205 protein-coding genes, 8 pseudogenes, 1 CRISPR repeat array and 1 other annotated feature (2 of these 215 running past the window's edge) are annotated in these 230,686 nt (G+C 44.4%); of the genes and pseudogenes, 43 read left to right on the top strand and 170 right to left on the bottom strand.

Annotated features, from left to right (window positions below; genetic code table 11):
- The 3 genes from B4V02_RS08230 to B4V02_RS08220 all read right to left on the bottom strand — a co-directional run.
- Positions 1–202 carry the 5' end (the start) of a ComEC/Rec2 family competence protein gene (locus B4V02_RS08230; RefSeq protein WP_244188535.1) on the bottom strand. Its footprint begins 2,393 nt before the window's first position, so the window shows 202 of its 2,595 coding nt (coding positions 1–202); it begins with the start codon at positions 200–202; the stop codon falls past the left edge of the window.
- Positions 203–432: 230 nt separating this feature from the next.
- The gene (locus tag B4V02_RS08225) at positions 433–951 is read right to left on the bottom strand and encodes a deoxycytidylate deaminase (RefSeq protein ID WP_094154435.1); all 519 of its coding nucleotides are present in this window, start codon (positions 949–951) and stop codon (positions 433–435) included.
- Positions 952–1,040: 89 nt separating this feature from the next.
- Positions 1,041–1,670 carry a ComEA family DNA-binding protein gene (locus B4V02_RS08220; protein ID WP_094154434.1) on the bottom strand — a complete coding sequence of 210 codons (630 nt, stop codon included), beginning with the start codon at positions 1,668–1,670 and terminating at the stop codon, positions 1,041–1,043.
- A 215-nt stretch (positions 1,671–1,885) separates the two neighbouring features.
- Between B4V02_RS08220 and comER the strand changes: the two genes are divergently transcribed.
- Complete coding sequence (comER, locus tag B4V02_RS08215) at positions 1,886–2,731, top strand: late competence protein ComER (protein ID WP_094154433.1); 846 nt, start codon at positions 1,886–1,888, stop codon at positions 2,729–2,731.
- Here the strand turns inward: comER and leuS are convergent.
- From leuS to spoVAC, 16 genes are all read right to left on the bottom strand, one after another.
- Positions 2,712–5,150, bottom strand: coding sequence for a leucine--tRNA ligase (gene leuS / locus B4V02_RS08210; RefSeq protein ID WP_094154432.1), 2,439 nt, complete (start codon positions 5,148–5,150; stop codon positions 2,712–2,714). The genes comER and leuS overlap by 20 nt on opposite strands.
- Positions 5,151–5,212: 62 nt before the next feature.
- Positions 5,213–5,470 (bottom strand) — a binding site (T-box leader).
- 121 nt (positions 5,471–5,591) lie between these two features.
- Positions 5,592–6,365, bottom strand: coding sequence for a class I SAM-dependent DNA methyltransferase (locus B4V02_RS08205; protein WP_094154431.1), 774 nt, complete (start codon positions 6,363–6,365; stop codon positions 5,592–5,594).
- A 3-nt stretch (positions 6,366–6,368) separates the two neighbouring features.
- Positions 6,369–7,277, bottom strand: a complete 909-nt coding sequence (locus tag B4V02_RS08200) for a CvfB family protein (protein WP_007431299.1) — start codon at positions 7,275–7,277, stop codon at positions 6,369–6,371.
- The gene (gene rsfS / locus B4V02_RS08195; RefSeq protein WP_007431300.1) at positions 7,274–7,621 is read right to left on the bottom strand and encodes a ribosome silencing factor; all 348 of its coding nucleotides are present in this window, start codon (positions 7,619–7,621) and stop codon (positions 7,274–7,276) included. The genes B4V02_RS08200 and rsfS overlap by 4 nt, the downstream gene beginning before the upstream one ends.
- Positions 7,618–8,214, bottom strand: coding sequence for a bis(5'-nucleosyl)-tetraphosphatase (symmetrical) YqeK (gene yqeK, locus B4V02_RS08190; protein ID WP_094154430.1), 597 nt, complete (start codon positions 8,212–8,214; stop codon positions 7,618–7,620). Before yqeK ends, rsfS begins: the two co-directional genes overlap by 4 nt.
- Positions 8,198–8,788: a nicotinate-nucleotide adenylyltransferase gene (gene nadD / locus B4V02_RS08185; RefSeq protein WP_094154429.1), complete on the bottom strand. Its 591-nt coding sequence runs from the start codon at positions 8,786–8,788 to the stop codon at positions 8,198–8,200. Before nadD ends, yqeK begins: the two co-directional genes overlap by 17 nt.
- Positions 8,789–8,806: 18 nt before the next feature.
- The gene (gene yhbY / locus B4V02_RS08180; RefSeq protein ID WP_025718850.1) at positions 8,807–9,103 is read right to left on the bottom strand and encodes a ribosome assembly RNA-binding protein YhbY; all 297 of its coding nucleotides are present in this window, start codon (positions 9,101–9,103) and stop codon (positions 8,807–8,809) included.
- Positions 9,104–9,172: 69 nt separating this feature from the next.
- Positions 9,173–10,045, bottom strand: a complete 873-nt coding sequence (gene aroE, locus B4V02_RS08175) for a shikimate dehydrogenase (protein ID WP_094154428.1) — start codon at positions 10,043–10,045, stop codon at positions 9,173–9,175.
- 107 nt (positions 10,046–10,152) lie between these two features.
- Positions 10,153–11,280, bottom strand: coding sequence for a ribosome biogenesis GTPase YqeH (gene yqeH / locus B4V02_RS08170; RefSeq protein WP_094154427.1), 1,128 nt, complete (start codon positions 11,278–11,280; stop codon positions 10,153–10,155).
- A complete protein-coding gene (locus B4V02_RS08165; protein WP_007431306.1) occupies positions 11,273–11,803 on the bottom strand; it encodes a YqeG family HAD IIIA-type phosphatase in 531 nt (176 codons plus the stop codon). The genes yqeH and B4V02_RS08165 overlap by 8 nt, the downstream gene beginning before the upstream one ends.
- A gap of 145 nt (positions 11,804–11,948) precedes the next feature.
- Complete coding sequence (locus B4V02_RS08160) at positions 11,949–14,195, bottom strand: DUF4129 domain-containing transglutaminase family protein (RefSeq protein ID WP_094154426.1); 2,247 nt, start codon at positions 14,193–14,195, stop codon at positions 11,949–11,951.
- Positions 14,192–15,439: a DUF58 domain-containing protein gene (locus tag B4V02_RS08155; RefSeq protein WP_094154425.1), complete on the bottom strand. Its 1,248-nt coding sequence runs from the start codon at positions 15,437–15,439 to the stop codon at positions 14,192–14,194. The genes B4V02_RS08160 and B4V02_RS08155 overlap by 4 nt, the downstream gene beginning before the upstream one ends.
- 3 nt (positions 15,440–15,442) lie before the next feature.
- Positions 15,443–16,402: an AAA family ATPase gene (locus B4V02_RS08150; protein WP_094154424.1), complete on the bottom strand. Its 960-nt coding sequence runs from the start codon at positions 16,400–16,402 to the stop codon at positions 15,443–15,445.
- Between the two features lie 205 nt (positions 16,403–16,607).
- Positions 16,608–16,964, bottom strand: a complete 357-nt coding sequence (gene spoVAE / locus B4V02_RS08145) for a stage V sporulation protein AE (protein ID WP_007431310.1) — start codon at positions 16,962–16,964, stop codon at positions 16,608–16,610.
- Positions 16,961–17,983 (bottom strand): stage V sporulation protein AD, encoded by a 1,023-nt coding sequence (gene spoVAD, locus B4V02_RS08140; protein ID WP_094154423.1) that lies wholly within the window; start codon positions 17,981–17,983, stop codon positions 16,961–16,963. The genes spoVAE and spoVAD overlap by 4 nt, the downstream gene beginning before the upstream one ends.
- The gene (spoVAC, locus tag B4V02_RS08135; RefSeq protein WP_094154422.1) at positions 17,983–18,486 is read right to left on the bottom strand and encodes a stage V sporulation protein AC; all 504 of its coding nucleotides are present in this window, start codon (positions 18,484–18,486) and stop codon (positions 17,983–17,985) included. The genes spoVAD and spoVAC overlap by 1 nt, the downstream gene beginning before the upstream one ends.
- A gap of 182 nt (positions 18,487–18,668) precedes the next feature.
- On the opposite strand from spoVAC, the gene B4V02_RS08130 reads away from it, so the two are divergent.
- Positions 18,669–19,748 carry a M42 family metallopeptidase gene (locus B4V02_RS08130; RefSeq protein WP_007431313.1) on the top strand — a complete coding sequence of 360 codons (1,080 nt, stop codon included), beginning with the start codon at positions 18,669–18,671 and terminating at the stop codon, positions 19,746–19,748.
- Between the two features lie 98 nt (positions 19,749–19,846).
- Here the strand turns inward: B4V02_RS08130 and B4V02_RS08125 are convergent, their stop codons facing one another.
- Positions 19,847–20,563 carry a metal-dependent hydrolase gene (locus tag B4V02_RS08125; RefSeq protein WP_094154421.1) on the bottom strand — a complete coding sequence of 239 codons (717 nt, stop codon included), beginning with the start codon at positions 20,561–20,563 and terminating at the stop codon, positions 19,847–19,849.
- 178 nt (positions 20,564–20,741) lie between these two features.
- Complete coding sequence (locus B4V02_RS08120; RefSeq protein ID WP_094154420.1) at positions 20,742–21,893, bottom strand: iron-containing alcohol dehydrogenase; 1,152 nt, start codon at positions 21,891–21,893, stop codon at positions 20,742–20,744.
- 283 nt (positions 21,894–22,176) lie between these two features.
- On the opposite strand from B4V02_RS08120, the gene exlX reads away from it, so the two are divergent.
- Complete coding sequence (gene exlX / locus B4V02_RS08115; RefSeq protein ID WP_094154419.1) at positions 22,177–22,890, top strand: expansin ExlX; 714 nt, start codon at positions 22,177–22,179, stop codon at positions 22,888–22,890.
- A 226-nt stretch (positions 22,891–23,116) separates the two neighbouring features.
- On the top strand, positions 23,117–25,378 hold the full coding sequence (locus B4V02_RS08110; protein WP_094154418.1) for an AraC family transcriptional regulator: 2,262 nt from the start codon (positions 23,117–23,119) through the stop codon (positions 25,376–25,378).
- 141 nt (positions 25,379–25,519) lie between these two features.
- Here B4V02_RS08110 and B4V02_RS08105 read toward each other — a convergent pair whose 3' ends face one another.
- The 4 genes from B4V02_RS08105 to B4V02_RS08090 form a co-directional block, all read right to left on the bottom strand.
- A complete protein-coding gene (locus tag B4V02_RS08105) occupies positions 25,520–27,061 on the bottom strand; it encodes an extracellular solute-binding protein (protein WP_094154417.1) in 1,542 nt (513 codons plus the stop codon).
- Between the two features lie 112 nt (positions 27,062–27,173).
- Complete coding sequence (locus tag B4V02_RS08100; RefSeq protein ID WP_094154416.1) at positions 27,174–28,067, bottom strand: carbohydrate ABC transporter permease; 894 nt, start codon at positions 28,065–28,067, stop codon at positions 27,174–27,176.
- A gap of 18 nt (positions 28,068–28,085) precedes the next feature.
- Positions 28,086–29,081 (bottom strand): ABC transporter permease, encoded by a 996-nt coding sequence (locus B4V02_RS08095; RefSeq protein ID WP_094154415.1) that lies wholly within the window; start codon positions 29,079–29,081, stop codon positions 28,086–28,088.
- Positions 29,082–29,284: 203 nt separating this feature from the next.
- Positions 29,285–30,061, bottom strand: a complete 777-nt coding sequence (locus B4V02_RS08090; RefSeq protein ID WP_094154414.1) for an NAD-dependent epimerase/dehydratase family protein — start codon at positions 30,059–30,061, stop codon at positions 29,285–29,287.
- A gap of 234 nt (positions 30,062–30,295) precedes the next feature.
- On the opposite strand from B4V02_RS08090, the gene B4V02_RS08085 reads away from it, so the two are divergent.
- Positions 30,296–31,045 carry a YdcF family protein gene (locus B4V02_RS08085; protein ID WP_094154413.1) on the top strand — a complete coding sequence of 250 codons (750 nt, stop codon included), beginning with the start codon at positions 30,296–30,298 and terminating at the stop codon, positions 31,043–31,045.
- Positions 31,046–31,142: 97 nt separating this feature from the next.
- On the opposite strand, the gene B4V02_RS08080 is transcribed toward B4V02_RS08085, so the two are convergent.
- A complete protein-coding gene (locus tag B4V02_RS08080; protein ID WP_007431324.1) occupies positions 31,143–31,613 on the bottom strand; it encodes a 2-thiouracil desulfurase family protein in 471 nt (156 codons plus the stop codon).
- 253 nt (positions 31,614–31,866) lie between these two features.
- Between B4V02_RS08080 and sigK the strand changes: the two genes are divergently transcribed.
- Complete coding sequence (gene sigK, locus B4V02_RS08075; protein WP_007431325.1) at positions 31,867–32,568, top strand: RNA polymerase sporulation sigma factor SigK; 702 nt, start codon at positions 31,867–31,869, stop codon at positions 32,566–32,568.
- Between the two features lie 99 nt (positions 32,569–32,667).
- Here sigK and B4V02_RS08070 read toward each other — a convergent pair whose 3' ends face one another.
- Positions 32,668–34,281, bottom strand: coding sequence for an RICIN domain-containing protein (locus B4V02_RS08070; protein WP_094154412.1), 1,614 nt, complete (start codon positions 34,279–34,281; stop codon positions 32,668–32,670).
- A gap of 518 nt (positions 34,282–34,799) precedes the next feature.
- On the opposite strand from B4V02_RS08070, the gene B4V02_RS08065 reads away from it, so the two are divergent.
- The 4 genes from B4V02_RS08065 (at position 34,800) to B4V02_RS08050 (ending at position 38,182) form a co-directional block, all read left to right on the top strand.
- A complete protein-coding gene (locus B4V02_RS08065; protein WP_094154411.1) occupies positions 34,800–35,624 on the top strand; it encodes a MetQ/NlpA family ABC transporter substrate-binding protein in 825 nt (274 codons plus the stop codon).
- A 12-nt stretch (positions 35,625–35,636) separates the two neighbouring features.
- A complete protein-coding gene (gene proC, locus B4V02_RS08060; protein ID WP_094154410.1) occupies positions 35,637–36,449 on the top strand; it encodes a pyrroline-5-carboxylate reductase in 813 nt (270 codons plus the stop codon).
- Positions 36,446–37,222 carry a VOC family protein gene (locus B4V02_RS08055; RefSeq protein ID WP_094154409.1) on the top strand — a complete coding sequence of 259 codons (777 nt, stop codon included), beginning with the start codon at positions 36,446–36,448 and terminating at the stop codon, positions 37,220–37,222. The genes proC and B4V02_RS08055 overlap by 4 nt, the downstream gene beginning before the upstream one ends.
- Before the next feature lie 450 nt (positions 37,223–37,672).
- A complete protein-coding gene (locus B4V02_RS08050) occupies positions 37,673–38,182 on the top strand; it encodes a discoidin domain-containing protein (RefSeq protein ID WP_010345281.1) in 510 nt (169 codons plus the stop codon).
- Between the two features lie 50 nt (positions 38,183–38,232).
- On the opposite strand, the gene B4V02_RS08045 is transcribed toward B4V02_RS08050, so the two are convergent.
- The 3 genes from B4V02_RS08045 to B4V02_RS08035 all read right to left on the bottom strand — a co-directional run bounded on the left by B4V02_RS08045 (position 38,233) and on the right by B4V02_RS08035 (position 45,578).
- The gene (locus B4V02_RS08045) at positions 38,233–42,819 is read right to left on the bottom strand and encodes a fibronectin type III domain-containing protein (RefSeq protein ID WP_094154408.1); all 4,587 of its coding nucleotides are present in this window, start codon (positions 42,817–42,819) and stop codon (positions 38,233–38,235) included.
- 193 nt (positions 42,820–43,012) lie between these two features.
- Complete coding sequence (locus tag B4V02_RS08040) at positions 43,013–43,894, bottom strand: hypothetical protein (RefSeq protein ID WP_094154407.1); 882 nt, start codon at positions 43,892–43,894, stop codon at positions 43,013–43,015.
- A gap of 214 nt (positions 43,895–44,108) precedes the next feature.
- Entirely contained in the window at positions 44,109–45,578 is a 1,470-nt protein-coding gene (locus B4V02_RS08035; RefSeq protein WP_094154406.1) for a hypothetical protein, read from the bottom strand.
- A 368-nt stretch (positions 45,579–45,946) separates the two neighbouring features.
- On the opposite strand from B4V02_RS08035, the gene B4V02_RS08030 reads away from it, so the two are divergent.
- Both B4V02_RS08030 and B4V02_RS08025 read left to right on the top strand, forming a co-directional pair.
- The gene (locus B4V02_RS08030; protein WP_094154405.1) at positions 45,947–47,149 is read left to right on the top strand and encodes a macrolide family glycosyltransferase; all 1,203 of its coding nucleotides are present in this window, start codon (positions 45,947–45,949) and stop codon (positions 47,147–47,149) included.
- A gap of 116 nt (positions 47,150–47,265) precedes the next feature.
- Entirely contained in the window at positions 47,266–47,808 is a 543-nt protein-coding gene (locus tag B4V02_RS08025; protein WP_094154404.1) for a GNAT family N-acetyltransferase, read from the top strand.
- A gap of 156 nt (positions 47,809–47,964) precedes the next feature.
- Here the strand turns inward: B4V02_RS08025 and B4V02_RS26970 are convergent, their stop codons facing one another.
- Complete coding sequence (locus tag B4V02_RS26970; protein WP_094154403.1) at positions 47,965–48,522, bottom strand: TetR/AcrR family transcriptional regulator; 558 nt, start codon at positions 48,520–48,522, stop codon at positions 47,965–47,967.
- A gap of 133 nt (positions 48,523–48,655) precedes the next feature.
- Between B4V02_RS26970 and B4V02_RS08015 the strand changes: the two genes are divergently transcribed.
- The gene (locus B4V02_RS08015) at positions 48,656–49,900 is read left to right on the top strand and encodes an acyl-CoA dehydrogenase family protein (RefSeq protein WP_094154402.1); all 1,245 of its coding nucleotides are present in this window, start codon (positions 48,656–48,658) and stop codon (positions 49,898–49,900) included.
- 121 nt (positions 49,901–50,021) lie between these two features.
- Here the strand turns inward: B4V02_RS08015 and B4V02_RS27195 are convergent, their stop codons facing one another.
- The 3 genes from B4V02_RS27195 to B4V02_RS26275 all read right to left on the bottom strand — a co-directional run bounded on the left by B4V02_RS27195 (position 50,022) and on the right by B4V02_RS26275 (position 54,742).
- Positions 50,022–50,201, bottom strand: coding sequence for an IS3 family transposase (locus B4V02_RS27195; protein WP_425270787.1), 180 nt, complete (start codon positions 50,199–50,201; stop codon positions 50,022–50,024).
- 111 nt (positions 50,202–50,312) lie between these two features.
- Entirely contained in the window at positions 50,313–51,797 is a 1,485-nt protein-coding gene (locus B4V02_RS08005; RefSeq protein ID WP_094154400.1) for a hypothetical protein, read from the bottom strand.
- Positions 51,798–52,199: 402 nt separating this feature from the next.
- Positions 52,200–53,775: direct repeats of the CRISPR family, unit length 32 nt; unit sequence ATTTCAATCCACGCACTCATATAGAGTGCGAC.
- 319 nt (positions 53,776–54,094) lie between these two features.
- Positions 54,095–54,742, bottom strand: a complete 648-nt coding sequence (locus B4V02_RS26275) for a hypothetical protein (RefSeq protein ID WP_094154399.1) — start codon at positions 54,740–54,742, stop codon at positions 54,095–54,097.
- A 169-nt stretch (positions 54,743–54,911) separates the two neighbouring features.
- Between B4V02_RS26275 and B4V02_RS07995 the strand changes: the two genes are divergently transcribed.
- Both B4V02_RS07995 and B4V02_RS07990 read left to right on the top strand, forming a co-directional pair.
- Positions 54,912–55,130: a helix-turn-helix domain-containing protein gene (locus tag B4V02_RS07995; RefSeq protein WP_094154398.1), complete on the top strand. Its 219-nt coding sequence runs from the start codon at positions 54,912–54,914 to the stop codon at positions 55,128–55,130.
- 566 nt (positions 55,131–55,696) lie between these two features.
- Positions 55,697–56,185 carry a hypothetical protein gene (locus tag B4V02_RS07990; protein WP_007431336.1) on the top strand — a complete coding sequence of 163 codons (489 nt, stop codon included), beginning with the start codon at positions 55,697–55,699 and terminating at the stop codon, positions 56,183–56,185.
- Positions 56,186–56,255: 70 nt separating this feature from the next.
- Here B4V02_RS07990 and B4V02_RS07985 read toward each other — a convergent pair whose 3' ends face one another.
- Together B4V02_RS07985 and B4V02_RS07980 are read right to left on the bottom strand one after the other, a co-directional pair.
- Positions 56,256–56,723: a bifunctional polynucleotide phosphatase/kinase family protein gene (locus B4V02_RS07985; RefSeq protein ID WP_094154397.1), complete on the bottom strand. Its 468-nt coding sequence runs from the start codon at positions 56,721–56,723 to the stop codon at positions 56,256–56,258.
- Positions 56,724–56,726: 3 nt separating this feature from the next.
- Positions 56,727–57,464, bottom strand: a complete 738-nt coding sequence (locus tag B4V02_RS07980) for a tRNA(His) guanylyltransferase Thg1 family protein (protein ID WP_094154396.1) — start codon at positions 57,462–57,464, stop codon at positions 56,727–56,729.
- A 103-nt stretch (positions 57,465–57,567) separates the two neighbouring features.
- Here B4V02_RS07980 and B4V02_RS07975 point away from each other — a divergent pair, with 103 nt between their 5' ends.
- Positions 57,568–57,996 carry a DUF4395 domain-containing protein gene (locus B4V02_RS07975; RefSeq protein WP_007431339.1) on the top strand — a complete coding sequence of 143 codons (429 nt, stop codon included), beginning with the start codon at positions 57,568–57,570 and terminating at the stop codon, positions 57,994–57,996.
- Positions 57,997–58,017: 21 nt separating this feature from the next.
- Here B4V02_RS07975 and B4V02_RS07970 read toward each other — a convergent pair whose 3' ends face one another.
- The 8 genes and pseudogenes from B4V02_RS07970 to moaA (B4V02_RS07935) all read right to left on the bottom strand — a co-directional run bounded on the left by B4V02_RS07970 (position 58,018) and on the right by moaA (B4V02_RS07935) (position 64,782).
- Positions 58,018–58,365 carry a Na-translocating system protein MpsC family protein gene (locus B4V02_RS07970; RefSeq protein ID WP_094154395.1) on the bottom strand — a complete coding sequence of 116 codons (348 nt, stop codon included), beginning with the start codon at positions 58,363–58,365 and terminating at the stop codon, positions 58,018–58,020.
- A 306-nt stretch (positions 58,366–58,671) separates the two neighbouring features.
- The gene (locus B4V02_RS07965) at positions 58,672–60,207 is read right to left on the bottom strand and encodes a right-handed parallel beta-helix repeat-containing protein (protein ID WP_094154394.1); all 1,536 of its coding nucleotides are present in this window, start codon (positions 60,205–60,207) and stop codon (positions 58,672–58,674) included.
- A 165-nt stretch (positions 60,208–60,372) separates the two neighbouring features.
- A pseudogene (locus tag B4V02_RS26540) lies at positions 60,373–60,558 on the bottom strand (molybdate ABC transporter permease subunit); the annotation flags it as partial.
- Between the two features lie 35 nt (positions 60,559–60,593).
- Positions 60,594–61,673, bottom strand: a complete 1,080-nt coding sequence (locus B4V02_RS07955; RefSeq protein ID WP_094154393.1) for a thiazole biosynthesis adenylyltransferase ThiF — start codon at positions 61,671–61,673, stop codon at positions 60,594–60,596.
- Positions 61,674–61,766: 93 nt separating this feature from the next.
- Positions 61,767–62,471, bottom strand: a complete 705-nt coding sequence (locus B4V02_RS07950) for a molybdenum cofactor biosynthesis protein MoaE (RefSeq protein ID WP_094154392.1) — start codon at positions 62,469–62,471, stop codon at positions 61,767–61,769.
- A gap of 58 nt (positions 62,472–62,529) precedes the next feature.
- Positions 62,530–62,778, bottom strand: a complete 249-nt coding sequence (locus tag B4V02_RS07945) for a MoaD/ThiS family protein (protein ID WP_094154391.1) — start codon at positions 62,776–62,778, stop codon at positions 62,530–62,532.
- A gap of 137 nt (positions 62,779–62,915) precedes the next feature.
- Complete coding sequence (gene fdhD / locus B4V02_RS07940; RefSeq protein WP_094154390.1) at positions 62,916–63,728, bottom strand: formate dehydrogenase accessory sulfurtransferase FdhD; 813 nt, start codon at positions 63,726–63,728, stop codon at positions 62,916–62,918.
- 40 nt (positions 63,729–63,768) lie between these two features.
- Positions 63,769–64,782: a GTP 3',8-cyclase MoaA gene (gene moaA / locus B4V02_RS07935; RefSeq protein ID WP_094154389.1), complete on the bottom strand. Its 1,014-nt coding sequence runs from the start codon at positions 64,780–64,782 to the stop codon at positions 63,769–63,771.
- Positions 64,783–65,449: 667 nt separating this feature from the next.
- Between moaA (B4V02_RS07935) and fdhF the strand changes: the two genes are divergently transcribed.
- Both fdhF and B4V02_RS07925 read left to right on the top strand, forming a co-directional pair.
- Positions 65,450–68,392, top strand: coding sequence for a formate dehydrogenase subunit alpha (gene fdhF, locus B4V02_RS07930; protein WP_094154388.1), 2,943 nt, complete (start codon positions 65,450–65,452; stop codon positions 68,390–68,392).
- 13 nt (positions 68,393–68,405) lie between these two features.
- Positions 68,406–68,888 carry a helical membrane plugin domain-containing protein gene (locus B4V02_RS07925; protein ID WP_094154387.1) on the top strand — a complete coding sequence of 161 codons (483 nt, stop codon included), beginning with the start codon at positions 68,406–68,408 and terminating at the stop codon, positions 68,886–68,888.
- Positions 68,889–68,999: 111 nt separating this feature from the next.
- Here B4V02_RS07925 and B4V02_RS07920 read toward each other — a convergent pair whose 3' ends face one another.
- The 10 genes from B4V02_RS07920 to B4V02_RS07875 all read right to left on the bottom strand — a co-directional run bounded on the left by B4V02_RS07920 (position 69,000) and on the right by B4V02_RS07875 (position 80,587).
- Complete coding sequence (locus tag B4V02_RS07920) at positions 69,000–69,353, bottom strand: hypothetical protein (RefSeq protein WP_094154386.1); 354 nt, start codon at positions 69,351–69,353, stop codon at positions 69,000–69,002.
- A 112-nt stretch (positions 69,354–69,465) separates the two neighbouring features.
- Positions 69,466–70,467, bottom strand: coding sequence for a 2-keto-3-deoxygluconate transporter (gene kdgT / locus B4V02_RS07915; RefSeq protein ID WP_094154385.1), 1,002 nt, complete (start codon positions 70,465–70,467; stop codon positions 69,466–69,468).
- 48 nt (positions 70,468–70,515) lie between these two features.
- Complete coding sequence (locus tag B4V02_RS07910) at positions 70,516–71,523, bottom strand: tripartite tricarboxylate transporter substrate binding protein (protein WP_007431353.1); 1,008 nt, start codon at positions 71,521–71,523, stop codon at positions 70,516–70,518.
- A gap of 129 nt (positions 71,524–71,652) precedes the next feature.
- Positions 71,653–74,094 (bottom strand): AraC family transcriptional regulator, encoded by a 2,442-nt coding sequence (locus tag B4V02_RS07905; RefSeq protein WP_094154384.1) that lies wholly within the window; start codon positions 74,092–74,094, stop codon positions 71,653–71,655.
- A 177-nt stretch (positions 74,095–74,271) separates the two neighbouring features.
- The gene (locus B4V02_RS07900) at positions 74,272–75,936 is read right to left on the bottom strand and encodes a methyl-accepting chemotaxis protein (RefSeq protein WP_094154383.1); all 1,665 of its coding nucleotides are present in this window, start codon (positions 75,934–75,936) and stop codon (positions 74,272–74,274) included.
- 28 nt (positions 75,937–75,964) lie between these two features.
- On the bottom strand, positions 75,965–76,969 hold the full coding sequence (locus tag B4V02_RS07895; protein ID WP_094154382.1) for a BMP family lipoprotein: 1,005 nt from the start codon (positions 76,967–76,969) through the stop codon (positions 75,965–75,967).
- Between the two features lie 171 nt (positions 76,970–77,140).
- Positions 77,141–77,731, bottom strand: coding sequence for a restriction endonuclease (locus B4V02_RS07890; protein WP_094154381.1), 591 nt, complete (start codon positions 77,729–77,731; stop codon positions 77,141–77,143).
- A 193-nt stretch (positions 77,732–77,924) separates the two neighbouring features.
- Complete coding sequence (gene aspA / locus B4V02_RS07885; RefSeq protein ID WP_094156966.1) at positions 77,925–79,334, bottom strand: aspartate ammonia-lyase; 1,410 nt, start codon at positions 79,332–79,334, stop codon at positions 77,925–77,927.
- Positions 79,335–79,536: 202 nt separating this feature from the next.
- Positions 79,537–80,067, bottom strand: a complete 531-nt coding sequence (locus tag B4V02_RS07880) for a GNAT family N-acetyltransferase (protein WP_094154380.1) — start codon at positions 80,065–80,067, stop codon at positions 79,537–79,539.
- A gap of 118 nt (positions 80,068–80,185) precedes the next feature.
- A complete protein-coding gene (locus B4V02_RS07875) occupies positions 80,186–80,587 on the bottom strand; it encodes a VOC family protein (RefSeq protein ID WP_094154379.1) in 402 nt (133 codons plus the stop codon).
- A 315-nt stretch (positions 80,588–80,902) separates the two neighbouring features.
- Here B4V02_RS07875 and B4V02_RS07870 point away from each other — a divergent pair, with 315 nt between their 5' ends.
- The gene (locus B4V02_RS07870) at positions 80,903–82,066 is read left to right on the top strand and encodes an aminotransferase A (protein WP_094154378.1); all 1,164 of its coding nucleotides are present in this window, start codon (positions 80,903–80,905) and stop codon (positions 82,064–82,066) included.
- A gap of 464 nt (positions 82,067–82,530) precedes the next feature.
- Here the strand turns inward: B4V02_RS07870 and B4V02_RS26270 are convergent, their stop codons facing one another.
- The 10 genes from B4V02_RS26270 to B4V02_RS07825 all read right to left on the bottom strand — a co-directional run bounded on the left by B4V02_RS26270 (position 82,531) and on the right by B4V02_RS07825 (position 91,671).
- The gene (locus B4V02_RS26270; RefSeq protein WP_208618708.1) at positions 82,531–82,914 is read right to left on the bottom strand and encodes a hypothetical protein; all 384 of its coding nucleotides are present in this window, start codon (positions 82,912–82,914) and stop codon (positions 82,531–82,533) included.
- Positions 82,915–82,928: 14 nt separating this feature from the next.
- The gene (locus tag B4V02_RS26535) at positions 82,929–83,555 is read right to left on the bottom strand and encodes a hypothetical protein (RefSeq protein WP_244188484.1); all 627 of its coding nucleotides are present in this window, start codon (positions 83,553–83,555) and stop codon (positions 82,929–82,931) included.
- A gap of 51 nt (positions 83,556–83,606) precedes the next feature.
- Entirely contained in the window at positions 83,607–84,071 is a 465-nt protein-coding gene (locus B4V02_RS26530) for a hypothetical protein (protein ID WP_244188483.1), read from the bottom strand.
- Between the two features lie 545 nt (positions 84,072–84,616).
- On the bottom strand, positions 84,617–85,690 hold the full coding sequence (locus B4V02_RS07855) for an ABC transporter substrate-binding protein (protein WP_094154377.1): 1,074 nt from the start codon (positions 85,688–85,690) through the stop codon (positions 84,617–84,619).
- A complete protein-coding gene (locus B4V02_RS07850; RefSeq protein WP_094154376.1) occupies positions 85,687–86,508 on the bottom strand; it encodes an ABC transporter permease in 822 nt (273 codons plus the stop codon). The genes B4V02_RS07855 and B4V02_RS07850 overlap by 4 nt, the downstream gene beginning before the upstream one ends.
- Positions 86,498–87,310 (bottom strand): ABC transporter permease, encoded by an 813-nt coding sequence (locus B4V02_RS07845; protein WP_094154375.1) that lies wholly within the window; start codon positions 87,308–87,310, stop codon positions 86,498–86,500. Before B4V02_RS07845 ends, B4V02_RS07850 begins: the two co-directional genes overlap by 11 nt.
- Positions 87,300–88,409, bottom strand: a complete 1,110-nt coding sequence (locus B4V02_RS07840) for an ABC transporter ATP-binding protein (RefSeq protein ID WP_010345229.1) — start codon at positions 88,407–88,409, stop codon at positions 87,300–87,302. Before B4V02_RS07840 ends, B4V02_RS07845 begins: the two co-directional genes overlap by 11 nt.
- 81 nt (positions 88,410–88,490) lie before the next feature.
- A complete protein-coding gene (locus tag B4V02_RS07835; protein ID WP_094154374.1) occupies positions 88,491–89,627 on the bottom strand; it encodes an N-acetyldiaminopimelate deacetylase in 1,137 nt (378 codons plus the stop codon).
- 180 nt (positions 89,628–89,807) lie between these two features.
- Positions 89,808–90,521 carry a 2,3,4,5-tetrahydropyridine-2,6-dicarboxylate N-acetyltransferase gene (gene dapD / locus B4V02_RS07830; RefSeq protein WP_094154373.1) on the bottom strand — a complete coding sequence of 238 codons (714 nt, stop codon included), beginning with the start codon at positions 90,519–90,521 and terminating at the stop codon, positions 89,808–89,810.
- 211 nt (positions 90,522–90,732) lie between these two features.
- Entirely contained in the window at positions 90,733–91,671 is a 939-nt protein-coding gene (locus tag B4V02_RS07825; protein WP_094154372.1) for a hypothetical protein, read from the bottom strand.
- A 283-nt stretch (positions 91,672–91,954) separates the two neighbouring features.
- Here B4V02_RS07825 and B4V02_RS07820 point away from each other — a divergent pair, with 283 nt between their 5' ends.
- Both B4V02_RS07820 and B4V02_RS07815 read left to right on the top strand, forming a co-directional pair.
- The gene (locus B4V02_RS07820) at positions 91,955–92,899 is read left to right on the top strand and encodes a DMT family transporter (protein WP_094156965.1); all 945 of its coding nucleotides are present in this window, start codon (positions 91,955–91,957) and stop codon (positions 92,897–92,899) included.
- A 100-nt stretch (positions 92,900–92,999) separates the two neighbouring features.
- Complete coding sequence (locus B4V02_RS07815; protein ID WP_094154371.1) at positions 93,000–93,848, top strand: sulfurtransferase; 849 nt, start codon at positions 93,000–93,002, stop codon at positions 93,846–93,848.
- Positions 93,849–94,224: 376 nt separating this feature from the next.
- Here the strand turns inward: B4V02_RS07815 and B4V02_RS07810 are convergent, their stop codons facing one another.
- From B4V02_RS07810 to B4V02_RS07785, 6 genes and pseudogenes are all read right to left on the bottom strand, one after another.
- On the bottom strand, positions 94,225–94,821 hold the full coding sequence (locus B4V02_RS07810) for a hypothetical protein (protein ID WP_094154370.1): 597 nt from the start codon (positions 94,819–94,821) through the stop codon (positions 94,225–94,227).
- A gap of 164 nt (positions 94,822–94,985) precedes the next feature.
- Positions 94,986–95,510, bottom strand: coding sequence for a hypothetical protein (locus tag B4V02_RS07805; protein ID WP_094154369.1), 525 nt, complete (start codon positions 95,508–95,510; stop codon positions 94,986–94,988).
- A gap of 202 nt (positions 95,511–95,712) precedes the next feature.
- A complete protein-coding gene (locus B4V02_RS07800) occupies positions 95,713–96,150 on the bottom strand; it encodes a nuclear transport factor 2 family protein (protein ID WP_094154368.1) in 438 nt (145 codons plus the stop codon).
- A gap of 241 nt (positions 96,151–96,391) precedes the next feature.
- Complete coding sequence (locus B4V02_RS07795; protein ID WP_094154367.1) at positions 96,392–96,763, bottom strand: retropepsin-like aspartic protease; 372 nt, start codon at positions 96,761–96,763, stop codon at positions 96,392–96,394.
- Positions 96,753–97,010 (bottom strand): hypothetical protein, encoded by a 258-nt coding sequence (locus tag B4V02_RS07790; RefSeq protein ID WP_094154366.1) that lies wholly within the window; start codon positions 97,008–97,010, stop codon positions 96,753–96,755. The genes B4V02_RS07795 and B4V02_RS07790 overlap by 11 nt, the downstream gene beginning before the upstream one ends.
- Positions 97,011–97,289: 279 nt before the next feature.
- A pseudogene (locus B4V02_RS07785) lies at positions 97,290–97,739 on the bottom strand (GNAT family N-acetyltransferase).
- Between the two features lie 509 nt (positions 97,740–98,248).
- Here B4V02_RS07785 and B4V02_RS07780 point away from each other — a divergent pair.
- On the top strand, positions 98,249–98,674 hold the full coding sequence (locus B4V02_RS07780) for an exosporium protein C (RefSeq protein ID WP_094154365.1): 426 nt from the start codon (positions 98,249–98,251) through the stop codon (positions 98,672–98,674).
- Positions 98,675–99,013: 339 nt separating this feature from the next.
- Here B4V02_RS07780 and B4V02_RS07775 read toward each other — a convergent pair whose 3' ends face one another.
- Positions 99,014–99,238: a helix-turn-helix domain-containing protein gene (locus B4V02_RS07775; protein WP_010345209.1), complete on the bottom strand. Its 225-nt coding sequence runs from the start codon at positions 99,236–99,238 to the stop codon at positions 99,014–99,016.
- Between the two features lie 153 nt (positions 99,239–99,391).
- Between B4V02_RS07775 and B4V02_RS07770 the strand changes: the two genes are divergently transcribed.
- A complete protein-coding gene (locus B4V02_RS07770; RefSeq protein ID WP_094154364.1) occupies positions 99,392–99,679 on the top strand; it encodes a DUF6809 family protein in 288 nt (95 codons plus the stop codon).
- Between the two features lie 189 nt (positions 99,680–99,868).
- On the opposite strand, the gene B4V02_RS07765 is transcribed toward B4V02_RS07770, so the two are convergent.
- The 16 genes from B4V02_RS07765 to B4V02_RS07690 form a co-directional block, all read right to left on the bottom strand.
- Positions 99,869–100,354, bottom strand: a complete 486-nt coding sequence (locus tag B4V02_RS07765; protein ID WP_094154363.1) for a hypothetical protein — start codon at positions 100,352–100,354, stop codon at positions 99,869–99,871.
- Between the two features lie 174 nt (positions 100,355–100,528).
- Complete coding sequence (locus B4V02_RS07760; RefSeq protein ID WP_094154362.1) at positions 100,529–101,479, bottom strand: toll/interleukin-1 receptor domain-containing protein; 951 nt, start codon at positions 101,477–101,479, stop codon at positions 100,529–100,531.
- A 184-nt stretch (positions 101,480–101,663) separates the two neighbouring features.
- Positions 101,664–102,179: a hypothetical protein gene (locus B4V02_RS07755; RefSeq protein ID WP_094154361.1), complete on the bottom strand. Its 516-nt coding sequence runs from the start codon at positions 102,177–102,179 to the stop codon at positions 101,664–101,666.
- 163 nt (positions 102,180–102,342) lie between these two features.
- Positions 102,343–104,121: an ATP-dependent nuclease gene (locus B4V02_RS07750; RefSeq protein ID WP_094154360.1), complete on the bottom strand. Its 1,779-nt coding sequence runs from the start codon at positions 104,119–104,121 to the stop codon at positions 102,343–102,345.
- Positions 104,122–104,301: 180 nt separating this feature from the next.
- On the bottom strand, positions 104,302–104,727 hold the full coding sequence (locus tag B4V02_RS07745; protein WP_094154359.1) for a hypothetical protein: 426 nt from the start codon (positions 104,725–104,727) through the stop codon (positions 104,302–104,304).
- Positions 104,728–104,884: 157 nt separating this feature from the next.
- Complete coding sequence (locus tag B4V02_RS07740) at positions 104,885–105,538, bottom strand: HEPN domain-containing protein (RefSeq protein WP_094154358.1); 654 nt, start codon at positions 105,536–105,538, stop codon at positions 104,885–104,887.
- 56 nt (positions 105,539–105,594) lie between these two features.
- Positions 105,595–105,873: a hypothetical protein gene (locus tag B4V02_RS07735; RefSeq protein WP_094154357.1), complete on the bottom strand. Its 279-nt coding sequence runs from the start codon at positions 105,871–105,873 to the stop codon at positions 105,595–105,597.
- 186 nt (positions 105,874–106,059) lie between these two features.
- Positions 106,060–106,482, bottom strand: a complete 423-nt coding sequence (locus B4V02_RS07730; RefSeq protein WP_094154356.1) for a GNAT family N-acetyltransferase — start codon at positions 106,480–106,482, stop codon at positions 106,060–106,062.
- Between the two features lie 167 nt (positions 106,483–106,649).
- The gene (locus B4V02_RS07725; RefSeq protein ID WP_094154355.1) at positions 106,650–107,528 is read right to left on the bottom strand and encodes a hypothetical protein; all 879 of its coding nucleotides are present in this window, start codon (positions 107,526–107,528) and stop codon (positions 106,650–106,652) included.
- A gap of 175 nt (positions 107,529–107,703) precedes the next feature.
- Entirely contained in the window at positions 107,704–108,156 is a 453-nt protein-coding gene (locus tag B4V02_RS07720; protein WP_094154354.1) for a hypothetical protein, read from the bottom strand.
- A gap of 161 nt (positions 108,157–108,317) precedes the next feature.
- Complete coding sequence (locus B4V02_RS07715) at positions 108,318–109,334, bottom strand: hypothetical protein (protein ID WP_094154353.1); 1,017 nt, start codon at positions 109,332–109,334, stop codon at positions 108,318–108,320.
- Positions 109,335–109,573: 239 nt separating this feature from the next.
- Positions 109,574–110,329, bottom strand: a complete 756-nt coding sequence (locus B4V02_RS07710) for a hypothetical protein (protein WP_094154352.1) — start codon at positions 110,327–110,329, stop codon at positions 109,574–109,576.
- A gap of 182 nt (positions 110,330–110,511) precedes the next feature.
- Positions 110,512–111,051 (bottom strand): protein NO VEIN domain-containing protein, encoded by a 540-nt coding sequence (locus B4V02_RS07705; protein WP_094154351.1) that lies wholly within the window; start codon positions 111,049–111,051, stop codon positions 110,512–110,514.
- Complete coding sequence (locus B4V02_RS07700; protein ID WP_094154350.1) at positions 111,051–111,911, bottom strand: hypothetical protein; 861 nt, start codon at positions 111,909–111,911, stop codon at positions 111,051–111,053. Before B4V02_RS07700 ends, B4V02_RS07705 begins: the two co-directional genes overlap by 1 nt.
- A 201-nt stretch (positions 111,912–112,112) precedes the next feature.
- On the bottom strand, positions 112,113–112,718 hold the full coding sequence (locus tag B4V02_RS07695; RefSeq protein ID WP_094154349.1) for a hypothetical protein: 606 nt from the start codon (positions 112,716–112,718) through the stop codon (positions 112,113–112,115).
- A 174-nt stretch (positions 112,719–112,892) separates the two neighbouring features.
- Positions 112,893–113,117, bottom strand: a complete 225-nt coding sequence (locus B4V02_RS07690; protein ID WP_094154348.1) for a helix-turn-helix domain-containing protein — start codon at positions 113,115–113,117, stop codon at positions 112,893–112,895.
- Positions 113,118–113,270: 153 nt separating this feature from the next.
- On the opposite strand from B4V02_RS07690, the gene B4V02_RS07685 reads away from it, so the two are divergent.
- Positions 113,271–113,558 carry a DUF6809 family protein gene (locus tag B4V02_RS07685; protein ID WP_094154347.1) on the top strand — a complete coding sequence of 96 codons (288 nt, stop codon included), beginning with the start codon at positions 113,271–113,273 and terminating at the stop codon, positions 113,556–113,558.
- Positions 113,559–113,759: 201 nt separating this feature from the next.
- Here B4V02_RS07685 and B4V02_RS26965 read toward each other — a convergent pair whose 3' ends face one another.
- The 6 genes from B4V02_RS26965 to B4V02_RS07670 all read right to left on the bottom strand — a co-directional run bounded on the left by B4V02_RS26965 (position 113,760) and on the right by B4V02_RS07670 (position 118,649).
- Positions 113,760–113,918, bottom strand: coding sequence for a tyrosine-type recombinase/integrase (locus tag B4V02_RS26965; RefSeq protein ID WP_279628267.1), 159 nt, complete (start codon positions 113,916–113,918; stop codon positions 113,760–113,762).
- A gap of 3 nt (positions 113,919–113,921) precedes the next feature.
- Entirely contained in the window at positions 113,922–114,095 is a 174-nt protein-coding gene (locus tag B4V02_RS26960) for a hypothetical protein (protein WP_279628266.1), read from the bottom strand.
- Positions 114,092–114,700 (bottom strand): phage integrase N-terminal SAM-like domain-containing protein, encoded by a 609-nt coding sequence (locus tag B4V02_RS26955; protein ID WP_279628265.1) that lies wholly within the window; start codon positions 114,698–114,700, stop codon positions 114,092–114,094. Before B4V02_RS26955 ends, B4V02_RS26960 begins: the two co-directional genes overlap by 4 nt.
- Positions 114,701–114,859: 159 nt before the next feature.
- Positions 114,860–114,982, bottom strand: a complete 123-nt coding sequence (locus B4V02_RS26950) for a hypothetical protein (protein ID WP_279628264.1) — start codon at positions 114,980–114,982, stop codon at positions 114,860–114,862.
- Between the two features lie 210 nt (positions 114,983–115,192).
- Positions 115,193–117,265, bottom strand: coding sequence for a methyl-accepting chemotaxis protein (locus B4V02_RS07675; RefSeq protein ID WP_094154346.1), 2,073 nt, complete (start codon positions 117,263–117,265; stop codon positions 115,193–115,195).
- 385 nt (positions 117,266–117,650) lie between these two features.
- A complete protein-coding gene (locus B4V02_RS07670) occupies positions 117,651–118,649 on the bottom strand; it encodes an ABC transporter substrate-binding protein (RefSeq protein WP_094154345.1) in 999 nt (332 codons plus the stop codon).
- Positions 118,650–118,937: 288 nt separating this feature from the next.
- Between B4V02_RS07670 and B4V02_RS07665 the strand changes: the two genes are divergently transcribed.
- Together B4V02_RS07665 and B4V02_RS07660 are read left to right on the top strand one after the other, a co-directional pair.
- On the top strand, positions 118,938–120,134 hold the full coding sequence (locus B4V02_RS07665; RefSeq protein ID WP_094154344.1) for an MFS transporter: 1,197 nt from the start codon (positions 118,938–118,940) through the stop codon (positions 120,132–120,134).
- Entirely contained in the window at positions 120,131–120,775 is a 645-nt protein-coding gene (locus B4V02_RS07660; protein WP_094154343.1) for a TetR/AcrR family transcriptional regulator, read from the top strand. Before B4V02_RS07665 ends, B4V02_RS07660 begins: the two co-directional genes overlap by 4 nt.
- Positions 120,776–120,882: 107 nt before the next feature.
- On the opposite strand, the gene B4V02_RS07655 is transcribed toward B4V02_RS07660, so the two are convergent.
- Both B4V02_RS07655 and B4V02_RS07650 read right to left on the bottom strand, forming a co-directional pair.
- Positions 120,883–121,422, bottom strand: a complete 540-nt coding sequence (locus B4V02_RS07655; protein WP_007431392.1) for a CueP family metal-binding protein — start codon at positions 121,420–121,422, stop codon at positions 120,883–120,885.
- Positions 121,423–121,483: 61 nt separating this feature from the next.
- Positions 121,484–122,029, bottom strand: a complete 546-nt coding sequence (locus B4V02_RS07650; RefSeq protein ID WP_094154342.1) for a GNAT family N-acetyltransferase — start codon at positions 122,027–122,029, stop codon at positions 121,484–121,486.
- Positions 122,030–122,397: 368 nt separating this feature from the next.
- On the opposite strand from B4V02_RS07650, the pseudogene B4V02_RS07645 reads away from it, so the two are divergent.
- Positions 122,398–122,897: pseudogene (locus B4V02_RS07645) on the top strand (DUF1697 domain-containing protein).
- Between the two features lie 110 nt (positions 122,898–123,007).
- On the opposite strand, the gene B4V02_RS07640 reads toward B4V02_RS07645, so the two are convergent.
- The 3 genes from B4V02_RS07640 to B4V02_RS07630 all read right to left on the bottom strand — a co-directional run bounded on the left by B4V02_RS07640 (position 123,008) and on the right by B4V02_RS07630 (position 128,508).
- On the bottom strand, positions 123,008–124,753 hold the full coding sequence (locus tag B4V02_RS07640; RefSeq protein ID WP_094154341.1) for a methyl-accepting chemotaxis protein: 1,746 nt from the start codon (positions 124,751–124,753) through the stop codon (positions 123,008–123,010).
- Between the two features lie 292 nt (positions 124,754–125,045).
- The gene (locus B4V02_RS07635) at positions 125,046–127,433 is read right to left on the bottom strand and encodes a polyprenyl synthetase family protein (RefSeq protein ID WP_094154340.1); all 2,388 of its coding nucleotides are present in this window, start codon (positions 127,431–127,433) and stop codon (positions 125,046–125,048) included.
- A gap of 145 nt (positions 127,434–127,578) precedes the next feature.
- Positions 127,579–128,508, bottom strand: a complete 930-nt coding sequence (locus tag B4V02_RS07630) for an ADP-ribosylglycohydrolase family protein (protein ID WP_094154339.1) — start codon at positions 128,506–128,508, stop codon at positions 127,579–127,581.
- A gap of 346 nt (positions 128,509–128,854) precedes the next feature.
- Here B4V02_RS07630 and B4V02_RS07625 point away from each other — a divergent pair, with 346 nt between their 5' ends.
- Positions 128,855–129,409 carry a DUF1697 domain-containing protein gene (locus B4V02_RS07625; protein ID WP_094154338.1) on the top strand — a complete coding sequence of 185 codons (555 nt, stop codon included), beginning with the start codon at positions 128,855–128,857 and terminating at the stop codon, positions 129,407–129,409.
- 128 nt (positions 129,410–129,537) lie between these two features.
- On the opposite strand, the gene B4V02_RS07620 is transcribed toward B4V02_RS07625, so the two are convergent.
- The 4 genes and pseudogenes from B4V02_RS07620 to B4V02_RS07605 all read right to left on the bottom strand — a co-directional run.
- Positions 129,538–132,336 (bottom strand): alpha-mannosidase, encoded by a 2,799-nt coding sequence (locus B4V02_RS07620; protein ID WP_094154337.1) that lies wholly within the window; start codon positions 132,334–132,336, stop codon positions 129,538–129,540.
- A gap of 38 nt (positions 132,337–132,374) precedes the next feature.
- Positions 132,375–133,265, bottom strand: a pseudogene (locus tag B4V02_RS07615) (glycoside hydrolase); the annotation flags it as partial.
- A gap of 39 nt (positions 133,266–133,304) precedes the next feature.
- A complete protein-coding gene (locus B4V02_RS07610; protein WP_094154336.1) occupies positions 133,305–134,699 on the bottom strand; it encodes a response regulator in 1,395 nt (464 codons plus the stop codon).
- Positions 134,692–136,363: pseudogene (locus B4V02_RS07605) on the bottom strand (sensor histidine kinase); the annotation flags it as partial. The pseudogene B4V02_RS07605 and the gene B4V02_RS07610, both read right to left, overlap by 8 nt.
- A gap of 128 nt (positions 136,364–136,491) precedes the next feature.
- On the opposite strand from B4V02_RS07605, the pseudogene B4V02_RS26515 reads away from it, so the two are divergent.
- A pseudogene (locus B4V02_RS26515) lies at positions 136,492–137,774 on the top strand (endo-beta-N-acetylglucosaminidase).
- 67 nt (positions 137,775–137,841) lie between these two features.
- Positions 137,842–139,023, top strand: a complete 1,182-nt coding sequence (locus tag B4V02_RS26505; protein WP_244188477.1) for a hypothetical protein — start codon at positions 137,842–137,844, stop codon at positions 139,021–139,023.
- 205 nt (positions 139,024–139,228) lie between these two features.
- Here B4V02_RS26505 and B4V02_RS07595 read toward each other — a convergent pair whose 3' ends face one another.
- From B4V02_RS07595 to B4V02_RS07415, 38 genes and pseudogenes are all read right to left on the bottom strand, one after another.
- Positions 139,229–139,765 carry an SMI1/KNR4 family protein gene (locus B4V02_RS07595; protein ID WP_094154335.1) on the bottom strand — a complete coding sequence of 179 codons (537 nt, stop codon included), beginning with the start codon at positions 139,763–139,765 and terminating at the stop codon, positions 139,229–139,231.
- A gap of 28 nt (positions 139,766–139,793) precedes the next feature.
- Positions 139,794–140,243: a hypothetical protein gene (locus tag B4V02_RS07590; RefSeq protein ID WP_094154334.1), complete on the bottom strand. Its 450-nt coding sequence runs from the start codon at positions 140,241–140,243 to the stop codon at positions 139,794–139,796.
- 28 nt (positions 140,244–140,271) lie between these two features.
- A pseudogene (locus B4V02_RS07585) lies at positions 140,272–140,755 on the bottom strand (DUF2625 family protein).
- Between the two features lie 35 nt (positions 140,756–140,790).
- Positions 140,791–141,309: a hypothetical protein gene (locus B4V02_RS07580; protein ID WP_094154333.1), complete on the bottom strand. Its 519-nt coding sequence runs from the start codon at positions 141,307–141,309 to the stop codon at positions 140,791–140,793.
- Positions 141,310–141,339: 30 nt separating this feature from the next.
- Positions 141,340–142,500, bottom strand: coding sequence for an immunity 26/phosphotriesterase HocA family protein (locus B4V02_RS07575; protein WP_094156964.1), 1,161 nt, complete (start codon positions 142,498–142,500; stop codon positions 141,340–141,342).
- 83 nt (positions 142,501–142,583) lie between these two features.
- Positions 142,584–143,585, bottom strand: a complete 1,002-nt coding sequence (locus B4V02_RS07570; RefSeq protein WP_094154332.1) for a phosphotransferase enzyme family protein — start codon at positions 143,583–143,585, stop codon at positions 142,584–142,586.
- Between the two features lie 133 nt (positions 143,586–143,718).
- Positions 143,719–144,717 (bottom strand): AraC family transcriptional regulator, encoded by a 999-nt coding sequence (locus B4V02_RS07565; RefSeq protein ID WP_094154331.1) that lies wholly within the window; start codon positions 144,715–144,717, stop codon positions 143,719–143,721.
- Positions 144,718–144,804: 87 nt separating this feature from the next.
- Positions 144,805–145,998, bottom strand: a complete 1,194-nt coding sequence (locus B4V02_RS07560; protein WP_094154330.1) for an MFS transporter — start codon at positions 145,996–145,998, stop codon at positions 144,805–144,807.
- Positions 145,999–146,026: 28 nt separating this feature from the next.
- On the bottom strand, positions 146,027–148,807 hold the full coding sequence (locus B4V02_RS07555) for an alpha-L-rhamnosidase (RefSeq protein ID WP_094154329.1): 2,781 nt from the start codon (positions 148,805–148,807) through the stop codon (positions 146,027–146,029).
- Positions 148,808–149,083: 276 nt separating this feature from the next.
- A complete protein-coding gene (locus tag B4V02_RS07550) occupies positions 149,084–150,085 on the bottom strand; it encodes an ABC transporter ATP-binding protein (protein WP_094154328.1) in 1,002 nt (333 codons plus the stop codon).
- The gene (locus B4V02_RS07545) at positions 150,069–151,058 is read right to left on the bottom strand and encodes an ABC transporter ATP-binding protein (RefSeq protein ID WP_094156963.1); all 990 of its coding nucleotides are present in this window, start codon (positions 151,056–151,058) and stop codon (positions 150,069–150,071) included. Before B4V02_RS07545 ends, B4V02_RS07550 begins: the two co-directional genes overlap by 17 nt.
- Positions 151,059–151,118: 60 nt before the next feature.
- Positions 151,119–152,054, bottom strand: coding sequence for a DUF1177 domain-containing protein (locus tag B4V02_RS07540; RefSeq protein ID WP_094154327.1), 936 nt, complete (start codon positions 152,052–152,054; stop codon positions 151,119–151,121).
- 13 nt (positions 152,055–152,067) lie between these two features.
- Positions 152,068–153,339 (bottom strand): M20 family metallopeptidase, encoded by a 1,272-nt coding sequence (locus tag B4V02_RS07535; RefSeq protein WP_094154326.1) that lies wholly within the window; start codon positions 153,337–153,339, stop codon positions 152,068–152,070.
- A 141-nt stretch (positions 153,340–153,480) separates the two neighbouring features.
- Positions 153,481–155,073, bottom strand: coding sequence for an ABC transporter substrate-binding protein (locus tag B4V02_RS07530; RefSeq protein WP_094154325.1), 1,593 nt, complete (start codon positions 155,071–155,073; stop codon positions 153,481–153,483).
- A gap of 33 nt (positions 155,074–155,106) precedes the next feature.
- Positions 155,107–156,015, bottom strand: coding sequence for an ABC transporter permease (locus tag B4V02_RS07525; RefSeq protein WP_094154324.1), 909 nt, complete (start codon positions 156,013–156,015; stop codon positions 155,107–155,109).
- A gap of 35 nt (positions 156,016–156,050) precedes the next feature.
- Positions 156,051–157,061, bottom strand: coding sequence for an ABC transporter permease (locus tag B4V02_RS07520; protein WP_010345167.1), 1,011 nt, complete (start codon positions 157,059–157,061; stop codon positions 156,051–156,053).
- Between the two features lie 339 nt (positions 157,062–157,400).
- Positions 157,401–158,618, bottom strand: coding sequence for an MFS transporter (locus tag B4V02_RS07515; protein ID WP_094154323.1), 1,218 nt, complete (start codon positions 158,616–158,618; stop codon positions 157,401–157,403).
- 109 nt (positions 158,619–158,727) lie between these two features.
- Positions 158,728–159,690, bottom strand: coding sequence for a helix-turn-helix domain-containing protein (locus B4V02_RS07510; protein ID WP_094154322.1), 963 nt, complete (start codon positions 159,688–159,690; stop codon positions 158,728–158,730).
- Positions 159,691–159,885: 195 nt separating this feature from the next.
- Entirely contained in the window at positions 159,886–160,047 is a 162-nt protein-coding gene (locus B4V02_RS25850; protein ID WP_157739722.1) for a hypothetical protein, read from the bottom strand.
- A 295-nt stretch (positions 160,048–160,342) separates the two neighbouring features.
- Positions 160,343–161,800, bottom strand: a complete 1,458-nt coding sequence (locus tag B4V02_RS07505; RefSeq protein WP_094154321.1) for a glycoside hydrolase family 1 protein — start codon at positions 161,798–161,800, stop codon at positions 160,343–160,345.
- 109 nt (positions 161,801–161,909) lie between these two features.
- The gene (locus B4V02_RS07500; RefSeq protein WP_094154320.1) at positions 161,910–163,823 is read right to left on the bottom strand and encodes a beta-glucoside-specific PTS transporter subunit IIABC; all 1,914 of its coding nucleotides are present in this window, start codon (positions 163,821–163,823) and stop codon (positions 161,910–161,912) included.
- A 110-nt stretch (positions 163,824–163,933) separates the two neighbouring features.
- On the bottom strand, positions 163,934–164,767 hold the full coding sequence (gene licT, locus B4V02_RS07495) for a BglG family transcription antiterminator LicT (protein ID WP_007431435.1): 834 nt from the start codon (positions 164,765–164,767) through the stop codon (positions 163,934–163,936).
- A gap of 591 nt (positions 164,768–165,358) precedes the next feature.
- Positions 165,359–166,375: a GTP 3',8-cyclase MoaA gene (moaA, locus tag B4V02_RS07490; RefSeq protein WP_094154319.1), complete on the bottom strand. Its 1,017-nt coding sequence runs from the start codon at positions 166,373–166,375 to the stop codon at positions 165,359–165,361.
- Positions 166,376–166,412: 37 nt separating this feature from the next.
- Positions 166,413–166,646 (bottom strand): molybdopterin converting factor subunit 1, encoded by a 234-nt coding sequence (gene moaD / locus B4V02_RS07485; RefSeq protein ID WP_007431437.1) that lies wholly within the window; start codon positions 166,644–166,646, stop codon positions 166,413–166,415.
- On the bottom strand, positions 166,639–167,082 hold the full coding sequence (locus B4V02_RS07480; RefSeq protein WP_007431438.1) for a molybdenum cofactor biosynthesis protein MoaE: 444 nt from the start codon (positions 167,080–167,082) through the stop codon (positions 166,639–166,641). The genes moaD and B4V02_RS07480 overlap by 8 nt, the downstream gene beginning before the upstream one ends.
- A gap of 89 nt (positions 167,083–167,171) precedes the next feature.
- Positions 167,172–168,191 carry a ThiF family adenylyltransferase gene (locus B4V02_RS07475; RefSeq protein WP_094154318.1) on the bottom strand — a complete coding sequence of 340 codons (1,020 nt, stop codon included), beginning with the start codon at positions 168,189–168,191 and terminating at the stop codon, positions 167,172–167,174.
- Between the two features lie 62 nt (positions 168,192–168,253).
- Positions 168,254–169,468 (bottom strand): nitrate/nitrite transporter, encoded by a 1,215-nt coding sequence (locus B4V02_RS07470; protein WP_094154317.1) that lies wholly within the window; start codon positions 169,466–169,468, stop codon positions 168,254–168,256.
- A 204-nt stretch (positions 169,469–169,672) separates the two neighbouring features.
- Positions 169,673–170,320, bottom strand: coding sequence for a response regulator transcription factor (locus B4V02_RS07465; RefSeq protein ID WP_039774269.1), 648 nt, complete (start codon positions 170,318–170,320; stop codon positions 169,673–169,675).
- A 7-nt stretch (positions 170,321–170,327) separates the two neighbouring features.
- Positions 170,328–171,392, bottom strand: coding sequence for a sensor histidine kinase (locus B4V02_RS07460; protein WP_094154316.1), 1,065 nt, complete (start codon positions 171,390–171,392; stop codon positions 170,328–170,330).
- A complete protein-coding gene (locus B4V02_RS07455) occupies positions 171,393–171,845 on the bottom strand; it encodes a GAF domain-containing protein (RefSeq protein WP_043891141.1) in 453 nt (150 codons plus the stop codon). It lies immediately after the preceding gene.
- Positions 171,846–171,891: 46 nt separating this feature from the next.
- Complete coding sequence (gene narI / locus B4V02_RS07450) at positions 171,892–172,575, bottom strand: respiratory nitrate reductase subunit gamma (RefSeq protein ID WP_094154315.1); 684 nt, start codon at positions 172,573–172,575, stop codon at positions 171,892–171,894.
- On the bottom strand, positions 172,572–173,138 hold the full coding sequence (gene narJ, locus B4V02_RS07445) for a nitrate reductase molybdenum cofactor assembly chaperone (RefSeq protein WP_007431445.1): 567 nt from the start codon (positions 173,136–173,138) through the stop codon (positions 172,572–172,574). The genes narI and narJ overlap by 4 nt, the downstream gene beginning before the upstream one ends.
- The gene (narH, locus tag B4V02_RS07440; protein ID WP_094154314.1) at positions 173,131–174,720 is read right to left on the bottom strand and encodes a nitrate reductase subunit beta; all 1,590 of its coding nucleotides are present in this window, start codon (positions 174,718–174,720) and stop codon (positions 173,131–173,133) included. The genes narJ and narH overlap by 8 nt, the downstream gene beginning before the upstream one ends.
- Positions 174,710–178,384 (bottom strand): nitrate reductase subunit alpha, encoded by a 3,675-nt coding sequence (locus B4V02_RS07435; protein ID WP_094154313.1) that lies wholly within the window; start codon positions 178,382–178,384, stop codon positions 174,710–174,712. The genes narH and B4V02_RS07435 overlap by 11 nt, the downstream gene beginning before the upstream one ends.
- A 156-nt stretch (positions 178,385–178,540) precedes the next feature.
- The gene (gene ric / locus B4V02_RS07430; RefSeq protein WP_094154312.1) at positions 178,541–179,248 is read right to left on the bottom strand and encodes an iron-sulfur cluster repair di-iron protein; all 708 of its coding nucleotides are present in this window, start codon (positions 179,246–179,248) and stop codon (positions 178,541–178,543) included.
- A 117-nt stretch (positions 179,249–179,365) separates the two neighbouring features.
- Complete coding sequence (gene hemG / locus B4V02_RS07425; protein WP_094154311.1) at positions 179,366–180,784, bottom strand: protoporphyrinogen oxidase; 1,419 nt, start codon at positions 180,782–180,784, stop codon at positions 179,366–179,368.
- Positions 180,781–181,887 carry a TIGR04053 family radical SAM/SPASM domain-containing protein gene (locus B4V02_RS07420; protein WP_094154310.1) on the bottom strand — a complete coding sequence of 369 codons (1,107 nt, stop codon included), beginning with the start codon at positions 181,885–181,887 and terminating at the stop codon, positions 180,781–180,783. Before B4V02_RS07420 ends, hemG begins: the two co-directional genes overlap by 4 nt.
- A gap of 15 nt (positions 181,888–181,902) precedes the next feature.
- A complete protein-coding gene (locus B4V02_RS07415; RefSeq protein ID WP_094154309.1) occupies positions 181,903–182,691 on the bottom strand; it encodes a YwiC-like family protein in 789 nt (262 codons plus the stop codon).
- A 389-nt stretch (positions 182,692–183,080) separates the two neighbouring features.
- On the opposite strand from B4V02_RS07415, the gene B4V02_RS07410 reads away from it, so the two are divergent.
- Genes B4V02_RS07410 through B4V02_RS07400 form a run of 3 tightly spaced genes read left to right on the top strand, consistent with a single transcriptional unit; the run spans position 183,081 to position 184,567 of the window.
- Positions 183,081–183,284, top strand: coding sequence for a WXG100 family type VII secretion target (locus tag B4V02_RS07410; protein ID WP_244188475.1), 204 nt, complete (start codon positions 183,081–183,083; stop codon positions 183,282–183,284).
- Positions 183,285–183,300: 16 nt separating this feature from the next.
- Positions 183,301–184,089, top strand: a complete 789-nt coding sequence (locus B4V02_RS07405) for a hypothetical protein (RefSeq protein WP_244188474.1) — start codon at positions 183,301–183,303, stop codon at positions 184,087–184,089.
- Complete coding sequence (locus B4V02_RS07400; protein ID WP_094154308.1) at positions 184,082–184,567, top strand: DUF5381 family protein; 486 nt, start codon at positions 184,082–184,084, stop codon at positions 184,565–184,567. The genes B4V02_RS07405 and B4V02_RS07400 overlap by 8 nt, the downstream gene beginning before the upstream one ends.
- Positions 184,568–184,643: 76 nt before the next feature.
- Here B4V02_RS07400 and B4V02_RS07395 read toward each other — a convergent pair whose 3' ends face one another.
- The 8 genes from B4V02_RS07395 to B4V02_RS07355 all read right to left on the bottom strand — a co-directional run bounded on the left by B4V02_RS07395 (position 184,644) and on the right by B4V02_RS07355 (position 192,565).
- On the bottom strand, positions 184,644–186,512 hold the full coding sequence (locus B4V02_RS07395) for a stalk domain-containing protein (RefSeq protein ID WP_094154307.1): 1,869 nt from the start codon (positions 186,510–186,512) through the stop codon (positions 184,644–184,646).
- Positions 186,513–186,632: 120 nt separating this feature from the next.
- Entirely contained in the window at positions 186,633–187,130 is a 498-nt protein-coding gene (locus B4V02_RS07390; RefSeq protein ID WP_094154306.1) for a methylated-DNA--[protein]-cysteine S-methyltransferase, read from the bottom strand.
- Between the two features lie 23 nt (positions 187,131–187,153).
- Positions 187,154–187,714 (bottom strand): bifunctional transcriptional activator/DNA repair enzyme AdaA, encoded by a 561-nt coding sequence (locus tag B4V02_RS07385; protein WP_094154305.1) that lies wholly within the window; start codon positions 187,712–187,714, stop codon positions 187,154–187,156.
- A gap of 44 nt (positions 187,715–187,758) precedes the next feature.
- The gene (locus tag B4V02_RS07380) at positions 187,759–188,526 is read right to left on the bottom strand and encodes an isocitrate lyase/PEP mutase family protein (RefSeq protein WP_094154304.1); all 768 of its coding nucleotides are present in this window, start codon (positions 188,524–188,526) and stop codon (positions 187,759–187,761) included.
- Positions 188,527–189,032: 506 nt separating this feature from the next.
- On the bottom strand, positions 189,033–190,205 hold the full coding sequence (locus tag B4V02_RS07370) for an MFS transporter (RefSeq protein ID WP_094154302.1): 1,173 nt from the start codon (positions 190,203–190,205) through the stop codon (positions 189,033–189,035).
- A 71-nt stretch (positions 190,206–190,276) separates the two neighbouring features.
- Complete coding sequence (locus B4V02_RS07365; RefSeq protein WP_094154301.1) at positions 190,277–190,555, bottom strand: ArsR/SmtB family transcription factor; 279 nt, start codon at positions 190,553–190,555, stop codon at positions 190,277–190,279.
- Positions 190,556–190,756: 201 nt separating this feature from the next.
- On the bottom strand, positions 190,757–191,407 hold the full coding sequence (locus B4V02_RS07360) for a hypothetical protein (RefSeq protein WP_094154300.1): 651 nt from the start codon (positions 191,405–191,407) through the stop codon (positions 190,757–190,759).
- Positions 191,408–191,518: 111 nt separating this feature from the next.
- The gene (locus tag B4V02_RS07355; RefSeq protein ID WP_094154299.1) at positions 191,519–192,565 is read right to left on the bottom strand and encodes a LacI family DNA-binding transcriptional regulator; all 1,047 of its coding nucleotides are present in this window, start codon (positions 192,563–192,565) and stop codon (positions 191,519–191,521) included.
- Positions 192,566–192,905: 340 nt separating this feature from the next.
- Between B4V02_RS07355 and B4V02_RS07350 the strand changes: the two genes are divergently transcribed.
- On the top strand, positions 192,906–193,958 hold the full coding sequence (locus tag B4V02_RS07350) for a 2,3-butanediol dehydrogenase (protein ID WP_094154298.1): 1,053 nt from the start codon (positions 192,906–192,908) through the stop codon (positions 193,956–193,958).
- 120 nt (positions 193,959–194,078) lie between these two features.
- On the opposite strand, the gene B4V02_RS07345 is transcribed toward B4V02_RS07350, so the two are convergent.
- A complete protein-coding gene (locus B4V02_RS07345) occupies positions 194,079–196,070 on the bottom strand; it encodes an AraC family transcriptional regulator (protein WP_094154297.1) in 1,992 nt (663 codons plus the stop codon).
- Between the two features lie 188 nt (positions 196,071–196,258).
- Between B4V02_RS07345 and B4V02_RS07340 the strand changes: the two genes are divergently transcribed.
- Positions 196,259–197,602 (top strand): amino acid permease, encoded by a 1,344-nt coding sequence (locus B4V02_RS07340; RefSeq protein ID WP_094154296.1) that lies wholly within the window; start codon positions 196,259–196,261, stop codon positions 197,600–197,602.
- Between the two features lie 7 nt (positions 197,603–197,609).
- On the top strand, positions 197,610–198,764 hold the full coding sequence (locus B4V02_RS07335) for a VanZ family protein (protein ID WP_094154295.1): 1,155 nt from the start codon (positions 197,610–197,612) through the stop codon (positions 198,762–198,764).
- Positions 198,765–198,848: 84 nt separating this feature from the next.
- On the opposite strand, the gene B4V02_RS07330 is transcribed toward B4V02_RS07335, so the two are convergent.
- The 7 genes from B4V02_RS07330 to B4V02_RS07300 form a co-directional block, all read right to left on the bottom strand.
- On the bottom strand, positions 198,849–199,496 hold the full coding sequence (locus B4V02_RS07330; protein ID WP_094154294.1) for a nitroreductase family protein: 648 nt from the start codon (positions 199,494–199,496) through the stop codon (positions 198,849–198,851).
- A gap of 53 nt (positions 199,497–199,549) precedes the next feature.
- Complete coding sequence (locus tag B4V02_RS07325) at positions 199,550–199,942, bottom strand: MarR family winged helix-turn-helix transcriptional regulator (protein ID WP_094154293.1); 393 nt, start codon at positions 199,940–199,942, stop codon at positions 199,550–199,552.
- Between the two features lie 291 nt (positions 199,943–200,233).
- Positions 200,234–201,610, bottom strand: a complete 1,377-nt coding sequence (gdhA, locus tag B4V02_RS07320; protein ID WP_094154292.1) for an NADP-specific glutamate dehydrogenase — start codon at positions 201,608–201,610, stop codon at positions 200,234–200,236.
- 469 nt (positions 201,611–202,079) lie between these two features.
- Positions 202,080–203,471 (bottom strand): threonine synthase, encoded by a 1,392-nt coding sequence (gene thrC / locus B4V02_RS07315; protein ID WP_094154291.1) that lies wholly within the window; start codon positions 203,469–203,471, stop codon positions 202,080–202,082.
- Between the two features lie 215 nt (positions 203,472–203,686).
- The gene (locus B4V02_RS07310) at positions 203,687–205,030 is read right to left on the bottom strand and encodes a TldD/PmbA family protein (RefSeq protein WP_094154290.1); all 1,344 of its coding nucleotides are present in this window, start codon (positions 205,028–205,030) and stop codon (positions 203,687–203,689) included.
- A gap of 3 nt (positions 205,031–205,033) precedes the next feature.
- The gene (locus tag B4V02_RS07305) at positions 205,034–206,428 is read right to left on the bottom strand and encodes a TldD/PmbA family protein (protein ID WP_094154289.1); all 1,395 of its coding nucleotides are present in this window, start codon (positions 206,426–206,428) and stop codon (positions 205,034–205,036) included.
- Between the two features lie 429 nt (positions 206,429–206,857).
- Complete coding sequence (locus tag B4V02_RS07300) at positions 206,858–207,124, bottom strand: hypothetical protein (protein ID WP_094154288.1); 267 nt, start codon at positions 207,122–207,124, stop codon at positions 206,858–206,860.
- A 108-nt stretch (positions 207,125–207,232) separates the two neighbouring features.
- On the opposite strand from B4V02_RS07300, the gene B4V02_RS07295 reads away from it, so the two are divergent.
- A complete protein-coding gene (locus tag B4V02_RS07295; protein ID WP_094154287.1) occupies positions 207,233–207,460 on the top strand; it encodes a helix-turn-helix domain-containing protein in 228 nt (75 codons plus the stop codon).
- A 543-nt stretch (positions 207,461–208,003) separates the two neighbouring features.
- On the opposite strand, the gene B4V02_RS07290 is transcribed toward B4V02_RS07295, so the two are convergent.
- Genes B4V02_RS07290 through B4V02_RS07270 form a run of 5 tightly spaced genes read right to left on the bottom strand, consistent with a single transcriptional unit; the run spans position 208,004 to position 213,902 of the window.
- Positions 208,004–208,948: a DUF4435 domain-containing protein gene (locus B4V02_RS07290; protein ID WP_094154286.1), complete on the bottom strand. Its 945-nt coding sequence runs from the start codon at positions 208,946–208,948 to the stop codon at positions 208,004–208,006.
- Between the two features lie 12 nt (positions 208,949–208,960).
- Entirely contained in the window at positions 208,961–210,259 is a 1,299-nt protein-coding gene (locus B4V02_RS07285) for an AAA family ATPase (protein WP_167383750.1), read from the bottom strand.
- A 30-nt stretch (positions 210,260–210,289) separates the two neighbouring features.
- A complete protein-coding gene (locus B4V02_RS07280) occupies positions 210,290–212,233 on the bottom strand; it encodes a DUF3732 domain-containing protein (RefSeq protein WP_094154284.1) in 1,944 nt (647 codons plus the stop codon).
- Positions 212,230–212,712 (bottom strand): three component ABC system middle component, encoded by a 483-nt coding sequence (locus B4V02_RS07275; RefSeq protein ID WP_094154283.1) that lies wholly within the window; start codon positions 212,710–212,712, stop codon positions 212,230–212,232. Before B4V02_RS07275 ends, B4V02_RS07280 begins: the two co-directional genes overlap by 4 nt.
- Entirely contained in the window at positions 212,712–213,902 is a 1,191-nt protein-coding gene (locus tag B4V02_RS07270; protein WP_094154282.1) for an ABC-three component system protein, read from the bottom strand. The genes B4V02_RS07275 and B4V02_RS07270 overlap by 1 nt, the downstream gene beginning before the upstream one ends.
- A gap of 598 nt (positions 213,903–214,500) precedes the next feature.
- Between B4V02_RS07270 and B4V02_RS07265 the strand changes: the two genes are divergently transcribed.
- The 3 genes from B4V02_RS07265 to B4V02_RS07250 all read left to right on the top strand — a co-directional run bounded on the left by B4V02_RS07265 (position 214,501) and on the right by B4V02_RS07250 (position 218,954).
- Complete coding sequence (locus B4V02_RS07265; RefSeq protein WP_244188473.1) at positions 214,501–217,596, top strand: EndoU domain-containing protein; 3,096 nt, start codon at positions 214,501–214,503, stop codon at positions 217,594–217,596.
- An 18-nt stretch (positions 217,597–217,614) separates the two neighbouring features.
- Positions 217,615–218,079 carry a hypothetical protein gene (locus B4V02_RS07255; RefSeq protein ID WP_094154281.1) on the top strand — a complete coding sequence of 155 codons (465 nt, stop codon included), beginning with the start codon at positions 217,615–217,617 and terminating at the stop codon, positions 218,077–218,079.
- A 503-nt stretch (positions 218,080–218,582) separates the two neighbouring features.
- Positions 218,583–218,954, top strand: coding sequence for a hypothetical protein (locus tag B4V02_RS07250; protein WP_094154280.1), 372 nt, complete (start codon positions 218,583–218,585; stop codon positions 218,952–218,954).
- A gap of 920 nt (positions 218,955–219,874) precedes the next feature.
- Here the strand turns inward: B4V02_RS07250 and B4V02_RS07240 are convergent.
- The 6 genes from B4V02_RS07240 to argR all read right to left on the bottom strand — a co-directional run bounded on the left by B4V02_RS07240 (position 219,875) and on the right by argR (position 226,370).
- Positions 219,875–220,564, bottom strand: a complete 690-nt coding sequence (locus B4V02_RS07240; protein WP_157739721.1) for a Crp/Fnr family transcriptional regulator — start codon at positions 220,562–220,564, stop codon at positions 219,875–219,877.
- 181 nt (positions 220,565–220,745) lie between these two features.
- A complete protein-coding gene (gene arcC / locus B4V02_RS07235; RefSeq protein WP_094154279.1) occupies positions 220,746–221,708 on the bottom strand; it encodes a carbamate kinase in 963 nt (320 codons plus the stop codon).
- Between the two features lie 36 nt (positions 221,709–221,744).
- The gene (arcD, locus tag B4V02_RS07230; protein ID WP_094154278.1) at positions 221,745–223,160 is read right to left on the bottom strand and encodes an arginine-ornithine antiporter; all 1,416 of its coding nucleotides are present in this window, start codon (positions 223,158–223,160) and stop codon (positions 221,745–221,747) included.
- Positions 223,161–223,231: 71 nt separating this feature from the next.
- Positions 223,232–224,230 (bottom strand): ornithine carbamoyltransferase, encoded by a 999-nt coding sequence (argF, locus tag B4V02_RS07225; RefSeq protein ID WP_094154277.1) that lies wholly within the window; start codon positions 224,228–224,230, stop codon positions 223,232–223,234.
- A 24-nt stretch (positions 224,231–224,254) separates the two neighbouring features.
- Positions 224,255–225,487 (bottom strand): arginine deiminase, encoded by a 1,233-nt coding sequence (gene arcA, locus B4V02_RS07220; RefSeq protein ID WP_094154276.1) that lies wholly within the window; start codon positions 225,485–225,487, stop codon positions 224,255–224,257.
- Positions 225,488–225,917: 430 nt separating this feature from the next.
- Complete coding sequence (argR, locus tag B4V02_RS07215) at positions 225,918–226,370, bottom strand: arginine repressor (RefSeq protein ID WP_094154275.1); 453 nt, start codon at positions 226,368–226,370, stop codon at positions 225,918–225,920.
- Positions 226,371–226,715: 345 nt separating this feature from the next.
- On the opposite strand from argR, the gene B4V02_RS07210 reads away from it, so the two are divergent.
- The 3 genes and pseudogenes from B4V02_RS07210 to B4V02_RS26500 form a co-directional block, all read left to right on the top strand.
- On the top strand, positions 226,716–227,075 hold the full coding sequence (locus B4V02_RS07210) for a putative zinc-binding protein (protein ID WP_043891153.1): 360 nt from the start codon (positions 226,716–226,718) through the stop codon (positions 227,073–227,075).
- A 267-nt stretch (positions 227,076–227,342) separates the two neighbouring features.
- Positions 227,343–227,735, top strand: a complete 393-nt coding sequence (locus tag B4V02_RS07205; protein WP_094154274.1) for a hypothetical protein — start codon at positions 227,343–227,345, stop codon at positions 227,733–227,735.
- Between the two features lie 43 nt (positions 227,736–227,778).
- A pseudogene (locus B4V02_RS26500) lies at positions 227,779–227,889 on the top strand (IS3 family transposase); the annotation flags it as partial.
- A gap of 14 nt (positions 227,890–227,903) precedes the next feature.
- Here the strand turns inward: B4V02_RS26500 and B4V02_RS07200 are convergent.
- The 3 genes from B4V02_RS07200 to B4V02_RS07190 all read right to left on the bottom strand — a co-directional run.
- Complete coding sequence (locus B4V02_RS07200) at positions 227,904–229,829, bottom strand: alginate lyase family protein (RefSeq protein WP_094154273.1); 1,926 nt, start codon at positions 229,827–229,829, stop codon at positions 227,904–227,906.
- Positions 229,830–229,831: 2 nt separating this feature from the next.
- Positions 229,832–230,161, bottom strand: a complete 330-nt coding sequence (locus B4V02_RS07195; protein WP_094154272.1) for a cupin domain-containing protein — start codon at positions 230,159–230,161, stop codon at positions 229,832–229,834.
- A 72-nt stretch (positions 230,162–230,233) separates the two neighbouring features.
- A protein-coding gene (locus B4V02_RS07190) for an ABC transporter substrate-binding protein (protein ID WP_094154271.1) crosses the window boundary here: on the bottom strand, positions 230,234–230,686 show its 3' end. Its footprint extends 957 nt past the window's final position; the window shows 453 of its 1,410 coding nt (coding positions 958–1,410); its start codon lies beyond the right edge, outside the window — the gene reads right to left on this strand; the stop codon is at positions 230,234–230,236.

The raw sequence follows: 230,686 nt of genomic DNA, 5'->3' as shown, positions 1-230,686 counted from the left end.
CCACCTCGGAAGCAATAAACCCCGCTGCTTGAACAGGCATGTCTTCCACCATAGAAGCCGATACATGAAGAGTGTCGGGAATGCTGCTCACATTATGCGTATCATGCCAAAACCAATGGAATCCACCACCGCTCAAAGCAAGCCATAGCCATACCACATGCCGCACAGGAATTTTCATCAGTAGAGCTATAAGAGGAAGCATCAAAGTCACTCCCGTCCAGAGCAACAAGAGCATACGTCCAGAATAAAGGCAAGCTCCTGCACTTCCTGCAATCCAATATACGGTTAGAGTCAAAATAGGTCTGGTTAAAACAAGTTTGGCCTGAATACAATCACCCCCCGTAGCAAAATACTGCTTGCCGTCCAAACCGCAAAACAAAAAAGAACCCCTGACAGAATAGCATTCGTCAGAGGTTCTTCCTCGTTTACACTTTAATCCTTAACATCCATGAGCGTTTCCTTGGGTGGGTGATAGGTCTCCAGCATGCGGAAGGCAATTCCCTTCTCCTCCATCATGGCACGAACCTTGTCGGCATCTTTGGGATAGGGCCGATGGTATACAATCTCCACAATACCACTGTTCGCCAGCATATTGGCACACGTCCAGCACGGCTGGTCAGTAACATATACTGAGGAGCCTTCGCGATCAATCCGGTCAGTGAACAGCAGCAGGTTTTGCTCCGCATGAATCGTACGGATGCAACGTTGCTTTTTAACCATTTCCTCACGGCCATCACGATGAACAACCTCGTACTCCTCCGAGATCATACAGCCTGCCTCAGAGCAGTCAGGTACCCCGGACGGTGCACCATTATAAGCGGTGCCCAAAAGCTTTTTACCTTGCACAAGTACGGCTCCGACATGACGCCGCGAGCAGCGCGAACGGGTGGACACCATATAAGCGATATCCATAAAGTAAGTATCCCAGTCCTTGCGTACATCTGCACTCATAACCATCTCTCCCGTATAAACAAGTTAAAACGTATATCATTCCGCTAAAATTCATTTTCAGAGCCTGGTCACCGTAATCTTTGTATAGCTTACAGGCTGACGTAAGGCTTCATTTTTGCCAGCATTTTAGCGCCGATGCCCTTCACATGATCCAAATCGTTCACACGTTGGAACGGCCCATGCTGATTACGGTAGTCTAAAATGGCTTCGGCCTTTTTAGCCCCAACCCCCGGTAGCTCCATTAACTCGGCAGCAGTCGCCGTGTTGATGTTCACCTTTTTTTCACCGGATACGGATGTGGTATCTGGGTTAGTCACCGTACCATTCGAACTGACACCCTCTATGTCTGAACTTGAATTTGCCACGTTGGGTTGCTTAACGGTACTTGCATTTCCGATAGCGGGGTTTTCGCTTACAGCAACCTGTACATTAGCAGCAGCCCCTTGCACTGGACTATGCTTCACATTGCCAACAGCTTCGGCATCTGTGCTGCGTTCCTTTTTGTCTGAATCCTCTTTTACAGCATGCTTTTCTTGGGCATGATCGCCGTCGCTTTGCGACTCACTTGGCTCTGACTCCACCGCTAATACCTGCTCCACCTTGCGGTTAAGCAAAGTCCACTCTTCTTGCGGCTCAGGGCGCTGCCCTCCGGCAAACAGAATAAGCCCACTCCCGATTAGTGCAAGCGTTATCGCTGTTCCTGTCCATACGCGTTTCATGTTCGTATCGTCCCCTACTCCACATGGATTTTGGGAGGATGTAAACAACCTCCATACGGTTTCGCTGTGAGCCATTTTTCCAAAGAGAGGTACAACCCCGGGAACGATCTTATATATTCAGACATAAAATTCGTCATGTCGGTCAAGACCGGGTGCATACACTAAGAAGAATGACAGCGTCTATACCGCAAAGTATGAAAGGAGGACGTTGAACAATGAAAGTTGGATTTATCGGGACTGGCAGCATGGGAAGTCTGCTGATTGAGTCTTTTATTCAATCCAATGCACTTAAGCCACAGCAAATATCAGCAAGCAATCGAACGCATTCCAAGGTAGCCGAGCTGGCCCGTCGTTATCCAGGTTTGCATGCAGCCCAAAGCAACCGTGAAACGGCAGCGGAAAGCGATATTTTGTTTATCTGCGTGAAGCCGCTGGAATCAAAAGCCGTAACGGATGAAATACGCAACGTCATTACAGAAGAGCAAATCGTCGTATCTATCACAAGTCCGGTGCAGGTACGTATTTTGGAGCATGCACTGAAAGCCAAAGTGTCCAAAATTATTCCGAGCATCACCCACCAGGTGGGAAGCGGAGCCTCACTATGCATCCATGGCAGCCGGATTACAGAGGAGGACCGCTCCCTTCTGGAAGAGCTTATGTCTCACATTAGCAGGCCGATTCGAGTCAAAGAATCTTATACGCGGATCACGTCGGATTTCTCCAGTTGCGGACCTGCTTTCCTGGCCTTTTTTATGGACCAGTGGATTCAAGCAGCCGTTCAAGCCACAGGTATAGACCGTACGGAGCTAGGTGCCCTGACTGGTGAAATGATGATCGGCACAGGAAAGCTGCTCACGGAAGGCGGGATGACACCAGCCGAGTTGCAGGCCAGGGTAGCGGTTCCCGGAGGTATTACCGCCGAAGCCCTTGCACTGCTGGACAGCAGCCTGCATAGTGTCTTTCCTAAACTGATACGGGCTACACACAACAAGTATGAGGAGGACATGCAAAAGGTAAATGTCTCCTTCGGCTCAAAGCCGATTAACCGGCAACAATATTAACCAGCTTACCTGGAACAGCAATTACCTTACGAACCGTTTTGCCGGCCAGCATCTGCTGAACGTTGTCCAGCGACAAAGCAAATGTTTCCATCTTTTTGGCATCAAGATCCTTGGCAATCTTTGCACGCTGCACGATTTTACCATTCACCTGCACGACAATTTCCACTTCGGCATCCACCGTCCATGCTTCATCATAAGCAGGCCAAGCCGCGTAGGTAATGCTGTCGTTGTGCCCCAGCAGCTGCCACAATTCCTCGGCCAGATGCGGTGCAAGCGGCGACAGCATTTGCACGAAGTTTTCCATCGCTGCACGCGGCAAAAGGTCTGCTTTGTATGCATCGTTGGTGAAAATCATCAACTGGCTAATTGCCGTATTGAAGCGCAGGGCATCCAGATCTTCAGTTACTTTTTTCAGCGTTTTATGCCAGGTCCGCTTGAACTCATCGCTTCCGCCGTCATTTGTAATTTTATCATTCAGGCTACCATCTTCGGAAACAAACAGGCGCCATACGCGGGACAGAAAACGATGCGCTCCCTCAACTCCATTCTCGTTCCATGGCTTGGTCGCTTCGAGCGGCCCCATAAACATCTCATAAATACGCAGCGTATCGGCGCCAAACGTATTCACAATATCGTCAGGATTAATGACATTACCACGCGATTTACTCATTTTTTCATTGTTATTGCCCAAAATCATGCCCTGGTTGACCAGTTTGTAGAAAGGCTCTTTCGTTTCCACTACGCCGAGATCATACAGTACCTTGTGCCAGAAACGAGCATACAGCAAGTGAAGAACCGCATGTTCCGCTCCGCCAATGTACAAATCAACAGGCATCCATTCGCGCTGCTTCTCCTTGGATACAAGCTCTTTATCATTTTTGGGATCAATAAAGCGCAGGTAGTACCAGCAGCTTCCTGCCCATTGCGGCATCGTGTTGGTCTCGCGACGCGCTTTCATGCCTGTCTCAGGATCAATGGTTTCTACCCATTCTTTTGCATTGGCCAATGGGGATTCACCCGTGCCTGAAGGCTTGATGTTGTCCATCTCCGGCAGCATGAGCGGCAGCTGATCCTCAGGAACCGTTTTGATCGTGCCATCTTCCAGATGAATTACCGGAATAGGCTCACCCCAATAGCGTTGGCGGCTAAACAGCCAGTCACGCAGACGGTAGGTTACTTTGCCCTGTCCTTTACCCTCGGCTTCCAGCCATTCGATCATCTTCGGAATCGCTTCCTCGTTGGTAAGTCCATTCAGCGGGCCTGAATTGACGTGCGGACCATCCTCGGTGTATGGCTCATTAGCCACGTCTCCACCTTGGACAACCTCAGTGATTTTCAATCCGAATTTCTTGGCAAATTCCCAGTCACGTGTATCGTGACCCGGTACAGCCATAATTGCGCCTGTTCCGTAGCCTGCCAGCACATAGTCGGCAATCCAGATGGGCAGCTTTTCACCGTTCACCGGGTTCACCGCATAAGCACCTGTGAACACGCCTGTTTTATCCTTAGCCAGATCCGTACGCTCCAGATCGCTTTTACGAGCAGCTTGCTCACGGTATTGATGTACAGCATCCTTTTGTTCAGGTGTAGTGATGATTTCCACCAGTTCCTGCTCTGGAGCCAGCACACAGTAGCTCGCACCAAACAGCGTATCCGGACGGGTTGTAAATACCGTCAGCTGCTTGTCATGGCCTTCAATTGGAAAAATAACCTCAGCCCCGGTAGATTTGCCAATCCAGTTCCGTTGCATATCCTTAATGCTCTCGGACCAATCCAGCTCCTCCAGATCATCCAGCAGACGATCCGCGTATTCCGTAATTTTCAGCATCCATTGACGCATTGGTTTACGGATGACCGGATGACCGCCACGCTCACTCTTACCATCAATAACTTCTTCATTCGCCAGCACGGTTCCCAGCGCAGGACACCAGTTCACGGGTACTTCAGCTACATAAGCAAGACCGCGCTTGTACAATTGGATGAAGATCCATTGTGTCCATTTATAGTAATCAGGATCAGTCGTACTGATTTCACGATCCCAGTCGTACGAAAAACCGAGCGATTTGATCTGACGGCGGAAGTTATTTACGTTTTTCACCGTAATTTCACGCGGATGCTCACCTGTATCGAGCGCATGCTGCTCGGCAGGCAGACCGAAAGCGTCCCAACCCATCGGATGCAGTACGTTGTAGCCGCGCATTCTTTTATAACGCGAAACAATATCCGTTGCCGTGTAGCCCTCCGGATGGCCTACGTGCAGACCAGCTCCAGACGGGTAAGGGAACATATCCAAAGCATAAAACTTCGGTTTGCCCGGCTCTTCTCCGGTACGAAACGTCTTGTTCTCATCCCAATATTTCTGCCATTTTGGTTCAATACTTTGCGGTTGATAGCCGTGCTTCGGCTGTGTGTCTGTCATTCTCATTTCCTCCTCAAACGGTATGCAACAAAAAAACCTCTGCATCCCGTAGCGTATTCAGCGCTAGGGACGAGAGGTTATATTCCCGTGGTACCACCCTAGTTAGCAGAAAGCGTTCTTCGCGTTCTACTCCCTTTGCACCTGATAACGGAGGTGATCCGATGCGGTTTAGTAACAGAATATAAACACCTGTATAGGGCGTTCCTGCGTTGGGCGCATATCTCCGAGGCGAGTTCACTTTGCGCTGTCAACCGACTTGCACCACCCGCCGGCTCTCTACATGTCCACACAAAACTACTATTCCTCATCAGCGATTGTTTAACCGTTAATAATGGCACTATTATATTGAAAACTGCGAAAAAAGTCAAATAAGGACTACACGCCCTTCATGTCATTATGAAAGCGCCCTTCTTTTTCCCATATTCGAATAATAAAGCCTCACTATTTTACAGCAACATAAAACAATCTCGCCGCGTCATCCTCTGCTTCTACCCATTCAAAATCCGCATACACCTTCACATCACGAAAACCCGCTTTGGACAATTCTGCCTTCATCCAGTCCGGGTCATAGGCACGCTGCACATGAATTTCCTCGAACCGCTGATACAGATCGCGTCCTTCATTTTCTGCTCTCGCAAAAATACTAAGATGATGCTCAATTTCACAGCGTGGCGTATCCAGCGCACAGGTCCAGATATACGAGATGGAGCGTTCGTCCAATACAAAAGGCTGCTCTTCATCATAACGTACAAACGTCTGGGGATGATGTACATCAAACAAAAAGGTTCCGCCGGGCTTAAGACCTGCATACGTTCTGTGAAACGTAGCCGTTATATCTTCTTCCTCCAGCAAATAGTTCAGACAATCGCAAAAAGAAATCACTGAATCGACTGGCTCGGGTAAACTCCATTCCCGCATATCCTGCTGCAGCCAGCGGACGCTTCCCTCACGAAACAGCCGCTGTCCTTGCGGAGTCGTTTCCATTTTGCGGCGGGCTACCGCCAGCATATCAGAAGATAGGTCAATGCCGGTCACCTCGAAGCCCGAGTTAACCAGGGGGATCGTAATGGAGCCCGTTCCGCAGCCCAGCTCGGCCACCGTATGCGGCATACCGTACTGTTCCCAAGCCTGCCGTGCAAAGCGCAACCAGTCTGGGTACGGCATATCCTGCATCAGCTCATCATATACATAGGCAAACTTCCGGTAAGAAGCCATTTTTTATTCCTCATTCCCGTCCTTCGGTTTAGGCATTTTTTCCACCAGGTAGGTCCAGTTTTCCTTTTGTATAACCAGTCCTTCCTTCATCAGCTTGCCCATCGCACGCTTGAAGGCAGATTTACTGATGCCAAACCGTTGCTTGATAATGTCGGCCGGGGTTGCGTCAGAATAAGGCATACCTCCGCCTGGACGCTCTTTCAGAAAAGCGATCAGCCGATCTGCATCCTCATTACGGCCCACTTCCTTACGCGGCGACATCGCCAGATTGACACGACCGTCTTCACGAACAAGCGCGACCCGTACCTTAACCTCTTCGCCCAACCGAAGCATCCGGTTACGTTCCGAGGAATGAATCATACCAATGGCCCCAAAACCAAGCACCCCGCCGTCCACCAGGACAAATGTACCCATCTGAAGCGGCTTGTACACGGTCGCCTGCACCCACGTATTTTTCCACGAATCAGGGGCATGGAAGCACAGCGGAGCCAACTCCTGCTCTCCTGCCAGCTTAGCCCGCAGTCTGCCCTGCTTGTCATGCTCCATGATCGCATACACGTGGTCGCCCACCCGAGGGTGCAAGTCCCGGTTCTCCGGCAGCTCGCGAATCGGCAACAAAAGCTGGCGACCCAGTCCCATCTCCAGGAAGCATCCCAAGCGCGGGTGCACATCAGCCACTTCAAGCTTTGCCATTTCGCCCAGCGACAAGAACGGCTTTTTCATGGTTGCGGCCAAACGGTCCTCTGTATCGTAAAAAATAAATACCTCCAACCGTTCGCCTACCTCGATCTCGCGTGTAAGCTCCGTATAATGTAGCAGCACATCCTGCTCACCAACGGTGAGAAAGTAGCCAAAAGGGGACACTTCACGGTCCACCATAATGGTGACATAAGTACCAGCAATCAGACTCATACCTTCTCCACAACCTTAGCATCCGACCAGAGTCGTTCAATGTTATAATATTCACGCTCGTCGCGATGGAAGACATGCACTACAACATCTCCCAAATCCATCAGAACCCAGCGTGCGGAATCCATACCTTCGATACCCTTGATTGTTACACCTTCATCATGAGCACGTTTGCGAATTTCGGTTACAATCGCCTGTACCTGTGTATCCGAATTACCGTGGCAGATTACAAAATAATCCGCGACAAGTGATACTCCACGCAAATCCAGTGCAACAATGTTCATTGCCTTTTTATCATTAGCGGCATCAACCGCAGTTTGCATCAATTGCTCATTCGTAAGGGTCATTCATGAACCTCCGTTTTTCTCTGTTTTAGTTGTTGAATCAAGTCATTGCGCGACAAGACCGTCAAAGGAAAAATAACCTTTTGCTTCTCCAGCAACAATGAAATCGTAGAGTCAAATCCAGCGACAAGCCCTTGCTCCAAACTTTTTTTGGCCTGTTTTCGGATATGGTCGACCCCCGGAAAATCACGGCCCGGCTCAATGTAATCAGCAAGACACACGACTTTATCCAGCAGGCTCATGCCTACACGCCCTGACGTATGCCAGCGAATCGCATTTCGTATTTCCGGATCATCTACCCCGTAATCTCTTGCTGCAACACAGTATCCCACCTCAGAATGCCAGAGCTGTTTGTCATGCTTCAAAAGCTCCTGATCACATTCGGGATGACTGCGAATTACTTCTTCCATCTGCTGAACAGGCCAATATTTCGCTACATCATGCAGAATAGCCGCCAGTTCGGCCTTCTCCGGGTCCGCGCCATAACGCTTGGCTAGCTCCACGGAGGTATGCATAACACCCAGCGTGTGCTTCCAGCGTTTTTCAGGCATCTGACCGGATACGGCCTCCATCAATTGCTCACGGCTGTACTTCATACAAACCGCCCCTTGTAATATAGTCATGCACACGGTCAGGCACAAGATAACGAATGGTGCGCCCTTCCGCAGCACGTTCCCGAATATCCGTGGATGAAATGTCCACCACTGGCATGTCCGCCAGCAATATCCTGTTCTCTAAATAATGCGGCAATTCATGTAATGCAAGCTGGAAACCGGGGCGTCTGACACCGATAAAGCAAATCCGCTGCGCCAGCTCCTCAATTCCCTGCCAATGAGGCAAGTAGTTGACCATATCCGCGCCAATAATAAAATAAAAATCCTCCGCAGGGTGCAGCTTCTGAAGCTCCTTGATCGTGTCAATGGTATATGATACCCCACCGCGAAGCACTTCAATATCCAGCACTTCAAAAGCGGGATGACCCGCCACCGCTTCTCTCGTCATCTCCAGACGCTCCGTACCGCTTGCCCCCGCCTGATGCTTGTGCGGAGGGATATGAGAAGGCATAAACCATACTTGATCCAGCCCATAGGCATCCCTTGCCGCCTCTCCAGCCAGCAGATGCCCAATATGAATCGGGTCAAATGTACCGCCCATAATACCGATTTTCATAGTATTCTCCCCGCGTGTTTATCCTCTTGGCAACTCAATTTGCTTGTGATCACGGGATTCCTTGTACAAAATAATGGTGCTCCCGATGATCTGCACAAGCTCGGAACCTGTTTCCGCAGCCAGCTCTTCCGCAATTTCATGCTTGTCGTCCAGACAGTTGTTCAAAATTTGCACCTTCATCAGCTCACGCTTTTCAATCGCATCGTTGATGTGACGCATAAGATGCTCATTCGTACCGTTTTTCCCTACTTGAAAAACCGGGTCCAAATGATGCGCCATGGAACGCAAATATCTTTTTTGTTTACCTGTTAACATGTATAATTAACCCCTTCATCGCCACATATGCAATGCGGCATTTCCATAATTTTAAATGTAAAATCTGACCTATGACAGGCTTCTCAGCACCGCCGCTCTCATCTGGTCTACCGCCGGGGCAATCCCCGTAAAATACTCAAAGGCCACTGCTCCCTGGTACACGAACATCCCCAAGCCACCATGCACAATACAGCCACGTTGTTCACGGCTTTCACGTAAAAGCCTCGTTTCCAGCGGGTTATAGATCAAATCACTCACAATAATTCCCTTCGGAATCAAGCTCGTTTCCAGTGGAAGCTCATCTGATAAGGGCGACATTCCCACCGAGGTTGTATTGATCAACACATCTACCGTTGCAAGTACGTTCTTCGCCTCATCGTTGGCATAGCCCGTTACTGGAATCGCTTCCGTCGTCCATTCCTGTGCCAGTTGCTCAGCTTTGTCGCGTGTTCGGTTCAGAATCATAACCGATTCCGGCCGCTCCTCCAAAAGAGCATGAATCACGCCACGAGCAGCCCCTCCGGCTCCAAGAACGGCAATTTTTGCACCTTTCAATTCCACCGAAGTCTCTTCCTTAAGGGAACGCACATAGCCGATTCCGTCGGTATTGTAACCCTTCAGCCGTCCGTTGTCATTCACAATCGTATTGACTGCGCCGATCAGCCTGGCCCCTTCATCAATCTCATCCAGATATTTCATAACCTCAACTTTATGGGGAATTGTCACATTGACTCCGCGGAAATGCAATGCCCGAATTCCCTTCATGGCATCCTCCAACTGATCCGGCTTGACGTGAAGTGGTACAAAATCCCCTTCAATTCCCGCTGCCTGCAAAGCTATTTTATGCATAAGAGGCGATTTGGAGTGCTTGATCGGATCCCCCAATACGCCTAATAGTACAAGACCTTGCTCGGTCGCTCCAGACTCCCCGCTGCTGCTCATCGTTGATCTCTCCCATACTGCAAAATATTAGGCTGCACAAATACATGAATGGCGGCAGGAACCTGAACATGTTCCTTGCCGCCCTATAACATGGCTTACAACATCCGTTAAATCAACGCAGGCCGCAAAAGGACACGGATTCCCCGAGGGACATGAACCGCTACCAGAGCTCCGCTGTCGCTATTCACCCTGATCCATCCCAAACCGGAAATATAGATGTCCGATGGAGCTTTACGGGGAACACGGAACTCATGTCTCGTCCATTCCGGCATTTCTGCCAATTGATCGCGCGTTGGCGGAGAGAGCAATTCCCCGGCATGATCAGCAAACAGTTGATCCGCCCGCTCCAGCTTCGTGCGATGTATTTTTAACCCACCGTTAATATAGCAGGTAAAGGATTGATGCTGACCTTCTATAAAATCAAATCGGCCCATGCCGCCGAAAAACAAGGTCTGTCCGGAATCCAGTTGATAAGCAGCAGGCTTCAGTGGCTTGTCCGGCATAATGGCGCTCAAATCCCGGCGGGAAACGATTTCACTGAACCGCCAAGGGTATACAATCCCTGGCGTGTCAATAATATGCTTGCCGTCATCGAGTGGAATATTCACCATATCGAGTGTGGTTCCCGGATAACGGGACGTTGTGAGCTCCTGTTCCATATCGCTATAATCACGAATCAAGCGGTTAATGAGAGTGGATTTACCCACATTGGTCGCACCGACCACATATACGTCCCGGTTGCCGCGCAGCTCGGATACTACATCCAGCAAACGGTCAAAGCCCTGATTTTTCTTAGCCGAACACAGTACAATATCTGCCGTACGCAGCCCTTGCTCCTTCGCTTGCTTTTGTACCCAGTTACGAACCTTGTTCCAATTCGTTACCTTAGGCAGCAAATCAGTCTTGTTGACAGCCAGTATAACCGGATTGGAGCCTACAAAACGTTGCAGGCCGGAAATCAAGCTGCCTTCGAAATCAAAGATGTCTACAATGTGGATGACGAGTGCGTCCTTGTCCCCAATCTGACTGAGCAGCTTTAGGAACTCGTCCTGGTCCACTGTCACCGAAGACGTTTCATTATAATTTTTGATCCGGAAGCAGCGCTGACAGATAACAGGCTCCCTTGTAAGCAATTTTTCCGGAATATACCCCGGGAGCTCCGGGCTAGTAGTCTGCATTGTGATACCGCAGCCGCTACATTTGACGACAGTTCCGCCGTCAGGTCTTTCAGTCATTCTTCTTTTCCTCCTCAAGCCATAAGCCTTTCTTACGTAACCTTGTGAGCGCGATTCGCTCCAACCGCCGATTAAAGCGGGTCATAACTCCCTCATCATGGATGGATATCGGCAACACCAACACCGTATGCAATCCCAGTCGGTTGCCACCTAATACGTCCGTCAACATTTGGTCCCCGACCATAATAGTCTCTTCCGGAGTAAGCTCCATCATACGAATGGCTCTGCGAAAGGACGAGTTGGAGGGTTTCCGTGCAGCATGTATAAATTCAATGTCCAAAGGTGTAGCAAACATGGATACACGGTTCATATTGTTATTGGACACGATGACAAGCTTAAAACCCGTCTGTTTGACCTTTTCGAACCAGGCCACCAGCTCGGGAGTCGCGTTCGGCGCTTTTGCGCCAACCAGCGTGTTATCCAGATCCGTAATAATGCCGCGATATCCTTGAGCATACAAGCCTTCAAGATCAATATCAAAGACGGTTTTCACCCGTAATTTGGGCATGAGCATTTCAAACAACGTCGGTCACCTCAGTTTCATACGACAAACTATACCATATTACTATGGCTTAGTAAAAAGCTATCCGCAACAAACGGACAGCTTTTTTACCCAGCCTATAGATAAAGATTATAAAATCGACGGCATTTGAGCCTGGAGAAAATGACTACACTTTATCCTTCTGATCTGGCGCAGCTTTTCGTCCAGCCCATCGTCTTGTCCGTCCTTCCTTATGCAACAGGGAAACTTGCTTTCGAACCTGACGCCAATCCTCCGCGGTTACTGAAGATGGACTATAACGCGCTTGCTCAAACCGTCTGAGCAGCTGTTGTAAAATGGCCGCACGTTCCGGTGCTTCTATCGACCATCTGTCAACCGATTCTCGCAGCGTCTCGTGACTGGCACGCCCAAATCCCTTTCTTCGCATGTACCCTAACCAGTGTTCTGTTTCGACAATTACCTTTTCATCTGGGGTCAGCGGCTTCCCTCTGCGCAAGCGCAGCAGGTAAAAGTGGATATCCGCGCGATTACGCCAAATAATATATGCAGCCCACAGCATAAGGATTGCAGCCGCCACAGCTATAAAGGCCGGATGAATCTTTAACCCTTCCTCTGCATTAACCTGAGGAGTCTGTCCAGGCTGTTCCGGTTCAGGCTGATCTTTGACCTCGGGGGCATCAGGTGTCTTTGTATCCTCCTGTTCGGTAAGCAACGGCATATCAAAGCCCGGCGTAGCTTCTACAGGAACCCAGCCGTATTCACCCAAATATACTTCCGCCCAGGAATGGGCATCCGCATTTGTTACAGAGTAAGAGGACATATTTTCACCAGCATCGTCCGTTGTTGCTTCATCTGAAAACGTCTGCTGACCAGGCGCATATCCTTTGACCCAACGGGCCGGAACCCCAATCGAACGAGCCATCATGACTAGCGAAGTCGAGTAATAATCGCAATAGCCCTCTCGGATTTCAAATAGAAAAGCATCTACAAAATCGTTGCTTCTTTTTCGTGAGAGGTCCGGATTATTGGTATATGCATAATTTTGCTGTAAATACTTCTGTAGCAGTCCGACCTTTTCATACGGCGTTTTGGCTGTTGACGTTATGTTTTTAGCCAAATCACGCACTCGCTGCGGCAACTCATCTGGAATTTGCAAGTAAGCTTCCTGTTTGTTTGCCCCATATAGATCACTAAAGGTTTTTGTACGCAGCACTTTCTCGGGAATTACAGGCACATAGGATACCAGGGTATACGTTTTGGGATAAGCGGTTCTTCGGGAGCCTGCGCTCCAAAGCAGTTCTGACTGTTCTGGATTCCAACGCAACCCATTAGCCCGAGAATCTCTGTCGACAGATTGAACACGATGGATCGAATAGGCGCCAAACAGAACCGGATAGCTCTGATCATTTTGCATCGTAATCGTTTGAACGACCTGCTCGGTCGAATGCCGCGTTTCCTGTGTATTTTCCAGCTCTGCGGTCATGGACACATCATTTAGTGTTTGATCATCGTTGCCGGCATCACTCCAGCCTGTACCTGAATAGATCCGTTTCGACTCCCCCCGCCAATAGCTTCGCTGATTGGTCATAATGGTCATAACGGGAGAATAATCAAAATTAAAGCCTCCACCCAAACGATTATCCTGGCGACTATAGCCCGACGCAGTGCTCATCCGCTGATTCATCGCCCCAGGACCATTGTTGATCCCGACAGTAGTAGAGCTATTCCGCTGAGTCCACGCCGTATAGGGGTCTGTCAAGGCGGGCTGTACCTCAGGCATATTCACGCCAACCATAATAATCAGCGCGAAAATGACCGCAATATTGGCTGCGATTTTATACGGATAGCGGCGAATATGTTTCCAGCCTTGTGGATAATGCTGGCGAAAATACTGCAAATGCTGCGTTACCAGCCAGCCCATACCGGCAAAAACGATCCAGGCTACTTCCTCCCAGAGCACCGTTGGTGTGAATGAATCAAGCACTGCCAGCGCAGCAATATTGATACCTACAAATACGATAATCCGCTGCTTGGTCGTCACAATGAGCGGCACCATTTCAATGATCAGCCAAGCAATCAAAGAAAACCAAATATAAGGGGACATATTCGATATGAATTGATCCAAGCGGTTGGCTGCACCCCCGAAAGGGATGATGATTGAGTAGGCCACGAGTGTCCGATACAAGATAAAAAAGAGCGTCGCCGCCTTAATGATAAATTCAATCCATGGTCGGAATGGCAATAAAATTTTCACCAGAGCCAGCATCGTAATGGTCATTAATACAAGTGTTCTGGTCTCCTCCATCCACAATTCGGAAGCAAAGGACACCCATTGCATGGCAATAATAATAATCCATAAAAAGGTAAAGGCCAGCGCCCATGAACCCTTCAACGATTGTAACCAGCTCTTCATCGTGTCCCTCCTCCCATCACAGCCGGGAGCTCTTCAAGGCTCGAAATATGGTAGCCTTGTATTCCCCTTGTACGAAGCATGCTTAGCCATTCTTCAGCTTTTACCTCAGCGGAGCCTTCTCCAATTTGAACGTGGCACGGAGTCATCCCCCGGGTATCAGCCCAGCGAAGAAGTTCCAGCGCCCGCTGATCCTTCAACGGACTGACCAGTACAAAATAGCAGCCTTGTGGAAATTGACGTACGCTGCTCTCGACAGCAGCCATCAGGCTGCCTTGTGAAGTCATGTGTATGTCTACCAAATGATGCATCATCCGTTGTCGTTCCATCATCTGCTCACTGGGTTGAAAAACAATGCCTTTCTCTCCGGCCGTGCACAGGCCGACCCCCATTCGCTCCCGTCCGCCATATTCCAGCAATGAAGCGGTAGAGGACACAGCCAGTTCAAACTGGTCAGCGTTTATATAATGCTTCGTTTGCAGGTCCAGTACAAGCATGGTTTTGGGAACTGTTTCATGCTCAAATTCCTTGGATTTCCAGCTACCTGTACGAGCAGTCGCATTCCAGTGAATACGTGAAAACCGGTCTCCATATACATAGTCTCGCACACCGTTAATTTGCGTCGTTTCACGCCGTGTTCGAGTTTGAACCCTTTGCGGCCCGGACATCCTTGAGCGACGATCATTTACCTGCCAATACGGGATGAACACCGTTCGGGGCAGTACCCGAAATTCACCGCGTGCGTTCAACCTGCCTTTGTGCTCTAACAGGCCGAAGATGTCCTCACTGACACATTCGGTTTCCTCAAAATGGTAGCTTCCCCGCTCTAAAGCAGGAGTCTGGAATGTAAGCTGCCCGCCCCCCTTCAGACTGGGAATGACGCTGTCCTCAAACGACCAGGACTCGCCTGTATGTCGCTTGAGAACCTCGCGGACAATGATATACGGCAACGGAAGAAAGCCGGGGATACGCAGATTCAGCTTAACATGCACCTGATCTCCCGCATGCAGCAGCTCGCCAAACTCCGAGCCATGCGACAGCTGCCGTGAGCCTTGAACACGGCGGACCCCGCTCAGACCAACGATCCATAAATAAACACCCATCAGCGTAACCATACACAACAGCATCACTGACGTTTTTCCGCCCTGAAACAACAAATACAGCAGGCATACCACCCATATGACCATCAGAAGCCAGATGCGGCCGGACAGACGGGGAATCCTGCGTTTTCTTTTGACCATATTCATTCTCTAAGAACGCTCCATCCGTACAGGTACATGAACCTGCCGAAGAACAGCCTGAAGCACGGACTGGGCGTTCGAGTTATCCAGACGCGCCTCGGGACGAAGCAACAAACGGTGCGTCAGCACATAGGGTGCCAGCGCCTTTACATCATCAGGCAGCACATAATCACGGTTGTCCAAAAACGCGTACGCCTTGGCGGCCATTACAAAAGCAAGCGCTGCCCGCGGGCTGGCTCCCAGCAGCACTGATGGATGTTCTCTCGTCGCACGCACAATATCAAGTAAATAGGATGTCACTGCCTCGTCCATATAGATTTCTCGGATTTCCTGCTGGATCGCAGCAATCTGTTCCATATGGGCTACAGCCTCCAGACGGTCTGCCGGCTGACCTACCTGATGATGAAGCAGCAGGTTTCGCTCTGTCTCCATGTCAGGATAGCCCAGGCTGATTTTGAGCATAAAACGATCCAACTGCGCTTCCGGCAGCATATAAGTGCCTTCAAAATCAATCGGATTTTGTGTCGCACACAGCATAAAAGGATGAGGCAACATATGCGTTTCCCCATCCACTGTCACACTGCGCTCTTCCATCACTTCCAGCAGAGCCGATTGGGTTTTCGTCGTGGCGCGGTTAATTTCGTCCGCCAGCAAAATATTTGTCATCACAGGACCCGGACGAAAATAAAAACGTTCATCCCGTGGATGAAATATGGAAACCCCCGTAATATCACTTGGGAGAATATCAGGATTACATTGGACACGGCGGTAATCACCGCGCATGGATTTGGCTAGAGCCTTGATCATTTGCGTTTTTCCCGTACCCGGAACGTCCTCGATCAGAATGTGCCCACCCGCCAGCATAGCCGTAAGCAGTAATTTTATCTCAAAGGATTTTCCTAATATGCATGATTCTAGATTCGAACGGATTGCAGATACAATCTGCGCAGATTCTTGACGTACGGGCATAACTCAGTAAACCTCCTAGATAGCAACATGTTTCCTATTATTGTACATGAAGGCGGGCACAGAGTACACTTAACTCCTTTCCCATATCCTTCAAAACGTATCCTTCCTTCGTATCATGCCGTATGTACAGCATGTCAAAAGCCCTCCGGTCATCAGACCGAAGGGCTCGTATATACTTATTTACTTCACTTATGTCATATTTAAATTATATACTTCCCTTTGGACGAACAAACAAGCATGCCAGAAAAGAGAAAATGATCGCCGAAGAAATCCCTGCACTAGTCAAACTAAAAATCCCTGTAATGACCCCAAGCCATCCATCCTTCTCCAATTCGGTTAAGGCGCCGTGTACGAGCGAGTTGCCAAAACTGGTAATTGGAATCGTCGCACCTGCCCCTGCAAATTTGATAAGCGGATCGTAGATCCCGATGCCATCTGCAATGGCACCTGCTACCACCAACGTACTCATCGTATGTGCCGGTGTCATTTTAAGCCAATCCATCATTAACTGACCCACGACACAAATGGCACCACCAACTAAAAAAGCCCATAGATATATCATACTTGTCCTCCCGCTTCGAAAGCTACAGCATGTGCAACGCAGGGGATGCTTTCACCCTGCTGTGTAGACAAAGGAGATAGCAAAGCCCCGGTTGCCACAACCAGTACCTTTTTCAGTTCTCCCTTTTCAATCCGCTTTAACAGATGGCCATAGGTTACCACAGCCGAGCATCCGCAACCACTGCCGCCTGCAATGACTTTCTTTTGCTTATTGATATCATAAATTAGTAAACCGCAATCATTAAATTCCGTCTGAATCATATCGTATCCATCTTTTTTGAGCAGCTCCTTGGCAATCGGCAGCCCCACTGAGGCCAAATCCCCCGTTACAATAAGATCATAATAACCAGGGTCCCGGCCTGTATCCCGAAAATGAGACAACAGCGTATCTGCCGCTGCCGGAGCCATGGCTCCCCCCATATTAAAAGGGTCTTTGATGCCCATATCCATAACGCGCCCAATGGTAGCACAATCCACCACCGTACCTGACTTGGCATGTCCCACAACTGCAGCGCCAGAACCTGTAACGGTATACTGGGCCGTGGGAGGCTTCTGTGATCCGTATTCATTAGGGTAGCGGAACTGCTTCTCGGCCGTACAATTATGACTAGTCGTACCCGCCAACACGTAGTCGCCCGCCTCTGAATCCACAATCAGCGCGGCCAAGGCCAAGCTTTCCATTGAGGTTGAGCAGGCTCCAAAAACACCCAGATAAGGAATGCCCAGCTTACTGGCTGAAAAGGAGCTACTGATAATCTGATTCATCAGATCACCACTGATATAAAACTGTACTTCCTCTTTGTTTAAATTGGCATTTATTAGTGCCAGCTCAGTAGAATGTTCAATTAGTCTGCGTTCCGCTTTTTCCCACGTTTTCTCGTTAATTTCGATATTGTCATAAATATAATCAAAATCTGTGGACAACGGCCCCTCACCTTCATCCGGACCTACAACGGTTGCACTCCCAATGATGCGCGGTCTCGACTCAAATTTCCAGGTTTGTCCTCCCTGTCTTTTCATTAGTGATGGCCCCCCAAACCGAGGATGGCATAGATAACACCCACGACAAATGCGGCCACAACCCCGAATACGACAACCGAGCCTGCAAGCTTAAACATATTTGCACCCACTCCGAGCACCAGTCCCTCGGAACGATATTCCAATGCCGCCGAACACATCGAGTTAGCAAAACCTGTAATGGGTACAGCGGTTCCCGCTCCCGCCCATTGGGCAATCTTATCGTAGACCCCGATGCAGGTTAATATGACTGATAGCAAAATCATCATGGATGAAGTCGGCGCAGCAGCGTCTTTGGCAGAAAGGTGCATGCCTGCCATAAAAGCCTCCTGAATCGCCTGCCCAATCACACAGATGACGCCCCCAACCAGAAAAGCGCGCACACAATTGGCAAATAAATTTCTGGACGGTTCATGCTTTTGGGAAACACTCTGATAGTCCTTCTCACTTATGGACAACGGGGACGTATTGGTACGAAAACCGCGTTGCCCTGATTTAGCTGGCATCATTCACCACCCCTTTGACGTAAATTCCGCACTTGGCGGTTCTGATTGTTGAGCCTTTATCATTATTAGCTTGAGGGCGAATTGTTATGTCAGGAAAATGATATCGTGGACATTCCGTACAAATGCATTCATACTGATTACATGCGACCACTGGTTAATTAATAAGGAGTGAGGTATGCAACATGGAAGCAAAAACATTGGAATTGTTTAAAACCTTAACGGAGTTTCCGTCCATTCCGGGCCATGAGCGAGAGCTGCGGGCATGGGTGAAAGAGCGGATATCCGGTTATACAGACGAAATCGTGCAAGATCGGCTGGGCAGTCTTTTTGGTGTTCTGCGCGGTGAAGAGAGCGGACCCCGTGTGATGGTCGCAGGCCATCTGGATGAGGTCGGATTTATCGTGAACGGGATTACGGAAAATGGAATGATTCGTTTTCAGCCGGTTGGAGGCTGGTGGAGTCAGGCCATCATGTCACAGCGTCTGCAGGTGCTGACTCCTAATGGGCCAGTCATCGGTGTAGTTGGCTCTGTCTCGCCCCATTTGCTGGATGAATCTCAACGCAGCAAGCCTATGGACATCAAGCTTATGTATCTGGATATCGGCGTAGACAGCCGTCAGGAAGCGCAAAATCTGGGGATCGTACCTGGAACGGCCATTGTACCGATCTGTGAATTCACGCCACTCGCGAATCCCAAAAAAATCATGGCTAAAGCATGGGATAACCGCTACGGTGTGGGCTTGGCGATTGAACTGCTGGAGGCATTACATAAGGAAAAGAACAAACTTCCTAATACGTTGTATGCAGGAGCTACGGTTCAGGAGGAAGTGGGACTGCGCGGTGCACGCACAGCGGCCCATCTGATTCAGCCGGACATTTTCTTTGCACTGGATTGCAGTGCTGCCAACGATATGGGCGGAGATCCGAATACATATGGGCAGCTTGGCAAAGGCGCCCTGCTGCGGGTATTTGATCCAGGTATGATTACACATCGCGGGATCGTAGAATATGTACAGGACATGGCGGAAACGCACAAAATCAAATATCAATATTTCATTTCTACAGGGGGAACAGATGCAGGTCAGGTGCACTTGAGCGGAATTGGCGTACCCTCCACCGTCATTGGCATTTGCGGACGATACATTCATACTTCCTCTTCTATTATTCACACCGATGATTACGATGCAGCCAAAGAGCTGATCGTCAAGCTGGTACAAAATCTGGATCGTACCACGCTGAATACCATTATTGAGCGCGCATAAGGGGTAATAGAGAGTTCAATCCTATTAAAAACAGTCAAAACACGTTGCACGTGCATTGACTGTTTTTTTTGATTTGATGGAGTTACAGAATGGAAGTCTCAAATTAAATGCTTATAGCGAAGCAAAGCAATAATAACGAGCACGGTCGTTAAAGCAATGCAGATGCTCTCTACCTTCGCCCCCTTGCGGGTTCCGGTGCTCATCAGCCTAAACCGTAGCTTCCATTTGAACGGCGGCAAAGGTTTAATGCCGTTATTCGTCAAGGAATCAGCCAGCAAATGCAGCAAGTACGCCATACCTCCGGCCAGCCATATGCTGTCCCCATGCAAACGGGTCGTACCGTACAGCAACGCAGTCCATGCCGCTGTTCCGTACACCGTGTGTGTTAAGCCCCGGTGCGGGACAAGTGTACAAATAATCAGCAGACACCCGGCAATGTAATTCCACGGCGCATATGCTTCCCCGTACCATGCTAAGCCGATACCAATTAAAAAGATAATGACCTTGCGCATGGATCGTGAAGGCATAAAAGAAGCGCTGATCATCAGCAAAGCCAGAACAAGATTCCATGGCGGCGGGGCCATACGGGTAAAAAATACCCAGCCGGCAGCCCCAATCATCAGAAGCTGCACGAGTCTAAGCATTTTCGTAGGCAATGCACGACTCACAAGCATCGAATTAGGTTCGTCAATATCCGGCAACAGTGAACCGACCACAGCAGCAACCACGGCAGCTGGAGCCACTTCGTGTCCACTCAAAGCTAATACCGACAGGGAGACCCCGGTTCCAATAATCAAATGGGCTCTTCCCATCATGGTGCATAACATCCTTTCGTTGCAGCATACAACAGAGTTCAACAATACTCTATTTGAATCAGCATGATTCGATTGTATACGACAAACAAAAGGAGAACAATAGTTCGCTTATTCTATTTAAAGGACATCGTCCAAAAGTCCCAGTCCAAATATTCGCGTTTCAGCACAAACATACGCTTTAAAGTATTTTTTGAAACAGAGCAATAACTTCTTCTTTGGTCGGTTGAAATGGATTACTAGCTGCACATGCATCTTTCATCGCATGGTCTGCTAACAGATTGAGGTCCGGATCAGTTACTCCCAGCTCAGACAAACGTTTCGGGATTCCGACCTCCTGGGATAAACTACGGATGGCATCCACAACAAACTCAGCGCATTCCTCGTCAGTTCGCCCTGTGATAGAAAAGCCGATCGCCTTAGCGATGGGTCTGAATTTACGGGGAACATGCTGTGCATTGGCCTCCTGTACATAGGGCAGCAGCATCGCATTACACACGCCATGCGGAAGATCGTACATACCACCGAGCTGGTGGGCCATCGCATGTACATATCCCAAGCCCGCGTTATTGAAGGCCATTCCCCCCAGAAAAACAGCGTATACAAGCTTTTCCCGGGCTTCGAGATTTTGACCGTTCTCCACAGCTAGAGGCAAATAACGGAATATAAGCTCGACAGCAGCTAACGCTGTGGCATCCGTAACCGGATAGGCTCCAGGAGTAACCAGTGCCTCAATCGCATGTGTAAGCGCATCCATACCTGTTGCTGCAGTTAATTCAGCCGGTTTTCCCACCATTAATTCAGGATCATTGACAGAGATGGAAGCCAAACTGTTTTTATCAACCATAACCATTTTGATCTTGCGCTTCTCATCGGTAATGACATAGTTAATTGTGACCTCGCTGGAAGTCCCAGCGGTTGTATTCACCGCCACAATCGGAACGGATGGGTGCTTGGATTTGTGAACGCCTTCATATTCTGAAATATGTCCTCCGTTTGTAACAATGATGCCAATAGCTTTGGCTACATCCTGAGGCGATCCGCCTCCCACCGAGACGAGAACATCACATTTATGATCCTGAAATACCTTAACACCTTCGTGAACATTGCCACAGGTAGGGTTAGGCTGGACTCCGTCATACACCATATATGGAATTCTATGCTGCTCCAGCACAGCGATTACCCGATCTGCAATCCCGTTTCGGCGCAACCATTTATCTGTCACGATAAGCGCTTTCAAAAATCCTCTCTCTTGCAATAACGGTCCCAGATCCCCAAGACAGCCGCTTCCCATTAAGTTTACTGGCGGTACATAAAAGACATTTGTTCCCATACTCAAAGACCTCCTCTTAATGCTTATCGTTCTCCAGTTATCTCTACCTTCTGTTATCATGCTACATCTTTCTGAGTCTACCACCTGTTTTATACCCAGTCTGCGAAAAAAAGCACAGTTTAGCCACTTCTCAAAAAACAAGCCATATGGCCTATGCCCATGTGACAAATATTTTACATATATTTTTTTGCCTTAAAGGCCTATTGTGTAATTTGAAATATTAGGTAATATAGTGTTTATATTTACTATATAAATCTATTAATTGAACAAGGAGGAAATGATTATGCAAAAAAAGTCTGCGCTCCGCAAGTTTAAAACCGTCGGTGTGGCATCGTTGCTCAGTCTTGTTTTATTTGCACTTCCCGCTTCGGCAGCCTGGAATGATACATACACGGGATATGCTACCTATACAGGATCAGGTTACTCGGGAGGGGCATTATTGCTTGATCCCATTCCTTCGGACGCCAAAATTACAGCTCTGAACCCCACCCAGCTGAATTATAACGGAATCAAGGCTGCATTAGCCGGCGCCTATCTGGAAGTTCAAGGCCCCAAAGGGAAAACAACCGTATATGTAACGGATCTTTATCCTGAAGGTCCAAGCGGCGCGCTTGATCTGTCTCCAAATGCTTTCAGCCAAATCGGCAATCAAATTGATGGAAAAATCAATATTTCGTGGAAGGTTGTCAAGGCTCCGGTTACCGGCAATGTCTCCTACCGCATTAAAGAAGGCAGCAGCAGATGGTGGGCAGCCATTCAAGTACGCAATCATAAATACCCGGTCTTGAAAATGGAGGTCCTACAGAACGGACAATGGCTCAATCTTGAAAAACAGGACTACAACCACTTTTTGGGCAATAATTTAGGCAACCAGCCTCTCAAAATCCGGATTACGGACATTCGGGGTGTCGTACTGAACGATACCATTCCAGCTCTAGCGGAAAATGGCTCAGGCGGAGCCTATATCGTTAAAGGCAACGTGCAATTCCCTAACTGATTCCACTACCGTCAGCTTTCGTTCTTTCGTCTGAACTGACAACCTGGCCGGGAACCGACGCAGGTCCAATCTGCGTAAGGTGTTCCCGGCCTTTTTACGAAAAAGTCACGATTTTTCACAAAAAATCGGTTTGTTCACTGTCCTGTTCACAGCAACATACGTATAATGAATACATAAATAGGGTGTACTGTACAGCTATGTGCACACAGACAGGAGGCCTCTCCACATGAGCAATTTCAAAAAGCATCACAAGCTTCACAGCAAATTGCTGATCAGCATCACATTATGTATCACGCTAACGTTGCTGGTATCTACCACTGTGTATTATTTCTACTATATTCGGGTGGAAAAGGAGCAGGCGTTCGAGGCCAATCACGGCAGCTTGACATTGAGAAGCAAAGAGGTCATTAACATGACATCTATCGCTCAATCACTGGCGTTTCAAATGTATCGCAGCAGTACCCTGTCCAAGTTGCTGTATTATCCCAAGCCCAATGTATATGATGTAACCGCTGCCATGACTGAATTAAATAATTATCTCAATTCGATGCCGTATATTGAATCCATCTATGTGTATAATCCGAGGAGTGGAACCTTCTATATCGCATCCTCACGAGGCCAAAATGGGTTATTCAGCAAAAATGAGCTGGTGGACACAGATATCATTCGGGTACTGGATCATTACCAGGACTATAAACCATTCACACCGATCCCACGCACGTATCCGCTGCTATCTGCCTCAGACTCCGTGGCTGGAGCAGAGCAAGCAAGCACACATATCGCAGCTTATACGTATTTATGCTATGACGCAATCAGCTCAAATGAAGCCATGAATTCGGCCGTGATTGTGAATGTGTCTGCGTCCTGGATGAACAAGGAAATGGCGGAAAGCCCGGCCTCAGGTGGAACTGCTTATATTTTGGATGATCAAAGCAGACTGTTGTCCGGTGCAACACTGACAGAAGAAGCTTTGAACGAAAAAGAGCAGCTTTGGCTGCACACACGAGTCAAAAAGCAGGAAACAGGCTATTTTGTAGAAGACTTTCATGGTAAAAGATCACTTATTTCCTACACCTCTCCGGATGGTCTAGGCTGGCAGTATATTAGTGTCACCCCATATGAAAGCGTTATCAAAATGGCGAGTGTCATTCGTAATGCCATGCTCCTGATAGCCGCCATCATTGCACTCGCAGGCTTTGTGGCTTCGTGGCTGCTGTCCAAAATGCTGTATACGCCTATTGGGCAGATTGTTATTCATATGAATTCGCTGGAATCGGAGAAACGCAACAGTATGTACACGATTCGGCAAAACATTTTACAGAATATTATCCGGGGTATTCAATTGCTACCTGGCGGAAAAGAACAAGAACGGCTGCGTGAGCTTGGAATTACATTCCAGTTCGACAAAGACTACCGTCTTGTACTATTGCGGATTGATGAGTATGCCCGATGGCAAAACGAACGCGGCCCTGATCTTCTCCCCTATAAATTTGCCATTATGAATATTGCTTCTGAAATATGCGGGCAGACGTACCGGGTGGAAACCGTTGATATGGACGAGGACAGCATCCTGCTGATGCTCAATATTCTTGATCCCGCGGAGTATACAGACCCGGTACTGCTGGAAACCTTATTGCGCCAAATACGCGAAGCCTGCTTTGAATATTTGAAGCTGAGTGTATCGCTCACCTATAGCGCCATCACGAGCCAGCCGGATCGGCTGCATTTGCTGTACCGTCAGGTGCAGGAAGCATCTATGCACCGATTCTTTCGCGGCCATGGCTGCATTATTAACGCACAGAACACAACAGACGAAGATGTGCAGAATACTTACGTATACCCGGCGGATAAGGAAAAGAAAATGCTCGATACGCTGCTATCCGGTCATACTGAGGATGCTCACAGCATGTTGAAAGATTTGCTGATGCAGATGGAGGAATATCCGTTTTCCACCGTTAAGGTAGCGATATCCCGGCTCATCATGAGTGTCAATAATGCCGTTCGGCATATGAGCGAGCGCAATGGATTTGCAGTGGAATCCAACCCTGAATTACCATCCCCGGATCGATTAGAGACCGCAGTGGATCTTATAGAGCATTACCAACTGGTCTTTGATCATGTTCGCTCTAGTCTGGCGGATAAACGAAATACGAAGCAGGAACGACTGGTACGACAAGTTAATGAACGAATTGAGCAAGCTTATGCTGATCCCGACTTTTGTCTCAATCAGATTGCGGAAGAGCTGGATATGTCGCCGATCTATGTCAGCAGGCTATATAAGCAACAAACGATGTCCACCATCGTAGACGTCATTCATCAGCTGCGCATTCGCAAAGCCTGTGAGCTGCTGGAGCAGACTGACTGGTCGGTGGCTGACGTGGCAGAGCAAACCGGATTTGCGAGCAGCTCTTATTTTCACCGCATGTTCAAGCGCAGTTTGGGCGTAACGCCGACAGATTTCCGTCGTTCTAAAGCGAATGCGCAATAAACGAGGCATAGTCAGGTGCTGTATGCGACCGCTCCAAGAACGGAACGTCTGATATCAAAAAAGCAAGCCTCCAACTTTCTGGAGACTTGCTTTTCTTCTTGCTATCCCAACAACTTTTGAAATCTCGCTCACCTTGCCAAACTATTTAATGCCCTTCTCCTTCACGTAGGCTTCCCATTGTTTGGTGTATTCCGTCTGGATTTTCTCCAGGCCAGCTTGGTTTGCCTTTTGCATGAAGGTCTGCAAACCTTGATCCACATTGTCAATCAATCCAGCTTCGAGCGGATACAGATACTGCTTCTCAACCTGCTCCAAGGCCGCTTTTTCAGCTTGATAGGTCGTATAATCCTCTGCAAAGCCGGTAAACAGATCAGGCTTCTGGATTTTATCCAGCTCGGCAAAAATCTTCTTCACACGATCAAAGCCTGAATCAAACAGCATGTACTCCGGATTACGCCAAGCCCAGCTGTTCATGCCTTCCCGTGAAAAACCGTTCGTGCTGCCATTACCTATCAATTGATAGTAACCATCTTTGACTTCATAGTTCTTGCCTTCAATACCGTATTGTGTGAGCAGGTTGTAGCGTTTGTCCGTCACAAGCTTTTCATAAAAGGCCAATGCGCGCGCCGGATTAGGACTGCTTTTTGGAATCGCAAAGCCGTTATGAATCGGATGCACCGGAGTTGCAAAACCCGTCGTCAGCGGGAACGGATAATATTCGAGCTTCCAGTCCGGGTGAGACGCTTTGAGCTTAATGACCATATCATTAAACCGGGTAGGATTGTCACCAAAAATACTCGCAGCTTTACCGGAAGTCACTTGATCCTGAAGCGTATCCTTTACGTTCAGTACATTTTTAGGAATGAATCCTTTTTCAGCCCAGCGTTTATAGGTATTCAGCTCTTCTTTCTGCTCATCCGATCCCCAATACTTGTAAACCTCTGTTGGTTTTTCATACTTGATACCGATGCCATATGGCAGAGCTCCCACACTTTTGGTTACCAATTCGGAATAGCGATCATGCAGGTTCCCTTTAATATCGCTATTCAGAGAAACCGGCTTCATATTAGGTTCATGCTGGCGGATACCATCCATATAAGCCTCGTAGCTCTTGATATCCGTAGGCTTAGGCAGGTTATACTTCTCGCGTAAGTCCTCACGCCATACAAATCCGTTGGTTACATACTCCTTGTATGTGCCGGGCACGGTGTAAATTTTGCCCCCGATTTTAACGCCATCCCACATGTCCTGGGGCACAAATTTTTGCAGGGCAGGCGCGGCCTTCGGGAGCAAATCATCAAGCGGAAGGAACGCGCCTTTCTTGGCATAGGCCTGATACTGCGTCCAGTCTGCAGTGAAGATCAGGTCAATCGGCTGACCGGAAGACAACAGCAGCTTATACTTCTGGTCCCAGTCCGTCCACGTCGTATAGTTAAATTTGACGGTAGCATTCAGATCTTTTTCCGCCATTTTATTAATCTCAGCTTCAACGGCTGGCAGATCCTTTGGAGCATCACCCAGCATATAAAATTGCAGCTGTACTTTTTGGGATTTATCATCCTCTCCGCTTGCCTTTTGCGCGCTGTTCCCGCTACCTCCTCCGCATCCGGCCAATAGCGCCATGATGACCATTGCTGCAATCAGGATGGACATGCGTTGTTTTCTTTTCTTTGTAAATGTCATGTGAATCCTCCTTTTGAAATGGCTGTCTGTTTAAATAAAACGCTTACAAAAAGTGCTGCTTAAGATGGCACAACGTCGGCACGTCATGCCATCCCAGTCCATGAATGACGCCTTAGCCTTTTACCGCGCCAATGGTCAGGCCCTTGACAAAGTAACGCTGAATGAACGGATACAGCAGTAAAATGGGCCCGGTAACCACGATAGCCATTGCCATTTTGGTCGACTCGGTCGGCATGTCGTTGGAGAGAGATACGCCGGTACCTGCCCCCATTTGGGCAATAAATTGCATGGAGTTGATTACATTATACAGATAATATTGCAATTGGTATTTATGCGGATCATTAATAAAGAGTGAGGATGAGAACCAGTCATTCCAGTAAGCCAGGGCCAAAAACAGTCCGACAGTGGCAATGCCCGGCGTAGATAAAGGCAGCACAATCCGATAGTAGATTTTAAAATCACCCGCACCGTCAATTTTAGCGGACTCGAACAGCTCTTCCGGCATGGAGGAACGAATGAAGTTCTTCATCAAAATGATCAGAAACGGAGTCATTAATCCCGGAAAAATAAGCACCGTATACGTATCAAGCAGCCCTAAATACTTCGTCAGCATAATGTACCAGGGTACTAGCCCGCCCCCGAACAGCGTCGTAAAGTAAATATAAAATGAAAATGCGTTCCGGTATTTAAAATCTTTGCGTGCCAGCACATAGCCTGCCATGGTCATCAGGAACAGGCCGAGCGTCGTGCCTACGACAGTGGTAAAAATCGTTACTCCGTATGCCCGCAGCACCTCTTCTGGAAAGGTGAACACCGTCCGGTATCCTTCCAGCGAGAATTGCTGTGGAATAAAGTGATATCCATCCCTGATAATCGACTCATTACTGGTCAGTGAAGCCGAAATAATAAGTAAAAACGGGAGTAAACAAGCAATAGAAGCAATAATGATAACCGCATAAGAGATTATTTTAAAAAGTCGAGTGTATGCATCCTCTTTGATCGCCATCCGTTTGGGTCCTCCTTTCTAGAATAAGGCGTATTCGTCGTTCAGCTTGCGGATGATATAGTTCACAGTCATGATCAGTACAAAGCCGAACAAGGACTGATACACGCCTGCGGCCGAAGCCATGCCCACGTCAAAGGTTACCTTCAACGAACGGTACACATAAGTGTCCAAAATATCCGTCGTATTGTACAGCACCCCATTGTTGCCGATTAATTGATAAAATAGATCGAATTGTCCTTTCATAATACTGCCGAGCGCAAATAGCAGCAGCACGACGAACGTCGATTTGAGCATAGGGACGGTAATGTACCAGATTCGCTGAAAAATGTTGGCACCGTCCATTTTTGCCGCCTCATAATATTCGTCACTGATCCCCGTTATCGCTGCCAGGTAGATTACCATGCTGTAACCGAGATTTTTCCACAGATAGAACAGGATAATCAGGAAAATCCACACCCACGGTTTGTTGTATACATCCACACGTTCACCACCAAGTTGCAGCAGCAGCGTATTCAGAAAGCCATTGTCATAATTAAATATGTTATACACGATAACGCTCAGAATAACGAAAGAAACAAAATAAGGCAGGAACATCACGGATTGAGCGATCTTTTTAAAGTAACGCCCCCGCAGCTCATTCAGCAAAATAGCGAGAACAATCGCTAACACGTTGCCCAATAAAATAAATGCTGCGTTGTATCCGACCGTATTCAATGTCAACTTCGTCAGCGTGCCGGATTGCCATAGAAATTGAAAATTCTGAAGTCCGACAAACTTGGCATCGAACAAGCTGGTATTGAAGTCAAACTGGGTAAATGCATAATAGATACCCACCATTGGAATGTAAGAGTTAATGAAGAAAAACACCAAGGTCGGCAGCAGCATCAGAAATAATATCCGATTGCGGATCAATTCATGGAAAAATCCTTTTTTCCTGCCGCTTGCCAGCCTCCTCTCGTCCAGACGGGAATCTGTGGCAAGCATTGCGGAACTCTTAGGTAAAGGTTGATTCAATGTGAGTCACTCCCCCTCTGTATATGTTTACCGACAGCATGGTTTGCGGCACCGCCGTCGTATGACCTTATTTTATGTAAGCGCATTCAAAATGGAAAGTGAATCCTTGCATGCTTCGTGAACAAAGGAGTGTCCCAAGTAGTGAACAATTCGGATATTTGTGAAGTATTGTGTAATATAGGGCGCCAGATAGGCGCCTTACTCTATTCCTTTTGTCCACCCTGAAAAGCGGTCTCGTCCTGTTTCACCCGAAATCCGGTCATCTTCGCCTGCTCCAGCAGCCCAGCGGCATTATCCTGCGGCTTATACCCGATTAGCTCTTCCAGGTAGCCGATGTCATAATAATTATCCGTGTTGGCGGATGTGCCGTACAAATTAAGATAGCTCATCTCCGAGCGGGCCTCAATACAACAGACGGTCAGATGGAGCATATCGCGTTCGGAAATCCAAATATGCGCGGCACGCTCCGAATGAGGCCGGTCATCCCCGGGGAAATTGCCAATACGAATGTTAAATGAGGATATTTTACCCTGATCAGCATACAATCGGCCCAACAGCTCAATGTAGCACTTACTCAAGCCATAAAAACTGTCCGGTCGGTAGGGGTCTTCCACATCGATGATCTCACCCACTTTATAAAATCCTGTCGCATGATTGGAGCTGGCGAAAATAATACGCTTTACCCCATTTTGTATCGCCGCTTCATACAGCTTATAGGCTCCGCTTACATTGCCAGACAGTACTTTGCCGAGGAAATCCCCTTCATCCTTGATCCATGCAAAATGCAATACCGTATCCACCCCACGTGTCAGCTCATCCAGTCGTGCGACATCATGTATGTCCATTTCGACAATTCCAGCCTCTTCATCCCTCTTCAAGTCAGCTGCGGTGATCTCATATTTTCCTTCACGCTTCAGCCCTTCATACAATACTTTCCCAATTGTACCCGCCGCTCCCGTAATCAACAATTTGCGTGACATGGTCTGCTGCTCCTTTCTTTGTTAGGTTGTATGCTGTCATCCATATCTTAATCTTAACCAACACCCCAGGGAGGAAACCCCTTCAACAAATTGAATGAGTTAATCAACCGGGGCCATGGCTGACTTAGCTATGACTCCTGCGCGGTCTTTGAGTAGAGGAATCCATGCATTTGCCTATGTTACAATATACCAAAAAGAAAGATAGAGCTTATAAGGATAGGAGGTTGTCTGCACTTGATTTATATCATCAAATTTTTGTACAGCTTCGTGCTCCCTCCCGGTTTGTTTATTCTCATCATGGCTGGGCTTGTAGTCTGGCTGTGGCAACGTTCACGTAAACCTGCTGTCGTGCTGCTCGTGGTCACATTGCTGCTATATGCTTCCTCCACCAATTGGGTTGGAGATTTGCTAATCAGCAGTCTGGAAAAGCAGTATCCACAGCCTCGCACCGTTCAAGGGGATGTCATTGTCGTGCTGGGAGGCGGAGCCACAGAAGGAACACCGGACATCAATGGCCAAGGCAATCTGCTGGGCTCTGCGGCCAATCGGCTACTCACTGCGGCCCGGTTGCACGAAGCAACAGGCTTACCCATTCTTTTTTCCGGCGGGCAAGTGTTTGGCGACAGTGGTAATGAAGCGGATATTGCGCAAAGGCAGCTTCTCGGACTCGGTATTCCGGCCCAGGATATCCTGATCGAAAACCGTTCCTTGAATACACAGCAAAATGCCGCTTTTACAGCTCAAATTTTGAAACAGCATCAGCTCACAAAACCCATACTGGTGACCTCCGCTTTCCATATGCCACGTGCTGCACTGGAATTTCAGCGTGCAGGCATGCAGGTCACACCTTATCCGACTGATTATCTGGCGAGTGAAAATCTGTCACTGTATGCCGCCAAGCTCTCGCCGTCTGCCGGAGCCATGTCTACAACAGCAACAGCCCTCAAGGAATATCTAGGTGTTTTGGCATTAAAACTTAAATAATGTGCTGTCCATATAGTATAGTGGCACACAGCACGAACAAGCGTCTTGCGCTCGCAGGTGTATTAGCCTGTAAGCTGTCAAGACGCTTGATTTTCCCTTACATATCCTCATGCAAAAAGATTTCCGATATTTGTTCTTCCGATATCACCTTAAAGCCTTCTTTTTTTAGCAAAGCCGAGGTTACTCCATTACCCGCTATTTTACGGTTTTCAAACGCCCCATTATAGATAGCTGCTGATCCGCAGGACGGACTGTTTTCTTTTAAAACGATTAGGGTTGCGTTAATCTCTCTAGCTATGCTTAAAGCTTCGTGTGCACCTCTAATGTACATATCACTGACATCGTTGCCCGAGAATTCGACCACCTTGGCTGTACCGTTCAGCACATCCTCTCCCGTCCCCCCAATAATTTCGGCAGGCTCTCTCGGAGTCATAAAGCCCCCCAACAGCTCAGGACAAATCGTCATAGCCTTCTTTTCCTCTACCAACTTCTGAATATGTACATCCAGGCTGTCCGTTCCGTTATACCGCACCTTCATGCCTGCCAAACACGAACTGACTAGAATCATTAATTTCCTCCTCGAATCTATTGCGCTCTTCGCTGCTTAAGCAGTTTAAGTATAATCAAATTTTCTCATAGCGTCATTGCACAAAAATTAAACTTCAGCAATGTACTCGTATAGGATAGACCCATAAATTGTTATGCAGCAGTTTTAGGAGTACAGGCACGGATGGGCACCTGCCCACATACAATAAACAGACCGCAAGCCCGGTGAGTAACAAAGGCTGGTAAGTTCGCAACTACCTCAGGAGGTGTCATCCGTGCCCGGACTATTTAGCGCTATAGCTCTGTTCATCAAGGAATTGACGTTACTCGTCTCTTACGTGAAAAACAACGCCTTTCCGCAGCCATTAACCGAGAAAGAGGAAGCACGACACCTAAAGCTGTTCGCCGAAGGCAATGCGCATTCGCGTAACACGCTCATTGAGCACAACCTGCGGCTGGTGGCCCATATTGTGAAAAAATTTGATAATACAGGCGAAGATTTGGAGGACCTCATATCCATCGGCACCATCGGACTGATTAAGGCCATCGAAAGCTTTCAGACTGGAAAAGGCACAAAGCTGGCAACATTTGCAGCTCGCTGTATAGAAAATGAAATTCTGATGCATTTAAGATCTCTGAAAAAAACACGCAAAGACGTATCTCTCCATGATCCTATAGGGACGGACAAAGAGGGCAATGAAATTACTTTAATTGATATCCTGGGCACCGATACAGACGATATAGTAGATAAGGTACAGCTTAAAATCGAAAAGAGTAAAATCTATCGCAACCTGGATATTTTGGATGAGCGCGAAAAAGAAGTGGTGATTGGCCGATTCGGCCTGGAAGCCGGAGGAGAGGAACGGACACAGCGGGAAATTGCCCGAGAGCTCGGGATTTCGCGTTCGTATGTATCACGGATTGAAAAGCGTGCACTGATGAAGTTGTACCATGAATTTTACAAGCAAAAGGGATAATGGATCGAAAACAGCCTGTTTCCAGCTTTCATATCGGAAACAGGCAATTCATACGGCATCTTGTATATCTAACAAGGAGAGTAGAAGTGCTCGTTCATCTTACTTCAGATATTTTTGAAATTCGGGAAAGTGTATATATTTTAGAGCGGAAGCATGATTAACTGCCCCCGTATAATCCATATTGAATCTTTTTACATCATTTCCGTCGGCATCATAGGCTTTTATAATCGGGTAGCTATATTTTGAACCTGGATCGAAGGAGGTTGCTGCTCCATTGGGAGCGGGCAATGTATAAGGCTTGGCGACCGGGGATACTTCTCCTTTATTGGTATAGGAACCCACATCTTTTACAAAAGCTTTAGGGTCAATGGTGATCTCTGTATCCCAGTATCCGCTGGATGCTTTCTTAAAGTTGTCAAAGCGATTGGAATCGGAGTAAACGTGTGCGCCCTCGCCACCGATGATGGAAGCATAACCGGCATCATCTCGACTTGACAGTGTTCTTTGAATTAAATTGTTCAGTACATGCAGACGGCCATTGCCAGACTGAGGCGTTCTCCGTACACAGGAGTCAAAATAATTTAACATGACCGTGGCGTTATTTCTGATTAATGAGGACGTGGTGCCGAAGGCTACCGTCCAATAGCGGTTAGAAAATTTGTTGTATGAGAGCGTAACGTAGTCGGGATCGGTATTAGTATAAGTACTGGTATTAACCCAAACAAATTTACCCACCTCATCCTTGTCGATACCCAAACTCGATCTAAAGGTACTGTGATCAATCCAAACATTCCGTGACCCATAGATCGCAATCGCTACTACATCTCTTCGATTTTTAACCTCTACATTGATATTCTTTATAATAATATTATTGCTTACGCCTTCTTTTTTAAAATAATCATCCGTTCTCAGGCGTGGATCGGTGAGTCTGTTGGCAGCATAAGAGCCGATGATGGTTTTATTGGATGCTATTCTCAGATCGTAGGTTTCTGAATTGGCATTGTCTATATTACTGGAGATCACAATGGTAAGCGGATTTTTATCAAGCAAGGCTTCCTTGAGCTCGGCAAGTGTATTTACAAATACGGTTTTACCTAGTAGTCCCCCAATGGTTCCTGTTTTGTCTTTTCCATTCAAATCTTTAGCATGTCCGGCAAAGCCAACCAGTCCATCGGAAACCAATTTCCACTTATGTGTAGAGTTTCCTTTATAAGTACCAAGCATGGTTTTGCCTGTATCAAGATTAAGCATAAGCGCCATATTGCTGTTAGCCTTGTTGACAATTCGATAGGTAAGATCATCACCATTCACATCTTTGTCCACACCAATGATTCTCCATAGTTGCTCATCCCTGTTGGAATCCTGATACAGTACACATGGGTTGCCCTCAGTGACCGACCAATTTAAAGGAGAAAGCAGCAGCCCTGTTCTTTCGTTGGTCAATTTAAAATATACTCCGTCTGCCGTAGAAAATTTCCATCTTTCATTGCTTTCCCCTCTCGTCGGCCACACATTGACTTCCGAATTGTCCCCGTAACCCAATATATTAAGATTCCAGCCTTTATTGACATTTTCTATTCTCATGGCCTGGTAAGGATACGAGTCTGCTGCATTTGAAGCTTCTGTGAAAGATAAAAATGAAATCAGGTTAATGATTACAATAATAGATAATAGTAATGCTCCACGCTTAATACCCTTGCTCTTTTTCAACATATAATACGCCTCCATCTCAATTTAAATTTTGTTTCGGGTTATCTCTTCATTTATCAGCCCTTAGAATCACCTCCCTAAAGATAAGAATTATGATTACACACCAATTACTTCTTCGGATGTTAGATGAAATATCGGCATATTCACAGGTTGTGATTAGATAAATTTTCCTTAATGATATCCTATTTGCAATATTGTAATTAACTATTCATTTTAGATAAATAAAAAAACTGGCTCCCCAAGGTCAGGCTTAAAATCGAAAAGAGTAAATCTATCGCAACCTGGATAATTTAGCAGAAAGGATAATGGATTAGGAGATACGCAGAAATCTCCACTATTTGTAGGCCCGAATTAGGGCCTTTTTTTATTCTATTTTAATTTTTTGAAAAGAAGCTAAACGCTTGTTATATAGTTGTAAATTGTATTGACGTTATCCTTTTTTGTGTGTTAATATCCGAACTAATTAATCACATTGAAATTATTGGAATTATAAAAAATTTGAAATGAATTGGAGTGAAAGAATGAGAAAAATATTTATGATCGTATGGATAGCATTCATTTTGGTACTAAGCGCTTGTGGGAAACAAAGTATACCCGGCGAAGATAAAAAAGAAATTACTGTTGGATTTGGCGTAGGTAATTACGAAGAACAATTCCGACAAGGTATTCTACCGATTCTGGAGAAGAAAGGATACAAGGTCAACATCAAGACGTTCTCACAGAGCATGCAGGTCAATCCTGCCATGAAGGAAGGCTCTATTGACGCCAGTGTTTTCCAAAGCACAGCTTATATGGAATCCATTAATAAGGAACTGAACATGGAGATGACCAGGCTCGTATTCGTCCCCGGTGCACCACAGGGCTTGTACTCCCAAAAGCACCAGTCACTGGACGAAGTAAAGGACGGCTCGACAGTCGCAGTTCCTCAGGACCCGGTTAATCAGGAGCGTGCGATTCGGATTTTAGAAGAACTCGGTTGGGTAAAAGTAAAAGACGATGCGGGAACCACGGATTTCAATCTGAACAGCGTTGAACCAAACAGCGTGAAGCTTAATATTGAGGTGCTGGATGCGGCCCAAATTTTGGTTTCTTTAAACGATGTGGATTTTGGAGTGATTAATGGGAATTACATTGCCAGCGCCAAAAGAAAAATTACGGATGCTTTGAAGATCGAGAATACACCGGAACAGCATCGTATCATTGTGTCCATTAATAAAAAAGACGAAAATACCCAGTGGACAAAGGATCTGAAAGCAGCTTATGAGTCCAGGGAATTCGAGGATTACATTCATTCCCAGAATAAATATGTTGGCTTCATTCTCCCAGAGGCGTGGAAAAATAACTAAGGAGTGATTAAAATGGCGGAGCAGCGCATTCATTTCATCGGTGGTGGTCAAATGGCCGAAGCAATCATCCGCGCAATCATTGCCAATCAAACCGCATCGGCCAGAAGCATCACCGTAGCAGACATCAATGAGGAACGAATTCGTTTATTAAACGAAAAGTACGGTATTCTAACGGATATCCGGCAGGAGGTTGCTCTGTCGGAAGCTGATCTGATTATAATTGCCGTTCGCCCCCAGGATAATCTCACCGAAGTCGGACAGCTCGTACATGAGTATGCCGGGAAAAATAGTGCGGTCATATCGATTGTAGCTGGCGTGACAATTGAGCAGTTGGCCTCTTATATTGGCGGCGACCGCGCGATTATTCGTGTGATTCCGAACACCCTGACTGATACGGGGCTAGGATATAGCGGAGTAGCCCTGAATGCTCATGCGACCAAGGAACAGGTGGACGTTTTCTTGAATGGTTTCGGAAAAGTTCAATATTTAGATGAATCGCTGATTGATACGTTTACTGGCTATGGGGTAGCAGGACCAAACTACGTTTATTATTTTATCGAATCCTTGGCTGATGCCGGCGTGCTTGCCGGTCTTCCGCGGGAACAAGCGTGGCAGGTCGCTCTTGAAAATGTCGAGGGCGCTGTGGCGATGCTTCGCCAGACCAAGCTTCATCCCAGACAGCTGCTCGACATAAATAACTCCCCTGGGGGCGTTGGAATTCACGGACTGTATGAACTGAACAACAGCGATTTTGCAGCTGGTCTGCAGCGAAGCGTGTTGGCTGCTGTCAAACGGACAGCAGAGCTTGGAAAGGATCGGCCATGACAACGATTAAATGGGATCATACGGTTCATTATGTCAATGATTTGGACCAGTCGATACGTATTTTTCAGGAGAACGGATTGAATGCATTCCAAGGGGGGTCACACAAGCCTTGGGGTACACATAATGCACTCTGTTATTTTGGCCTGACTTACATTGAATTTCTGGGGATTGAAGATCGTGAGTTGGTGCAACAGATCGGAACATCCAACCTCGTTGTTCATGATGCGCTTCGGACGCTCCCTGAAAAAGAAGTTTTTAGCCGTGTCGCCCTTCGAACCAATGACATTGAAAAGATCGCAGAACAGTTAACAGCACAGGGTCTAATGCTGTCGCCGATTCTGGATGGAAAACGGCTGAATACACAGGGGCAATGGATTGAATGGAGAATGATGACTATTGAAGGAAACTTTCAAGGACTTGTATATCCATTTATTATCCAATGGAAGGAAAATGATACGGACCGATTGGATAATTTGACCCGTTCCGGGGCAGTTAAGCCACATCTTGCAGGCAGCGTCGAACTTCGGCAAGCTGTCTTTTCCGTACCTGATCCAGAGGCGACCGCCGCGCATTGGCAAGCATTGTTCGGACTATCTGCTACTGTATCCCAGTCAACCAACAAGGGGGGGATTGAGTGTGGTATCGGCGACAAATCGTTTATTTTTATACAAGGTAACGAAAAACGTTTAACGCAGCTTGGTTTCCACACAGATTCGCCGGTATTAAAAGGAAAAACCATAGGCATTGGCGAAGGGAATTATGTTTTTGAATAAACCATCGTCGGATATGCCAACTCAAGCTTAAGCTGTATCTCACATATTGAGCAGAAATTAATAAAACTACATTCATGAGCTATGAAAAGGGTCTACTGAGGGCCCTTTTCATTTTTTCTGTTCCCGATAAACTGATTCAATACTATTCCATATGGATGTTAAAAATATGCCATGTTTACTTATACTGTATGCGTCGTCATGAATAGTATCCAAACAAGAATTGTGTATACACATAAGAAAACAATAAGGTGCTATTTCTAACCCGGGTTTAGCTCCCTCCAATTGGAGCTATGAAGACGATCATCTCCATCTGCTGCTGGCATATTACCTTGTATATTCAGGTGGTCATAATATGTATTTCATGATCAAGGAATACATTTAGAGATTCAATCAATATATAACAGCGTTCTTAACAAACTTAAAGAATTTAACTAATGGAGGAAATCCAGCATGACAAAATTCAATCAAAATCCAGAAAATTACTCTTTTTTCATGAATCCTGTCGTTATTGCAGAGGAAAATGTTTCAACCAACGGAGATTCCAAAAATACCTTTCCGAAAAATGTTTTAGTCGATAATAATCTCTATTGGGAAAGTAGCTTAAGTGGCAAAGGTGGAGAAATTATCTTCAAATTAGATGAAGGCAAAACGATCAATGATATCCTTTTGGCTCAGCCCACTTTCAGAGCCTTTATTCTTTCATTCTCTTTTCATGGCTCTAACGACGGAGTAAACTGGTTTAGATTAGGCCAAGTCGAGACTTTGCCAACTACTGCAAAAACAACCTACCAATTTAGTAATGAGATTCCTTTTCAATATTATAAAATCACTGTACTTTCATCAGGGCTGAATAGTTCAACCTCATATTATGGTATACGATATATTGAGTTAAGAACCGCCCTAATCAATGGTGTTCCTGCCTACAGAGCGTCCAATTTAAACCCCGCTATTGCAGAATAAGGCCAGTACACACAAAAAAGGGGCCGGCCAACGCCGCCCCTTAATTCATTCTATTTCATTTGCAGCATATTATAAATCATTTCAGCCGCTTCCGCACGTGTGACCTCCTGTTTGGCACGGAAACTTCCATCCGGATACCCTTGTACTAAATTAATTTCGGTTAGACCAAGTACATCCGTTCTGGCCCACTCCACAATTTGAGAGGTATCTGAGTATACGCTGCTTTCATGTTGTGGTGTAGCCTTGATAACGTTATTCACCATTTTAGCCGCTTGCTCACGGTTAATGACCCGATCCGGGCCAAATTCTCTGTCGCTAAACCCGCGAGCGACCTGATCTTTAATCGCCGTTTTGAGTAAATCAACATACCACGCTGATGGATTGATATCCTCGAAGCCTAAAGTCACATCCGTTTCGAGCGGTAATTTCAATGAACGGACAAGCATCGAAGTGAACTCCATTCGTGTTACAGGTCTGTTCGGCTCAAAAAGTGTGGGGGTCATCCCCTTCACGACACCCAAATCAGCAAGTGCATTTATTTTATCTCTATTAAATACCCGATCAATGTCACTAAAATGATTGGACTTCGTTTCAACTGACGGGGATTGAATGAACTTTGTTTCTATCTGCTCCTTCACAACAGGCTGAATTGGTTTTGCAACCCCCGCACCTCCTGCTCCGCCACCTGTGTCCACAGGATTCCCCGTTGTTTTACCGTTCACCTGCTTTGCCTCTGTGCGTTTTCCTTGACTGTTTTCTGCCCAGAGTTGAACTGTATACAACTGTTTCTCTCTGAGTTGTCTCCAGATAAAGCTTCGCTCCTTACCACGGTATAGTTCTGTTCCTCCTTCACTGGTTAGCACGAAAATATCATTTTTATGCTCTGACTCCCAATGGATGATAAACTCATTATTCGTCGTTTCCGTCTTCGATAATTTGAAATCTGGAGATGGCAGCGTTTCTACTTCAGCTTCTGTCGGCTTACCTTCACCACTCGTGTTAGCCGGGTTGACGGCAATAAGATACACTGTAGAACTGTCTAATCTATCTATTTCAAACTCATGATGGTCTGTATGACCGATAAGTACCCCATTTTGGTATACATTGTAAGCGTCTCCCCCTGGAGCTTCTTTCCACGTAACAACCAGATTCGTATCTGTTATGTCTTTTATAATTAACCTGTTGTCTGGTATTTCATCTGGCAACGCACGATACGTAAAGGGAGCTATATCACCTGCACCGCTCGTATTCATTGCTTGAATGCCAAACGAGTAAATCATACCGGGTTGGATACCTGAGAGCTTAATATGGGCATCTCTGGTGTCTAAGACTTCACCGGTATCTCTACGGATTACAGCATATTCATAAGCACTCTCAGTTTCATTCCAGCTCAGCGAAATCTGGCCATTCCCGAGTTCTGTAACTTTGACATTTTGCACCTGAGGCGGAAGTGTTAGCAACTCACCCCACGCTGGCTGACTGAAACCACTACTATTACCGCTACTCACTTGATAATTGTAGTTTTTCCCACCTTCTAATCCAGATACAGCTACAAATGGCTCAGTGCTGTAATAATCTTGATCGTTGATCGTTATCTTATATTGAGTTGCTCCATCAACCGGGTCCCATTTCAATGTAGCCTCATGCTCCCCAACATCTACTGCTGCAAGCTGTACTGCCGAAACAGGTAGTGTCAATTCATTGATAGTCGCATCTTGACTTATACCACTCCGATTGTAGGCCCGGATTCGAATACTTGAAGACCTCCCCGCTGGCAAGCCTTCAAAAGTATAAGAATGGATACCTCGGGGAACCCGCATATTCGGTTCATCGTTCACGTTCAAAATGTAACCGTCAGCCCCCTGCACATCTTGCCACGCTACACCGACGGAATATACATCCTTCGTCACACTCGCCAGCGTAGTTACCCGAGCCGGTAATGTGATGACTCCCAGGTGAGCATAATCTCCGAATCCCGTTGTATTTTTAGCCGAAATGCGGTAATTATACTCTGTTCCCGCCTGAAGATCAGTATCTGTGTATTCCGTATACACATCGTTATAAACCGATACGTTGTCTCGTTCTAGGGCGTAGTATGTGGCTGTGACTACATCATTCCATTTCAATTCGACTCCATCTTCTCTTACAGTTACATTTTGGAATCCGGCTGGGCTGTCTGGCAGGCTTAAAAAAGATACATGCTTTGCCGCCCCCTCTCCAGTGTCATTCATAGCTGATACAGAAACATCATAATATTTACCAGGTTTCATTCCCGTAATTGGATTATAAACATCCTGTGTAACGGTATCCCTAAATATGACTTCTCCCGTACTTACGTCCGTTGCTATCATATTATATTTGTTAGCAGAAGCAACTGGGGTAAAATCGGCTAGGATATCTGCTGGATGATGGGAGACAGCTTTTAGCCTGATATGATCGGGTGCATCAGGTAGCGTTAATACACGGACTCGATTGGAATACGCATTGCCTCCTACATGATTACTTACACGTACTTCATATTCGTATTGTCGTCCTCCTCGTAGCCCTTTGTCGGTAAAAGAATTTGTCGGATGCGCAACCTCCCAAACTTCTTGGGTTGTTAGATTACGGATGGTATAGACGTAGCCATCATTAAAGCCGGATGGAAGAGTCCATTGTAAATCGGCCTCTGTGTTTCGTATGGATGTCGCTGAGAGCACAACCGGCTCGGGCTGCTTTTGAATGTGAAGTGCACCGCTGACCGTTTGAGAAATGTTACCCGCCCGGTCTTTGACCTTGGCATGAACATACCATTCACCTTCATTTAAAAGACTCAACCGGATTGCCGTATTGGCTGCTGTATCCCAATATTCGGGTGAATCAGGACTGTTCGTGATTCTATACTGCATTGTTGCTGGTTCGATCCCCGAATGCTGGTCGGTATATCGTATCTCCACATCCATACTCGAATCTTTCCATTCACGCGAATTCGGCGTCAGTTGGACCGTCGGGGGTTCCAAATCAATATAAGACGTTGCAGACACCGGATCACTTCGATTTCCAGCTGCATCTACAGCTTGAGCAGTCACTTTTACGATACCGGAGCGATTTAATATTCCCGATGATCCAGGCACATAGCCGCCAGAACCCCATTGATATTCATAATGTACTGCAGTAATATCCATCGCACCTGATAAAGCAAATTGCACTGGCTTATTGGTATAGCGGGTCGGCATCGTTACCTCGGAAAATGTAATTTCTGGAGGTGTTGGCTTGGTTCGATCTATCATGACCGATTGAGTCGCAGTTGGACCAGGTACGTCAAGGTTATTGATTGTCCGTGCTGACAATTCGTAATTCCCTTCAGCGGTTAATGTAAAGACGCCAAGGTATGTCTGCCATTCCCCCATTGGGCTCAGACGATACTGTGTCATCTTAATTCCGTTTGCAGGATCACTTCCTGAATCAATGGCAATATTCACATCACGGGCCGTTGGGCCTGCCTCGCTAACCCGGATGGTCGGAGCAGTCGGCCCCTTTTTATCAATGATGACTTCTTTGCTTACTTCTTGGCTCATATTACCGACGCTGTCTATAGACCGTGCATAAATCGTGCTTTTGCCATCTTTATTCACATGAAACATTCCACCATAGTCTTGCCAACCCTGATTCACAACGCCCGTCATACGAAATTGAGTATGGGCCAGTCCAGCATAATCGTCTGTTCCTGGCTGCAATGAAATGGCATAGTCATTACTGTTTCCCGTTGCGCTGATGGTGGGTGGAGTTGGCGGCATCTTGTCTATTCGTACCTTCCCGGAGGAAAGGCCACTGTACTGGTTATTTACGTCCACCGTCCTGGCATAGATCGTATTTACGCCATGGTCATATACAGTAAAGGGTCCTGTGTATGGCTGGAATGATCCTCCATTCAGGCTATATTCATAGTATTTTAGCCCTTCAGGCGCCACGTCCCCGTTGATCCAAACAGTTACGGGTTCTTTGGTCCAGCCTGTAACCGCCTGTCCCTCTGCGCCTGCATGAATCTGAGGCGGTGTAGGCAGCAGGTCCGATTTGGGAATGAGACGGATGCCAAACCTGGATATTTCATTACTTGTCTGCTGATTGTACCCCATGGCTCTAAAATACCGAATATCTCTTAATGTAATAGAGTCAGTAATCTCTACCCATTTTCCCTGATAAAAGCTATCAGCATAGAATTTCGTTACATTAGTCCATGTATATAAATTCGTTCCGTCAGGTCTCCAGTTGCTCCCCCCTGCATCATTAGATGCACTTATTTCTGTATGATAAGACCCTTCAATGTAAACAAAAACCCTGTAATCAGCAGTCTTAATAGATCTGCCAATATCAATAAAACGATTGGTTGGCTGCACACTGCCATCACATTTATATCTTGCCGAACCCATGCCGCTGTAAACTTCCGTTGCTCCTACCCCGCTTCCTGACGGAGAGCCCCAACTGTCGCCCCCACCCGGCAAATTGTTTTGGCAAAAAGGGCCCCCAATGATCTCTTGGGTAGCGGCTGATACCCTTTCAGGAAATATGGGAATCATCGTTAATAGGAGTAGTACAGCCAAAAATCCATACACCCACTTGCTATGCTTCCTTGCCTTTCGCTTATTTTTTCGATACATACACTTCTCCTTACTTTATTTTATTTTCAAAGAGCTTTACAGACTCGCTTCGGCCAAAATAGAAAAAGCACCTCAAACGAAGGCGTTAATGCCCAAGTTTGAGGTGCTTCCTCAATATCACGAGTATGTTTTGAAGCTATTATACTTCGTTCCTAGCAGGATGTAAACAGTAGTGTAAAATTATTTAAAGGTTTTAATCTACCTGAACACCCAAGTTCCGAAAAAATCCCCGCATATTCTGCATGTAAGAGTCCTGAGTAGCGGAAGCTTCCTTAAGAAGATTTTGCATACTGTTCATAAATGCGGAAGCCGATGTCGTATCAGCTTTATCAAACCGATTCTTTAACTGTGTGTTATTTAACAGCTCTTCAGTCTGTCCCGTACGTTCCTTGTAATTGTTAATCCAATCGGGGTGTTGAGGGACCTTTTGCGCAAAACTTAACAGCTGGTTCAGTCCATTGCCTCCACCTTTAATGTCATTCATGAATGCCGCATATTGTTGAGGGTCAGCCTGCTTCATCACTTCCGACAGTTTGACATAATCCTCAGGAGCACCTAACGGACGATCTGCTGGAGTCGTGTAGCTAATATCTCCGCTCTCTGAATCAATGGATCGTGTCAAAGCAATTCCAGCTATCTGGTTCATGGTTTCCAGAAATTCTTTGGCCTTATCGCCCTCCATATAATGGTCAGCAATATACTTGGATTGGGAAACTCCCATCTCTAGCAATACAGCCCGCTGATTCTCATCCGTTACCGTTCCGTCGACGATAAAATTGGATTGAATCATATTGTACACTGCATTGGACACTTCTTCCGGCTGACCTTCCAAAACACGGTTTAATGAATCATTGATCTGTGTTGTACCAAAATACTTGGCAGCCTGTGACACAATAGCTCCTTCCGCCAGTTGTCTGCCAGTCTCACTAATCTCCACAGAGTCTTGAACAACAAATCTGGAGACTTTTTCTTCATGAAGCTGGGGTGATGGAACTCCTTGCTTGCTTGCCGGATTTATCCGTAAACTACTAGAGTTAAGAACCGCTTGTTGTGCTCTAAGAGGCCCAAAATTCATCCTATTTCCTCCTGTCATGTTTGTAACAGGCGATCTGAGGCGTATGTATAATGTAATGTGACCCTGTTTGTATATATATCGGACAAAGCATATATGGAATGAATATATGCTTTGTCCCAAAAATGAACAAATATTGAAAAAAAGATACCTTGGATTAAAATTTAAAATATTCAGTTAACAAGTTACTGTGGCGATTTATTCATGAATCCATCCATCACCCGCCATAAACACTATAGGCAAAGTGATATACAATATCTGTGTCTATAATCGAAGTACCTGACACTTGAGCAGCTACCCCTGAAAGATCATAGTAGTGTGTAAAACTGATTGGTCCAGGCAGGTATTCCGCAATACTTCCGGTTGAAGATGGCAGGGAAAGGGTTACACTAAAGGCTCCATTCTGATCCGTATAAGCAGTGCCTGTACGAGTGCGATTTCCGCTACCTTCAGTCCAGTTCTGATTCAACCAGGTTACATCTACTGGCGCATTTGCCACTGCATAACCATCAGTAGTACTAACGACACCCTTCACGGTAAGGTTACTGCGTTGATCAGCCCGATAATGGCGACCGTAAGAGTAGGATGGATAGTCATTCGGACCGTTTTTAGAGTCGTAACCGTTAATTACAATTTTTCCAGCCCGAAGCACCGGTTTAAGTGTGAGTGTATACAAATGATCGGGTGAATACTGATTCGTTGTATACACTCGCACATAGTAGGTTCCTGTATTCAAAGACACATTGTGATTCGTTTGCGGCAGAAGCACCATTTGGTTGCCAGTAAGGGCTTCGTAAACTTCTGCTTTGTATCCATAGCTTTCAGAGGTGTTATCCAGCTTTACATTCAAAGCATCATAGTTGCGGTTGGCAGGGATCGTGATTTGATACCAATCGTTATCAATGCCTGAATGAATGGAACGAGAATTAAGCGATGATCCCCCCGTACTAAAAGTAAAGTTATAGGCATGAAAAGCACTCTCATCCGGCTCATAGACATCATAACTAGAACTTGTTTCGACAGTTAGATAGAAAGGATCATTGATGCTGGATCCCTTTTTGGCATGGACAGCAATCGCGTATGCCTTTTCATAACCGGCAGCGTTGCGGGTTCCTACGTTCTCAGGAAGTGATGCAGCCCCCTGGTCATAATTATTAAAATAAGTTCCATAGGTGGAGGCGTCAATGGCATTAGGATTAATATCACCTGTGGTCATATCAAATTCATATAAGTATAAGTCATAATCAAGCTGTGCTGAAAATGGACCATCCAACTGAGCTTGCAACATTTCACCTGGTTGTAAATAGATTGGATATAAAAACTGTAAGCCTCCCTCTTGCGTAATTGTACCGGAATACGTAGCAGAGGAAGCTGTGGCTAATGCAGCCATTGGGCTTGCTTTCAGCGAAGAAACGGTCTCCTTTTTCAATGAGGTTGTCTCTGGTGTCTTGAAGTTGAGTTTTTCCTGCAATACATAAACCGAAGACGTAACACTGTCTGGCTTGTCTACCCGCGTTAAACGCTTAATTATGTCTTTATTTCCAGTTGTTAGATGAATTTCGGATTCCGCTCTAATCGCTTGATCCGATGCGGCCTCTGTGCCTTGACTCGCATTCGCAGTCATCCCGAAAGCAAACAGAAGCATCGTACTTAACATAACTGCAATAGCCTTTTTGAACCTCTTCATACTGAAATCCCCTCTCAAATGGTTTAGGAATTCCTGCTTTTCCCCGGATATACCAGGGTGATTTCTAGGCTGTATGGCACTATCATAAAACATCATTGGTTCTATTGGAATATATTATGCAAAACATTATTTGTTTGTAATCTATGAAAACAAGACTATTAGAGGACGGCATATCGACTATTAAATCGTATGTCGTTTTCTCAACTAACTGGCAGATCTAAGGAAAAATATGGATATTAAAGTTTTGTAATTTTCAAGAAGTGTACTATGATAAACTGGATTCCATTAATTGATTCGAGCAAACGTAGGGGACAGTGCCCCTTACTCTTACACAATTTAGAGAACAGTATACCTAAGGAGTGGTGGAAATGGCGCGTGTTTTATTTATTAATGGTGGATCAGAGGGACATATCAATCCAACGATTGGAGTTGTGCAAGAGCTTATTTCGCGTGGAGAAGAGGTAGTGTACTTTTCTATAGAAGCTTTTCGGGAGCGTATTGAGAAGACGGGAGCTTCAGTACGAACATTTGATGATCAAAAATTTATAAAAGCCTTTATCTCCGGTGGGAGAGATTATTTACTCGAAAGAACCAACGGTCTTTTACTTACGGCAGATATAGTGATACCAAGTGTTCTTGAACAGATCAAAGGAGAGCATTTTGATTACATCATCCATGATTCCATGTTTGGTTGTGGACGTTTACTGGCTCAAATTCTTAAGCTTCCTGCAATCAACTCCTGTACTTCTTTTGCGCAGACAAAAGTATCATTCGATAAAATGCTGGAACAATTTTCTATACAAGTCCCTACAGAAATAGTTAAACCTATAAACGATAAATTTCAAAGCCTGACGGTTATGGCAAAGGAAAAATATGATGTGGAGATCCATTCTCCTTACGAAGTGTTTTGTAATCCTGCACCACTTACAATCGTTTATACAACCAGGGAGTTTCAACCTTATGGAGAAGCATTCGACCAAACTTATAAATTTGTAGGTCCATCCATCTCTTCACGATTAATTCAAGAAAACTTCGACTTAACTGCAATCAAGGGGAAAAACCCCATTTATATTTCACTGGGTACAGTCTTTAACCAAGCCATTGATTTCTATAAGCTTTGTTTTGAGGCATTGGGAAACACGGATCATACTATTGTCATGTCTATTGGAAATAAAACTCAAATTACTGATTTAGGGGAAATTCCTAAAAACTTCATCGTAAAAAATTATGTTCCACAAACTGATGTACTGCAATACACTAAATTATTTATTACACATGGTGGAATGAACAGTACCCATGAAGGTCTCTATTACGGGGTTCCGCTAATTGTAATCCCACAAAGCGCGGATCAGCCGATCATTGCGGGACAAGTCGCCAATATCGGAGCAGGCATTAATTTACAAATGCAAAGCTTGACTGCAAATCAACTACGTGAAGCCGTAGATCATGTGTTAAGCCTCTCATCTTTCAAGAACTCTGTCGCAAATATTAGGGAATCCTTTCAAAAATCAGGTGGATATCATCAAGCTGTTGATGAGATTTTCGAATTTAAAAGCCAATATCATATCTAAATATAAAATTTTTTAATAAAAAATGATCCTGATATACATCACTCATCAAATCAATTTCCGACTCTTCATCCTGTGATATAATTCTCTCAAAATCATAGTTTGGAAGGATGGTGCAGATGTCGGAGCAGCAAGTATACGTCCGATTCTCCGAAGAGGCAGACGCCGCAGAATTGACAGCAATGTACAAGCGCAATCGGGAGTTCTTTGATAAGTTTTCACCAAGCAGCCTAGAGAAGCACTATTCGGAGGATCACCAGCTCCAGAAGATTATTAAGAGCAAGGCCGATAGGATAGAGGACCGGAAATATTCCTTCGTGGTATGCCACAAGGAGGACGGTCGAATTATAGGCAGCATAGATCTATCTTTTGTGGTGAGGGGACCGCTTCAAAGCTGTATGATCGGATACAGCCTGGACCAAGCTTATAACGGCAAGGGCTATATGACGGAGGCGGTGAAGCAGGTGGTTCGTTACGCTTTCGATGAGTTAAAGTTTCATCGGATCGTCGGGGAAGCCTCTCCTCGGAATCCAGGATCAATCCGTGTGCTTGAAAAGGCTGGCTTTCACAAAGAAGGCATCTCTCGAAGCAATGTAAAAATCAACGGAAAGTGGGAAGATCATCAGGTTCTGGCGATTATCAATCCGTCAGAGGATATCTAGTTTCCCAAAGTGATAATAATCGATGATTGATGGCTCAGTTAACGGGATACGTCAGTTGATTGTTTAAAACCTCTCATTAGGAGCAGTATTGATTAAATGCTCATATTGGGAGGTTTTATTTTATTTGGGGATTATTTTGTCTCGATAAACTCTTCTTTAATGGTCCCTGCTATTCAATTTTGTTAATATATCTAACTTTCTATATATGTCTTCTTTATCAATAGGCATATTATTCTCAATCCACCAATTCAACACTCCGAGAACTGCTCCAATATGGGCCTCTATAGCAATTTGTATATCAATGGAGTTTTCTTCCAATGAGGTATTTTTAACCAAATGCTTATGTATGCCTACTCCCATTTCTCTTCGCAATAGATTCCTCAGAGAATCTCTTTCTTCCGATAGAAGCTGTGAAAACAGCTTTTTATGTTTAGTTGCTACAGAAAATACTTCCTTAATAGCTTCAGATGGAGAAATGAAAGTATCAACGAAGTTTAATTCATCGTCGGCAATTTGTCTTAAAGCACGTGAAAGTAAATCAAACTTGTCATTAAAATGAGTATAGAACGTGGTTCGATGTACCATGGCTAAATCACATATCTGCTTCACTGTTATATTTTCAAAGGGCTGTTTTTCCATTAAATCTAATAAAGCACTATAAAGAAGTTTATGTGTTCTTCTAACCCGGAGGTCATCGTTTGTTTTATTATCCATACAAATTCCTCTTTCTGTATCGTTTTTCGACACATCCATGATTTTATCGTTTGATGCAGGATATTATACATTATATTATATATTTTACAAAAACATATTAAATATACATCTGTAGAATTAAGGAGAGATACCAATGACCAGTTTAAGTACAGAAAATCAGCTCACTGCGAGTGAACTACAATTACTCAAGAATGCTACAGAGTTAGTTCCTTTTCTTCAAAAGTTTGCAAACAGAATTGATGAAGAAAGACATATTCCTGATGAGGTTATTCAAAAAGTCTCGGATGCTGGGTTATTTAAGCTTGGTACACCGAAAAAATATGGAGGTCATGAAGTCAGTATCCGTGCAATGGTCGAAATTATTTCTGAAGTGGCAAAGGGGAATGGTTCTGTTGGTTGGGTCGTTCAAATCATAAACGGAAATAACTATAATGTATCCTTGGCTTTACCTTCCGAAGTATTAAATTCAATCTTTGACCAGGAAGAGGAAGTACGTTTTTGTTCTGTTTTACAGGCACGTAAAGCGATCGTAAAAAAAGTGGACGGAGGTTATTTGGTAGAGGATGGATTTTGGGGGTTCGGTTCGGGTTCTAAACATGCGACTCATGCATTGTTAAATTTGAAGGACGTAAAGTCCATGCAAGAAACTCCTGAGATGCTGTTAGCAGTTGTTCCGATGAGTGAAATAACAATTGTAGATGATTGGTATACAATGAGTTTAAAAGGCTCCGCAAGTAATAGTTTAGAGATAAAAAATGTGTTTATTCCAGAAAAATATGTAACAACCCAGGGCCTGAGTCAGGTGAATCCTTTGCCCGTAGAATTGACAGGACGTGACAGATATAAACCTTATGTGCAGGTTATTACTAGCATAACAACTGGAATAAGCGCTATTCTCGGGCTTGCCAGAGGGGCGGTCGAGTATTTTGTTGAAAAAGCACCTAGTAAGGGGATTACGATGACAACCCATACTTCTCAAGCAGAAGTTGGACATATTCAGTATAAAGTAGGACTTGCGGCTATGAAGGTCGAATCAGCTCATCTTCATATCAGTCGCACGATTGATAATTTAGAGCATCATGTACAAAGTGGAGAAAAATTCAGTTTAAAGGAATTTGCACAAATCCAGACGGATATAACGTATGCAGCCATGTTGTGCTGGGAGGCAGTAGATATGCTAATGGCAGAAAGCGGAGGAAGTGTCATTGCCGATTCAAACCGATTGTCTCAAATATTCCGGGACATTAGAGGCGGGTCCAATCATGCGCTGACTACGGCATCCACTGGACTGGAATTATACGGAAGAATACTAATGGGTTTACCCCCACAAAATGTAATGACAATAAGTGCAGCGCCGTTTTTAAAAAATAACGAGTGACTATCAGTGATCAGCATCAAGCGCCCATTCAGCAACGAGGAACATTAGTACAAATATAAACAGCGGTCGTCTAAGTCTGAACTGAACCCCGTCAAGTAGACAATACAAATAATAAAATGAATTAGACGGTCTTGGTCCTGTATTCCATCGGACTGAGGCCGTTTAGTTTTGCTTGTAACCGTTCGTTGCTGTAAAAATGGATGTAGGCCTCGATGTTTATCGTTTTTCTCGTTTGGCTTCGCAAATGTAGCGTTAATTGACGATATCCAAAGATACGCTCAACTTTCTCGTAAATGGACATCATGACATGTCTCATATTTTCCTCTAGTCATGAAAAAGCTCCCCTCACAGTAGCAGGTTTTATTATTTCACCTGTCTACCGCAAGGGGAGCATATCACATTAAAATAGGTGTTAATTTCGCAAGCTGTAAGCAAAAAGATACACAATATCCGTTGTACTAATCGAAGTGCCATCGACCTGAGCCGCTACTCCAGTAAGATCATAGTAGTGCGTGGAGCCAATTTCACTTATATAATCCACATTTTTTCCTGTCGATTGCGGGAGGGCAAGAGTCACACTGAATGCCCCGTTGTCATTTGTATACGTTGAAGCCGTTCTCGTACGATTACCACTACCCTCGCTCCAGTTCTTATCCAGCCACACGATCGTAACAGGAGCATTGGGAACCAGTTGACCATCCGTAGTTTTAACGACACCATTCACGATCAGGTTACTACCTCCATTAATGCGATAGTGACGGCCGTAAGAATACGTTGGATAATCATAATACCCATTGGAGTTATAGCCGGTAATTTCGATTTTGCCAGCCCGAAGCACCGGATTGATCGCTAATGTATACAAATGATCGGCTGAATACTGACTTGTGCTGTACACTCGTACATAGTAGGTTCCTGTATTTAGAGTAACATTATGATTGGTTTGCGGTAGAAGCACCATTTGGTTGCCAGAGAGGGCTGCATATACTTCCGCTTTGTACCCATAGCTTTCCGAGATACTATCCAGCTTTACATTTAATGCATCATAATTACGGCTTGCCGGTACTGTAACCTGATACCAATCGTTATCTATGCTGGAATGGATGGTACGGAAGTTAATCGAGGAGCCTTTGTCGTTAACGGTAAAATTATAAGCATGAAAGGCACTGTCATCCGGCTCATAGGCATCGTAGTTGGAGCTTACGGCTACAGTTAAATAGAAAGGGTCATTAATGCTAGATCCCTTCTTGGCATGGACTGCAATCGCATAAGCCTTATTGGCCCCGGTTGTATTGCGAGCTCCTACGTTTTCAGGAAGGGACGCAGCTCCTTGTTCATAATTGTTAACATAAGTCCCGTAGTTGGAGACGTCTATTGGATTTGAATTAATATCCCCTGTCGTCATATCAAACTCATATAAGTATAAGTCATAGTCAAGCTGTGCTGAAAACGGACCATCCAACTGAGCCTGCAATAATTCACCCGGCTGCAAATAGATCGGATATAAAAACTGTGTGCCTCCCTCTTCCGTAATCGTGCCGGAATATGTAGCGGTGGACGCAGTCGCTACGGTCGCTGTGGCTTTAGCTGATACAGCAGATTTTGAACTAGCTTTGAGCGAAGGGGTAACTCTCTTTTTCAACTCAGATTTCTGCGCTGTCGCCAAGTTGATATTTTCTGTAAGAGTATACACCGAATCTGTGATACTTTCAGGTTTGTCCGCACGCGTTAATTGTTTTATAACACTTTCTTTATCCGTTGTTAGCTGTACATTGGAAGCCGCTTGAATCGCTTGATCCGTCTTCTCCTCTGTGCTTGCACTCGCGTTTGCAGTCATTCCAAAAGAAAGCAGGAGCATTGAGCTTAATGTAACTGAAATCACTTTTCTGAATCTTTTCATTCTGAAATCTCCTCTCAAATGATGTTAAAGATTTTGTAGTTATTCTTCATATAAATATAGGAAATTCTAGGATGTATAGTTCTATCATAAAACAATTCTTGTTTTAATGGTAGATACTGTTTTGATATTTTTTTATAACTTGAGGCTAGCATCATGGAAGAAGCCTCTCTTTTTCTACTTTTTCTGTCTATAAAAATCACAACAAAAAAGGCTCCCCTGATTTAAAAGAGAGCCAGTTTAATTAAGATTTGTATCCATTCTTGGCGAAAATGCGTCGGACTCCCTTAAAAAGAGTAGCAAGGTTAAGTAGTCGTAAAATCTTCAATTGCTCGCGATTTTAATGCGTCGCACCCATGTAGAGTGCGACCCAAGCTGCTGACAGACAGTAAGGACGGATTCCATATTTCAATCCACGCACTCATATAGAGTGCGACGATAACGAGTCCATCCAAATCAGTTCCCTCCTTGGATTTCAATCCACGCACTCATATAGAGTGCGACTTCTGTTCTTTAAATAAAGAGATTGATAGAGTTGTATTTCAATCCACGCACTCATATAGAGTGCGACTCGTCGGCCCCTGCTGTGCCAACCTGTTTCCCGTTGAATTTCAATCCACGCACTCATATAGAGTGCGACTATGATAGATTCCTAGGCGATCACACGTCAAATAAATTTCAATCCACGCACTCATATAGAGTGCGACCCCTCGTCCATTTCTTATCCACAGGCCCGTTAAATTTCAATCCACGCACTCATATAGAGTGCGACCAGGTGGCGCGTCCCATATGATGTTTTTTCCCTCAATTTCAATCCACGCACTCATATAGAGTGCGACTGCGGTAATGCGTTACGATAGGAGGGCGAAAATATTTCAATCCACGCACTCATATAGAGTGCGACCACAAAAAATTGGCCAATCATTTTCCGTATACAAATTTCAATCCACGCACTCATATAGAGTGCGACCCCAAAGGACTTGTAACTGCTGCTGTAGCTGCTGTATTTCAATCCACGCACTCATATAGAGTGCGACAGAAAGATTGTGGTTTTGCTCGTCCATACGCTTGTATTTCAATCCACGCACTCATATAGAGTGCGACCTCACCCCCCTAACAAACGAAATGACCCCAGCGAAATTTCAATCCACGCACTCATATAGAGTGCGACTTCAAGTATTGGCAAACTTTATTTTTATTCATTGATTTCAATCCACGCACTCATATAGAGTGCGACGCCAGCTTGCGGCAGAAGATTAATGACTGTTTCAAATTTCAATCCACGCACTCATATAGAGTGCGACCCACAACTACGTGAAACGTGGCCTTTTCTTTTGTAAATTTCAATCCACGCACTCATATAGAGTGCGACCTGAAAGCACTCATGAATGTAACGGTGTTCACCAAATTTCAATCCACGCACTCATATAGAGTGCGACTCATTCAGTTTGCCATGTCATTGGGAATTATAGTGATTTCAATCCACGCACTCATATAGAGTGCGACTGGATATAATTGGGGCGCAAAAGAATACCGGAGGAAATTTCAATCCACGCACTCATATAGAGTGCGACTTTATGTGAGGAGGTGGAAAGATTTGGATGAAACATTTCAATCCACGCACTCATATAGAGTGCGACTCCCCCGCATATGCCAATGCCAAAAATCCAAACAAATTTCAATCCACGCACTCATATAGAGTGCGACCGTCCGCAAATTTGGCCTTGACCTCAGTCTTGTTATTTCAATCCACGCACTCATATAGAGTGCGACAAGCAAGCCGTTTCGGGTACGTCTGTTTCGCTGGACAAATTTCAATCCACGCACTCATATAGAGTGCGACATTACAAAAAAGGCACCAAGCATTGCAAGCAAAAGATATTTCAATCCACGCACTCATATAGAGTGCGACTGGTCTTGCCAGACCTGGACGACCCCGAAGTTGTGTGATTTCAATCCACGCACTCATATAGAGTGCGACAGCGAAAATGCAGTAATTCATACCCTAACGATATCAATTTCATACATTGTCGCAAAACTGATGCCTACTAAGCTTGGATCAGCTATTGACTTTTGCGGATAGATAGTGAATTCGAAACTTTTCGACAATTTTCGAGGTGCGAAGGACCCGGGATTTTTATGTGCGCTTGGGGTTCGCACCAGCTTTATTCATTATATTTTGCTATCCATACACAACGCAACCCATACTACATTTGACCTACTATATATCCGTGTGATATTCCTATTTTCAGTCCGATCAATCTCTGCTTTATACTTAGGAATATAATACGTAGAATATTTTAGGTACAGGCATTTCTCTCCCCTTCGGCCCTCTCAATAGCCTGATTCAGCGTCATGAAAGGAACTTCTTTTTTATACTGAATCGCCTTTTCACTTGTACCGCCAGCATCACGCCATTCCCAATGGATATGTATATCCACCGACTCCAAAAAATAAATAGACAATGCTTCCACAGGATTCACTCCATACATATGCATAAATGCCTCGTCTGAAAGCTGATTATGTAGTAGATATTCATTTTTCATGATGCAAAGAAGCTTGCAAATATCCTCCCTGTTCACATTAACGAGACGACTCACAAATGCATTGCGTCTTACCACCGAATTCAGTATGATTTGCATAGCGTTACGAACATGCCACGCGTCAGGGCCGATACGGAGCATGTTAATTAGATTGTTATCGGTCAAATCAGGATCAAATGGCGCTGGCTCCAAAATCCGTGTCCATGTATCATTATGTCCTTTTTCAAACACCTCGATAACGTCGGAGACGTTTACACCGACGGTTTGCCACTTGCGGTTGAGGGCATCCATAATATGATAGTAATGTAGCTCTGCTTCACCACTTTCAACTTCTTGTGTCCAAACCGGTCTCATGCATACAATTTCCTTGATCGCTTGCTCATTTGCTCTGAATTTCGTAGTCACGGTTTCTTCCTCCTTTTGAAATCTGCTAAAATGGCAATAGCAAAGCTAAGGGCATGCTATGGCATCCCTTTAAATTGGGAAAAACAAATTTATTTTTATGACCACAAGGTCATAAATAAGATATAACCACGTGGTCATATTTTGTCAACAATATATGGAGGATCTATGAATGTTAAAACTCAGAATCAAGCTAAAAGAAGTGCTCAAAGAAAAGGGCATAACTCAAAAACAATTAGAAGAACTATCCGGTGTGTCACAAGCAAGAATTTCTAAACTAAGTAGTGGTGACCGACAAGAAGTCAACCTTCTAATGCTTGAGAAAATTGCTCATGCCCTAGATATCAGAGACATATCCGTTTTGTTACAGTTTGAGGAAGAGAAGATCTGATTATTGTACACTCGGTGTACCCTAAAGTTCATCACTCACGAAGCCTGTATAATATTTGGGCTTCTCTTTTTCATTTCAAACAAATCCTTTCGTACATCCCCCCTACGCTTTGTCCTCCACATCTACTTTTCTATTTTCAAATATGAAAAGAAAGGCTCGCCTCACTTTGATAGAGAGGCGAACCTTTCAAGTTTCAATCTGCACTCCCGTAAGAGGAGTGACAGCACGGGCTGAGAAGCTTTACTTAATAAAGCTTCTCAGCCCGTAAAGTGCGGATCTCATTTTTCAACTTAGGAATGGAATAAAATGGGTTATAAATACTGGAATCCCGCATCCCTCTCGAGATCTGGGGTTTTCAGGTGCGCTTGGGGTTTGTACCCTAGTAGCCTCCTATAGTGGCATATTTTTAAAAAGCAGGTCTTTCAATTCAATTTCGACACTAATTTACCATAAAAACCCTACCATTCTCTTATTTATACGATATAATAAAATAATATGGATAGTTCTTTTTGACTATAAATCACATCGAATTACCCATAAACATACATAGAAAAAGGGGAATACAGATGAAAAAACTTAGCGTATTTATGTTGGTATTGTGTTGCTTTTCGATTTTGGCAGCCTGCTCTACCGATCCAATTAAAAAAGATTTAATTACGTATGTCAATGATGGAGTTCTTCCTTTGGCACAAGATGAAAAAGCAATTACTGAAAAGTATGAATCCGTGACCGGAGATAAATACACAGATGATGTAACACTATATAATACTCTACGAGATGATATTATCCCTGAATACACCAAATATCTTGATAAAGTAGAAGCCGTAAAGACAGAAACTCCTGAGGTACGAGCTGTCCACGAAACCTACATCAAGGCTGTTAGCACTCAAAAAGAAGCCTTCATTACGATGGTCGATGCATTGGAAAAGCAGGATCTGAACTTAATCAATGAAAGTAATACCAAGCTCAGCGAGGGTAAAAAGCTATTCAGAGATTTTGGTGAACAGCTTAACACACTTGCCAAAGAGCACGATGTGACGATGAATAAGAAATAAATTTTAAAGCTCCCGTCCAGGGAGCTTTTTCTATATCCCTAGAAATACTCGAAGTAAATTACCGCTTTACTTAAGTATCTCCCCCGTTTATTGTATGATTTTCCGGCAGCTTTTTGATCTGAAACGCTCCTTCACTGGAGATTACGCTATAGAGTTCATCAAATCCTTCTTCGTAGTTGGGAGCCTCTAGTTTACTCATTACGCTTTTAATACCGATTTCAGGAATATACTCTTTGCCTGTGCGCTCCTCATTACGCTTGATGGATTCTACAAAATTGGGTTCAAAGTAGTAGCCGATAATCTTAAACCCCTTATTTTTGCAAGCATCTATATATTTCTTCCGTTCCACGACTGTTGGATTCGTATTGTCTACAACAAAGCGCTGCATTGTATCAATGGAGGCTTGAAGGTAAACATTTTCCCTATTCCGTGTTTTAAGCATATCGAGATTAATCCGCATATGTGTTTTGAAGAAATGTTCTTTATAAAAAGTCGACTTGCCTGAAGCCTGAATTCCTATAAAAATGACACACTCCAAATTTCACACATCCTTATCTAGATATACATATTGGTTAATATAATCTCTTTTTTGCGAAAACACTGGCGTCTCATGATCGACATCCCACTTGCTTCTGATTGCTTCACCTTTGTGATACTGTTGTTTGGTAATACAAATTCCCCGCTTTTGCCAGACCGGAAGGTTGTTCCAGTTCAATCCTTTTTCCGTAAACAGCTTGTCCTGTAACTGATTCCCGTTTAATCCCTCAAGCTCTGAATGCCTGAAATGAGCTTGAGCTACCATAGATATACTGTTTTTAGTAGCATCTTGTTGCCTCCATAGAAAGTAGTTTGCAACCTCATCGTGGGGCAGAACCCATGCTCTTGCGTCAAAAGTGGCTAAAGGCTTATCAGGGTAAACTTTTTGGATTTCCTCATTAAATTTGGCTGTTGCGAGAGAGGCAGATATGGACACCATCTTTTGAAGATTATTTTCAAACCAGGACTGTGTCGTTAATTTGTCATAATTCGTAAGAAGCAGGGAAATTTCATCACTCTGATGATACACCAGTTTACATCCCATAATGTTCTGAGCCAGATATTTGCATGTCTCCCATAATGCCAAAATTAGATTCTCATCAAAAGGCTTTGTCATTCCACGTGTAAAGGTATGAAAATGAGCACCGTCGATCCTGATAATTACGGGTAGACGGCGTGGCAGACTTAATCTGTAGGCATTCTCATAGCCTTTCATTCTATTGCCAAAATCATCTTTTTTCATAATCAATGTAGACTCCTCCGTTTTTCAGCTATCTATTCCCCCACTATTACGTTATAATAATTTTAACTATTTATTTTATTCCGATAAGAAAAGGATGATATATATGAGTCAAGCTGCAGCCTCGATTCCACGTCCTTTAGTCAGGGTTAACCAGTGGGTGATTGTGCTGTCTGTAGTTTTCACCTGGATTACAGGAGTATACTGGGTGCTGGCTATTCCGCTTGTAGCGGGGTTGCTCGGCGTCATATTCAATTTCAATCCGGTGATGCGGGTAGCCAAGCTGTTTTTGAAGAAAAGCCCTTCCTCTTATATACAAGAAGACCGGGGACAGCAAAGATTTAATCAGCTCCTGGCCGTCTTTTTCCTGCTGGTGGCTTGGGTAGGATTTATATTCCAGTGGAGCATTGTAGCTTATGTGTTCTCTGCGATGGTGCTGGTAGCAGCAGTAGTAGCGATTCTAGGTTTTTGTATCGGATGCTTTATTCTCTACCAGTGGTCTCAATATCAATACCGAAGAAGAAAACACGTATAAAAAGCCATGTTCACCTCCGCCCTATTTCGCTGTAATATTGTCCTCAAACACAAAAACAGAGATGGCTATATCTTCTTCCACCTTAATATCTGAAAAGAGGTGCAGCAGCCGGGAATCCATATAATCCTCCAGTTCTTTATTAAACTGTACAGGATAGATTTTTTGCACCATTTTGGTCCGGGCTGCATGCACCATCTCTTTCCCGGAAGCCTCTTGCGCCAGAAACTTTTCGGATGGAGTTAAATTACCGTACAGTATCGTGATGGCCATATTATCTACAAAGGTCGTATGTATGCGTTCTGGGCCTTTTCCGAATAGCTCTTTACGTACTTTTCGAATAATTTCATTAAAACCCGTTTCCCTTCTCATATCGCACCGCTCTCCTAAAATCTACTAAAATCTCTGTTACTATTTCCATCATAACCGATTCCTTTCATATAAAACAGAGAGCAAGAGAAAGTGATTTTTGGAACATACTTTGTTGCCTATTTTGGGTATTGATAAAAAGACTATGACTTGAAAAATAAAGTTTTAATTGTTACCTTGTTTAATCATACGATTACTCAACAAATCTCTAAACTTTTTTTTAATTCTATGCAAGGAACATAGTAAAAACGTACAAACAGTGCGCACCGCATAGTGTCGGTACGCACTGTTTTTCATTGAATATGAGGCTCACTCGTAGGCGCCGATGTTCACAGCGGCTCCCTGTACTCTGGACTTTCCGTCAATATCCAGCGTTCCGATGATGGCACGGTCTGTGTCACCAGCATCGATTGCCGGAGACGAAGACTGCAAATGGAAGTCGCCGTTCGCGGCATTCACAAATTTGGGGTCGATGAACAAAGAATGTGCATCGTTGCCGGTTCCCTTTTTATAAGCGAGGAAACCCGTATATTCTTTATTTTTCCAGGTCCAGCTGGCTTCCGAGCTGCCCGCCGGAGCAAAATATAAATTATAATCTACAACATTGCCGGAATTTTTTGTGTATTCATTGTAGATCAACACATCCGTAGAGCTGGCTACGAAAATATTGTTCTTGATCACGTTGTTTTGCGTATCGTACTGAACGAAAAGCTGGCCGCTTCCACCGCCAAGTGTATCGTTCTTGTACAGCGTATTGTTCACGATCTTGCAGTTTACCGTTGAGCCACGCTCATCATCGTAACCGCCCATGGCGATGCCGGTCAGTCGGTTGTTATATATCACGTTGCTGCGGACCGTAATATTGCTGGTGGCTTTGCCGGCATGCTCGGAGGCAATTTCGATGCCGATGTCGTTGCTGTAGCTGTAGTTCTGCTCGATAATGCTGTCCTTGCCGCCATCCACATAAATGCCGCCGGCCGAGTTGTCGTCTTTCGTGTAAGATGGATTTTTATTGGAAGAATTATTGTACACCCGGTTGCCCTTCACCAACCCGTTTCGCGCCTGATCGTAAGCAGTATTCGGAGCGGTTCCCTCAAAGCCGATCAGATCGATCCCGATATTGTCATTATTGTGAATGAGGTTGTCGGTCACCGCAAAGCCATCCACGTTGCCGTTTAAAACGAGCGATTCGCTGGAGCCCAGCACGAGATTGTACAGCTCATTGCCGCTGATCGTAAGGTCGTGAATCGAAGCCGGAGCTTTCGTGCCATAAATAGCGATGCCGTGGGCGTCCCGACCCAGCCGATCTTTGCCAGTCGGGGTGACCGTATTTTTGATGTCATGGATTTTGTTGTTGGACAGATTAATAAAGCCGCCCGAACCGTGGACATAAATACCTACAGGCACCGCGTTCTTGGAAGCAGTGGCAAAATTGCGGATTTCAAACCCCTGAACGGTAACGTAATCGACATTGGCCAGTTCGATCAGCCCTTGGGTCCCGCTGACCGAAAGTCCGGTGCCGTCAATGACGGCAGTCTCCGTCCCATAGTTGGTGAACACAATGGGACCCTGCGAAGCGGAGCCGGAGCGGGTAATCTTCAGCTTCTGATTGTACACGCCGCCCCGGACGTAAACCGTGCTGCCCGCAGGAGCCACGTCGGCCGCGTGCTGCAGCGTCTTCCACGGCGCATCGTTCGTTCCGGCGTTGGAGTCGCTGCCGCTCGTGGCCACATAATATTCTGTACCGGCCGCGGAGGCGGAGAGGGGCTGCACATTTCCTGCCATTAGACCAAGCCCCAAAATCATGGTTAAACCTGCTAGAAAAATCTTCCCGAATTTCATCATGATTCCTCATCCCCCTTTGTTTAGTCTTGTAAATTATACCACAAATTCACTAAGCCTGTCCCGCACGACGGAATGTCCATTGGACACAAAGACTTTATTTTCTCAAGACAAATAAAACACAGCCTGCCTTATCGGCAGACTGCGCATGTTCTCACTTCAAACGGACTAATCCTTTACCAGTCGATTTGAAAGCATAAGCATAACAAAAGAGAATAAAACGATGGCTGCTACCCAGCTCCAGGAGAGTGTCATATTCCCGGCCTCAGACGCGATGTAGATCGCCGTGGGCAGGGTTTGAGTATGTCCAGGAATATTGCCCGCAAGCATCAACGTAGCGCCAGATTCCCCTATCCTATAAATTCCAGAATGAAGTGACGAAAATGGGGTCAACCCAAATATTTGTGATAAATAGATCTCGCCTCGGCGATGTCCTTCGTGCCATGAACCAAGACGCGTCCATCCTGAAAAAGAACGAGTCGGTGCGTCCCGATAACGACGGATACTAAATACGGATTATGGTCCACCTTGCCCCCCTGACGGGATAACAGGCGCGCTGCTTCGTTCAGATCACGTACAGCACCCGGCGCCGGGCGGATTTGAACCGTATCGCGTCCGCACAAGACAGCCGTTTTAGCCTGATGCTCCGATTGTAAAAAGGGATACACTGGATGCTCGCCGCACGTCGGACAATCGGCTTTTTTCATGGCGCTTACATGGATCGCCTGGTGCTGATTGTTCCACAGATCGAAGGTAATCAGCTTGCTCTGCAAGGCTGAATCATCCCCGGTGAGCAGCTTCAATGCCTCCGCGCTTTGGTAGGCCGCCACCATCTGTACAGCCGGACTAATCACACCGACCGTGTCGCAGGTGGCACCACCAAGCGGTACAGCTCCGAGCAGGCAATGCAGACACGGTGTCTGCCCCGGCACGATGGTAAAGGTTGTTCCATAGCTGCCCACACATGCTCCATAAATCCAGGGGATTCGGTGCTTGACTGCGTAATCGTTCATCAGCAGCCGTGTATCGAAGTTATCAGTGGCATCGATGATGAGGTCTACCCCTGCTGCGATATCATCGATTTCCTCCAGCGATACATCCCGGACTAGCGCACGAATGTCCACGTCCGAATTGATTTGCTGCAATCGTTTCTGGGCGGCCACCGCCTTGGGCATCTGATTACGGGCATCGGCTTCGTCATAGAGCTGCTGGCGTTGCAGATTGCTCCAATCTACATAATCACGATCTACCAGCGTCAGCCGTCCGATGCCCGCTCGCACCAGCATGTCGGCATTGGCAGTCCCCAGTGCTCCAGCCCCCACCATCAGGACGTGCTTACTGCGGATATTTTGCTGACCTGCCGTTCCAATTTTCGAGAATAATTCCTGTCTGGAATAACGGGCAGGAGAAGCATGCGTATGTGCTTGTGCATCAGTACCCGTTGTCTGGTCTTTGTTTATTTCTGACATCGTTGATTTACGCCCCCATACTTCTTATCCATTGATAGCGACAAGTTGATCAGACAAGCTAAAAGTCCAGATATCCTCGCCCTCATTCGGAAGCTATTGGGTATTATGAGGGTTCCAGCCACCCAGCTGGTGTCCCTTCCACTCTGAGCCGTCCTCCCACACTTCCTTTTTCCAAATCGGTACGATTTGCTTTAACCGTTCAATCGCATGACGGCTGGCTTCGTAGCAAGCATCGCGGTGTGCAGCAGAAACAGCAATCACCACACTCGTCTCTCCAATCCTTACCGTGCCAAGCCGATGTGTCATTGCAGTACGAGTAGACGGCCAACGCTCTGCAATTTCGTCACCAATTTGCTTCATCGTATTCATCGCCATCGGGACATACGCCTCATATTCAAGCAGCACGGTTCGCTGACCTTGCGTATATTCCCGAGTCGTTCCATTAAAGGTCAGCGAGGCCCCATGAGAAGGGTCTTGCACCTTGGAGGCCACCTCATCGGCATCAATCGGGTCGTATGTGATAGCGAACAACCCACATTTTGAAATAACCGTTTCCATGCCAGGCGCCGATTGAAGAAGAGCGATTGCATCAGATGGAAGAACAGGCTCGTCAGGAGAAGCCAGCCTTTTATGGTGGGTAAAAAAAGAGCCCTGCAGCTGTGAAGCTACTTCCGAATATTGCTCATATAGTCTTTTTCGAATGTCTGCGATCGTCACGATTTCCTGTGAAAGCTCCACCGTAATCACGTCACCAAATTGTTCCGCCATAGCCGCGGATAGTTGAATACGGTACTGCATATGCATCTGACCCCTTTGTACCTCATCTGTCGAATTTAACCAGTCTGAACTGAAAAATCTAACCTCCTGAAACCGGAGGAATGATCGCAATCTCGTCATGTATACTTACTAGCTCCTCTGGAGCAGCGTAAACTTGATTTCTGGCAACAAAAGCACTTTGCAACTGGGCGGCTGCCTCAGGAAAACGCTCAGACAACAAGCCTTTTAACGCAGTAATGGTCATCGCTTCCTGATCAGTAGGCACCGTGACCATAGGCCCTCCCATAAGTTCAGCAAGGCCGGCAAATACCTGAATATGATATTTCATTTAACATACTCACCCCTTCCCAGGTACAATGACTGTCCATAGATACACCAAGAAAAACCAACATGAGCAAATACCTCGTAAAAGAGATCTTATTCCATGCTGGCTAACTGTACTGGTGTACATTGCGGATTCTCATATTATATTTTAGATTCAACCAATTCATCAATCCGTTCAGTATGTGTATACACATTTAACGAACGACTTCGTATAAAGCCGACTGTAGTAATCCCCAGATCCTCAGCCAATTCAAGCGCAAGCTCTGTGGGAGCTGACTTGGACAAAACAACTTCACAGCCAATCTTCGCGACCTTCAACAAGATTTCAGACGAAATGCGCCCACTGAATACAATGATTTTATCATGTAATACAATATCATTTTTCAAGCAATATCCATAGATTTTATCCAGTGCATTGTGACGGCCAATATCCATTCTCGACAGGATAATCCCGTTTTTGTCACATAGTGCGGCATTATGAACTCCGCCAGTCTCCTGGAATGTATGTGCCGAGCTTTGCATTAAATTCATCAGGCGAAAGCAGTCGTCAAAGGACAGCGTCACATGAGTATCATTCATTCTTTTGGCTACTTTAGCATCATTCACAAAATAGAAGCCCTGTCTGCTTTTTCCGCAACAGGAGGTAATATACCGTTTGGAATGAAAGTTTTGATAAAACTCGTTCATTCGGCGGGTTTTGATATGAACAAAGCCTTCTTTTTCCTGAACCCACAGGTCTTCGATATCATCATACCGTTGAATGACGCCTTCAGAGGCCAAAAAGCCTATTGCCATATCCTCCACATACTCCGGTGTACAAACCATGGTTGCAAATTCCTGCTGATTGATTTTGATAGTCACCGGATGCTCCGTCACCACAGTGTCCTCAAAACGCTTGATTTGTCCGTCGCAACAACGCAAAATCTCGCGCCGTACCTCAGCCGGCTTTTCCACGTGCTCCACTCCCTTGTTTCTGGCAGGCTGGCTCTTTGGTTCACCCGCCAATGTGTGACATTTCAATTTTGGACAATGTTCGCTGCGTATGGGTCAGCCGTTCCTCAGAATAGCGGTCGGTACGCCCTCTCCAAACACGCTCAACGTAAGCCCTAATCTCATCATCGGACTGTTCGGAACGCAGCATCGTCCGAAGCTCATACCCTTGAGAGGCAAACAGACACGTGTACAAGGAGCCTTCAGCAGAAATTCTCGCTCGTGTACATGTGGAGCAGAAGGCATCCGTAACAGACGAAATAATGCCGATCTCCCCTTCTCTGTCCCGATACCTGTAACGCGTCGCCACCTCACCTGTGTACTGGGGCGGAACAGGCTCCAAGGGCATGTGCTCATGAATGGTATGGAGGATTTGCTGCTTGGAAACGACCTGATCCAATTTCCAGCCATTGGTGTTGCCTACGTCCATAAATTCAACAAAACGCAAAATATGCTTTTTCTTTTGAAAATAGTCTGCCATAGGCACAATATCCTGATCGTTGAAGCCCTTTTGCACGACCATGTTTATTTTCACCTGCATCCCCGCCTGAGCCGCAGCATCAATACCATCCAGTACGGCCTTTACGCTGCTTTTTCCACCGTTCATTCGGCGGAATCGCTCATCATCCAGCGAATCCAGACTAACCGTTACTCTCGCCAATCCTGCTTCTCGAAGTGCCGCAGCATACTTAGGCAAAAATACGCCGTTCGTCGTCATTGCAATATCTTCGACCCCTTCGAGTTGGGTTAACGAATGAATGAGCGAGGATAAGTCCTTTCTCAGCAACGGCTCACCGCCAGTAATACGCAGCTTCGTGACGCCAAGCGAGACAAAAATACGGGAAAGGCGTGTAATTTCCTCAAAGGTCAATATTCTTTCTTTTGGCAAAAACGGATAGTCATGCCCAAAGATTTCTTCCGGCATACAATACCGGCACCGAAAATTACATCTGTCTATAACGGATATTCTCAAGTCCCGTAACGGACGATTCCATTGATCGTCGCTGCGGTTTGTCATTACGTTCACCTCAATCTGCCATCGTTATAGACTTCTACAACGGATGCCTTCATTCCAGAAATTTGGGCAACAGCGATCAAGCACCTTAATTTCAGCTTAATAGCCAAAAAACCGGCATCGCAACAACTTCTTCGCCTTTGGAAATCGAAGAATCTGCTAAATGCCGGTTAATTTATCTACATCAAGATTTCACAAATCCTTACATCATGTGATATAGAAAAATCAAACTAACAAGCGCTGCGACAAATAAAATATACGCGATTCCCCACGTACACTCCATTCACGAATGCTCTGCAGTAGATTACTATTTCTATTGTTAGCAATCCTCGAACGTTTGTCAATGCTTTTTCAATTTCTCAAACGATAATCATTATCATTTAAAAAATTCAATAGTGTACCGTTGAACTATCTTAAATTTTACGCTATAGTTACACAAGGTGACATGCAGAAAATGACATATCTTAAGAATTATTATAGGTAATTGATATACAAGCGGTGCGTGCTGTTTGTTATTAATACATACTCCTATGGTGAATTGGCTTCCAGGACTTAGAGCTTGGTCACTACTCCACCATAAACACAAGTGCTCATGATCAGGCACTTGTGTTTATGGTGGAGTTTTTTTATTTCTAATTTTCAAATTCAAAATCTGAAAGGAGCCTGAACCGTGATTGAAAGTACAATCAAAATTACATTAAACGGACAGGAGCTGAAAGCAAACAGCAGTGCAACAATTCTTGAAATCATTAATGAAAACAACATTGCCCATCCCCAACTGTGTTACGTTCCCGAAGTTGATCCGATCCGCACCTGTGACACCTGTATCGTTGAAGTAGATGGAAAGCTGGTGCGTTCCTGCTCGACACATGCTGCGGATGGTATGAATATTCATTTACATTCGGACCGTGCGAAAGCAGCTCAAACAGAGGCCATGGACCGACTACTGGAAAATCATCTCCTCTACTGCACGGTGTGCGATAACAACAACGGTAATTGTAAATTGCATAATACAGCAGAGCTTATGGAAATTGAACATCAAAAATATCCGTATCGACCGAAAGTCGACCCAACGGAAGTAGATATGTCCCATCCTTTTTACCGCTATGACCCCAATCAATGTATTGCATGCGGCCAGTGCGTAGAAGTATGCCAAAACCTTCAGGTCAACGAAACGCTGTCTCTTGACTGGGAAGCTGAACGCCCTCGCGTCAAATGGGATGACGGAGTTGCAATTAACGACTCCTCCTGCGTCAGCTGTGGTCAGTGTGTAACGGTCTGCCCATGCAATGCCTTGATGGAGAAATCCATGCTGGGAGAAGCAGGCTTCATGAGTGGCATGAATAAGGACTTATTAAATCCGATGGTGGATCTGATCAAGGAAGTGGAGCCAGGCTATAGCGGGATATTTGCCATTTCCGAGGCGGAAGCAGCAATGCGTGAAACCCGTACGAAAAAAACGAAAACCGTCTGCACATTCTGCGGCGTAGGCTGCAGTTTTGAGGTATGGACCAAAGGCCGCAAAATTTTAAAGGTACAGCCTACCTCGGAAGGGGCTGTCAACGGCATCTCGACGTGTGTTAAAGGGAAATTCGGCTGGGATTTTGTGAACAGCGATCAGCGTTTGACCACGCCTTTAATTCGTGAAGGCGACGAATTCGTGGAAGCAACCTGGGAAGAAGCACTAAGCCTGATGGCCAGCAAAATGGGAGCTATTAAAGAAACCTATGGCGGCAAGGCGCTCGGCTTTATTTCCTCGTCCAAATTTACCAATGAAGAAAATTATCTGATGCAAAAATTGGCGCGTCAGATCTTCCAGACGAATAATGTCGACAACTGCTCACGATATTGCCAATCTCCTGCGTCATGGGGACTGCAATACACCGGAGGCATCGGCGGAGACAGCGGTACGATTAAAGACATTGCTCAGGCAGGCTTGGTCATACTGGTCGGTTGTGCGCCTGGAGAAGGACATCCGGTGCTGGCTACCCGCATCAAACGTGCGCATAAGCTGCACGGACAAAAGCTGATTTCGGTGGATTTGCGCAAGCACGAAATGGCAGATCGCGCAGATCTGTTCATTCGCCCGAAGCAAGGTACGGATTATGTATGGTTATCTGCTGTAGCCAAATATATCATCGACCAAAACTGGCATGCTGCCGGATTCATTGAAGAACATGTCAATTTCTATCCTGAATATTTGAAATTGCTAGAAACCTACACGCTGGAATTTGCCGAACAGGAAACAGGCATTTCCAAAGAGACACTGATTCAGGTGGCAACTATGATTCATGAAGCCGATGGCACTGCCATTTGCTGGGGCATGGGCGTGACGCAAAATATCGCAGGCTCTTACACTTCGATTGCAATTGCCAACCTGCTGCTGGTAACTGGAAACTTTATGCGTCCAGGTGCAGGTGCGTACCCGCTTCGCGGACATAACAATGTTCAGGGTGCTGCCGACATGGGCACGATGCCGGACATTTTGCCTGGCTACCAGCCCGTGACGAACGATGGCATTCGCGCCAAGTTCGAAGCGGCCTACGGCGTACAAATTCCGAATCAACGCGGACTGGACAACATTCAAATGCTGGAGGCCATTAAAACTGGTGAGCTTAAAGCGATGTATATCGCTGGAGAAGAGATGGCATGGGTGGATGCGGACTCCAATCACACTCAGGAAATGCTGGCGAATCTGGATTTCCTTGTCGTCCAGGATGTATTCCTGAGCAAGACAGCACAATTCGCGGATGTTATTTTGCCAGCCGTACCTTCACTGGAAAAGGATGGAACCTTCACCAATACCGAACGTCGTGTACAGCGTTTGTATGAAGCGCTGCGCCCTGTGGAGAACAGCAAACCGGATTGGTGGATTTTCAGCCAATTTGCCAAGTACATGGGATTTGATTGGGGTTATAGTCATCCGCGTGAAATTTTTGAGGAAATGGCGTCACTTACCCCATTTTTCTCCCAATGTAATTATGACGTATTGGAAGGCTGGAACAGCTTCCATTGGGGATCGACGGATGGCAGCAATACGCCGCTGCTACACACCAACGGCTTTAATTTCCCCGATAAAAAGGCGCGTTTGGGACTTTTCGAATATGTACCGCCAGTACAGTATCCGGCTGAATTCGATCTGACCTTGAATAACGGCCGGCTGCTTGAACAATTCCATGAAGGAAATATGACAACCAAATCAGCAGGTATCCAGCTCAAGCTCCCCAAAGTATTTGTGGAGGTGTCGCCCGAATTGGCTGAGGAGCGCGGAGTCAGGGACGGATCGCTGGTCCGATTGGAATCGCCTTATGGTGCGGTGAAGCTGCGTGTTCTGGTCACAGATCGGGTACAGGGAACTGAAATCTATGTACCCATGCACTCCACCAGCCATGATGGTGCTGTAAACCTGTTAACCGGTGGAGCATTCGACGTGATTACCCGCACGCCTGCCTATAAACAAGCCAAGGTTCGGATGCAAGTTTTGGAGGTAGACGGTCAAAATCCGCTGCCGCGTATCAATCCACGCTACAAAAAACGGCATCCGCAAAATGGGGTTGAAGTGGATCGGAAGTGGAATCGTCCCGGTTACGTCGATTTGGTAGATCAAAAATAAGGAGGTCGGCCCCATGGCCAAGCCTATTTCAATTGTGAGAAAACGTGTTTTGACAGAAGAAGAACGACAACAACAATCGCTGGATCAGCTTACTGCTGATTTGGCAGATAACGGGCCCGCATTGCAGAAAACGCTCGAAATTGTACGTGAGCTGCACGACAGCGGTCTTCTCGAAGCAGCACAGTCTATGCTGAAAGCCAAAGAAAGCATCGCCAAAATTGCTGTGGGACAAGCGACACGCAAACCTGTAACAAATATCATCAACAATCTGATGGGGGCAGCCGGAATGCTGTCCGAGGTAGACCCCGAGCTGATGAACAAGCTGACCAGCAGCGTGACTTCAGGCCTGAGCGAGGCTGAAGAGCATCTACAGCAGAACAAAAAAACTCGGCTGCGCGATCTCATGAAGGCGATGAATGATCCGGATGTAAACCGGGCCATGGGCTTTGGCATTCATTTTCTCAAAGGAATGGGAAAAGGGTTGTCCAATAAATAGCTAATACAATGGTCCGTTCGCGGAGCCTCCACACCAAGCTTCCAGGTCGATCCTGCTACAAAAACAAGAGTTGTCCCAAGCAGCCATTTCATGGCTTTTGGGACAGCTCTTTTATTTTTTATCCACCTGCAACAGCGTCACCGTTTTAAGCGAAACGGCATCCCTGATTTGCTCCTCCGCAATGACCTTCAGCTTAAGCAAGCTGGCAATCTTTGCGGTATCCGGCTTGGAAAACAAGCGCCATAGCTGCGGGTCTGGCAGTAAATTATACAGCATGGTGTGATCATATTCCTTGCGGTGCTGCTGCACAACCTTGACGCGGTAGCTGCCAATTTCCCATTCTGCCACTCCCTGCTGGTCGCAATGATTCGTAATATCATGACGCAGATCATTCAGCTCGCCTTCGATTTCTTTTTGCTGCTGCTTTAGCTGATAGTAGCGACGCACCTTGCTTTCCAAATCCATCACGCTCCTCTGCTTACATATGTATGCTTGCAGAAGCGTTTTAGGACAAGTTTTGTTAAGCATTTCCCGGGTAATGGAATGAGCCATAAGAAGCGCTACCATATTTCGAACTTTATTTGGGTACATTCGCGCCTGGATTTACAGGTCCTGCACCTTTGGACTCTCCTTTACGTTTCATATAGTTGGCCCAGTATGCCGTCAGAATAGGCACCAAAATGGAGGTCACAATGACCGAAGCGGCAACTAATGCCGTTGCTGACTGCGCTACAGGCAAAAACTCAGGCTTGATATTCGCGACAATAACCGGATTCGCTACTGCTGCACCTGCCGTACTGGAGGCTGCAATCCCTGCTGTGCCATTGCCGCCGCCGATATATTTATCCGCCAGCATCAGTGGGATACCCGTAATGATAATGACAAAGATGCCTAACAAAATACCAAGCACGCCCGTCTGGACAATGACACTCAGGTCAATGGAACAACCAAGTGCAAAGCCGAAAAATGGAATCAAGGCTTGCGTTGCGTTACCAAAGTATTTACGGAAATCGTGGTCCAGATTGCCTAATGCAAATCCGACCAGAAATGGTAAGACCGCGCCCACAAATGTCTGCGGCTCAAAAACGGCCAAGCCGGTACTGCCCAAAATCAGCATTGTCACCAATGGACCTGATTCCAGGGACATCAGCACGAATGCTCCTGCCTCTTCCTTGGAGCCATATTGCTGCATAATAGAGGCGTACAGCCCGCCGTTCGTCATATCCATGGCGGAAATCAGCGCCAGCACGGACAAACCTGCAAACAGCCCGCTTTCCACACCATCAACAGGCAGCAGTCTGGAGGCAATGATCGCCACTACCCAGGCGACTGCGATTTTAGTCAATACAAGCGTACCTGATTTACGCAATACGGTACCCGTCGCCCGAACATCAATGGAAGCACCCATACAAAAAAACCACACTGCCAAAATGGGTACCGTACCCGTCATTAGCCCCTTGGTAAAAGATCCAAAATAGTCTCCTGCCCATGGCGTAAACGTATGAAGCAGTGCGCCAATAAACAGCGGCACCAGCATAATGCCCCCTGGAATTTTATCAATGCTTTGTTTAATTTTCATAACTTCGTTCAACCCTTTCGTTTTTGCCAATGCAAAAACAAGGCCGGTTTACTTGCGGCTCAGGCCGAGATCAGGAATCAGTCTTGCGAAGGTATCATGGCTCTCCTTCAGCTGCCGTGCAAATGCCTCTGCATCCTTGACACGCAATCCTAGCCCATGCTTGCGCATTTCCTCCCTGAATTCCTCGTCCTCTGTCCCCTTGATCAGTGCGTCTGCCAGCATCCCGGCAATGTCATCCGGTGTGTCCTTTGGTACAGCCAGCCCTCTCCAGGTGCCAATAAAATGCACACGCAGCCCGGTGGCCTGCTGGAGTGTCGGCACACTTGGAAACGCTTCCGAAATCGTGTCTGCCTGGATCGCCAGTATGCGAAGCTTTCCTTGGTCCACATATGTTTTCACTTCTGCGGGGCTAACGGGTACAGCATCCACGAATCCGCTCATCAAAGCGGAAACGGCTGGCCCCGCCCCCTCATAAGGGATATGAGTGAAGCGAACACCGCTTTTCTGCTCCAGCATCGCGGCAGCGAGGTGCCAGATGCTGCCCGTACCTGCATTGCCCATTTTCAGCTTGCCGGGATGGGCACTGGCATCCTCCAGAAATGCCTCCGCTGTCTTCCACGGCGCATCCGCCCTGACCGTAATGGCAGAAGGGTCCATATTGGTTTGAAGCAGCGGCTTAAAGCGCTCATAGGTGAGCGGCAGCAGTCCCAAATGGGGTAACGTAGTCAGCTCCGCAACCAGATACGTTACGGTGTAGCCATCCGCCTGCGCCTCAGCCCCCTCCATCAGCCCAACGGAACCGCCGCCCCCCGTCCGGTTAACGACGGTGATTGGCTGACCGAGATGCTTTGCGGCGGCCTTTGCGAGCGCTCTGGCGGTAATATCTGTACCACCCCCTGCCGCATAAGGAACGACAAGCGTAATTGGCTTCATAGGAAATGTATTGCTGTGATCCCGCAGGGTGCGGTGATCCACATATTCACTGATACTCAAGGCAGAAAGCATAGCTACTCCTGCCGCAACCAGCACATATTTTTGCCATGGCTTTTTCTTCATTACGCGCCCTCTTCTCCAAAAAATAAACCGGGTCCAACATGCACCCGTTTTCACCCCCCAACGTATTCGGCCATGTTTTGTGCTTACATGAAGCTAATGTACCGCACCGTGGAGGGCCACAGCTATCGCTTAATCTTCGTATTTATCTTCTAAAACGCCAGCATATCGATCTTTTGGTCGATCTGCATATTCATTAGAACATTTGCTGATTTCCCGGAATTTCCCTGGAGTCACCTGTTTATGCTTGCGGAATACACGAATAAAGCTGTTCTCATTCCGGTATCCGACCTGGTCTGCAATTTCACTAATTTTCAAATGGGTTTCGCACAGTAAAGCACATGCTTTTTTCATGCGTAATCCAGTCAAATAGTCGTAAACGGTACTCCCCGTCTCTTCCTTGAACATGCTGCTGACCGAGGATACACTCATGTGAACCTGATCCGCAATCTCCTGCAGCCCTATGTTTAAATGCAGATGATGCTCCATATAATCCATCATCTCTTGCACACGCACAAAATCCTTGGATCGTCTGCGTTCATTCCATTTTTCTTCCATATCCGACAGAATGACGACCAGCAATGCCTCAATATCTTGCAGATCCTGCGTCAGAATCTGATTCCAATGGTAATCAGCAAGCTTATCCGGCGGTGTCACACTTTGGGTGGCACACCATTCTAGCAAATCTTCCAGCAATTCATGAACAAAAAGGTAAACTTGGGCTGGAGCTGTCCTGTGAAGACGAAGCTCTTCAACCCATTGGCCGATCAGCTTGGCACTTGCACCCGGTTCCTGTGACCCCAGAGTATGAATCATGTCAATACGCCGATTGTCCAGCAGCGTTGAATCCCGAGTCTGCTCCTGTAGCAGCACATCCGCTGAGCCATCCTTTTCCACATATACGTCGCAGTCCATGTTTGTATGTGAGCGTCCATACCCTTCATACAAGCGCAGGTTAAGGGCCTCTTTTCCTTTTACATAGGACTCCCGCGCCTCTTGAATATCTTTGACTACATGACCAACTCCAATAGAAATCGTCAAAGGAAGATGCTCACCGACAACCTGGATCAGCCTGTCTACACTTTTGTAAAGCACAACGCCCTCTTGGACAGCAGCCTCCGTACCAGCTTCGTATGCTCGCTCGCCGAACTGTAGCAGCACAACAAAGCCACTCTCCTCATCCGGCGCACTTACCGCTTTCCAGCAAGGCTCCAGCGTCTCCAGCAAAATATTGTTCAGCGCATACTTAAGCAGCATGGCATCCTCTTCTGGAAAGCTTGCGGCCCACGTGGAATATCGGTCGATCGATACGACCATGACAACCAAGGAATTGCCTTCCCAATCGGAAAAATACTGCTCCCATTTCATCCGCATTTCCTGTATGCCCATTCTACGCTGGATGACATCTTCAATATATTTGGAACGCAGCTCAGGCAGGCTTCGCTCAACCACCAGTGATTTGCGGTGGAACTCTCCAACCAGCTTGCTAATCACAGGCTCCAGGTCGTACAGCCCTCCTTGGCGCGTTCCCCTATTGCCCGAATTCAACAGGCTATTAATTTTTTTCATGGGGCGAAAAGCCGCATAATTGTAATAGTAGACGGCTGAGCATCCAGCCAGTATAGAGATAAAGGCCAGCCACAGCATCATATTGCGCGCCAGCTTTACATTTTTCAGGAGCTTGTCCATAGGAACGAGCGATACTAGACGCCAGCCCGTTACATCCGAAAAGGTCTGGTTTGCCATATATTCCATATCCCCTATCTCTACATAAGCATAGGGACTCACATCCAGCTCTTGCAAAACCCGGTTCATCTCATTTAAGGGTACGGACGATCTCAGCTTGGGATAGATCAGTTCGCCTTCCAGATCATACACGTATTGCGAGTTGGATAAATGGATATACAGTTTGGAGAAAAAACGGTCGTAATCCAGATTGATCAGCACCGCACCGATAACCTTCCCCTCCTCTACTATGGGTCTCGCCAGTGAAAGCAGCTCTACCGTCCCATACTGGGGGTCTGTGCCATACCACCTCCGCTTGATCAGTAGCGGCTTCCTGTGGATGTCCTGAATCCAGGGAACCCACGTGGTATCCGGTGCCTGTTTCCAATCAGGCAAGAAGCCGTAATTGCTGGATACAAGCGCATGATTCTCCAATGAGATCACTTCAACCGAATCAATCTCTTCATGTGAAGAAAGGGCTTTCAAATATTTCTGGAGTCGTTTTATGATGGAAGCGCTATTGGATAGCGAATTTCCATCTGCTTGGATACGAGCAAATGCCTCCACATCAGGGTGATAAGCCGCATCAAGTGCCATGTTATCTGACTCGCGAAAAGCACGATTGGTCACATCCAGATTAATTTGCAGCAGCTCTATATTAGGAGTGTTCAGTTCGGTATCCAAACCTTCACGATACCTCGAATAGGATAGCAGGCCAATCCCGCTAATAACGAACGAAACACATAGAGTAAGCAGCAGAATCAGTCTTGTCTGTTTATTTTTCAGCATTAGCCGAAGCTTAAGTCGCAACATTCCCGTAACTTCATCCTTCCGGACTTCCTTCTCCATCTTTCTCTTGCTCAGGCTGTAAAAGTAATAAAATACTCTTCCTAAATCTATTTGACACCAGATAGGGAAATCCCTGCCTATATATAACGAAACTTCAGAGAAGTTACGTCCTTAAAATCAAAAAGAAGAAGCCTCCCTTGGCAAGGGTAAGACTTCTTCTAGATCATTTCGTGCTGTTTAGCTCGTTTTCTCCACCTGGAAACGATCCAGCTCGCGCTGCATCTCCTCGCGAATCTGACGAAGCTCTTTCACCTTCTCAGCCGATTCCTCAAAGGAACGCTTCTGTTCCACCGTGGATGCCGTAATTTCTTCGCTGCCTGCGGCAGACTGCTGAGTGATAGCACTCATATTTTCGATAGCTTGCTGCACCTGTACGCTTAGTTCCCGCGATACATTCATATCTGTCGATAGCTTGCTGACCTGGCCAGCAATTTGCTGCACTTTGTCACTAATCTCTGCGAACGATTCGCCGGTGGAGGAGGTAGCCTTCTCCTGCTCACGGAACAGATCCTGACTTTGCGCCACAGAAGTCTTCACTTTATCCATGGCCTGCATAATACGCTCAACAGCGGTATAAATTTGCTTGACAGCGGACTCTGATTGGTTTGCCAGTTTTTTCACTTCATTGGCTACGACGGCAAAGCCTCTTCCCGCTTCACCTGCACGCGCAGCCTCAATGGAAGCATTCAAGGACAGCAGCGATGTCTGGCTGGCAATTTCAGATACGTAGCCGGTCATGGTTGTAATCTCGGCTGCATTGGCCTCCAGCTCCTTGACTGTCTGTTCCACTTCGGCCATCGCTGAGCGATTTTCCGCAACGATGCGCAGTTGCTCGCTCATGACCTGCGTACCCTGCTCAACGGCATGCAAAGCATCCTCACTATACGCGGTCGACTGCGTCGTTTCCAGCAGATTGGCCTCAAACTTCTGCTGCATCTCGTCCACCACACCAACCGTCGTCGACAGATCCTCGGCAATTTTCTGGCTGCCTATCGCCAGTTCCTCTGTTGATGTGCTGACTTGTGTCACAATTTCCTTCATGGCTTCATTATACTGGTCAATATCCCGAGCCATCAGATCGACACGATTACCCGCCTGATCAATAGAAAGAACAATGGTACGCAAGTTGCCAATCATGACCCGGAACGACTCGTTGAGCTCATCCAGCTCATCGCGTCCTTTCGTTTGGGCGAGCTGCACGGTCAGATTCCCCTCGGCAATTTGCTTCGCGGCATCCGTTAACCTGCGGGTTCTGAGGGCAAGCTGCCTGGAGGTATATGTATTATATAACCCGACCGCCACCATAAGAAAAACAGCACCTGCCAAGGCCAATTGCCAGGTAAAACGAATGCTCTTGGTCAAGTCCTCTGTGTATTCGTCATATCGTGCCTTAGTCAGCAAGTCCAGCATAAATACATCGTTTTGAATCCCTTGTACGCGCATGGCCTCCCGCTTGGACTCCGGGCTGTTTTGAGTGCTCATTGCTTTTTCCGTTGCTGTCTTAAACTTGCTGAATTTGATTTTAACCGAACTCAGACGTTTTTGCTGCGCTTCGGTCTGCATCATGCCCTGCGATAGCAGCGTAATCGTTTTTTCAGACTGAGTCAGCTGCTTCAAAACGTCGGCTTTGTTGCTCTCCGTCATGGAAGAAGAATAATTTTGCAACGCCTGCCCCGACTGAATCAAATAAGCATTGAGCTGCTGTACATTTAGCATAGCAGGTACAAGATTGCTGCTTTGCGAGTTAATACGTAGTAATTCGAAAATAATATACGCTACTAAAGCCAGGCAAGCGATCAGGGAAACCATCGCGTTCAGCACCAGTTTACCTTGCAGTTTCATCAACATTCATCCTCCGTTTTGCAAAAATTTATTGGGCAGGTACCACAAGCGCGCCGGACTTGATTTTTTCCTTTAAATCATCCAGCAACTTTTGCTGATCCTGATTCAGTGTCACGACACGAATAGGTGCTAATCCTATCCCATCCTCCGCAAGACCGAACACCATATTCTTGTCCGTAAATTTTCTTTGATGATCTGCAAAGCCTGTGACTGCTTTATATATCGCAATGTCCACATTTTTGATCATGGAGGTGACAACCGCCTTTTCCGCAATGAAAAACTGATCGCTGTCAACCCCGATCGCATATTTTTGCTGCTTTTGCGCTTCCTGTAGTGCCCCCACGCCCGTCAGACCTGCTGCTGCATAAATAACATCAATCTGATTCTGATTGATCATATCCTGTGCAATCTCCGTGCCTAGCTCCGGCTTTCCAAAATCTCCGGCATACGTCGCGGTGACTTTGGCATCCGGCTTGACGGATTGAACTCCTGTGCGATATCCAGCCTCAAACTTTTTTAACAGGGGAGACTCCACGCCTCCGATAAAGCCTACCTGCTCTGTGTGACTGGTCAAACCTGCGACGACTCCAGCCATAAAGCTGCCCTCTTCTTCTTTAAAGGTGATCGAAGCCACATTCGGTAGATCCGATTTTTCATCCACGATTAAAAAGCTGCGGTCCGGATATTTTTTAGCAACGGCTTCCAGACTGTCCTTTACCATATAACCCAATCCAATGATTAAATCTGCTTTCTCTTGCGCAAGCTGCTCAAAAGCAGCATCATATGTCTTGGTCTCCGAAATTTCCCGGTATTCAAACACAATTTTGCCTTCATCCCGTGCCTGGATCAAGCCTCGAAAAGCTGCGTCGCTGTAGGATTGATCGCCCAGACCGATGTCTGACAGTACGATTCCCACCTTCATGGGCTGTGCCTTGGTTTGTGCTGCCGATTGTCCACATGCTCCCAGCAGTAATGCAAAAATGATGACCATGGGAATCCACTTAAAAGTTAATAATACAGCTCGTTTCTTCATGACATATCACCTCAACATAATTTGGAAATCCCCAACAATTTTATATCGGTTGTAATAGCATATTTTTTCATGATAATTTCTGTAAATTCAGTTCTTTTATTTTATTATGAGAAAATAAATAGGACTGATCACCAGGCTTGAATCACGTCGCCTAACAATCAGTCCTCAAATCTATTTGCCTTTACTCCATTTGGAAGCAATCACATCTGCTTTACTCTCTATTAAATCCATAGCTTCCTCACGGCGTTTCGTTTTGAACAAATCAATCATGTCCATCAAGTCGTTGCGGTCCAATAATTTAACTCCGTTCACAGCAGCAAGTGTTTTACATGAATCGGTATAACGCCCGGAGGTGATGACGACAGACTTGTCTGCCGCATAATAGCGCATGGAGGTGTAAATCTCCTGCACCGCACCCAATCCTACCGGATGTTGTACACCATAGCGCTTGGCCTGGATTACGACTCTGGCGCCTTCACGGTCTGTAAAAACCAAATCCGCCCCAAAGTCCCGGCTGCCGGTTGTTTTATAGATGTCCTTATAGCCAAGGGCAGATAATAGTCGTTGCAAATAAAGCTCAAATTCCGAGCCGTCCTCCATACGATCGATATCCTGAATTCCAATTCGCCGTGGGTCCAGATCGCGTAAAATTCGATTCCGGCGACCACGTATAAGTCCTCTTATAATAAGTACAAGCAACACGAAGACTACAATAAGTCCTATCCCTAATTCCCTATATGCGGATAATTGCTCCAGCAGCATTCCTCTTCCCCTTTTCTACAATAAAGGTGCAGCCGCATAACCCCTAACAGTTAAATCCCTAAGTTACACCTGACTCACGTATTACATCTCCCATGTTACAATCACATATTAACATGATAAAAGCCCCGCCAAATTCGACGGGGCTATCTTCGTCTTGCCTCAAAGCTCTTTAAATTCTATGCTCAAAGCAGAATTATTCACGATTCAGCAAAGATTCTCCAGCGATGCCAGGCTGGGTCATTTGATACGGGTCCAAAATAATGTCCAGTTCTTCCTCGGTCAGGACATTATACAGCAGACTCAGTTCACGCACCGATTTTCCTGTCGTGATGGCCTCGCGTGCAATGCGGGATACAACCTCATATCCGAGATGAGGATTAAGTGCTGTAATAATGCCTACACTGTTCTCCACATATTCACGACACCGCTCTACATTGGCTTCAATTCCGTCCACACAATGGATGCGGAAGACGTTGAAGCCCTGCTTCATAATTTCCAGTGATTGCAGCAGGTTGTAGACAAGCACAGGCTCCATTACATTCAGCTCCAGCTGCCCTGCCTCAGAAGCCAGACAGATCGTATGGTCATTTCCAATAACCTGAAAAGCAATTTGGTTAATGACCTCACACATCACCGGGTTGACCTTGCCCGGCATAATGGATGACCCCGGCTGACGAGCAGGCAAGCTCAGCTCTCCGAGACCAGCACGCGGCCCGGAGGCCATCAGACGGATGTCATTTGCCACCTTTGACATGTTCATCATACAAATTTTCAACGCAGCAGATACTTCGGTGTAGGCATCCGTATTTTGTGTAGCATCCACGAGATTCTCATCAGCTTCCAGCGGGAAGCCGCTGACCTCTGCCAACACCTCAGCGACACGCTGAATATAACGACGGTCTGCGTTCAAACCAGTACCAACCGCAGTCGCTCCCATATTAATCGTCAGCAGATGCTGCTTGGTCGCACGGACGCGACCGATATCACGGCCCAGCACACGCGCATAAGCCTGAAACTCCTGTCCCAGTCGAATCGGCACTGCATCCTGCAAGTGGGTCCGACCCATTTTAATCACACTATCAAACTCTTTCGCCTTACGGGAAAACGCTTCTTGAAGCTCACTCATGGTGACCAGCAACTGGTCAATCATACTTAATACAGCCAGATGGACTGCTGTAGGAAAAGCGTCGTTGGTCGATTGCGCCATATTGACATGGTTATTGGGGCTGATCTCCTGATAATCTCCACGCTGCTTACCCATCAGCTCCAGCGCCCGGTTTGCAATCACTTCATTTGTGTTCATATTAATAGACGTGCCTGCGCCGCCCTGAATCGGATCGACGATGAAATGGTCATGCAACTGCCCTTGAATGATCTCGTCAGCTGCCTGAATGATGGCCTCTGCTTTGGGACGATGCAAGCGGGTCAATTCCATATTTACCGTCGCTGCTCCCTTTTTGACGATCGCCATGGCCTTAATCAGTTCAGGGTGCAACCGTTGGCCTGTAATTGGAAAATTTTCTTTTGCCCTCAGGGTTTGTACACCATAATAGGCGTCTGACGGCACTTCCTTGTTACCTAAAAAATCATGCTCCAGCCTCATATTCTTCGATTCCTCCGCTGTGTGTGCTACGATCTTCAATCCAGACCAGCCGAATTGACCATACAGAGACCTTGGGACGGTCCCTCCTTCATTATACGTTCCCATTCCCGTGCTTTTCCAGTCAAATTAACGCGGAAAAAGGTTACACTATCTTATGACAAGTTATGATTGCCTGTATAGACTCTAATTATTCGACAAATGCTCAGCAATGATCGGCATGGGGATTCAAGAGCTTATAATAATACCGCGTGGCATGCAACTGACCATCAGCCGACCTGGCATAACCCGGAATCACACCCGCTTCTATAAAACCGATAGACTCATATAGTCTATTGGAAGGATCACCCACCCGCGTATCCAGCACCAGTAACGTTCTATCCTGACGAAGTGCTTCTTCTTCTGCCGCTTTCATTAACTGTCGTGCAATCCCAAGCCTGCGCCCCGACGGATGCACCATGAGCTTTGCAATTTCCGCACGATGTGTAGCGTTGGCTTTTTGAGCCAAATGAAGCTGAACCGTGCCCACAGGCACTCCGTCCTTCTCGGCAATCCACAACACCACACCATCTTCAAGCACACGATTCCAGTAAGCAGCTGCTTCCAGATAGGTCAGTGGTGGCAAAAAGCCTATAGAAGCACCGTCTGCTACCACGTCGATTAAAAGTCGAATCAATGTGTCTACCACTTCTTCATTCAGAGCTTGGATAGGATAGACTATTATTTTGTCAGACACTATGATTCCTCCCAATGGCGTTGATAACATATAATAAAGAAAGCAAACTATCCTTTTACGATAGCTTACTTTCCATGGTATTTCTGTTACATCATTATTACTTCCGCCATTATTTCTGCTACTGATCTGCCATATAAAAGAATTCCCACAGATGACCATCTAAGTCCTGAAAGCTCCATCCGTACATAAAACCATGATCCTGAGGTTCGTTCGAAGGCTTGCCCCCCGCTTCCAAAGCCTTGTGGACGATCTCGTCCACCTTTGCTCTGCTCTCTACCGATAAAGCGATAATCGCTTCCGTGCTATTGGTTGCATCTGAGATTTCTTTTGTCGTAAAAGCTTTAAAGCGCTCTTCAACCAGCAGCATAACAAAAATATGCTCACTAACCACCATACAGGTTGCATGTTCATCGGTGAATTGAGCATTAAATTCAAATCCAATTGCATTGAAAAAGTCAATGGAGTGCTGCAGATTTTTAACCGGTAAATTCACAAAAATTTGTTTGGCTGTTACTCCCACGGCATTTCACCTCTTCATACGTTTTAAATTCTGTTTTTCACACTGCTTCTCAAAAAAGATAACTTAACTATCGTATAAAGTCAAATAATCTGACATTCGTATTATCTATTGCTGCCAATCCAACTTTCCAGGGTCCGAGATAATTCAGCCGCCTCGCTACATATAGACTGATCCTGGCAGTCGTGGGTAATCGCTGCGCTTCCTTTTCCAGCAAACCCTCAAGTAAAAAGCAAAAATGAATTCTTCTTGCCGTAGCATAATCAGATCATATTATTGTAAACTTGTTCTAATACAGAAAAAGGTGGCACATACGCTATGGAGCATTTGCTTAACAATCAGGTTCAAAACATTCAAATCAGCGGCATCCGCAAAATTGCCAATAAGGTTGCCGCATTGCCCGGAACCCTGTCCCTTACGATTGGACAGCCGGATTTCCCTACCCCTGCGCATATTATGGAGGCCGCCCATCGGGCGATTAACGAAGGACGCACCTCATATACGCCTAATCCCGGACTACCCGAGTTACGGGAAGCCGCAGCGGCATTTGTAGCCCATAAATACGGGCTGAATTACCGTGGACAGGATGAGGTTATCGTAACGAACGGGGCCAGTGAAGCACTGGATATTACCCTGCGCACCATTTTGTCACCCGGCGATGAAGTCATTCTGCCTGTGCCAATCTACCCGGGTTACGAGCCATTGATCCGCTTGTCAGGCGGCATTCCCGTGTTTGCCGATACTCGCAGCAGCGGCTTCAAGCTCACTGCTGAGGTGCTGGAGCCTTACCTGACCGAGCGGACGAAAGCAGTCATCCTCGGCTATCCTTCGAATCCGACCGGGCGAGTGATGAGCCGTGAGGAATTGGAAGCGGTCGCCGATTTGCTGAAGGAACGCGAGCTGTTTGTCATTTCGGATGAAATATACAGCGAACTGATTTACGATGCTCCCCACGTGTCCATTGCAGCACTTCCAGGTATGCGGGAACGTACCATTGTCATCAACGGACTGTCCAAGTCACATTCCATGACGGGCTGGCGCATTGGTTTTACGCTTTCACCCGCTGAAATTTCACAGCACATGGTTAAGGTTCATCAGTATAACGTGACCTGTGCCAGCTCGATCAGCCAATATGCTGCGCTGGAAGCTCTGACCGCCGGTGTGGACGATGCACTTCCGATGCGCGAGGAGTACCGTAAGCGTCGTGATTATGTGCATGGCAGGCTGACAAGCATGGGGATTCCGCTTGAGAAACCCGAGGGAGCCTTTTATCTATTTCCTTCCATCGCCCATTTTGGATTAAGCTCGATGGACTTCACCTTGAAACTGCTGGAAGAGCATGGAGTAGCAGTTGTGCCGGGAGATGCCTTTTCTTCCTATGGCGAAGGATACATTCGCTTGTCCTACGCTTACGGACCAGAGGTGCTTGAGCAAGGGCTGGATAAAATAGAAAGGTTTGTTAGAGGAATTGTGAGGAATTAAGGTGGGAGGAGGCGCTACGCGGTCCATTTGATCTTCCGATCGCTGTTGCAGTGGGATTCTTGGATTGTATAAAACATTTATAGGTAAGAATCCCACTAAGCATATGCTTTCGAAGCGAGCTTTCCTATGGAAAGCTTTTAGGCGAACGCTATCGCTTCTCCAGATTCAAATGGCCCGCTTGCTACTACCCGCCTTAAAGTCCCACAAGTCTCTAACGTGTGTGTAGAATAGCAGGGTTAAAAAACAATACTCACCGCTTTGCGCGGTGAGTAAATATAAAGACAGCCCTTGAATTTGAACTTATCCCCTGTCAAGTTGACAGTAAAGAAAATGTCCTTAAACTAAGCAGTTTGAGTCCGGTATTCAACCGAGCTTTTGTTGTTTAAACCAAGCTGGATACGTTCCAGTTAGTTTTAGTGTTCCCAGTACCGCTCCCTGGCAACCACATTGCTTATGATATTCCTCTATTTTTCCATTAATTTATTGAATATATCTCTATCTTTGGAAGTAAAGTCGGAAATCCGTTTCTTTTGCTCGTATGTGTTGGTACTTGAATCCAATTTAATGAAGCTATTTTCACCAACCACATATACGATATTGTTTTTTATCTTATATGACACAATATTATCAACAGTATTTTCCAGTGGATCAGCAAGATGATTATAAAGTATTAAAGGGTCGTGCGGCCCCCCTCTAAAAATTTGAAAAGTCCCGTCACCAAAATATTCTACGGTATCTTTGCCTGATGGGTATTTATACTTCGTATGATCCCCGGAATTCACCAGGAAAATTAGAGTAGTAGTTGTAACTAGTATAGCAATCAAGATAAAGATGTATCTACGCTTCATCTGCAATTCACACCTCACTTCCAAGCTTTTCTTGCATCAGTTACTGTAACATAAGATGTGTACTCATTGAGTGTTCCCCATGATTCCATTAAATTTGTTAGATTGGCTGCAGCCCAACCAAGTTTGTTGTTCCCAGTAAACATTTGTTTAAAATTATACTCAAAATTATAGACATCAGAATACGTTGTAGTAATTTTCCATTGCCCGCCAAAGTAATTTCCATTTATTTCATAATACATGTTGTGAAAAGCATTATATAAATCTTTATCACTTTCTAATCCCTTAGATCCATTATATGAAAAACTTTTAACTTTATTAGCGTTAGCTTTTTTGACTTCGTCATTAACTATTGCGATGTGCTCTTTAGATTTTTTAATTTGCTGCGCCTCATATGACCACTCATTAAAGTATAAATTTCCTGGTTTGTAATCAAGTGAATGTTGAAGTAAATTGGCTGTGATGTCTCCGTACTTCTTTCGAGCTATAGGAACAGCTACGGATGTAAATGCTTTACGATCAGGATAATGTATTACAGTGTCTGTCGAATCTTTTACCTGTTCTACACCTCGCACCCAAGCCTTTTCTAGTTCTACCAGAGGATTTTCAAACGGAAAAGTATTATTTCCAGCATACACTAACATATTCTTACTATATGCGCCTTGCAGCACTTCCTGCGAGATATCAGACAGATCCTATTCTCTTGTTTCCTTAGGTTCTAACTGAGGGCTGTATTGAATTTTTCCCAATTGATCTTCTTTTTGTTTTAAAACAAGTTCAAACTCAAGTATCTCTTTGCTGGTATCCATTTGTTCCTGATACTTTTCTACATAAGCGTGTGTAAACGTAATTTCTCGGATCGTATTTTCATTTCTCACGATTTGGATGTTACATTTTCGATAGTAATCCTCACTATCAGGTTTATATTCTGTGTTTGCCCATGTATACAGCATGTTGGTATTATCCGCATTGTCTATAACCGAAGGAAGCGAATGGAGCGGAATTTTGCTTCGAATATGTAGTGAATGTGCCAAAACTGAAGACTTAGCTGAAAGGTTTTTGGCACTATTGTTCATATATGTAAAACCAGTGATTTCACCATTTACAAACTCGATTGGCTCACCACCGGATTTGCGTTCGATTCTTAATGAAATGCTCATTGAAGTAATCTCCTCTGTTAATTTAATCTAGTTCTATAGGAAAAATTTATGAAACCAATTTCCAAATATTAATATATAAGAAAGATATTAAATAGTAAACATATTTTTAACTTGATAAAGGACGTAAAAAAATCCCTTTTGAATATAGATAGTTAGGGGGCTTATTCCAAACTGTCTACTCAAAAGGGATAATAGCAAACCACCCATACAGGTGATCCAACGGCCTGTTCGCTCTTCCACTACTCCCTCACCGTCGGTGTGGGATTCATGGGTGCGTAGCTTTAAGCACAGCGCAGCGGAGGGGGCGGAATAGTGCTGGACAAGCGTAAGCGGTCGCCTTTAAATTCCGATTTTAACCTTTGAGCAGGTACAGCGTACCTGCGACCGGATATTTGATTCGGTTCAACACAAATGTGTGAATGAAATGAATATCCTTTGTATATCCAATCATAAAAAATCGGAATTTAACAGCGATGGTAAGCACCATCCGCCACCGCAGCGGCCTTCAAAGCTCAAAACCTGAATCCGCGCCGCACCTCCACCGCCTATTTTAAATGCATTTTGAATTGCAAAAACAATTCATTATAATGAGCCAGCATCCGCTTGCCGAGATTGTCGTATACCTCCAGCTTGTCGGTAATTTCGGACGGTGGGTAGAAGCGCTCATCGCCAGAAATATCTGCAGGCAGCAGCTTTTTACCGTCTTTGTTAGGAGTAGAGTAGCCTACAAACTCGGCATTTTGAGCGGCTACATCGGGCTGCATCATAAAATTGATGAATTTATGGGCCGCATCCACATGGGTAGCTGTTTTGGGAATAACCATGTTGTCAAACCACAGGTTGGAGCCTTCATCCGGCACGATGTAATCCAGCTTGTCGTTCTGATCCATGATTTCCGACGCATCACCGGACCATACAACCCCCGCAGCAGCTTCCTCATTGGCAAGCAGCATTTTAATCTCGTCACCGACAACGGCCTTGACATTCGGCGCCAACTTCTCCAGCTTCGTCAAAGCTTGCTGCAAATGCGCCTTGTTTGTATCATTTAAGGAATAGTGAAGACTGTTCAGCGACATGCCCATAATCTCCCTGGCTCCATCGACCAGCAGCAAATTGTTGCGCAGCTTCGGGTCCCATAGGCCATCCCAGCTATGAAAATCAACGCCTTTGGTCAGCTCCGGGTTAAACACAATCCCGACCGTACCCCAAAAATACGGGACTGAATATTGGTTATCCGGATCAAACGAAAGGTTTAGAAAATGAGAATCCACATGCTTCAAATTCGGCAGCCTGCTGTGATCCAGCGGAAGCAAAAGGTGCTCCTGCTTCATTTTAGCCAGCGCATACTCCGAAGGAACCGCGACATCAAACGAAGTTCCACCCTGCTCGATTTTCGTCAGCATCGCCTCATTGGAGTCAAACGTCTGATAAATGACGGTAATCCCCGTCTCCTTCTGAAACCTTTCCAGCAGCTCAGGGTCAATGTAGTCTCCCCAGTTGTACACCGTCAGCGTGTTGCCACCGGAATAGCCCTGACTGGAGTTGAGCCATGCCGCCACCCCCATCAGGCTAAACGAGATGATAAAAATGGAGAGAAATACGCGCACAAGCGACTTCATCTAGGTACCCCCATTTCCGCCGCAGGCTCTTTTTTTCCATTACGGTTCGCCTTACGCATAATAAAGTAATAGCCCACCACCAGCAGCACCGTAAACAGGAAAATGAGCGTGGACAACGCATTGATGGACAGGGAAACCCCTTGGCGGGCACGTGAGTAAATTTCCACTGACAAGGTCGAATAGCCGCTGCCTGTCACAAAAAAGGTCACCGCAAAATCATCCAGCGAGTACGTTAACGCCATAAAAAAGCCCGCATAAATCCCTGGCTTGATAAAGGGTAAAATCACCTTGGTCAGCACATCCAGCCGGCTGGCACCCAAATCACGCGCTGCATCAACCAGAGATGGACTCATTTCCTGAAGCCGCGGCAAAATCATAATGACCGCAATCGGTACACTAAATGCAATATGGGATAACAAAACCGAGTAGAAACCCAGCTTGATCCCGGCCATCGTGAACAAAATGAGGAAGGACGCGCCAATAATCACATCAGGGTTCACGATCAGCACATTGTTGAGTGACAAAAGCGTATTTTTGACCCGACGATTCTGCATCTGATGAATAGCCAGCGCGCCCATGATGCCAATAATCGTAGCCAGTGCAGACGACAGCAACGCGATCACCAAGGTGTTAATGACAATAATGATCAGGCGAGTGTCTGCAAACACTTCTTTATAGTATTGGAGCGTAAAGCCTTCAAACTTGTGCATCGTCCCGCCGCTGTTGAAGGAATAGTACATCAGATACAGAATGGGTGCGTACAACACGAGAAAAACGATCACCAAATACATATTCCCGAATCGATTTTTATTTGCCATGTCGTACCCTCCGTTTCGTTCCCGATGTGACCACCATAATGATACCCATCGCCAATATCAGGAACACAGCCACCGTAGAGCCCATCCCCCAATCCTGTGTCACCAGAAAATGCTGCTCAATCGCAGTTCCCAGGGTAATGACACGGTTGCCCGCAATCAGACGGGTGATCATAAATAGCGACAGCGCCGGAATGAACACCGCCATACAGCCGGATCGCACGCCCGAAAGCGTTAGCGGGAAAACAACCCGGCGAAACGCAGTCCATTTGGAGGCTCCCAAATCACGCGCAGCATCCAGCAGTGAAGGGTTTAGCCCTTCCAGTGCGTTAAAGATCGGCAAAATCATAAAAGGCACAAAAATATACACCGACACAAACACAAAGCTGGAACTGGTAAACAAAATTTGCTGACCACCCAATCCAACCATACCTAATACAGCATTCACCGGACCATAGGTACCGAAAATCCCGATAAAAGCATACGTTTTAAGCAGCAGGTTAATCCATGTCGGCAAAATAATGAGCAATAGCCACAGCTGCTTATGCTTGGTTCGTGTGAGCAAATACGCCGCCGGATAAGCCACCAGAAGCGAAAACACCGTGATCAGAAATGCGAACCAAAACGAACTGAGCGTCATACTCAAGTAAACAGGTGTCAGAAACTGTGCATAATTGCTGAATGTGAAATGACCGTCCACATCAAATAAAGAGTAGTAAAACACAAGCACAACTGGTGCTACCACGAACAATACAATCCATAAGTAGTAAGGCAGCAGATACGCTGCTCTTGTATTACCGGACATGCTGCTCCACCTCTTCATAGGCTTCCAGACGCCGATCAAATTCTTCCTCCGTTTCCCCAAAACGCATCACATGAATCGCTTCCGGGTCAAAGTGCAGGCCGATTTCACTACCAAGCTCCGCCTTTTTGGTGGAGTGCACCAGCCATTCCTGCCCCGAATCATCGTAGCAGCTAATCTCATAGTGAACCCCGCGGAATAATTGAGTATCCACCTTTACACGCAGCTTCCCCTCAGCCACACTGGTAATCTCCAAATCCTCCGGCCGGATGACGATTTCGATCGGTTCATTAGGACGCAGCCCACCGTCTACACACTCAAACTGTCGGCCGTTGAATTCCACCTGATAATCGGCAATCATACGTCCAGGGACAATATTGGATTCACCAATGAAATCCGCAACAAACCGATTGATCGGTTCATCATAAATATCATTAGGTGTGCCGCTCTGCTCAATCTTGCCTTTGTTCATGACAAAAATTTCGTCCGACATAGCCAGCGCTTCCTCCTGATCATGCGTAACGAAAATAAAGGTAATTCCAAGGCGCTGCTGCATTTCGCGCAAAATGTACTGCATTTCTGTACGCAGCTTTAAATCCAGCGCAGACAATGGTTCATCCAGCAGCAAAACCTCCGGTTCATTGACGATGGCCCGTGCGATGGCTACACGTTGACGCTGTCCCCCGGACATTTCGGAAATTTCCCGTTCACCGTAGCCCTCCAGATTGACAAAGGACAATGCCTGTGTCACCTTTTCCTGAATGTCTTTTTTGTTCATCTTTTTGATCCGCAGACCAAAAGCGACATTTTCAAACACATTCAGATGCGGGAATAACGCGTAATCCTGAAACACGGTATTGACCTGCCGTTCATTGGCTGGAACACGATTAATGAGCTTGTCATTCAAATAGATGGAGCCTTCCGTCGGCTCTGCAAAGCCTGCAATCATACGCAGAATCGTCGTTTTACCACAGCCGGAAGGACCCAGCAGTGTATAAAATTTACCACGCTCAATCTCAAAGCTGACATTCGCCAGCACCGGGGGATCGTTGTCATATTGCTTGGTCACCCGTTCAAATCGGATGATGGTTTGCTCTCCCATAACACCCTCCTTCAAAGATTCGACTTCATTTCATTCCGATTCTTTCTTTTCATTAAACATATTTATTCAAGCCGTATCATTTTACCCTTGAGACTTCCATGTAAAATAATCTGTCAGCACACGAATGGCTACCTCGATCGCTTCCTCCGCAGGCTCCAGCTTGGCATGGTGCAAGCCATAAGGCGTATCAACACCGAGCCAGAACATCAGGCCCGGAATCCGCTCCAGAAAATATCCGAAATCCTCGCCGGTCATCGCTTCCCCGCATTCAATGAGCTGCACATCCTGCCGATCACTGACCCAGTTCATGAATTCTTCTGTCACCTTGGCTTCATTGTACACTTGCAAATAATTGGAGCCATAATGAATTTCCGCCTGGCATTCAAACCCAGCTTCCATACCGCGCACCAGCGCTTCAATCCGGGATTTAACCAGCTTCATGGTACCCGCTGACAATGTACGAATGGTCCCCTCCAAACGTGCGGTTTCCGCGATAATATTCTGCTTCGTGCCGCCGCTAACCTTACCGACGGTAACGACTGCTGCATCGAGCGGATTTACATTACGAGCTACAATGGTTTGCAGTTGGCCTACCAGCTGACAAGCAGCGACGACCATATCGTTTGCCTTGTGCGGATAAGCAGCGTGCCCACCTGTACCCTTCAGATCGATGAAAAGCTCCGATGTGTTGGCAAATAAAATGCCCGGGCGAGTCGCAATCGTACCGACCGGATACTCCGGTGCCACATGCAGCGCGATAATTTCATCCGGCATCCAGTCTGCCAGTTCTGCGCTGTCACGCATCGGCAACGCTCCGCCCGGCCCTTCCTCGGCAGGTTGAAATATCACAACCAGATCGTCCTTCATGGAATGACTTGCAAAATGAGTGACTATGCCCAGCCCAATCGTCATATGTAAATCGTGTCCGCAAGCATGCATATAGCCGGGATGGGTCGAACGAAAATCATACCCCGTCTCTTCTTCAATCGGTAAGCCGTCCATATCGCAACGATATCCATAGCGGCGTTCGGGAGCCGTTCCATGAATGAACACCAATATACCTGTACGCCATGTACGAATTTCCAGACGCTCCTGAGGGAGCGTTCCCAAATAATTCAACAAATATTGCTGTGTTTTATATTCCTCAAAACCTGGTTCGGGAATCTGATGTAAATCCCTCCGTATTTGGACAAAAGAACGGTAATCGACTGTACTCATTTTGTTGCTCCGCCTCCTTTTTCTAGTTCACCAGCTTTTATCCGGCAAAAGAATAAAAGGACAAAAGCCCGGCGCAGCCGCCGAGCCTTGTCCGTTGTGCTTCGTCCCTAAATTGTGTGTCAGTACATCTCATCTCTGACAAGGAATCGTTCACCTTTGGTACATTCAAAAACGTTTCTCTTACAGAACGCGTAGCTCTTTCAAAATCTCAGTTTTGGATTTCGTCTTGTCGTCGACCTGTTTGATCACACGTGCTGGTGTACCAGCAACCACGGAGTATGGAGGCACATCTTCCGTTACGACAGCTCCGGCTGCAACAACCGCACCTTTACCGATTCGTACGCCTTCCAATACGACTGAATTTGCACCGATCAATACTTCATCTTCTACGATAACAGGCTGTGCGGACGGTGGTTCAATGACACCCGCTAGGACAACGCCTGCACCAATATGGCACATGTTGCCGACTTTAACACGACCGCCAAGTACAGCATTCATATCAATCATCGTGCCTTCACCAATCGTAACACCGATGTTAATCACTGCGCCCATCATAATGACTGCATTATTGCCGATACCGACCATATCGCGAATATACGCACCTGGCTCAATACGTGCATTGATGCCCTTCAGATCAAGCATAGGCACTGCAGAGTTACGGCGGTCATTTTCCACCACATAGTCTTCTTCTTTAGCGTTTGCGCTGTCCAGTACAGGCTTGATGTCTGCCCAATCGCCAAATACAACACCACTGTCCCCGGAAATAAAAGCTTGCACATTCTCGCCAAAGGTTGCGGAAGCCAAAGCTCCTTTTACATATACTTTAACAGGCGTCTTTTTCTTGCTGTTTTTAATTACGTTGATGACTTCTTGTGTATTCATTTCGATGGACATAGTAAATCGAACAACTCCTTTATCACTTCATACGACTTCGCAAGCCGGAATGATCTTATTCTCTCATCCTTTATAGCACAAAAGTGCAGGTCTCGCAATTACAGAATAGATCTTCAGAGCGCTAACCTAGTACCTACAATAACAAGTTTCAGCAGTTTGACTGCTTTGATTCATCATTGTAAGCCAGCGACCGCCCGACATCAAAACAGGGTTATTTATTAGCTTGCAAGCTCTCCAGCGATGTATAAATGAAGGATTCAAAACCTTCGGCAGCTTCCCCTTGGGGAATGTTCACTTTCACAATGAAAGCCCCCGTTGTATTTTCCACAACAATATATTGTTGTGTGACCTTCGAACCGCTTGCTTGCAAGAACAGACGGCTGCTGGACAGCGCTTGAGGCACTGTTGCTTTGTCCAGTTTTTGTACCTTGCCTATCGAAGCCAGATCCTTCTTGCCTTCTTTTTGAAGCTCATCCAGGTTAAAATCCGTAGGCAGCTTCGTAATCTCAGCATAATAGTTATCATCTACCGCTAAGGCGACACGGTTTTGGTCGGGGAACAGGGACATCGGATCAAACACATACAACGAATAGCCCTCTCCTTGTGCCAATGTAGCCGTCTGCGTTTCCTTTTTGCCTTCAAGGGTAAGCTCAAAGGCTTGCGTTTTCGAGCGTTCCCTGTCTGCTGCTTGGCTTGAGCCTCCGGTGTCTTTGTCCCCGCCTGCTGCTTGACTGGAACCCTCGTTTTCCTTGCCCCCGGTTGCTGCTTCTGTTTTTTGTATTTTCGTTAAAATGAGCTGCTTCGCAGTTGTGTCCCCCTCAACAGCCTTTTCACTATATTCAAACGATACTGAATCGCCTTCCTCAAGTCCGGCCACTACCTTGTCCAGTCCATCTCCCAGTTGGAAGGATTGGGCTTCACCATTGATTTCAATTTCAACCGTATGCGGATCAGCGGCTCCGTTGTATACGCCTGTGCCTTGTTTGACCTCCGGCTCAGCGACCGGGTTCACTTGCGGTTGTTGCGTTTGCGGTTGGTTTGCACCCTGAGGTGTAGTGTTATTCGTTTGCGGTTTCGTTCCACAGGCTGACAGGGCCAGCACTGCCACTACAGTCAATAGTATGATTGAAAATGTGTTGTTTTTTTTCATAAAATCCACCTCCATTAAGATAGACGAGTTTGTGCGGCAAAAGTTCTACGCCACAGCACACTTAAAATACTTCCAATAAAAGCCCTTCTCCTGCTCCCGTTTTTTTAAATTCTCAGGTGGTTGCAAAATCCTCATACCACGCAGATGTCAGGTACGGTATAATGGGCTGTATCAACTAATTTTTGAGATACTCTTTTCAAAACACTTTTTCAAAATACCCATGGAAGGAAGCAAAAGAAGGAAGCAAATAGCCTGAATTCCTTCCGTACGGATGGAGCTGCATATGAATCAAGCACACAAAACGTCATTTTCTTTTGAATTACTGTACATCGTAGGCATTATCGCTATATCGTTCTCCTCAATCTTCGTCAGATGGTCTGAAGCCGAGGTGTCCGTCATCGCTATGTACCGTTTGTACCTGACCAACCTCGTCATGCTGCCGTTGGTCTGGAAATACCGCGCCGAGCTATTCAGCCTCACTCGCAAGCAGTGGATACTAATCCTCTGGTCCGGTATCGCATTAGGGCTGCATTTCTTGCTCTGGATGGGCTCACTGCGACTGACCACCGTTGCAAGCTCTACCGTTATTATGACATTGGAGCCGATCCTTGTCATGCTCGGTTCTTTTTTGTTTTTCCGGACAGGCACCAATCGCGCAATGCTCATCGGAATGGGTATGGCCTTTATCGGCTCATTGGCCATCGGGGCCGGGGATTTTCACGTCTCGGGACAAGCACTGCTTGGAGACGCATTGTCCTTCTTGGGTATGGTAGCCGTTTCCATCCATATGCTAATGGGCAAACATCTACGCGAGCATTTGAGCGCTTTTGTGTATAACTTTTGGGTATTCGCCATCGCCGCCACATCGCTTGCGTTGTATAATGTGGTCAATGCCATTCCTTTTACCGGATACGCTCCACGGGAATGGGGACTGTTCCTGCTGCTCGCGATTGTACCCACATTGTTCGGACATTACCTGTTTAACTGGCTGCTCAAATACATTACCGCCACCGCGGTGTCGATGGCGGTACTCGGTGAGCCCGTTATTTCTTCCCTGCTAGCTTGGGTGCTGCTGGGAGAAAGACTATCAGCCTTGCAATTTGGTGCAGGCTTCTTCATCCTGCTGGGGGTATGGATTTTTATTCGCTACGGAACGGATTTTAAAAAGCCAGTCGTCCACCAAAGTGAACTGTCTACCACGGAGCATCCCCTGAAGGCCAGTTCTTAGCTTATTTACCCCATTTTCATAATCCATACTCAACTCGTACATGAAAGGATTTTGCAAAAGTCCTCATATCATTATTGAAAAAAGAAAGGCGGAATCCTCTATGAAATCCATCGTATCCAAACGCTGGCTACTGGCCCGCTTGTATGAGCCAGACATTATCATTGCCGACTGCCGTTCCCTGCTCGGACAAGCAGGAGCGGGACGGGCTCAATTTAATGAAGACCATATTCCAGGGGCGATTCACTTCGATTTGGAAGAAGACCTCACAGCCCCTCTTGGCGAGCATGGCGGTCGCCATCCATTACCTGATGCGGATACACTTGCCGCACGTCTGAGTCGTGCCGGAATCAACGCAACTTCACGCATCATCGCTTACGATGACCAAGGCGGTATGATGGCCTCCCGCTTCTGGTGGCTGCTGCGCTATCTCGGGCATGAACAGGTATATGTGCTGGAAGAAGGCTACAGCGCTTGGAAGGCAGCGAAGTTCCCCGTTACGGCAGACCGGCCGATTCGCATACCAAGTACATTCACCCCGAATGTACAGGCGCAAATGCTCACAAATATGAAAGAGGTGCAGCGTGTGTCTGCAGGCTCCGTTCCCACTGGCACTTATATATTGATCGACTCAAGAGAGCGGCCACGCTACCTCGGGCTGGAAGAACCTATAGATACAGCAGCAGGACATATCCCCGGTGCGGTGAATTTCTTTTGGAAAGAAGTATTAGACGCAAAAGGCAGCTTTAAAAATGGAGAACAATTGCAAGAGCACTTTGCCAACCTTGACCCAAATGCAGAAATCATCGTGTATTGCGGTTCCGGCGTATCCGCCTGCCCCAATGTACTGGCCCTGAATGAAGCTGGCTTTAGTAAGGTGCGTTTATATCCGGGAAGCTGGAGCGATTGGATCAGTTATGAGGAAAATCCGGTAGCGACCGAGGAAGAATAAAAAGTTTTCAACGAATATACAGGTTCTAAGGAAATACACTGCCTTAAGCGATTGCGGCTTACGGCAGTGTATTTGCTTTGTTCAAAAGTCAACAAAAAATCAACTTGAGCTGAGTAAAGCAACCTTCTTCAGAACTCCAAAGCTGACTTTTTTCTACGTTCTGACAATTGGTCCATGGGCGTCATCGCTGTATAATATCCAGCAAGGGTCTTTAAAACCGCTACAGGAGGTCACCTGTTACGATTCCGGAAGCCGTGTGTGGTGTGGAGATATATACTTTGCCGCCCAACATTTCTCTTACCAAGGGCAAAGCCCGCAGTGTAAATACAATGTTAACTGAAGTTCCCGTCTTCTTCGAAATACTTCCATAACTTTCTTATTTCATAATCCATTGTTTCATCCGATCTCTCATAGTGCCAGCAATCTCTTTGTCTCTCTTGTTAATCCATTCATATAATGGGCCCTCAATAAACCCCTGTATTTCTTTTCGTGTTTTATTTAGACTGTCTATTAGTTCTTTATGTGAATATTGTATGTGGAAATTAACATTACTATCGATTGTTTCTTGATCATCTTGCCAAACACATACTTGATCACCGATATATGTAATAACCGGGGTAGGATCATGTCCCATCCATGGACTTTGTTTATTTAAAATAGAATCAATAACATTAGAGAAATCTTCTAACCCACAGCAACAGCTTGGTAATATATATTTACTCTCATCTTCAAAGAAAGCGATTCCTCCTGAAATAACGACTTCTTCTTGCTTCAGTAATTCATTGAAAGACAAACAAAATGATTGTTCTATATTGATATGATTGTAACCAAATAGAAGAATTAAAAATAATTCAACATCTTGCTCACTTGATTCAGCAGATAGGAAGATAATTTCTTCTCGAGTAACCTCGTTCGTGATCCATTCGGGCTTATCATAATATGGTTCAATTATTACTGGTCTAGTGTAAGACATTGTTGATTCCCCTTACTTTTGTTTATCTTGCAGGATTTCAATTAACGTTTCTGTATTCACGAACCTGTAGGGTTGTCTCCTGAAATACCTCACTGAAATGCATCTCGCAGACCAAGGCTCCGTTAGGAGCCGCAGCTTGAATATTACGTTATCTGCTGTTGCTACTACTTAGAATCAGCATCTAATTTATTAATCTGGTGTGTATTTTCTATTCTTAGTTTTTCTATGTGTTCATTAATCATGCTTCGCCCTTCAATTGAATTGAGAAATTCTCTGACTTCATTATTTATTGTCTTTCTCCTATTATATAAAATGGTTTGTACTCTTTCGGTCTTAAACCCAATTAGTGTTATCGCTATGCCTAAGCTAATTAATGTAAATGCATCGCTAAATGTATTAACTTCTTTGACAGATATATTGATCTTTAAATTGGGCAAAACGATTATAGCCATCACAGCACACCCAAGAAATATAGAACGTAGGCTGAATAGAAATTTACTTAGCTTTACTCCTTTCTTTATCCATATGCCTTCAACAATAAATTCCAGTAAGTCATATAGTATAAGAAAGAATGCTGCGATTGAGATATATAACAACCATTTTCCAGTAGCATTCATAAAAGGGGTTAGTCTTAAAACTGATAAAATAATAAAACCAACTCCAGTTATCTTAGTGAAAGTTGTGGTCAAGATACGTTCCCCCTATTATACCTTTTAGGCTTTGGCAATTGAAAATAACCTTTCTGTATTCACGAACCTGAGAGGGTTAAGCCACACGAACGGCGGATGGCTCCGCCACTTAGCCTTACAGGGTTGTTTGCCTGATTTCGCTTCTCGAAATGCCTCGGGCAGACCAAGGACAGTCAGGCCAGCAGTGAGAATACTTACTTTGTTATCTGCTGTCAAGTCCGTCCCTGTATTCCCTTGCGCTTTCTTTGTTTTTTACGCTTCTGTAAGGAAAAAACTTATTTTGCTTCATTTTATACTCATTCAGTTCAATTATTAAAGAATCTTTGAAATATACTATACTAGCCCCATCCCATTCATATTCTTGAGCATCGTATAAACACTTGAATCTCCATTCAACAAACGCTGCTTCACTTGCTTCATCAAATCCTATTTCTTTGATTTCCCAGCAATCAACCTTATTATCACTGTTATTCCATTGAGTGAACCAGTTTACTAATTCATTTTTTCCTTCCATGACTGCACCGGTACATTCCTTTATAATAGCTGCATCATGTACAACCTTACCAAACATTTCAATGTCTTTCTTAATCCATGATTCAAAGTATTTACCAATTATTCTAAATGCTTGATTTCGATTCAAAGAAACTCCTCCCCTGAATTGCTAGGTTACATTCATTACCTTGATTATAGATAACGTTTCTATATCTATGACAGAACCCGACCTTAGATAGCTCTTATCTTAGGTCGGGTCCTGTGTTGTCTGAATATGCTTCTGTGCGTGACACCTGATAACCAAGGGGCCAATACCCCACAGCATAGTTGCATTGCTATATGATTTCGACGACATCTTCGATTTTACTAACTTTATTCTTTCTCAAAAGTCATATACGTAATTCTAATGTTTTCAAGTCAATAATAAAATTTTGTTGTTTCAGAATATCCAGTCCAAGTAGCCCTTTATGATCTTTAGGCAGTATGCCTACATCTATTTCTATATTTTCAATGCTGCTTGTACCTATTTCAATCCTGTCCATAATCTTTGTGTAGAATGGAATGCTTCCGCCGATCCCATATGCTTCATATATTGAATCCCCTGTTTCGTAAGTCACACCGATATTCTCTAAGATATCAGGACTAATTATAGTATGGGAAGATCCTGTATCTATAATTACATCATCTATTCTCAAATCTCTTCCTCTGAATGTTACAGTAAGTGACGTCATAATTAATTGTCCGTCATAGTTAATTCTCATCACTATTACGTCTCACTCTCATTAATGGATCCCTGCGAAGATGAATCACAAAATCTTGATTTGAAGTATGGTACACTAAATTCCCAGGCTTTGCTTGAAAAAACTCTTTATTAGCATCTTCTTCTGATATTGTGCGAATCGGTGCAACTTCATCTACTATTTTTTTGTTGCCTTCCTCATGATAATTAAGTATGGAAACCAGAACAAATTGGTCAGGGAATAATTCTCTTACTTCTTGCCATTTCATTCGTTCTACCTCCTACAATTTCGTCCTATTCCTTCTTTCTATTTTGATTTTATCATACTTATAGTCGTGCGTTCGCAATATATCTTTTGTATTTGAACCCCCTTTTTATTATCCGCCGATTTCATATAACGTTTCTGTATTCATGAACCCCGGAGGGGTTGTCTGCCGAATGCCTCCCCGTGATCCTTCCAGCAGACCAAGACTCCGTAAGGAGCCACTGCTTGAATATTGTGTTATACGATAATTGTGTCCTCCCTGATTAAGGCACAAAAAATAAGTTTATAAAGTCTTTTCAAAAATGTATAAGTCACCTTCTTCTCTAACTTTAGTAAACCCACACTTTGAATAGAAGTGATGATTCTTGACACTCCAGTTAGGAGTATCCAGCCACCATTCAGTGCTGTCTGGAAATTTATTTTCAATTTTCTCCATCACCTTCGTTCCGATTCCTTGATTTTTAAAATTTGGATCAATAAAGATTCTTCCTAGATTATGCACTTGATTGCATTCTACAAATATCATAGCTCCCCCTATTATTTCTCCATTAAAGAGTACCTTGAAATATTCGCAATTTTGCATCATCTCTTCTTGCTAACTTATGGAATCATATCCTATTGGCCCAACGGCTTCGTTATTATTAAAATGCTTTGATTCATCCTCAAAACTGGCCTTTTGTATTTCAGCAAGTTTTTGTGCATCATTTTTTCTAGCTTTTTCTAATGTCTGCACCAAACATACCTCCATTGTCTTTTTATTTTTTTATTTTTTTCCTTGCACAGGTTTCGTCTAACGTTGTCGTATTCGCGACGTCCATTCCCCTTTGATAGTTCCTATCTTAGGGGAATGGATGTATCTGCCTGGCTCTTCTTCTTCGAAAAAACTTCTGGCAGATCAAGGGGCCAACGGCCACAGCGCGAATATTATGTTATAGGATGTCAGCACCTTATTCGAAATACAAAATCATTTTTTAACTATCGTTTCCCGTTAACATCATTCTATGTCTGCTGAGGCGCTCCTGGTGGATAATAATTATTTAGTAACATTACAGTTATGAAATACGTCGTAGGTTAGGATTTCTTGTACGACCCCTTACAATTATTCACCACCACCTGTAATTTGCTCTTTGCCATTGTTCATAATGTATTTGATTCAAATCAAAACATCTTACATAATTGTCCAATCATTATCTTTGTGTCCAACATATCATGGAGATATCAAACAAGAGGAGTTGATATTTTGTGGTACGTATTCTTGATAAAGCTGCCGTACAACCGCGCCGTAGATTCAACTTAGCAAACTCATTTACTATCCGACGTTCACCAGCAAGATCTCTCCTGGCAACAATCACTTTACGGATTCCAGTCAATTCTCAACCTAATCGGGTAGATTTAGTAGCAACTGTGGGTGTTCGAGGTGTCACTGGCATTGCGCAAATACTCTTTAGAATCTTCCGCGATGGAAGAGAGATTTTCAACACCCAACAAGGTATCGAATCTGCTGGTTCTGAACAAAATTATGCAGTTACGTTCCAGGCGGAAGATAGAAATGTAAAAGCCGGTGCCCATGTTTACACAGTCACAGCAGAAAACCTTACTGCAAAAACAAGAGCCGATGTTGTTGGGCCTGTATCGTTTAGTGGGTTAGCCGTTAAAACGAGAACCTAATACCATATTTGCAATTTTCAGCACTTGAATGATAGACCTGTAAAAAACCTCAATTTTGAGAGAATATGTTCTCCAAAATGGAAAAAGAGATAGAAAAGTAATAAGCAGCTCGTTCCTCGTCAGAGGATGGGCTGCTTTTGCTCATTTCCACTAAGCATAACTACACGTTAGTTTAATTCATCAATTAATTTCTTGCGCTGATTTCCTATAACTTTTCTGTATTCACGAACCCCGAAGGGGGTGTCTGCTGAAATGCCTCTTCGAAATCCTTCCCGCAGACCAAGGCACCAAAGGAGCCGCTGCTTGAATATTATGTTATATGACGGAATCGCTTCTTCACTACTGGTTTTCTTCGGGTACATACTCAATTAAATCTGATAATTTGCAGTTAAATGTATCGCATAGCTTGAATAAAGTTTCCAGCTTTGTTGTTTCTATATTCGTTTCCCTATACAACTTGTTGATTGAATTCCGACTTAAGCCCGATTTCGCCATCAATTCTGTTATATCATCTATTCGATGTTCTGCCATGAGTTCTCGTATATTGCACTTGATTACGTTCATTTTTTCCCCTCCATAATTCTATCTTATCTCCCATAGCAGCAATCATAAACGAAAAGCGAAGTTTTAACTCTATAAAGTCAAATATTCACCTTGCAATTAACTTTATAAGGTTATATAATAACTCTATAGAGTTAATTAGAGGAGGAATAACATATGATTAATACATTAGAATCATTAACAGAGCCGCTTATAAGAATACGTTTAGAATTACTCTATACTGAGCTTCTGGAGTGTCATAAGGAGTACACTCAGCTTTCTTCGGAGACAGATCAATATTTTAAAACGCTTCGTGATGCTTTGCCCGATCAACTTCAACATACGGTTTTTCTTTACGAAGACGCCCAAATTTCTCTCCAATCCATCCTAGAAAGAAGTATCTACATACAAGGTTTCAAAGATGCTCTACAACTATTAAGTGAATTGCAAAATTCTAGTATTTAGAGGGTCATATGACCCTCTTTTTCTATTGTTCTTGATTCTGTCGTATAACGTTCCTGTATTTAAGACATCCGACAATGTCGGATATGTCTGCTGAAAATCATCTTCCAAATCCATCCCGCAGACCAAGGCTCCGTTAGGAGCCGCTGCTTGAATATGATGTTATACGCTGTACCTGACTTCTTCGAATAGTCATTCACTTTGGCTTCTATACTTGTATATCTTCTCCAGTGACATGTACTCTTCTTTATTGAAAATCATTATTGGAACGTTATCTATCCATTCAATTCCTATTTCTAAAAACTTTTTCTTATCTATCACTTCTTTAGGATTATTCCTATCTATTCCGATTCGATTCCACTTTATTTGATTGTTTGTCGTTTCTACTTCTGCAACGATGATTGTACATGAAAAATCACAATCATCCGGACACATTAATATAGGTAATATCTTTGTTTTATCCGTCGAGTCATATACGTACTCTACCAATTTCGACTCTTCATCTAAATTCATCCAATCAACGATCATTGGAATTAGCCCTGGTATGAAATCATTCGGATAATATTCACCAAAAAATTGATCCAAGGGCTTATCGTCTATTAGTATAGTTGGATGAGCATCTTTTAAATACTTACTATTCTGATTCTCAACCGATATTTTATTTATTATTTCTTTCATCTCCCTAGCTAGAGGTACTCTCAATGATTCTATCTAGGTAATTGCGTATAACGTTCCTGTATTCACGACCTCAGCGCACGCTGAGGTGTTCGGCGAATGCCGGACCCAGGACGAAAGTCCGCAACGTGAATATATTGTTATGCGAAGGAACTTTCTTCTTAGAATTATCTGTTGTTACTTTTCATTTCCTTTTATTGCTTTTGTAAATTCAATTAAATTTTGGATCAATTCTGGATCAAAGTCTTTAGTTGACTGAGAAATAAACGAAGAGCCATTATCAATATTCCAATGTTGAAACGCCTCTTTTATTTCATTCCATTCGGCTTTTTCACCATATGCTTTCAAATAAAATTTTCCAAAAGATATTGCATGAATTCGATCAGCATTTCTTAATGCTTCTACCATAAACGATTTCCCTAAAATAAATGACAATCTAGCCAATGCAATAATTAAACTAATAGTCAAAATATTCAGCAAAGAAAATTCAATATATTTATACACCGTGGTATCTACATAAAATTTTAACAAAGTATTTCCTCGTGCAAGAGCCAAAATTATACATCCTATCAAACTGAAACAAGATACTATATAACAACCATATGCAATTAAATTATACTTTCTCTCCTTTTTCTCTAATGTGTTTAGTGAATCATGAATATATTGTTCGGCAGATGATTCTACTTTAGCACTCGACTCTTTCTTTTCATCAGCTTTTGCTATTAATTCGCCTGTTATTCCTGCAATAGAATCTTTTATTTTATACATCGTTAAATCCAGATTATCTCGATCAGCCCTTAATGCTAAGATATGTTTTAATGGATCGGGGATTGGAACATCATCAAAGATGATAGGAAGAATCTTGGGTTTTCCTCGTTCTTTCATGTAAGCTAGGGAAGCGTGTAATTCTGACATAACATTATCGCTTCTAATTGAATTTTTTGTAATCAATATTACTACTGCATCAGAATTCCTAAGCCCATTATTCAAAACCGTCTGCCAATCATCTCCGATTTTCAAATCCAAAACATCTACAGATACTCGAATATCAAAATCTCTTAATTTATTTATAAATGCACTGGCTAATTCTCTATCTATATTAGAATAAGAAATAAAGATATTGATCATGTATGTAATACCTGCCTTTATTATTTTTTGTAGTTCTTTCGCATAACATTTCTGTATTCATGAACCCCGTCAGGGGTTGTCTGCTGAAATTCCTCTCCGAAATCCATCAAGCAGACCAAAGCTCCGGCAGGAGAAGCAGCATGAATATTATATTATGTTATGTGATGTCCATGCCCTCTCAAAATTAACCATCAAATAGGTTTTCAATATTTTTCCTATCTGTGTTTTCTTTGTCGTCTCTCCATAAGTATCTAATAAATGTCTCTTTATCAAACCACAAACATAGGTTTATATAATTCATATCTTTCTTAGTATAATCACTGAAATTCCTTATTTTTAAATACTCTCCGCTCTCTAATAAAGCATGTCCAGTCAGGCTAATAAATAAATCGTGACAATCCTTCATAGTATCAAAATTAACAATGGCTAGGATATTAGGTACTTGATTATGAGGATTAATACTTTCAAATTGCTTTGCAGCTGTATGAAAATGTCTTGTAATTGCATTGTATGTCGAATCATTTTTGTAACCTTCGAAATCGTCTTTATCTAAGGTTTTTTCTTCACAATAAAAGACTAACTTACCGTTCTTATATACTTCAAAATCAGGTGTTTTGCTTTGAGATTCAGGTATCTTATTCACTTGAAACCCTCTGTTTTCCAGGAAATTCCTCACTATTGTTTCTCCTAATTCAGCCATTTTTATTCTCCTTCCACTGGGATTTCACATAACGTTCCCGTATTCACGACCCAGCGCACGCTGTGTGTCCGGCGAATGCCGGACCAAGAGCGAATGCTCGCAGCGTGAATATTATGTTATACGACGGAACATTACTTGAATTTACATGAAGTATTTGATTCGATTATTGTTTGGAACATGCTTGTTCTAAAGTTTCAATTCCAACGAATTTCTTTAGAGATGTTGGAAAAATTTCTTCTCCGAATTCTGATGTTTCTTGGAGTTTAGTCCATATGCCTAAACTGCTTTTATCATTTGATTCGTAACCTATCACAGCTTCTAACTTAGGAATGTTGAAATGTATTTTTTCCAAAGAAGCTTCTTTAATTAATCCCCAATTTGTAGTAACCATTTGTCGTTTTGTACTGTCACTTAGAGGTTTGCCTTTAGAATTAAATTCTTCTAAATCCAATATCCTTTTTGTGTATAATTCACTTTTCTTTAAATCTTCAAGTGAATCAAATAAAAGTTCTGAAATGAAATTGTTTTTGAAGTCAAAATCATTTATACAAAAAAAGTCCACTCCAAGATGTTTACATAACTTAACCAAGATTCTGGCTGTAATCTTACCATGATGAGGAATTATAGAAATATTTTTAAAGTTTAAATATGTCTCTGAATACATAGAATCTTTAGTTAACAGATATACCTTTTTCTTTATAATTTCTTTGTAGGTCAGTAAATCATTTGGCCCCTCTACTAAAACCACCTTTTGACTGAACACAATTTTATTCAAATTTGGCTCTATCATTTTAATGTAATTATTAAAATCTGCTACTTGATCCAAAGAGAAACCTTCTAGATCAGCTTCTGAAATATTCTCATCTGGTTTGTTATATTTCAAAATTGTTTCGTGTGCTTCATCATCAAATTCAAAACGAATAAGTCCTCGTGTATCAAAAGCATCTATCATTTTGTCCGAGTGAGTACTATAGATAACTTGATGCCCTTTTTCTGCCAAGTTACAGAGGACAGTTTTGTAAAAGTACTCTTGATGATTTTCATGCAAGAAACTTTCAGGCTCTTCAAATAAAAATAAACATTTATCACTCTTGTTGCTCTCAGCAATTGCTTGAATGATAGCCATAACAAACATAGAAATATATCCATCACCGAAATGATCTATAGAAATAAGGTTTTCGGTATCACCATTTAAACCGATTTTAAAAATCATATCCAAAAAAATATCTTCATAATCAGGCAATTCAAAACCTATAAAAAAATTACTGTCTCTTAGGTTTGTTGAATAATTTGACCTTATATCCTCAAGAAAACTGTGTAACTTCGAATCTGCTAGAACCCTATCAGTTGAATCCTTCACTTCTCCTTCAAAAGTTTTCCTTTTCCCTTTCATGTTCGCATCTGCTTCAACAATTTTCTTAATATGTTTCGCTAAAAACGAAGTAAGATTTCCCCAGGTAGTCTTCTTAGTTGATAACTCTTTTTTTACATCATGAAAATTCACATAGAAAATCCTAAAATACTTTGCTGCTCCCGAAGCATCAGGATTTTTTGTTAATTGTTCCTTGTCACGAAAAGATCGGACTCCAGCGTGCTCAATTTCATTATCCACTACGCTTATTCTTAATGAATGAAATCCTTTAAGCTCTGCTTGGTTTCCGTCTCCTTTAACTTCTATACTGCTTTCAATTTCAGTTTCAATAAAAGGACGATTATTGTAATCACGGTTGTGAAAATCGTTAATTGTGAATGTATCCTTATTAACATTTTTCTCTTTTATCCCATATAGAATTGCGTTGAGAAAATTTGTTTTCCCTGAATTGTTATACCCAACGATAGCTACAGGTTTCTTATGATTCTGATCAGGAAAATGTATTGTCTGTCTTGTTCCAAATGATCTATAGTTTTCAACACTAATGCTTTTTATTCTAATATAGCTCATAAATATCCTTCTCCTTATTTATTTGTTCTGTCGTATAACGTTCTTGTATTCATGAACCTCGCCAGAGGTTGTCTGCTGAAATGCCTCCCCGAATTCCATACCGCAGACCAAGGCTCCAGCGGAGCCGCTGCTTGAATATTATGTTATAGGAAGTAGCCACTACATGATGCGTTTACTTAATCATCTAATATCCTCATCATTATCCTCAAAATCTATCTCTTTAAAAATTCTTGTAATTAATTCATGTTTATCTTTCAAGTGATTTGTTATCCATGTCCTTCCTTGTTTTGATGTATAATAATCATTATCATTTTTCTCTTTTACATAGGTTTTAATCCATTTAATAGCACTATCCGGATGTTCAATTCCTAGATAATATAAAGGTTTTAATGCAATCTTCATTAATTGGCTTTCAAGATCGGGTCTATAATAACAAAGATGCGAAATAATAGAGAAATATCCTATAGCAGCTCCTTCACAGTTGTAACTTGGCAGGAATTTATCTACATACAGAATTATCTCTTCATCAGAGTATTGTGTTGGTACTGCCTCTATTACATTTAGGATGTCTCGGAGCTTAGGGCTTCTAGAGAATTGATTAATCATTCACATATTCCTTTATATAAGATTTTTAGCTATTTCCTATAACGTTCCTGTATTCACGACGTCCGACGCAGTCGGATGTGTACGGCTATCGCCGGACCAAGGACGAATGTCCGCAGTGTGAATATTATGTTAGGTGGGGCTAATTACGTCCTTCGCATTAAAAATCTCTACTAGGTTCAAAATTATAATAAGCTCCAAATCTATCGTAAATTCTATCTACCGCAACTTCAAAATCTTTAATGATGACTTTAAGTTTTTTGTCAGTAATACTTAAATCCATTCCACCTTCGTGAACAAAAGCGTTCCTTAATTCAATAATTTCTTCAATAGAATCGAAAAGAGATATTTTTCTCTTTGATATCGGTTTGTTTAACACAGTAAATATATCTAGTTTCTCATCAAGCTTCTTATAATTTTCAGCGATTATCCTCGGCCTCTGAAATGAAAACTTTTCAACTAAAGCTTCTTCAATTGACGTTTTTCCAGCAGAGATATCTTTCAGATTATTTACCGAAAATCGTGCTTCTTTAAAAATCTTGTCTCTATTATCTGTATATTTCAACAGCACAATAAATGATGTCTTTAAATATTCTTCCCAAATCGCTACTAAGTAAGGTATTAATAAGTTATTCGAGAAGAACCTTGGATTCAATTCATCCATATACACAATACCTGTAGAATCTGGCCTTGCAATTTGACCTTGTAAATTTCTTGAATCCAAATATATCTTAGGTTTAATAAGTGCATTATTATAAGTCCATCTAGCAATAAATAGTCCTGCTTCTAACTCAGTAGGAACTTCCTCATCCATTATAAAATAACGATTTTTCCCTTCATCCGTCGAAAAGCTTCCTTTAAAATAATTTTTTATATATTTAATAGTTTTATTTTGATGTTCAAGATCCCAATAACTTCTCCCGCTCTAGTTCTTGTGTCAACTGAAATAACGCCGTTTTCTCTATAAATATAAAGTTCGACTCCAACATACGATCTATAGTTTTTATGTTGATACCAAAAATAACTTGCTAGTAGACCTTCAGTTTTAAATTCGTTTCTCTGCTTTGTGTAACCTAACAAGTCTATTAAATTTATTAATTTATTATAGGATGCATCATCTGGAAGGATACTTGTTGAAGTAAAACTCATTGTCTAATCATACTCCTTTGATTAGAAATAAAATTAAGTAATTAATTTCACCTAACGTTTCTGTATTCATGAACCCCAAAGGGGTTGTCTGCTGAATCGCTCCTCCGAAATCATCCCGCAGACCTAGGCTCCAAAAAGAGCCGCAGCTTGAATATTATGTTATCAGATGTCAGTACCTTCCTTGATTTACTCAACATCAATTTTTGTTAACTCCTTTGTCAGTATTATTTCCAGTGGTTCATTCTCAAGCATTAAACATCCAGCATCTCTATATCCAAGCTTTCTATAAAAATGTTGAGCTCCTTCATTTGAAAGTGTTGAGGTCATAACCATTTCAAATCCTTTTTGTTTCATCAATTCTTCCCAATAGTGGACAACTTTTTTACCAATACCTGTTCCTCTATACTCCTCATCTATCCATATCATATTCATAAATGGTCTGTTGTCCCAAAAAAATCCGTATCTCATCAAACCTATTTCTTGATTGGATTCTCTAATTATTAGAATTTCATTTTCTTTTATTTTTGGTCTTATAAGTGTCTTATGTATGTGTTTGTCTATTAACAAGATATACTCATAATCTGATTCAATCGCAAAATCAATCTTCATTGTAGATCCTCCCATTGAATATCTTCTTGGCTAACACTTAGCACTGATTTCTGATAACGTTCCTGTATTCACGACCTCGGCGAATGCCGAGGTGTCCGGCTGTTTCTACTTCTCCGAAATCCTTCAATGCCGGACCGAGGGCGTATGCCTGATGCGTGAATATTATGTTAAGTGATTTTGTCGTCATCCTCGAATATATTTTCAAGTATATGTTGTTGTTTACTAATTCTATATTCTTCTACATCAACATGTTTCATGATTGTATGAACTGATTCTAAAGTAAGTTGGCTAACCGTAAGGACATCGTTGCCTTGTCTCAGTGCTTCTTTAATAAAGCTATTCGAGTAGACAGTAGGTGTAAGTGGCTTTCCTGTTATTTTCTTATTTAATATTTTTACTTTTTCACTCACATAGTTTTCATCAATTTTAAATATTTTCTCGAAAGGATTAATGGTTTGTTGCGAATTAAAATAATCTCTGACAAGGTTTACAACTGTACTTTTTAACGGGATATTTATTGTACTTTCACCAAATTCAAAAAACAATGATACATACTCGTTTCCAAAACTAAATTGGTAATGCGTTAAATTAGCTACATACTTTCTACTTAAACCTGTATATAACAGCAAACCGAGCAAAAGCCTATCTTCTATTTTTTCATTTGAATCTTTAATAAATCTCTGAATTTGTATTAATTCAACCCGACTAATATAGTCTAGCAATTTAGATTGAAGAACAGGCTTATTTACTCCTTTCATAACATCGCTCTGTAAATTGTCTGATAAATACATGTATCTGAAAAAACCATTGAAAGCTCTAAAATAATTCAACTTTTCCGCATCCGAACTTTCTAATTGATCTATATATGTGTTCAAATCGTGGAAGTTAATTGTATTAAGAGGTCGTAGTATGTTATGTTTCTGAGACATATACTCATTAAAGAATTTCTTAATTCTTGTTTGATAAAATAACTTCGATTGTTTATTGGGTATTGTTTCTAAATAATTTTCAAGATTCTCTTGTGCTGTATCGATATGCTTATACATATGTTTTAACTCCTTTGTGACAATTTCGCCTAACGTTCCCGTATTCACGACGTCCGACATAGTCGGATGTGTCTGCTGAAATGCTTACCCGAAATCCATCCCGCAGACCAAGGCTCCGAAGGAGACGCAGCTTGAATATCATGTTAGATGATGCCGATGCCTCCCTGAGTTACTTTCAAAATAATCCTCTTGCTACTTCAGTTATTATTGGATCTGATGTCGAAACAATATCAATTATATGATTTAAACAGGATATTCCATAATGCTTATATGGTCCTGGATAATCACCAGTTGCTATTGTGCTTGTTTTGATAAAATCCAAATACCTAGACTTACTATAAATTCTAAAAATCTTACCATCAAATTGTTCATAATCGTCCCAAACTGTATAGCTTTCGTTTCTTATTGAATATCCGATATACCATTCAAAATCCATTTGAATTTGAGGCAACGTTACATCAATATCAATTGAGTAGGATTCATTAATTTCGATATTTCCAATTGTCATTGTCTCTGCAACTCTATTTGTCTTACTCCTACTAAAGAGTAATCGTAGATGGTTATCTCTTGTCTCGAATATCTGATCTAAATATATGTCTTTAAGATTGGATAGGTCTGAATACTTCAATATCTTCACTTCCTATTTTGTTTTAATACAATTGCATTGGTTTCAACTAACGTTCCTGTATTCACGACCCAACGAATGTTGGGCGTCCGGCGCATGCCGGACCCAGGGCGTATGCCCGCAGCGTGAATATTATGTTATAAGATGTTGGCGTCTTCTTCGAGTTACTGAATTAAGATTTTTAATTTATCAAGGAAATTTTCACTGAACAATCCTGTTAGTGATCCTATAATAAAACCACCTAAAAAATCCTCAACGGTAATTGCTTTGGTAGTATTAGATTTCCTAGCTGTTACTAATGCAACTAACAGCCCTAATAGTATACTTCCTGACATTGAACTCCAATTGATTTGAGTAAGACTATTGGATGATATTAAACTAAGTTTAATAAGATACCCACAAATTGATCCAAGCATACTTCCTGTAGGTACAGCAAATGCAGACGGATATATTTTTATTTTTTGAGTTATAGAACTATTAATAGCAGTACCATTTTCAGACTCTTTGTAACTTGTTTTAAATTGCGTTTCGCCAACTTTTGATTTTAATAAGTGGGGCGCCTTGAAACTAAAAGGGAATGTTAACGTTTCTCCAGCAGCTAAAGTAAATCCTTTGTTTAATTCGTTTGAACTTCCTAACTCACTTTGCAAATTTATTTTATCTATAATTCTTTTTAGCTTATCTTTATTTATTAAAAATGCTCTTTTAAGAAATCTATCCTCTTCTATTTTTCCCATCACATCATGTTCAATTCGTTCAACATCTTCCCAATCATCTATTTTCAAGGCTTCGATGGCCCACGTTGGTGTACTTTTAACAGTTTTCTTACCTGTGAGATATCCAAACATCCCGGCATATATATCTATTACTTGTACGAATAATAAAACAAATTTTTGAAATGTATTCAAAGAGTTTAGTTGATTTCTTTCATATGCACTATCAATCTGTTTTTGCATTTCATTAATTATTTTATTTTTCTTTTCCTCTAGCTCAGACAATTCCACATTTTCAATTTCATTTAATGAAGTTAATTGTTGACCAATCGTATGTGTAGGAAAAACATCTAATTGATGAATGTCCTTACCTGATATGTTTGTTACATTTACGGAAATAGTGTATTGTGTACTGCCTACAATCTGTTCATCTGCTACAATATCTATTTTGAGTTTTTTGTTTTTCATGTAAAGCCCCCATAAACTCTTTAAATTTCTGTCTGCGTCAATTTCTTATAACGTTCTTGTATTCACGACGTCGATCCCCCTTATATAGCTCTTATCTTAGGGGGATTGATGTATCCAGCTGCTCCAGCTTCCCCGAAATCCCTCTACAGGACTGAGGCCCGGATGGCCGGATGCGTGAATACTTTGTTAGGTGTTGTCGTCGACATCTTGAAATACACACATTTTTTACATTCATTATTTTATATTGCAGATAAAACCTTCGAGACAATCATTTTTTTGGTTTGAATATCTAAATCTACAATTTCTCCATGTATCCATTTATCTGACTCTAGCTTATCATTATGAAAATTGTTTTCTTTCCATTTTTTCTTATTATGAATATCGCTAAACTCTATAGTAAGGAGTCCCTCCCTAGGTTCATTAGAGATAATCTCATTATAAAACCAACCAGTGAAATTAATTGAACTTAAATCACTAAAGTCTACTCTGTAGCTAAATCCATACTGTGTTTCATAACCATCTTCATCATAGAGAGTATGGGCATTTGAATACTTTAGAATTTGTACTATCGGATCGGTAGATTTCAGGAAATACCATACAATATCAATAAATTCATTACATCTTTCTTTCCCTGGCGGTTTAGCATCATTATGTTCTATATCATTCCGAATTGAGAGTAAGTTTTTCATTAAATAGGGTCTAACCAATTCAAAAGATTCGAGTATTTCTAGATACCCTTTGTTTTTCCACGAAGCATCCATGTTCCTAAAATTATAATAACTCTCTATTAACTTCAATCTGTGATTCAATGCTCTCTTAAGATTAGCAATACCATCTGCTAATTCAAATTCAGTTATCGCCTTATCAATTAATGTTTTTGAATGTTCCCATATCTTATAAGATCGCGTCCAAGCATCACTTGATAGCACCTTTCCACCATCAGAGTAATAATCCCAATCAAATATTGACTTAGAAATAAAAATAATATTACTCATACAATCCCCCTAAAGTTTTTATGTCTTTAATCTTTCGACGATTTCACCTAACGTTTCTGTATTCATGAACCCCGACAGGGGTTGTCTGCTGAAATGCTTCCCTGAAATCCTTCTCGCAGACCAAGGCTTCAACGGAGCCGAAGCTTGAATATTATCTTATACGACGGAATCGCGTCTTCGAACTAGCACTCAATATTATTTCTCTTTCTTACTTTATAGTTATAGGGCTCCAACTCATAGAGAGCAGTATCTAGAATGTTATCTATAGTTTCTAAAGTTATATGCTGCTTCTCCCCTAATATATTGCCCACTCTATAAAGTAAATATTTACCTCCCATAGCTTGACATTCTCTAGCCGTATTTACTTCGTGTTGTGATATATAAAAATCACTACCCTCTTTTATTGTTGTCTTAACTTCTATGAAGATTACGTTCCCGTCAACATCATATGAAAGAATATCATACCCATTTTTCGGGTCAGCAGCTTTACTATCATCGACTAAAGTGAAATAAGGTGTTCCTTCAAGTTTCTCGAGCTCTTGTTCAAATACGTATGCTTCTCCAAGTTTTCCTATCTGCATTTGGAATTCATGTAGTTTTAAATAATCTATAACACAAGTTACTTTACTTCTTAATTCATCAAAAGTGAACATCACTGATGAGGCACGAAGACTTTTTTCACTAACCAATTCAATTTCATTCTTTTCTATGGCTTCTTCCACTATATTATTATAGTTTTTTTTAGTGAGTCAGCACATTGAACACAAACAATACGATTATTAACTGAACTCCAATTAGTGGATATATTTGTAATATTCCGATTACAGCCACCACACTTTATCATATTCACTTTCCTAGCATTTTTTATCCTCATTGGCTTTAGATCCGATATTCCGGCAAGTGTACCAAGCTTCGAAACTATACTGTTTAGGTTTTTAAAACCGTTATATTGCTTTTCAGAAAGATATTCAAATACATTTTTGCATCTATCTGGAACTATATACCTCTTATTTTTATAAGTGACTATTTCCCCATCTCTGTAGTGCTCACTAGTGAGCATTAGTATTTCTCTAACAGAACAATCTGTTTCAAATAGCAAATACCATACAAATGCCATTCGAAGAGTATCGAATTTAGTGAACTCTTGATCTAATAATTTATCAATTGTTAGAACTTCACTTAAAGACAGGCTATTATTATGAGATAATTTTTCATTTTTAGAAGAACCTTCCGAATCACTCATCTTCTTTAGAAAATGCCTTATCAAGTCATCTTTCAACCAAATTCCATTAAATCCATCAGGCACTATCAGATCATTTGCATATAAATATTTAAAGAAGGATTCTTTGTATGAATCTTGGGCTGTTTTCTGTTCGTCGTTAATATATTTTTGATAAATCGGTAAATAGTCATTAAATGTAAGATCCCGTACATTTTCCTTCTGAGTGGAAGAAAATATATCAGCTATTGAAGAAAGGTATTGTTTATAAGAGCTTTCAGAATAAAGTTTCAAATAATTACTAATTATTTGCTTGGAATCATTATGTAGACTTGAGATAATGGCCATTGGACTTTTCTTCATAAATGTTTCTCCTTAGCATTAGACTGATTTTTCTAAAACGTTCTTGTATCTACGAATCTGAGAAGCTTAAGGTGGACCAGGGCCGACGGACTTAGCTTCATAGGGTAGTAAGCTGATTCCGCTTCACTACCTACCTCATCTTGCAAACCAAGGGCGTAGTACGCAGTGTAGATACGTTGTAATGAAATGCTCATGTCATCTTCAAATTTGTTTTGAGTTTTGTATTTTTCCTAAAATGATTTCATTAGTCCCTCTAACTATCCATATTTTTAATGCTTCATCATAAGTAGCTATATAGTTAGGTAATCCAGATGCTAATACTATGTTTGATTCATTTGATTGTAATTGCTTATCCTTTAGCAAAGGAATAATTTTATCTAAAGCTTCGTGAATTGCTTCATCCGATGAAATTCCATTAAAGTTGAAGTTGTAATGATCATTATTAATTTTAATTTCAATTCCAAAAGTTATTTGCTTCGACTCAACACCATTTCTTGTTATCTTGCTATACTTTTCACTCCTAATTTTTTTAAAAGTACGCAATATCACAGTTTTTATACTTTCCCATCCAGCACTTGCAAGAATTCCTGAAACCAATCCCATGGCCAATGGTGAATTAACTAAGAATGAAAAAACATTAGTAAAGTCTTCAATCGAAGCAGTAACTCTCCCACTTTTATCTATTGCTTTAAGTCCAATTCCATTCTCATTCAAATCAGATTTTATTAATGAAAAGTCGCTTTCTTCTAAGTGTCCAGACAAGTAAAACAATCCCAAATCATATTTTGGTGTTAGAGAGTCACTCACGTTAAGCCTCCATAGTTATTATATTTATTCACATAAATTTCCTAATAATAATTTCTTAATAACGAACTTCACCAGGGGTTGTCTGCCGAATACCTTTCTGAAATCTTTCCCGCAGACCAAGACTCCAATGAATATGATGTTAAACGACTGAATTGCTTCTCGAAACGGCGCTCACTATTTATTTTCTTCTGGTATATATTCAATCAAATCAGATAATTTGCAGTTAAATGTATCACATAGCTTGAATAAGGTTTCAAGCTTTGTTGTTTCTATATTCGTTTCCCTGTACAGTTTATTGATTGAATTCCGACTTAACCCGGATTTCGCCATCAATTCTGTTATATCATCTATTCGATGTTCTGCCATGAGTTCTCTTATATTGCACTTAATTACGGTCATCTTTTTCCCTCCATAATTCTATCTTATCTCTCATACCAGCAATCATCAACGAAAAGCGAAGTTTTAACTCTATAAAGTCAAATATCCACCTTGCAATTAACTTCGTAGGGTTATATAATAACTCTATAGAGTTAACCAAAGAAGGAATAACATATGGACAATGCATTAGAATCATTAGTAGAGCCACTTATAAGAATACGTTTAGAATTACTCTACACTGAGCTTTCGGAGTATCATACAGAGTACAATCAACTTTCTTCGGAAACAGATCAATACTTTAGAACGCTTCGTGAAGCACTACCCGATCAACTTCAACATACAGTTTTTCTTTATGAAGACGCCCAAATTTCTCTCCAATCCATCCTAGAAAGAAGTATCTACATACAAGGCTTCAAAGACGCTTTACAACTCTTTAGTGAATTGAAAAATTCTAACATCTAGAGGATCATATGATCCTCTTTTCTATTATTTTTGATTCTGTTGTATAATGTCTTATTTATGAACTTCCGAAAGATGCTCTCTTTGTCATATTCACAAACTTCGTGAATCCTGCACTTTTCCCCTTATTCCCACACTTTCTGCGTTTCAATCCTCCAGCCCGCCCATCCGATCCAACGGACTTTGAATCCGCCCAATGTCCCGCTACCGCTCCGTTGTTCGCACACTCTGATGCCCCAGCAGCTCCTGAATATAGCGAAGATCGATCCCATTCTCCAGCAAGTGGGTCGCAAAGGAATGCCTTAGCGAATGGATACTCACCTGTTTGCGAATGCTCGCTTCAGCCAGCGCTTTTTCAAACACTTTCTACGCTGAACGTTCCGTCAGGTGGCGGCCTTCTCTCTGTCCTGGAAACAGCCAGTCTTCCGGCTGCTCCGCCCCTATGTACTGCTCGACCACCGCAAAAGCCGCTTCGGAGAGCAGCGTTTGCCGATGCTTCGGATTTTCCACTGCTTTCAACAGACGCATGACCTCATTCAAGGACTGCACATCCGGCAGTTTACTCTCCTTTTTCGAACGAACATAGCGGCGGATTTTAGCTGCTTTAGCACATGGCGAAAGTAAAATTTTAGCGCGCTGATCGCTTGGTTAACATAAGCGTGCGAAAGGCCTTTTTCGAGCAGAGCCAGCGCATATTTTTGCACCGTCGCATCATTTATACTTGCTTCGGTCCCTTGCAATCCGGCAAAAAAGCGTTCCGTTTGCGATATGTATGCTTTAATCGTCTTGCTGCTGTACCCCCTTGCCACCAATGCATCGCGCAATTCTTTCCGCCGATCCGGATTCCATTCACCTCGTTCCGAAGAGGAGGGAACTGCATTGGCCTGCGCGCCCCGCTGATCCAGCCATTCCCGGATGTACGGCAGCTCTTTATTCAAGCGCTCGTCGCACTCGAACTTGCAGCTCCGATACGCTTCCAACAGGCTTTCTACAGCGACGATGCTGTACGGAATCGTCCAAATTTTTCCGTCCGGAACCCATTTCCTGCCCGGTATGGACCGAATCCCTTCTCGCTCCTCGACTCCATATCGCTCCAAACGTACGCCGATCGTTTTTTCATCCCGATAAAGTAGGTTAATCTTCATCTCGTTGCCTCCTTAGTATATCAGCCGTTCAAAAAATTGGAAATCCAATTTTGTACAAAAAAGGGTCTTAAGATGGAGATTCATCTTAAGACCCAATTCTTTCGGAGCAAATTGTTGATCCGTTAAGTCCAATTTTCATGATCATAAAATGCCTTACCTTTACTTGTCCAGTTCCTCCGTCACATCATCCCATAGCACCGTCGCCACCTTCTCCAACAGATACCCCGGCTTCAGGTTCAGTAGGTATCCTTTTGGAACTCCCTCTCCTCCACGCAGAAACAAAAGAAGAGCCGCAAGGCCCGTTCCCTCGTTCCTGCCGATCCGTATGCGCTGCCTTTATCCGACGTTCCGATCCTGCTCTTCCGTGCGTTGCCTCTCTTCGCAGCGTCAGCCGCCTCCGGCGTCGTTTTAAATTGCTGTTGAAATAGGAAGCGAAAAGACAAAAAGCCCGCGCTGAACGCGGACTTTGCTGTATATAAGTCAAAATCTTACCTATTCATGTTCCTCGACTTTAAACTGGCTTAATTCGTTTTGAAGCTTATTGGATAATTGACTTAATTGTTTGGATAGTTCAGCAACCTGTTCGAAGCTCTCCAATTGTTCCTGCGTGCTGGCGCTAACCTCTTCGGTTGAAGCGGAATTCTCCTCCGTGGTGGAAGAGATGATCTCCAGCGCCTGCAAAATCTCATCTTTGTGCTTGTGGACTTTGGAGGTGTTCGTGCTGATCTGGATCATTCGCAATTTCAAATCTTCCAAATCCTTGTTAATACTAAAGAATACTTGCTTGGTGTTCTCGACCGATCTGGCATTTTCTTCTGCAATTTTCAGACCGTGAGCCGTATGCTCAACCGATACACTGGTTCTTTCTTCAATCACACGTACCTTCTTGTAGATTTCCTGTGTCGCCAGTGCAGTCTGCTCAGCCAGCTTGCGCACCTCTCCGGCAACAACGGCAAACCCTTTGCCCTGTTCTCCCGCACGTGCAGCTTCGATGGAAGCATTAAGCGCCAGCAGGTTGGTCTGCGTTGCAATTTGATTGACCGTGTCCACGAAGCTTGAGATCTCATGACGGCTCAGGTCAATCTCCTGAATAATAGCCGACATCGCTTGTGTGGAATTGTGATTTTCTTCCGCCCATTTGGATAGCTGATCTACTACAGCCAGCCCCAATCCGCTTTGCTCGGCAGAGGTTTGCACCATCGTTTCGATGGCTTTCGTATCATTGGCAATTTCGTCAATCTGGCCGGATAATGCTCCGGTTTTTTGTAAAATATTATCCGTTTCGGTGGATTGATAGTTCGTCGCATTGGCAATTTCATTGATTGCTGTCGCGGTATCGTTCATCGTTATCGCGGTTCTGGAAGAAATGGATTGCAGATCGTGTGAAGACTGATTCAACACTTGAGCTGAGCTACCCACCATTTGGAGCATTCCTTGAATTCTTTGAACCATATTGTGAACTCCTTGAGAAATTTGACCGATTTCGTTGTTGGAATGTGTATCAAATTGAACGGTCAAATCTCCATTTTCAATCAGCTTGATTTTTGCAAGCAGCTTCGGTATTGATCTCAACAGATAACGGAGCGTTATATAACAAATCACAACCAGCAGGATTGTAGCTGCAGCAAAACCGCCAATGGTAATCCAGGTAAAGGCTTTTAATTCTGCAAGCGCCTCTTGTTCAGAAATGGTTAAGCCTACGGACCACCCGGTATCCTTACTGGTTGCATATCCGATATAACGACGTTCTCCATTATCATTAATCAGCTGTACTCCGGACTCGCCGGCAATCATTTTCTTTCCGATCTCCCCAAGCTCGCCTGTGCTTTCGTTAATCTTTTCTTTCAACACTTTATTTTGATCGGGATGATATAAAATATCGCCCGTTTTGGATGCAAGAATCGAATAACCTGTGCTTCCGAGCGAATAGCTTTGCATAACGGTAGGGATGTCTTTGAAAGCAATATCAATAGCAGCAAATCCGATTAATTGGTTACTGCTATCTTTGATCGGATAGAAAATGCCCATAAGCACACTACCCGAATTGACGTCAATATAGGGATCTGAGTAGTATAAACCGTCTGCTTCTACAGCCGGCTTGAAATACGGGCGTGTTTGGATATCGAAATCCGGGCCCGAAGCAGCACCATCATTTTGAAGAAAGAAGCCTTTGCCAGATATTCCTGCAATCCAGGCGTCGGCAAAAGAGGGCTCTGCTTTTACAATGGCTGCCAGAGTCGCTTTGGTTTCCGCAGCATATGGAGATGTTTTCGCCATCTCTGCTGATGGGGTGGTTTCTAGATATTGCCTAAATAAGTTATTCGTTGACATTTGTTTGACAAGCGATCCCTTTTCCTTGAATAACGCATCAAATTGACTGACGATAGCCTGCGTCTTGGTCTGAAGCATGTCCTCTTGCTGCTTGACAAGCATGCTTTGCGTGCTTGCAAACATAAACGTCCCCAAGGTTGCAAAGACGACAACGATAATGACTAACAGCACCAAGGCCAATGTGTTCGCGATGCTGGATGATCTGTATACGCGCTTTTTCATATTTTGTGACATGCTGCCATCTCCCCGAGGAATATTGAGCGAAAAGCTCTTAGATAATATGTCGGAAGTATACAGCTATTTTAATAGGTTTTTAGTATATACAAATTAAGGTATTTCACGGGACCTGGATGCCCATAAGTATACAGGAGATGCAGCGTATGTCCCCAGGCTCGATTTCCGTCGACGAGCAACTGGATTAGCTATGAGGAGAAGCCTGTAGCTACGGGTGAAGAATAAACTGGAGAATGAATAAACTGGGGAACTAACGGATAGAGAGGCAACGAGATAGCAGCCATTCTATAAGCCTATAAAAAAAGCATGGATGAGAGCGGTTAGACCGCCCCATTCATGCTTGCCATGCGCCGGTTATATACCGGATGGAATACTCAGCCCCGGCTCATTTCGTAATCGCCGCAACAACGGTGTCAACCAACGCTTTTGACGAGACAGGACCACCAAACGTCCATGTCTTGCTATCCAATGCATAGGTACGTTTTTCTTTGACAAAATTCAGGCCGTTCCAGACCGAATTATTTTTCAGCGCTGCACCGAGAACATCATCGTCCGGCTGCACAATATAGAGGAAGTTGCTGTCCTGTACAGCAGGCAGTGCTTCAATGCCCACAGTTGAAAAACCGTACTGCTCAAGCTTGGCTGGTTTCCAATCGTTAACCAACCCGATCTTCGCCAGTGTGCCTACGACGACCGAGTTATCCGAAAACATGCGCAGGCTGGCTGCATTTTGATAAGTGAACGCCTGTGTCAAACTATAATGGAACTCCGCTTTACCGGCAGTGGCGAGCTTTTCTTTGGCTTCCGCATAATGCTGATCCAACTCCTTCAGCACCTGCTTCGCTTTGTCTTCTTTTCCAAGAGCGACCGCGATGTTGTTGAATATCTCTACCATTTTGTCATAATCATAGCCTTTACCGCTATTCAGACTATATTCAACTGTCGGTGCAATGGCTCTAAGTTGGTCATAGATAGCTGCATTTCCATCAACATTGGAAATAATCAGATCCGGCTTCAATGCAGCAATCGCTTCCAGATTGGGCTCGTCGCGCGTTCCGACATCAGTCACGCTGCTGTCCAGAGCCGCCTCCGAAGACACATACTGCTTGTATCCGGCATTATCCGCATTACCAATGGGCTGAACGCCTAGCGCAACCATATCCTCCGTAAATGTCCATTCCAGCACGACAACACGCTTTGCCGGGCTGTCGAGTGTGATCTCACCACGATTATGCTTTACTTTCACAGGTCCCGCTGCTTCGGCTGGTGTGCTGCCGGAAGTTGACGCCTGACTTGTATCCGATGGTTTACCTGCCGCTCCACAGCCTGCCAGGGCAAGCGCAAAAACCAGTAGCAATAAAACCCCGCTTAAACCTTTTTTCATAGAATGTATCTCCCCGTATATGTACATTTTAAGATAATGATAATCATTATCATTTTTGGATTATGACGGAGAAATGTAATTTTGTCAATGATAAAAGGTAGTGCAGAGCGCTCAACGGGAACGTAAACATGGCACAATAGCATCTGTTTTTCTTTTTCGTGCGTTTGCCTGATGCAATTTCTTAAAGCAAGTGTGTAGATTATACTATTTACATATTGTAAACTATTAACGAGATGTAAATGATATTCTCTTATTTATTTTACAACTATCTTGAAGGAGTGCTTCCTAATGCCCAATCCCCCATTACAGAAAAAACTACCCCTATTTATTTTAATGCTTAATCTATTTATTGCTTTGCTGGGTCAAGGCATGGTTATTCCTATTTTGCCGGATTATTTAAAACAGTTTCATGCTGCAGGCACGGCTGCTGGATACCTGGTTGCTGCTTTTGGTGCAGCTCAGTTCTTGTTTTCACCGATTGGCGGACGCTGGTCTGACCAATATGGACGCAAGAAAATGATTTTAATCGGCCTGGCTCTCACTGTTATTTCGGATTATATATTTGCGATAGCGTATCACCTGCCTGTATTGTATCTTGCCCGCTTTATCGGAGGAATCGGCTTAGGCATCATGGTTCCTTCCGTACTTGCCTATGTCGCGGACATCACAACACATGATCAGCGTGCAAAAGGGATGGGGTATCTGAGTGCAGCAATGAGCTTGGGGATGGTACTGGGCCCGGGGATCGGAGGTCTTTTGGCTGGCTTTGACGTACGATTTCCTTATTTTATAGCGGCTGGCTTGGGGCTGGTAGCTACCGTATTGACTTTCGTTCTCCCTGAAACATTGCCTGTCGAAAAAAGAACGCAGGTTCATAAAGAAGCAGCTACCCCCTCGATTTGGAAACAACTTGTACAATCGTTTACGTTGCCTTATTTTCCTTTGTTGGTGTTAGTTTTGGTTATGACCTTCGGCTTGGTAAATTATGAAACCGTATTTTCATTGTACATTGAGCAGAAATATGGATTTAGTTCTATGGAGATTTCCGTCCTGATTACACTGGGTGCAGCGATAGGTATTATCGTACAAGTATGGTTTATGGATAAACTCATCCGAAGGATTGGAGAATACAATCTCATCCGATACTCGCTTATTGTGACAAGCATTGCTCTGTTGCTCATGCTTATCAAAGTTAATTTTTCCTATCTGATTGCGGTATCTGCTCTTTTCTTTTTATTCAATTCATTGTTACGTCCTACAGTAAATACGCTCCTTTCCAAGCAAGCTGGTGATCAGCAAGGTTTTGTTGCCGGACTTAATACTACATATAATAGTTTGGGTAACATATTGGGCCCTGTTATAGCCGGAACACTTTTTGACATTCACATCAATTTGCCTTATATTCTGGGTGCATTTATTCTGATGGCAACGATTGGCTTGATTAGACGACCTAAAATACAAAAAAAGGTAAGTGTTGAACAATGACCAGCACATGGCATACAAATCTGAAACGCAAGCATCAGGAGGAAATTCTCAAAGCTGGAACCCAATTATTTTTGGACCATCACTTTTCGGGTATAAATATTCAACAAATATGTGAAGTTGTTGGAATCAGCAGAGTTACCTTTTATAAATATTTTAAAAGTTTGGACGAACTTGTTTTTGAAGTAGCTATGAATATACTCAAAAATATGACCGAGTTTATAAAGGCGGGCAATGAAGACAATATAAGCGGGAAAGAAAGTCTGCGAAGCTTGCTGTACAGCTGGATTGATTTTGCCAAAGAGCATGGGAAGGAACTACGATTTATCATGTTTTTTGATCTTTACTACAAGTATAAATGTCAAGAAGAAGAGTTGGCAGCCCGCTTTGAGCGTTTTATCAAAGAAGGTTTTCATAATCATTTTTTAGAAGAGATAATTTCTAAAGGCATACAGGACGGTTCTTTGAAGCCTGATGTTGATGCTTTCAAAATGTCTGTATCTATTTTCCAGACGATGATGGGATTGCTGCAAAGATTAAGTTCTACTCCCCCGTCGATTCCTGATGCTCGAACCGTTGAATTGGATGAGATTGCAAGTACTGTAGCTGATATGATGCTGGATTCAATATCTAACCCAGCTTAAAAACGAGTCGTTCCAAGAACTTAATTCTTGGTCGACTCGTTTAGTCCACTGTGCATAACTTCTCCTTCAAAGCCGTCCAGTGGGATAATGGAACTTGATTCACTGCGTTAACCCAATTGCATCGTGGTAATACAGGTATCGTCGTTCTCAAACGTGGAGATTTGGGATTTTGCAGTCTTCCCTTCATGCTCCACCGTAACACTATAGGTTTTGTCACGTGGGAGCCATAGATCAATAAATCCATTGGACTGGGATTTTACTAAAGTTTTATTCATGACTGAATTCCCAGCGGAATCATGAATCGTTACACTGAACTCTTCATCCTTCATTTCGCCTTGACAACCGGTCAGGCTATGGGTTGCACAAGGGTGGGTCTGTTCCATATATGGCGCTATCGAAAGAAAAAATTCGTTGTCAGGCAGAGCGTAGGTCTTTGTGGTTTTACCATCCTCCGATACGCTTAACTGACTGGAAGTGATAGAAGCAGACTCGGCCGTTGCCTTTCTTGTACTGAAATCATGCACCAATTGCTTGATATTTGACGCTCCCTGGTTGTCGGCTTCTTCTCTCTGGGCATTCCCTGCAATCAGGTATGTCCCTATGGCGACCGCAACTAACCCGGTTGCTATCAAGGTTAATTTTTTCATTTTGAGTTCACCTCCTTGTCCCTTTTTTACTATTATAAAGGAGATTGATCCACTCTGTTTCTCATAAAAAATCCTGCACTTCACATAGCCACACCATGTGATCCCCATCCTCGCCCCAATAATCCTTTGCAACGGTGTAGGGGGTGCCGAATTTTCGCAGCCATTTGGTCTGGGCTATTTTGAAGCCGCTATCCAGGCAAAATTGTGCAACTTCCATTTCTTTTAGCCTGATCATCAAAGCTCGAATTAACGCCGAGCCTACTCCCTGTCCCTGATAACTGGGCAGCACATACAAACTCCCCAAAGTCCCCATATGCCGGAGTTCGTCGTTGGTACATTTCCTGATTTCTTCTCCACAAGGGCCATAAGAGATCGTTCCAACAACGTTATGGTTATGTTTGGCCGTCAGGAAAAACAAGTCTGGATTCAAATCTGACAAAGATGCACGCAGCAACTGTTTTTTATGTTCTATCTCCTGCTGTATGTCGTCGATTAAAGCTTCCAGACCCTCCTGTTCAAATGCCGCAGATATGGAACTTTCAAAAACATGATCCGCCGCCTCCAGATCCAAAGGAACAGCGAGTTGAATGCTGAACTGTTTTTTCATGATGTCAAAACTCCTCCACAGATTCGATAGATAGGAATAGAAAGGCTGTTACTGCCCAGCAATAACCTAATCGAATTGTTCACGGACACAACACCTCCCTATCCAGATAAACCAATATGACCAGTGCCCGACTGTTCATGGGACAGTACAAACACAAATTTATCATAAGTCTATCATAATCGGCATTCGCTGTTACTGAGACTTTGGCTCTGATCCTGATCACACATTAGGACCATGGCAGCCTTTGATTCTGGACCTGACTGGATCAACAAGGTGGTAAAATGAATCCATAAGTACCTGTGGTGCCTAGGACTCTTGCTGAAAGATTCTATTATTCAAACATAGTGGGCGGCAAAAACAAGATTAATATGAAGAAGCTCAAGGAAACTTTTGAGCAGGCTGGTATGAGCCATGTAACGACGTACATTAACTCCGGAAACATCATTTTTTCCAGTGAAGTTCAATCCAACGAGGAGTTGGCGCTTCAACTGGAGCAGGCCATTTTGGAAGATTTCAGCCTGCCCATCCGGCTTATCGTCCGCAATATGGCGGAAATACAGACCATTATGGTGCATTGCCAGAGGAATGGTCTAATGATACACAGATGAAAAGTGATGTATTTTTTCTGTGGGATGAAATTAACGATATTTCCGTTCTGGACAAGCTTCCTTTGAAGCCGGGAATAGGCCATGTAATATATACGTCCGGGGCCATTCTGTTTTCTGTCAGCAAGGAACATGTCACAAAAAGCAGGATGACGAAACTGATCGGCTCCAGACTATATCAGCATATGACGGTGCGGAATGTGAACACGACCCGGCAAATTTATAAGCTGATGCAAATGGCTGAACAGGAAGAGTTGCTGTAGTAGATACAATCCAGAGGGGAGCCTGCTTCTGACTCCCCTAATTGCGTTCTTTTAAATGTGCTGTTAAAGACACCCTTCATATGAAATACCTTTCGCCCGTACTGGCTTCGTCAAATTGTAAAACCGTCAACCAGTTCATTCAGTCGAGCAGCACTTTCCTTCACCTGATCGGACTGCTGCGCCACTTCAAGAGACTTTTCCGCCGATGAAACCATATTCCCAGCAATGTGCTGGGTGGAGACGGCAGACTGTTCGCTGGCTGTTGCAATCTCATGGATAGCTCTCACCATAGTTTGAATGGTTTCATTTACCTGCTTGGAGGTGGCGTTTAAATCATTGACTGTATTCGTATGCTCAACTGCATCATTGTAATATTGTGCTGCCGTATCCTCAAGCAGCTGATAATCCTTGCCTACCTGGACTTGTAGGAAGTGCAGCAATTCTTCGGCATTAGTCGTCAGATTGGCTACAGATTGTACAACCTCTTGAGTAACACTCTGAATTTGATCTACCGCCTGCTTGGACCCATCTGCCAGCTTGCGAATCTCGTTAGCTACAACCACAAAACCCCGGCCTGACTCACCGGCACGAGCCGCTTCAATGGATGCATTTAGAGCCAGCAAATTGGTTTGCGCCGTAATTTCCAGAATAGACTGGGAGAGTATGCGAATTTGGTCTACCGCCTTGGCTTGCTCCAGCGCTACTGCCATCTTTTCGCTGGTCTTCCGGTAAATCTCTTTGGACGCTTTATTGGACTCACTAGCCTCATGCTTTAACGCTTCGGCCTTTAGGCTTGTATCATAGGCAGACTGGGCTCTTTCTTGAGTTTTGACCGAAATGTACTCCGCCGCCCGCTGCATTTCATCCGCAGAATGATTCATGTTTTCTGTGTACGCCGAAGTCTGCTCCATCGCTGCTGACAGCTGTTCGACCGTTGCCGATACGTCTCTAATCCGCCCATTGAGATCTGTCATATTATGATTCGTCTGGTCACTTAGCTGATTAATTTGGCGGGATTCATTGATAACTCCCGTAATAACCATTGAGGTCGAATCTGTCATTTGCTGAATGGCACGTGCAATGACAGCGATTTCGTTATTTCCCTTGAGCAGGGCCGGATCAAGTGCTGCCGTTAAATTTCCTTGGGTAATCTCTCCACAGTATTTCGTAATGGTGCTCATCCGAGAACGGATATTCCGAATGGCCGAAAAGGAGATCATACCAAGAACAGCCATTACCAGGGCCAGAATCACGATCAAAACAATCGTACGCATTTTAATCTCATTTTGTGTATTTTGATATAGGTTGGCCGATTGTTCATTGTTGTAATCAGAAATATCGGTTAGTATCTTAACAATTGCCGTACTGGATGTATTAATCCGACCTCTCTCTTCCTTGTCATAGGTTCCGGTATTTTTCTTGACTGCCATGATCTGCTCAATATCCTGATAATATGTGTCTATGCTGCTTCTTAGTTGCTCGTACAATTTCTGTTCCCTTGAGTCGAGATTCTTTTGCGAGAATTTATCCAGCCCTGACGTAACACTGTCTTTTCCCTTCTGTACCTGGTTATATTGTTTATCTGTGTACTCCTCATTATCGAGTACTTTGGTATAATTGGCCCGCATGTTATAAAAATCACTTTTTACTTCAAGAATATTCGTCTGGTGTTGAAAGCGATCCATATACAAAATACCTTGACCCTCTTTTGCTTGATACATGCCGAAAACCCCTACCGATGATACAATGAGCAAACCCACCAAGCTGATCATGATCATGGTGACCATCGTTGTCGTGACCTTTAAACCTCTAAATCCTTTTGCGCTTTTAGTGCCGTCTGATAGTTTTGTTTTCATCAAAACCCCTCCAGTCGTCTATGTATAATCGATCACGCCGCTGTCTCATAAGCAATATCCTCTAATCAAACTCAAGAGATTTACACCGTGATGATATATATATCGGAAGAAAGCGTTTCATTTTTATAAGAGAAATAACAGTACTGCAAAAATAAAGAAATATTTTTTCACATCAAATATACAAAAGGATACAATTGTGCCCAAGTGACGGTTTTACCACCTTGCCGATTGCATATTTACCCTAACGCAAAATCCCCCATCGCTTAGATTAAGCAATGGGGGACACACCTTTTTAACGGTCCCGGTTAACTATATAATTCATTAGATGCTTTAGAAAAGCAATATTGCGGGGTAACTGTTCAAGTGCTTCCATGGCAAGGCAATAGTGTTCCCACATCTCTTTACAGGCACCCTCGTGACCAAGGATAGACACGAAATTCGAATTGTTGTTATCAAAATCCTGACCAACAGGTTTTCCGAGTAAGAGCATATCTCCTTCCACGTCAAGCAAATCATCTTTAACCTGAAAAGCAATCCCCATATGATAGGCGAATTTTTTCAAAGCAGCAATTTCCGACTCCTTGGCCTGTGCGAGCATGGCTGGCATAACCAGACAAGCCTCAAACGCCACTCCTGTTTTATAAAAGCACACCATATTCAACTGCTCCAATGTCAATGCCTTTCCTTTGGAATCCAGATCCATCGCCTGTCCCATACACATATCTTCTGCCTTTTGGGCCGAGTATTGTATCAAGGCAAGTACAGTCTCAGCATTGAACTGGTCCAGTGACGATTGTTCCCCAATCGCCTTCTGGATTAGGTACAGGCCGGTTAATTCCGCGGTAGCGCTGTTGTGCACCTGATGTAACGTCTGACGCCCTCTACGGGTAGACGCATTATCCTGGGAAGGCAGATCATCAAAGATCAGGGATGCGGTATGCATATACTCCAGTGATCTCAGAAGAGGTACGATTGCCGATGCATCCAGTCCATATTCGTTCACGCCCATGACCCAGGTCAATATAGGCCGTATCCGCTTCCCGTTCCCTTCGAGACTGTAATTTGCAGCATCAATTAGCTGTTCTTTCATGGCCGGAATCCCATGAGGTTTGGTGATCTTCAATTGATGGTTAATCTGCTCACGGACTATTTTGATCGTATTGAAAAAGTCTTCCTTTTCCTTCGAATCGTTTTTTAGATGAGTAATCATTTGATCCCGAAGCAGCTTATCAAAGAAATCCACATCATCCGCTTTTTGCACCATCTTCTGAATAAGACGATTGAATTCCGGATGGCCGGATGCAAAAATCCCCATCATTTCATCATACTTTTCAACACCTACACGTTCTTTATAACGTTTGAGTCCATTCATTGCACGATCCAGTATCACCTCACGAGCCCTGGCATCGGAGTTATATACGTTATGGATCAAATAGGAAATGACCCCCCAGTATAATTCAAACGGATTGATCAAATCCGATCTCTGAAGATGATATTTTAAATAATAGGTATAGGGCGTCACTGCACCCTCTCTCATATCGTCAACCATATCCGCAAAATCATCAGCAAGTTGGTTATAGATACCATAAAAAAAGGTTCGTTGCTCAAAGCCCTCATCCTCAGGAGCACCAATCACGGAACGGGCAATCAACCGGGAAGAAGCTGACTTTAAAATGACGGGGATATAAAGCTCTTCATTGGTGTAATTAGCCCGCGTTAGATCTTTGACACGGTCGATATCTTGAGAATGAAAAAAAACATAGGACTGTTCGAAAAATGTCTGCTGTGTGTCTGGTCGCTGATGGTCCTTTATATATTCAAAAGCATCCGAGAGCTCCGAATGTATGTATTGAATCAACTGCATATGATTCCCGGTCCAGTCGCCCAGCTCAGGCACAGATCCAGTAAGAAGCGCGGTACGTATCATATGAGAGTATTGTTCCTTCTCTTGAACGGTCAAAAGCCGAGAATCGAGAAGATCATCAATAAAAGGATAGGTTAACCCATAAGAGTAACCCAGCCTGATGGCTTCATCAAGTCTGCGAGAACGTTCATCAGGTGACACTGCATCGTCCATTTCTTCCATCACATGCAGAATAACCCCAATAATGATCTTAATCAGCTTGCGCTGGGCTTGCTCTGCATCCATTCCCTCGGGAATATGAGAAGATACAGAACCAAGCTTGTTGATTACCCAAATTACGGTGGCTTCTATCCCTTCCTTTTGGGACCACCGATACACCCCGGCTACATTCATAAACTCCGGTTGGTCGCTCCTGTTTGCACTGGTGGATTGAAGCAAGTATCTTTTTACGTCAGCAATAACGCGCTGAATCCGGGTCTGTGTGTCAGCAGAATCCAGGGCCTTGCCTAGATCTCTCATGTAAATATAAGAAACACTTCGATCCAGATAATCATCCAATTTACCTGTATAACTCAGCCATTGAATATATCTATAATAATCCCGCGAATCCGGTTTTCTCTTTCCTCGTGAAAAAAAGGATAACCATGAAGAATGATGAATATGATTTCTTTTCCATATTTGGATATCTTCCGTAAGTTTAGTCACATAAGTCTTATCCATGACCTGATCATAGAGTGATGCAAAATACTGAATCGCCTTCCGCTCAGCCAGCCGATATCCTGTATTGGCTTGTAATTTTTCATTCATATAATGCATTACCTCAACTTCTCATTTTGTTAAACATGGCTGCACTTCTCCCTGAGGGAACGAATTTGGATCATGTTTTTATCTTTATACGGAAAAAAATCTGTGAGGTTACGAAATTAAATTTGTTGAGAAATATGAGCAATAGTCAGAACGTTTAGCTTTTTTCGGCCTTCTTCCATAAAGCCTCAGTCAGCTCATCAATCGTCTCCTTCATCGCCAGCTTCTCGCGCCAATGACTCGGGATACCGCTTATTCCATAATAAGCTCCTGCAATCTGCCCGTACACCGCTCCGGTTGTATCGGCGTCATCCCCCAGATTCACTGCCAGCAGTGCCCCCTCCTCGAACGAAGTCGAATGGTAAAATGCCCACAACGCAGCCTCAAGGGAACGAATGACATAACCGGTTCCCTGTATTTCGGGCGGCTCCTTATGACGGTAAGATCCCTGGATGATTTCTTCAATTGCTGTCGAATAAGTTGGCTTGTCCCGCCACCACTTACGGCACACATCGGCCGATAACATGGCTTCTTTGTCTGCCCCTTGCAGAGCTGCTACAAGGATTGAAGCAAGCACAGCGCAGGCCTCAACACTTTCGACTGCTCCATGGGTGGTGCGCGAGCTCATCTCAGCGTACATCACCGCCTCTTCCGGACGGTTCGCATAGGCCATAGCCACAGGTGCAAGCCTCATAATGGAGCCGTTTCCCGCGCTCATGGGGTCAACAGATCCGCTGTATGGATCTCCAGTGGCTTCGAACCGATGCAGCGCCCCTCTTGTCGCACCACCGATATCAAAGCACGTTCCTGTGCTGCTCATATATCCTACATAGTACCAATTCGTGTATCGCCGCATTTGGTCTGCCGGATCAAATTCATCTTTTCGTACCAAACTCTCGGCCAAACAGAGCGCCATGGATGTATCATCCGTCCACTGTCCCGGCTTCAATCCAAACACACCGCCACCCACGATATCCGTTACAGGCTCAAATGTACCTGGACTACTGAATTCCACCGTGGTTCCCAAAGCATCACCCACGGCCAGCCCAACCAGGCATCCAAAAAAACGATCCTTGATAAGTGCCATTTGGTTTTACGCCCCTTTTCAAATGTAATAACTAACGCATATTTTCCCATCTCGCCAGGAAGGAAGCAAAAATGCGGTAACGCCTTTTATTCGTAGATCAGGCTGTACTAAAGAAGCGTGATGGAATGGCATCATTACACAAAAAATCTGATATCGAGCAATGCAGTCAATACTTTCATAAAAACTCCCGGTTTTTTCTTGCTCCATGCCTATATTATGATATCTTTATGCTAGAAATGAAACGTTATTATCGGAGGTCATTGCCTACAGTTAGAAAGGAACGTATTTGCTGAAATACCTATCCCTTTGTTAGAATCCTATTTGTTGAAGAGAGGTGGGGCTTTTTATGATCTATATCGCATTACTGCGAGGCATCAATGTTGGCGGCAACAACAAGATTCAGATGACGAGGCTTAAAGAAACGTTTGAAAAGGCAGACATGGGCCATGTGACAACTTACATCAATTCTGGAAATATCATTTTTTCCAGTCAGATCCAGTCCAACCAGGAGCTATCGCTCATACTGGAACAGGCGATTCTGGAGGATTTTGGCTTACCTATCCGTGTCATCGTCCGTAATATGAAAGAGATTCAGAGCATTATGGAGGCACTGCCGAATGAATGGTCTAATGATACGCAGATGAAAAGTGATGTATTGTTCCTGTGGGATGAAATTAACGATATTTCCGTTCTGGACAAGCTTCCTTTGAAACCGGGAATAGGCCAGGTAATATATACGACCGGGGCCGTTCTGTTTTCGGTCAGCAAAGAACAAGTCACAAAAAGCGGGTTAACAAAATTAGTCGGCACCAAGCTGTATCAGCAAATGACTGTGCGGAATGTGAACACAACACGGCAGATCTATAAGCTGATGCAAACGGCTGAACAGGAAGAGTTGTAGGATACAAGCTCCTGACTGGAATCCAAAAGCAACGTTGGAAGGGTAAAACTCAAAAAGGGAGCCTTTTTTACGGCTCCCAACTGTTTTTCTTTGATATAATGTTTTCCCTAGTCTTTGTGTATTGGTCTTTATTGGTGGGTCTTCACTTTGAAACCTAGTGTGAAAAGTTCATGCGGCTTTACAGCCTGATGTAGCTCACCAGAAGAATCAACTGTGATGCTTTCTCCTTGTTCTTCAAGAATATTACTTTTATAAAAATCGTACTGCTGCGGCCTGGGCTTGATAAGTAACTGGGCTACAATATGACTCATATTGTACCAGCGTAACAGCACATCCCCTGACAGCTCATTCATTTTCATAGAGGAAAAGGCAAGCTCCGTGCTTTTCCAGTCAAATGGCGCATAATCTGGAGCAACTGTACCCGCATGGATCCCCGTTTGTTTTACAATCCAAGGAATTTGGTATTGATAGGCTTCTGTATATGCGCCGGACTGAATACCGTCGCCATCATGTGGAATGATCTCCAGACGGGCGGTATGCTCACCTAGACATTGCGCTTCTGGCGTCGGGAACCATCCCCAATCACCCAGCTCGCCAACTGAGCGAAGCAGCGTTACTGCAATCGTGTTGCGTCCATCACGCAGCATTTCATATTCATTCAACCCGAGATTGGCCACAGTCAGACCGGTTTGTCCCCCGCTTACATCCACAAACGCCTGCTGATGCTGTGTGTTGCTTGGGTTTTCCCACTCAGGTGAGGGTTCATTGTCCCGAATTGCAATTTCAAACATGGAGTCCACCCGATGCTCAGCAGAGTCTATATCTGTCGGAAACAGAGCGCGAAGTCGGTGGTCCTTGGCCTGGTTGTTGAAGGTGATTTTCATGGAAACACCCCTGCTGTTCCGAGATAAAGAAATGACAGTCCGTATCGTCAGCGGAACGGTCTGTCGGGAGCGCTGAGCCTGACGGTGCGGATAATAAACCAGTTCTCGCTGCTCCTGCTCCAGCGTTTCATCCGCAGAGGCCGGTATTTCCCAATGATGGACAATCTCCATGGATGCCAGATAAGGTGTATCTTCAAGCACGCGAATGTCAGCGATCAAATCTTCAGTGGTCAGCGCCTGCTCTCCCTCGGGCTGCCTGAACATATACTCGTTGCCGATATCACCAACATTTTCATATACGCCAAGGTCTTTGTAGCAGCGGCCTGTACGTTTATCCGTCAGGGTAAAAGAGCCGTTATCCGCAATTTCGACGTGAAGCAGATCATTTTCCATACTTCGACTGCCATGAAAAAGTGAAGAGGGGTCAGTCTTGACATTGCTTCTCAGCCAAGCATAGGTTTTTAAGCCTAGCAGGGGTACACGTTCAACCTCAAAGGTAAGGCGAACCCGACGAGACATGTAAGGCTGACGGAATCGGTCATCCGGTAAATCATAACCGAACTGTAGCCCGAGGTCCTCCACCTTGCATGCCACCGGACACCCTTCACAGTCTACCAGTACGCGCCCGGAAAGATCCACTTTCTTCACTCGATGAGAGGCCTCCTCAAGCGTGTATCCTTCACGGAAGTACAGACGCACCACTTCAAGTTCTGCCGACACTATACCACTGCGTTCCCAGCCGGACGTATTAAAAATCACGAGCGGCAACGCATCTTCTCCAAAGCGGCTGAAGTCCGTCGTATCTACTGCTTGTGCAATGACCTCTATGCTTTCATCCACAATGCTCTCGGCTACATGACGGCTCTTATCAAACCGAATCACCATCTCACGGTGCACCTCGTCCACACTACAGCCGCAAATACTGTCATGCGGATGATTCTGCATCAGTGTTTTCCAGGCATAGGTGAACAAATGATGAGGATAAGCCTGCCCCAACAGATGCGCGAAGGTCGCAAGCGGCTCAGCCACTTTTTCCAGCATCACTTGTCCCAACTGGTTCATCTGTTTCAAATACACCCGGGCAGAAGCCGTATTCACCAGCGTTCCCCAGCCATCCGTGCGCTGACTGCGAAACTCCCCCTTCACAGACGAGAGTTGCCGTTGGGAAGCCTGTTTCAGAGAGGTCAGATAATCGTTGAAATTGGAATGAACAAACTCGATATCCGGATAAAGCTTCTGTGCCGTACGGATTGCTTTCGGTAAATCAAGCTGTAAAGGCTGATGATCGCAACCGTTCATGAACAGCAGCTCGCCAGTTGAAGCATATTTTTGTGCATCATCCAGTTTACGCTTCCAATAAACCTTGGCTTCCGCCTCATCTGTCGGGACCTCATTGCCGTTGGAATACCAGTTGGCGAATAAAATACCGAGTACCTCCGATCCGTCTGGCCCCGTCCATAACAGTTCCGAAAAGGAGGACTCGTAGCCTCTATCCGACACTGTATTGTTAAACCCTGTGGGCTTTACGCCCCGTCCGAAAAATACATTCGTAATCCCCGACTGTAGCATCAGCTGTGGAGTCTGCCCAACCAGACCAAACGTATCGGGGAAGTATCCGATCTTGGACGGATTGCCATAACGTTCGGCATCGCGGTGCCCAACCTGCATATTGCGTACATTGGCTTCGCCGCTAGTCAGAAAAGCATCCTGCAAAATGTACCAGGGTCCGATAAAAATACGACCATTGCGAATATGCTGCTCTAACCGTTCCTTATGCTCGGGCCGAATCTGTAGATAATCCTCCAGAATGATCGTCTGCCCGTCCAGATAAAAGCTTTTATAATCCGGGTCCTGCTCCAGTTTATCCAGCAGAGAATCCATCAGGCTAATCAGGCGCATATGGTGCTTCTCATAAGGCAAATACCACTCCCGATCCCAGTGGGTATGCGAAATAATATGTGCTGTCGTCTTGCTACCCGTGTATGTGTCTACTTCCCTGCTTATCGCTTGATTGTTGATTGATTCATCCCTGCGCTCGCTCATTGTATATCTCCTCACCGTATGTCTTGACCTGCCATTGTTCACTGCATCACTTCAATATTCACGTCCTCGGGACGATATACCGCTAGCAACTGACCTTCTCGATCCACAGCAAACAAGACAGAGCGGCTCCTTGGCAACAGAAAAGCGTAGGATAATCCTGTCGCCTTATCTCGAACACGCACTTGGGTATCCCGGGAAAACTCCGATACGAAAATATACAGGCCCCCATTCTCGAAATTCAGCTTACGTCCATATAGTCCCGGCTGATCGCCACCGTCTATCCACTCCAGTTCTCGCTCCACCCCGGCGGCAGTGAGGGCGTAGCGATATAGCTCAGCAATCGGCTCATCCCTGCCATTCAACTCCAAGGGAAGCGGACTCCAGATCAAGCGCCCCTTGCCAAGCGGCAGGTTCACGACTTCATCACCCATCGCTCCATCCGCTTTTGGTGACAGTTGTTCCTCCTTAGCCACCTCAGCGATTCGCCGCTGACCGAATGAGACAGGGAAGGTTTGACCCTCCAAACTCATCACTTCCTCCCGTTGGACATTGCCCAGCCTACGCTGCCCAATAATATCATCGACCCGGTCGCTCACTTTCCAGTAAGGATCAAGGCCCAACGGTCCGGTGACTAATAAAGTCACACCGAAAGATCGCACCATTTCCAGAAGATGTTCCAGCGATGTACTGTCGAAATTGTGCGCGCTGGGGATCATAATCAGTTTTGGTAACTGCCACTTGAGCGAGTCCAGATGATACTCGGAGACGGCACGGAACGGCTGCTTGAGATCATAGGACATCACCCGGGTAAGCCGTGTCGTGGCATCAAAGGCAAGTGATCGGTTGGAGAAATCATTGGAATACGGGAATACAACAGCCGTTTCCTCCAGCTTCCGGTCTGTAAACAGATCGCGAATATCATTCATAAACCAAGGTACAAATTAAAGAAATCCATGTACACCTGGTATTTATCCCAATCCTTTATAGTCTGTCGGGGAAATGCCCACATATTTTCTGAACTGCTTATAAAAATAACCCGTCTCCCAATACCCCACGTTCCGCGCAATTTCGTGTACCTTGAGATTGGTGTTTTTAAGCTGCTCCTTGGCATAATGAACATGGATATAGAACAGCACCTGACTTACGATAGGATTTTTCATATCTTGCAGCAGTGAATTCACCGTCTCTGTCGCCACATGCTGAAGCGCGCTCACCAGCTCTGCCAATGTCGTACAGCATTTTATCTGGTGAAGCCCCTGCTGAAACCGTTCCGACTCATTGGAATGCTTGATGCTCTCCAGCTCCATCTTGAACCGGATCACCAGCTCCAGCGCCATATTCCGCAATTCATCCGGGGTAACCCTTTCAAGATGCTGTATCTGCTCAAAATCACTCTGAATCCGTGCGGTAAGCGCATCCAGGTCTCTTGCTATAATCAGCTTCGCATAATCCTTCCAGTCGATGGAACAAGTCTCGCCACCGTAGCCTTCGCTCTCCTCCAGCAGCGTATAGTCAATGATCCGGCGGTCATCATATATCATAAAATATTCCAAAGATTTTTTAGCTTCATTATAGCTGCGTGGAGCTGCAGCAAGCGAACTGGCGCTACCTATCCCGATATACACCGTTTCTTCCCCGTCCGTCGACCATTGAACAGAAAAATCCTCCAACAGCGTTATCAAGTCCTGTCTGCCCTCATCATAATTCGGTAGTGCGGCAATGATTACACTATCCATATCAACATCGTGAAATAATGTTAAATCGGGCTGGTGCTGAATGTACTGCCTTAACTGTTGATGCATTCCTGCCGAATCCTCTTCCGTCCGTAACACGGCTACCTCCATAAAGGGGATATTTAACGAAAAACCTATCAATTCAGCGCGCTCCTGAAATTCTGTAGGCGCAATCTGTCCTGTCAGCCAACGGTACAACGTATTTTCCTTGAGAACCTGCACCCCGAACGTCTCATATTGTTGATCCAACCGGGACCTGTCCAGCTTCTCCGTTGTATTGCACAAAGTGGATTCCAGTTCCTCCACATTAATCGGCTTCAGAAGGTAATTTTCGATGCCCAGCTTCATGCCTTCCTTCAAGTAATCAAATTCATTAAATCCGCTCAACACAATCGCCTTCAAGTCAGCATGCAGCTTTCTCGCCTCATGAATCAGCCTGAGACCATTCATCGTTGGCATAGAAATGTCCGTAATCAGTACGTCCACGGGTCTGGAGGCCAGCGCTTCCAGCGCCAAAGATCCATTTTCCGCATGTCCGACAATTTCCAGCCCAAAAGAGGTCCAATCCACAATATCGTATAATCCCTCAATGATAAAAGGCTCATCGTCTACAATAAATACTTTATACATATATGGCATCCATCCCTTCCCTGTTGGGGCATCGTACCCGAATCGTCGTTCCCTCACCGCTGCGGCTCTCCAGTTCGATCCCGTAATCGGCTCCGTGTAAAAACCGAAGTCGGGTGTGCACACTGCGTAGTCCAAACATTTGTCCGTTTTCCTCCTGGCGTTCCAGTTCCTCCAGAATCTGTTTCAAACGCTCCCCTTCAATGCCCTTCCCATTGTCACGGATCTCAACCAGCAGAACCTCCCCCGTTTCACGCACATCAATGGTCAGCACATTATCATTCCGGTCGCTTTGGATACCATGAACAATATAATTCTCAATAATGGGTTGAAGCATCAGCTTCATGACAGAACGAGTATACAACTCGGGGTCGACCGTAATCGTGTAATTGAATCTTTCCTTGTAGCGTATTCTGAACAACTCAAGATATAATCTGCAAGCCTCCAATTCATCTTTAAGTGTGTATATTTTTTTGCTGAACCAGGCTTTTGAACAACACCGATAAGCTGTAGATCATTTCTCCTACATCCTTGGCTCCCTGGGAAATCGCCCTCATACGTATCACTTCAAGCGTGTTATACAAAAAATGTGGGTGAATTCGTGCCTGCAAGGCAACAAGCTCCGTTTGCTTTTGCTTGATCTCTGCTTTATACACTCGTTCAATATATAGATTAAGTTCGTCCAACATATCGTTGAAGCTTCGAGAGATTTGTCCCAGCTCATCCTCTTGGGGGTCTTGGATACGAGCTGTAAGGTCGCCATTTTTCACCTGACGGGTGAATTTAATAATCCGATTCGTTCGTTTAGCAAAGTTAATGACGAAAAAGGCAGGGAATAGCACAGCAAACAGAATACAAACGACACTGATCGTTAAAATCGTATTACGGATACCCCGGTACGATTCCGCCATTTCCTCATTAGGAACTGCGCCAATCACGACATACCCTTCGTCCGGAGAAATCAGCTTGTTAATGTACATATTTTGCTTCGCCTGAATGATCCCAACATCGGAGTCCACATCGTCATATAATGATCGGGTCACTTCGACATAAGGGTACGTTTTTCCGTAATAGTTATTCCTTGAATCAAACAGAACCGTTCCATGGGTGGACAGAACGATAATTTCGCCCTTCAGGTTGTTCCCGTAGCTGGCAAGTGCATTGGAGATACTTTTGGAATTTAGAAACACCAGAAGCTGACCGGTATTTTTGAGTGTTTGCTTATTGTTAATGGGGACTTGTAACGAATATAACGAGGGGCTCCACTGATCGACCGCCTTCCGAATCCAGTAATTCGGAGCAGAGACGCTTTTACTTTCGGCAGCCATCACATCCGGTACAAAGGAACGCGCCGCATGCACCGGGAATTGCTTGAATTGCTTGTTCTCATTGAAGGTGGACAAATATTGCTGGTCGGCACTGTACAATATCAAATTGCTGATATCGCTATTTTCATCCAGCCAATTTTTAAAATAGGTGAGTACATCTGTTAAATAATCATGACTCTCCATGTACGTTTCGTCCATGCGGTGCTGTACATATTCGGAATACGCGTGGTCCATAAAAAAAGAAACGTTCATCGAGAGCGCCTCATTCCGGTACATATCCCGCACCATGTTCTGGACGGATTCATGCCGGAGATGGATATAACGGTCAACACTCTCCATCCGTTTATGCAGGCGATACCCTCCCATATGAAGGAGAAAGCGCCAAAGGACCGAATCAGCCTTATCAGCACGGATACGCCAGCTCTCATATTTTGGACTGGACTCCTACCCAAGATGTCTATGGAGATATGCTTCGCGCTCGAGTCCCACTGCAACAACGAAACAGCCCCTTTGCAGCTACACAGGCTCAGCCTGCTTTAAGCCCTGACACGCAAATGTTTGCACTTAGCGGCGATTATGGAAACGCTTTCTTTGATAGCTATCCCTATACTAATAAATTCAGTCAATACTTGTTTAACTATTGGCAGTATACCGACTATTACGGCTACTGGCATGGCATGCCTACCGCCCATGTACCCGAAGAGCTATACGATCCCCAAAAGGATTGGACGGAAAAATGGTTCGAGTTCGGCATTCTGAACATTCCAAATCCGGGGTATACGAATGCGGCGCACAAAAATGGCGTTCTCTCCATCGCCTGTATTTTTTTCTCGGATAATGACCGTGGACCGCAAACGTATAAGCAAATGCTCGTGCAGGATGCTCAGGGTGGATTTCCGGTAGCCAAAAAATTGGTCGAAATGGCGAAATATTATGGCTATGACGGCTACTTCATCAACCAGGAGGAAGCTTCAAAAGGCGTAGCTACAGAGGACATCCCCCGTTACAAACAATTTATGAAATACTTGCGAGATCAGGGCATGTATGTACAATGGTACGACTCCACCGTAAACGAAACTGGTAAAATTGCTTATCAAAATGAGTTTAATGCGGTGAACAGTCCGTTTGTCAAAGACAAGCAATATGGACAGGTGTCCAATTCTATTTTTCTGAATTATTGGTGGGACAAAGCGAAGCTGAAAAGCTCCCCGACCATGCAAAGCAATTGGGTCTGGACCCTCTTAAAACCGTTTTTGCCGGTATTGAGGGCGGGAACGGTAACTTTGGCAGATGGAAGCAAAATTACGATCTTCGTCTGAATATCGGTGATAACGGGCAGCCGATGAACAGTATCGCAACGTTGGGAGCAGATTTCACACATAATGCGCTGGATGAAGAGTTTGGCGGGCAGGACACCAATCGCAGAGCTGACAATGTCTATCAATGGATGACCTTTATTCGCGACCGTGTCTGGTGGTCCGGTCCGAATCAGAATCCCGTCCGTGCACAAAGAAACCCAAATGTAGATTTGTCTGATGTAAAAGCTTCGGGCGCAAACTGGGACGGTATTGCGGCATATATCGCCGAACGTTCTGTCATCCGTGGCTCCCATTTTAATACCAGCTTCAATACCGGACATGGCTTGCAGTATGTCGTGAATGGAGCCATCTCCAATCCCAAAGAATGGTCTAACATCAATATTCAGGATATCCCGGTAACTTGGCAATGGTGGCTCGATACCAAAGGGTAAACCGCTCTCGGTTGACTATGACTATGGGCCGAATTATACCAAAGGCACTCGGTTTACCTATCAGCCTGTGGGCGCTTATCAGGGCGGCAGTTCCCTCGTCGTTAACGGAGAGCTGAATTCAGATAACTTTTTACGCCTGTATAAAACGGATCTGTCGGTAAACAAGAATTCAAACTTGTCCATCACGTACAATAGGCCTTCCTCTGATGACAGCTCGGTGCTGAGTATCGGACTTATTTTCAAGGATAACCCCGGCCAGGTCGTAAAAGTAAGCATCCCTAACTCTGGTAAACAAACCACGGGCTGGGTTAGCCGAAATTTGGATTTGAGCGCCTATAAAGGAAAAACGATTGCATCTTTTGGTTTATCTTTTGATAACGCGAATAAAACAATCAAAAACTATCAGATGAATATCGGCCAAATCAAGATAACAGACGGTTCCGTCCTGAAACCAGCCGCGCCGACGGGATTCAAAATCACCAAGGCACTGACCGATACGAACGAAATGCTCGTAGCCTGGGACCTTGAGGATTACTCCAAAGTTCAACAATACAATTTGTATGAGAACGGCTCCTATATCGGCGGAATTTATGACTCAACCTATTATATTAAGACCCTAAACCATAAATCAGGTGAATTAATACTTACTGCAGTTGGGGCTGATGGAACGGAAAGCGAACCAGCTCAAATAAGCTACGATCTGAATGCTGCCGTCAGTCACATTGAGGTGGAGACTAAAGAAAACGGTGAGGCTACAGTAACGTGGAAAAATCCCTCTGAAGCGGACGGAACGGTTAAATTAACCTTGACCACCGACTATACGGACACCGTATTCCATAAAACCATTACGGCGGACAATGGCGCTGAAACGGCTACATTTACCGATCTGGCCACAAACGGTGATAGCTACACACTACGTATCGCCATCGGCAATCATGAACCTGTAGCATACACCGGGCATCTCGCAGACACGACGATAGAGCCTTATGCAAAAGAGAATGTGACGATCACTGGGTCAACGTATACGCTTGCTCTACCAACCTTGAAGGACTGGCATTATTTATATGTATACGAAAACGATGTGCCCAAGCAATTTGGCGTAACTTATGTATCGAAAAAATTTCCTTACATTGTCCGGGGAAGAACAAAATTAAGTGAACTGACTTTTACCCCTACTTCTCGTACCAGCTCGCTAAAGATCGTGCTCGAAGATTACACTGGCAATCAGGCCACCACATATATAAGATAGCTTTGTGCAAGAATCCCTTTGTCTTGATATGAAGAGTTCCTTCAACGGGACGACGGTCTCTATCTGGTGGATGAGGCCGTCGATTCGTTGTTCGAACATATAGCTCAAATTCAGCCATAGGGACATACGCATACGGCACAATAGCGAGAAGTCCAATTCAATAGACTTCTCGCTATTGGCTATATTGGGCAGAATCATGCACATATCAATATAAAGCCCATTTTTCTGTGCATAGCTCCATAAAAGAATGAGCTACCTGTTCACATTCGTCGTACCCCAAACTACCAGAATGAGCAAAAAGAATGGGATATTCGTTGTTTCTTTTTTCCTCTCTCATATCAAACATATAGTGATTTCCACTACCGTCCATCGCAAATGACACGGCACCTGGCATATAAGCCGGCAGCTCATAGGCGAGGTTCATTTCTCTCAAATCTTCGGTATCGAAAAACTGAAAATAACGTTCTCCATTTTGAAATTCCCCGCCATTAGAGTACTTCAGGAATTCTATGTAACTATTAGCAAATTGTCCTTGGGGCAAATGCCAGCTAACAGGATCTAGCGGTTTATATTGATCATAAAGTGGAGACGATTTCGGAAAAGGGTTCACTTGTCTTTGTTGGATTTCGTGAATTTCCTGCTCCGATAGCTTTATGTTCCATGTTTTCAAAAAATTTGCGATTTGTTCACCAGTTGCTACCGGACATTTTATAAATTGATGTTCAAAGTGAATACTCCACATAATAACCACCCTCCCTACCTTGGTGTCTCTAAGAGTTGTTGTTTCTACCTTCTCTATCTTTTTCAACCCATTCAGCCAAACTTTCATGAGGTTGAAGGTTCTCACGTCTGTAGTAATAAACCGTCTTGAGCTCGTAATCCAAGCTTTCAGCAGCAATAAAAAATCGGGTGCCAGACGTTAGATCTTCCATACAAATCACAGGCCCCTCGTGAAATCCATAAGAGATAGTTTGTAATATTTCCAGTTCCTTGTCATTCGCCAGTCTAAAGCACTCAATTGAAAATACACCGCCCGGACAGGAAAGAAACGAGACCTCGTAAAATGTGATCTCTATGTTGTGATAATAGCTAAAGTCAAAGCTCCCAGCGAGTACCAGCTTGGGCCGACTTGTATAATCATAAATGTAATAATGGTCAATGTTATTTTGAGAAAGTATTTCATTCAGTTGCATCAGTTTGGATTGAATGGAATGATTCATAATCTTATGCCCCTCCCCACACATGCGGCTATTCCCTATCCGTCACCGCCTGCCACGCTTCTGTTACATTTATAGGAGATTTATGACTGGTCTCTCCGCCACCTTCCTGAGTCCATAGCGGTGGATAATAAGCAAATACCTCTCCTGGCTGAAGTAGTTCCATATCCGCCTGCTGCATCATAAGCCACAATCAGCATTCCCCCAAGTGCAGAAACGCTCGCTGGCTCTTGCAGCCCGTTCCATGAAGCCAAACTACCGTAAATTCCGGGCCCGCCTGCACCCAGTAAGGTGATCCATCCGTGGTCAAACATGATCCCACCTGTTTCATAGGCAACCGTTCCCAAATACGATTTTGTACTCGCCTGCAGACGGTATAGCGCATCTCTCCTAGCAGATTCCGATTCTGCCGATACAATGCGATATGGATTATTCCCTTCTTGCAGAATATTTCTGACCTCTTCCCATGCATGGTTGTCCTGATCCACCAGCTCATCAACCGTTAATATATGCATGTTCATTCCCCTTCCTGTATTCCAAGATCCTTTTTTCAACCTGTGAACTGATTTTTGAAAACCTGCGTTTGCTCTAGAATCACCCACTGATTCTGCTCGTCGTATCCTTGTACAATCGCCGTGATCTCATGTCTTGGATACATCCACTCGGATGGGGTCTTTTCCGCATATGAATGGGTGTCTGCCAATCCGACTGCATCATACTCTAAAATTTGAACAAGTGTTCCGTGTGGAAAAAAGGCTTCAATATATCCGCTTACCTCAGTCCCAACCGGTAGATCGGTTTTGGTTTGATGCCATTCCTTGTTGAAGGTGTGCAGATTGTTGGACCAGACTTCTTCAAACTCTTTTTTTGTAATTTTCGTATAATAGGGCTCTGTATCATCAATCGCTTTCTCGGCTAACAAGAAATGATATTGCTCGTGCTTGCGATTAGAAGCAATATACGTGCCATCATCCTGGATAACAATTTGCCGATAGGCTGCGCCGTCTGAGTCTATTTCAAAATACCAGGTTCCCATACCTGGTTCCGGACAATCTTTAAGATATTTCATTGGCCCCTCCTATAAGGATGTATAACCGTGTCATTTCATCTTTCTTATTCCGTTATAGGTCCTTGTCAAATATGCGAGATATTCCGAACGCGTCAGTCCTCCTGTTTGGCGATTGAACTCATCGTACGAAATGTCTTCCGGGAATCCGAATTCAGCCAGTGCTTTTCGACGCTCCTCCTTATACAACGGATTATCCAGCGTTTTATGCCACTCCCGCTCTTCCCAGGCGCCAAAACAGTCGGCAACGATACCTGAATAAGCACCGTTATTTGAAAAATTTCGCGAAGACTTGAACACGGTCTCCCCTTCCGGTTTGGAAACCGTACCCGTTCCCCAGGACAGACTATATGTTCTTTCTTTTCTACTATCCATACTACTGCCGTAGCCGATGGGGAATACAGTATCCTCTTCCACTAACAGCTTATGCCCTACTCGCTCGTAGGCTCCACGCATAAAGGAATCATCCATGACAATCCAGGTTGTATCAGATAACGGGGCGGCTGTGATGGATTCCAAAGTTATTGAACGGTCACGACTTGTACACAAATACGGACGTACGAATAAAGGCATCGTCATGACACTGTTCCAAATGCTTTCCTCTGTAAACAACTGATCCTTTTGCATTTGGCGCAAATCACCGACGACCAGTACATACCCATCTGTGAAGAGGTCTATTTCCACACGAAAGATGTCTCCCGGGATGGTTTTATAACGCTGGTTTTTCATATGCTTTAACCGATCCAGCTTACGATCATAGTCGTTAGGCACAAGTGACGGGTAACGTTGAAGCCAATCTATGATCTCTTCTTTACTATGTAAATGCTCACATCCCGTAATAGGGAGTTTCACGCCAGTTTTGCTATTCACAGCAGTAACATAACTAAGAGGACGATCCCTTCTAATGCCTGCTGAAAAGGTCACGCCTTCTGCCTTGATGCTCGAAACACTTGTGTAATTCAGCTTTTTCTCTTTGCCACGAGCCGTTTTAGGCAAAACAAATGCCCGGTCACGCGTAAGAATCTCTACATCGGATTCTCCATAGGTATCCTCAGTGGAAGAAATTCGCTTGCGAATAACGTCTCCATCTACACAAATAAAGTATCCTTCTTTAATTTCTACCACGTCCCAATGCTCTTCCAGCGCCTCCAGCCCGAAGTACGGTCGTAACGCGTTCGTTAACCAACTATTCATCTGTTCCTCCAGTTCCGAGTACATCTCAATGCACCCAGGCTCAATTTCCCCAAAAATTAACACGGCATGCAACTCGCTTATTCCTATACTGTTCCAGCTTGAGCCATCTCCTCCTGAATCCAGCTACTGCTGGAAGACAGTTGGAGCAAGTCGTTCGCAATCTGTTTGACCTGCTCTTGCAATACGTGTGACTGATCCGTTCCTTCCAGAAAGCGACTCAAAAAATGAAGAAATACATCTACCTTCCTAAGCAGCATCAATACAGGTAAAGCATCAATCTCGTCGGAGGACAGATGAACTCGGCGGCTGAAGCCCTGGCAAAAATCCCGAACTGCTGTCGCCTCCTCCGGTTGTCCCAAAAAACCTGACAAGATGACCGCTGGTTCCATGACCCGAACGTCTAGCGTACAAAATTCAAAATCAAGCAGTGCAGTTACTAGACTACAATCCGAATCCTTTACCAACAAATTGGAAGCGTTCAGGTCTCCATGTACAAGCTGATGCGGCAGCTCTTCCAATGCATGAAGCGAATCTGTAATCTCTTCATAAACTTTTCCTATTAATTTCAGTTCTTTATGCAAAGCTTTCAGAGGCTCAGGCGGATGTAAACAAAAGCCTTGAACCGTTTCCCGGTTACACAAAGGATAGGATTGCTGCAAGGCGTAATACGGTCGATAGACTGGAGTCAATTCAAGCTTGAATGCCGCAAGCACAGCAGATAATTCCCCCGTAGTCTCGCCAAAGGAATAAGCAAAGCTTGAATCCTGCTCCAGGGGTGATATGCCTTCTATGTATTCGAACAGACACACATATTTACCACTTTCCTTCTCCAGTTGAGCGAGCGTCTCTCCCGTGACCGTCGGAATAGGCTGGGGTATCCTGAATGACAGAGAATGCTTACTCAGCGCCTGCAACACCGCATGCTCAAATTCGATTTTGTCCCGATCCCTGTGTGTATCGTACACGCGCAGCACCCCGCTTCGCCCACCACTCTTAACAAAATACGTCGTATTATTCCAACCCCCGGTTCGTTTTTGCAACGTCCCGTTCCACTCCGGCCAGTGCCGTCTTAGTATTGCTTCCAAGAATGTATCCTCCCTTTTGCCGGAGACAAAGGCATCCCGCAACCTATCATTTCAATCAGCCTTGAGCTTATGAATTTGCAGCTATTATAACAAATATAGACGCCCGTTAGAATTGGACGTCCTTCTGTATCCTTCATTTCTTCAACTGTTTGTTGCGGATATTTTGCGGGGTGGCACCATACGCCGTTTTAAATTTTTTATAGAAAAAACTCATGCTGTTATATCCAACCTGCTTAAATATCATTTCGAACGGCAGGTTGGTATTCACTACCAGAGAATAGGCTGCATTGAGTTTAATGTTGGCAATAAGCTGAGTGTAAGTAAGACCGGTTACTTTTTTTAATTTATTACTTAAATACGTACTATTGTAATTAAAATGATTGGATAATTGCTGCAGGCTTAAATGCTGATAATGCTCTTCCATGTAATTCAGAATAGAGGTAATATTATTTTCCTGCTGGTTCAAGTGAATATTATGCTCGCTTTCCAATACACGGACCAATTCTCCAAAAACAATCGGCAAATAAGCCTTGACCAATTCCATCGAATCCTCTTGCCTGGAAAAATACTCAATCAGGATTCTGCGCAGGATATATTGAAGGTTCTCATTATGCTGCGACTCAAAAATAATAAAGTGATTATGGTGCTGATGCTGGAGGACAGAGTTGGCGAGAAATTCGCCAATCAGGCTTTTTTTCTTGGATAACCGTTGCAGGAACAGGGAAGAAATCGTTTCTCTTTGCAGCAAGATATTAATAAGGATATCGTCTTCTCCCAAAGGAGCGATGCTGTGCGGCACATCCTTATCCAGAACACACACCTGGCCTTCACAAAGCTGAATTTCTTTGCCTGCTATGATTTGATTGCACTTGCCTGAATAAACATAGTTTAATTCGATAAATTCATGCATATGCTCCAGCATTGGAGCAAATCTATTATGCTTGCTAATATAAATATCATGTTCTCCGAAGAAAAACAAAGCAGGCATACGATACATATTCCGATTCACATCAAAGTATCGTTCATCCTCCGATTCTTCGGAGAGGTCGTTAATCACCTGATTGCTTTGTTGTTGTAAAAGCTCAATTTCCGTTTTGGTTCTCAGCAGCTGGTCCAACTCATGAAGGTTCATGAACACTGACTCCTCCTTCATTATATAGTGGAAAAACGGGCGGTTCTCCCGCCCGTTGCAAAAACTTCCTGTATTGGATGACTCCCGTTAACTGTGGACTGCCGCCTGAGTTTTGCTTCCCTTTCCTCTAATAGCGATTCCCAGACAGATGAGTGCAGCAATCATAAATACAATCGCAGAAACGAGGAATGCAAATGAGGCGGTTTCATTTCCAAACAACATGCCCACCAGCTTGATGACATAAGGTGAAGCAAACGCTCCCAAATTAGAGCCTACCATCGCAATGGAAATGGATATCGTCTCACTGCCTTTAGGGACGATTTTAGTTAGTATGGTAAAAATATAAGGAATAAACAACGCAAAACTAAAGCCAATGATCAGCATGGCAACGGTAACCAGGGTCACATTCTGAGCAAACCACAGTAGTACAAAACCTGTTGCTGTCAATAGACTGGAGATAAAGGGTGCGTAATTTCTAAGCCACTTATATATTCTACCAAACAAGAAACCTGCAATCATGGTTGACAAGGAAAACAGCGTTAACGCAGTTCCTAAAAAATCAGCATTGGACATACTCTTTTCAGCAATCATAATGCCTGTTTTGGTATACACAATCATAATAAAAGTCATAAACAGGAAAAGTGCAGCCCCTAATCCGAGTACAGGTATGGATACTCCACCACTCCTGCGGCCCGTTCCGGTTGAACTGACTGCAGGCTCCCCACGCTCCGGTTCGGGAATGACAAGAAAGAATAACAGCGCAATCGGAATGGTGATCGCATAGCATAAAAAGGCGAACTGCCAGTTGATTAAGGCAAGCTGTCCTGCCACAAAGGTAGCCAGGCTGCTTCCGAGCCCTTGAACAGCGCTTTGAAAGCCTACTAATTGGGCACGTTCGTCCCCTTCAAAAAAATCGCTAATTAAGCTGACAGCCAGCGAATTGAACATTCCGAGACCTGCACCGAGCACCAGACGCAACGCGAGAATCCATGTAATGTTAGTCGTGAGCATAGGAAGTATACCGCCAATGACCACGAGCAAAAGTCCTAGCAGGACTGTATTTTTTTTGCCCAATCGGGAAGAGATCGGACCACTCAACAGCACAAACAGCATCATCGAGAAAGATGGAATCGTAACTACGCTTTCAATCAGCGAGCTGGAAACTCCTGATAATTGATTCAGCATCATCGGTATGACAGCCGAAATGGCACTCGCTGATGTCAGAACTAAGGAAATGGACAGCAACGCCGTTTTAAACAACACTTTGTTCCTAATATTCATCAAGCTTCTCACCTCTAGTCTATGTTATTTAGCCTCTGGTTGCATGTGCAGGAACCTGGGTAGCCTGGCAGTATCTGTACTGGAACGCGTACTGTCCGGAACCGACCGTAAACGTCATTTCATGATCTTCGCTCCTTTGGAAGATCGCCTGTTCCCCTGCAGAACCTAATTTCCCGGCCAGCTCCTGTGGCACATTATCAGGCGGATACTGAATCGACGGATATTGCGTGGCAATGGTCTGCTGCAGTGCATCCGGCTCCATCACTCCCGGAAGTGTAATCTTGGCCGTCGTATTATGCGGTACAAGAACCGTCATCTGCATTTCCTCATTCACGATTTTCCAATGGACCTCAAGCGCGCCATATGGCGTCTCCAGTTTCCCGCGGGCCGAAGTAAGATTGGCAGGCGGTTTGGGAGCTAAACGTGATTTTTTATACCCTGCTTCAAGCACATCGATTCCGGCAATATTCTGGTACATAAAGTCTCCAACTGAGCCGTACGAATAATGATTAAACGAGTTCATATCGGTACTCCAGAACGAGCCATCCACTTTGATGCTGTCCCAATGCTCCCACATGGTCGTTGCCCCCCGTTCAACCTGATAGAGCCATGAAGGATAGTCATTTTGAAATAAAATCTTGTAAGCTACATCCGTATAGCCATTGTCGGATAAAACTAGGCATAGGTAGGGTGTGCCCACAAAGCCGGTATCCAGATGCATATCATTTTTTTCTATGAGCGATACGAGCTCCTGAATCACTTGCTTTTTATACTTTTCGGGCACCAATCCGAAGTGCAGAGCCACCACCTGTGCAGTCTGGGTATTGGAGGTCAATTTGCCAGCGTCATCGAAGTAGCGGTTTGCAAAAGCGGCTTTAATCCCCTCATGCAAGCTTCTATATGTGTTGTAATCGGTATAACGATTCAGCAGTTTGGCCGTCTGCGCCAAAATATGAGTCGAATACGCAAAGTAAGCAGTTGCCACCAGTGTTCCGTCCGTCGCCCCAAAATAGCTTCCTTCCTCGCTATCCAGCGCCAGCCAGTCTCCAAGCTGCAAACCGGTATCCCAAAGACATTCCTCGTTCCCCTGGGCGCGGATATAATCCACCCATGCTTTCATACTGTCATACTGCTGAGCTAAAATTTGCTTATCCCCATAGCATTGATAAATGGTCCATGGACATATAACCGCCGCGTCTCCCCATGCTGCCGTCGTTTTGTCCATGTTATCGGCAAAGGTTCCTTTGAGGACATCCGGCACTACAAAAGGCACTGCGCCATTTTCCAGTTGGTTGTAAGCCAGATCCTTCAGCCACTTGCGGAAGAAGGAAGCTGCATTCATATTGAAGCTGGCCGTTCTGGCAAAAATCTGTGCATCGCCGGTCCAGCCTAATCGCTCATCACGCTGCGGGCAATCGGTCGGCACATCCAGGAAATTCCCCTTTTGCCCCCACACAATATTGTGCTGGAGTTGATTCAGCTTTGGATCGGATGTCTCGAACAAGCCAACAGGCTCCATGTCCGAATGCAGAACAACGCCCGTAAAATCTTCAATTGCAATGCTATCCGGAAAGCCCTCAAGCTTCACATATTGAAAGCCCTGAAAAGTGAAATGCGGCCGAAATATCTCCGTCCCCTTCCCGCTGCAAATGTACGTAATCTGCTGCGCTGCATCACGAATGTTGTCTCTGTAAAAGTTCCCTTGCTGATCCAGCACTTCACCATGCACCAGATTCAAAACCGTACCTTCAGGGGCTTCAACTTTAAATTCCAGCCAGCCTACCATATTTTGACCCAAGTTAAGCACCAGCTCACCTTTGGGGGTTCGAATGAGTTCAACAGGCTTCAACCGGTTCATTACACGGACAGGCTCGTTCTCCTGAGCAATCAGATGACTTAATGGGAATGGGACGACCTGCATCATTTTCCGCTCGGTCAAGGGGCTATGTTCGACTGCCTGTTGCTGCTCAAGTCGGGCATCATAGATTTCGCCGTTATAAATATCCGACATTAAAATGGCACAGCTCGCTTCCTCCCAGGAGGAATCAGAGCAAATGACTTCAGAACGGCCATCCTCATAGCTAATCTTCATTTGAAATAACAATGCATTCGTGTTCCCGTAGGTATCCTTGCGCTTCTGCCAGCCCAGATAACCGCTATACCAGCCTTCTCCCACCGTTGCTGTAATTCGGTTATGCTGCTCTCGAAGGGTAGAAGTCACGTCATAAGCTTGTACCTGGACACGATCGTTATAATCCGTCCATCCCGGGGTAAAGTAGGCATCGCCCACTCTTTGTCCATTTAACTCCAGTTCATACAGCCCCAGGCTTGTAGCATAAATGACTGCTTTTTTCACTTTTCCCTCAACCGAAAAACACTTGGAAGCGGCAAAAGGAGCTCTTGTCTGAAACTGTTCATGGATGCTCCGCTCCTTCACCGTGATCCATTGTGCCTTCCAGTCCTGCTCATGGAGCAGCCCCATCTCCCAATAGCCGGACTCACTCCATTCCGATTCCTCCGGTTCGGTGTCACCCGCTCCCTGAGCCCATACTTTTACCCGATAATAATATCTTTGGCCTGATTCCAGTGGAGGGCCTTCATATGGAAACAATATGGATTGATCCGAATAGGAAAAATGATTCCAGAGCAGCGGTTCAAAAGTGGGATTTAGAGATACCTGCAGCTGGAACCTTTTTTGGGAAACATACATTTTGTCAGATTCGATCTGCCAACTTAACCGCGGCTGTAGACAGCCCAGACCCATCGGATTATTTAAATGTTCGCATCTAAGCGCTTTCACTTTTAGCATTCTTATGTCCTCCCTGAGGTCTTCTTTTGTATTTCCATACTCAAATTAAAACGCTTCCATAGACTGTGCGCAATGTTGTATCCCTGCATGTTGTATGCTTGATTTACAGGTGTTGAAATTCCAATCCTGATATTTGATCTTACAATGGATTAATTGGATAAATATGTACATTTACAAGATAGCTACATCCATTAAAAAAGCCTGAATCCGTTGGGGGTGGATTCAGGCTTGATTCTTTCGAGAAGGAAGGCCTATCTATTCATTTTTTAGGGTGGCTTATGCCTGTCCGGCTATCGCCTCTTCCGGCGTGGATGTCGGATACAAGTGACAGGCTACCTGCCGACCCGGTGCAGCTTCTGCAAAGATCGGCTGTACTTTGCTGCAAATATCCATGGCTGCCGGGCAGCGGTTATGAAACGCACAGCCGCTTGGCGGATTTTCCGGGCTGGGTACATCGCCCTTGAGCACAATCCGCTCACGCTCGGCTTCCGGATCAGCTACAGGGACCGCAGACATCAACGCCTTCGTATACGGATGCAGCGGCTCCTTGAACACTTCCTGGGTCGGTGCAAGCTCAACCAGCTTGCCCAGGTACATCACACCAACACGGTCACTTATAAATTTGACGACCGATAAATCATGGGAAATGAACATGTACGTCAGGTCGTATTGCTTTTGCAGGTCCTTCATCAGATTGAGCACCTGCGCCTGGATGGAGACATCGAGGGCCGAAACTGGCTCGTCACACACGATAAATTTGGGGTGAAGCGCCAGTGCCCGTGCAATCCCAATCCGCTGGCGTTGGCCGCCCGAGAATTCATGCGGGTAACGATGAGCGTGATAAGGAGATAATCCGACCACTTCGAGCAGCTCTTCCACACGCTCTTTGAGCTGTTCTTTGCTCCATTTTTCATGCGTGATAAGCGGTTCTTCCAGCACCTGCTGCACCGTCCATCTTGGATCAAGCGAAGCAAACGGATCTTGAAACACCATTTGCATATCCGTTCTGAATTTGCGCAGCTGCTCTGTATTCAGCTTCCGTATATCCGTGCCGTTAAACAGAATCTCTCCATCGGTTGGTTCGATTAATCTGAGAATGGCCCGTCCGGTTGTGGATTTGCCACAGCCGGATTCTCCCACGATTGCCAGGGTTTCACCCTGCTGTACAGTCAGGTTAATACCATCCACCGCTTTGATTGCTCCCACTTGCTTGGAAAAAAGTCCTTTTTTGATCGGATAGTGTTTTTTCAAATTACGTATTTCAAGCAGTGTACTCATGATATCCCTCCTGCTGTAACAAGCAGCGGCTTTTGTGTCCGGGTTCCACTTCCACAAGCTCCGGGGCCTCTGCAAGGCAAATTTCCTTGGCAAACTGACAGCGTGGTGCAAAACGGCAGCCTTTTGGCATATCAAGCGGGTTGGGGACCTGGCCCGGAATGGAAGCTAGTCGCTCCTGATCACTGTTCAATTGTGGCAATGACGCTAACAGACTCTGTGTATACGGATGCTTGGGATCTTTAAAAAGGGTTTTGACATCCGTTTCTTCCACGACTTGTCCAGCGTACATAATAACGACCCGATCACACATCTCAGCAACGACACCAAGGTCATGGGTAATCATCAGAATAGATGTCCCTTCGGATTTCTGCAGCTCACGCATCAAATCAAGAATTTGCGCCTGAATGGTTACATCAAGCGCTGTTGTCGGCTCATCTGCAATCAGAAGCTTCGGATTGCAAATCATCGCCATTGCGATCATAACCCGTTGGCGCATACCGCCCGAGAGCTCATGCGGATAAGAAACGGCTACCTTCTCTGGACGCGGGATGCCCACCTTCGTCAGCATTTCCACAGCCATCGCTTTCGCCTTCTGTTTACTTACACCGTGATGGTATCTGGCAGACTCCGCAATCTGCTTGCCGATTTTGAACACGGGATTCAGCGAAGTCATAGGCTCCTGAAAAATCATGGCCATCTCGTTGCCACGAATCGAACGCATTTTTCGCTCTGAAAATTCCAGCATGTTCTCACCGTTAAACCGTACTTCACCAGCGGCTACTTTCCCAAGTCCTTTGGGGAGGAGCTGCATAATGGAAAGGGAGGTAATGCTCTTGCCACACCCGGATTCCCCAACGATTCCGAGTGTCTCCCCTTGGCCAACCGACAGATCGACGCCGTCCACTGCCCGGATGGTTCCAGCCGCAGTCTTGAACTCCGTTCGGAGATTGGTTACTTCAAGCAGTTGTGCCATGCCCTCTTCCTCCTCCTTGGCCATCATGAACCTTCACGTTATTCATCCAAGAGAACAAGCTTATTCGGACTTGCCCATCGTTTGCAGATGCTTCATGCTGCCATACAATTTTGTAATATGCTGATACTCTTTTTCTGAATGAAATGAGCATTGTCCACGGCCATAGGCCTTGGCTGTTTCGACCGCAAACTTGGCCGCCAGCGCAATATCGCCTTCGTGGCTGGCCCCCGTCGCACTGCCTGGCACGGGAGCAGCGGCTGTAATGGCTACACCAACCACCGGAGCAGATGTTGCTACCGCTGGCTGCAAAATGCTGTTGATGTGGTACAAATCATTGCCATAAGGCGTGATATCCTGCGTCGTTACAGCAAAAGTAACACACGGCTCGCCGGTTACGTTCTGGGCAATATCGACAAGGTCTTCACTGATCCGCAGCACATAGCCTTCACGTACCGTCGGAGAAATGGCAATACCTTTATGGTTGATGACGCGGTTCCCTTTGGTCGTATCTATCGACAGGATCGCTTCCATTTCGGGAGTCACTTCATATTGGTTCATCGTCAAAATATCTACAGGTGAATCCATAAATGGAACCGGATCATGGGGCTGAGTGGGTGCGTCCGGGCAAATATGTGTACAGATGATCACGTCTCCGTCAAGCACATCTCCTTTAGACTGCATAGACAAAAGCTTGGCCGCCGCCGCAATGGACGCTGCCGCTCCGTCGCCATCGGATACAAATCCGATCATTTCCGGCCTGGCTCCAAGCCCGCCAAGGCGGCCAACTACGCCCAGCGTTGGAGAATCCCCTCCCTGAAGGCGGCCGTTTTTCCCGGCAATGACGATTTTAATAAAATCCGTAGATCCCTTATCGCCTTCTACAGTGGAAACCGTAATCTCCGCTTGACCCAGTTGTTCCAGGTAAGCTTTGACTTCTGCCCCACTGGCAGACGGGCTATCCAAAAGTTCATATACTTCATAGACTTGTTTCATCATGCTGCAGATCCCCTTATACTTCTTTTTGTGTTGTTTTCAGATATTTAAGCGCCGTCAAAGCGTATACTTTCGCAGATTGAATGATCTGCCATACCGGAGCCTTTTCATTAAAGTTATGAATCGTCCGCAGCTCGGCAGGCCCGTATTGCAATACCGGGATGTTGTATTTGCGGAACGCACGTGCATCGCTGGTTGCCCATTGCAGTACACCATAGGCCTCTTTGCCACTGACCTCAGCGATAGATTCCACGAGCTCATGCACAATCGGTTCGGTGGGCGGCGTCCAGTTGGCATTGCCATAAAATCCGAATTGTTTAGGTTCAGCATCAATACCTACACTTGCAAGCAATTCCTTCGCTTTTGCCAGTACATCCCGGTAATCTACGCCAAATGGAACACGGGAGTCCACTTGTACTGTGCATCGGTCGGCAACCACATTGACTTTGGTGCCCCCCTGGATCGTACCAATGTTCACTGTTACATGATCAAACGCTTGTCCATAGCTCGGGTTTTCCCGTTCGCTTGCATAACGTTTGGAGATTTCAATAATTTCTTGAACTTCCTCCGGAATATCCGGCTTGATGTCCCACAGTTGCTGCAGCGCTTCAATCCCTCTGGCCGCCTTCAAAATAGCACTTTCACCTGCGATTGGCTGCAAACTGCCGTGACCTGGCGTACCCTCAACGGTAAATTCAAACCAGCAGCTTCCTTTTTGCCCGATGGTCGGGTTTTGCGGGCCCGAAGGCTCTGCGATCACAGCAGCCGTTCCTTCAATCAGTTTTCTTTCCAGCACCCAAGGCACACCAAGATGTCCCCCGGTTTCTTCGTCTGGAACTACAAGCAACGACAATGCCCCTTCGAGTGGTACGCCAAGCTTGGAAAACAGCGCAACGGTAAATATCAGTCCAGCCAGTCCGGCTTTCATATCCGAAGCGCCGCGGCCAAGCAGATAGCCGTCACGAATTTCGCCGCAGAACGGATCAAAATCCCAGCGAGTCAGATCCCCTGCTGGCACAACATCGGTATGCCCACAGAAAATCAGCTTTTTTCCATCCGTTGTTGCCGTGCCATAATCGGAAATGAGATTCCACATATTCGGCCCGGATTCATGTACAATTGTTTCAATCCCCGCTTCTTTAAGGTAGTCCATAATAAACTGGCTGATTTCACGTGAATCGCCTGGAGGATTTTCCGAAGGAAACTGAATCAACCGCGAGCAAAGCTCAAGCAGCTCATCCTGCCGTTTATCTATTTCGTCAAGAACCAGCGTCTTCCAGTCTGTCATTTTCACTCCATCTCCTTCACTTTTTCATTCCATGTAGTGTAGTCATCTACAGCTCCCACCCCGAAATAGCAGTCTACTTCAGATGTAAAATGATAGCCTTCGGCTGTAATCAACCGAAGGCATCCAGGTAAGATGAGCAACCTACTCTTTTTTCAATGAATAGAATCGAATAACTTCATCCGGGTAGTACACATATCCTGTGATGTTCTTGCTCATGCCGACAACCCGATTGTATTCATACAGATACGCCCAAGGGGAATCTTGATTGATAAGCTCTTGCGCTTTGCCATACAGCTCTTTTCGTTTATTTCCATCCTGCTCTTTGCCTGCTTGCTCCCACAGCTTATCCACTTCCGGATTGGCGTAATGCATATAGTTCGAGGAACCGCCGCTGTACATCAGGAAGCCAAGATGGTAGCCTGGGTCATTGACGAAGGAGGTCCATTTGGAGATGTATGATGTCAGGTTGCCTTCTCTTTGTTGTTCAAGAAATTGTGCACGAGCAACGTTGACAACGTTCATTTTTACACCGATTTTGGCAAGTTCAGCCTGAATCAACACGGCATCATCCGCCCAGTCCTGGAAGCCGGAGCCCAGGGTCAAATCAAAGCTAAAGCCATTCGGGTAGCCTGCTTCAGCTAGCAATTGTTTTGCTTTGTTCAGATCATGCTTATAGCTGTAGCCTGCATCGGTGTAGCCCGGCGTGTTGCTCGCTACGGAACTCTTCATTTGCTTCGCTTGACCGTACATGACATCGTCGATTAATTGGTCATAAGGAATAGCATAAGAGATCGCCTGACGCACTTTCGGGTTATTAAAAGGCTTTATTTTGTTGTTCATGGCAAAATACAAAATCCGGTTACTTGCGTTGGATTGAACCTTCAGCTCGGAATTACTTTCCAGCTTCGCTACGTCCTTGGCAGGAATTTCAATGGCCATGTCGACATCGCCTTTATCCAGCAGGAGCACACGGTTAGAGGCTTCCTTGGTAAACTTCATCGTGACTTTGCTCAGACTTGGCGCACCTTGCCAGTAGCTGGAATTGGCATTAAAGACGGCTTCTGTCGCCGGGTCCCATTTTTCAAGCTTGAACGGACCAGAGCCTGCTGCATTTGTTTTCAAAAAGTCGCCATCGCCCTTTTCTTTGACAAGCACGTCATCCACGATAGAGAAGTTGTACAAGGACAGAATTTGCAGGAACATATGATTAGGCTGGGACAAGGTAATGACAACGGTGTGCTCATCCAGTGCAGTAGCGGTTTTGATAGAGCTCATGCCGTAAAGAAAGCTGCCGGAATCGGAATTTTTGAGCCGCTCAAAGGAATACAACACAGAGTTGGCGGTCAGCGGGTTGCCGCTATGGAATTTAACGTCTTTACGCAGATGCATTGTATAGGTCATGTTATCAGCGGAAACGTCCCATTTCTCAGCCAGCATGGGCTTGATTGTCTCCGTATCTGCGACTTCGCCGCTGTCCGTAGACTTCTTGCCGTAGGTGACAAGCTGGTCATAGAGCGCAAGCACAAGTGTATCGGATGTAAGATCACTTGCTTCAGCAGGGTCCATGGTCGACCCTCCCTCCGAGTAGGCAAGCGTAATCGCCTTTGGCGGGGCTGAAGCTTCTGCGCCTTTCTCGCCGGATGAAGCGGACGGGCTATTGGCATTGCTTGCGCAGCCTGCCGTCCAAAGCAACGTAGACAAGACGACAATTAGAGAAAGACTTTTTTTCAACATGGCTTACGTTCTCCCCTTTGATGATCTATTATTTTATTTGCTAGAGCGCAGTCTAGGATCAAGAACATCCCGCAAACCGTCTCCAAGCAAATTGAAGCCCAAAATAGCTGTCGCAATTCCAAGACCCGGGAAGGTTACAATCCACCACTCACCGGAAATGATATACGCCCGCCCTTCTGAAATCATCGCTCCCCACTCAGCAATCGGGGGCTTGACACCAAGTCCCAGAAAGCTAAGACTGGCAGAGGTCAGAATGGCGAAGCCCATCCCAAGGGTGGCATTCACAAGCAGCGGAGCAAGTGCATTCGGCAAAATGTGGCGAAACAAGATCGTTCCGTTCGTTACACCGATCGCCCGGCTGGCCTCCACAAACTCCTTTTCCCGAAGAGAGATGGTTTGTCCGTGAATCAGTCTGGCGAATTCGGGGATACCCACAATGCCCACAGCGATGAGTGCACTCATCAGACCTGGTCCCATGGCTGCGGCAATCGCCATGGCGAGCACCAGCGAAGGGAAAGCAAGCAGGATATCCATGCAGCGCATAATAAGACTGCCCATTCGACCGCCATAGAACCCGGCGACTGCTCCAAGCGGTACGCCGATAATGAACGAGATCGACACGGCGATCATCCCTGTCCAAATACTGATTCTCGCCCCGTAAATCACACGGCTAAGAATGTCACGTCCGTAATTATCAGTTCCAAACCAATGCTCCGCACTTGGCGGCAACAGCTTGTTCGCCGGGTCGGTTACATAAGGATCATGTGGAACGATCCATGATGAGAGGATGGCGACGAGCGTCCATCCCACAATAAAGATAAAGCCGATTAAAGCGAGCTTGTTGCCAAACAACAAACGCCAAAAGGTCTTTCTTTTCGGTATAGCGGCTGTGTTGGGCTGAGGCACAGCCGCCTTTGCCGCCAAATCACTTGCAGTGCTCATCCGAGTACCTCCCCTACTTTTCGTGCTTCATGTCATCATTCGTACCGGATACGTGGGTCAATTAATCCGTAAATCAGATCAACTCCGAGGTTGATAAAGCTGTAAATCAGCGCACTTACGAGGGTAAATGCTTGTATCGGGGCGTAGTCAGCCGCTAAAATGGAATCCGTCACATAGCTGCCCACCCCTGGCCAGGTAAAGATTGTTTCGGTAATAACCGCTCCACCAATCAGGTACCCCACCTGCAAACCAAGTACAGTAAGCGTTGGAATAAAAGCGTTAATGAGTGCGTGCTTGTAAATGACAATCCCTTCACGCAAACCTTTAGCTCTGGCTGTACGGACAAAATCCTGGCCGATGACTTCCAGCATGCTGGAACGCATCATCCGTGCCACAATCGCCATGGTGCCTGTACTGAGGCAGATTGCGGGCAGGAGCAAATGGGACAAGCTGCTTTTTAAAGCTACAAAATCACCCGTCATCAAGCTGTCGAGCACATAAAACCCTGTAATGTGCGTGGGAGGATTGATGTCTCCACTAATCCGGCCCATTGGCGCTGGAGCTATCCCCCATTTGGCATAAAAAATATAAATGAACAACAGTCCGATCCAGAAGATAGGCATGCATGCACCGATTAAGGAAAACACACGTGAAATGTGGTCAACTATCGATTCTTTGCGGGTCGCCGCCAGGATGCCGATCGGGATTGCCACCAGGATCGCAATGATCAAACTCGCCAATGCCAGCTCGATAGTTGCCGGAAACCGGGTAGCAAAGTCACTTGCCACCGATTGCCCGGTGTGATAAGCCTGACCCAGATCGCCATGGAGCAATCCGACTACATAATGAAAGAATTGAATGTACTTGGGCTGATCCAGCCCCATGCTGGTGCGAATATTTTCAATCGTCTCAGGTGTAGCCTGTTCCCCCGCAAGCATCACGGCAGGATCACCCGGAAGCACTCTCGAGATCATGAATGTGATGACGACAATACCAAGCAGTGCCGGAATCATTTGAATCAATCTACGTAGTGTGTAAACGGCCACAGCCTGTCCCCCTTTGCTCTTAATCCCTTTCTTCCTGTCACGTTTCTTCTCACTAGTTGTTATTTTGAATAATTGTACTAAGGAGGAGAGCTAGGTTCCACGTCCTGAACAGCTAAAAATAGTAGCGATTTTTGTCGTTTGCGCACTAAAGCAACTCATTATGTTATTTAAATGTTATGTATTAATGAAAAAAATCAAAAAAACATGACAACATTACAGTAAAGCAGTATAGCATTTTCATATGGTTGTATATAAAATGCACAAAGACCCTCATCCAACAGGACAAAGGGCCTTTATCAAATATGAAATAGTCAAACTCTTATATACTTAATTCTCTCCTCATTCCACTTCCTGCTGATTTTCCTGAAATTCCTTATAACTAATCATACCTTTTCCTTTTCTTACTCCCAACATCATGATAGCCATAGCAGCTACCAAAACCGCTATAAGCACAAAGGGAATATATTTGTCTACCCGATACAGGGTGGTCGTCAAAATAGGAGCAATGATCGCGGAAATTCCCTGTACCGCTGCTACCAGACCTGCGGCTCCCCCTTGCTGTTCCTTACTGACCGAAAGAGAGGCACCGGCCATAAATCCGGGCATCAGCAAGCCTGTACCTATACCAAACATAAAGAACGCTGCATAGTAAACGGCCAAGCTGGTTGAAATCAGAAATAGTCCCATGCCCGTAATCAGGAACAGAGAACCAAGCAAAATCATCGGCTTCGGCTGCCATTTAAGCCATTTCATCTGGATAATCTGCACAATCAGCATCGCTGCCCCGGAAAACATGAGCCCAAAAGAAACTACTCTTGCCGTTTCTTCGGATGTAAGATCTAATTGATCTTGAAAATAAAAACCACCTATAACCTGAATAGTCACAATGCTAATCATCGTAACCAAGCCTGCAAGCAAATATATTCTTAGGCCAGGCTGGAAAGGGTTAATCCGAGCTGGTTTTTGCTGAATAACGGGTTTGGCAGCCGGAATCGCCAGCAGAGACACCACGAATGCAACAGCGGCAATGACAATTCCAAAATATAAGGGCCATAGCAGCCCTATTAAAGTAAAGGCACCTGCAATCGCGGGGCCAAATACCAGCCCAAGCCCATTAGCTGCACTAATAATAGCCATACCACTCCCGCGCTCTTCTCCCTCCGTTACATCCCCCATATAGGCTTGAGACGATGACAGCACCGCCGGGATAAAGCCTCCTATCAAGCCGCGTGTAACAATCAGCAGAACTAAGAGCAGCCCACCATTGAGCCATCCATGTAATCCACCAAAAAGAGTAAGCGTAAACAGCAAGCAGCTTACACACATCCCTATGAAACCAAGCAGGATCACAGGCTTGCGTCCCTTTGCATCACTCAGATTTCCCCATACTGGAGCCATTAAGGCCATCGTTATGGAACCAAGCGATATAATTAATCCGGAATGGCTTTCTCTTAAACCCAACTCACGAATAAGGGGTGGCATAATCGGAGCAATGAGCATTAGCCCTAGCATGGCCACAAATACACTGAAAAAGATACTCCCTTTGATTCTATTCATCCTCATGCACTCCTCTGCATTCAATATCTCTTTATGCAGAAGTATAAGGGGCATATCACAAGCCCACTGCCTGTACACGGATGAATCTGCGGTTAAACGGATTTTAATTTTAAAATACTTTCTTTATTGCCGACGGCTTCACTCCGTATTCACGGAAAAATTGCTCCGAAAATGCACTCACATTGCTATATCCTACAGCCATCGCAGCTTCTGTCACATTGCTTTCTTGACTTCGTAGCAGCTTCATCGCGTAATCCAAACGAATCTGGCGCAAATATTCAAATACAGTAGTCCCAAAGCACGCTTTGAATCCTTTTTTTAATTTAAAGTCGTTAAGGCCAACTTTTCTGGATAATGCGATTAGTGAGGGAGGATCAATCATGCTGGATTCAAGGATTTGCCGGGCCAGGTGCAGCTTTCTGACATCTTCTTTGGACAACCCTTCAGGTATGGGGGTTAAATCAAATAATTGAATCATATACCTGTTGAATATCTCTAATGCCGCTGCCTCCATTAATAAAGGGGATCTATGCACACTTTTCAGATCTTTTATCAAATGCTCAATCATCACTTTGCTTCTGTGATCCAGTTCAAAACTAAAATGACGAAATGCAGCTCCCTTAATAATTTGATCAAATTCAATGGCTGCCTGCTGACGAGCCATCAACTGCGTGGCTGCATAATTATATAACGAGACAGGGATGCCGAGTGCAAATGATGTGTATTGCTCATGAACCGGAGGCTGAAAATGTGCTTTAAAATCCTGCAAAAAAATAAGTGCCCCCCGTCCTATCGGGAGCGTATATTCCAGACCATCTACATTGACATGGCGTTGACCGGAAAGCGCAAATTGAAGTTCAATCATTTGTCCACTGGAAGCAAACTGAGTCGGGTATGGATCATAGTATTGAATATGTGAATACACAATTTCAATTCCGCTGTAGGTTGTAACCCGATAAATATGCCCATGGCCCGCTTCCGGTAAAATCATATAGGTATGTTCATTCTGTTGCTTAAACGGAGTTTTTTCCAAATAGCGCTGGTAGATTAATGATAATGAATTTGATATCACAAGCATTCACCTCAAATGTATTCATTCAACCTAATCCCACAAATGAGAATCATTATCAATAATCATAGCTGAATATGCACGATTTGACCAGACTTATTGGAGTAATTCGAAACCGTTGATTTCCCTTAATCTGCTCATATACAAAAGCCGTTCCCTTCCGTTCGGACTATTTAGTAAGCGTCACTTAAAAGTTACCTATTGAGCCACTGCGCAGTCGGATGGTGCTTCCCATCGCCACCGCCCCCGGATTTCTGGAATAAATTCTTTTATCGGTAGAAATCCGGGGACAAAGCGACCGCTTCGCTTGTACAGCACCATTCCGCCTACTCCGTTTTCCAGATACTTTTCTGCATTCAATAGATTGCTTGCTCTAATAACAAATAAACACCCAGTTACTGATGTTCTCCTCCACCTTTTACACATGCTACTTTGAAAATGAACATACAATAAAGACCATTAATGACTATAGGCAACAAAAAAGCTCCTGAATGTTCAGGAGCCCAAAAGATTGAAAACAAAGGATATATAAGAAACCTTAATAACTTAAATATTCACCATTGGAAGCAATCACATGAGATCCACGCCATCTTGAATTGCCTCTTTCAAGCGCGTACCGATTTGGGGTCGGCACGCGCTGGCTGTATATATTTTTTTAATCCAACTGTTCTCCATTCGTTTCTATCACGTTCTTATACCAATGGAAGCTCTTCTTTCTGGATCTGGCAAGTGTACCGTTGCCTTCATTATCCTTATCGACATAAATGAAGCCATAACGCTTTTTCATTTCCCCGGTTCCTGCGCTTACCAGGTCAATACATCCCCACGGAGTATAGCCTATTAATTCCACTCCATCAGCAATGGCCTCTTTCATCTGCTCAATGTGTTGCTTCAGATAATCAATGCGATAATCATCGTTAATGGAGCCATCTTCTTCCACTGTATCCACGGCGCCAAGACCATTTTCAACAACCATTAACGGGATTTCATATCGGTTATAAATGTTATTGAGAGACCATCTTAATCCCTGTGGATCAATCTGCCAATCCCAGGCGCTTGCTTTCAAATGTGGATTCTTTAAGCCCATGGATAAATTTCCCCCCACCTTCTCCTGGTTGGGATCGGCACTGACACAAGTAGACGAATAATAACTGAAAGTATAGAAATCTACACGACCTTCTTTTAAGATGTTCTCATCCTCTTCTTGCATGTTGATCTGAATGTTATGATCTCTAAAATAACGCTTGGCAAATCCCGGATAAGCTCCTCTGACTTGAACATCTGAGCATAGGAAATTACTCATGTTATCCTTTTGCTGGGCCAGCAGCACATCATCAGGGTGACATGTAAGCGGATAGGAGCACATATAAGCAATCATACAGCCGATTTTAAAGTCCTTGTTGATTTCATGCCCCAGCTTTACTGCCTTGGCACTGGCAATAAATTGATGATGCAAAGCTTGATACAGGACCTGCTCATCCTTCACCGTTGCATGGGCAAGCTCTCCATTCCCCTCCGGCATCATAGCTCCAGCCATGAACGCGCCAAAGGACAAGGTTAAAATATTGATTTCATTAAAGGTTAACCAGTATTTCACGACATCTTTGTATCTGTTAAAAAGCACTTCACAATATCTCACATAGAAATCTACGACTCTGCGATCTGACCAGCCATTATATTTTTGAGTTAAATGAAACGGTGCTTCATAATGGGAAATCGTAACCAAAGGCTCAATATTGTACTTTTTCAATTCTGCAAATACACGATCATAGAACTGAAGGCCTTGCTCATTCGGCTCCGCATCATCTCCGTTAGGAAATATTCTTGACCACGCAATGGACATTCTAAAAACCTTGAATCCCATTTCCGCAAATAAGCGGATATCCTCTTGATAGCGGTGGAAAAAGTCAATCGCCTCGTGACTCGGATAGTTCACTCCTTCTTCCAGTACAGGTGTAATTCTTCGTGAGGTTGTATGCGTTCCGGCTGTTATCACATCAGCGGTGCTTAATCCTTTACCTTCTTCATTGTACCCACCTTCAAATTGGTTGGCGGCCGTTGCCCCTCCCCACAAAAAGCCTTGCGGAAACACTATATGCGTTGTATTTTTCATGATTTAATTCCTCCTCAGTTTTTTGTTGCCCAGGCTCCCTCCGGCTTCGTACAAAGGCCCGTTGGAAGCCTAAGCACATGATCAGAAAGCTTTTTCCCACATATTAGGATCAGACCACGACGGTCAACAGATCCTCTTGATACTCAACCGACTTTTTCTCGGTTTCAATGACATCCAGATAATTCGCCGTATTGGCAACGATAACAGGTGTGGTCAAAACATAACCTGCCTCTTTAATAGCCTCCATATCAAACTCCATGAGCAGCTGTCCTTTTTTAACAGCATCCCCCTGTTTTACTTTAGGATAAAAATGTTGGCCTTTTAATTTGACCGTATCCTTGCCTACATGGATGAGGACCTCAACACCGTGATCACTTGTAATTCCGATCGCATGGCCTGACGAAAATAATGAGGTTAATACGCCATCTACTGGTGCAACAACCTTGCCTTCGGAAGGCTCAATGGCAACTCCTTTACCAAGAGCACCTGTCGAGAAGGCTTCGTCAGTTACTTCAGATAAAGGCTTCACTTCACCCTTTAACGGGCTGATAACTGTCTCTTGTTTTACTAAAACTTCTCCTTGTGCTCCTCCTGTTGTACGATCCTCCTTCTTGGTCTCTTTTACTTCATCATCTTTAAATCCGCCAAAGAACATCAGCAGGAAGCCTAACACAAAACTTACCAGGATACCAATAACCGCTCCATAAAATCCTCTGTCCATTCCTGTAGGGCTGATATAACTTGGAATGGCGAAAATACCCAAGCCACCCAAGATATACCCTTTCGTTCCCATCGCTCCTATAATACCGCCACCTACTGCAGCCCCTATACAGCTTAAAATAAATGGTTTCTTGCGTGGCAATGTAATCCCGTAAATCGCGGGCTCTGTAACACCAAAAATCCCCGAAATGACTGCTGGAATGGAAAGAGATCTTAATTTTGCGTTTTTAGTTTTAAACAAAATCGCCAGTACGACACCCGTCTGGGCAAAGGAAGCTCCAAGCGTCGCAGCCAGGATCGGGTCGAATTTGAGCACTGCCAAGTTGTTAAGCGCGATAGGAACAAGTCCCCAGTGTAATCCGAAGATAACAAATACTTGCCAGAAAGCGCCCATGAGTATACCTTCAATAATCGGACTTAAGTTATACACAAAGAGAGTGCCTGCCCCCAGCAGTTGACCTGCCCAAGTCGAGAGCGGGCCAATCACAATCAGTGCTAATGGTACAATAACTAACAAGGTGAAAAATGGAACTAAAAATGTTCTTACTACACTAGGAATTACCCTTTTAAAGAAATTTTCTATTTTTGAGCCTACATAGGTGGATATGATAATCGGAAGAACGGTTGACGCATAGCTCATCAGAATTACCGGAATACCCAAGAAGGTGATATATACCGGTGACTCAAATATAGTACCGCTAAATAAAGTGTATAGCGGTTTGCCTGTTGCTGTTATCGCGCTAAATGTTGGATAAACAAGCGATGCCCCGATGGCCATGCCTATAAAAATATTGGCATTGAACTTTTTAGCTGACGTGTATCCCAGGAAAATAGGGAAAAAGTAAAATAAGCAATCTCCTAAAGCATTGAGAATTTGATAAGTACCTGATGTGTTAGTGAGCCAGCCCAAAGCTACAAATAAGGCAGTAAATCCCTTAATCATACCTGTGGCACTCAGAACACCAAGCGTTGGTGTAAATACCCCTGAAATGGTATCGATAAATTTATTAAACAAGCTCACCTTTTCATTAGATGCTTCTTCCGAAGAACCTGCCTGGAAACCGCCTATAGCGGCCACATCTGCATACACCTCAGGTACATGGTTGCCTATAACAACCTGGTATTGTCCACCGCTTTTTACTACCGTGACAACCCCATCCATATTTTTCAAAACCTCTGTATTGGCTTTACTTTCATCTTTTAGTTTGAAACGCAAACGTGTAATACAATGAGTTAGACTATTCACATTTTCTTTGCCACCGACATTTTGGATGATGTCTTTTGCTAATGTCTCATACTTCATCGTAAGTTCCCCTTTAGCTGTATTGGTATTTATAAAAAGGCGAAACCAAACAGATCGAATTCGATCTAGGTTGGTTTCGCCTGCATTACCAGTAACAATCCAAGTGTTATTTAATTTTGTCTTTGGGTCAGCCGCTGAATATGAATCGTGATATACAGCTTTTCCTCATCCGACAATACCGTATTCAAGTATTTCTCGATCTTCAGCATACAGCCGTGGGCCTTTTTATACTTTGCTTTCACTTGTCTCCACAGAAAATCGTCTTCCAGTTCTGTTTTTTCTTTTTTATTTAATCGCTGAAAGAAGAATCTTAGATGTGTAACAAATCGCTCATAACCGATCGAGTGCTCATCCAGGGTAGTGTTATAAGAGTATTTAATAATATTCAAGATATCCTGTATTTTTTGAGTTTGCTGTGCAACATCTGCTACCTTATTGTAGGAGCTGTTTACTTGAGCATTGATTAAATGAAGAGCTATATTACCTGCTTCATCTTCTGACAATCGTTTGCCCGTCTCATCTTCAATAAAGTCCAGTGCTTTTAATCCAACCCCGAATTCTTTGGGATAAAATTTTTTGATTTCCCAAATTAATGGATTTGTATTTTTAAGCCCTTCATCAAACATTTTAAATGCATTGTTCATGTGATCCGTAAGCGACACATATATATAATCGCTCAATTGTGCTTCTAATATACTTTTTCCATATTCAATGATGTCATAACATAACGAAACATATTCTGTAGGAACATCCTCTAACAATAATTTAAATTTCTCTGAAGCATCTTTTTGTTTAAGCACGAACACCTTTTCGATTAAATGCTCTTCTACTTGCTCTCCTGCACTCTTTTTGAATGCAATACCGCGGCCCATAACAACAAATTCATCCCTTTTTGAATCTTTGGCTATTATGGCGTTATTATTAAATATCTTCGTTATGATCATCTTACTGCCCCCTTATCCCACAATCATTAAAAAAAGGATTTAGATGCTGGGCGAAATTTCAGATAGGTCACAAGACGGTAATAGCCGATCAAACCTTCGTCGTAAACCAAAATGGAAAGGTGACGATTTACAACTCCATGTTATGAAAACGCATTCATATCAAGAGACAAAAAGCCTTACGTTTTCCATGAATGATCTTGAGTGCTCCCAAACCGATCTGATATTCCGGTATTGTAAAAATGGATATTAGTCGGTTAACCACGTCCTGCATCATTTCTCAGCTGTCGCTTCGTTGGTCGACGTCATCATCTTTGTTGCTAGCACTTGTAAGGCTCAACATCACTCACCTTTCTGCGTTATGGCTGGGCCAAATATTCATATCGTGCAGGATATCGCAAAGCTTAGTATTCTAAAAGAAAAGGCAAAACCCAACACATGGAAATATGAATTCCATGCCTCGGGTTTTGCCTTTTCAGTAACAATCCCAAGATCATAATAACACTTAATTTAAGCTTTGCCAACAAAAATGTTTGCGCTTTCTTTTCTGGGACGATCACAACTAAAACGACACATTTTTTCTGGTATAAAATGTTAACCGCCAATGTAGGACATGTTAATCTTTTTTCTATTTTTTGCTGTCTGTTCAGTACGTTCATCGGAATACCGGTCTGTGCGTTGTTCCCACACTGAAGTAATCACATCAAGTAGTTCCTGGTCATTCGCTCCATTACGAAGCATCTGGCGCAGATCGAATCCGCCTGAAGCAAACAAGCACGTATAAAACTTGCCATCGCACGATAAGCGGGCACGTGTGCAGGACGAACAAAACGATTCAGAAACCGAAGTAATAAAGCCAAGCTGTGCATCGCTGTCTTTATAACGATAACGCTTTGCTACTTCTCCAAAGTAATCCTGATCCACCGGCTCCAACTCGTACATATTCTTAAGTCGTTCAAATATTTCCTTTTTTGTCAGTACCCTCTTGAAGCTCCATCCGTTGTCATTCCCTACATCCATAAACTCGATAAAGCGAAGGGTTATTCCCTGCTCCTTAAAATAAGCAGCCATCGGCAAAATCTCCGAGTCATTCACACCTTTTTGGACTACCATATTGATCTTGATTTCAAAGCCGATTTCTCTTGCATATTCGATCTGCTTCAAAATAAAATCAGGCTTAATCCCCCGCCCATTCAACCGCCCAAACAGCTCGGGGTCCAGAGCATCCAGACTGACATTAAGCCGTCGTAGTCCCGCGTCATAGAGAGGCTTAGCCTGCTGTCCTAGCAGCACACCGTTGGTGGTCAAGCCGACATCTTCCACTCCGTCAATGGACAGGATTTGGGAGACCAGGTCGGATAGATTCCTGCGCATTAATGGTTCGCCGCCCGTGAGTCGGATTTTTTTTACACCCAGGGATACAAAGAGCTTCGTCAGCCGATGGATCTCTTCAAACGACAGACATTCATTTTGGGGAAGAAAGGCGTAATCGTCACCGAAAATTTCTTTGGGCATGCAATAGGAACAGCGGAAATTGCAGCGGTCCGTAACCGATATACGCAGGTCACGAATCGGCCGCTGCAACATGTCTTTCAGTGGATGAAAATTCATACGCCCCCTCCTTTCTGGTTGTTTAGCATCGTTATCATTAGCCGCCGCTGACTGGCGGAATAAAGGCTACAACGTCTCCATCCTGCACCACATCCGTGGACAACGCATACTCCTCGTTTAACGCAATTCGTACAGAACTGATTGGCACAGCCGGATATTGATCTGTTATCCAATTGTATAAGTCGCCTACAGTTTGGCCTGCCAAATCTGCCATCTCTTCAGCTTTTCCCGTCACCTCACGGAGTCCTGCAAAATAGTACAGCTTAATCATAAATGATCTCCTTCGGCTTTTTCCTCTGATTTCCGATCCACTGCGTTCCATCTTCCCAAATCTCTTGTTTCCATATAGGGACTATTTCTTTGATTCGTTCGATCGCATATTCATTCGCCTCATACGCATCCGAGCGATGTGGTGAAGAAACAGCGATGACAACGGCAATATCACCGATTTGAAGCTCGCCAATCCGGTGTGCAATGGCCACTTTGGTCCCTATCCATTTTTCTTCGATTTCGCGACCAATTTCCGCGAGCTTTTTTTGAGCCATGGGTACATAGGCCTCATAAGCGAGGTATAAGGTTCGCACACCTTCGGTCCACTCCCGGACGTGCCCTGTAAACATGGTCACCGCTCCCGCTTCCGGCCTTAGGACATAATCCGCATAAGTCTGCGGAACAATAGGCTCAGTCACGATTTCAAAAACACTCATCTTTTCCACCTTCCAGCCACCGTGCAAACCACTCTCTGATGACAAACTCTATCTAATAACTTCTGCCTCTTATATCTACATTCTCATGCTCAGCCGAACAACTGATGATATAGCTTTTGACCTTTGGCAATACTTCCAATACCGTGAATGAGAAGCCTTCCGTTTTTGAATAAAATCATTCGATGCTTAAAGGCATAAAATTCAACGAAATATGGGGTTCTTTTTACATTTTCGGCCATAAGTCTACCCATTTTCTCGGCATCATCGAGTGTAATCGGACGATTAGGGTCCGGAAGAACCTGCACAACATCCCGTCCACACAGCGCAGCATACGCCGAGCGGCGTGGTGCAGTCAGTGCAGGAAATGCAGGGTGTTCTCCACAGGTTGGACAATCCTGGTTGCGGATACGGGAAATCCCTATGTCCATCTGTGTGTTCTCCCATAGATCAAATAGATGAACCTTGCTGCGCATTTTATCACGTCTACCAGTCAGCCACTTCATGGCTTCTGCACATTGGAGAGCGGCTGTCACCTGGACTGCGGGCGAAATAATTCCAGCCGTATCGCAGGTCTGATTGATCGCCGGCAATGATGGCAGAAGGCAGCGAAAACAGGCCGACTCGCCCGGTACGAAAGGAAAAACGACGCCTGTGCTTCCAACACAGGCTCCGTAAATCCATGGAATTCCGGTCTTCAGTGCGGCATCGTTTATAAGTAGACGGGTTTCAAAATTGTCCGTAGCATCCATCAACAATGTGCTTTTGCCAGCAAGCTCTTGAACAAGCTCGGCATCCAGGTTGTCGAGATATGTGTACAAACGTACGTCTTCTCGTATGGCCTTCAGCCTTTTTTCGGCAGCCATGACCTTGGGCAGCATTTCCGCAGCATCCTGCTCCGTGAACAGCTGCTGACGTTGCAGATTCGACAGCTCCACATAATCACGATCAACAAGGTGAAGCTCTCCAACGCCAGCCCTTACCAGTGCTTCGGCAATGGCGGAACCCAACGCCCCGCAACCAATAATGGTGACGACAGCTGCGGACAGATTACGTTGTCCTTCACCGCCGATGGGTCTAAACAATATCTGTCTTGAATAACGCTCATTCATCACAATGTCCCCCTACGTTGAAGAATGATCGTCATTCTCAATTTTTTTCTGGTGTCTTTCGGTTACTTTTGGATTTCTTTTTGTTTTTTAAAGTTGCCTTGCCCCACCGCATCGATCGCTTCAGTAGCCGCAGTTAAGCGTCCTTGATAATACAGCCACATGACAAGGATCAGGCTAGCCAGCGCCACTTGGGAGAGCAGCATGAATCCAATGGAGTAATGGCCAGTTGCAGCATGAATCGACGATAACAGGATCGGAGGGAAAAAGCCACCGAGGCCGCCCATCATGGATACAATACCGTTCACTATGCCTGCCTGCTTATTAAAATAGAATGGAACCAGCTTGAAAATGACACCGTTCCCGACTCCCGCACATACAGCGATAGCCAGGCAGCCTACAGTATAAAGGGTAATCCCTGGTGAAAAAGCCAAAAGAATCGCAGCGACCGTATAAACGGCAAACGTACCTACCAGCAGGAACAGAGGCTGAAACCGATCCGCCAGCCAGCCGCCGATGGGGCGGAAGAATGTCGCAATCGCAATAAAGCCTGCTGTACGCATCCCTGCATCCACTTTAGTCAGCTCAAAATTCGATACCAGGAAATTCGGCAAGTACACCGTGAACGCTACAAATGAACCAAACGTAATAAAATAAAAGAGCGAGAAAAACCAAAGCTTTTCATTTTTGTAAACCCCTTTGATCTGCTCCATAATCGGTGTTTTTACTTTAGTTTCATGACGGTCCCCAAAGAAGAAATTCAAAACGATAAAAACAAGCAATAAAATAAGGTACAGCTTGACTGTAAGTGTCCATCCTACCTGCGTCGCTACAATTGGAGCGGAGAAGGTAGTTACTGCTGTCCCCAGGTTCCCCACACCATATATCCCGTTGACAAAGCCATGCTTTTCCTTCGGATAATACTTGGGCAGCGAAGTCACCCCAACCGAGAACACCGCTCCGCCAATCCCCAGGAACAAGCCACCGATAATTAAATCCATCATCGTAGAAGCTTCACTGATATAGTAGACCGGGAACAAAAGCAAAATAAAGCTGACGAGAAAAACGATTCTTGCTCCGAAGATGTTGGCATAATAGCCTAACGGAATGCGTAGAATCGATCCGAGCACGACCGGAATCGCCGTAACCATGGCCAATTTTCCGGATGGAATAGCAATATCCTCGGTAATGAACGGCATGAGGGAAGAAATGATAACCCATACACTAAATCCAAGGATCAAGTTCATTGTTTGTAGTGGCAACTGCAACTTTCTAATCATTTAACTCACCTTTTCCAACGTTTTTTCTGTCGTAATATAGTTTTAAATTTCTGTCCCCATTGTAGCCGCTAGCTGCTCTCAACGAATATAGGGGACTCCCCTTTCCCTAACAGGGGAGTCCCTGAAAATAAAAAAAGCCGCTTCTACTAGAAACGACTTCGTTTATTCAAGAGATTTTTTTCACAAAACGTTCATTTCATTGGTTTAAAAATCCAGCATTTTTTTCTTTAATGCATATTGGACCAGCTCAGGCCGACTTCTTAAGTTCAGCTTCTCCATGATTTTGGCTTTGTTCGCTTCCACCGTCTTGACAGAAATGAACAGCTTTTCAGCAACTTCCTTGTTACCATATCCCTTTGCGACCAAAGGGAGAATCTCCAGTTCCCGCTTGGTCAGGATCTCAAACGGATCTTCTGTTTGTGATGTTGTATCTTTCTTGATGAACTCACGAACGAGAGAAGTGGCCATTTTAGGATGGATATAAGTTCCGCCCCCATGAATGGTTCGTATGGCAAGCAATAGCTCCTCATCTGGTGCATTTTTCAAAACATATCCCGAAGCGCCACTCTTCAAAATATGAAACAGATATTCTTCATCGTCATGCATGGTCAGAATCAGAATTTTAGTATCAGGATGGTCCTCCTTAATCTTGCCTGTAGCGATCAATCCACTTTCGCCTGGCGGCATGCTGAGGTCCATGATTAGAATATCCGGCTTACATTTAGCTACCATTGTGTACGCTTCAATTCCGTCTGCAGCCGTTCCGACAACCTCCATATCCGATTGGAAGTTGAGAATCATGGAAAATCCGCTTCGTACAATCGCATGGTCATCTGCTAACACAATTTTGATCAAGTCTCTATTCCTCCCCTTGTCCAATCGGAATTTGTAAAAAGACTTTGGTTCCTTGGCCAACATTCGAAAGGACACCAAAGCTTCCGCCTACCAGCTCTGCCCGCTCCTGCATACCGTATAAACCGAGCCCTGTTCCAATAGGCTTGCCCCCCTTTTCAAAGCCAATTCCATTGTCCTCTACAGTCAAACGAAGCGCATGATCATGCTCGGACAAAGAAACTTTGATTGTGTCTACCTGGGCATACTTCAAGGCATTGAGAACGGCCTCCTGACAAACACGGTAAATAACGGTTTCCTTTTCACTTCCATATCGCTTGCGGGGAAGATCGGACACAAACTCAACCACCAGACCATAGCTTTGCTCGATCCGCTTGAAGTGGGAACGGAAGGCTGCTTCAAGTCCAAAATCATCAAGGGTAGCAGGACGGAGTTCCACAGACAGGTTGCGGATATCATCCAGCAATCGCGTCATGGATGCTTCGGTCTGCTTCATGTTTTTGAGGAGCTGGTCATCATTCGTCATATATTTTAACACTCGTAATTCAACAACCGCGCTCATCAATTCCTGAGCAACACTATCATGCAGCTCCCTGGAAAGCCGCTTACGCTCGTTTTCCTGCGCTTCAATGACATGCTTCATCATTTTGTTTTGATACAATTTTTCTTGCGTCTGAAATTGCAGAGTCAAATCTCTCAGCATCAACACCCGAATTCCATTTTCAGCATCAATCGTGTGAAAAGAAGCGGCATAGGGAACCATTCCGTTTCGCTTTGTTTCCAAATAGACCTGGAAAGAAGCGAAATTTTTGGATTCGGGCACATTGAAATAACAATCAAGACAGGTGCGGGGCTCTGTGTCGCTTGTATAGCCTCTGCATGTTCCGCATAAAGCTTTTTCCTTCCCTTCATAGAGTTGAATGAGGACGTCATCCCTCACGATCTCTTCAGCAGCCGGGTTCATAGCCAGGGTATCCCCTTGTCTATCAAAAAAGAAAATAGCTTCTGTACTGTTCTCAAACAATTTCAGCATTAACGAACTCAAAGAGTCGGTCCCTACAGACAATGTCAATTACATCACTTCCTTCCCGTTCAGCTCTCCAATTCCTCTCCGCGCCAAGGCTTCCAGATCGCGCATCATGGCTTCGGTCATCAGCTGTTCTTTACGAAATCCACCAAGCAGTACACCCGCGACGCGAGCATCATTCCACAGGGGTACAGCCCCGAGACTCTGGAGCCTCTCGGATTGGACGATAGGATAGTTAAACAGGTTGTCTGCACCCACAAATTGATAAACAGATGGAATGAAAATGGATTTTCCGGTTTTAAATACGACTCCTGCTATGCCCTTTCCGGATTGCAGCACAATCCGTTTAAAGCGATCATTTAAATTCCCGGCCGCATTTTTCCATTTAATTACGTATTGATATTCGGCCGGTTCAACAAGAGCAAGCGCCATGAAATCATAACCGAAATGCTCGCGAATTCGCTCAAGCTCCCTTTGATAATCCATCCTATTATTCATCACTCTCTCCTAATTACAATTAGGAAAGAAGGCAGCGCCCGCTTTCCTAATTCGATTTATGTCTTCTGTACAGAATATAACTTCTGCGCACATAATTCAATGGAACACTCCACACATGAACAAGCCGGGTGAACGGCCAGAATGCAAAAATGGCAAAGCCCATAAGTACATGAAGCTTGAAAGACAACGGTACGTCTCTCATCAGTGACGGGTCAACACGGAATATGAATAAACCGCGGAACCAGATCGAGATGGTTTCCCTATAATCAAATTCAGGCTGTACTGCGTTCGTTACAAGAGTCGCAAACATCCCCATACATACAAGGGCAAAAAGCATTATGTTTACAATCAAGTCAGAAGCTGAGCTTAAGCGGCGTACATTGCGTAAGGTTAAACGACGAAAGGTGAGAATCAACATACCAAGGAACGTTATGGCTCCAAATATGCCCCCAATATATAATGCTCCAATGTGATACAAATGATCGTTTACACCCAATGCGTGCATCCAGGTTTTTGGAATACCCAGACCGGAGATGTGACCGAAAATAACCGGAATAATTCCCAGGTGAAATAAGAGGCTGCCGATCATCAATTGTTTCTTTTCAATAAATTCACTTGATTTCGCTGTCCAATTGAACTGGTCTGTTCTGTAGCGAAAAATGTGGCCAACAATAAAGATGACCAAACACATGTAAGGGAAAATAACCCATAAAAACTGCTCTAGCATCATAGCGTGGCTGCCTCCTGTTCTACGCAAGCTTTAAGCGTTTCACGCAGCCCCTTGACCAGATGAAAATACGGGCTTTCCATTTTTTCCAGCGCTTTAAGCAAATGATAGGTGCCGTCTTCTAAAATTGCGACAGGCATGCGGAAGTTTTCTGTCGTCTTCGGATCTTGTGCCCATTCGGCGGCATACAAAAATTCACACATGAGTGGCAAGTAATCCGGCAGCTCTCCATCCGGCATTTCAAGACCGTACATCTCATATAAAACCTTTAATTTGACCAGCATTTGTCCTCTTTCTTTTGCATCTTCAAACTTGAAGTAAGTCATATATAGTGCGCAATTTTTTTGAAAATCGAAGGTTTCCGTATACATCTCCTGAATCTCTTCCATGCTGAATTCTTGCATAAGAGACCAGTACTTGTTAGCGTGCGTATACGCAGGATGACCCGGATCAAATGATGCTTCCAGAAAAGCCGGATGAAAATCCAGCTTTTCTGGGTACATGAGTTGTTGGGCGAAAAACCCGAATGAAGGCTTGCATTCATACAGCTTCGCTACATTAATCACGCCAAATACCCCCGTAGAAGTTTTCTTCATACATTTGCTTGCCTGTTTTTGAAGGCTCTTCCATTCCCATTGAGCTTCCCAGGCTACAGCCGCTACAGCCAGATCCACCCGATCCGCAAGCTTCCATATTCCCTAAGGTGTCGCCGAAACCAGCAGCTCCCTGGGCGCGGTATGGATTGTCATAACTCTCTTTATGCGATGTTGGAATGACGAAGCGGTCCTCATATTTGGCAATGGCCAACAGTCGGTACATCTGCTCCGCCTGACGTGGTGTCATGCCAACGCGCTCAAGACGGCTATCATCAAAAGATTGTCCTGTGGACTGGGCACGCATATAGGCGCGCATCATAGCCATCCGTTGCAGGGATTCCTTCACCGTAACTGTGTCGCCCGCTGTCAGCATATTGGCAAGATACTGAACAGGCGTACGCATTTCTTCGATAGCCGGAAAAATCATATCCGGATTCTCGATCGAGTCTTTCCCTTCAAAGTAATTCATGATCGGGCTAAGTGGCGGTACATACCAGACCATAGGTAATGTGCGATATTCCGGGTGAAGCGGGAATGCCAGCTTGTATTCAATCGCAAGCTTGTAGACTGGCGAGTTCTGAGCGGCCTCAATCCAGTCTTGCGAGATACCATCTTTTCTCGCCTGAGCAATTACCGCCGGATCACTTGGATCTAGGAACAGGTCGCATTGCGCTTTATACAGGTCCTTCTCATCCTCCATAGAAGCAGCCTCCTGCACTCGGTCTGCATCATACAGCAGAACGCCAAGGTAGCGAATACGTCCTGTACATGTCTCGGAGCAGACGGTTGGCAACCCGGCTTCCACACGTGGGAAACAGAAGGTACATTTCTCTGCTTTGTTCGTTTGCCAGTTGAAGTACACTTTCTTGTATGGGCAGCCTGTCATGCAATACCGCCAGCCGCGGCAGGCTTCCTGATCCACGAGCACGATCCCGTCCTCGTCCCGTTTGTACATCGCGCCTGAAGGACAGGATGCGACACAGCTTGGGTTCAGACAGTGCTCGCAAAGCCGAGGGAGATACATCATGAACGACTTCTCAAAATTGAATTTGATCTCTTCTTCAATTTTCTGAATATTCGGATCAAGTGGCCCCGTTACATGGGCTCCTGCCAAATCATCCTCCCAGTTTGGACCCCAATTCAGATCCATTTTTTCGCCCGTTACTGCGGAATGCGCACGTGCTACCGGAGAATGCTTCTGCTCTTTCGCGTTGGTCAAATCCTCATAATTATAAGTCCATGGCTCATAATAATCTTTCATTTCCGGCATGTCGGGATTGTAGAAAATTTTGCCCAGCGCTATCTTGGACAGCTTGCTCCCTGACTTTAGTTCAAGCTTTCCTTTGCGAAGCTGCCAGCCGCCCTTATATTGCTCCTGGTCTTCCCAGCGCTTTGGATAGCCAATGCCGGGTTTGGTTTCCACGTTGTTGAACCACATATATTCCGCGCCTTTGCGGTTTGTCCAAGTTGTTTTGCACGTCACGCTGCATGTATGGCAGCCAATACATTTATCCAGGTTCATGACCATGGCAATTTGAGCTTTAATCTTCAAGCCAGTTAACCTCCTTCATTTTACGTACCGCTACGTACACATCACGCTGGTTCCCGATCGGACCGTAATAATTGAATCCGTAGCTTAGCTGAGCATATCCGCCAACCATCTGGGTTGGTTTGAGATGAATTCTTGTTGGCGCATTATGACTGCCCCCGCGCGTATCCGTGATTTCGGAGCCCGGCACTTGAATATGCTTGTCCTGAGCATGGTACATGAACATTGTTCCTCTTGGCATCCGGTGGCTGACAACTGCCCGGGCCGTTACGACACCGTTGCGGTTGTACACCTCTAACCAGTCATTGTCGGCAATACCATGAGCTGCTGCATCTTCGTTATTGATCCATACTGTAGGTCCTCCGCGGAACAGCGTGAGCATATGCTGGTTATCCTGGTAGGTGGAGTGAATATTCCATTTACCGTGTGGAGTTAGATAACGAAGCACAAGTGAATCTTGACCGCCCTTGATTTCCCGATCACGCGTGCCGAATACCATTGGCGGTAGAGTCGGTTTATAGACTGGCAATGACTCCCCAAACTGCTGGAAAATCTCATGATCAATGTAGAAATGCTGTCTTCCTGTCAACGTTCGAAACGGAACAAGACGTTCAATATTCGTTGTAAATGGCGAGTAGCGACGTCCCTGCTTGTTTGATCCACTGAATACCGGTGTTGGTATAACTTCACGCGGCTGTGCCGTGATGCTTTGGAACGTGATTTTTTCAGCTGCACGGTCGGCCGAGATGTCCATCAGTTTAACACCGTGATCCTTTTCCGCCTCTTCATAGGCTTTTTGGGAGACACGGCCATTGGTTGCGGACGAAAGATGAAGAATCGTATCGGCCACTTGGCGGGCTGTCTGGATTTTCGGCAAGCCGTCTTTAATGGACTCATCGTAATAGACCCCGTTCAGCTTCTTCAATTCCTCATATTCCTCTGCCACCGAGAAGCTAACGCCGTGCGCACCTGTCTTCCCGGTAGCCAAATTTGGACCGAGCGAGACATATTTATCGTGAATTTTTGTATAATCGCGTTCTACAATGCTGAAATTCGGCATGGTTTTACCCGGAACTGCTTCGACCTCGCCCTTCGTCCAGTCCTTGACAAGACCCATCGGTTGCGAAATTTCGCCTATGGAGTCATGCCCAAGCGGTGCAGTCACAACGTCTTTATATATTCCTGGCAGATGCTCTTTGGCCATTTCCGAGAAGGTTTCGGATAGATGACGGTAAATATCCCAGTCCGAGCGGGATTCCCAAAGAGGATTAACCGCAGGATTAAATGGATGCACGAACGGATGCATGTCTGTCGAAGACAAATCTGTCTTCTCGTACCAGGTTGCAGCCGGAAGTACAACATCCGCGTACAATGGAGTTGTTGTCATCCGAAAATCAAGTGCAACCACCAGATCAAGCTTTCCTTCCACATCTTCCCGCCAGACGATTTCCTCAGGTTTCTGCTCTTCATTCGGCCGGGCAAGCAGCGCGTCGGAGGCTCCGAGCAGATGCTTCATGAAATATTCCTGGCCCTTCGCCGAACTGGAAATCAGATTGGAGCGCCAAATAAAGAGTGAACGCGGGAAGTTCTCTGCTGCCCCTGGATCTTCAACCGCAAAACGGGTCTTGCGTGATTTAATCTCTTCTACAGCATGGTTAATAATGTCCGCGTTTGACTTCTTGCCTAGTTGCGCCGCTTCTTCGGCAAACAACAGGCTGTTCTTGTTAAACTGCGGGTAAGAAGGCATCCAGCCCAAACGTGCTGCCAGCACATTGTAGTCTGCCGGATGCTGATATTTGACATCTCCGCCCGTCGGTGATTTCAGCGTATCCGTGCCGCTTTCTTCATAGCGCCACTGTTCTGTTGCAAAATAGAAAAATGAAGTAGCATTTTGCAAGCGCGCTGGTCCCTGCCAGTCTTTGGCAAAGGCAATCGTTGACCAGCCTTCAATAGGACGGCACTTTTCCTGGCCTACATAATGCGCCCAGCCCCCGCCGTTTACGCCTTGAGAAGCAGTCAACATAACCAGGTTCAATATCGACCGATAGATGGTGTCACTATTGAACCAGTGATTGATCCCCGCTCCCATAATGATCATGGAGCGCCCTTGGGTATCGATTGCGTTCTGAGCGAATTCCCGTGCAATCTGCACCACAACCGATGCCTTGACACCCGTGATTTTCTCCTGCCAGGCAGGGGTATAATGCGAAGCCGCATCGTAATAATCCTTGGCGTTATGAGGGCTTTCGTTGCGAGCGATACCATACTGACTCATCATCAGATCGTATACGGTCGCTACGAGACGTTCCGAACCATCTGCCAGACGTACTTTTTTAGCCGGAATCACACGCTGGAACGTTCCATTACCCGAGTTATCAAAATAAGGGAATACAATCTCTTCCCATTGCTCGTCATGACCTTCCATCGTGAGCGCGGGCTCAACCTTCGTTCCATCTTCCCGCTCAAGGATCAGGTTCCATTTCTTGCCCTGCTCCCAGCGCTGTCCCATCGTACCGTTCGGAACCAGCATTTCCTTCGTCGCTTCATCGTATATGACCGGTTTCCAGTCTGCATGCGGCGAAGCATCCCCCAGATCACTCGCCCGTAGAAAACGTCCACCTTTCCAGGCTCCCTCATGGGGATCAAGCAGAATCATAAATGGCATATCTGTATATTGCTTGGCATAGTTAATGAACATCGGTTCTTGGCGTTCTTTGTAGAACTCATCCAGAATGACATGCGTCATAGCCTGGGCTACGGCAGCATCTGTACCTGGATTAGGTGCAAGCCAGTTGTCAGCGAACTTTACATTCTCCGCCAAATCGGGTGCCACCGACACAACCTTAGTCCCTTTATAACGTACTTCCGTCATGAAGTGGGCATCCGGTGTCCGGGTAAGCGGCACGTTCGATCCCCACATGATCAGGTAACCCGCGTTGTACCAATCCGAGGATTCAGGTACGTCCGTTTGCTCACCCCAAATTTGAGGAGAGGCAGGCGGAAGATCGGCATACCAATCGTAAAAGCTCAACATTTCCCCACCGAGCAATGAAATGAACCGCGCTCCCGAGGCGTAGCTTATCATCGACATCGCCGGAATGGGTGTGAAGCCTGCAATCCTGTCAGGACCGTACTTACGGATGGTATAAATCAATTGCGCCGAGATCAGGCGTAGAACATCGTCCCAAGCCACACGAACATGGCCGCCTTTTCCGCGTGCCGATTTGTAGAGCTTGGCTTTCTCAGGGTCTTCCACAATACTCGCCCATGCGTCTACCGGATTGCTATGCTCCTTGATCGCATCCTGCCATAATCGCAATAGCTTGCCGCGCATATAAGGGTATTTCACACGTAACGGACTGTATTCATACCAGGAAAATGAAGCACCACGCGGGCATCCACGCGGCTCAAATTCCGGCATGTCTGGACCGCAGGAGGGATAATCAATTTGCTGATTTTCCCAGGTGATGATGCCGTTTTTCACAAAAACCTTCCAGCTACAGGAGCCAGTACAGTTAACACCGTGCGTCGTACGAATTACTTTGTCGTGAGACCAACGCTGACGGTACACGTTTTCCCATTCTCTATTTTTTTCCTCAAGGATTGACCAGTTTCCGGAATAACTCTCGATCGGCTTAAAGAAGTTGAGACTGTATTTTTTTTTCATCGATGATCAACGCTCCTTAGATTCATTCGCATACTCTCATTATGTAATTCATTCATCTCTGTTCCCATTAGGGAATGTCCTATAGCGGTATAGAAAATCCCTCGTTCTATGAGAAGATACAAAAAAGCTTCCCTCTGTCAAAGGAAGCTTTTATAATTATATTTTGAGCTGCGCCTGTCTCGTACGTTCGATTAATGTGCAATTCTCAAGAAGAATATGGTTAAAAATATCTGCTTCCAGATCCTCTAACCGTCTCAATACAAGTCGGTGCGTACCACAAGCTTCCTGTGTCGGCTCAAAGCCGTTCGTTATCAAGCGCAGCTCCTTCAGCAGCTCCACCACAGCCTGATGCTCGTCTTGCAGCTTGGATACATACGGATTCAGCGCGTTTGCCCCTTCCACTGTCGATTCCTGTAAAAACACTTGAATCATCGGAAACACAACATTTTCCTCATTCTGAATATGGTCGGATAGCTCCTGTTTTAGCAAGGTAAAAAGCTCATTCACTCGCTGTAGATGCGGATACCGTTCGCCATGAACTCGCGTTAGTTTGGTTACATACGGCGTGAGCGCCGATAGTTCCTCGCGAAGCCTTGAATGATACGTATCCTGAATATAGGCGATCAGCTCATTGGTTTCGAGTGAGGACGGCTGCATTTGCTTATGCTGCGCCTGACTTTGTGCCACTTCATGCACCTGTGCCAGCAGTTCACCAGCATGTAGCCCTCGGCTGGCAGCCGCTTCCCGGAGTGGTATTTTCCCGCCGCAGCAAAAGTCAATCCCCAGTTTACGAAATAAATCTCCCGTTTTGGGAACCTCTTTCACAATATCAGCAACCCATGTTTCTTCCGTTAACTGGATCATTTTCTATTCCCCTACCTTGCCTTTAAGTTATTGTATTATTCATTTCAACTCTACCTCTCCTTTCAATCCGAACCCATTAGGGAGTTCCCTCTTCCAAAGCAGGAAATAGCCTGATCATTATAAAGCCGAAATCAGCTGTTCAGCCGCATCCTTCCCTTGAGCGACACAATCCGGAATTCCAACGCCTCCATAACCGGCACCACACAAAAACACATTTGGAAAATGCTGTGACAAATCATACCTTACCTTTGCCATGTGCTCTTTGTGACCAATCGGATATTGTGGCATCGATTCATTGCACCGACTAACTTCGACGAATTCCGGCTCCGCTTTCAAGCCCATTAAATCCTTCAAGTCTTTGCGCGCGGCATCCACAAGCTCAGCATCCGTCATCTGCATCCATTCCTGTGCGCCTGCATGTCCGATATATGTCCGTAACAGCGTATAGCCTGCTGGAGCAGTATGACTCCACTTGGTCGAAGACCACGTGCATGCTGTAATCCTTTTACCTTCCTTGCGCGGCACCAAAAATCCCGTTCCCTCAAAGGAAAGATTAAGCTCTGTATTTTTATAAGCAAGCGCAATATTGGCTACCGAAACATAGCTGATCTGATTGAGCAAGCCAGCACTCGCAACGCCGGAAAATAATTTAGCCGCCTCGAAGGCTGGAACAGCGCAGATCACTGCATCTGCATCTATGACTTGTCCATGATCCAGAACTACCTGATAACCGTCCTCTTTTCTTACTTCAGCTACACCCTGCCCCATCACAAAATGTACGGTATGCAGCCTCTCCTTTAACCGCTCCACGATGGTAGATAATCCTTGCCGATAGGAAAGAAACATGCTTTTCTTGGCGATCTCCGGCAATTGGTTAGGCACACCCGTCTTTCGCCCCGCTCCTTTTGCCATACCTATAATCAGACTTCTATGCTTTTGCTCCATCTGCTTAAATTGAGGAAAGGTCGACATTAAGCTGAGAGAATACGTATCGCCAGCGTAAATTCCAGATAGCAGAGGCTCTGTAATCTGATCCAAAACTTCTTTACCGAGACGACGCTTGATAAAATCCCCCAGCGATTCGTCCATATCACCTTGCTTTGCGGGAAGGATTAAATCCAGAGCTGCACGCGCTTTTCCCAGTGGAGAAATCAGCCCTGTCCGAATAAAGGGAGTCAACTTTGTTGGAATGCCTAAAATGAAACCCATCGGCATGGTGTGCAGCTTGCCCTTATGCAAAATGGAGGCAGACTTGGCCTTCGGGTTTGTCGACACCAGTTCGGCTTCCAGTCCCAATTCCATGGTCAGCTCCAGCATAGCCGTTTTTCTGGCCAGAAAAGCATCCGGACCTTTTTCGATCAGAAAATCATGCTGACGAATGGTGTGCAGCTTTCCTCCCAGCCGATCGCTTTTCTCAACCAGCGTAATCTCTACCTCCATTTGCTTCTCCTCAGCTAGCTTTTTCACATAAAAGGCAGCGCTTAGACCACTTATTCCTCCACCAAGAATAACGACTTTTTTAGAACTCTTTTTCATAAAAACACTTTTCCTTCCTTAGCTCGAGGAGGTATATATGCACAGTAGGGGTCACTCTCCAGATAATCTCCTGTTACTGCATAGGCCCTTGCTCTGGAGCCTCCGCAGACTGTATTGAATTCGCAGACCCCACATTTTCCTTTAAGCTGTGACTTATCTCTAAGATTGTTCATGATCGGAGAGTGCCGATAAATATGCGCCAGGCTATCCTCTCGTACATTACCGCATGCAAGGGGCAGGAAACCACTCGGGTATACCTCGCCGATATGACTGATAAAAACAAACCCATCTCCATCATTTACGCCTTTTGGGGCACGTCCTAATACATCCGTCCTTTTGGGCTCGAACGTCGCACTGCTCTTATTTGCGCTGCGCTTTGCCTGCAGTACAACCCTTCGATAGTGAGGTGCTTCTGTAGCCTTTACACCGTAAGGCATCTGTTGTTGTATTTGATACAACCACTTCATTACTGCTTCATGCTCATCAGGAGCAATCATATCCTTCTCCATACCACGCCCGGTTGGAACAAGGAAAAACAAGCTCCACAACACCGCCTGCATTTCCTTTACCTTCTCTGCAATCTGCTCCAGATCGTGAAGGTTGTACCGGGACACGGTCGTGTTTACTTGGATAGGAATGTTCATTTCCTTCAAATAGCCAATTCCGCGCATGGTCGTAGCGTAAGAGCCCACAGTCCCCCGAAAATGATCGTGGATATCTGCACATGAACCATCCAGACTAAAAGCCCACCGTGATAAGCCGACTTGCTTGGCTTTTTCGACCGCTGCTTGTGTCACTTTTGGGGTGGCACTGGGAGTCATGGAAACCGACAGTTTTTTCTCTTCAATGGCATATTGAGCCAACTCAAATAAATCAGGACGCGCTAGCGGATCTCCACCTGTGAAAACCAGCAACGGATGATTCATTTCGGCGATTTGATCGATCAGCCGCTTGCCCTCTTCAAATGTCAGCTGACGAGGGTCCGGGTGGTACTGGGCTTCCGCTCTACAATGAAGGCATTTTAAAGCACAAGCTCGCGTTACCTCCCAAATGACGATAAACGGGTTTTCGCGATAATCTCGCGGTGTTTCCAAAGATATCATTGATGTCCCTCCTTTTTAGAAATATAAAAACAACACAGATACATAGAGCATCAATGAAAATCCAATTTCAGCCATGCCAACTTGTTTTGCCTTTAAATCGAATTTAGGAAGCCATATCGCTCGTAATAATAAAATTAAAAAAGGAACAACCAAAAATACCTTTATCCAGGCAGCAAACAGCACAATGATCAGATGATAGATGATAGAAGCATAATAGTAGCGTATATTTTTTCTTTCACGGATGATCGTTTTTACATAAAGAGCAGTTCCCGTAAAGTAAACCACCAAAAGCAAAAATAGCTCCGTGGATATTCTCCAGTCCCCCGCTTCTCCAATATGAGCAACAGGGTAAATAAAAGAACAAAAAAGTAAAATCGCAATAATATCATTGAGCAAGGCGCGTTCATTTTTCATTTTTGCGTAGTATATGTTGGCCATAAAAAAGAACAGCAGCAGAACTCCATACCAGATCAACGCAGGCTTAATCCATACCAGTGAAACTAATAAGGGAAACAGTATCGCTCCGTATAAAACAACAGGCTTGCGGTATCTTACACGGTTTCCTGTTTTGATCCATTGGAGGATAGGAAAACTGAATAAATAGATAAAAAACCAGCACGCGAATAGTAGTATATGAATGAATTCCCCTTGAGAGGCCGCTAAACCGAATAAAAATGGAAGAATGAGCATTGCCCAGGCTCCATGCTGATTGGGAATGTATCTACTGATCCCCATCAAAGACTTGCTCCTTTTTTCACAATGTATAATATCTTTATTGCTTTGGTTAATCGATTCATCATCCATTCCCCCAGGATTAAATTTTTTACCTTCTTTAATTCTAATTATTCTTTCCAGTTGAACCAATCAGGGAGTTCCCTGATTCATATCGGGGAATATCATAAAAACGCACCGAAATAATAGTCCACTGCTTCCTGCGAGTATCCGTCATCTCCTTGCCATCCAGCATATCCCCACACCTCCATAACTACGTCGCCCGTCTAAGCATGACCGTGTGTTACCTGTTTTCACTTACTTGCAGGAGTTCGAAAAACTGTCCAAGCAAATTCCGCTAAAATAAGCTGACGGCGCGAAAGTATTAGCTTTTATGCAGGCAGGCCCCTACTTTTTTTGCTTATGCCCCCTGGATTTACTAAAATATAAATCAACAATTTTATTCATCCGAGGTGGAAATCATGGCTAAAATTATGGTTCCTCCTGAGAAACTAGAGGCGGTTTCCAGGCAGTTTGCACAGGCGCGAGAGTTGGGTGCGCAAATTTGCGGACAACTGTCACAGCAGATTCAAATGCTGGAAAATAGCTGGGCAGGAACAACACAGCAGCGTTTTTATCAGGATTTTCATAGAGCACGCGGGACAGACGATTATTTTAACGCTTGAGGAACTGGGCTTTGCTTTGACTGCACTGGGCGCAGAAGATATGGCTTCTGGTCTGCTCCAATCTTATTATGGGGAACTAAGCGAAGATCGCTGGGAGCTGCTTTTTCATGCCGCAACCCATAGCCTGATATCCAAGGGACTGATGGAACAGCAGGATGACGGACAGCAGCAGCTTGAATTCGATCCATTCATTGTTGAAATGCTGGCTCAGTTGGTACAAAGCCGCCATATGCTGCGTGGATACAAGGAGCAGCCGGACAAACAGAATACATTAACCATACACAATGGAAACGATCGTTTTTTGTATCACTTCTCCATCCATAATGAACTTCATTTCTTTCGCTGGTCTTCCCTAGAAGACTGGCATAACGACATTGATCAACTGTTCGGCCTGCTTCCTTCGGACTTTAATACTCACAACCGATATGTAGATCTGACAGAGGAACAATGGAATGAGTTAACCTCTCTCAACTTTACTGTACAGCAGACAGCAGCTTGGAATCTTGGCGAGTCGGACCGACAAATGCTACAAGTCTGGCATGATGATTTTCAGCATAATCACAGCAGCTTGGATAATTTGAGCCGGATGGTATACACAGATACGGATGAAGATGGACCTTCCGTTACAGATCTGCTATTTGTTCTCAAAGGAGCGAATGATCTGTGGATTGTAAGAAATACGGAACAGGATATGCAGGCTGCACCGTGTCTGCGGATTGAAAGTGTTACCGAGGCTGAATGGAGAGAGCGGATAACTCATTTCATTCAGGCATTTGTACACGATGAGGCGGTATTCCGTGGATAAAATTACGTATCGCAAATCTTTGGCTTTTTGGAAGGCCATGGGGAGCTTAATGTTTGTACTTATTTGTCTGTTCTTGCTGCTGCTCATTTTTATCGACGAAGATATCTCGGCTTTGCAAATCTTCTTCTTCATTACGTCAGCCATAATCGGACTCCCATTTTTCGGCAGCTATCTCGTTGTTTGTTTGAGCAGAACGCTTCGTAAGGAGAACTATCTGTTTATCTTTGACGAACACAGTATCTCCGATGGTATTCGAACTGTCCCATGGTCTGCAATCACAAAAGTTGAATTCGAAGGGGCCTCAATCCGCAAATGGCTGCGCCCTCGTTTTCCCGCCTTTATTTTTTATCTGAATGACCGCAGCACCTGGGAAGTCAGCACCGATTATGTGTTGAACGATGTTGAGCTGAACCAAGCCGGCAAACAACTGCGAAATCTCATTAACCAGCATGGCAAGCCGAAGAAAAAACGATCCTGAATATTGCTATTGAATATATCAAAAGGGAGCCTGACATCAGCTCCTTTTGTACGGCTTTATTTTGATTTGGACAAACCTACTTCGCTAAATTCAGCTTAGCATCCCTGATATCATACAAGGTTCCCTTGTTGCTATCTACGAGCTTTTTCATTTGCTTGTTGGCCGGTCCATTTGCAGGCACGATTGCATTAAAAACAACATCATTTTTTTGTAACTGCTTGTTTATTTCATCCACTGAGAAACGGGCTTTGTCCGGCGTTGTACTCTTATCGTGAACCGGCGCATCTGTAATGAATATGATCGTTTTGGAACTTGAATTTTTGGGGAATTTACTGATAGCCAACTGGATGGCCTCCAATCCCGATTCCTTCAAATCCCCGCCAGCCAAAGGACGCAGCATATTTAAATTGCCCTTTAACTTGTTTTTATCCTTCGTAAACTCAAAAAACTCCAAATCCTTATCTGCCTTTAAATTGATATCCCGAAATGCAACGACAGCAAATTGGGAACCTGATGGAACGGAATCAACGAAACCTTTAACCTTTTGTCTCACATAATCCAGCGTTCCAGTCATACTACTCGTAACATCTATAACGAACACAATATCAGTAGATTTGGTGAGGGTAGTGGAAATCTTTTTCAGAATTGTCAGATTGGTTTGTGGTTCGTAATTGTCCTCGTTTTCCTCCATTAATTGTTCACTTTCGCTTGTTGTCAAAACCTGCGGTGGGGCAAGAAAAATTACAACGCTCTGTGCTGCAATATTCCACTTCACCTTCGCTCCCAGCGCCTCACTTACAAAGCGAATCGGAACCATCACTTTGCCGTTAATGAGTCTTGGCGCGGCATTGAGTCGCACCAATTTACCATTGATATAGGCATCTCTGGAGCCCACGGTTAATTTGATCGTCGTATTCCCTTTAGTCGCCGTAACGGTCTTGGTAGCTCCATCCCATTTCACCTTCGCTCCAAGCGCTTCAAACACAGCACGAAACGGCACCAGCATACTTCCGCTAATAGAGGTCGCAGGCTGCTCATATTGTTGCAACTTTCCATCAATAAACACCACAACCTGCCCAGCTTTGTTGTTATTTATGGGAACAAATTGGGGGACAGACGCTGCCGAATTTCCCGATTGATCGATCATTTTAATATAAAAGTAGTATCCACCGGTAGACAAATTCAGGTTACTCAAAGAGTATTTAAAGGTTGTTGCCGGATCGAACTGAATCCGTTTAACCAATTGCGCATCTGAATTTTTGACCATAACGTAGGAAGTGTAAGTTGGTTGAATATTTTTCATCTTCAAACGAACCGCAAATGACGTACCTGAGGAGTTGATCGTAAATGTACCCGGAAATTGTTCTCCAGATGGTATAGATAAAGGAATTTCCGGCGATTCATCAACAGCTTGGTCTTCTTTAGATTCCACGACCGGCTGCGCTACTTTCGGTTCATCTACAGATGAGGCAGCCTCGGATTTATTGACAGAGGTAGTCTCTTTCGTCTTGGTCTCCACCTCAGGCTGCGTTACTTTCGGCTCCTCAGCAAGTGGAGTTACTGTAGATTCGTCGATTGACTTCACAGACCCCTCCATGATGGAACCTATAGGAATCACTATATGATTTTCTGATCCTACACTAGGCGCTGGCTGCGAATCCGCAATTGTAATGGTTGAATTCGTATAATCGACTGTAAAGCCACTGGAAGGAATTTCAGTAAGGTTACTGTACAGACGAATTGGTGTACCAGGCATAATCATATTCTCAAGATTAAATTTAAACACTCTGTTGGCACCATTGCCATCCTCAAGTAAGAGCTTAAGCCTGTCTCCCTCTCTGAATACAATTGAAGTGGCAGCGTGAACACTTTCCGTACCCACCGTTAACCAACCCGTGAGTATCGTTGAAAACATGAGCAGAAGCATCGTCTTCTTGAACTTCATCCTTATTTCCCCTTTTTGGAATCTCTGATCTGTTTGGTAAATCATAGCACAGGGTTCAATGAAGTTCATGTAATCTAATGACAGTTTTGGATATGACAGCTCACTTTTTCAGGACCCTCCTCAAGATCTCTGAATGGCCTTTGAAAAATGCTTCTCATGCTGGAGTAACCATTCTTTTCTCCATAGGCCTCCTGCATAGCCGGTTAGTTTCTGATTTGAACCTATAATTCGGTGACATGGAATGACAATACTCAGCTTATTTTTTCCATTTGCACTGCCTACGGCTCGAATCGCTTTTTCATTTCCAATAGCAAGGGCAATGTCCTTATACGCTGCCGTTTCACCATATGCTACTTTCACCAGCGCATTCCATACCCTTTGCTGAAAGTCTGTACCTTCAAAGGCATAGGGAAACGTAAACTCATGGCGCTCACCTTTAAAATACTCGTCAAGCTGACTCGCACATTCCTCTAAAACCTGGGGTAGAGCCTCTTCCTTAACTATGGTTAAGGGCACATCCCGATCAGAGAACATGATGGAATGAACTGCTTCACTCGTGCCCCATATCTCGATCTCCCCGATCGGCGATACATAATTCAATACATATAGCTTGCTCATAAAAGAATAACAACCTCCTTGAACTACTCCTTATTCAGCTTCCTGTACTCACTGGGAGAACATTGGGTCAAGCCGCGAAATACCTTATAAAAATTCGAAGGGCTTTGAAAGCCTGTCTCATAGCAAATCTCAAGATTCGTTAGATCTGTACTTTTAAGCAGATAGGCTGCCTTATCCACTCTGATTTTTTCCAAATATGTGCGGGGCGTTTCTGTGGTTTCCTGCTTAAAAATGCGTTCCAAATAAAAAGGGCTTACGCCAACATGATCCGCAATATCCTGCAATATCAGTCTTTCTTTATAATGATTGACCAGGAAGGCGACCGCATTCTGGACAAGCCTGATATACGGCGAAACATCTGCGTGGGGCTGGCATCTTTTGCAGGCACGAAACCCTGCTTTCTCCACTGCGTGTATTTCATCATAAAATTCAACATTTATTTTTTTCGGCTTCCTGGAGCGACAGGAAGGTCGACAGTATATGCGGGTTGTTTTCACAGCGGTATAAAACAATCCGTCATATTTACGATCACACGCTATAATTTTCTCCCACATTTCTTCAAAAGAAAGCCTGATATTAGTCATGATCGAATACTCTGTCCCTTCTATTGTTTATCCTGGGCTCATCCTCAAGAATATAAATGCGAGGTATCTTGAAGCTTGATTAACTGTTCAGCGTTCTTGTGCAAAGCAACTTTTATATTATCAGAAAAGGCATTACCAAAGCTAAACCGTTTAACTCCTAGCTGCTGAAGCTTGCGGACATTCGTCAGACCTGGCAAGGATAAAACATTCAGCGGAGCTTTTACATGGAGTACAACTTCTCTAATCTCTTCATCATCCCGGAGCCCCGGAACAAAAATGCCGCTCGCACCGCTCTCCACATACGCTTTGGCCCGTTCAATCGTTTCCGCAAGTGGAGCATCCTTTTGCAAATATGTATCCGTTCTTGCGTTTATAAATAACTCATTATACCCATGTGCATCCAATGCAGCTCTTATCTGGGACAGCAGGTTACTGTGCAGGTCCACTTCTCGAAGCCCCTTTTGCGTTTTCAAAGAATCCTCAATATTAATCCCTGCAACTCCCACATCGGCTATCCTTAAAACATGCTCAATGATTGTTGCCGTATCCTCCCCGTACCCTGCTTCAATATCTGCCGATACCGGAATCTGAACATGGTCTGCAATGGTACGAATGATGCTTACATGCTGGTCAAAATCAATAAGCTCACCATCTGCAAACCCAAGCGTATTGGCAATCCCCCAGCTCGTCGTACCTATTGCCTTAAAGCCTGCTTTCTCAAGAGCGACGGCAGATAACAAGTCCCAGGCGTTCCCCAAAAATAATAGTTCCTCTGATGTATGCAGTGCGTTAAATTGCTGTATTTTGTTCATGTTATTGCCTCCTGATAGGTGATGTATCTCATTCTATCAAGAGGCTTTTTTTGTTTCATCCTCATTCTTGCCCTTATGGTCTACATAAAAAGGAATAGACTTGAAAAAGGAACGTATGTTCTGTATAATCTAACTTAGCAATTTGCACAATCCTGAACTAACGGAGATGCGGACATGGACCATAAATTTATTGAGGAACTACGCGAAATCAGCAGAAATGACAAGCGAAGATCCGAATTTCTTATCAAAGGTATGAAGGAAACACTTCAGGAAAGAAAAGAAAAAAACTTTATTGAGAGATGGATTTGGCGACAAAAGAACAAGAAGCGTATCGCGCGGAGATTTAAGTCCTGATAGGTCTAACAACGGGACTTCTCAATAATGCGAGGACAAAGTATGATTGAGTAGCTAGTCCCTACAGAAAATATACTGTCAATTCAATCAAAGAGGGCTCGTAAAGCCATCTTTGTGGCCGGGCTCCCTCTTTTCAGTTTATCTATAAATCTTTATTCCGTGACACTCACTTCTGTTTGAACTGAGGATCTGCGTGAAAGTAAATACACAGCCACAATCGCAATAGCAACACCGGCTGCTCCAAACCAGGTGATGGAAGCCAGCGATACCTGACCTACAACTACGCCACCAATTCCAGCCCCGGCCGCCATGGAAAGCTGCATCGTAGACTGGTTGAGACTCAGCATGACGCCAGAAGACTCAGGCACAAGCGTGACCAGATTATATTGTTGAGTAGGTCCGGATGTCCAGGCTGCGAACGACCACAGAATCAGTAAAGCAAACACTGCAATTAGAGCATGCGCGGCAAAAGGAAGTAAAAGCAAGGAAATGACGTGCAATATCATTCCTCCAAATAATGTAAGGGGTATGCCCTTTTTATCTGCGCTGTATCCACCGATTTTAGACCCGATCAGACTGGCGATCCCGAAGGCGAGTAATACTGAACTTAGCATATCCTCCCCTACACCTGATACGTTCAGCAAATAGGGTGAAATGTAAGTATACGCGAGTGAATAACCCCCTAGCCAAAAGAAGGTGATAGCCAATCCCAAAGCGACTTCAGGCTTTTTCAGAAGGGCAAATTGCTGTAGCAAGGGAACAGGTTGATCTCCTTTTAAACGGGGAATCGTCATAGCGATAATAATCAGGGCAATAATCCCTGTCAAAGCGATGCCAAGAAATACAGTTTTCCAGCCATATGCGGAAGATATCATTCTTCCGAGTGGAACTCCAATGATCAGCGAGGCCGTAAAACCCATGGTGACCGTAGCAATAGAACTGGCCTGTCTGCCTGCTGGGGCAATTTTCGCTGCGATGCTCAGGGCCGTAACCACGACCATTCCCGCCCCGAGTGCCATAAGAATACGTGCGGCAATAAACATGCCGAAGCCCGGCAAAACAAAGGACAGGACATTGGCGACTGCAAATAATCCGAGAGAATAGAGGAGCAGCTTACGTCTGTCCCATTTAGCGGTTATGGCCATCAGGATCGGTGTGCCAATCGCGTAGGCGAGAGAAAATACTGTAATCAACTGACCTGCGGCAGCCACTGTAATTCCCATGGTCGTCGCAATCTGATCCAAAATTCCCGAGATTATATATTCAGATGTGCCTACCAAAAAACTGACAATTGCCAAAATATATACCTTCCACGTGCTCTGCATTTCTGAGTAACGCCTCTTTTCTTTTTCTGTTTTTATATTTCTACAAATATCGAAATTAGGACTAAAAAAAATTATTTTATCAGGAAAGGGGCATATTTCTCTGCTGCTTCAACATCTAAGCTGTAATAAATAAAAGTGCCCTCTTTTCGAAATGTCAGCAGCCCGGATTCTGCCATTTTCTTCAAGTGATGCGACAGCGTTGAGATAGCAACACTGTTCAGCTTTTCGCCCAGCACACAGCAGCATTGGTCACTTTCCTCTTTTAGCAAAAGTGCTATCTTGAGACGAGTCGGTTCTCCAAGCGCTTTATATATTTTTACAGCTTGCTGCATCTCCGTAGTATCTTTCACCTTGCTCCATTCCCTTCTGCTTCCAGTCTTAATTTCGATGTTCGTCGAAATAAAATTATCATAAACATCTACTAAAGTAAAGCACTTATTTTAAGGTCACAGCTATTATTCACATGATCTCATAATAAAATAATTCCCCAACCATTTAAACACTAGCACAAATAAGCCGCTCCTCAGGTTAGAGGAGCGGCCATCATATTATTAATATGGGTCATCCAGTTTTACAAGCAAAGCACGAATGACCTGCTTCTCCGCCACAGTAAGCTTTTGTCCTGCCTGCCATTGCCGAATTTCCCTTTTGACTACCTTCGTTTCCCGATAACTAAGACCGTACGCGATGCTCCCGATGCCATGTACGCGGTATGATTTGTCCGTATTGGCCAATGCTCGGGTCATCGCTGTCTTATCCCTTGTAAATAATTCCCCCATGATGGCAGCATAGCTTTCGCTTAAGGCCCCATCCAATCCGTCAGAAGCCCGGATCACATTTGGAAAGCTTTCCGATGGAATAAAAGCGCGCTGTCTATACAAATATTCGATGATTTCCAGGCTTTGATGTTTACTGATTTTGTTCAACTTCCCCCATTGAATACCTGCCAAATCGTCCATAATGTGATGGACCTTTTCTTCATCACTGAGGGATGAATCCTTGTAAAAGGAAAGCACCCGCTCCTCTTTACTTTGCCGGGTTTGCTGCGTATTGGCTGCACTTTGCTTGGGGTTCACGCCCTTTTCCCCGGACGGCACCGCAGCATCAGTATACTGTTTCACCGGACTGGAAGCACATCCTACAGTAACGGATAGCAATAATAAAGTACAAACTACAGATACGAACATGCTACCTTTTGACACGAGTCCACTCTCCTGTCCAAACAAACAATGGTATTACGATTGCTAGACTATTTATATTCTACTGCTCCTGCCGCAGTTCATCTATCGTTACAACGAGGGAAAGGCCACCAGCTAGGCTTCCACTCCATCGTGTCCAACCGTAGGCTTACGGATCACAGAGACGCTTGATTCCCTGACAATCAGGCGGGGCTCGAATTGCACACGCTCATAATCACCCGGTGTCTGCTCCTGAATTCGCTTAAGCAACAGCTCCGCAGCCAATCGTGCCACCTCTTCCCCCATGATGGAAACAGAGCTGATTTGTGGCGTCGTTACCGTTGCCCACAGATTGTTATCAATACCGACTACAGCAACCTCATCCGGCACTTTGACACCCAGATCCTTAAAGCGATTGACAATGCCAATCGCCACCATATCGTTCACCGCATAAATAGCATCCGGCATATGCTTCAGGCTGTAAAAATAATCGGCCGCACGCAGCCCTGTCTCAAAGGAGAAATCATCGCCAAAATAAACGAGTGAAGGGTCCACATGCTGGAGAGACTGCTCGTAAGCGAAGTATCTTTCCTCGATTTTGTCCTTTGCAGCACCTGCATAAGCAATTCTTGTTCTCCCGATTTTAAGTAAATGCTCCATCACAAGCCGTCCCTCTTGCCGGGCCAGACTGACGATATCCGCTTTTACATTTTCACCCAGCTTCTTGCCGTAATTAATGATGGATACGGGAACACTGGACTTGTTGATCAGATCCACCAGCATTTTGGGGTATGCCAGCGGCATAATAATAAGCCCGTCCACATGCAGCTTCTTAACTTCCCGAACCGTTTCAAGCTCCATTCTGGCATTGCCGGCGGTATTAATCTGCACCACACGGTAGCCATGCTGCTTGGCTGCCTGCTCCACAGACCAGGCGATCTCGGGAATGATCGCGTTGCGAATATCCGGCACGGCCAGCGCAATTTGACGTGTCTGACGTACCTTCAAGCTTTGCGCCGAGGTATTGGGTGTAAAGCCCATTTCTTCAATTACCCGCAAAATCAATGCTTTCGTCTTCGGGCTGATGCCCTCACTATCGTTAATAGCTCTGGAGACAGTCGCAATACCTACCCCTGCCCGCTTGGCTACATCCTCTATGGTTACTTTTTTTTGATCTGTCACGCCCAAAATCCTTTCAAAAACGGAATCGTTTTCCGGCTTTCTAAAATGTAATTTCGATATTGATATTATACCATAGAATGAGTCTCCGAAAATGAAAGACAGTCTTCTACATTGTCTCTGCTTCACCTGAAAATCCACCCCATCCCTTGGATGAAGGGGATGAGCCAGAATAGCACCACAATCACAAGTGATTATATTCACAAAAAAATCAAGTGCTTTTTGCATGAATTTGGTTTGACAATGTGTAAAATCTGTGACATATTATCTTTCGGAAACGTTTCCTACTTTATTCGCTTTTATAGCAGTAAATGATCATATATTCGTCAAGGAGATGACAGACATGCAAGCATTGAGATGGCATGGAGTAAAAGACTTACGTTTGGAAAACATTGAGCAGCCTGCTGCTCTGGCAGGAAAAGTGAAAATTAAAGTGGAATGGTGTGGCATTTGCGGAAGTGATCTTCATGAATATGTGGCAGGACCCATCTTCATTCCCCAGGATGCTCAGCATCCATTGACTGGTGAAAAAGCTCCGATCGTAATGGGACATGAATTCTCCGGACAAGTGGTTGAAATCGGCGAAGGTGTAACCAAAATTCAGGTTGGCGACCGTGTGGTCGTAGAACCGGTTTTTGCATGTGGAGAATGTGATGCTTGTAAGCAAGGCAAATATAATCTTTGCGATAAAATGGGCTTCCTCGGCCTGGCAGGCGGCGGTGGCGGCTTTTCGGAATACGTTGCAGCTGACGAGCACATGGTTCACAAGATTCCAGATAGCGTCTCTTTCGAGCAGGGCGCTTTGGTAGAACCTTCAGCCGTTGCTTTGTATGCTGTTCGTCAAAGCCAGCTGAAAGTCGGCGACAAGGCCGTCGTATTTGGTGCCGGTCCTATCGGCTTGCTGGTTATTGAAGCCTTGAAAGCTTCGGGCGCATCTGAAATTTATGCAGTAGAGCTTTCCGAGGAACGCAAAGCTAAAGCCGAAGAGCTGGGTGCTATCGTGCTTGATCCTAAAACTTACGATGTCGTGCAGGAGCTGCACAAACGGACCAACGGAGGCGTAGATGTAGCCTATGAGGTCACTGGCGTACCGCCTGTGCTGACTCAAGCAATTGAATCAACCAAAATCAGCGGACAAATTATGGTCGTCAGCATTTTTGAAAAAGAAGCTCCGATCAAGCCTAACAATATCGTCATGAAGGAACGCAATCTGACTGGCATCATCGGCTACCGCGATGTGTTCCCGGCTGTCATCAGCCTGATGGAAAAAGGTTATTTCCCTGCGGACAAGCTGGTTACCAAACGTATTAAGCTCGAAGAAGTGATCGACCAAGGCTTTGAAGGCCTCCTGAAAGAAAAAAATCAAGTTAAAATCCTGGTATCTCCGCAATCCTAATATAGAAGCAAAATCAGATGTCTGCTATGTGCAGGCATCTTTTTTTTATCCAAAAAGCGCTCCCTTCCTGCGGCATGAGACCGCTAAGATGAGTAGCGCTTTTTGGGATTACACTCCAAATTATTGAATTACATTTTTCAGAACATCGTCAATCATTTGTCCATTCGCAATGGTCCCCGTATACAACCAGCTCGAATCTTTGCCAAAATCGTATACATGCCCAGCTTTCACAGCTGGAATTCCCGCCCATACAGGATCTTTTATAATTTCTTCTTTACTTACATTTTTGCTGTTCACGATAAAGATATAATCGGCATCCAGCTCTGCCAGCTTCTCCAGCGATAAATTACTCCAGTTGGCCTTGGCCGTTTTGGAAATCTCCTGTACGACCTGGGGAATCTTGAAGCCCAAGTCCTTATACAATACATCACCACTGGATAGATTCTGGTTCACGACATACACGTTTTTATCCGTTACCCACAAGGCTGCTGCGGTTTTTTGTCCAACCGTCTGGCTCAGCTTGGCCTTGGCTTCTGCCCCTTTTTTATCATAATTGCTTAATGCCTGCTTCGCTTCACTGCTCTTATTCAGCACCTCACCCACAGTTAGCAGCTCTTGACGCCAATCGTTGTTCATATTACTGCCTACAACGTAGGTGGGGGCGATTTTAGAGTATTGATTATATTTGTCGCCCTCTACCATGCTCGCACTGTCCATAATGATTAAATCAGGCTTGAAGTTCAGAACGGCTTCAAACGGAAGGTCAGAAGCGATGGTAGGAACATCCTTTAGTTCTTTTTGCAGGTAACCCTGAACCGAATTTTTGCCTACCGACCATTGAGCTACGGGTTTAACACCCAGCGCAACCAGATGATCCTCCAGATATGAAGCAATGACACGCTGGGGTTGAGCCGGAACCTTCACCTCATGTCCAAGTGCATCTTTCAGCACCCTTTCTTGTGATGCTTGCTCCACTGTATTGTTGGTCCCTTGGGACGTACCTTCCGTTGCCGCAGGACTGGATGTTCCTGAGCATGCACTGAGCAAAAGCGTAAAACTAAGCAATAAAATAAATGCCATGGAATGCCTTGCGTTTCTATTCATTCGTAAAATCCCTTCATCGTAATTTTGATAATGATTATTATCCTCAATAACAGTATGCAGGGCACCACTTTTCGAATCAATGGAGCATCCGGACATGGGTAATGGATTATCCAGACGTTCATCTCTTACAAAAGCAGATGAATGTAAGCTGTCCCGGTAATGAACCGGGGATACACCGATATATTTCTTGAATGCCCGGCTAAAGAAATAGACATCCGGGTATCCCACACCGACAGCAATATCCTGTAAAGTAGCATCCGTCTTCCGCAGAAGCTCCTTCGCTTTGTCCATTCGCAGCCGGATCAGATACGTAATCGGGCTGCAATCTGTTTGTTTTTTAAATAATCGGGTCAGGTGCCTTGGACTGCATTCCAACAAGCCGGCCAAACGCTCCAACGTTATGGACTCCGCATAATGCACCTCCATAAACCGAATCGCCTGTGTCACCGTATCCCGCGCGGGGATTTGCGTCTGCTGTTCCTGATATTGGCGCATAAATTCGTAGGCAAAATCAAAGAATCTGCTTTGAGCCTGTACCCTGGACAATGCATCCCGATCCTGCCATGTACGCTCCAGCAGTTGCAGCTTTTGGTACAGCATAACCGGATATGGCGGTACAAAGCCATGCGCTATAGCGGGAAGATGATGCACCGCAGGTCCCGATAGAGAAGTCACTTTATATAGCACAAGAAAATATTCGATCCCTCGGTTTGAGGGGGATATTTTAAGTTCGAAGCCTTTGCTGCCATGCAGTATGTACCCTGAATGCGCTGTATCATTCCATTCACCACCCAAACGCACACTACCCTGTAGTACCAAAATAAAAGCCTGCGCGGGAAGACGGTATGGTTGAAGCAGTTCTTCGGGTTCCAGCCGAATATGGCGAATATCCATGATACGGATCGATGAATGGAGCCATGTGGACAGCAGCCTGTTCAGTTCATCTGCTTCATGCTCCTTGCCTATTCCACTTTGGGAGCCTGCCTGCTTTTTCCGATCCTGCTTCACTGATTAAAGCCTCCGCTCATAAAATAACCATACTATTTTTCCAAACCAACCTCATTATATATCATTCTCTTCATTGATCCTATTTCTTTCATTTCCTAATTGGATATTTTCATGTAGTATAAGTCTAATTGAAGTAACCCTGTTTGGGCTATGCTGAAGCTATACACTTTATGAAGGAGGATTTCAGGTTGAAATCAAATGAAGCAACTTTACACAAAAAGCTGCGCCCAAGACACATTACCTTTATGGCTATGGGCGGAGTCATCGGGACCGGTATTTTTAAAGGAAGTACCGAAACGATCAGCTTGGCAGGACCTGGAGTTATTTTATCCTATGTCTTTGCGGGGCTTTTGCTCCTGGTCGTTATGGGCGCAATTGCCGAGATGGCTACCGTCTATCCGAACATGAATATGAAGGATTTTATTCGCAAAGCTTTTGGAGAACGGCTTTCGTTTATCATCGGCTGGTTGTATTGCTTCATGTGGCTGGCCGTCTGTGTCATTGAGGTCATCGCTGCGGGAAGCTTCCTGCAATACTGGCTGCCGGATGTCCCCTTATGGGTACTCAGTTTGGCGAGTGCGGCTTTTATTATTGTCGTCAATATGCTGAGTGTCGGCGGTTTTGGGGAATTGGAATTTTGGCTTGCGGGTATCAAGATTGCCATGATTATCATCTTTATCGCGCTGGGTGGCTGTATACTGTTCGGTATTATCCCCACCGAAACTCCGCCCTATCTGAGCAACTACGCGCAGCATGGTGGATTTCTCCCCAATGGCTGGCTGGCTATCTTTTCGGCGCTGCTGGTCGTTACTTTTTCCTATGGGGGGTCCGAGCTGATCGGACTAACGTTGACGGAGACAGAAAATCCGGAAAAAGTGCTGCCTAAGGTGGTTAAAAGCTTTATTTTTCGCGTTGTCTTGTTCTATACGTTGCCGATTCTCATCATTTGTGGCTTGATTCCCTGGAATCAGCTGGATGCGAATACCAGTCCGTTTGTACAGGTACTCTCTTCGGTAGGACTTCAAAGCTCGGCCCATGTCATGAACTTTATCCTGATCACTGCCGTACTGTCTGCCGCCAATTCGGGGATTTACGGTGCTACACGCATGTTGCATTCACTGGCAGTCAATGGGGAAGGGCCCAGATCACTTGCGCGGGTATCATCGAATGGAGTGCCGGTGAATAGCCTCAAATTGTGCGCTGTGATTCTGATTGTGGGGTCCATGGTTGCTTATATCGCTCAAGATGGACTGTTCCGTATTTTGATGGCTGTACCTGGCTTTGTCGTGCTGCTCGTCTGGAGCTGTATTTGCCTGTCCCAGTTGAAACTGCGCAAATCTTACCCGGTGGAACCCACTTTCAAGATATGGGGATTTCCCTATATCACGGCAATAACCATTGGATGTCTGTGGGTGATTGCATTTCTGTTCCTGCTGGACCCGCAAAATCGGATCAGCATTAGCGTATGCGTGGCTTTCATGGCATTCCTGATCATTTGGTCTTTGGTAAAGTTCCGGAGAAAGCAGGCGTAAGCAGCTTATGATTCAATCGTATCTGTTTCCTGTTTCATATGCTTTTCTGGCGTTCCCTTTTGCTGCGTTATTGTTTACACTGCCTTTTCTCATCGTGCAATATCGCAGACATGGCTATATTCACAAGGCTAGAGCATGGCTGCTTTATCTGATGCTTTTATACTTGATGAACGCCTTCTTTTTGGTCATTTTACCGCTTCCGTCATCGCGTCATAACGCAGCATTAGCCGGGGGAGCGCTGCAATTCATACCCTTGCAATTCATTCACGACATTGTAAGAGAAACATCGGTCTCACCCGCTCATCCCTCCGGTTATCTTCATGTGCTGAAGGAGCGGGCTTTCCTGCAAGTGGCTTTTAACGTCCTTATGACCGTGCCCTTTGGCATATTCTTGCGTTATTATTTCCGTGCACGATGGGGATGGTGCCTGATTCTGTCCTTTACCTTGTCCCTTTTCTTTGAGGTAACGCAGCTGACAGGATTGTATGGATTTTTCGACCATGCGTATCGCGTGTTCGATGTGGACGACCTGATGGCTAATACATTGGGCGGTATGCTGGGCTTTTTATTGGGCGAATGGTTTTCACGTTTCCTTCCCCGCCTGGAGCATTTGGACAAGCATTTGGACATTACGACCAAGCGGGTATCCTATACGAGACGAGGCGTAGCCTTTTTCCTGGATTCTATCGTTTGGACTGGGCTGCTCGGCATCATGGAATCCCTGCATGTACCTGCTGCTTTCTGGGTTACCAGCGGGGTGTACTTTATGGTCGTGCCTTACCTGACAAATGGGAGAACTCCAGGGAAATGGCTGGTGCGTATTCATCTTACAGGGACGGGAAAACGAATTTCCCTGTGGGGGCTCATCAAGCGCTATAGTCTCTTATACTGGTTGTATTTCGGGCTTAACTATGTGCTGGGTGGTCCTGTGTTATGGTCTCAGGTCTCTCCATGGGTAAGTGTCCTAATCAGCCTCTTATTGCTGGTGATGAACGGATGGTTCTTTTTCCATCTCGTCATACGCCTGTTCAAGAAAGGCCCCTTATTCTACGAAGAGCTTAGTCATACTTGGCATCAGATTAGTTGGCCCAAGCACTATCACCATCCTCAAGGTGACACCGTTGATGCTGTAGAACCACCGGGAGCTCATATGGACATCTAAGTCAGCACAAAAAACAGGCGAAGCAAAGGAAGTTCCTTGGCTTCGCCTGTTTTTATGTTGTATATAAACGATAGCTCGCAGCTCTTATTTCCACTGTGCAATTTGATCAATGGGCAAGCGTGTTGACGGATGACCGTCGTTAACCCCTTTACCCATGGAAATGAGCATTACAGGTACATAACGCTCTTTATCCAGACCAAAGGCTTCAGCAATTCTAGCCTTGTCATAACCACCGATAGGGTTGGTGTCGTAGCCGTGAGCGCGCGCTACCAGCATGAGCTGCATAGATACCAGACCACCGTCGATCAGCACCGTTTCTTTGTTCACAACCGGATCAAGCGCTGCAAAATGGGCCGCTACTTTCTCCTGCTGCATTTCCTTTACATCCTTTGGCATATAACCCAATTCTACAGCTTCTCCGAAAATTTGCTCAAAATAATCAAAGTTGTTCAAATCTCCGAACACTGCGATCACTGCCGATGAGGTCTCCACTTGACGTTGGTTAAAACTTGCCAGTGGTGCCAGGGTTGCTTTGCCCTCCGGACTATCAATCACGAGGAAGCGCCATGGCTGCAGGTTAATGGAAGATGGGGCGCGTGTAGCTTCCGTCAAAATCTCAGTCATTTCCTCGCGGCTGATCTTCACGGACGGATCGTATACTTTCACCGAACGACGTCCGAGTGCAATCTCTTTAAAATCATTCGTTTTTACAGTTGTGTTCGTATTGCTCATTCCAATCTCTCCTTGTTCCCCTACGGGTATAATTTGTCATGATAAAATTTCAATCAGTCCATATCGGAAATATGACCATTCATGACTTGCAGCATTTCAGCCAGCTGTCGCCGCTGTGCCTCGTCGAAGCTTTGGAGCAGCCGATCCACAAACTGCGTTCTCTCCTGCATAAAGGTGATCATGTGCTCACGGCCATAATCGGTCAGGCTTACCAAGGTAACCCTGTTGTCCTCCGGCTTGGTGCGTCGTGTGACCATAGCATTCGCTTCAAGCTGCTTCAAATGGCGAGTTACGGCGGCGGCGTCGATGCCAACCTCTTTTTGCAGCAGAGTTTGACTGATCTCCTCCACCTGATACAGCTTGCACATCAGCTGCAATCTGGATGCGCTGATTCCTGCACAACGCTCAAACTTGGAGCTCATCTGCTTGTTCAGCAACAGCAGCATTTCAAAAATATACTCAGCGTCAGATGATGTTTGGGTGATAGCAATCTCTCCTCCTTAAGCATGTGCCAGGCTTTGCGATCCAACCTTTGACCCATCAATGATTGATCTATCAAGTAATATACATCCGCTTTATAAATAAATCAAGTCCCTGAGAAAAATAAAGTGCCTCTTGGCAAATAAAAGCTGAGCGCCCTTGCGAGGGACACTCAGCTTCTCATTTTATTAGCTAGCTTATTGTAATATTACGTGTGTTCACTTATTTCTCTACTTGTATCCTGGGCTGCCGTTGACTTAGACAATCCCGTGGGACAGCATAGCGTCAGCCACACGAACGAATCCAGCGATGTTCGCACCGACAACCAGATTGCCTGGCACGCCGTATTCCTCAGCCGCCTTCACGCTGTTGGCATAGATATTTTTCATAATATCATGCAGCTTGGCGTCCACTTCCTCAAAGGTCCATGATAAGCGCATGCTATTCTGTGACATTTCGAGCGCAGAGACCGCAACCCCGCCTGCATTGGCAGCTTTGGCTGGCCCAAACAGTACTCCACTGTCCAAAAATACTTCAATTGCTTGTAGCGTGGATGGCATATTGGCACCTTCACCCACAGCTTTTACGCCATTGCTCACCAGCACCTGTGCTGCATGCTCGTCAATTTCGTTCTGTGTGGCACATGGCAGTGCGATATCGCATGGAATCGACCAGATGCCGGAACAGCCCTCTGTATATATTGCGCCTGGACGCTCTTTGGTATACTCGCTAATCCGCAGACGGTTTACTTCTTTGATCTGCTTCACCAATTCCAAATCAATGCCTTCGGGATCATAAATGTAGCCATTCGAATCACTACAGGCAACGACTGTAGCACCGAGCTGCTGTGCCTTTTCAATCGCATAAATGGATACATTCCCCGAGCCCGACACGACCACTCGCTTACCTTCAAAGGACGATCCCTGAGCCTGCAGCATCTCATTTACAAAGTACACACAGCCGTAGCCTGTCGCTTCTGTACGCGTGAGGCTACCTCCGTAATGAACCCCTTTACCTGTCAGGACACCGCCTTCATGCCCTCCGCGAATCCGCTTGTACTGCCCGAACAGGTAACCAATCTCACGGCCGCCTACCCCAATATCCCCTGCCGGAACGTCGGCATCCGGGCCGATATATTTGTACAGCTCGGTCATGAAGCTTTGTGTAAAGCGCATAACTTCGTTATCTGATTTCCCTTTGGGATCAAAATCGGAGCCGCCTTTGCCACCCCCAATGGGGAGACCTGTCAATGCATTCTTGAAAATTTGCTCAAAGCCCAAAAATTTGACGATTCCCAGATATACAGACGGATGGAAGCGAAGTCCACCTTTATAAGGCCCAATCGCACTGTTAAACTGTACGCGGAAGCCGCGGTTGACCTGTACATTCCCTGCATCATCCACCCAAGGCACACGGAAGGTAATGACACGCTCCGGCTCCACCAGCCGTTCCAAAAGCCCCTGTTGCATATACTTGGGATGCTTAGCCAGCACGGGAACCAACGAATCCAATATTTCTTTGACGGCCTGATGAAATTCATTTTCATGAGGATTGCGCGCGATAACCTTTTCAAAAACGGACTGCACATATTCGGCTGCTGCCTGTTGACTCTGCTCTGAACGGATAATGGTCACTTTTCAATACACCCCTTTATAATTAGCCCCTCTGTAAGACGATGATCCAGGTTGATCTACACCCGCGAGAGTGGAAGTTTATGTATTCATAAAATTTAGTTAACTATACATGATTTTTAATATAAATACATCTAATTTGCTTATAAAAATAATTTGTCCCCTATATTAAATAACTCTATAAACCTCTCATACCCTGTTATATTCACAAGGCTTAATCCCTTGATTTACAGGCTTTTTTCATGATTTTCACATGTTCTATACCTTACTCAATATGGGACAATTATGTGAACGAATGAAGCCAACTCTCAATTTGGACAGGTGAAATCATACCGTATATCATTTCCTCTGTCTTCGATACACATACAGCCTTTCCGGCAAATATGGAGGTAACAAAAAGAGACCACGCACAGGGCGTAGCCTCTTTTCCTCATCCTATTGGGATATAGCTCGTCATTGCTGAAATGATCCTCTACACATAAAAGGCTTCAAGCTGACGCACGATTTCTGCCTCGTCATGCTCTACCACCTGCTGGTGCTGTGGCTTGGAGAACAATTGTTCAATTGGCGCCGGGAACTCCTGCTGAATATCCACCAGACGGATGGCTTCATCGAATTTGGCCGGATGCGCTGTCGCAAAGGTCACACATACTTCATCCGCTCCATTATACGCCTCATACGCAGCAATACCGCAAGCTGTATGCGGGTCCAGCAAATAATCGTATTCGGCCTTGTATTTTTTGATCAGGTCCAGACACTGCTCATTCGAAGCACCGAGAGCTTCAAAATCCTGCTGTACCCGTTGCAAATCCTCTGCACTGATCACAATCCGCCCCTCGGTTTTGAGGTTATTCATGTATTCCGATACCTTGGCTGCATCTTCTCCGAGGAAGTAGTACAGATATCTTTCGAAATTGCTTGCCACCTGAATGTCCATGGAAGGACTGTATGTGCTTTTGAAGTCGCCCGGTTTGTATTCGCCTGTCTTCACGAAGCGCTCCAAAATATTATTTTCATTCGTTGCAATGATCAGCTTATGGATCGGCAGACCCATTTTCTTCGCGAGAAAGCCGGAAAAAATATTGCCAAAGTTGCCGGATGGCACGCTGACATTGATCTTCTTCGTACCCGCAGACTCCTGCGCCCGGAAATAGGCATAGAAGTAATATACCGTCTGCGCCAAAATACGCACAAAGTTAATCGAATTAATCGCACGCAGATGATGCTTGCCTTTGAAATCGAGATCTGCAAACAGGTCCTTGATGACTTTTTGACAATCGTCAAAGTTTCCTTGTACAGACAGATTGAGTACATTTTTATCGTCAACCGTCGTCATTTGCAGCTCCTGTACCTTGCTCACCTTTTGATGCGGATGCAAAATACAGATTTTAATGCCTTCCTTGCCACGCACGCCCTGAATGGCTGCCGCCCCGGTATCGCCTGAGGTTGCGCCCAAAATGTGAATGATCTCATTCTGCTTTTTGGATACATAGGAATAAAATTCACCCATAAATTGCAGCGCCACATCCTTGAACGCAAACGTAGGGCCATGGAACAGCTCCAGAATAGACAGAGATTCGTTAATCTTCTTCACTGGCGTAACTTCCGGGTGACGGAAGCTTGCATAACTGCGTTCCACCAGCTGCTCCAAATCTTCACGAGGAATTTCATCATTGATATACAGCGCAAAAACTTTCAGCAGCAGCTCTCTGTAGCTCAATGTTGCCCATTGCTCCAGCGTAGCCGCAGGCACCACCGGAATCTGCTCCGGTACCATCAAACCGCCATCGTCAGCTAACCCCATGAGCACGGTATCAATAAATCCCTTAGCTTCTACTTGACCTCTAGTGCTTATATATCTCATATACATCCTCCAATAAAAATTCAATTCGAACCTTTTTCGAATATATTATTGTCTATAATACCCTGTCGCGGTGCTGTAACCAAGCTTTTTTTCATATTTTTAAAACCTTTCTCCTACTTTACCATACCCCGAAGCATCAGGCATCTGTAATCACCAGGCAATCGGAACGTCAGAATCAGACTGTAAGCCTGGAAAGAAGGAGATTGCTCCAGTAGTTATGAGCCCGAAATCGAGAGTGAAGCCAGCTTGAGTGAAGGTGAAGTGCAGCTTCCCGTAAAACGCAAATCATTGCCAACCTCCTCTACCTGCTGTAGCACGTCAAAGAAGTTGCCAGATACGGTAATCTGATTGACCGCTCTAACCACTTGCCCCTGCTCAATCCAGTATCCCAGACAAGCCAGCGAAAAATTACCGGACGCTGTATTTGTGCCCGCATGCAGTCCTTGCAGCTCAACGATCATCAACCCGCGATCCATCCTGCGAATCATATCCTCCAACGTAGAGGTGCCTGGTTCCACATACAGATTATGATATGACACACCGATTTTGCCGTTATAGCTGCCCTTGGAAGCATTAGAGGTACTCTGCACCCCGGCCTTGCGGGCCGTCTTGCGGTTATGGAAATACGTCCGCAGTTCCCCGTCCTTGATAATCTCGTTGCGGCGCGTTGCGCTGCCTTCGGCATCAAACGTACTGCCTGCCGGAACGTTCTCCATAAGCGGATCATCCATCAACGTGATATGCTCGCTTGCCACCTTTTGCCCCAGTTTCCCAGCCAATCGCGAAAAGCCTTTATCCACCGACTCCGCTGAAAATACCGTCGTATACGCAGCCAGCAATTGCGCTGCTGCATCATGACGGAAAATGACCGGATAGTTATCCGATTGAATCGTGTGAGCGCCCAGACGGGAAACAGCCTCTTGTACCGCCCTGTGGGCCACATCCGCAATATCGATTTCTTCCACACTTCGCAGGGAATAATCATGCCAGCCTCCGGTAACCGTCTCATTATGTTCTGTTGCAATGACGTATACATATGCGGTCGCCAGGCTTTTGCGGCGATGGCAATGCAGTCCCTTTGTGTTAGCAATCAGGACCTCATTTTCACGAATGCTGACCGAGCAATGCCGAGCCATCACAATCCGTGGGTCTGCGGCAAGCGCTGTGCGCTCCATTTCCAGCGCAGCCTCGATAAGTATCTCGGGTGCGGTGTCGGCCAGCTCGGCGGTATAGGCAGGCTGCTCAAGGTAGCTTTCAGAGCCCTCGAACAGCTCATCCTGCTCCTCGCTCTCCAATATATCCGCGTTGCTGCGGGCTTCTTCCAATAAAAAGTCGATTACGTCCGGTTCCAGCTTCTCCGTAGAGGCGTAGCCCATTTTCCCGTTAATGACGCCCCGGAAGGAAAGTCCACCGTTTTCGACGATTGTATATTGGTCGATTTCTCCCTTCAACACCTTTACCGAGGTAGAACGTCCATTCACATAATAGATTTCCATATCCGCGTAGCCGATTTCCCGGCCTTTCGTGAACAACGCTTCCTGAAATTGCTGAATATTCATCGCTTATTCCCCCTTCCGTCCGCCGACGGTCATTTCAGACACGCGAATCGTCGGCTGTCCACAGTTGACCGGAAGACTTCCGCTGACCGAGCCGCACATGCCCTGACCATGATCCAGATTGTTGCCGACCATATCAATATTTTGCAGGGTTTCAATTCCTTTGCCGATCAGCGTTGCGCCTTTAACCGGCTCAGCAATTTTACCGTTGCGAATCATATACGCCTCTTCGACTGCAAAATTAAACTCGCTCGTCGAAGTATTCACCGAACCGCCGCCCAGCGATTTGGCATAGATCCCGTACTCCGTATTGGCAATGATCTCTTCACGTGTCGAAGCTCCGTTCGCAATAAACGTATTGTTCATACGGGATGCAGGCGCGAATTTATAGGATTGTCTTCGTCCTGATCCTGTCGCAGGTACACCCATCTGGCGCGAGCCCATTCGGTCGATCAGATATCCTTTTAAAATGCCGTTCTCAATCAGTACGTTGCGCTGTGTCGGCGCTCCTTCATCATCGATATTGAGCGAGCCCCACGCGTTCGGAATCGTTCCGTTGTCCACAGCCGTGACCAGCGGTGAAGCCACCTGCTGCCCGATCTTATTCGCGAACACGGACGTTCCATGGGCCACCGCTGTAGATTCCAGCCCGTGTCCGCACGCCTCGTGAAAAAGCACGCCGCCGAAGCCATTCTCAATCACGACAGGCAGTCTGCCGCTAGGCGCATATCCCGCTTTGACCATCGTAGACGCAATACGAGCGGCGTGTCTCGCATTTTCTTCGATATTCAGATTCTCCAGGAATTCAGTCCCCGCATACGCTCCCGGCCCACGGAACCCAGATTGTCTATGCTCCCCAGCTGTCGCAATAGCGCTTATTCTCATGCGTGTATACGTGCGGGTATCCTCCACCAGTAGTCCATTGCTATTGGCGATCAGTACGTTCTGAATCGAGTTGCTAATCCCAATGGAGGTTTGCGTGATGGAAGGATCGTATTGACTTGCCGCCTCATGCGCCCGTCTCATCATGTCGATCTTGGCGCGCTTCTGTGATCCGTCAGGTATGATGGCAATCGGATGGTGGTTAGAGATAGCATGAGGATGGAGTGTAATCGGTTGTGTACCTGGCGCCCCACCCCCACGAATGGCCTTGGCTGCCGATTTTGTCAATCGAATCAGGCTCTGTTCGCTCATGTCGCTGGTGTAGGCATACACCGAAAAATGCTCCTTCATGATCCGAATGCCAATCCCAAAATCCCGGCCTGACAGCGCCGTATCCACGACTCCCCCAGTCATGCCCAGTTGTCCATTGGTACGGTCCTCGACGAACACCTCTGCAAAATCTCCGCCCGTCTCCAGCGCGGCTTGCAGCATATCCTGAATCTGTGTTGGATGTATCATCACGTTCCTCCTCGTTTTTGCCATGTTTCATATTGTACGGTTAAGCGATCAAGATAATATGCGGGTTCATGTTTATTTCCCATAACTTTACTATACATGATGTTGGGAGTGGGTGTAACTATCTGGGCGGCGGTGTTGGGAGGGGCGTGAAGATTTTATGCACGGAGATTGGGAGAAGGAAAGTGAGAAAACCCGATTAGACCGTGGAGGGTCATGTCGGGTTTGACTTTTTAAGGAGGTAGTACGTGCAACTAAGGCCGCTACGTAGAAGGATCATTCTTCCGATCGCTGTTCCCCCCAGATTTTTTTGAATTATATTTCTAACGGTAAAATCCGGTGGCGAAGCAGCTTTCCTACGGAAAGCTTTCGGCCGAACGCTTGTCTACTTTGGAACGATTCCTCCCCTCCGCTGCTATGCTCGGGTCTGCTTCATTTGGTTTCAATCTCTAACTGATTAGTTAAAATACTTTTCTCTAAACGGATATAGTACAAAACATGGTTTAGTTCAATCTCCGTTGAGTGTAAATAATAAGCCGCTTCCTTAACTGAATCCATGCTCAACGCTCCTGCTTTGGCAGCGATAATGTTAAACGCATCTCCAAGTAATTTAATACAAGTTTGAATCCTCTCTGTGTATTGCTTTTCAAGTTCTACTAACTTTTCATACTCCGCTACCATGTCACTCTGAGAAGTCAAAATATTCCCCACCTTTTGGTACGTATATGAGTACCAGTTTTACAAAAATTATATGTTACGTTTATGCGTATCGTCAAGAAAAATTTGTAAAATAAGGTGGGAAACCTAATGGCAAAGAAAGTAGTTGTGAAAATAAACGAAATTACGAGAAAACACAATATTTCCTTGAGAGAACTCTCACGTTTATCTGATGTACGACACGCTGCTCTAAGCGAACTTCAATCAGGTAAACGTGAAAGCATTAATTTTAATCATATTGAAAGAATAGCCGAAGCCATGAATATTGAAGATATTCGGGAGATTATTGATTTGGTTGAGATAGAAGAAAAGGAATAGGCATCATTTGCTAATTTTCCTTACCCAAAAATGCATAGGTATGCCGAGCAATCTCTTGATCGTTTGTATTTGAATAGATGGCTGTAAAGCCCATTTCCAGCAAACGTTTGAGTTTGTTATTATCCTCCTCACTACGTCCACGTCACGTTTCAACGGTCATGATTGGGAGTATATTCTTCTCTTTTCTGATTGGCTTGCTGTTATTAGATTTTGGATCGGTAGTAATTGGTTATGTACTCTGTTCTGGCATCGAATTTCTCGTTCATTATTTTCTCGTGTAAAATATAATACATAAAGTTTTCACTTGTTTGTTTAGCTTATGCTTGAGTGTAGGACAGCAAAAATTCGCCATTTTGCTCTGTTACATCGCCAAGTTGATATTGCCATAGGTAGTATTGCCTTTTTTTGATCATATGTCATCAAGGCGTCCTTCAAGAGGAGGAAAGCCTTGTCGGGGCAAGGCTTTTCTGAGTTTTATGCTTTTTCGTTAGAGCTTTTCACTACGCTCGGAAGAAAAAAGTGTGACCAAAAATGTGACCACTGTCAAGAAACTTGTCGTTCCATTTCCCCCTCACCAATATTACCCAGCATATTGAGCCTAGATCGTATATACGACACTTCATTTTCATCATAACTACTCATCATTAAATTGGCTATTTGGTTATAACGATATTTTTCCCTAGTTTTCCATAGACATTTATTAGATTGTCCGCTGGCACAGTATTGGCATTTCTTTTGAGCGTGCTGGAAACAAAAAATCGGTAGTTCATTAATTTTCTCTAAAATGCTATTTGAGAACGCCTGAAGAAGCCACTTTCCTTTCACTATGAGACGAAGCTTGTTTATATTCAAACCGAATCCATCAGCAAAATCATCCAACTCCCGTTTTTTAATAACAACTTCATTATACAGATACCTACGAGAATTATTATCAGCAATTTTACCTTCACTTTCAGAATACCCTAAAATAGAAGTATAATCTTTTACACATGCATTTTTTAATGCTTCTAAAGATAGGTAGTATAATTCTTGTTTAATATCATTAAATCCAGACTTTAGAAAACTTATTATTTCTGAAGTAAGAACACTTTGATTTATTGATGTGATAAGTGGAAGTATAGACTTTATATTATGATCAGCTATAAGATGGCTTTCAAAGGAGTAATACTTCAGAACTAACAACCCTTTTAGATCTACAGGTATCTCATCTCTAAAGTATCTAGCATCCCTGTCTATAATACCCAAAAAATAGTTGAATAAATCAGGGTTGTCCGTAATTTGCTGCTGGACATGTTCAACTGCTTTTATTACGGAATCACAACCTTCTGCATAATTTTCAAAAGTATCTATAGCCAAAACATCTGCTTCTTTGTTTAAATCCATTAACAAATTCTCATAAAACTGTATATCGTCATGGCCTTCAACTACAACAAGAGGAACACTTGCCATTCTTGCAGCAACTAATGCTTCATCAATATTATATTTCATTTAGCATGACTCCTATAATAATTCTACTAAATAGTTTGCTTTTTTTCCTGAAATTGAAGGGCTATGCGATGCAACTATTATTTGTGAATCAGGAGCAAGTTCATTTAATAATTGCAAAAGCTTCCTCTGCCATTTAATATTAAGTGAAATCTCTGGTTCATCTATTAATAGAAAATTACGTCTGCTTCCCTCAATGATAAAGAGTGTTAATAAAGATAAAAGATGCTTTTCACCACTTGATAATTCATCAAGAGAATGTGATCTATCTTTGAGAACTATTTGAGCCCCATCCTGATTAACCACAAGCCTTTTGCCATTTTGTAAATGGTCATTAAATACATCTTCCAAAAAATCTATTGAATTCAAAATAGACTTCTCACTTTGCAATTCTGAAGTCATTTTCAACAGTAAGCTAGGTAATAGAGAATTATTTAATTCAGTGAAATTTTTTTCTTTCTGTAAAACTCGTATTAATTGATCGCTAAGTGCATTTTCAGGTGATGATGTTAATGCCTCAATAAGTCTTTCCCTGTTAGAAACTATTAAATTCGAATCAGATTCAGTAAGACCAGCTTCCTCAATTCCTGTTGCGTCAACACTCAGAGCCACTGATAATGTATCAAACAATGCCTTCTGGACTCTTTCATTCGTTACACGTTTAGCAAGTCTATATCTTTGAATAAGTATGGATTCAATAGAGTCCATATTAATACTATCTAATGACAAATGCTTTATATTAAGATTAATAGAGTTTTTATTTAAAGAACTGTAATCCCTTCTTCTTTTATCTCGTCTCAAATGTTCTGCCAATTCAAAAGCAAAAGAATGTACGCGCGATCGTGTTCTGAATTCTTTTGAAAAGTTGCTCCGCTCTAAAAAATCAATAATAATATCTGGACTAATAGTTACTGTAGAAGAACTAATTCCTCTACTAGTACCAAATAAAATAGAAGACACCTCTTTAAACTCTGCCTTGTCGAACTCAGACCAATTATATTCATCAAGTATATCATCTAAATTAATACCCGATAATTCAATTTTATCCAAATCAACTTCATTTTTCCACACTCTCACTTTCCTCTCGTGTTCTCCTCCTTCAACCTTGTAATACAAAATCACTTCTTTCACATTTTCGTTAAGTAATATGGAACTGTCTCGAGAAATAAGTGCATGTAAAATCTTTAACAAGGTAGTTTTTCCAGCTCCATTATCGCCATAAATAACAGATACAGGTTCTCTTGAAAAGTTTAATTTTACAGTTCTACTGGGATCTTTAAAACCATTAATGAATAGTCTGCTTATCTTGTACATTTTCCACCTCATAAAATTCTTAATTAGTGATCAATCTTTTTCAGGCCATCCAATTGGTATCAACCCATCAATACCCTTTTTCCATCGTCTTTTAACTGCTTTCTGATACTCTGGATGATTTTTAAAATAGGCATGTTCGATAACTATAACTTGCAAAGATTCACCCCGCTTTACTTCTTTGAAGAGTAGATCAAAGTATTGTAAAAGTGCCTTTCTATCATTATCATTCTCTTCTTCTATTTCAATCATTTCGGGTTCATCATCTGAAGGGAAATATGGACGACTAATTTGGTCAAATAAAATTATTCCCGGAGCAGGTCTATTTAGTTCAGCAAAGTGCCTATGCATTGCTAGCATAATAGAAACATGGAGACTTAAATAATTTTCATCTGAGCCTACATCTCTCATGTATTCAATTCTACTTGGTAGTGAAACACCTACCTTAAGATCACGGAGATTTAAATAAATAGGATGGTTCTGGTATCTACTTTCAAATGGTAGGTCAGTAATAATTTCTTTAGCAATGGCAGAAATTCTTCTTTCTACATTTTCAAGCGCTTCTTTTTTTGATTCAATATCAATTTCTGAGCTTAGCTCACTTATACGCTCCCTCAACCTATCAATCCCCATAAATGATGAAGGAACGCTAGAAGTTACTTTACTTACTGCATTCAGATAGAAGTTTACGCTCCCTACCAATCTATTTCTTCTGTCCTTTAAGTCAAGCCCTTCTTCTATTGTTTCATTTTCCTTAATCAAAGCTGTTATTTGATTTTGTAACAAAGATATTTTGTCTTCAGCAGAATTTAACATCCCTTTTAAAGAGTTTATATAATTATCGAGTTTTGGTCTTTCTTTTTCAACATTATCAAGATCAGTTTGGACCTTTTTAACAGTTTGATTTATAAGCTTAACTGGCTGAATTTCCTCCAAAATCTTTTGTTCACAAAGCGGGCAGGAAATAGGATCAATTGGCTTTCTAAATATATCAATAACGTCTAATCGTCTTTTTTGGTTATTAGCTGTACTTTCAAACTCATTAGCAAAGTGTAGCGATTTTTTGGCGTAATTCATTCTTTTTTTTATTGAGATTATTTCATTCTGTTGCATATTTAATTGGTCATATAAATCAGTCAACTTATCTTCCTCAGAATTAGAGTTTGAATATGGAGTCCATTCAGCTACCTTAGTAAGCATTCTATCAATATCTTTTTCAGTTGCTCCTATAGATGGATAATCACATAGCCCCAATTGCGCCGCTTGAGTTAAAAGTGAATGGGATTTAATACTTCCTGAAATCTGTTCATCCTCTGTAATGTTTCCTTCTAAACGTTTTAATCTCTTTCTTAAAATTTTCAGTTCAATTTCTTTTTCCAGGGTTTCTTCATCGATTACTCCAAAGTAATAAGGTAGCGCATCTATAATTGTTTGACGTTTTTGATAATCGTCAATTCCTCTAAGCAATGTGTTTTTATTAATAATGATATTATCATCCTGAAGTAAATAAGGCATGACACTTCTTATAGTAATTGATTTACTATCTCGCTTTGAACCGAAAACTTCGCTTTTTACATCACCGATACCAACTAAACGTTCGAATTTTCTTAGAGCACCATCTAAGTTTGTAGTTGAAGGAATATCACTTGATTTCGCTGGTATTGATAATTTTTTTCCGCTCATATAGTGCATTTCACTGCTTGATTTTTGTGGCGCTCGAGGCACTTTTCTAAACATAGCAAACTGATTTTCATTCTTCTTCCAAACTAACCCAACCCATGATAAACTTCTTCTCACGAAGGAAGGAATATGGCACTCACTTGAGCCCAGAACATAGTCAATAATTTCAGGTAAGGCAGTTTTTCCTGTCTGTGAGTCCCCGGTTATTATATTTACCTTTTCCAAATCCAAAGTGATTTCATCTTTACGTTCATCATTACTATAAAATAATATTTGATAAATATTCCAACGTTTCATAATGTTAACCCCAAACTATTTAGTATACTTGCTGTAGAATCAATTTGAGAAAACCAAATCCCTAACTTTCTAGAGGTATTAACCATTTGCTTTATTTCCTCTGAAGAATTTTGTAGTCGATTTTTGTACAGTCCTCTACTCCTAGAAATGATCGTTCCATCTGGCTGAAAATTCATTAATTCATTAGCGCATCCGAATATTACTGCGCTTCTTGTCAATTGGCTTGTTCTATTTATTCTGATATCCAGATTAACTAAAATACTTTGTTTCCGAGTTATCCACGTATATAACCCCGTCTCTGCATTGGTTCCTTTAAATTCATCTCTTATTGATTTAGAAATAACAAGCGGAAGTGGGAAGAAAACAAGCGGAAACGGACACCCTTTTTGTTGCTTATTCTCGTACCCTTGTAAAAATGACCAAAGAACTAAGGAACCAAGTGCAGGATTGGTTACTGAAAAGACATCTATAGAATCCATCAACTCTCCCTCAACATTTCATCGTATTTAGGGTGCCATCCAACCTTTAATTCTTCCGATAATTGCTGAAAAGATCCGTGGATAAGAAAATGTTGCTTCCATTCACTTCTTATTGGATTGATATGCAGATGGGAATCATCATGTATCCAATCAAGTAGTTCTAAACCTTTCTTTTGGCACACTTCTTCTGTTTCCTCGTCCTCTTCCAAGTCCTCTTTCATTGGCTCATGTTTACCTGACCACAATTCAATAAGCATTTCGTCATATTCTTTAAGCTCAACTGCATTTAACAAATCATCTTCTATCCATACTTCTCTTTGATTTCTAGCTCTCCACCTTGATAACGCTGCTTTCTTTTTACGACTAAACTTTCCATTAACTAAATCAATTTGCTTTTCCATGTATCCGCCTATTTCATTTTCTACTGACTCTGGAAATGCTTTTGAATAATCATCAGGTAAGTTATTGCTTTGTATTTGAGCAATAAAACTTTGAATTTGAAATAGCAGTTCTGTTTTATTGATCTTATTTTGCTTTAATAATCTTTGATCCCACCATTCAAGCAGTCTTTTGGCTATAGGTTGACGTAACTTTTTTATAACCATTTGGCTAAGTTGATCAATAACTTGCTTTTCCACATCATAAATATTAAAATTATTTGGTCTTATAGTTATCTTCTCAATTAAGGACAGCCTCTGATTATCAGTTAACTCCATAAAAGCCTTACACCCGTGTATCTTGATTTCATATGGCAATTTTTCAGCTTTATTCGCTATCGCTTCTTCCCTTGCCTTAATAACATTTTGAGCCTCTCTTACCATTTGTCTGACAACAGCAATTCTATCCATATCATTACTGACCAATTTAAATAAGAGATCATCTTCTTTGACTGTTTCGCTAGTAACAAAGTACATTCTATGAGTAGTGGAGTTAGCATATGATGACCATATTCGAATTGTTTTCCAAAAACCATCATTTTTTATGGTCAATGCTCCTGATTTGCTTGTAGAACTATGTTTCAACTGGTATAGTCTAGTTTTTTCTCCTGTTAGAACAACGTCATCTTCTGTTTCGACACTTATCTCATCAAAGTCATCCTCTGCTTCCTTCCATAATACGAGAAGCGCATAAAGTGGCTGAAATCGATATCCAAACATAGGGGCTTGAGCAGAATGTATATTTATTGACATTAATCCTCACCTACTATAAATTAAGACTTTTGAACCACATCTTTTTTCACAATTTTCGACAACTAAATAACTAAATCCTTCCAAACAAATGTTCTATTATCTTAATATAAAAATTTTCTAATAATTCTTTATCAAAAAAATTACTTTCTAATTCTATTATTCAGAGCTTAAGCTCCTAAAAAGATTACATTTAAACATCTGTCTGCAAGAAAAATATTCAGGAAACAAATTATACCGAACCATATGATTTCTATGTACCACCAACTGCAATTAAAACGACATCATGACCTGACCTTTTCAGAAATTCATAGTTAAAAGTAGACTTCTTCCACATTCCTCCCTTCCAAAAATACACATTGCAAATACCGCTTTCAATGGGTCATTCTGTAAACTAAGTTCCCCTTTTAACCGATAAATACATATGCTGGGTTTTTTATTAAATATCACTTCTAAACCTTTTGTACCCAACACCCCCTATGATACATATCAAACTTTAGCCAAAGTTGCATCCATATGCAGCTCTTAAAACGAATTAAAAAAATGACGTGCACTAATCAGGAAGACAGCTATTACCTCTAGAAAGGAGTCATGAACTCACTTGAGCCTACTATCAGATGGAATCGGCTATGAAAGCCTACGCTTTTATGGTCCCTTTCAGCCACAACACATCGATCAACTTCAAATAACACGTGCCATCAACGACCATGCCTATTTACATATTAGTGGGTTGCTCTCCGAAAAACAGGGAGCAGCCTGTATCGGACAGGATATGGAGCAAGAGCCGATTGTGATTCGGCAGTTGGATGATCAGGGACAAACGCTGGGAAGGCTGTTCCATGGGGTTGTTACACAAATGTCCGTAAATTGTGTACGAGGCGTGTATACGTTTGAGCTGGAGGCCGCTTCCCACTCATACCAGATGGATATTAAGAGTAAAAGGCGCTCCTATCAAGATATTCACCGCACTTATGATGATCTAGTCACTACGATGATACGGAAGTATCAGTACGGAGATGCCATTGATACCGTAAACAACTATGCCAAACTCGAGACATTTGTTTTACAATATGATGAGACCGATTGGGCGTTTTTAAAACGTCTCGCTTCTCGCTTTGGTTCCGTACTTGTGCCAGAGGTAACCGCTGCCTCGCCCAAGGTTTTCTTTGGGATGCCAGAAGGCAAGCAGCATAAGGTGGAGCGGGATGTTTTTTATCGGGTGCGAAAAACATTTCATGACCTGGATGCAGAAAAGCCGGGAGAACAACGTGCTGGCTCTTATGTCACCTATATGATCAAAAGTCTGCAATACTACCCGATAGGCGACCTCATTACGTTACCCATTGGACAAGGCAAAGAGTTGGTCGTCGTTCGAGCAGTGACACAGTTAGCAGATGGCTTACTCCGTACCCGTTACGATCTTCAAGCCGAACAGGATATCTGCTATATCCGGTATGAGAACGATCTAGCCACTGGAATTTCGCTGACAGGAACGGTGCTGAAGGTACAGCAGGATTTTGTACAGATTCAACTGGATATTGACCCCAAGCAAGATCCTGCAAAAGCCTGTTGGTTTCCCGTGGCGACTCGATATGTGGCCGAAGAACATAGCGGTTGGTACGATATGCCTGAGATCGGGGAACAGGTCGAGTTGTATCTGCCTACACACCACGAACAGGATGCCTATGTGACAGATTCGCTACGACAACAACGCCACGCGAATGAACAGCCGAATGTGAAGGTGTGGCAACACGTGCAGGGAAGCGGCGTAGAAATGTCTGAGCAAGAATTGACCCTGTCCACCTCGGATGGATTTTCTATTACACTGCACGAGGATACTGGCATCACCATCAACAGTCCGGGGGATGTACAGGTTCAGGGTGGTCACGTGAAGCTCGATGCAGGTGAGGAACTTTCGCTCGAAGCTGGAACGGCGCTGTATCTGATAGGCGGGGCCAGCAGCATGGTACTGGATGGTGAGACGGATACCAAAGCTCCAGTGATTTATCAGGAAGGAACGGTAAAGGCGCCTGTTTTTGTAGCCGACCTCCCTCCTGTGCCTGAGCCGCCACTGATGAGCATCAAAGCCTATGAAGCAGCTCAGTCAGCAGCCAAGGATTCATCTAGCAGCCAAGCCTCTACCCCTAAAGCAAAAGTCACCAGTCCAGCAGAGCTTAAACAGGCGAATGCCTTGATCGGTACGGTGTCCAAGCTATTAGGCTCCATTCCGGTGATGGGGAAAGTGGCTAGTGTGATGTTTAATACGGTTGGTGGACCCGCAGGTAAAGTAGCGGCAACTGTTTTGCAAGCAACTGCATCGATCCCCGTTCGGAGCAAAGGAACACCTACGATTGGAGGAAACAGCAAGGGGAGCGGAGTTCATCCATTGAAATACTTGGCTGGTTTAGCCCTTCAGGGACTGATTAGTCAATACGAGCATGAGCAAGCAAGACAAGCCTACTATAGCAAGTGGATTTTAGGAAAAGCATATACAAGTGCGCGTCATATAGCGTATTCCGGTGGCCCACTAGAGCTGGTTAAGAACTTGCTAAAAGAGTCTAATGCCATGGCTCATGCGTATCAGCAGATCCCTGTAGATCTAAGACAACGCTGGAGAGCCAATTATGACAGCTACATGGCAGCTGAAAAAGCCAAAGTATCCTATAATTTCGATGAGTATGATAAAAAATTTATGGGTACTATGTGGGTCCTCAGTAAAAATGGAGTTACCGATCAGAAAGCTGCACAAGCTTCTCTTGCCTATAACGAAGCTATCAAAAATGGAGAAATCAAATTACATCACGAACCAGAAAATGTGGATATTTTCGTAGAACAAATTAAAGCAGCAAGAGAAGGAAAGAACTATTGGACAGGAGAAGAAATACCAAAATGGCAGGCAAATGCGATTATTATTAGTAGTGTATTTTCTGAATTTCAGATGGTCGGAAGTTTATACGGTGCTAAATTTGGTGGGAATATAAAGATACCTTCTAAATCAATTAAAGTTCCAAAGTCTACCGTTAAAACTCCGGGGACAGGAATAACAAAAGCTACGTCTTCCAAACCCGGTATGTCGCTTAAAACGGAAGGGACAGGAATAAGTAAAGTAGATCCATCTGAGCAAATAAAACAGCGAGTATTACAAAATATCGCTCAGAGCAAGGCTGCAAGGGAAGCATCCAAGTTTGGGGAATATGTAAAAAAAGAAAAGCTTACTCTTGATTCTATTAAGAAACGACAGGCGTTAGAGGGGACGGGACAAGGTGGTAAACCTGTTGTAGATAAAGAGAATTGGCTCGGGGGTCTACAGAACACAGAAAACTTTAAAATAGGGACTAAAGAAAATGGATTAAACCATATTTTTGATGGCGAAATACTCAAAAATGGAAAGGCCAATGGTTATCATTATGAAGGGATGCCAAACAGTAACGGTAAAATTGTCGGGAATGTCGACCCGCCTAATGAGTTTGGTGTCTATCAAGCCAATATTGAAGTTAGCGGGGTACTAAAGAAAGTTAAATCAACATTTTTTCCTAAAGAGTGGTCACCTCAACAAGTAATAGATGCTATAAATGAAGCTTTTAGGAATAAGGAAGTTGTAAAAAATAACGTTTATAGAGGGGTAACAAGTCGGGGAATGGAAATAGAGTTTGTTTTAAGAAATGATAAGATAATTTCAGCTTATCCATTGTATTAAATGGGGGAGATATGAACTATGATTAAGTACAAATATAAATTGAAATGGATAGACAGATTTAATATAGTAGTGTTGGATTTTAGTGAAGAGAAATCACTTGAATTTGCAAATATGATAAGTGATCCATTAGGATCTGATATACTTCTAAGATATGAGGATTTGAAGGTTGATATCAAAAACTATCTTGATGTATTAATAGGCAAATTGCCTTGTTATGAGCGCGGAGGTAATGTGACTTTTGTTACATCTGATAGGGATTATACAACAATTGAAGATCTTTTTTATGATGAAGATGAAGATGAAGTGGAACCAATTTGTAAGTTAGAAACAGTTGAATTTGTGAAAATTATATTACTATGGGCTTATGAAAATTATAAATATAAAAAAGAGAAAAAAGTGATTACTCAAGAAGAGGCAGAAATGGTTATGAATTGGATTGAACTAAAAATGGTAGAAGTTAAGAGTATTGAAAGTAACGAATAGACATAATAAACAACTGAAAAGCTTATTCGGGGTTGTCAAGTATTTTGTGTGAACTCGTTTACAGACTCAACAACAAGATCGTACAATACAACCAACAAACCAAACACAAAATGATTCAAACACTTGATAAACTTTCAAAGCTTATTCCAAACTTGAACCTTAAGTGAGGAATGAGCTTTTTGGCATGCCCAAGCTCAAAGGAGGAAGAAATAACCCCAATACTCAAAAACAATGACTTGCCAGCCCTCCCATCAGAGTTAACTACCACCCACTTCAACAACGGAAGGGAAATGTGCTATGTCAATTGACCAGAATGGTTTCTGGAAGCATTACGGCAGCGATTTTATCAATTAGAACTTGCCAGTGAGCAACAAGCCTCGTATTCAACGATGGTTTTGAAGGTAAAGAACAAGGAAAAATGATTATTACCTTGATGTTAATGGTAATCCGGTAGCAAAAGGCTCGAAAGCATCTCACATTATACCTTAGATTGGGAGAGAAAAATGAAACCGTCAGAATTTATTAAAATGTATACCCTTTTTGATAGTCTTGTAGAGGATTTGAAATATAATGAGGTCGAGAAGCAGTTAAAATTGACTTTAGAATTGTGTCAGTGGAAGCAATCTTTCTATGTTGAAACTGAACCAGAAATGCAGCTTGGAATATTAATTTTTTCTGATGTAACATTCTACAAAACTGAACCTCAATTATTTAATTTGGACAGTAGTGAAATACTAGAGGTAGATTTACTCCCATGTGATGGAGAAGATGAGTGTATTAAAATGGTTCTTAATGGTTTGGACGATGTAATTGTACTAAGCATTCAATCTAACGAGGTTGAATGGAAAGAAATAAAAACTGAGGATGGACAATAGTCAGGAGTCTACAACGTAACAAGTTCGTACAATATAACAAGCTAGGCATAAAACAAACTGATAAAAATTCAACACATTTCAAAAGCTTATTCCAACTTGACTATAAGTTAGGAATAAGCTTTTTTTCACACAAAACAACGACTTGCCATCCCTCCCTATAAGAGTTACTATACACACTCAAACCACAGGATGGAAAATGTGTTATGTCAAATTGGCCAAATTGGTTTCAAGAAGCATTACGCCAACGGTTTTATCAACTAGAACTCACTAGTAAGCAACAAGTTTCATGTTCATCGGACGACAAAAATCTATTCGCTCAAATGAATCAAATCAAAATAAATCAAAACGAGGATATTCCAACATCTGCTATCTGAATGGGAAGAAGCCATAGGTTATCAGTTAAGCCAACACAAGCAGTCCATCAATATGGAAGGAGTAAAAGACGGAATTCGCTTGATCTTTCCCATCAAGCACTCCACAAATATTCTCTAGCCTATTTACCGCATTATCCCAAGATTTTTTAGGTTTACATTTTAAAAGCAGATCGTACACTGCAACAAGCTAGACACAAGACAGCTTAGCAAGGCATGAAGTCAACCCAAACACTATTTCGTGTTGTCTGACTTTGACGTACCTAAAATAATAGGAGAAGATCCTAGCCCCAATCATTATAGAAATGCTTACACACAAATCTTAAAGGAGTTGATGCTCATGCGTAAGTCAAAACCTTTAGTAGCTGTCGGGGATCGGTTTTTGATAATCGCCCTATAATTCGTACTCTCGACGATGGGATCATGGCTGTTCCGATCTCGAACGAACAACGTTCGAATGCAGCTGCAGAAATGAAGGATTTTATTCATCGTCATAAACAAAAAGCAAAAAGATGAACGGCTTCTTTTTGAAGACGTTCATCTTTAATTTCATATAGAGATTTCTTCAAAATAAGTTGGGTCATGTATTATAATTTTTTTACCTGAAACGGTAATAATATGATCTTTCTTTAACTGATTTAACACACCGCTAACCGTTTCTCGAGACGTTCCGGATATTTTTGAAATTCCAATTGTTGTCAGTGGACACGAAATGACAATCTCTTCACCGTTTTGTTCCCCTAAATCCTGCCTTAAATAATTAAGTGACTGAATTACCCGATCTTGTGCATTGGGGATTGTAATATATTGTATACGATGCTCATGAAGTTTTAAGATTAAAGAAAACTGCTGAACAACAGATAATAATTGCTTTGGATTGGCTTTCAACATATCTTCAAAAATCGCTGTAGGAATATAATACACATCTACATCTGTCAGTGCTTCTGCCGAGTAATTGTATCTTTGATCTGTAAACATACCGCCATAAGGGAAAATTGAATATTGTTTTACATAGTCCTCATATAGTAAATTTCCACTTTGATTGACCCGCTCTAACTTTACAAAGCCCTCTAACATAAGGTAAATTCGCTCCCTTAAGTCCCCTTCTAAAAATAAAAATTGACCCTTCTTATAAGTTCGCCAATAGACAAACTCTCTTAAGGTTTTTAATTTTTTTTCTGATAAATCAGCAAATAAATTAAACTGCTTTAAATTTTCCATCACATTCCTTTTATCCATAAATACACCTCTCTTGTTTCATAATAGAATATAATAGAAATTTTATCATTTATCCTATGTACTGAGCAATTTAGCCCTCCATAAACTATAAATGATCAATGAAACAAGCAGGCCGAATTCGGGAGCAAAAGTCAGCCCAAACTCGACCATATTGTTTAAAGAGCAGTATTTTTAATGTTATTTATACATGCACAGATCCCTCTTGTTTAGAAATAACCGTACCTGTTTTTCCTTCTAATGCTTCAAATACCTTCTCTAAAGAAGTAATAATGGCTTTTCGTTCTGAATTGGTATTCACAAAATGAATCGCAGCTTCAATTTTGGGTAGCATACTTCCCGCTGCAAAATGTTGTTCCTTTATATATCCTTCTAATTCATCACTGGTTACAAGCTCTAACCTTTTTTGATTGGGCTTATTAAAATTCACATACACAAAATCAACTGCAGTTAAAATGACAAGCGTATCGGCACCTACTAATTCAGCTAATTTCTGAGCGGCGAAGTCTTTATCAATAACCGCTTCAGTCCCTGTCAATTCATCATGAGAATGAATGATCGGAATTCCGCCACCTCCAACAGCAATGACGATATTTCCATCATTCACCAAAGAATCAATCACTTTATATTCAAGAATGCTTACAGGTGTTGGTGACGGTACAACTCGTCTCCACCCTCTTCCTGCATCTTCTTTAAATACCACTTTTGTTTCCTTCATGACCTTTCTTGCTTCGTCCTCTGTATAAAAAGGCCCGATTGGTTTGGTGGGATTATTAAATGCTTCATCTTTTTCATCGACGACCACTCTTGTTACGATTGTTACTACATCTTTATTTATATCCCGTTTTCTCAATACTTTTGCAATCGCATTTCCCATCCAATAGCCAATCATTCCTTGACTCATCGCACCACAAGTATCTAGCGGCATGGCGGGGGTTTTTTCTGATTCCGCCGCTTTTTGCTGTAATAAAATATTTCCTACTTGCGGACCATTCCCATGGACAATTACGATATCCACATCATTTTCTATTATTTTTACAAGTTGTTCCGCTGTTTTTTCTAATGCTTCTTGTTGTGCCTGTGCCGTAGCGTCCACGGATTGTATCGCGTTTCCGCCTAGTGCCACTACAATTTTTCTGCGTGCCATACTTCAACCCTCCAATTGTTTTTATTGCCAATAAACTTAAATCGCAAAATTCCCCATAACTAACTCATAGATTGTGAATACTGCCAAAGCAGCAATAGCAACAGATAATATCAGTTCCACCTGAGTAAATACTTGTTTTGGATTATTTTGCTTTTGCAGCTTATAATAGATAAAAATGCCCGGTGCATATAAGGTCATTGCTAATAACAAGTAATTTAACCCAGCCGCATAAACTAACCAAATCCCATAAATACTTGCAACGGTCCCAATGACTATATTGAGGGTTCGACCTTTTTCGTTTGATCGCAAGCTATACTTCAATTGATAAAATGCTGAAAACACATAAGGAACTAAAATAGCGGAGGATGCTAGAGAAAACGCAAAATGATACGCTTTATCCGAAATAATGAAGGTTAATAAAAAAAGTTGAATTAAACCATTTGTAATCCATAATGAATTTACAGGAGCTTTATTTTTATTCTCTTTCGCAAACCACTTTGGAAATGTACCATCTTTAGCGGCTAAATATGGAATTTCAGATGCAAGTAAAGTCCACCCGAGCCAAGCGCCTGAGGCGGAAACAACCAAACCCAGGTTAATAAATGCAGCTCCCCATTTTCCAACAACACTTTCAAATAAATAGGCCATAGCTGGATTTTTCAAATTAGCAATATCCGCTTGCTGCATAAGCCCGAGAGATAATAATGTAATCAATACGTAAACAATAAGTGTTCCGATCAATCCAATGACTGTCGCTTTCCCGACATCACTTTTATTTTTTGCACGGCCAGATAGAACAACAGCCCCTTCAACACCAGTAAACACCCAGACCGTTACAAGCATTGTGCTTTTAACTTGACTGCCTACCGCCCCCCAATTAAAAGTACCGCCTTGTCCCCAAAATCCGTCTACGAATACATGGAGTTGAAAAGCAAAGATTCCCACAATAATGAATACAAACACAGGTACTAATTTTGCGATTGTAGTTACTAGATTTATAAGCGCTGCCGATTGTACGCCTCGTAAAATCAGCAGGTGAACACACCAGAGCAAGATGCTCGCACCAATGATTGATGCTATATTTTGCCCCCCATCAAAAATGGAAAAAAAATAGCCTAATGAACTAAATAGTAAAGTTGCGTAAGCTACATTCCCAAGCCATGCGGCTACCCAATACCCCCACGCGCTATTAAACCCCATAAAATTTCCAAATCCAGCTTTCGCATAACTAAAAATACCACCATCCAAATCCGGCCTTTTTTTAGTTAAATTCTGAAAGGACAATCCAAGTGCAATCATTCCGATGCCTGTGATCACCCACCCAATCATGATCGCTCCGGCTCCGGCTTCTTTGGCCATATCACTTGCCAGGTTAAATGCTCCACCGCCTATCATCGAACCGACAACAAGAGCTGTTAAAGTAAATAATCCTAATTTCTTTTCTTCACCCACTACACTCACCTCTCTCTATTTGATCGTGTTAAGGAAAAGAGAGAGAGAAAGAAGGAAGATGAATTCCTTCTTTACTCCATATTTCCTAAAGTAGCTGCCAAAACCGCTTTAATGGTATGCATTCTATTTTCAGCTTGATCGAATACTTTGGAATGCTTGCTGCGGAATACCTCATCGGTTACTTCCATTTCTCTCAATCCATATTTTTCGTAAATTTCTTTTCCATACGTTGTTTCCAAATCATGAAATGCGGGTAAACAATGTAGAAAAATCACATCCTTATTCCCTGTTTCTTTAATCATTTGCATATTTACTTGATAAGGCGAGAGCAGCTCAATACGTTCAGCAAATTTATCTTCTTCCCCCATAGATACCCAAACATCTGTGTAGATTACATCTGCGCCCGCAACAGCCTCTTCAATGCTACTGGTTACCATTACCTGGTCACTACATTTTTTGGCCAAATAAATGACTTCTTGTGCTGGCCATAATGATTGTGGCGCACAAATCCGAACATCCATTCCAACGATTGAACCACCCACCAATAAGCTATTAGCAACATTGTTTCGGCCATCGCCAACATAAACGAGCTTCACATTTCGCAAATGCCCTATATGTTCCTGGATGGTTAATAAATCCGCGAGCGTTTGGGTTGGATGCCACATATCCGTTAGACCGTTCCACACCGGTACACCCGAATGCTCAGCCAAAGATTCCACTGTTTTATGAGCAAAACCGCGGAACTCAATTCCGTCAAACATGCGGCCCAACACTTTCGCCGTGTCTTCTACGGATTCTTTTTTACCAAGCTGAATATCACCTTTACCCAAATACTCGGGATGCGCTCCTAAATCTGTACAAGCTACTGTAAATGCACACCGTGTACGGGTAGAAGTTTTTTCAAATAAAAGAGCTATATTTTTGCCCTCCAAATAACGATGGGGAATGCCGTTTTTCTTTTTCTCTTTTAAATCTGCTGCTAAATCAAGCAAATATAACAATTCCTCTTCTGTAAAATCGATCTCTGCAAGAAAACTTCTGCCTTTTAAGCTTGAATTAGTTTTTCCCATATTTATCCCTGCTTTCTCCGTAATTTAAATATCTTTTCGAACGATTGGCATACTCATACAACGTGGACCCCCACGGCCACGGGATAATTCCGAGCTCAATATTTCAATGACCTCGATACCGTGTTCACGCAATAAAGCATTGGATACATAGTTACGGTCATACGTAACAACAACTCCTGGCGCAATGGCTAACGTATTGGATCCGTCATTCCATTGTTCACGAGCAGAGGCTATTGCATCTCCTCCGCCACAAGGAATAAGAACCAAATCCTTTAAGCCCAAAACCTCTTTTAGCGATTCCGTTAAAGAGGTGTGATGGGTAATTTTAAGCGTTTCTTCATCCGGGCCTTTCTCTAAAACATAAATATTCATATTTCCTTGCGGTCCTTGGATCGCGGGATGAATTGTAAATTTATCATAATCAACCATCGTAAATACGGTATCTAAATGCATAAATGCCCGGCATTTTGGAATTTCAATGGCTAGTACTCGTTTGAATTTTTCTTGACGGCTAAATAGATTCAGGGCTAAACGTTCAATAGCTTTAGCTGAAGTACGGGCAGATACACCAATGGCAATGGTTTCTTCATTTAAAATGAGCTCATCACCACCTTCGATTGGAAATTCATAATTGCGATCCAGCCAAATCGGTACATTATGACTGGTAAATCTCGGGTGATGTTTAACAACGTACTCCATAAACATAGATTCACGTCTTCGTGCAGTTTCCCTCATTTTATTAATCGTTAATCCATCACCAATAACAGCTGCAGGATCGCGGGTAAAATATAAATTTGGCATTGGAACCAAATAAAATGGAGAATGATCTTGCATAAATTCATGTAATTGCATACTCTTACCCGTTTCAATTTCGTTTTTTCGTACACCACTCATTATTTTTTGAACTAAATCTTCATTGGAGAAGGAAAGTAAATATTCTTTTAAAATTTGATGTGAAACATTTCCTTCGGCCCTTCCTTCTTCTAACATTTGGTCAACAAATTCTTCTCTGAGGCTTTTATCCACTAATGCCTCGGCCGCGAGTTTTTCCAAATAAAGAACTTCAATTCCCCGATTGCGTAATGTTTGGGCAAAATAATCATGTTCTTTTTGAATCACTGGCAAAAAGGGAATATCGTCAAATAATAACGGTTGTAAATATTCCGGCGTTAAGTTCTCCAATTCTTGTCCCGGACGTTTTAATAAAACCGTTTGTAATTCCCCAATTTCCGAAGCAACATGCAATGGATGCTTCATGGGTCGTACCTCCTTTTTAATCTTTGATGTATACAAATGCATCATAAATGGTCCATGCTTTCCGCCTCGTGCAAACGCCAACATTTTTGTTGAGAAATATTTCACGTTTTTATTTTTAAAATAATAAAAAAAATGTATTTTTATAATAGATTTTGTCAGTTTATCTGCGAAATCTATTTCATATTACGTATATATGATGAATATCTGGACTGTAACTGCTGATCTAAAAATGCATGCTCAACTTGCAGCCTATGTAAAATGGAAGCGCATTCAAAAGGAAAAGAGCGAAGGAACGCCCGCAAGGTAGCTGTGATGCTTGATCCAACAAGATACATCACGGCTACGGCATGCTCAATTTCGGGCATCCTACACTCTTTAATTACTAAATTCAAGTAACCTCGTATTCTCACTTGACAATCTACTAGCTATTTTATCTAAAAATTAAATTAAGTCTTTCTTCTAAAATCTTTCGATCCGATAGGGTTTGGGAAATGACAAGGCAGGTATCATTCCCGCATACACATCCTACCATTTCTCTCCAATTTGAATTATCTAATAAAACACCGATAACATTTGCATTGCCAGGCAACGTTTTTATAATCGTCAATTGATCGATATAATCAATCTTGACAACAACTTCTTTTAACTTCTTCTTTAACTTCAAATCCGTTTGCAAAGGCATTTCTGAGGAAACATTATAGATCATAAATCCTTTCGGAGAAGCTATTTTTATTAATTTCAACTCACGGATATCCCGTGAAATCGTAGCTTGCGTTACTATTACATCTTGTTCTGCCAACAATTCTACTAACTTCTCTTGTGTTTCTATTTCATATTCGCTTACCAATTGCTTAATTAATCGTTGTCTTTTTTCTCTTTTCATAGAAAGACACTCCTTTTTATATTATAGCTTTATCATATTTTGCTCTAATTTTCTATTATTTTCTATAAAAAGGGATACAGAGTGTATACTCTCGGAGCAAAGAGATGGCGCAGAACTTATTTTCATTGATAACACTGAAACGAACGAAGAGGAGTTTCTCATTTCTGGAAGTTCCTCTTCTTGTATTAAAGGTTTAATGGTAGATTTTGAAAAAATATTGTCGTGATCAATGTCACGGTCTAACCTGTAAATTTAAGCTAAAATACAAACAATTTAAATTATGTTTTATCTAAAACCAAAAATACCGTGATGGATCACAAAGAAAAAACAGGGAAGTGTACAAAGATGAAAAGAACTGATTTACCTCTTGTCTATTCATGTTCTGGATGTTCCTCCGCAGCGCAAACCGCTAACATGATCGCTATCAAAATGGATCGAGAAAAAGTCGCTGAAATGTCCTGCATCGCTGGTGTGGGGGGTGATGTCAAGCCACTTGTCAGAACAGCAAAATCGGGACGTGACATCATTGCAATCGATGGCTGTCCCTTGTCCTGTTGCAAGAGTTGCTTAGCAAGGCATGAAGTTCAACCCAAACACCATTTCCTGCTGTCTGACTTTGACGTACCCAAGATAATAGGAGAAGATCCTAGCCCTGATCATTATAAAAATGCTTACACACAAATCTTAGAACTCATTGGACAATAATTCTGAATCAAAATAAAGGTGTGAATCGAAAGATGGCTCACCTTTAACTTTAATCCTTTCAAGGTGTTGCGACAGTGTACAGTAAAAGTGTAGCTGGCTCTCATTATGTAACAATATCGTAAATTCGTTTTTACTGGTGGCTCCTAACACATCTTTAAGGGCCACCAGTATTATTTTTTATACAGCAAAACATCTTTTTGATATGATTATTTTGTCGACTATACTTCATATCATAATACATAGACGAACATTTCAAGGAGGGACTTTATGGAACATTCCTTTTCATCAATATTGACGTACAGCATACAAACAATTGCAATTTTGCTAATTATCCTTACATTGTTGAGAAAAAACGAAAAAAAAATAGGTTGGGGATCACTTTCACTGCTTTTATCTATTCTTGGCATGGCTGTTTCTTTTAAATTTGGCAATTACATATTTGGAGACCAGTTGCTTTCCTTTTTAGGGTTGCCCGCATGGTCTAATGCTGACAATACCGGGTTTCACTACACCTTTCTTCTATCCATCATTTTTTTTGCTCCCAGTTTAATCATTGGATATAAAAATCCTGACGAATTTGGAGCTCTAATTGGAAAATGGATTTCTAGTATATATCTATTTTTGATAATAATTTCTCTTTTGTTTTTTATCACAATCTAATTTCTCGATCACTTTTCCATTTTTATAACAAGAAGACAAACAGTCATCTAACGATCTTGATCTCGTCTTGAATACACTGGGTCAAGCCATAAAAAAAGAGGAGGTAACCGGTACCTTGATTCATAGTGATCAAGGATTCCAGTATACCTCCCGGCCTCGCAGCGGCCGTCAGCCATGCTCCTTCCATTCCAGCGCGGCTTCGTCAATGACGATGGTTCCGGCTGCGACACCAAACACATAAGACAGCTCCACCCGCTGGCGCGCAGGATCAAGCTCGCACGCGGTCAGACGAAGCGGCTCATTGTGATCGGCCGAGTCCTCCGGCAGACACACTGTCAGAATACCCGCTTTTCCTGAAAAAGCGGCCTGGCCCTGCAATACCGGCGTCTCCGTCTTGGAGCCGTATATTCCCGATACCCAGCCCTGATGCTCACTGACTGCGAAGCGTCCCTCTGTTAACCCAGCAGTTGTCCACTGGAAGGCAAGCTTGACAGTGGAGCCCGGATAAACAATGGAAACGCCCGGGTGGCCTGCATCATCCGCCAGCAGCTCTACGGCCGCTTCTGGATGCAGATGGAATCGCTGTTCAAGCTCATGCTCAGCGTCCGCCTCCAGCCAATCTACCAGCAGCATAAGCGGGACCTCCACGCCGAGCAGCACCCATCTGCGATGAGTCACAGGATCGGGCAAGCGGGTATAGCCGTCATGGGAGGCGTCCATGAAATGATAGCGGCGGCTGCTTTCCCAACGATAGGTTTTCGCTTCGGCCGCGGGCGTGCCCCATTGCTGCGTGGACACATACGGCGTCTGGTCCTCGCCATCGATGGTAATCGTATTGTGCGCCCGCGTGCTTTTAAAATAATGACGCCATTCCCCTTCTTCGTAGGTATACCGTCCGGTATCGGTGAAAAAAAGCTGCTGCTTCCACATCCACTCCAGATGGAGCGCATCGGCATGTCCGTGCGCCCCGCCCATGGCGGCGGCGTCAAAGAACAAATACTGCCGTTCGTCCCGCATCACATAGTACCCGGTCTGCGGAAATGCTCGGCTCGCCGTTGGTGGCTTGTAAGCGGCCTGGAGCTGCATATAACGCTCGTATTTCTCCACCCCGAACAGCCACAGGCTTTCCGAGCTGCCAGTGCCGCGGCAGATCAGCTCATCATCTTCGAGAATGGCGCCCAGCAGAGTCAAACGCTGCCGCCCGTCGCCGAGCCAGTCGGAGTCGCCGGCTCCGGTGGACTGGTGATCCGGCCGGATCAGCGCTTCGGTGAATGCCGCCATTTTGCGAAGCTGATCGCCGAACCATGCCGAGAAAGGATGGCCGGACAGCCGCGCCAGTAAATAAGGGGTGCCAAACATTTCGATGCTGGCATTGTGATAATGGGTCGTAAGCTCAATCTGCACCCCTTCGGGGCCGACCTGATGCAGCAGGCAAAGCTCCAGCCGCTCGGCCGCCAGCTGCCGCCAATACGGCGCGCGTGGATGCCAATGATAAAATGTGGCGATCATGAACAGGCCCTGCATATGCATAATGGCATGATTAATTTCGGTGCTGCCAAGATAACGAGTGAGGAACTCGGCGTGTTCCTCCAATCCCTGCAAAAATTCGGCGCGAAAGGGCTCCGTTAGCAGCAGGCTGCCCTCCATATATTTGTATGCAGAAATCCAGGATTGCACGCGCAAGCCCGTTTCCAGCAGACGCCAAGGGCCAAGCTTCTGGAAGAACACGGCTTCTTCATAGGACGAAATGGCAGGAACCGGGTTTTGCTTGCGCCAACCGCGATAATGGTCGATAAACGCTGAGACGTACTCGGGATTGCCGTTCATCAGATAGGCTTTGCCCAGATCCGGCATATGCCAATGCCGATTTATGCCCCAGGTGAACTCCGGGTCCCTAGTCGGATTATGCAGCCAGTCCACCGGATCGCCCAGCGAAATCCAGCGGCTCAAGTCATTGGTATAAGGCACGATAAACTCGTTGATCACGGCATGATCGGCAATGGCGATCGACGCTGCGGCTTCCCCGGGAAAATGGCGGGCGTAATATGCCGCAGCCCTGTGCAATTCGAGCTGTGACAGGTAGTAGTCGTTCATTGCTAGTCCTCAAGGAAATCTTCACGGAACGGATTGAACACATCAAGAATGATGGAATCTTCAAGCGCCTTTACGCCATGCGGAACATGATATCCCGCGTAGAAGCTGTCTCCCGCTTTGAGAATGCGTGTCTCACCACCGACCTGAACTTCGAAGCTTCCTTTTACAATATAGCTGACCTGCTCATGCTTCTCGTGGGAATGGACTTCCCCGACCCCGCCCTTGCGAAAGGTAACCTCCACCATCATCAGCGTTCCGCCCATGCCGAGGATTTTGCGGGAGCTGCTTTCGTCAATGACATGCGATTTTGCTTCCTCATTCTTAATAATCATGCTTCTTTTCCCCTTCCAAATAGAATATGCGGCCGAACCGCTTGATCGAATCGGCCGCAGGACAGCCGCCAGTTATTCTTCCGTGGATAATTTGCCCTGAAGCTTGGCTGCGTCAAAAGCGGGATCAGCAACAATGTTGGTCGTGCCGGCAGCTCTCAGCTTTTGCAGAGATGCGTTGTAGCGGGTATCCAAATCTTGGATGACGGCGTCCACATCTCCGCCCGTGAACACAAATGTGTTGAAAGTCTCCGGCCACTTCATCCCTTCCAGGGAGCTTTCCGTAATCGTACCCGGATTGGCCGGGTAAATGGCATCATACCGCTTCGGCAGAAAACCTTCAATGCCCGGAATGCTCGGCTTCTTGCCTGATTTCAACACGGCCGGTATCAAGGAAATTCCATAGCCCTTTTCATAGTATTCGGTTTGCAATTCATTGCTGTACACGTACTCCATGAACTTCCAGGCCGCCTCCTTATGGGTAGAATCGGCGCTGATCCCGATGTAAGAGCCACCGATAATTGGGAA

The sequence above is a fragment of the Paenibacillus kribbensis genome (genome assembly GCF_002240415.1).
Lineage (GTDB): Bacteria > Bacillota > Bacilli > Paenibacillales > Paenibacillaceae > Paenibacillus > Paenibacillus kribbensis.
This window is presented reverse-complemented; position numbering and strand designations above follow the sequence as displayed.

What these genes read in the sequence shown, in the direction of transcription:
- B4V02_RS27195 (WP_425270787.1), bottom strand. Translation starts at nt 50,201, where the DNA reads ATGTCCATTTACGAGAAAGTTGAGCGTATCTTTGGATATCGTCAATTA.
- B4V02_RS07515 (WP_094154323.1), bottom strand. Translation starts at nt 158,618, where the DNA reads ATGAATAGAATCAAAGGGAGTATCTTTTTCAGTGTATTTGTGGCCATG.
- B4V02_RS07920 (WP_094154386.1), bottom strand. Translation starts at nt 69,353, where the DNA reads ATGGATTTGGAAAGCAAGGTGCGTCGCTACTATCAGCTAAAGCAGCAG.
- aroE (WP_094154428.1), bottom strand. Translation starts at nt 10,045, where the DNA reads ATGAGCAGCAGCGGGGAGTCTGGAGCGACCGAGCAAGGTCTTGTACTA.
- B4V02_RS07330 (WP_094154294.1), bottom strand. Translation starts at nt 199,496, where the DNA reads ATGAGCAATACGAACACAACTGTAAAAACGAATGATTTTAAAGAGATT.
- B4V02_RS07370 (WP_094154302.1), bottom strand. Translation starts at nt 190,205, where the DNA reads ATGCAGAGCACGTGGAAGGTATATATTTTGGCAATTGTCAGTTTTTTG.
- B4V02_RS07555 (WP_094154329.1), bottom strand. Translation starts at nt 148,807, where the DNA reads ATGCTAAAAGTGAAAGCGCTTAGATGCGAACATTTAAATAATCCGATG.
- narI (WP_094154315.1), bottom strand. Translation starts at nt 172,575, where the DNA reads ATGATGCTAGAGCAGTTTTTATGGGTTATTTTCCCTTACATGTGTTTG.
- argR (WP_094154275.1), bottom strand. Translation starts at nt 226,370, where the DNA reads ATGAAAAGAGAAAAAAGACAACGATTAATTAAGCAATTGGTAAGCGAA.
- B4V02_RS07275 (WP_094154283.1), bottom strand. Translation starts at nt 212,712, where the DNA reads ATGGATTCTATAGATGTCTTTTCAGTAACCAATCCTGCACTTGGTTCC.
- B4V02_RS07565 (WP_094154331.1), bottom strand. Translation starts at nt 144,717, where the DNA reads ATGAACCTTCATGAGTTGGACCAGCTGCTGAGAACCAAAACGGAAATT.
- B4V02_RS07415 (WP_094154309.1), bottom strand. Translation starts at nt 182,691, where the DNA reads ATGGATGATGAATCGATTAACCAAAGCAATAAAGATATTATACATTGT.
- B4V02_RS08110 (WP_094154418.1), top strand. Translation starts at nt 23,117, where the DNA reads ATGAGCAATTTCAAAAAGCATCACAAGCTTCACAGCAAATTGCTGATC.
- argF (WP_094154277.1), bottom strand. Translation starts at nt 224,230, where the DNA reads ATGGGAAAAACTAATTCAAGCTTAAAAGGCAGAAGTTTTCTTGCAGAG.
- B4V02_RS07690 (WP_094154348.1), bottom strand. Translation starts at nt 113,117, where the DNA reads ATGACCGTAATTAAGTGCAATATAAGAGAACTCATGGCAGAACATCGA.
- B4V02_RS08015 (WP_094154402.1), top strand. Translation starts at nt 48,656, where the DNA reads ATGACCAGTTTAAGTACAGAAAATCAGCTCACTGCGAGTGAACTACAA.
- B4V02_RS07890 (WP_094154381.1), bottom strand. Translation starts at nt 77,731, where the DNA reads ATGCTGCTGGAGCAATTATCCGCATATAGGGAATTAGGGATAGGACTT.
- B4V02_RS07725 (WP_094154355.1), bottom strand. Translation starts at nt 107,528, where the DNA reads ATGTATAAGCATATCGATACAGCACAAGAGAATCTTGAAAATTATTTA.
- B4V02_RS07750 (WP_094154360.1), bottom strand. Translation starts at nt 104,121, where the DNA reads ATGAGCTATATTAGAATAAAAAGCATTAGTGTTGAAAACTATAGATCA.
- leuS (WP_094154432.1), bottom strand. Translation starts at nt 5,150, where the DNA reads ATGACAGACACACAGCCGAAGCACGGCTATCAACCGCAAAGTATTGAA.
- B4V02_RS07325 (WP_094154293.1), bottom strand. Translation starts at nt 199,942, where the DNA reads ATGCTGCTGTTGCTGAACAAGCAGATGAGCTCCAAGTTTGAGCGTTGT.
- exlX (WP_094154419.1), top strand. Translation starts at nt 22,177, where the DNA reads ATGCAAAAAAAGTCTGCGCTCCGCAAGTTTAAAACCGTCGGTGTGGCA.
- B4V02_RS08225 (WP_094154435.1), bottom strand. Translation starts at nt 951, where the DNA reads ATGAGTGCAGATGTACGCAAGGACTGGGATACTTACTTTATGGATATC.
- B4V02_RS07700 (WP_094154350.1), bottom strand. Translation starts at nt 111,911, where the DNA reads ATGAAGAAAAGTCCAATGGCCATTATCTCAAGTCTACATAATGATTCC.
- B4V02_RS07455 (WP_043891141.1), bottom strand. Translation starts at nt 171,845, where the DNA reads ATGAATAATAGGATGGATTATCAAAGGGAGCTTGAGCGAATTCGCGAG.
- B4V02_RS07295 (WP_094154287.1), top strand. Translation starts at nt 207,233, where the DNA reads ATGGCAAAGAAAGTAGTTGTGAAAATAAACGAAATTACGAGAAAACAC.
- B4V02_RS07905 (WP_094154384.1), bottom strand. Translation starts at nt 74,094, where the DNA reads ATGGAGAAGGAAGTCCGGAAGGATGAAGTTACGGGAATGTTGCGACTT.
- B4V02_RS07855 (WP_094154377.1), bottom strand. Translation starts at nt 85,690, where the DNA reads ATGAAGTCGCTTGTGCGCGTATTTCTCTCCATTTTTATCATCTCGTTT.
- B4V02_RS07965 (WP_094154394.1), bottom strand. Translation starts at nt 60,207, where the DNA reads ATGATGAAATTCGGGAAGATTTTTCTAGCAGGTTTAACCATGATTTTG.
- B4V02_RS07200 (WP_094154273.1), bottom strand. Translation starts at nt 229,829, where the DNA reads ATGAACGACTACTACCTGTCACAGCTCGAATTGCACAGGGCTGCGGCA.
- B4V02_RS07530 (WP_094154325.1), bottom strand. Translation starts at nt 155,073, where the DNA reads ATGTTGAAAAAAAGTCTTTCTCTAATTGTCGTCTTGTCTACGTTGCTT.
- B4V02_RS26970 (WP_094154403.1), bottom strand. Translation starts at nt 48,522, where the DNA reads ATGGATAATAAAACAAACGATGACCTCCGGGTTAGAAGAACACATAAA.
- B4V02_RS07390 (WP_094154306.1), bottom strand. Translation starts at nt 187,130, where the DNA reads ATGAGCAAGCTATATGTATTGAATTATGTATCGCCGATCGGGGAGATC.
- B4V02_RS07255 (WP_094154281.1), top strand. Translation starts at nt 217,615, where the DNA reads ATGATTAAGTACAAATATAAATTGAAATGGATAGACAGATTTAATATA.
- B4V02_RS07925 (WP_094154387.1), top strand. Translation starts at nt 68,406, where the DNA reads ATGGCCAAGCCTATTTCAATTGTGAGAAAACGTGTTTTGACAGAAGAA.
- B4V02_RS07810 (WP_094154370.1), bottom strand. Translation starts at nt 94,821, where the DNA reads ATGTCTTACACTAGACCAGTAATAATTGAACCATATTATGATAAGCCC.
- spoVAC (WP_094154422.1), bottom strand. Translation starts at nt 18,486, where the DNA reads ATGCCAGCTAAATCAGGGCAACGCGGTTTTCGTACCAATACGTCCCCG.
- B4V02_RS08080 (WP_007431324.1), bottom strand. Translation starts at nt 31,613, where the DNA reads ATGATTCTAGTCAGTTCGTGTTTGGCAGGCATGAAGGTGCGGTATAAC.
- B4V02_RS07385 (WP_094154305.1), bottom strand. Translation starts at nt 187,714, where the DNA reads ATGACTAATATCAGGCTTTCTTTTGAAGAAATGTGGGAGAAAATTATA.
- B4V02_RS07435 (WP_094154313.1), bottom strand. Translation starts at nt 178,384, where the DNA reads ATGAAAAAAAAATACAGTCTCAACTTCTTTAAGCCGATCGAGAGTTAT.
- B4V02_RS07240 (WP_157739721.1), bottom strand. Translation starts at nt 220,564, where the DNA reads ATGGATAAAAGGAATGTGATGGAAAATTTAAAGCAGTTTAATTTATTT.
- B4V02_RS07350 (WP_094154298.1), top strand. Translation starts at nt 192,906, where the DNA reads ATGCAAGCATTGAGATGGCATGGAGTAAAAGACTTACGTTTGGAAAAC.
- B4V02_RS08055 (WP_094154409.1), top strand. Translation starts at nt 36,446, where the DNA reads ATGACAACGATTAAATGGGATCATACGGTTCATTATGTCAATGATTTG.
- B4V02_RS07760 (WP_094154362.1), bottom strand. Translation starts at nt 101,479, where the DNA reads ATGATCAATATCTTTATTTCTTATTCTAATATAGATAGAGAATTAGCC.
- B4V02_RS08150 (WP_094154424.1), bottom strand. Translation starts at nt 16,402, where the DNA reads ATGCCCGTACGTCAAGAATCTGCGCAGATTGTATCTGCAATCCGTTCG.
- B4V02_RS08030 (WP_094154405.1), top strand. Translation starts at nt 45,947, where the DNA reads ATGGCGCGTGTTTTATTTATTAATGGTGGATCAGAGGGACATATCAAT.
- B4V02_RS07670 (WP_094154345.1), bottom strand. Translation starts at nt 118,649, where the DNA reads ATGAAAAAAGGTTTAAGCGGGGTTTTATTGCTACTGGTTTTTGCGCTT.
- B4V02_RS07675 (WP_094154346.1), bottom strand. Translation starts at nt 117,265, where the DNA reads ATGTCACAAAATATGAAAAAGCGCGTATACAGATCATCCAGCATCGCG.
- B4V02_RS08065 (WP_094154411.1), top strand. Translation starts at nt 34,800, where the DNA reads ATGAGAAAAATATTTATGATCGTATGGATAGCATTCATTTTGGTACTA.
- B4V02_RS07475 (WP_094154318.1), bottom strand. Translation starts at nt 168,191, where the DNA reads ATGAATGAGCGTTATTCAAGACAGATATTGTTTAGACCCATCGGCGGT.
- B4V02_RS07775 (WP_010345209.1), bottom strand. Translation starts at nt 99,238, where the DNA reads ATGAACGTAATCAAGTGCAATATACGAGAACTCATGGCAGAACATCGA.
- B4V02_RS07380 (WP_094154304.1), bottom strand. Translation starts at nt 188,526, where the DNA reads ATGAACAAAATACAGCAATTTAACGCACTGCATACATCAGAGGAACTA.
- B4V02_RS26270 (WP_208618708.1), bottom strand. Translation starts at nt 82,914, where the DNA reads ATGAAGCGTAGATACATCTTTATCTTGATTGCTATACTAGTTACAACT.
- B4V02_RS07500 (WP_094154320.1), bottom strand. Translation starts at nt 163,823, where the DNA reads ATGAAGTATGAGACATTAGCAAAAGACATCATCCAAAATGTCGGTGGC.
- B4V02_RS07290 (WP_094154286.1), bottom strand. Translation starts at nt 208,948, where the DNA reads ATGAAATATAATATTGATGAAGCATTAGTTGCTGCAAGAATGGCAAGT.
- B4V02_RS07840 (WP_010345229.1), bottom strand. Translation starts at nt 88,409, where the DNA reads ATGGGAGAGCAAACCATCATCCGATTTGAACGGGTGACCAAGCAATAT.
- B4V02_RS07560 (WP_094154330.1), bottom strand. Translation starts at nt 145,998, where the DNA reads ATGAATATTAGGAACAAAGTGTTGTTTAAAACGGCGTTGCTGTCCATT.
- B4V02_RS26955 (WP_279628265.1), bottom strand. Translation starts at nt 114,700, where the DNA reads ATGAAGATTAACCTACTTTATCGGGATGAAAAAACGATCGGCGTACGT.
- B4V02_RS07945 (WP_094154391.1), bottom strand. Translation starts at nt 62,778, where the DNA reads ATGAAATATCATATTCAGGTATTTGCCGGCCTTGCTGAACTTATGGGA.
- B4V02_RS08155 (WP_094154425.1), bottom strand. Translation starts at nt 15,439, where the DNA reads ATGAATATGGTCAAAAGAAAACGCAGGATTCCCCGTCTGTCCGGCCGC.
- B4V02_RS08220 (WP_094154434.1), bottom strand. Translation starts at nt 1,670, where the DNA reads ATGAAACGCGTATGGACAGGAACAGCGATAACGCTTGCACTAATCGGG.
- aspA (WP_094156966.1), bottom strand. Translation starts at nt 79,334, where the DNA reads ATGAGGCTGGAGCATGATTTTTTAGGTAACAAGGAAGTGCCGTCAGAC.
- B4V02_RS07590 (WP_094154334.1), bottom strand. Translation starts at nt 140,243, where the DNA reads ATGAATCATTCCATTCAATCCAAACTGATGCAACTGAATGAAATACTT.
- B4V02_RS07610 (WP_094154336.1), bottom strand. Translation starts at nt 134,699, where the DNA reads ATGTATAAAGTATTTATTGTAGACGATGAGCCTTTTATCATTGAGGGA.
- B4V02_RS07535 (WP_094154326.1), bottom strand. Translation starts at nt 153,339, where the DNA reads ATGACAGACTGGAAGACGCTGGTTCTTGACGAAATAGATAAACGGCAG.
- B4V02_RS08200 (WP_007431299.1), bottom strand. Translation starts at nt 7,277, where the DNA reads ATGAGTCTGATTGCTGGTACTTATGTCACCATTATGGTGGACCGTGAA.
- B4V02_RS07980 (WP_094154396.1), bottom strand. Translation starts at nt 57,464, where the DNA reads ATGAAAAAAGATGATTTTGGCAATAGAATGAAAGGCTATGAGAATGCC.
- B4V02_RS07900 (WP_094154383.1), bottom strand. Translation starts at nt 75,936, where the DNA reads ATGAAACTGCAAGGTAAACTGGTGCTGAACGCGATGGTTTCCCTGATC.
- B4V02_RS07210 (WP_043891153.1), top strand. Translation starts at nt 226,716, where the DNA reads ATGAAAAGAACTGATTTACCTCTTGTCTATTCATGTTCTGGATGTTCC.
- B4V02_RS07870 (WP_094154378.1), top strand. Translation starts at nt 80,903, where the DNA reads ATGGAGCATTTGCTTAACAATCAGGTTCAAAACATTCAAATCAGCGGC.
- B4V02_RS08100 (WP_094154416.1), bottom strand. Translation starts at nt 28,067, where the DNA reads ATGGCGATCAAAGAGGATGCATACACTCGACTTTTTAAAATAATCTCT.
- B4V02_RS07305 (WP_094154289.1), bottom strand. Translation starts at nt 206,428, where the DNA reads ATGATACATCCAACACAGATTCAGGATATGCTGCAAGCCGCGCTGGAG.
- B4V02_RS07545 (WP_094156963.1), bottom strand. Translation starts at nt 151,058, where the DNA reads ATGGCACAACTGCTTGAAGTAACCAATCTCCGAACGGAGTTCAAGACT.
- B4V02_RS08005 (WP_094154400.1), bottom strand. Translation starts at nt 51,797, where the DNA reads ATGAAAAGATTCAGAAAAGTGATTTCAGTTACATTAAGCTCAATGCTC.
- proC (WP_094154410.1), top strand. Translation starts at nt 35,637, where the DNA reads ATGGCGGAGCAGCGCATTCATTTCATCGGTGGTGGTCAAATGGCCGAA.
- B4V02_RS08105 (WP_094154417.1), bottom strand. Translation starts at nt 27,061, where the DNA reads ATGACATTTACAAAGAAAAGAAAACAACGCATGTCCATCCTGATTGCA.
- B4V02_RS07990 (WP_007431336.1), top strand. Translation starts at nt 55,697, where the DNA reads ATGAAAAAACTTAGCGTATTTATGTTGGTATTGTGTTGCTTTTCGATT.
- B4V02_RS07825 (WP_094154372.1), bottom strand. Translation starts at nt 91,671, where the DNA reads ATGAAAAAAAACAACACATTTTCAATCATACTATTGACTGTAGTGGCA.
- B4V02_RS07765 (WP_094154363.1), bottom strand. Translation starts at nt 100,354, where the DNA reads ATGAAAGAAATAATAAATAAAATATCGGTTGAGAATCAGAATAGTAAG.
- B4V02_RS07580 (WP_094154333.1), bottom strand. Translation starts at nt 141,309, where the DNA reads ATGAAATATCTTAAAGATTGTCCGGAACCAGGTATGGGAACCTGGTAT.
- B4V02_RS07685 (WP_094154347.1), top strand. Translation starts at nt 113,271, where the DNA reads ATGGACAATGCATTAGAATCATTAGTAGAGCCACTTATAAGAATACGT.
- B4V02_RS07795 (WP_094154367.1), bottom strand. Translation starts at nt 96,763, where the DNA reads ATGAGAATTAACTATGACGGACAATTAATTATGACGTCACTTACTGTA.
- moaA (WP_094154319.1), bottom strand. Translation starts at nt 166,375, where the DNA reads ATGAATTTTCATCCACTGAAAGACATGTTGCAGCGGCCGATTCGTGAC.
- B4V02_RS07835 (WP_094154374.1), bottom strand. Translation starts at nt 89,627, where the DNA reads ATGAGTACAGTCGATTACCGTTCTTTTGTCCAAATACGGAGGGATTTA.
- B4V02_RS07640 (WP_094154341.1), bottom strand. Translation starts at nt 124,753, where the DNA reads ATGAAAACAAAACTATCAGACGGCACTAAAAGCGCAAAAGGATTTAGA.
- moaA (WP_094154389.1), bottom strand. Translation starts at nt 64,782, where the DNA reads ATGACAAACCGCAGCGACGATCAATGGAATCGTCCGTTACGGGACTTG.
- B4V02_RS08070 (WP_094154412.1), bottom strand. Translation starts at nt 34,281, where the DNA reads ATGTTGAAAAAGAGCAAGGGTATTAAGCGTGGAGCATTACTATTATCT.
- kdgT (WP_094154385.1), bottom strand. Translation starts at nt 70,467, where the DNA reads ATGAAAATTAAACAAAGCATTGATAAAATTCCAGGGGGCATTATGCTG.
- B4V02_RS07410 (WP_244188475.1), top strand. Translation starts at nt 183,081, where the DNA reads ATGGCTAAAATTATGGTTCCTCCTGAGAAACTAGAGGCGGTTTCCAGG.
- licT (WP_007431435.1), bottom strand. Translation starts at nt 164,767, where the DNA reads ATGATCATAACGAAGATATTTAATAATAACGCCATAATAGCCAAAGAT.
- B4V02_RS08040 (WP_094154407.1), bottom strand. Translation starts at nt 43,894, where the DNA reads ATGAATTTTGGGCCTCTTAGAGCACAACAAGCGGTTCTTAACTCTAGT.
- B4V02_RS26530 (WP_244188483.1), bottom strand. Translation starts at nt 84,071, where the DNA reads ATGAGCATTTCATTAAGAATCGAACGCAAATCCGGTGGTGAGCCAATC.
- B4V02_RS07310 (WP_094154290.1), bottom strand. Translation starts at nt 205,030, where the DNA reads ATGAATATTCAGCAATTTCAGGAAGCGTTGTTCACGAAAGGCCGGGAA.
- B4V02_RS07250 (WP_094154280.1), top strand. Translation starts at nt 218,583, where the DNA reads ATGAAACCGTCAGAATTTATTAAAATGTATACCCTTTTTGATAGTCTT.
- B4V02_RS07820 (WP_094156965.1), top strand. Translation starts at nt 91,955, where the DNA reads ATGAATCAAGCACACAAAACGTCATTTTCTTTTGAATTACTGTACATC.
- B4V02_RS07730 (WP_094154356.1), bottom strand. Translation starts at nt 106,482, where the DNA reads ATGAAGATTGATTTTGCGATTGAATCAGATTATGAGTATATCTTGTTA.
- B4V02_RS07270 (WP_094154282.1), bottom strand. Translation starts at nt 213,902, where the DNA reads ATGTCAATAAATATACATTCTGCTCAAGCCCCTATGTTTGGATATCGA.
- B4V02_RS07650 (WP_094154342.1), bottom strand. Translation starts at nt 122,029, where the DNA reads ATGAAAAAACAGTTCAGCATTCAACTCGCTGTTCCTTTGGATCTGGAG.
- arcA (WP_094154276.1), bottom strand. Translation starts at nt 225,487, where the DNA reads ATGAAGCATCCATTGCATGTTGCTTCGGAAATTGGGGAATTACAAACG.
- nadD (WP_094154429.1), bottom strand. Translation starts at nt 8,788, where the DNA reads ATGAAAATCGGTATTATGGGCGGTACATTTGACCCGATTCATATTGGG.
- B4V02_RS07630 (WP_094154339.1), bottom strand. Translation starts at nt 128,508, where the DNA reads ATGGCACTTATCAAGGATCGTTTTTTTGGATGCCTGGTTGGGCTGGCC.
- B4V02_RS07595 (WP_094154335.1), bottom strand. Translation starts at nt 139,765, where the DNA reads ATGTGGAGTATTCACTTTGAACATCAATTTATAAAATGTCCGGTAGCA.
- B4V02_RS07575 (WP_094156964.1), bottom strand. Translation starts at nt 142,500, where the DNA reads ATGAATAGTTGGTTAACGAACGCGTTACGACCGTACTTCGGGCTGGAG.
- dapD (WP_094154373.1), bottom strand. Translation starts at nt 90,521, where the DNA reads ATGTCCATCGAAATGAATACACAAGAAGTCATCAACGTAATTAAAAAC.
- B4V02_RS08125 (WP_094154421.1), bottom strand. Translation starts at nt 20,563, where the DNA reads ATGATGGGAAGAGCCCATTTGATTATTGGAACCGGGGTCTCCCTGTCG.
- comER (WP_094154433.1), top strand. Translation starts at nt 1,886, where the DNA reads ATGAAAGTTGGATTTATCGGGACTGGCAGCATGGGAAGTCTGCTGATT.
- B4V02_RS08045 (WP_094154408.1), bottom strand. Translation starts at nt 42,819, where the DNA reads ATGTATCGAAAAAATAAGCGAAAGGCAAGGAAGCATAGCAAGTGGGTG.
- B4V02_RS07910 (WP_007431353.1), bottom strand. Translation starts at nt 71,523, where the DNA reads ATGAAGAAAAAGCCATGGCAAAAATATGTGCTGGTTGCGGCAGGAGTA.
- B4V02_RS07655 (WP_007431392.1), bottom strand. Translation starts at nt 121,422, where the DNA reads ATGAAAAAATTAACCTTGATAGCAACCGGGTTAGTTGCGGTCGCCATA.
- B4V02_RS07975 (WP_007431339.1), top strand. Translation starts at nt 57,568, where the DNA reads ATGAGTCAAGCTGCAGCCTCGATTCCACGTCCTTTAGTCAGGGTTAAC.
- B4V02_RS07850 (WP_094154376.1), bottom strand. Translation starts at nt 86,508, where the DNA reads ATGGCAAATAAAAATCGATTCGGGAATATGTATTTGGTGATCGTTTTT.
- B4V02_RS08205 (WP_094154431.1), bottom strand. Translation starts at nt 6,365, where the DNA reads ATGGCTTCTTACCGGAAGTTTGCCTATGTATATGATGAGCTGATGCAG.
- B4V02_RS07285 (WP_167383750.1), bottom strand. Translation starts at nt 210,259, where the DNA reads ATGTACAAGATAAGCAGACTATTCATTAATGGTTTTAAAGATCCCAGT.
- B4V02_RS07815 (WP_094154371.1), top strand. Translation starts at nt 93,000, where the DNA reads ATGAAATCCATCGTATCCAAACGCTGGCTACTGGCCCGCTTGTATGAG.
- B4V02_RS07420 (WP_094154310.1), bottom strand. Translation starts at nt 181,887, where the DNA reads ATGATATCTTTGGAAACACCGCGAGATTATCGCGAAAACCCGTTTATC.
- B4V02_RS07660 (WP_094154343.1), top strand. Translation starts at nt 120,131, where the DNA reads ATGACCAGCACATGGCATACAAATCTGAAACGCAAGCATCAGGAGGAA.
- B4V02_RS07550 (WP_094154328.1), bottom strand. Translation starts at nt 150,085, where the DNA reads ATGAGTACACTGCTTGAAATACGTAATTTGAAAAAACACTATCCGATC.
- B4V02_RS07505 (WP_094154321.1), bottom strand. Translation starts at nt 161,800, where the DNA reads ATGAAAAATACAACGCATATAGTGTTTCCGCAAGGCTTTTTGTGGGGA.
- B4V02_RS07525 (WP_094154324.1), bottom strand. Translation starts at nt 156,015, where the DNA reads ATGAGCACTGCAAGTGATTTGGCGGCAAAGGCGGCTGTGCCTCAGCCC.
- spoVAD (WP_094154423.1), bottom strand. Translation starts at nt 17,983, where the DNA reads ATGAAAAGACAGGGAGGACAAACCTGGAAATTTGAGTCGAGACCGCGC.
- B4V02_RS08025 (WP_094154404.1), top strand. Translation starts at nt 47,266, where the DNA reads ATGTCGGAGCAGCAAGTATACGTCCGATTCTCCGAAGAGGCAGACGCC.
- B4V02_RS07710 (WP_094154352.1), bottom strand. Translation starts at nt 110,329, where the DNA reads ATGAGTAATATTATTTTTATTTCTAAGTCAATATTTGATTGGGATTAT.
- hemG (WP_094154311.1), bottom strand. Translation starts at nt 180,784, where the DNA reads ATGAAAAAGAGTTCTAAAAAAGTCGTTATTCTTGGTGGAGGAATAAGT.
- B4V02_RS07335 (WP_094154295.1), top strand. Translation starts at nt 197,610, where the DNA reads ATGATTCAATCGTATCTGTTTCCTGTTTCATATGCTTTTCTGGCGTTC.
- B4V02_RS07955 (WP_094154393.1), bottom strand. Translation starts at nt 61,673, where the DNA reads ATGTCAGAAATAAACAAAGACCAGACAACGGGTACTGATGCACAAGCA.
- B4V02_RS07635 (WP_094154340.1), bottom strand. Translation starts at nt 127,433, where the DNA reads ATGCATTATATGAATGAAAAATTACAAGCCAATACAGGATATCGGCTG.
- B4V02_RS07620 (WP_094154337.1), bottom strand. Translation starts at nt 132,336, where the DNA reads ATGAGCGAGCGCAGGGATGAATCAATCAACAATCAAGCGATAAGCAGG.
- B4V02_RS07470 (WP_094154317.1), bottom strand. Translation starts at nt 169,468, where the DNA reads ATGATTAGAAAGTTGCAGTTGCCACTACAAACAATGAACTTGATCCTT.
- B4V02_RS07715 (WP_094154353.1), bottom strand. Translation starts at nt 109,334, where the DNA reads ATGAAAAACAAAAAACTCAAAATAGATATTGTAGCAGATGAACAGATT.
- B4V02_RS07735 (WP_094154357.1), bottom strand. Translation starts at nt 105,873, where the DNA reads ATGAGTTTTACTTCAACAAGTATCCTTCCAGATGATGCATCCTATAAT.
- B4V02_RS26535 (WP_244188484.1), bottom strand. Translation starts at nt 83,555, where the DNA reads ATGTTAGTGTATGCTGGAAATAATACTTTTCCGTTTGAAAATCCTCTG.
- B4V02_RS07790 (WP_094154366.1), bottom strand. Translation starts at nt 97,010, where the DNA reads ATGAAATGGCAAGAAGTAAGAGAATTATTCCCTGACCAATTTGTTCTG.
- B4V02_RS08035 (WP_094154406.1), bottom strand. Translation starts at nt 45,578, where the DNA reads ATGAAGAGGTTCAAAAAGGCTATTGCAGTTATGTTAAGTACGATGCTT.
- B4V02_RS07280 (WP_094154284.1), bottom strand. Translation starts at nt 212,233, where the DNA reads ATGAAACGTTGGAATATTTATCAAATATTATTTTATAGTAATGATGAA.
- arcC (WP_094154279.1), bottom strand. Translation starts at nt 221,708, where the DNA reads ATGGCACGCAGAAAAATTGTAGTGGCACTAGGCGGAAACGCGATACAA.
- B4V02_RS08120 (WP_094154420.1), bottom strand. Translation starts at nt 21,893, where the DNA reads ATGGGAACAAATGTCTTTTATGTACCGCCAGTAAACTTAATGGGAAGC.
- moaD (WP_007431437.1), bottom strand. Translation starts at nt 166,646, where the DNA reads ATGATTAAGCTGTACTATTTTGCAGGACTCCGTGAGGTGACGGGAAAA.
- spoVAE (WP_007431310.1), bottom strand. Translation starts at nt 16,964, where the DNA reads ATGATATATCTATGGGCTTTTTTAGTTGGTGGTGCCATTTGTGTCGTG.
- B4V02_RS07950 (WP_094154392.1), bottom strand. Translation starts at nt 62,471, where the DNA reads ATGCAGTACCGTATTCAACTATCCGCGGCTATGGCGGAACAATTTGGT.
- B4V02_RS07970 (WP_094154395.1), bottom strand. Translation starts at nt 58,365, where the DNA reads ATGAGAAGGGAAACGGGTTTTAATGAAATTATTCGAAAAGTACGTAAA.
- B4V02_RS07745 (WP_094154359.1), bottom strand. Translation starts at nt 104,727, where the DNA reads ATGATTAATCAATTCTCTAGAAGCCCTAAGCTCCGAGACATCCTAAAT.
- yhbY (WP_025718850.1), bottom strand. Translation starts at nt 9,103, where the DNA reads ATGTTAACAGGTAAACAAAAAAGATATTTGCGTTCCATGGCGCATCAT.
- ric (WP_094154312.1), bottom strand. Translation starts at nt 179,248, where the DNA reads ATGATCCAGTTAACGGAAGAAACATGGGTTGCTGATATTGTGAAAGAG.
- B4V02_RS07845 (WP_094154375.1), bottom strand. Translation starts at nt 87,310, where the DNA reads ATGTCCGGTAATACAAGAGCAGCGTATCTGCTGCCTTACTACTTATGG.
- rsfS (WP_007431300.1), bottom strand. Translation starts at nt 7,621, where the DNA reads ATGACCCTTACGAATGAGCAATTGATGCAAACTGCGGTTGATGCCGCT.
- B4V02_RS07770 (WP_094154364.1), top strand. Translation starts at nt 99,392, where the DNA reads ATGATTAATACATTAGAATCATTAACAGAGCCGCTTATAAGAATACGT.
- B4V02_RS07895 (WP_094154382.1), bottom strand. Translation starts at nt 76,969, where the DNA reads ATGAAGAAACGAGCTGTATTATTAACTTTTAAGTGGATTCCCATGGTC.
- B4V02_RS08050 (WP_010345281.1), top strand. Translation starts at nt 37,673, where the DNA reads ATGACAAAATTCAATCAAAATCCAGAAAATTACTCTTTTTTCATGAAT.
- B4V02_RS07755 (WP_094154361.1), bottom strand. Translation starts at nt 102,179, where the DNA reads ATGGCTGAATTAGGAGAAACAATAGTGAGGAATTTCCTGGAAAACAGA.
- B4V02_RS07995 (WP_094154398.1), top strand. Translation starts at nt 54,912, where the DNA reads ATGTTAAAACTCAGAATCAAGCTAAAAGAAGTGCTCAAAGAAAAGGGC.
- B4V02_RS07625 (WP_094154338.1), top strand. Translation starts at nt 128,855, where the DNA reads ATGATCTATATCGCATTACTGCGAGGCATCAATGTTGGCGGCAACAAC.
- B4V02_RS07665 (WP_094154344.1), top strand. Translation starts at nt 118,938, where the DNA reads ATGCCCAATCCCCCATTACAGAAAAAACTACCCCTATTTATTTTAATG.
- thrC (WP_094154291.1), bottom strand. Translation starts at nt 203,471, where the DNA reads ATGAGATATATAAGCACTAGAGGTCAAGTAGAAGCTAAGGGATTTATT.
- yqeK (WP_094154430.1), bottom strand. Translation starts at nt 8,214, where the DNA reads ATGAAGTACAGCCGTGAGCAATTGATGGAGGCCGTATCCGGTCAGATG.
- B4V02_RS08160 (WP_094154426.1), bottom strand. Translation starts at nt 14,195, where the DNA reads ATGAAGAGCTGGTTACAATCGTTGAAGGGTTCATGGGCGCTGGCCTTT.
- B4V02_RS07740 (WP_094154358.1), bottom strand. Translation starts at nt 105,538, where the DNA reads ATGGATGAGGAAGTTCCTACTGAGTTAGAAGCAGGACTATTTATTGCT.
- B4V02_RS08090 (WP_094154414.1), bottom strand. Translation starts at nt 30,061, where the DNA reads ATGTCACGCAAATTGTTGATTACGGGAGCGGCGGGTACAATTGGGAAA.
- B4V02_RS07205 (WP_094154274.1), top strand. Translation starts at nt 227,343, where the DNA reads ATGGAACATTCCTTTTCATCAATATTGACGTACAGCATACAAACAATT.
- B4V02_RS07395 (WP_094154307.1), bottom strand. Translation starts at nt 186,512, where the DNA reads ATGAAGTTCAAGAAGACGATGCTTCTGCTCATGTTTTCAACGATACTC.
- B4V02_RS07195 (WP_094154272.1), bottom strand. Translation starts at nt 230,161, where the DNA reads ATGATTATTAAGAATGAGGAAGCAAAATCGCATGTCATTGACGAAAGC.
- B4V02_RS07540 (WP_094154327.1), bottom strand. Translation starts at nt 152,054, where the DNA reads ATGATGAAACAAGTCTATGAAGTATATGAACTTTTGGATAGCCCGTCT.
- B4V02_RS07480 (WP_007431438.1), bottom strand. Translation starts at nt 167,082, where the DNA reads ATGAGTGTTTTTGAAATCGTGACTGAGCCTATTGTTCCGCAGACTTAT.
- yqeH (WP_094154427.1), bottom strand. Translation starts at nt 11,280, where the DNA reads ATGACTGAAAGACCTGACGGCGGAACTGTCGTCAAATGTAGCGGCTGC.
- B4V02_RS08130 (WP_007431313.1), top strand. Translation starts at nt 18,669, where the DNA reads ATGGAAGCAAAAACATTGGAATTGTTTAAAACCTTAACGGAGTTTCCG.